The sequence below is a fragment of the Thermaerobacter composti genome, from assembly GCF_033582035.1.
GTDB classification, from domain to species: Bacteria; Bacillota; Sulfobacillia; order Thermaerobacterales; family Thermaerobacteraceae; genus Thermaerobacter; species Thermaerobacter composti.
Genome location: NZ_CP132508.1, coordinates 2,133,847 through 2,364,532, shown reverse-complemented (window position 1 = coordinate 2,364,532; position 230,686 = coordinate 2,133,847). Strand labels below are relative to the sequence as shown.

199 protein-coding genes and 10 pseudogenes (2 of these 209 running past the window's edge) are annotated in these 230,686 nt (G+C 68.1%); 129 read left to right on the top strand and 80 right to left on the bottom strand.

Annotated features, from left to right (window positions below):
* The 4 genes in view from Q5761_RS09635 to Q5761_RS09620 are tightly spaced (at most 60 nt apart) and all read left to right on the top strand, a layout consistent with a single transcriptional unit that may run on beyond the window.
* Positions 1-453, top strand: the 3' portion of a protein-coding gene (locus Q5761_RS09635; RefSeq protein ID WP_318750437.1) for a YIP1 family protein. 327 nt of this gene lie to the left of the window's left edge; 453 of the gene's 780 nt are visible here — the last part of the coding sequence; the start codon falls outside the window, past its left edge; it ends in the stop codon at positions 451-453.
* Between the two features lie 60 nt (positions 454-513).
* Positions 514-1,731, top strand: a complete 1,218-nt coding sequence (locus Q5761_RS09630; protein WP_318750436.1) for an ABC transporter permease — start codon at positions 514-516, stop codon at positions 1,729-1,731.
* Positions 1,724-3,022: an efflux RND transporter periplasmic adaptor subunit gene (locus Q5761_RS09625; protein ID WP_318750435.1), complete on the top strand. Its 1,299-nt coding sequence runs from the start codon at positions 1,724-1,726 to the stop codon at positions 3,020-3,022. Before Q5761_RS09630 ends, Q5761_RS09625 begins: the two co-directional genes overlap by 8 nt.
* Positions 3,023-3,078: 56 nt before the next feature.
* Positions 3,079-3,762: an ABC transporter ATP-binding protein gene (locus tag Q5761_RS09620; RefSeq protein WP_318750434.1), complete on the top strand. Its 684-nt coding sequence runs from the start codon at positions 3,079-3,081 to the stop codon at positions 3,760-3,762.
* 91 nt (positions 3,763-3,853) lie between these two features.
* Here Q5761_RS09620 and Q5761_RS09615 read toward each other — a convergent pair whose 3' ends face one another.
* Together Q5761_RS09615 and Q5761_RS09610 are read right to left on the bottom strand one after the other, a co-directional pair.
* Positions 3,854-5,638 carry a putative ABC transporter permease subunit gene (locus tag Q5761_RS09615; RefSeq protein ID WP_318750433.1) on the bottom strand — a complete coding sequence of 595 codons (1,785 nt, stop codon included), beginning with the start codon at positions 5,636-5,638 and terminating at the stop codon, positions 3,854-3,856.
* Between the two features lie 386 nt (positions 5,639-6,024).
* A complete protein-coding gene (locus Q5761_RS09610) occupies positions 6,025-6,504 on the bottom strand; it encodes a universal stress protein (RefSeq protein WP_318750432.1) in 480 nt (159 codons plus the stop codon).
* A 409-nt stretch (positions 6,505-6,913) separates the two neighbouring features.
* Between Q5761_RS09610 and Q5761_RS09605 the strand changes: the two genes are divergently transcribed.
* The 9 genes from Q5761_RS09605 (at position 6,914) to Q5761_RS09565 (ending at position 15,385) form a co-directional block, all read left to right on the top strand.
* Positions 6,914-7,381 (top strand): PTS sugar transporter subunit IIA, encoded by a 468-nt coding sequence (locus tag Q5761_RS09605; RefSeq protein ID WP_318750431.1) that lies wholly within the window; start codon positions 6,914-6,916, stop codon positions 7,379-7,381.
* Complete coding sequence (locus Q5761_RS09600) at positions 7,378-7,686, top strand: PTS sugar transporter subunit IIB (RefSeq protein WP_318750430.1); 309 nt, start codon at positions 7,378-7,380, stop codon at positions 7,684-7,686. Before Q5761_RS09605 ends, Q5761_RS09600 begins: the two co-directional genes overlap by 4 nt.
* A gap of 62 nt (positions 7,687-7,748) precedes the next feature.
* Positions 7,749-9,032, top strand: coding sequence for a PTS ascorbate transporter subunit IIC (locus tag Q5761_RS09595; protein ID WP_318750429.1), 1,284 nt, complete (start codon positions 7,749-7,751; stop codon positions 9,030-9,032).
* Between the two features lie 274 nt (positions 9,033-9,306).
* A complete protein-coding gene (locus Q5761_RS09590; protein WP_318750428.1) occupies positions 9,307-10,056 on the top strand; it encodes an SIS domain-containing protein in 750 nt (249 codons plus the stop codon).
* A 12-nt stretch (positions 10,057-10,068) separates the two neighbouring features.
* The gene (locus Q5761_RS09585) at positions 10,069-11,142 is read left to right on the top strand and encodes an SIS domain-containing protein (RefSeq protein WP_318750427.1); all 1,074 of its coding nucleotides are present in this window, start codon (positions 10,069-10,071) and stop codon (positions 11,140-11,142) included.
* A gap of 74 nt (positions 11,143-11,216) precedes the next feature.
* The gene (gene nagA, locus Q5761_RS09580; protein ID WP_318750426.1) at positions 11,217-12,413 is read left to right on the top strand and encodes an N-acetylglucosamine-6-phosphate deacetylase; all 1,197 of its coding nucleotides are present in this window, start codon (positions 11,217-11,219) and stop codon (positions 12,411-12,413) included.
* 2 nt (positions 12,414-12,415) lie between these two features.
* Positions 12,416-13,171, top strand: coding sequence for a DeoR/GlpR family DNA-binding transcription regulator (locus Q5761_RS09575; protein ID WP_318751646.1), 756 nt, complete (start codon positions 12,416-12,418; stop codon positions 13,169-13,171).
* 43 nt (positions 13,172-13,214) lie between these two features.
* Positions 13,215-14,078, top strand: a complete 864-nt coding sequence (locus tag Q5761_RS09570; RefSeq protein ID WP_318750425.1) for a class II fructose-bisphosphate aldolase — start codon at positions 13,215-13,217, stop codon at positions 14,076-14,078.
* Positions 14,079-14,185: 107 nt separating this feature from the next.
* The gene (locus tag Q5761_RS09565) at positions 14,186-15,385 is read left to right on the top strand and encodes a 1-phosphofructokinase family hexose kinase (RefSeq protein ID WP_318750424.1); all 1,200 of its coding nucleotides are present in this window, start codon (positions 14,186-14,188) and stop codon (positions 15,383-15,385) included.
* A gap of 1,262 nt (positions 15,386-16,647) precedes the next feature.
* On the opposite strand, the gene tnpB (Q5761_RS09560) is transcribed toward Q5761_RS09565, so the two are convergent.
* A complete protein-coding gene (gene tnpB, locus Q5761_RS09560; protein ID WP_318750423.1) occupies positions 16,648-17,949 on the bottom strand; it encodes an IS607 family element RNA-guided endonuclease TnpB in 1,302 nt (433 codons plus the stop codon).
* Between the two features lie 473 nt (positions 17,950-18,422).
* On the opposite strand from tnpB (Q5761_RS09560), the gene Q5761_RS09555 reads away from it, so the two are divergent.
* The 6 genes from Q5761_RS09555 to Q5761_RS09535 all read left to right on the top strand — a co-directional run bounded on the left by Q5761_RS09555 (position 18,423) and on the right by Q5761_RS09535 (position 23,711).
* Positions 18,423-19,259 (top strand): DUF917 domain-containing protein, encoded by an 837-nt coding sequence (locus tag Q5761_RS09555; RefSeq protein WP_318750422.1) that lies wholly within the window; start codon positions 18,423-18,425, stop codon positions 19,257-19,259.
* 142 nt (positions 19,260-19,401) lie between these two features.
* Positions 19,402-20,007 carry an NRAMP family divalent metal transporter gene (locus Q5761_RS12450; protein ID WP_413084503.1) on the top strand — a complete coding sequence of 202 codons (606 nt, stop codon included), beginning with the start codon at positions 19,402-19,404 and terminating at the stop codon, positions 20,005-20,007.
* Positions 20,008-20,108: 101 nt separating this feature from the next.
* Positions 20,109-20,621 carry a hypothetical protein gene (locus Q5761_RS12445; protein ID WP_413084502.1) on the top strand — a complete coding sequence of 171 codons (513 nt, stop codon included), beginning with the start codon at positions 20,109-20,111 and terminating at the stop codon, positions 20,619-20,621.
* Between the two features lie 313 nt (positions 20,622-20,934).
* The gene (gene pxpB / locus Q5761_RS09545; RefSeq protein ID WP_318751645.1) at positions 20,935-21,651 is read left to right on the top strand and encodes a 5-oxoprolinase subunit PxpB; all 717 of its coding nucleotides are present in this window, start codon (positions 20,935-20,937) and stop codon (positions 21,649-21,651) included.
* Between the two features lie 106 nt (positions 21,652-21,757).
* Positions 21,758-22,801, top strand: coding sequence for a biotin-dependent carboxyltransferase family protein (locus Q5761_RS09540; RefSeq protein ID WP_318750421.1), 1,044 nt, complete (start codon positions 21,758-21,760; stop codon positions 22,799-22,801).
* 136 nt (positions 22,802-22,937) lie between these two features.
* Positions 22,938-23,711: a 5-oxoprolinase subunit PxpA gene (locus Q5761_RS09535; RefSeq protein ID WP_318751644.1), complete on the top strand. Its 774-nt coding sequence runs from the start codon at positions 22,938-22,940 to the stop codon at positions 23,709-23,711.
* Between the two features lie 221 nt (positions 23,712-23,932).
* On the opposite strand, the gene Q5761_RS09530 is transcribed toward Q5761_RS09535, so the two are convergent.
* On the bottom strand, positions 23,933-24,496 hold the full coding sequence (locus Q5761_RS09530; protein ID WP_006903186.1) for a DJ-1/PfpI family protein: 564 nt from the start codon (positions 24,494-24,496) through the stop codon (positions 23,933-23,935).
* Between the two features lie 555 nt (positions 24,497-25,051).
* Here Q5761_RS09530 and msrA point away from each other — a divergent pair.
* Positions 25,052-25,618, top strand: coding sequence for a peptide-methionine (S)-S-oxide reductase MsrA (gene msrA, locus Q5761_RS09525; RefSeq protein WP_318750420.1), 567 nt, complete (start codon positions 25,052-25,054; stop codon positions 25,616-25,618).
* Between the two features lie 140 nt (positions 25,619-25,758).
* Here msrA and Q5761_RS09520 read toward each other — a convergent pair whose 3' ends face one another.
* From Q5761_RS09520 to Q5761_RS09500, 6 genes and pseudogenes are all read right to left on the bottom strand, one after another.
* Entirely contained in the window at positions 25,759-27,216 is a 1,458-nt protein-coding gene (locus tag Q5761_RS09520) for an NAD(P)/FAD-dependent oxidoreductase (RefSeq protein WP_318750419.1), read from the bottom strand.
* 21 nt (positions 27,217-27,237) lie between these two features.
* The gene (locus Q5761_RS09515) at positions 27,238-28,080 is read right to left on the bottom strand and encodes a thiazole synthase (RefSeq protein WP_413084600.1); all 843 of its coding nucleotides are present in this window, start codon (positions 28,078-28,080) and stop codon (positions 27,238-27,240) included.
* Between the two features lie 123 nt (positions 28,081-28,203).
* A pseudogene (gene thiS, locus Q5761_RS09510) lies at positions 28,204-28,431 on the bottom strand (sulfur carrier protein ThiS); the annotation flags it as partial.
* Positions 28,431-29,138, bottom strand: a complete 708-nt coding sequence (gene thiE / locus Q5761_RS09505) for a thiamine phosphate synthase (RefSeq protein WP_318750418.1) — start codon at positions 29,136-29,138, stop codon at positions 28,431-28,433. The pseudogene thiS and the gene thiE, both read right to left, overlap by 1 nt.
* 243 nt (positions 29,139-29,381) lie before the next feature.
* Positions 29,382-29,519 (bottom strand): annotated as a pseudogene (locus Q5761_RS12440) (IS5/IS1182 family transposase); the annotation flags it as partial.
* A 330-nt stretch (positions 29,520-29,849) separates the two neighbouring features.
* Positions 29,850-31,121 (bottom strand): M20/M25/M40 family metallo-hydrolase, encoded by a 1,272-nt coding sequence (locus Q5761_RS09500; protein WP_318750417.1) that lies wholly within the window; start codon positions 31,119-31,121, stop codon positions 29,850-29,852.
* A gap of 331 nt (positions 31,122-31,452) precedes the next feature.
* Between Q5761_RS09500 and Q5761_RS09495 the strand changes: the two genes are divergently transcribed.
* The 5 genes from Q5761_RS09495 (at position 31,453) to Q5761_RS09475 (ending at position 38,240) form a co-directional block, all read left to right on the top strand.
* Positions 31,453-31,827 (top strand): nuclear transport factor 2 family protein, encoded by a 375-nt coding sequence (locus Q5761_RS09495; protein WP_318750416.1) that lies wholly within the window; start codon positions 31,453-31,455, stop codon positions 31,825-31,827.
* A 98-nt stretch (positions 31,828-31,925) separates the two neighbouring features.
* On the top strand, positions 31,926-33,293 hold the full coding sequence (locus tag Q5761_RS09490; RefSeq protein ID WP_318750415.1) for a short-chain fatty acid transporter: 1,368 nt from the start codon (positions 31,926-31,928) through the stop codon (positions 33,291-33,293).
* 358 nt (positions 33,294-33,651) lie between these two features.
* A complete protein-coding gene (locus tag Q5761_RS09485) occupies positions 33,652-35,520 on the top strand; it encodes a spore germination protein (RefSeq protein ID WP_318750414.1) in 1,869 nt (622 codons plus the stop codon).
* Between the two features lie 99 nt (positions 35,521-35,619).
* Positions 35,620-36,897 (top strand): GerAB/ArcD/ProY family transporter, encoded by a 1,278-nt coding sequence (locus Q5761_RS09480; RefSeq protein ID WP_318750413.1) that lies wholly within the window; start codon positions 35,620-35,622, stop codon positions 36,895-36,897.
* On the top strand, positions 36,894-38,240 hold the full coding sequence (locus tag Q5761_RS09475; protein ID WP_318750412.1) for a Ger(x)C family spore germination C-terminal domain-containing protein: 1,347 nt from the start codon (positions 36,894-36,896) through the stop codon (positions 38,238-38,240). Before Q5761_RS09480 ends, Q5761_RS09475 begins: the two co-directional genes overlap by 4 nt.
* Before the next feature lie 64 nt (positions 38,241-38,304).
* On the opposite strand, the gene Q5761_RS09470 is transcribed toward Q5761_RS09475, so the two are convergent.
* A complete protein-coding gene (locus tag Q5761_RS09470; RefSeq protein ID WP_318750411.1) occupies positions 38,305-39,012 on the bottom strand; it encodes a gamma-glutamyl-gamma-aminobutyrate hydrolase family protein in 708 nt (235 codons plus the stop codon).
* A 274-nt stretch (positions 39,013-39,286) separates the two neighbouring features.
* Between Q5761_RS09470 and Q5761_RS09465 the strand changes: the two genes are divergently transcribed.
* The 7 genes and pseudogenes from Q5761_RS09465 (at position 39,287) to Q5761_RS09435 (ending at position 45,355) form a co-directional block, all read left to right on the top strand.
* On the top strand, positions 39,287-39,562 hold the full coding sequence (locus Q5761_RS09465; RefSeq protein ID WP_318750410.1) for a PLDc N-terminal domain-containing protein: 276 nt from the start codon (positions 39,287-39,289) through the stop codon (positions 39,560-39,562).
* Between the two features lie 132 nt (positions 39,563-39,694).
* A pseudogene (locus Q5761_RS09460) lies at positions 39,695-40,715 on the top strand (DUF2357 domain-containing protein); the annotation flags it as partial.
* Positions 40,713-41,378, top strand: a complete 666-nt coding sequence (locus Q5761_RS09455) for a nuclease domain-containing protein (RefSeq protein WP_413084599.1) — start codon at positions 40,713-40,715, stop codon at positions 41,376-41,378. The pseudogene Q5761_RS09460 and the gene Q5761_RS09455, both read left to right, overlap by 3 nt.
* A gap of 2 nt (positions 41,379-41,380) precedes the next feature.
* Entirely contained in the window at positions 41,381-44,041 is a 2,661-nt protein-coding gene (locus Q5761_RS09450; RefSeq protein WP_413084598.1) for a hypothetical protein, read from the top strand.
* A gap of 16 nt (positions 44,042-44,057) precedes the next feature.
* A complete protein-coding gene (locus Q5761_RS09445) occupies positions 44,058-44,387 on the top strand; it encodes a cell wall arabinan synthesis protein (RefSeq protein ID WP_318750406.1) in 330 nt (109 codons plus the stop codon).
* A gap of 31 nt (positions 44,388-44,418) precedes the next feature.
* Positions 44,419-44,802: a hypothetical protein gene (locus Q5761_RS09440; protein WP_318750405.1), complete on the top strand. Its 384-nt coding sequence runs from the start codon at positions 44,419-44,421 to the stop codon at positions 44,800-44,802.
* A gap of 7 nt (positions 44,803-44,809) precedes the next feature.
* Entirely contained in the window at positions 44,810-45,355 is a 546-nt protein-coding gene (locus tag Q5761_RS09435; RefSeq protein ID WP_318750404.1) for a hypothetical protein, read from the top strand.
* 82 nt (positions 45,356-45,437) lie between these two features.
* Here Q5761_RS09435 and Q5761_RS09430 read toward each other — a convergent pair whose 3' ends face one another.
* The 3 genes from Q5761_RS09430 to Q5761_RS09420 form a co-directional block, all read right to left on the bottom strand.
* Positions 45,438-47,042: an amidase gene (locus Q5761_RS09430; RefSeq protein ID WP_318750403.1), complete on the bottom strand. Its 1,605-nt coding sequence runs from the start codon at positions 47,040-47,042 to the stop codon at positions 45,438-45,440.
* 126 nt (positions 47,043-47,168) lie between these two features.
* On the bottom strand, positions 47,169-49,511 hold the full coding sequence (locus Q5761_RS09425) for a Ger(x)C family spore germination protein (RefSeq protein WP_318750402.1): 2,343 nt from the start codon (positions 49,509-49,511) through the stop codon (positions 47,169-47,171).
* A gap of 71 nt (positions 49,512-49,582) precedes the next feature.
* Positions 49,583-51,088 (bottom strand): spore germination protein, encoded by a 1,506-nt coding sequence (locus tag Q5761_RS09420; RefSeq protein ID WP_318750401.1) that lies wholly within the window; start codon positions 51,086-51,088, stop codon positions 49,583-49,585.
* Between the two features lie 294 nt (positions 51,089-51,382).
* Here Q5761_RS09420 and Q5761_RS09415 point away from each other — a divergent pair, with 294 nt between their 5' ends.
* From Q5761_RS09415 to Q5761_RS09330, 19 genes and pseudogenes are all read left to right on the top strand, one after another.
* A complete protein-coding gene (locus Q5761_RS09415; RefSeq protein ID WP_135224162.1) occupies positions 51,383-52,057 on the top strand; it encodes a GntR family transcriptional regulator in 675 nt (224 codons plus the stop codon).
* Between the two features lie 242 nt (positions 52,058-52,299).
* Positions 52,300-53,478 (top strand): 2,4-dihydroxyhept-2-ene-1,7-dioic acid aldolase, encoded by a 1,179-nt coding sequence (gene hpaI / locus Q5761_RS09410; protein ID WP_318750400.1) that lies wholly within the window; start codon positions 52,300-52,302, stop codon positions 53,476-53,478.
* Positions 53,475-54,293, top strand: coding sequence for a fumarylacetoacetate hydrolase family protein (locus Q5761_RS09405; protein WP_318750399.1), 819 nt, complete (start codon positions 53,475-53,477; stop codon positions 54,291-54,293). The genes hpaI and Q5761_RS09405 overlap by 4 nt, the downstream gene beginning before the upstream one ends.
* A gap of 197 nt (positions 54,294-54,490) precedes the next feature.
* Positions 54,491-56,041, top strand: a complete 1,551-nt coding sequence (hpaE, locus tag Q5761_RS09400; RefSeq protein ID WP_318750398.1) for a 5-carboxymethyl-2-hydroxymuconate semialdehyde dehydrogenase — start codon at positions 54,491-54,493, stop codon at positions 56,039-56,041.
* 304 nt (positions 56,042-56,345) lie between these two features.
* The gene (gene hpaB / locus Q5761_RS09395; protein ID WP_318750397.1) at positions 56,346-57,866 is read left to right on the top strand and encodes a 4-hydroxyphenylacetate 3-monooxygenase, oxygenase component; all 1,521 of its coding nucleotides are present in this window, start codon (positions 56,346-56,348) and stop codon (positions 57,864-57,866) included.
* Positions 57,867-57,879: 13 nt separating this feature from the next.
* Positions 57,880-59,145 (top strand): 3,4-dihydroxyphenylacetate 2,3-dioxygenase, encoded by a 1,266-nt coding sequence (hpaD, locus tag Q5761_RS09390; protein ID WP_318750396.1) that lies wholly within the window; start codon positions 57,880-57,882, stop codon positions 59,143-59,145.
* Positions 59,146-59,466: 321 nt separating this feature from the next.
* Complete coding sequence (locus tag Q5761_RS09385) at positions 59,467-59,757, top strand: putative quinol monooxygenase (RefSeq protein WP_318750395.1); 291 nt, start codon at positions 59,467-59,469, stop codon at positions 59,755-59,757.
* Positions 59,758-60,012: 255 nt separating this feature from the next.
* A complete protein-coding gene (locus Q5761_RS09380) occupies positions 60,013-60,186 on the top strand; it encodes a hypothetical protein (protein WP_318750394.1) in 174 nt (57 codons plus the stop codon).
* Between the two features lie 458 nt (positions 60,187-60,644).
* Positions 60,645-61,850: an acyl-CoA dehydrogenase family protein gene (locus Q5761_RS09375; RefSeq protein ID WP_318750393.1), complete on the top strand. Its 1,206-nt coding sequence runs from the start codon at positions 60,645-60,647 to the stop codon at positions 61,848-61,850.
* A 75-nt stretch (positions 61,851-61,925) separates the two neighbouring features.
* Positions 61,926-63,059, top strand: coding sequence for a phosphotransferase family protein (locus Q5761_RS09370; RefSeq protein ID WP_318750392.1), 1,134 nt, complete (start codon positions 61,926-61,928; stop codon positions 63,057-63,059).
* Between the two features lie 556 nt (positions 63,060-63,615).
* Positions 63,616-65,277, top strand: coding sequence for a long-chain-fatty-acid--CoA ligase (locus tag Q5761_RS09365; RefSeq protein WP_318750391.1), 1,662 nt, complete (start codon positions 63,616-63,618; stop codon positions 65,275-65,277).
* A gap of 188 nt (positions 65,278-65,465) precedes the next feature.
* On the top strand, positions 65,466-66,446 hold the full coding sequence (locus Q5761_RS09360; protein WP_318750390.1) for an NADPH:quinone oxidoreductase family protein: 981 nt from the start codon (positions 65,466-65,468) through the stop codon (positions 66,444-66,446).
* 361 nt (positions 66,447-66,807) lie between these two features.
* On the top strand, positions 66,808-67,623 hold the full coding sequence (locus Q5761_RS09355) for an SDR family oxidoreductase (RefSeq protein WP_318750389.1): 816 nt from the start codon (positions 66,808-66,810) through the stop codon (positions 67,621-67,623).
* Between the two features lie 63 nt (positions 67,624-67,686).
* The gene (locus Q5761_RS09350; RefSeq protein WP_318750388.1) at positions 67,687-68,124 is read left to right on the top strand and encodes an ABC transporter substrate-binding protein; all 438 of its coding nucleotides are present in this window, start codon (positions 67,687-67,689) and stop codon (positions 68,122-68,124) included.
* Positions 68,125-68,166: 42 nt separating this feature from the next.
* A pseudogene (locus Q5761_RS12435) lies at positions 68,167-68,688 on the top strand (transposase); the annotation flags it as partial.
* A gap of 40 nt (positions 68,689-68,728) precedes the next feature.
* A complete protein-coding gene (locus Q5761_RS09345) occupies positions 68,729-69,154 on the top strand; it encodes a transposase (protein WP_318750387.1) in 426 nt (141 codons plus the stop codon).
* Between the two features lie 293 nt (positions 69,155-69,447).
* On the top strand, positions 69,448-70,434 hold the full coding sequence (locus tag Q5761_RS09340; protein ID WP_318750386.1) for a phosphotriesterase-related protein: 987 nt from the start codon (positions 69,448-69,450) through the stop codon (positions 70,432-70,434).
* A 20-nt stretch (positions 70,435-70,454) separates the two neighbouring features.
* Complete coding sequence (locus Q5761_RS09335; RefSeq protein WP_318750385.1) at positions 70,455-72,395, top strand: AMP-binding protein; 1,941 nt, start codon at positions 70,455-70,457, stop codon at positions 72,393-72,395.
* A gap of 223 nt (positions 72,396-72,618) precedes the next feature.
* Entirely contained in the window at positions 72,619-73,662 is a 1,044-nt protein-coding gene (locus Q5761_RS09330) for a 2-phosphosulfolactate phosphatase (protein ID WP_318750384.1), read from the top strand.
* Positions 73,663-73,671: 9 nt separating this feature from the next.
* On the opposite strand, the gene Q5761_RS09325 is transcribed toward Q5761_RS09330, so the two are convergent.
* Complete coding sequence (locus Q5761_RS09325; RefSeq protein WP_318750383.1) at positions 73,672-74,178, bottom strand: cytochrome P450; 507 nt, start codon at positions 74,176-74,178, stop codon at positions 73,672-73,674.
* A 14-nt stretch (positions 74,179-74,192) separates the two neighbouring features.
* Between Q5761_RS09325 and Q5761_RS09320 the strand changes: the two genes are divergently transcribed.
* From Q5761_RS09320 to Q5761_RS09305, 4 genes are all read left to right on the top strand, one after another.
* Positions 74,193-74,351, top strand: a complete 159-nt coding sequence (locus Q5761_RS09320; protein ID WP_318750382.1) for a hypothetical protein — start codon at positions 74,193-74,195, stop codon at positions 74,349-74,351.
* A 690-nt stretch (positions 74,352-75,041) separates the two neighbouring features.
* A complete protein-coding gene (gene aiiT, locus Q5761_RS09315; protein ID WP_318750381.1) occupies positions 75,042-75,878 on the top strand; it encodes a quorum-quenching N-acyl-homoserine lactonase AiiT in 837 nt (278 codons plus the stop codon).
* Between the two features lie 49 nt (positions 75,879-75,927).
* Positions 75,928-77,061, top strand: a complete 1,134-nt coding sequence (locus tag Q5761_RS09310) for a zinc-dependent alcohol dehydrogenase family protein (protein ID WP_318750380.1) — start codon at positions 75,928-75,930, stop codon at positions 77,059-77,061.
* Between the two features lie 110 nt (positions 77,062-77,171).
* Positions 77,172-78,605, top strand: a complete 1,434-nt coding sequence (locus Q5761_RS09305; RefSeq protein WP_318750379.1) for an aldehyde dehydrogenase family protein — start codon at positions 77,172-77,174, stop codon at positions 78,603-78,605.
* 430 nt (positions 78,606-79,035) lie between these two features.
* Here Q5761_RS09305 and Q5761_RS09300 read toward each other — a convergent pair whose 3' ends face one another.
* The 7 genes from Q5761_RS09300 to Q5761_RS09270 all read right to left on the bottom strand — a co-directional run bounded on the left by Q5761_RS09300 (position 79,036) and on the right by Q5761_RS09270 (position 84,499).
* Entirely contained in the window at positions 79,036-79,347 is a 312-nt protein-coding gene (locus Q5761_RS09300; RefSeq protein ID WP_318750378.1) for a PTS sugar transporter subunit IIB, read from the bottom strand.
* Positions 79,348-79,404: 57 nt separating this feature from the next.
* Positions 79,405-80,655 carry a PTS galactitol transporter subunit IIC gene (locus Q5761_RS09295; RefSeq protein WP_135224147.1) on the bottom strand — a complete coding sequence of 417 codons (1,251 nt, stop codon included), beginning with the start codon at positions 80,653-80,655 and terminating at the stop codon, positions 79,405-79,407.
* A gap of 5 nt (positions 80,656-80,660) precedes the next feature.
* Positions 80,661-81,995 (bottom strand): NAD(P)H-dependent oxidoreductase, encoded by a 1,335-nt coding sequence (locus tag Q5761_RS09290; protein ID WP_318750377.1) that lies wholly within the window; start codon positions 81,993-81,995, stop codon positions 80,661-80,663.
* Complete coding sequence (locus Q5761_RS09285) at positions 81,970-82,392, bottom strand: PTS glucitol/sorbitol transporter subunit IIA (RefSeq protein WP_318750376.1); 423 nt, start codon at positions 82,390-82,392, stop codon at positions 81,970-81,972. The genes Q5761_RS09290 and Q5761_RS09285 overlap by 26 nt, the downstream gene beginning before the upstream one ends.
* 68 nt (positions 82,393-82,460) lie before the next feature.
* A complete protein-coding gene (locus tag Q5761_RS09280; protein ID WP_318750375.1) occupies positions 82,461-83,483 on the bottom strand; it encodes a PTS glucitol/sorbitol transporter subunit IIB in 1,023 nt (340 codons plus the stop codon).
* 35 nt (positions 83,484-83,518) lie between these two features.
* A complete protein-coding gene (locus Q5761_RS09275) occupies positions 83,519-84,055 on the bottom strand; it encodes a PTS glucitol/sorbitol transporter subunit IIC (RefSeq protein ID WP_135224143.1) in 537 nt (178 codons plus the stop codon).
* A gap of 48 nt (positions 84,056-84,103) precedes the next feature.
* Positions 84,104-84,499 (bottom strand): transcriptional regulator GutM, encoded by a 396-nt coding sequence (locus Q5761_RS09270; RefSeq protein ID WP_167758808.1) that lies wholly within the window; start codon positions 84,497-84,499, stop codon positions 84,104-84,106.
* A gap of 290 nt (positions 84,500-84,789) precedes the next feature.
* Here Q5761_RS09270 and pdhA point away from each other — a divergent pair, with 290 nt between their 5' ends.
* From pdhA to Q5761_RS09255, 3 genes are all read left to right on the top strand, one after another.
* Entirely contained in the window at positions 84,790-85,764 is a 975-nt protein-coding gene (gene pdhA, locus Q5761_RS09265; protein WP_318751642.1) for a pyruvate dehydrogenase (acetyl-transferring) E1 component subunit alpha, read from the top strand.
* A 90-nt stretch (positions 85,765-85,854) separates the two neighbouring features.
* Positions 85,855-86,802 (top strand): alpha-ketoacid dehydrogenase subunit beta, encoded by a 948-nt coding sequence (locus tag Q5761_RS09260; protein WP_413084597.1) that lies wholly within the window; start codon positions 85,855-85,857, stop codon positions 86,800-86,802.
* Positions 86,799-88,154 (top strand): dihydrolipoamide acetyltransferase family protein, encoded by a 1,356-nt coding sequence (locus Q5761_RS09255; RefSeq protein WP_318750373.1) that lies wholly within the window; start codon positions 86,799-86,801, stop codon positions 88,152-88,154. The genes Q5761_RS09260 and Q5761_RS09255 overlap by 4 nt, the downstream gene beginning before the upstream one ends.
* Positions 88,155-88,201: 47 nt before the next feature.
* Here Q5761_RS09255 and Q5761_RS09250 read toward each other — a convergent pair whose 3' ends face one another.
* Entirely contained in the window at positions 88,202-89,170 is a 969-nt protein-coding gene (locus Q5761_RS09250) for a sugar-binding transcriptional regulator (protein ID WP_318750372.1), read from the bottom strand.
* Positions 89,171-89,269: 99 nt separating this feature from the next.
* On the opposite strand from Q5761_RS09250, the gene Q5761_RS09245 reads away from it, so the two are divergent.
* Both Q5761_RS09245 and Q5761_RS09240 read left to right on the top strand, forming a co-directional pair.
* Positions 89,270-90,901 carry a dihydrolipoyl dehydrogenase gene (locus tag Q5761_RS09245; protein WP_318750371.1) on the top strand — a complete coding sequence of 544 codons (1,632 nt, stop codon included), beginning with the start codon at positions 89,270-89,272 and terminating at the stop codon, positions 90,899-90,901.
* Positions 90,902-90,911: 10 nt separating this feature from the next.
* Positions 90,912-91,370, top strand: a complete 459-nt coding sequence (locus tag Q5761_RS09240; RefSeq protein WP_318750370.1) for a PTS sugar transporter subunit IIA — start codon at positions 90,912-90,914, stop codon at positions 91,368-91,370.
* A 412-nt stretch (positions 91,371-91,782) separates the two neighbouring features.
* Here Q5761_RS09240 and Q5761_RS09235 read toward each other — a convergent pair.
* The 4 genes and pseudogenes from Q5761_RS09235 to Q5761_RS09220 form a co-directional block, all read right to left on the bottom strand.
* Positions 91,783-92,224, bottom strand: a pseudogene (locus tag Q5761_RS09235) (transposase); the annotation flags it as partial.
* Positions 92,221-92,481 carry a hypothetical protein gene (locus Q5761_RS09230; protein ID WP_318750369.1) on the bottom strand — a complete coding sequence of 87 codons (261 nt, stop codon included), beginning with the start codon at positions 92,479-92,481 and terminating at the stop codon, positions 92,221-92,223. The gene Q5761_RS09230 and the pseudogene Q5761_RS09235, both read right to left, overlap by 4 nt.
* Positions 92,482-92,639: 158 nt before the next feature.
* Positions 92,640-93,623, bottom strand: a complete 984-nt coding sequence (locus Q5761_RS09225; RefSeq protein ID WP_318750368.1) for an amidohydrolase family protein — start codon at positions 93,621-93,623, stop codon at positions 92,640-92,642.
* Between the two features lie 12 nt (positions 93,624-93,635).
* A complete protein-coding gene (locus tag Q5761_RS09220) occupies positions 93,636-94,676 on the bottom strand; it encodes an alcohol dehydrogenase catalytic domain-containing protein (RefSeq protein ID WP_318750367.1) in 1,041 nt (346 codons plus the stop codon).
* A gap of 466 nt (positions 94,677-95,142) precedes the next feature.
* Here Q5761_RS09220 and Q5761_RS09215 point away from each other — a divergent pair, with 466 nt between their 5' ends.
* From Q5761_RS09215 to Q5761_RS09125, 19 genes are all read left to right on the top strand, one after another.
* On the top strand, positions 95,143-96,381 hold the full coding sequence (locus Q5761_RS09215; RefSeq protein WP_318750366.1) for an IS256 family transposase: 1,239 nt from the start codon (positions 95,143-95,145) through the stop codon (positions 96,379-96,381).
* A 341-nt stretch (positions 96,382-96,722) separates the two neighbouring features.
* Positions 96,723-97,685, top strand: coding sequence for a C-terminal binding protein (locus Q5761_RS09210; RefSeq protein ID WP_318750365.1), 963 nt, complete (start codon positions 96,723-96,725; stop codon positions 97,683-97,685).
* 14 nt (positions 97,686-97,699) lie between these two features.
* Positions 97,700-98,917 (top strand): pyruvate carboxyltransferase, encoded by a 1,218-nt coding sequence (locus tag Q5761_RS09205; RefSeq protein WP_318750364.1) that lies wholly within the window; start codon positions 97,700-97,702, stop codon positions 98,915-98,917.
* A 75-nt stretch (positions 98,918-98,992) separates the two neighbouring features.
* Positions 98,993-100,255, top strand: a complete 1,263-nt coding sequence (locus tag Q5761_RS09200; RefSeq protein ID WP_318750363.1) for a Xaa-Pro peptidase family protein — start codon at positions 98,993-98,995, stop codon at positions 100,253-100,255.
* 59 nt (positions 100,256-100,314) lie between these two features.
* Positions 100,315-101,535: a Xaa-Pro peptidase family protein gene (locus Q5761_RS09195; protein ID WP_318750362.1), complete on the top strand. Its 1,221-nt coding sequence runs from the start codon at positions 100,315-100,317 to the stop codon at positions 101,533-101,535.
* A gap of 13 nt (positions 101,536-101,548) precedes the next feature.
* Positions 101,549-102,310 (top strand): glucose 1-dehydrogenase, encoded by a 762-nt coding sequence (locus Q5761_RS09190; RefSeq protein WP_318750361.1) that lies wholly within the window; start codon positions 101,549-101,551, stop codon positions 102,308-102,310.
* A 15-nt stretch (positions 102,311-102,325) separates the two neighbouring features.
* A complete protein-coding gene (locus tag Q5761_RS09185; RefSeq protein WP_318750360.1) occupies positions 102,326-103,813 on the top strand; it encodes an aldehyde dehydrogenase in 1,488 nt (495 codons plus the stop codon).
* Positions 103,814-103,853: 40 nt separating this feature from the next.
* Positions 103,854-104,594 carry a cysteine hydrolase gene (locus Q5761_RS09180; RefSeq protein WP_318750359.1) on the top strand — a complete coding sequence of 247 codons (741 nt, stop codon included), beginning with the start codon at positions 103,854-103,856 and terminating at the stop codon, positions 104,592-104,594.
* Between the two features lie 14 nt (positions 104,595-104,608).
* Positions 104,609-105,463 (top strand): branched-chain amino acid ABC transporter permease, encoded by an 855-nt coding sequence (locus tag Q5761_RS09175; protein ID WP_318750358.1) that lies wholly within the window; start codon positions 104,609-104,611, stop codon positions 105,461-105,463.
* A gap of 14 nt (positions 105,464-105,477) precedes the next feature.
* Positions 105,478-106,470 carry a branched-chain amino acid ABC transporter permease gene (locus tag Q5761_RS09170; protein WP_318751641.1) on the top strand — a complete coding sequence of 331 codons (993 nt, stop codon included), beginning with the start codon at positions 105,478-105,480 and terminating at the stop codon, positions 106,468-106,470.
* Between the two features lie 76 nt (positions 106,471-106,546).
* Positions 106,547-107,824 carry an ABC transporter substrate-binding protein gene (locus Q5761_RS09165; protein ID WP_318751640.1) on the top strand — a complete coding sequence of 426 codons (1,278 nt, stop codon included), beginning with the start codon at positions 106,547-106,549 and terminating at the stop codon, positions 107,822-107,824.
* Between the two features lie 6 nt (positions 107,825-107,830).
* Positions 107,831-108,622 carry an ABC transporter ATP-binding protein gene (locus Q5761_RS09160; RefSeq protein ID WP_318751639.1) on the top strand — a complete coding sequence of 264 codons (792 nt, stop codon included), beginning with the start codon at positions 107,831-107,833 and terminating at the stop codon, positions 108,620-108,622.
* Positions 108,579-109,277: an ABC transporter ATP-binding protein gene (locus Q5761_RS09155; RefSeq protein WP_318750357.1), complete on the top strand. Its 699-nt coding sequence runs from the start codon at positions 108,579-108,581 to the stop codon at positions 109,275-109,277. Before Q5761_RS09160 ends, Q5761_RS09155 begins: the two co-directional genes overlap by 44 nt.
* 82 nt (positions 109,278-109,359) lie before the next feature.
* The gene (locus tag Q5761_RS09150; protein ID WP_318750356.1) at positions 109,360-110,640 is read left to right on the top strand and encodes an ABC transporter substrate-binding protein; all 1,281 of its coding nucleotides are present in this window, start codon (positions 109,360-109,362) and stop codon (positions 110,638-110,640) included.
* Positions 110,641-110,942: 302 nt separating this feature from the next.
* The gene (locus Q5761_RS09145) at positions 110,943-112,571 is read left to right on the top strand and encodes a carbon-nitrogen hydrolase family protein (RefSeq protein ID WP_318750355.1); all 1,629 of its coding nucleotides are present in this window, start codon (positions 110,943-110,945) and stop codon (positions 112,569-112,571) included.
* 36 nt (positions 112,572-112,607) lie between these two features.
* On the top strand, positions 112,608-114,338 hold the full coding sequence (locus tag Q5761_RS09140; RefSeq protein ID WP_318750354.1) for a CocE/NonD family hydrolase: 1,731 nt from the start codon (positions 112,608-112,610) through the stop codon (positions 114,336-114,338).
* Positions 114,339-114,521: 183 nt separating this feature from the next.
* A complete protein-coding gene (locus tag Q5761_RS09135; RefSeq protein WP_318750353.1) occupies positions 114,522-116,138 on the top strand; it encodes an IS1634 family transposase in 1,617 nt (538 codons plus the stop codon).
* Positions 116,139-116,323: 185 nt separating this feature from the next.
* Complete coding sequence (locus Q5761_RS09130) at positions 116,324-117,796, top strand: IS1182 family transposase (RefSeq protein ID WP_318750326.1); 1,473 nt, start codon at positions 116,324-116,326, stop codon at positions 117,794-117,796.
* Between the two features lie 232 nt (positions 117,797-118,028).
* Positions 118,029-119,501, top strand: coding sequence for an IS1182 family transposase (locus tag Q5761_RS09125; RefSeq protein ID WP_318750326.1), 1,473 nt, complete (start codon positions 118,029-118,031; stop codon positions 119,499-119,501).
* Positions 119,502-119,756: 255 nt separating this feature from the next.
* On the opposite strand, the gene Q5761_RS12430 is transcribed toward Q5761_RS09125, so the two are convergent.
* Positions 119,757-120,095, bottom strand: coding sequence for a cupin domain-containing protein (locus Q5761_RS12430; protein WP_413084501.1), 339 nt, complete (start codon positions 120,093-120,095; stop codon positions 119,757-119,759).
* Positions 120,096-120,134: 39 nt separating this feature from the next.
* The gene (locus Q5761_RS12425) at positions 120,135-120,377 is read right to left on the bottom strand and encodes a cupin domain-containing protein (RefSeq protein WP_413084596.1); all 243 of its coding nucleotides are present in this window, start codon (positions 120,375-120,377) and stop codon (positions 120,135-120,137) included.
* A gap of 1,103 nt (positions 120,378-121,480) precedes the next feature.
* Between Q5761_RS12425 and Q5761_RS09120 the strand changes: the two genes are divergently transcribed.
* The 7 genes from Q5761_RS09120 (at position 121,481) to Q5761_RS09090 (ending at position 129,410) form a co-directional block, all read left to right on the top strand.
* Positions 121,481-122,050 carry an ABC transporter permease gene (locus Q5761_RS09120; RefSeq protein WP_318750352.1) on the top strand — a complete coding sequence of 190 codons (570 nt, stop codon included), beginning with the start codon at positions 121,481-121,483 and terminating at the stop codon, positions 122,048-122,050.
* A gap of 41 nt (positions 122,051-122,091) precedes the next feature.
* Positions 122,092-122,850, top strand: a complete 759-nt coding sequence (locus Q5761_RS09115; protein ID WP_318750351.1) for an ABC transporter permease — start codon at positions 122,092-122,094, stop codon at positions 122,848-122,850.
* A 49-nt stretch (positions 122,851-122,899) separates the two neighbouring features.
* Entirely contained in the window at positions 122,900-124,075 is a 1,176-nt protein-coding gene (locus Q5761_RS09110) for an ABC transporter ATP-binding protein (RefSeq protein WP_318750350.1), read from the top strand.
* 173 nt (positions 124,076-124,248) lie between these two features.
* Positions 124,249-125,193: an ABC transporter substrate-binding protein gene (locus Q5761_RS09105; RefSeq protein ID WP_318751638.1), complete on the top strand. Its 945-nt coding sequence runs from the start codon at positions 124,249-124,251 to the stop codon at positions 125,191-125,193.
* Between the two features lie 42 nt (positions 125,194-125,235).
* Positions 125,236-125,673 (top strand): cupin domain-containing protein, encoded by a 438-nt coding sequence (locus Q5761_RS09100; protein WP_318750349.1) that lies wholly within the window; start codon positions 125,236-125,238, stop codon positions 125,671-125,673.
* 428 nt (positions 125,674-126,101) lie between these two features.
* Positions 126,102-127,979 carry a helix-turn-helix domain-containing protein gene (locus Q5761_RS09095; RefSeq protein ID WP_318750348.1) on the top strand — a complete coding sequence of 626 codons (1,878 nt, stop codon included), beginning with the start codon at positions 126,102-126,104 and terminating at the stop codon, positions 127,977-127,979.
* Positions 127,980-128,051: 72 nt separating this feature from the next.
* Positions 128,052-129,410, top strand: coding sequence for a dihydroorotase family protein (locus Q5761_RS09090; RefSeq protein ID WP_318750347.1), 1,359 nt, complete (start codon positions 128,052-128,054; stop codon positions 129,408-129,410).
* Between the two features lie 140 nt (positions 129,411-129,550).
* On the opposite strand, the gene ilvB is transcribed toward Q5761_RS09090, so the two are convergent.
* The 8 genes from ilvB to ilvN all read right to left on the bottom strand — a co-directional run bounded on the left by ilvB (position 129,551) and on the right by ilvN (position 141,405).
* On the bottom strand, positions 129,551-131,464 hold the full coding sequence (gene ilvB / locus Q5761_RS09085; protein WP_413084500.1) for a biosynthetic-type acetolactate synthase large subunit: 1,914 nt from the start codon (positions 131,462-131,464) through the stop codon (positions 129,551-129,553).
* 617 nt (positions 131,465-132,081) lie between these two features.
* Positions 132,082-133,770 carry a dihydroxy-acid dehydratase gene (ilvD, locus tag Q5761_RS09080; protein WP_135225858.1) on the bottom strand — a complete coding sequence of 563 codons (1,689 nt, stop codon included), beginning with the start codon at positions 133,768-133,770 and terminating at the stop codon, positions 132,082-132,084.
* A gap of 272 nt (positions 133,771-134,042) precedes the next feature.
* Positions 134,043-135,602 carry a 3-isopropylmalate dehydrogenase gene (leuB, locus tag Q5761_RS09075; RefSeq protein WP_318750346.1) on the bottom strand — a complete coding sequence of 520 codons (1,560 nt, stop codon included), beginning with the start codon at positions 135,600-135,602 and terminating at the stop codon, positions 134,043-134,045.
* Between the two features lie 151 nt (positions 135,603-135,753).
* Positions 135,754-136,281, bottom strand: coding sequence for a 3-isopropylmalate dehydratase small subunit (leuD, locus tag Q5761_RS09070; RefSeq protein WP_318750345.1), 528 nt, complete (start codon positions 136,279-136,281; stop codon positions 135,754-135,756).
* 301 nt (positions 136,282-136,582) lie between these two features.
* Positions 136,583-137,884 (bottom strand): 3-isopropylmalate dehydratase large subunit, encoded by a 1,302-nt coding sequence (gene leuC / locus Q5761_RS09065; protein WP_135224130.1) that lies wholly within the window; start codon positions 137,882-137,884, stop codon positions 136,583-136,585.
* Between the two features lie 318 nt (positions 137,885-138,202).
* Complete coding sequence (locus tag Q5761_RS09060) at positions 138,203-139,531, bottom strand: 2-isopropylmalate synthase (RefSeq protein ID WP_318750344.1); 1,329 nt, start codon at positions 139,529-139,531, stop codon at positions 138,203-138,205.
* A gap of 36 nt (positions 139,532-139,567) precedes the next feature.
* Positions 139,568-140,629, bottom strand: a complete 1,062-nt coding sequence (ilvC, locus tag Q5761_RS09055) for a ketol-acid reductoisomerase (protein WP_318750343.1) — start codon at positions 140,627-140,629, stop codon at positions 139,568-139,570.
* 167 nt (positions 140,630-140,796) lie between these two features.
* Positions 140,797-141,405, bottom strand: a complete 609-nt coding sequence (gene ilvN, locus Q5761_RS09050) for an acetolactate synthase small subunit (RefSeq protein ID WP_318750342.1) — start codon at positions 141,403-141,405, stop codon at positions 140,797-140,799.
* Between the two features lie 1,582 nt (positions 141,406-142,987).
* Between ilvN and aceA the strand changes: the two genes are divergently transcribed.
* Both aceA and Q5761_RS09040 read left to right on the top strand, forming a co-directional pair.
* The gene (gene aceA / locus Q5761_RS09045) at positions 142,988-144,298 is read left to right on the top strand and encodes an isocitrate lyase (RefSeq protein ID WP_413084595.1); all 1,311 of its coding nucleotides are present in this window, start codon (positions 142,988-142,990) and stop codon (positions 144,296-144,298) included.
* 345 nt (positions 144,299-144,643) lie between these two features.
* A complete protein-coding gene (locus tag Q5761_RS09040; protein WP_318750340.1) occupies positions 144,644-145,294 on the top strand; it encodes a hypothetical protein in 651 nt (216 codons plus the stop codon).
* Between the two features lie 332 nt (positions 145,295-145,626).
* On the opposite strand, the gene Q5761_RS09035 is transcribed toward Q5761_RS09040, so the two are convergent.
* The 3 genes from Q5761_RS09035 to Q5761_RS09025 form a co-directional block, all read right to left on the bottom strand.
* A complete protein-coding gene (locus Q5761_RS09035; RefSeq protein ID WP_318750339.1) occupies positions 145,627-146,742 on the bottom strand; it encodes a prephenate dehydratase in 1,116 nt (371 codons plus the stop codon).
* Between the two features lie 397 nt (positions 146,743-147,139).
* A complete protein-coding gene (locus tag Q5761_RS09030; RefSeq protein WP_135224126.1) occupies positions 147,140-147,571 on the bottom strand; it encodes a PIN domain-containing protein in 432 nt (143 codons plus the stop codon).
* Positions 147,561-147,800, bottom strand: coding sequence for a DUF6364 family protein (locus Q5761_RS09025; protein WP_135224125.1), 240 nt, complete (start codon positions 147,798-147,800; stop codon positions 147,561-147,563). The genes Q5761_RS09030 and Q5761_RS09025 overlap by 11 nt, the downstream gene beginning before the upstream one ends.
* A gap of 325 nt (positions 147,801-148,125) precedes the next feature.
* Here Q5761_RS09025 and Q5761_RS09020 point away from each other — a divergent pair, with 325 nt between their 5' ends.
* From Q5761_RS09020 to Q5761_RS09005, 4 genes are all read left to right on the top strand, one after another.
* Entirely contained in the window at positions 148,126-148,986 is an 861-nt protein-coding gene (locus tag Q5761_RS09020; RefSeq protein WP_135224124.1) for a DinB family protein, read from the top strand.
* Between the two features lie 143 nt (positions 148,987-149,129).
* Entirely contained in the window at positions 149,130-151,064 is a 1,935-nt protein-coding gene (locus tag Q5761_RS09015) for an FAD-binding oxidoreductase (RefSeq protein WP_318750338.1), read from the top strand.
* 22 nt (positions 151,065-151,086) lie between these two features.
* Positions 151,087-151,401, top strand: a complete 315-nt coding sequence (locus tag Q5761_RS09010) for a hypothetical protein (RefSeq protein WP_167758804.1) — start codon at positions 151,087-151,089, stop codon at positions 151,399-151,401.
* Positions 151,402-151,422: 21 nt separating this feature from the next.
* On the top strand, positions 151,423-152,244 hold the full coding sequence (locus Q5761_RS09005; RefSeq protein ID WP_135224122.1) for an SIR2 family NAD-dependent protein deacylase: 822 nt from the start codon (positions 151,423-151,425) through the stop codon (positions 152,242-152,244).
* 59 nt (positions 152,245-152,303) lie between these two features.
* Here Q5761_RS09005 and Q5761_RS09000 read toward each other — a convergent pair whose 3' ends face one another.
* Positions 152,304-152,987, bottom strand: a complete 684-nt coding sequence (locus Q5761_RS09000; protein ID WP_318750337.1) for a metal-dependent hydrolase — start codon at positions 152,985-152,987, stop codon at positions 152,304-152,306.
* A gap of 268 nt (positions 152,988-153,255) precedes the next feature.
* Between Q5761_RS09000 and Q5761_RS08995 the strand changes: the two genes are divergently transcribed.
* The gene (locus tag Q5761_RS08995; protein ID WP_135224120.1) at positions 153,256-154,527 is read left to right on the top strand and encodes an XdhC family protein; all 1,272 of its coding nucleotides are present in this window, start codon (positions 153,256-153,258) and stop codon (positions 154,525-154,527) included.
* A gap of 254 nt (positions 154,528-154,781) precedes the next feature.
* Positions 154,782-155,231: a carbon monoxide dehydrogenase subunit G gene (locus Q5761_RS08990; protein WP_318750336.1), complete on the top strand. Its 450-nt coding sequence runs from the start codon at positions 154,782-154,784 to the stop codon at positions 155,229-155,231.
* A gap of 63 nt (positions 155,232-155,294) precedes the next feature.
* On the opposite strand, the gene Q5761_RS08985 is transcribed toward Q5761_RS08990, so the two are convergent.
* Positions 155,295-155,786: a hypothetical protein gene (locus tag Q5761_RS08985; protein WP_135224118.1), complete on the bottom strand. Its 492-nt coding sequence runs from the start codon at positions 155,784-155,786 to the stop codon at positions 155,295-155,297.
* 136 nt (positions 155,787-155,922) lie between these two features.
* Positions 155,923-156,426: a nucleoside recognition domain-containing protein gene (locus tag Q5761_RS08980; RefSeq protein ID WP_135224117.1), complete on the bottom strand. Its 504-nt coding sequence runs from the start codon at positions 156,424-156,426 to the stop codon at positions 155,923-155,925.
* Between the two features lie 473 nt (positions 156,427-156,899).
* Between Q5761_RS08980 and Q5761_RS08975 the strand changes: the two genes are divergently transcribed.
* On the top strand, positions 156,900-157,280 hold the full coding sequence (locus Q5761_RS08975) for a carboxymuconolactone decarboxylase family protein (RefSeq protein WP_318750335.1): 381 nt from the start codon (positions 156,900-156,902) through the stop codon (positions 157,278-157,280).
* Between the two features lie 19 nt (positions 157,281-157,299).
* Here Q5761_RS08975 and Q5761_RS08970 read toward each other — a convergent pair.
* From Q5761_RS08970 to acs, 3 genes and pseudogenes are all read right to left on the bottom strand, one after another.
* Positions 157,300-157,440, bottom strand: a pseudogene (locus tag Q5761_RS08970) (hypothetical protein); the annotation flags it as partial.
* A gap of 57 nt (positions 157,441-157,497) precedes the next feature.
* Positions 157,498-158,703: an MFS transporter gene (locus Q5761_RS08965; protein WP_318750333.1), complete on the bottom strand. Its 1,206-nt coding sequence runs from the start codon at positions 158,701-158,703 to the stop codon at positions 157,498-157,500.
* A gap of 99 nt (positions 158,704-158,802) precedes the next feature.
* The gene (gene acs / locus Q5761_RS08960; protein ID WP_318750332.1) at positions 158,803-160,800 is read right to left on the bottom strand and encodes an acetate--CoA ligase; all 1,998 of its coding nucleotides are present in this window, start codon (positions 160,798-160,800) and stop codon (positions 158,803-158,805) included.
* 264 nt (positions 160,801-161,064) lie between these two features.
* Here acs and Q5761_RS08955 point away from each other — a divergent pair, with 264 nt between their 5' ends.
* The 4 genes from Q5761_RS08955 to thrB all read left to right on the top strand — a co-directional run bounded on the left by Q5761_RS08955 (position 161,065) and on the right by thrB (position 164,961).
* Positions 161,065-161,382 carry a metalloregulator ArsR/SmtB family transcription factor gene (locus tag Q5761_RS08955; protein ID WP_318750331.1) on the top strand — a complete coding sequence of 106 codons (318 nt, stop codon included), beginning with the start codon at positions 161,065-161,067 and terminating at the stop codon, positions 161,380-161,382.
* On the top strand, positions 161,379-161,807 hold the full coding sequence (locus Q5761_RS08950; protein WP_318750330.1) for an SRPBCC domain-containing protein: 429 nt from the start codon (positions 161,379-161,381) through the stop codon (positions 161,805-161,807). The genes Q5761_RS08955 and Q5761_RS08950 overlap by 4 nt, the downstream gene beginning before the upstream one ends.
* Before the next feature lie 623 nt (positions 161,808-162,430).
* Complete coding sequence (gene thrC, locus Q5761_RS08945; RefSeq protein WP_318750329.1) at positions 162,431-163,597, top strand: threonine synthase; 1,167 nt, start codon at positions 162,431-162,433, stop codon at positions 163,595-163,597.
* Between the two features lie 284 nt (positions 163,598-163,881).
* Complete coding sequence (gene thrB / locus Q5761_RS08940; RefSeq protein ID WP_318750328.1) at positions 163,882-164,961, top strand: homoserine kinase; 1,080 nt, start codon at positions 163,882-163,884, stop codon at positions 164,959-164,961.
* Positions 164,962-165,259: 298 nt separating this feature from the next.
* On the opposite strand, the gene Q5761_RS08935 is transcribed toward thrB, so the two are convergent.
* From Q5761_RS08935 to Q5761_RS08925, 3 genes are all read right to left on the bottom strand, one after another.
* The gene (locus tag Q5761_RS08935) at positions 165,260-166,732 is read right to left on the bottom strand and encodes an IS1182 family transposase (protein ID WP_318750327.1); all 1,473 of its coding nucleotides are present in this window, start codon (positions 166,730-166,732) and stop codon (positions 165,260-165,262) included.
* Positions 166,733-166,964: 232 nt separating this feature from the next.
* On the bottom strand, positions 166,965-168,437 hold the full coding sequence (locus Q5761_RS08930) for an IS1182 family transposase (RefSeq protein WP_318750326.1): 1,473 nt from the start codon (positions 168,435-168,437) through the stop codon (positions 166,965-166,967).
* Between the two features lie 184 nt (positions 168,438-168,621).
* Positions 168,622-170,238, bottom strand: a complete 1,617-nt coding sequence (locus tag Q5761_RS08925) for an IS1634 family transposase (RefSeq protein ID WP_318750325.1) — start codon at positions 170,236-170,238, stop codon at positions 168,622-168,624.
* A gap of 332 nt (positions 170,239-170,570) precedes the next feature.
* Between Q5761_RS08925 and Q5761_RS08920 the strand changes: the two genes are divergently transcribed.
* The 14 genes and pseudogenes from Q5761_RS08920 to Q5761_RS08860 all read left to right on the top strand — a co-directional run bounded on the left by Q5761_RS08920 (position 170,571) and on the right by Q5761_RS08860 (position 182,950).
* The gene (locus Q5761_RS08920) at positions 170,571-170,753 is read left to right on the top strand and encodes a hypothetical protein (RefSeq protein ID WP_318750324.1); all 183 of its coding nucleotides are present in this window, start codon (positions 170,571-170,573) and stop codon (positions 170,751-170,753) included.
* 8 nt (positions 170,754-170,761) lie between these two features.
* On the top strand, positions 170,762-170,899 hold the full coding sequence (locus Q5761_RS08915) for a hypothetical protein (RefSeq protein ID WP_318750323.1): 138 nt from the start codon (positions 170,762-170,764) through the stop codon (positions 170,897-170,899).
* Between the two features lie 66 nt (positions 170,900-170,965).
* Positions 170,966-171,376, top strand: a complete 411-nt coding sequence (locus Q5761_RS08910; RefSeq protein ID WP_318750322.1) for a hypothetical protein — start codon at positions 170,966-170,968, stop codon at positions 171,374-171,376.
* 110 nt (positions 171,377-171,486) lie between these two features.
* On the top strand, positions 171,487-171,807 hold the full coding sequence (locus Q5761_RS08905) for a hypothetical protein (RefSeq protein WP_318750321.1): 321 nt from the start codon (positions 171,487-171,489) through the stop codon (positions 171,805-171,807).
* Between the two features lie 292 nt (positions 171,808-172,099).
* Complete coding sequence (locus Q5761_RS08900; RefSeq protein ID WP_318750320.1) at positions 172,100-172,309, top strand: hypothetical protein; 210 nt, start codon at positions 172,100-172,102, stop codon at positions 172,307-172,309.
* Positions 172,310-172,704: 395 nt separating this feature from the next.
* A complete protein-coding gene (locus tag Q5761_RS08895; protein WP_318750319.1) occupies positions 172,705-172,965 on the top strand; it encodes an AbrB/MazE/SpoVT family DNA-binding domain-containing protein in 261 nt (86 codons plus the stop codon).
* Positions 172,958-173,356 carry a PIN domain-containing protein gene (locus Q5761_RS08890; RefSeq protein ID WP_135224091.1) on the top strand — a complete coding sequence of 133 codons (399 nt, stop codon included), beginning with the start codon at positions 172,958-172,960 and terminating at the stop codon, positions 173,354-173,356. The genes Q5761_RS08895 and Q5761_RS08890 overlap by 8 nt, the downstream gene beginning before the upstream one ends.
* Before the next feature lie 26 nt (positions 173,357-173,382).
* A complete protein-coding gene (locus Q5761_RS08885; protein ID WP_318750318.1) occupies positions 173,383-173,517 on the top strand; it encodes a hypothetical protein in 135 nt (44 codons plus the stop codon).
* Positions 173,518-173,668: 151 nt separating this feature from the next.
* Entirely contained in the window at positions 173,669-176,908 is a 3,240-nt protein-coding gene (locus Q5761_RS08880) for a phosphoenolpyruvate carboxylase (RefSeq protein WP_318750317.1), read from the top strand.
* Between the two features lie 658 nt (positions 176,909-177,566).
* Positions 177,567-179,270 carry an FMN-binding glutamate synthase family protein gene (locus Q5761_RS08875; RefSeq protein WP_318750316.1) on the top strand — a complete coding sequence of 568 codons (1,704 nt, stop codon included), beginning with the start codon at positions 177,567-177,569 and terminating at the stop codon, positions 179,268-179,270.
* 73 nt (positions 179,271-179,343) lie between these two features.
* Complete coding sequence (locus tag Q5761_RS08870) at positions 179,344-181,254, top strand: thiamine pyrophosphate-binding protein (RefSeq protein ID WP_318750315.1); 1,911 nt, start codon at positions 179,344-179,346, stop codon at positions 181,252-181,254.
* A 296-nt stretch (positions 181,255-181,550) separates the two neighbouring features.
* A pseudogene (locus Q5761_RS12420) lies at positions 181,551-181,679 on the top strand (AbrB/MazE/SpoVT family DNA-binding domain-containing protein); the annotation flags it as partial.
* 125 nt (positions 181,680-181,804) lie between these two features.
* A pseudogene (locus Q5761_RS12415) lies at positions 181,805-182,146 on the top strand (PIN domain-containing protein); the annotation flags it as partial.
* A gap of 126 nt (positions 182,147-182,272) precedes the next feature.
* A complete protein-coding gene (locus tag Q5761_RS08860; protein ID WP_318750313.1) occupies positions 182,273-182,950 on the top strand; it encodes a GNAT family protein in 678 nt (225 codons plus the stop codon).
* 54 nt (positions 182,951-183,004) lie between these two features.
* Here Q5761_RS08860 and Q5761_RS08855 read toward each other — a convergent pair whose 3' ends face one another.
* Together Q5761_RS08855 and Q5761_RS08850 are read right to left on the bottom strand one after the other, a co-directional pair.
* The gene (locus Q5761_RS08855; RefSeq protein WP_318750312.1) at positions 183,005-183,334 is read right to left on the bottom strand and encodes a hypothetical protein; all 330 of its coding nucleotides are present in this window, start codon (positions 183,332-183,334) and stop codon (positions 183,005-183,007) included.
* 91 nt (positions 183,335-183,425) lie between these two features.
* Entirely contained in the window at positions 183,426-183,776 is a 351-nt protein-coding gene (locus Q5761_RS08850; RefSeq protein WP_318750311.1) for a hypothetical protein, read from the bottom strand.
* 142 nt (positions 183,777-183,918) lie between these two features.
* On the opposite strand from Q5761_RS08850, the pseudogene Q5761_RS08845 reads away from it, so the two are divergent.
* Positions 183,919-184,122: pseudogene (locus Q5761_RS08845) on the top strand (selenium-binding protein SBP56-related protein); the annotation flags it as partial.
* Positions 184,123-184,200: 78 nt separating this feature from the next.
* Here the strand turns inward: Q5761_RS08845 and tnpB (Q5761_RS08840) are convergent.
* Positions 184,201-185,469, bottom strand: coding sequence for an IS607 family element RNA-guided endonuclease TnpB (tnpB, locus tag Q5761_RS08840; protein WP_318750310.1), 1,269 nt, complete (start codon positions 185,467-185,469; stop codon positions 184,201-184,203).
* Positions 185,470-185,550: 81 nt separating this feature from the next.
* Between tnpB (Q5761_RS08840) and Q5761_RS08835 the strand changes: the two genes are divergently transcribed.
* From Q5761_RS08835 to Q5761_RS08825, 3 genes and pseudogenes are all read left to right on the top strand, one after another.
* Positions 185,551-186,933 carry a selenium-binding protein SBP56-related protein gene (locus tag Q5761_RS08835; RefSeq protein WP_318750309.1) on the top strand — a complete coding sequence of 461 codons (1,383 nt, stop codon included), beginning with the start codon at positions 185,551-185,553 and terminating at the stop codon, positions 186,931-186,933.
* Positions 186,934-186,992: 59 nt separating this feature from the next.
* Positions 186,993-187,874, top strand: coding sequence for a hypothetical protein (locus Q5761_RS08830; protein WP_318750308.1), 882 nt, complete (start codon positions 186,993-186,995; stop codon positions 187,872-187,874).
* A gap of 302 nt (positions 187,875-188,176) precedes the next feature.
* A pseudogene (locus Q5761_RS08825) lies at positions 188,177-188,557 on the top strand (DUF488 domain-containing protein).
* 249 nt (positions 188,558-188,806) lie between these two features.
* Here the strand turns inward: Q5761_RS08825 and Q5761_RS08820 are convergent.
* Positions 188,807-189,802: a sulfite exporter TauE/SafE family protein gene (locus Q5761_RS08820; protein ID WP_318750307.1), complete on the bottom strand. Its 996-nt coding sequence runs from the start codon at positions 189,800-189,802 to the stop codon at positions 188,807-188,809.
* A 316-nt stretch (positions 189,803-190,118) separates the two neighbouring features.
* Here Q5761_RS08820 and Q5761_RS08815 point away from each other — a divergent pair, with 316 nt between their 5' ends.
* Positions 190,119-190,520 carry a VOC family protein gene (locus Q5761_RS08815; RefSeq protein ID WP_318750306.1) on the top strand — a complete coding sequence of 134 codons (402 nt, stop codon included), beginning with the start codon at positions 190,119-190,121 and terminating at the stop codon, positions 190,518-190,520.
* 72 nt (positions 190,521-190,592) lie between these two features.
* On the opposite strand, the gene Q5761_RS08810 is transcribed toward Q5761_RS08815, so the two are convergent.
* Positions 190,593-191,009: a hypothetical protein gene (locus tag Q5761_RS08810; protein WP_318750305.1), complete on the bottom strand. Its 417-nt coding sequence runs from the start codon at positions 191,007-191,009 to the stop codon at positions 190,593-190,595.
* Between the two features lie 184 nt (positions 191,010-191,193).
* Here Q5761_RS08810 and Q5761_RS08805 point away from each other — a divergent pair, with 184 nt between their 5' ends.
* Complete coding sequence (locus Q5761_RS08805; RefSeq protein ID WP_318750304.1) at positions 191,194-192,294, top strand: ArsR/SmtB family transcription factor; 1,101 nt, start codon at positions 191,194-191,196, stop codon at positions 192,292-192,294.
* Between the two features lie 98 nt (positions 192,295-192,392).
* On the opposite strand, the gene Q5761_RS08800 is transcribed toward Q5761_RS08805, so the two are convergent.
* The 5 genes from Q5761_RS08800 to Q5761_RS08780 form a co-directional block, all read right to left on the bottom strand.
* On the bottom strand, positions 192,393-193,313 hold the full coding sequence (locus Q5761_RS08800) for a hypothetical protein (protein WP_318750303.1): 921 nt from the start codon (positions 193,311-193,313) through the stop codon (positions 192,393-192,395).
* Positions 193,310-194,140: an ABC transporter ATP-binding protein gene (locus tag Q5761_RS08795; RefSeq protein ID WP_318750302.1), complete on the bottom strand. Its 831-nt coding sequence runs from the start codon at positions 194,138-194,140 to the stop codon at positions 193,310-193,312. Before Q5761_RS08795 ends, Q5761_RS08800 begins: the two co-directional genes overlap by 4 nt.
* 24 nt (positions 194,141-194,164) lie before the next feature.
* Positions 194,165-194,794 carry a GntR family transcriptional regulator gene (locus Q5761_RS08790; RefSeq protein ID WP_318750301.1) on the bottom strand — a complete coding sequence of 210 codons (630 nt, stop codon included), beginning with the start codon at positions 194,792-194,794 and terminating at the stop codon, positions 194,165-194,167.
* A 248-nt stretch (positions 194,795-195,042) separates the two neighbouring features.
* Positions 195,043-195,780 carry an alpha/beta fold hydrolase gene (locus Q5761_RS08785; protein WP_318750300.1) on the bottom strand — a complete coding sequence of 246 codons (738 nt, stop codon included), beginning with the start codon at positions 195,778-195,780 and terminating at the stop codon, positions 195,043-195,045.
* Positions 195,781-195,955: 175 nt separating this feature from the next.
* On the bottom strand, positions 195,956-196,384 hold the full coding sequence (locus Q5761_RS08780; protein ID WP_318750299.1) for a hypothetical protein: 429 nt from the start codon (positions 196,382-196,384) through the stop codon (positions 195,956-195,958).
* Between the two features lie 105 nt (positions 196,385-196,489).
* On the opposite strand from Q5761_RS08780, the gene Q5761_RS08775 reads away from it, so the two are divergent.
* The 4 genes from Q5761_RS08775 (at position 196,490) to Q5761_RS08760 (ending at position 199,363) form a co-directional block, all read left to right on the top strand.
* Positions 196,490-196,969 carry a transposase gene (locus Q5761_RS08775; RefSeq protein ID WP_318750298.1) on the top strand — a complete coding sequence of 160 codons (480 nt, stop codon included), beginning with the start codon at positions 196,490-196,492 and terminating at the stop codon, positions 196,967-196,969.
* A gap of 95 nt (positions 196,970-197,064) precedes the next feature.
* Positions 197,065-197,826 carry a UPF0236 family transposase-like protein gene (locus Q5761_RS08770; RefSeq protein WP_318750297.1) on the top strand — a complete coding sequence of 254 codons (762 nt, stop codon included), beginning with the start codon at positions 197,065-197,067 and terminating at the stop codon, positions 197,824-197,826.
* Positions 197,804-198,526 carry a UPF0236 family transposase-like protein gene (locus tag Q5761_RS08765; RefSeq protein ID WP_318750296.1) on the top strand — a complete coding sequence of 241 codons (723 nt, stop codon included), beginning with the start codon at positions 197,804-197,806 and terminating at the stop codon, positions 198,524-198,526. The genes Q5761_RS08770 and Q5761_RS08765 overlap by 23 nt, the downstream gene beginning before the upstream one ends.
* Positions 198,527-198,565: 39 nt before the next feature.
* Positions 198,566-199,363: an IS256 family transposase gene (locus tag Q5761_RS08760; protein ID WP_318751636.1), complete on the top strand. Its 798-nt coding sequence runs from the start codon at positions 198,566-198,568 to the stop codon at positions 199,361-199,363.
* A gap of 625 nt (positions 199,364-199,988) precedes the next feature.
* Here Q5761_RS08760 and Q5761_RS08755 read toward each other — a convergent pair.
* Genes Q5761_RS08755 through Q5761_RS08745 form a run of 3 tightly spaced genes read right to left on the bottom strand, consistent with a single transcriptional unit; the run spans position 199,989 to position 203,796 of the window.
* Entirely contained in the window at positions 199,989-200,933 is a 945-nt protein-coding gene (locus Q5761_RS08755; protein WP_318750295.1) for an ABC transporter ATP-binding protein, read from the bottom strand.
* A 14-nt stretch (positions 200,934-200,947) separates the two neighbouring features.
* Positions 200,948-201,607: a hypothetical protein gene (locus Q5761_RS08750; RefSeq protein ID WP_318750294.1), complete on the bottom strand. Its 660-nt coding sequence runs from the start codon at positions 201,605-201,607 to the stop codon at positions 200,948-200,950.
* 17 nt (positions 201,608-201,624) lie between these two features.
* On the bottom strand, positions 201,625-203,796 hold the full coding sequence (locus tag Q5761_RS08745) for a hypothetical protein (protein ID WP_318750293.1): 2,172 nt from the start codon (positions 203,794-203,796) through the stop codon (positions 201,625-201,627).
* Between the two features lie 298 nt (positions 203,797-204,094).
* Here Q5761_RS08745 and Q5761_RS08740 point away from each other — a divergent pair, with 298 nt between their 5' ends.
* On the top strand, positions 204,095-205,498 hold the full coding sequence (locus Q5761_RS08740) for a transposase (protein ID WP_318750292.1): 1,404 nt from the start codon (positions 204,095-204,097) through the stop codon (positions 205,496-205,498).
* A 281-nt stretch (positions 205,499-205,779) separates the two neighbouring features.
* On the opposite strand, the gene Q5761_RS08735 is transcribed toward Q5761_RS08740, so the two are convergent.
* A complete protein-coding gene (locus Q5761_RS08735) occupies positions 205,780-207,018 on the bottom strand; it encodes an IS256 family transposase (RefSeq protein ID WP_318750291.1) in 1,239 nt (412 codons plus the stop codon).
* Positions 207,019-207,212: 194 nt separating this feature from the next.
* On the opposite strand from Q5761_RS08735, the gene Q5761_RS08730 reads away from it, so the two are divergent.
* Positions 207,213-208,673, top strand: a complete 1,461-nt coding sequence (locus tag Q5761_RS08730; protein WP_318750290.1) for an ISLre2 family transposase — start codon at positions 207,213-207,215, stop codon at positions 208,671-208,673.
* Between the two features lie 210 nt (positions 208,674-208,883).
* Positions 208,884-210,079, top strand: a protein-coding gene (locus Q5761_RS08725; protein WP_318750289.1) for an IS3 family transposase whose coding sequence is annotated in 2 segments (ribosomal slippage) — positions 208,884-209,175 and positions 209,175-210,079 — 1,197 coding nt in all. Because the reading frame shifts where the segments join, the coding sequence is not laid out codon by codon here.
* A 25-nt stretch (positions 210,080-210,104) separates the two neighbouring features.
* Here the strand turns inward: Q5761_RS08725 and Q5761_RS08720 are convergent.
* The 10 genes from Q5761_RS08720 to fadH all read right to left on the bottom strand — a co-directional run bounded on the left by Q5761_RS08720 (position 210,105) and on the right by fadH (position 222,033).
* Entirely contained in the window at positions 210,105-210,737 is a 633-nt protein-coding gene (locus Q5761_RS08720) for a hypothetical protein (protein ID WP_318750288.1), read from the bottom strand.
* Between the two features lie 199 nt (positions 210,738-210,936).
* Positions 210,937-211,341, bottom strand: a complete 405-nt coding sequence (locus Q5761_RS08715) for a MaoC family dehydratase (RefSeq protein WP_318751635.1) — start codon at positions 211,339-211,341, stop codon at positions 210,937-210,939.
* Positions 211,325-211,786 (bottom strand): MaoC family dehydratase N-terminal domain-containing protein, encoded by a 462-nt coding sequence (locus Q5761_RS08710; protein ID WP_318750287.1) that lies wholly within the window; start codon positions 211,784-211,786, stop codon positions 211,325-211,327. Before Q5761_RS08710 ends, Q5761_RS08715 begins: the two co-directional genes overlap by 17 nt.
* A 119-nt stretch (positions 211,787-211,905) precedes the next feature.
* Positions 211,906-213,135, bottom strand: a complete 1,230-nt coding sequence (locus Q5761_RS08705) for an MFS transporter (RefSeq protein WP_318750286.1) — start codon at positions 213,133-213,135, stop codon at positions 211,906-211,908.
* Between the two features lie 132 nt (positions 213,136-213,267).
* Positions 213,268-213,738: a transposase gene (locus Q5761_RS08700; protein ID WP_318750285.1), complete on the bottom strand. Its 471-nt coding sequence runs from the start codon at positions 213,736-213,738 to the stop codon at positions 213,268-213,270.
* Between the two features lie 169 nt (positions 213,739-213,907).
* Positions 213,908-215,059, bottom strand: coding sequence for an IS110 family transposase (locus tag Q5761_RS08695; protein ID WP_318750284.1), 1,152 nt, complete (start codon positions 215,057-215,059; stop codon positions 213,908-213,910).
* A gap of 546 nt (positions 215,060-215,605) precedes the next feature.
* The gene (locus Q5761_RS08690; RefSeq protein WP_318750283.1) at positions 215,606-216,886 is read right to left on the bottom strand and encodes an MFS transporter; all 1,281 of its coding nucleotides are present in this window, start codon (positions 216,884-216,886) and stop codon (positions 215,606-215,608) included.
* A 32-nt stretch (positions 216,887-216,918) separates the two neighbouring features.
* Positions 216,919-219,972: a LutB/LldF family L-lactate oxidation iron-sulfur protein gene (locus Q5761_RS08685; RefSeq protein ID WP_318750282.1), complete on the bottom strand. Its 3,054-nt coding sequence runs from the start codon at positions 219,970-219,972 to the stop codon at positions 216,919-216,921.
* A 428-nt stretch (positions 219,973-220,400) separates the two neighbouring features.
* The gene (locus Q5761_RS08680) at positions 220,401-221,153 is read right to left on the bottom strand and encodes a (Fe-S)-binding protein (RefSeq protein WP_318750281.1); all 753 of its coding nucleotides are present in this window, start codon (positions 221,151-221,153) and stop codon (positions 220,401-220,403) included.
* An 82-nt stretch (positions 221,154-221,235) separates the two neighbouring features.
* Complete coding sequence (gene fadH, locus Q5761_RS08675; RefSeq protein ID WP_318750280.1) at positions 221,236-222,033, bottom strand: 2,4-dienoyl-CoA reductase; 798 nt, start codon at positions 222,031-222,033, stop codon at positions 221,236-221,238.
* A gap of 256 nt (positions 222,034-222,289) precedes the next feature.
* Between fadH and Q5761_RS08670 the strand changes: the two genes are divergently transcribed.
* Positions 222,290-222,490 carry a hypothetical protein gene (locus Q5761_RS08670; protein WP_318750279.1) on the top strand — a complete coding sequence of 67 codons (201 nt, stop codon included), beginning with the start codon at positions 222,290-222,292 and terminating at the stop codon, positions 222,488-222,490.
* Between the two features lie 164 nt (positions 222,491-222,654).
* Here Q5761_RS08670 and Q5761_RS08665 read toward each other — a convergent pair whose 3' ends face one another.
* The 3 genes from Q5761_RS08665 to serS form a co-directional block, all read right to left on the bottom strand.
* Positions 222,655-223,140, bottom strand: a complete 486-nt coding sequence (locus tag Q5761_RS08665; RefSeq protein WP_318750278.1) for an NUDIX hydrolase — start codon at positions 223,138-223,140, stop codon at positions 222,655-222,657.
* A gap of 66 nt (positions 223,141-223,206) precedes the next feature.
* Positions 223,207-224,043 carry a hypothetical protein gene (locus tag Q5761_RS08660; RefSeq protein ID WP_318750277.1) on the bottom strand — a complete coding sequence of 279 codons (837 nt, stop codon included), beginning with the start codon at positions 224,041-224,043 and terminating at the stop codon, positions 223,207-223,209.
* 1,247 nt (positions 224,044-225,290) lie between these two features.
* Positions 225,291-226,571, bottom strand: a complete 1,281-nt coding sequence (gene serS / locus Q5761_RS08655; protein WP_318750276.1) for a serine--tRNA ligase — start codon at positions 226,569-226,571, stop codon at positions 225,291-225,293.
* A gap of 527 nt (positions 226,572-227,098) precedes the next feature.
* Between serS and Q5761_RS08650 the strand changes: the two genes are divergently transcribed.
* Complete coding sequence (locus Q5761_RS08650) at positions 227,099-227,614, top strand: DUF1572 family protein (RefSeq protein WP_318750275.1); 516 nt, start codon at positions 227,099-227,101, stop codon at positions 227,612-227,614.
* A gap of 188 nt (positions 227,615-227,802) precedes the next feature.
* Here Q5761_RS08650 and Q5761_RS08645 read toward each other — a convergent pair whose 3' ends face one another.
* The 4 genes from Q5761_RS08645 to Q5761_RS08630 form a co-directional block, all read right to left on the bottom strand.
* Positions 227,803-228,588 (bottom strand): SdpI family protein, encoded by a 786-nt coding sequence (locus tag Q5761_RS08645; protein ID WP_318750274.1) that lies wholly within the window; start codon positions 228,586-228,588, stop codon positions 227,803-227,805.
* Positions 228,558-228,827: an autorepressor SdpR family transcription factor gene (locus tag Q5761_RS08640; protein ID WP_318750273.1), complete on the bottom strand. Its 270-nt coding sequence runs from the start codon at positions 228,825-228,827 to the stop codon at positions 228,558-228,560. The genes Q5761_RS08645 and Q5761_RS08640 overlap by 31 nt, the downstream gene beginning before the upstream one ends.
* Before the next feature lie 174 nt (positions 228,828-229,001).
* Positions 229,002-229,433, bottom strand: a complete 432-nt coding sequence (locus Q5761_RS08635; protein WP_135225837.1) for a PadR family transcriptional regulator — start codon at positions 229,431-229,433, stop codon at positions 229,002-229,004.
* Between the two features lie 128 nt (positions 229,434-229,561).
* Positions 229,562-230,194: a hypothetical protein gene (locus Q5761_RS08630; RefSeq protein ID WP_318750272.1), complete on the bottom strand. Its 633-nt coding sequence runs from the start codon at positions 230,192-230,194 to the stop codon at positions 229,562-229,564.
* 457 nt (positions 230,195-230,651) lie between these two features.
* Here Q5761_RS08630 and Q5761_RS08625 point away from each other — a divergent pair, with 457 nt between their 5' ends.
* Positions 230,652-230,686: the beginning of a thermonuclease family protein gene (locus Q5761_RS08625; RefSeq protein ID WP_318750271.1), read on the top strand. Its footprint extends 1,009 nt past the window's final position; only the first 35 of its 1,044 coding nucleotides appear in the window; the start codon lies at positions 230,652-230,654; the stop codon falls past the right edge of the window.

The window sequence follows — 230,686 nt, the reverse complement described above, 5'->3', positions numbered from 1 at the left end:
ACCGCCTTCGTGGTGTGGGTGCTCGCGATGATCGTCCGCCAGCGGCTGCCCTTCGCGCAGTTGTTTTCCCTCGCTACCTATGCCTACCTCCCGCATGTCTTCGGGACGCTGGTCTTCACGCTGCTGGTGGTATCGGGCGCTTATGACCCCATGGCGACGCCCGGGGCTTGGCCGACCAGTCTCAGGGTCCTGATCCCCGCCGGGACCGGGGCGTTCCTGGCCGGTCTGGCCCAGCGCATCGAGCTGTTCGGCCTGTGGAGCAAGGTTCTTCTGGGGATCGGCCTGGCCGCGGCCGCGCGCCGTGCCTCGGGCTGGGGGATTGGCGTGGCCGTGGCAGGCTGGCTGCTGCTGGCCGTGGCGGGTTCGGCCCTGGGGAGCCTCGTGCCCGGACCCGGGAACTGGCCGGCAGCGACCGGGGGCGCCCCCGGGTTGGGCGGCGGGATCCCCCGTTAGACACGGACCATCGAGGCAGCCCATCCAGGTATTCCTCCTCAGCCATAGGGAGGCACTTCCTTGAGCTTCGGCGAGGCGTTCCGCGCGGCCTGGCAGGGCGTCTGGGCCCACAAGTTCCGCACCTTCCTGACCATGCTGGGGGTGGTCATCGGCGTCGCGGCGGTGATCGCCGTCGTCGCCATCGGTGAGGGGGCCCGCCACCAGATCGCCGCCACCCTGGAGGCCGCCGACGCCCAGGCCGTGCAGATCATGCCGGCGGACTTCGGCGAGTTCGGCGATCCCGCAAGCCTTCTCCGCGAGCCCCTTTTGGACCAGGTCCGCCGGCTGCCCGGGGTCCGGGCGGTGGTGACGGCCACCGTGACGGCGGCCAGGGCCCGGTACCGGGGCGAAGAGGTGGATCTCCTGGTGAGGGGGACCACTTTCGCCTACCCGCTGACGGATCCCCTGGAATTCGCAGCCGGGCGCTTCTGGTCCGAGGCCGACGACCGGGCGGCCCGGCGCGTCATCGTGCTGGACGAAATCGCCGTGGAAAGCCTGTTCCCCAGCGAGGCGCCGGCGGCGGTGTTGGGGCGGGTGGTGCGCCTGCAGGGGGTCCCCTATCGGGTCGTCGGGGTGACCCGGTCGTGGGTGTCTCCTGTTGCCGTCACCCTCGGCCCGGCAGCGGGCAACGGGCGCCAGGGCGCCGGTCATGTTCCCCTCTCCACCTGGCGCGGCCTGACCGGTGAGCCTCCCGCCTTCTCCTTCTTTGCCGTGGTCCCGGAAGCCGGGCAGGACAGAGATGCGGTGGCCCGGCGCGTGATCGCCCACCTGGAACGGGTGACGGGCAAGCGCGGGGCCTTCCGCACCTTCGACCTGTCCGAGCTGGCCGGCGCCATCGGCCAGGTGACCGCCCTCCTTACCATGGTGATCGGCTCCATCGCCGGCATCGCCCTCGTCGTCGGGGGCGTCGGCGTGATGAACATCATGCTGGTTTCCGTGACCGAGCGCACCCGTGAGATCGGCCTGCGGATGGCGCTGGGGGCCACCCGCGGCAACATCCTGCTCCAATTCCTGATCGAGGCGATGCTGATCACCGGGACGGGCGGGGTGATAGGGATCGGCCTCGGGACCGGTCTCGCCTGGGGAATCGCCGCCCTGGCCGGGTGGCCGCCCCGGGTGTCGGTCCTCACCGTGGTGGTGGCCGTGCTGTTCTCGCTCTTCGTGGGCGTGGTCTGCGGCATCTACCCGGCGAGGCGCGCGGCTCGTCTCGATCCTATGGAGGCGCTGCGCTATGAATAGGCGGCTACTGCGGCTCCTGCTGGCCTACCTGGTGCTGGCGGCGACGGCCGCAGGCATGATCTACGTGGCGGTCACCAAGTCCCGGCAGCCCGCCGGCCGGCCGGTGCAGGCGACCCACCCCCAGCGGCGGCTCATGGAGGACGTGGTCTACGCCAGCGGGCGCGTCAGCCCCCGCCGCCAGCAGCAGGTGATGCCGCAGCCGGGCCTGGCGGTGGAGTCGATCCCCGTGCAGCAGGGACAGGCGGTGAAGAAGGGCGACATGCTGGTCCGGTACGCCGCTGACGAGCTGGAGGCGCAGGTTCGCCAGGCGCAGCTGGCGCTGGAACGGGCCCGGCTGGAGCGCCAGCGGGCCCAGCGCCAGCTGCAGCGGGCGCGGGAGTGCGCCCGCCGCGCCGGGGCCCGCGGGGCCGGAGCCCGCGGGGGCCCCGGCCAGGGTGCTCAAGGCGCTCAAGGCGCTCAGGGCGCCGCCTGTGCCGGCGTGGTCCCGGAAGACGAGGCGGAACTCCAGCTGGAGCTGGCGGACCTCGGCGTGGAGCAGGCCCAATTGCAACTGGAGCAGGCCGAACGCGCTCTGGCCCGGGCGGAAGTCCGCAGCAACCTGGACGGCGTCGTGCTGCAGGTCACGGCCCCGGACGAGGCGGGAGGCGACCTCCAGGCGGTGGCGGGCGGTCCGCTGGTGACGGTGGGGGCGCTGGACGAACTGGTGGTGGATCTCGTCCTCTCCGAGCTGGACGGGGTGCGGGTTCGGCCGGGGCAGAAAGTCCGGATTCGCAGCGATGCCTTCCCGGAGCGGACCTGGGAAGGGAAGGTGGACCAGGTGGGGGATCTGGTCGTCACCCGGAGCGGGCTGGCCGGCCGGCAGGAAACCGGCGTGCCCGTCACCGTGGCGCTGCCCCGGGGAACGCCCCTCAAGCCCGGCTACACCGTCAATCTGGAGATCGTGGTGCGGGCGCAGCAGGTGCTGGCCGTGCCTGTGGCCGCCCTGGTGGGGAACGACGGCTCCGAGGTCTGGGTGGTGGAAGACGGTCGCGCGATGCGCCGCCGCGTCGAGCTGGGCGTGAGCGACGCGGAATGGGCCGAGGTCCGGTCGGGCCTGGAACCGGAAGATTGGGTCATCGTCGATCCCACCGCCGGCCTCAGGCCGGGAGAGGCCGTGCACGTGGTGGGCGAGGGGGCGGCACCCGCGACGACCGGGGTACCGGCAGGCACCCCGGCAACCGGCGATTCCACCGGGACCGGCGGCCCCGGTGGAGGCCGGCCGGGCGGGGCCGGAACGCCGGCGGGCCAGTGACGCGGGCAACGGCAACGACGGGCGGCCGGGGACGGGGCAGGGGACGGTGCCTCCACATGGCGCTGATCGAGCTCAAGGGCGTGGAGAAGGTCTACCGGATGGGCCAGGGGCTGGTGCGGGCCCTGGACGGGGTGGATCTCACCGTGGAAGAAGGGGAATTCACCGCGGTGATGGGCCCCTCGGGTTCAGGGAAATCCACGCTGATGCACATCATCGGTTGCCTGGACCGCCCCACCGCCGGTTCCTACCGGTTCATGGGACGGGAGGTGGCGGGGCTCGGCGAGACCGAGCTGGCCCGGCTGCGCAACCGGCAGTTCGGTTTCGTCTTCCAGCGTTTCTTCCTCCTGCCGCGCTACCGAGCCTGGGAGAACGTGGCCCTGCCCATGGCCTACGCGGGCGTCGGCCGCCGGGAGCGCAGGGAACGGGCGTGGGAGCTCTTGCGCCGGGTGGGCCTGGAAGGCCGGGAGGAGCACTTCCCTAACCAGCTGTCCGGGGGACAGCAGCAGCGGGTGGCCATCGCCCGGGCCCTGGCCAACCGGCCGGCGGTGCTGCTGGCCGACGAGCCCACGGGCAACCTGGACACCGCCTCGGGCGCCGAGATCCTCGCCCTCTTCGAGACCCTCCATCGTCAGGGGAGCACCATCCTGCTGGTCACCCACGACCGGGCCGTGGCCGAGCGGGCCCGCCGCATCCTCCACCTCCGGGACGGCCGGATCTGGCGGGACGAGCGGCGGGGGTAGCGGGCTGGTCGCGGGCTGCCTCCCCTTGCCGCCCGGGGCCGCGGGATCGGACGCCGGGTTTTGTGAGGGAGGAACCCTTCACCGGCTCCGCCTACCCAACCCTGCTCCGTACCGCCATTGGGGGGATGATCCGGGCGTAGCTGGATTCCGCGGAGTTCAGCAACCCCGCGACGGCCAGGCCGGCGGAGAGGAGCAGGTAGACCAGGGCGCCGCCCATTCTCGCCCAGGGCCCCAACTCCCCGGCCAGCCAGGCTACCAGCCACATCCCACCCAGGCCGGCCAGGTTGGCCAGCAGCGCCAGCAGGGGACGGAGCCGGTCACCGTGGGCCTCCTTGGGGTTCGTCCAGTCCAGGCGGGGGGCCTCCAGTTCCAGGGCCAGGCCGGTGGCGCTGGCGGCGGTGACCGCCAGGCCGGTCCCCAGGAGCCAGGCCGTCCACCCTGCGGCGTTCCACCCCGCCTGCAGGCCGGCCAGGATTCCCGCCGGGACACTTGCCACCAGTGCGGCCCCGGCTTTGAAGACCAGCTTGGCAGCAAGCTGCAGGCGAGGAGGGACGGGGACGACGCGGGAGAGCCAGAAGGCCCGGCCTTCCCGGCTGACGGCTCCGAGACCGGTGAGGCCGTAGGTCGCCATCACGCACATGGTGATGGCGGTGAGGACGCTCCCGCCCAGTGCCCACGTGACGAGGCCGGCGCCGGCGGGTTCCCTGTAGAGTTCGAAGACGGAGGTCGAGCGGCCCGGGCCCAGGAGGACCATGGGGACCACGATGGCGGACACCAGGCTGTAGCTGAAAAAGGCGGGCGTCCGCAACAGGAGGACCGCTTCCCGCCAGACCAGCGCCCGGAAGGGCGAGCGGGCCGGAGCGAGGACCGCGTGCCGGGGGGCCAGGGGCACGGCCCGGTCGCGGAACGTTCCCCCCGTGGCCGTGAGGCCCTTCTGGAAGACCCCCTCGGACAGGGTTACCGCCACCGCCCATCCGGCCACGGCCGTCAGCCCGAGCCGGGCCAGGTCCGGGGCGCCGCCGGCCGGCGTGCCGGCACGGAGAGCCCGGGCGGCCCAGGCCAGGGGGGGCACGTAATCGGCGACGAACCCTGCCAGGGCGATGGCGGCCCGCGCCACCGGATCCAGCGTGCCCGGCCCGCGGGGCGCGGGCGAGCCCCACGTGTCGTAAAGGGCGGCCATCGACAGGCCCACGGCAATCAGGCCGGCGATGGCCATCAGCCCCTCCCGCCGGCGTCCGGGACCCAGCACGGGGATCAGCACCCGTGACAGCACCGCGGCCACGCCCAGCCCGGGAAAGGGCAAGAGCAGATAGACCAGCAGGCCCTTGAGCCAGAAGAGCCAGCGGGCGGGTTCGTGGAGGCCCTGTTCGTTCAGGCCATAGACGATGAGGAACGGGGTGAACAGCAGGAGCGCCAGCCACTGGTGAACCGCCGCGGCGGCCAGCTTGGCCGCCACCACGCTCCGGGCCGGCACGGGAAGGCGGGCCAGCAGCGCCAGGTCCCTCCCGGCGTACACGGACGACTGGATGGCCTCGACCCCCATCATGACCCCTACGGTGGCCGCGGCCACGAAGAAGACGGCCAGCAAGGCCTCCCCCTGGCCGGCCAGCCGAAGGTCGCCATCAAGCTCCCGAGCGATCCACCCGATGAACGCCAGCACCGGGACATACCCGCAGATGGACAGGAGGAACAGGCCCCACTCCTCACCGTCCACCCGCTCCTTGTCCCGACCGGCCAGGGCACGGGGGATGATGGGCAGGGTCGCCAGGACTTGCACCCGGCACAGGGTCCACCAGGCACGCCAGTCGGCCGCCCGAGCGACGCGGTGCCCCTTGACGGGCGAGTCCTCGGGCTCCCGCCAGTGCTTCCGATGCATGGTCGTTCAGCTCCGGGAACGGGTCGAGGCCGTCAGGCGCCCGGATCCTGTAGCATTCCGGGCGCGTCATGGTCGGGTGAAATGGAAATTTTCTTGGTCATACAGAGATTTCCTTCTGTCCACGTGCTGTCCTTCGCGGCCTGCCGAGAGGCCATCCCTCTTGGGGAGGTCATGCATCCTTCCTCGGGAGCTGGGCAATTCGACCCTCATCGCGGTGGACGTGAAAGGGGCGGGGCGCTCTCGCGCCCCGCCCCTGAATGCCTCATGGCCCATGCCTCGTACCCCTGGTGCCTCATGCCTCACGCTGTGTGGGGCCTTGCCGTGTGGATTAACCCATGTCGGGCCGGGTCCCTTGCCGCAGTCTGTGCCGCCCACGCCCTTGGTAATCAGCTCGCCCCGGCCTGGTCCGGAGACTCCCTCGGCTGCTGCACGATCAAGACGGGAAGCTTACTGTGACGCAACACGTACTCGCTGACGCTACCGAGGAGGACCTCCTGCAGCCGGCCCAGGCCCCGGCGCCCCATGATGATCAGCTCGTAGCCACCTGCATGGGCATAGCGGCAGATCTCCTCGCCGGGAGCGCCCACGGCCACGTCCACATCGGCCGCGATGCCCGCCTCCGCCAGCCACTGCCGGGCCTCCTCCAGTTCCGCCCGTGCGTTGGCCTCGCCCAGGAGCAACACGTCGTCGCCGGCCCCTACGGGGGGAACGAAGGGATTGTTCAGGGCGGGGGGCACGGGCGGTGCCAACACGTGGAGCACGGTGATGCGGGTGCCGGTGCGGCCGGCGAAGAGATCCCGTGCCGCCCGGGCCAGCCGCATCCCGTCTTCCTTGCCATCGGCGGCCACCAGCACCTTGCGGTACATCGGCTCACCCCCATCTCCTCGTCGTGCCCGGCCGGCCACCGCTGCGGATTCTCGGGCCGGGCGCGGCCGGCGGCCGACCTGGCCGGGGCCCGTAACGGCACCCTGCAGCACGGCGGAGTCCGTGGCCCCGCCACGTGGTCCCGTCTTCCGCGCCACGGTGCCGGGCAGCGCCTGCCTCTACTTTAACTGTCGGGGAGCAACCTGAGTGCCCGCTGTGGGGTCGCCAACTCCGACCTGAGGATCAGGCACAGGTGGTATCTCGCCCGGCAGGGCCGGGGTTCCCACGGGCTGGTCGCGATTAAATTTCGAACACAGAACGAAAGGAATTAGGTCGCCGCTGCCGAATACTCGCGGTGTGAAGATCGAATATCGGTAGAAGCGATCGGGTCACGGGAAGGGATGAACGAATTTGGAACTCAAGGATATCCTTTCTCCCCAGCTGGTCCGTCTCGGGGTACGGGCCGGCGACTGGCGGGAAGCCGTCATGGAAGCGGGGCGGCTGCTGGTCGCCGGGGGCATCGCGACCCCCCGGTACGTCGAGGCCATGATCCGGACCGCGGAGACCCTGGGGCCGTACATGGTGATCGCTCCGGGCATCGCCATGCCCCATGCCCGGCCCGAGGACGGGGTGTCCCGCACCGGGATGGCGTTCGTCCGGCTCGACGTTCCCGTCGCGTTCGGTCACGGCGCCAACGATCCGGTGGACCTGGTCATCCCCCTGGCCGCCGTGAACCACGACGCCCACGTCATGGCCATGGCCCAGCTTGCGGAACAGCTTTCGAACCCGGAGACGCTGCGCCGGGTACGGGCGGCCGCGACACCCGACGAAGCCTGGCGAGCGTTGACGGGGGTCGAGGAGGGCGCGGGAAGGGGGTGAGCACCTTGCGGATCGTCACCGTGTGCGGGATGGGCTTCGGCACCAGCCTGATGCTCAAGATCGCCGTCGAGGGGATCTTGCGCAAGCACGGGTTGCGCGCGGAAGTGATCGCCTGGGATCTGGGGAGCGTCAAGGGGCAGCCCGCCGACGTGCTGGTCACGTCCCGGGACCTGGAGCGGCACCTTGCGGGCACCCCGGCCCGGCTGGTCCTCATCGACAACCTGACCGACAAGGCGGAGCTCGAGCAGAAACTGCTGCCGGTCCTCCAGGCTCTGCAGCACGACGGGGGTCAGCACGGGATGTAGTGCGGCCGCACGCCCGGGGCAGCGGACCGGGCGACCAGGATCCCGAGAGGGGAGGACGTACGATGCTCCGGTTCATCGTCGATCTATTCAGCACGCCGGCGCTGGTCATCGGGTTGGTGGCGTTGATCGGCCTCCTGGCGCAACGGAAGTCCCTCAACGACGTGGTGAACGGGACGCTCAAGGCGACGCTCGGTTTCGTCATCATCGGGGGCGGCGCCGGCATCATCGTCCAGGCCCTGACGCCGATCCAGGAGATGCTGCTCCGCGCTTTCAAGCTTGAGGGATTCGTCCCCTTCGACGAGCTGGTCGTGGCGGGAGTCGCGGCCCAGTTGGGGCGCGAGACCGCCCTGATCCTCGCCTTCGGATTCCTGATCAATCTCTTGCTGGCTCGCGTCACGCCGTGGAAGTATGTCTACCTCACCGGACACATGCTCTGGATCCATGCCGGGGCGTGGGCCATCCTCTTGCATTCCATGGGCATCCAGGGTGCCGCCAACATCGCCATCGGCGCGGTCATCCAGGGCTTGTACACCACGTTCTTCCCGGCGCTGGCTCAGCCCATCGTGCGGCGCATCACGGACAGTGACCAGATCGCCTTTGGCCACGGCCAGACCGTCCTGGCGGTGGCCGGGGCGCACATCGCCCGTCTCTTCGGCCGCCCCGAGGACAGCGCCGAGTCGATCCGGGTCTCCGATCGGTGGGCCGTCCTGCGGGACATGGCCGTGTCCATGTCCCTCATCATGACGGCGGTGTCCGTGATCGCGGCGCTGTACGCGGGCCGGTCCTATGTGGAGGCGGAGCTGTCCCAGGGTAAGAACTACATCATCTTTGCGCTCTTGCAGGCCCTCACCTTTACCGGTGGCGTGCTGGTGCTCATGCAGGGCGTGCGCATGTTCATCTCCGAGATCGTTCCCGCCTTCCAGGGCATCAGCGAGCGCCTGGTGCCGGGGGCCCGGCCGGCGCTGGACTGCCCCGTCATCTACCCGTACGCGCCCAACTCCCTGATGATCGGGTTGATCACGGGGACGGTGGCGCAGGCGCTGGTGATCCCGCTGATCATCGCGCTCAAGTTGCCGGTGCCCATTCCCAGCATGATCGTGGCCTTCTTTGCCAGCGGCACCGGCGCCATCTTCGGCAACGCCCTGGCGGGGCGCCGCGGCGCGGTCTTCGGCGGGTTCTTCTGGTCCTTCGCCGGGTTCCTCCTCTCGTCCTGGGCCTACGCCACCCATCTCTTCGGGGACCTGAACGCCCTGGGGGCGTCGGGTGTGGGCTTCGTGGTGCCCGACGCCATCGTGATCGCCGCCGTCGTGAAGTTCCTGTTTGGCCTCGCGGGCATCGGCGGCTAAGGGGCCCGAGGCGCGGAGAGGAAGGGGAGGACCTGCCGGCGGTACCCGCACCGTGCGGACCGCGGGGTAGCGGTACGGGGGCGCCGGGCGCAGGCTGCACTGGGCCCGGTGCCCCTGAGCCGGCAGGTGCCCGCGAGGAACGGAGCCGCCCGCGGCCTCCACGGACGGCCGGCCCACGCCGGGCGCCCGTGGAGTGCGGGCCCGGGGGCCCGGTAACGGGGTTCCGGGAAGGTGGGGCCCCGCAGACGGACGCAGGGAGAAGGAGGCCAACGCCATGGAAGGTCTTGCCTGGCTGGATCGGTATTTTGCGGAGGTCACGTCCCGGCTGGAACGCGTCCGGACCACCCAGAGAGAGGCCTTGCAGAAGGCCGCCCGCGCCATCGCCGACTGCGTGGCCGCCGGTGGTCTCGTCCACGTGCACGGCTGCGGCCACACCCAGATCCTCGTGGAGGAGGTCTGGTACCGGGCCGGGCAGCCGGCCTACGTGAGCCCCCTGTTCGATCAGGCCCTGTGGCCCCACAACGGGCCGGCACGGGCCAGCGCCCTCGAGAAGCTGCCGGGTTACGGGACGCTGCTGGCGGACGCCCACGATCTGCGGCCGGGTGAGGTCGGCATCGTGCTGTCCAACTCGGGCCGCAACCCGACCCCCATCGAGGTCGCCCTGCGCATGCGGGACAAGGGACTGACCGTCGTGGCCATCACCTCCATGGACTACACGACCCAGGTCGCATCGAAGCACCCGTCGGGCAAGCGCCTCTTTGAAATCGCCGACATCGTCATCGACAATGCCGGGCCCCTGGGTGACGCGGCGGTGTCCTTGCCCAACGGTCGCCGGGCGGCACCGGTGACCACCATCACCAACGCGGCCACCCTGGGCGCCCTGTTCCTCGAAGCCAACGCGGAGCTGCTGCGCCGGGGTATCGAGCCCCCTGTCTTCGTCAGCGCGAACCTGGACCAGGGCCCGGACGTCAACGAGACCTACGTGTCCCGGTATGCGGGGCGCGTGCACTACTACCGGACGTGAGGAGGTGGCCGGGTGACGACCCGCACTTCGCACACCGAGAAGGAGATTGACGCTCAGACCCGCACGCTGCGGGAGACGCTGGGACGGCTGTCGTCGACCCCGTGGCCGGCCTGGGTGCACGATCCGGACCGTACACCGGTGTTCGTCGGGTGCGGCACTTCCCACCACCTGGCCCAGTACGGGGCGGCGGTGACCCAGGCTCTCACCCACCGGCCGGCCGTTGCCCTGACGGGTTCGGAGGCCTGGCTCTTCATCGACGACTTCCTCCGGGCGTGGAAGCAGCCCTTCCTGGTGGCCCTGTCCCGTTCGGGAGCCAGCACCGAGGTGGTGCGAGCGGCCGGCGAGGCGCGGCGGCGGGGAATCCCCGTGCTGGGTATCACCACCACGCCGGGCAGTGAGCTGGCGCGGCTCGCCGACACCTGTTTCGTGCTGGACCACGTCCAGGAGCAAAGCGTCGTGATGACGCAGTCCTTTTCGAACATGTTGCTGGCCTTGCAGTGGCTGGGCGCTCGGATCGCCCAGGAACAGGGCGATCCGGCCGGGGCGTCCTTCCTGGACCGGCTGCCGGAACTGGCCGCAGCGGTCGCCGCGCTCCACGGGAGGCTGGCCGAGGAAGCCCGGCGGGTCGTCGGGGAAGAGGGGCATGACCAGTATGTGTTCCTGGGGTCGGGGGCTTTCTACGGGGTCGCCCGGGAAGGGATGCTCAAGATGAAGGAAATGACCCAGCTGCCCGCCGACGCCTACGTCACCCTGGAGTTCCGGCACGGGCCCAAGTCCATCGTGAACGAGCGCACCTGCGTGGTGCTTCTGTCCTCCCGGAGCACGGCTCCGCACGATCGGGACCTGGCGGCGGAGGTCGCCCAACTGGGCGGCAAAGCCGTGGTGCTGGCCGAAGAGGGGACGGTGGCTCCGGCCGCGGGCGTCGACACGCTGGAACTCCCGCGTGGATTCCCCGAGTTCCAGTACGCGTCCCTGCACACCCCGTTCCTGCAGTGGCTGGCCCTCTGGGAGACCCTGCGGCTGGGCCGCGACCCCGACCGGCCGCGCCACCTGAGCCACGTGGTCCGGCTCGACCGCGGCGAGTAGGAAATGCCGGGACGGGCCTCCCCGCCGGACGGGGGGCGGGGCGAGCAAAACTTCTTCGAACCGGGTGAGAGCGCGTGACCCGCTGGATCTTGCGCAATGCGCGGGCCGTGACGCCGGAGGGTATCCGGGATCCTGCGCGCATCGTGGTGGAAGACGGCCGGATCGTGGCCATCGACAACGTGACCCGGGTCGGCCAGAGCGACCGGGACCAGGTCGTGGATTGTGGCGGCGGCTGGGTGGTCCCCGGCTTTGTCGACCTGCACGTGCACGGCGGAGGCGGGGGCGATTTCATGGTGCCCGACCCCGCCTCGCACCGGCGTGCCGCCCGGTTTCACGCTCGCCACGGCACCACCGGGCTCGTGGCCACCACCGTGACGGCGTCGCCTGGGGATACGCTGGCCGCCATCACGGCTTTGCGGGCGTCCGCGGAGGCGCCGAACCCGGGCGGTGCCCGCCTGCTGGGCATCCACCTCGAAGGGCCCTATCTCAACCCGGCGCGCCGCGGGGCCCAGAACCCGCGCTGGATGCGGGATCCCGATCCCGTGGAGCTGGAGACCTGGCTGCATGCGGCCGGCCCATACCTGAAGCTGCTGACCCTGGCCCCCGAGCGTGGGCGAGCGGCGGAGTGCATCCGCCGGGCAACCCAGGCCGGCGTGGTCGTGGCGGCCGGCCATTCGGATGCCACCTACGAGCAGGTGACGTCGGCGGTGGAGGCCGGCCTGAGTCACGTGATCCACACCTTCAACGGCATGCGGGGGCTCCACCATCGCGAGCCCGGCGTGGCCGGCGCCGCCCTGGACCTGGAAGCGTTGACGTGCGAGCTGATCGCCGACGGCCTGCACGTCCATCCGGCGGCCCTCCGCCTGGTCTACCGGGTCAAGGGGCCCGGGGGCACGGTGCTGGTCACGGACGCCATCGCCGCCGCCGGGCTGCCTGACGGCAGCTACGACCTTGGCGGCCTCCGCATCCGGGTCGCCGGCGGTCGCGCCGAACTGGCCGACGGCAGTTCCCTGGCGGGCAGCACGCTGACCATGGACCGGGCGGTCCGGAATGCCGTTCGCTGCATGGGTGTGTCCATCGTGGAGGCGGTCACCATGGCCAGCACCACGCCGGCCCGCCTGATCGGCTGGGGGCACCGCAAGGGCCGGCTTGCCCCGGGTTACGACGCGGACCTGGTGCTGCTCGACGCCTCGCTCCGTGTGCGGGCTACGATGGTGGAGGGCCGGTTCGTCCACGGGCCGGGGGCTGGGGGAGGGGACGACGTGCCTTGAGCGTGGCGGATCGGCGCGAGGAGATCCTGCAACTTCTCTACCGGCACCAGCGGATGCGGGTGGCGGAGTTGAGCGAGATGCTGGGGGTAAGTGAAGTCACCGTCCGCCGTCACCTCGCGCAGCTCGCGGATGAGGGGAAGGTTCGCAGGTACCACGGTTGGGCGTCCCTGGCACCCGAGGCCGCGGCCGAGCGTCCCTTCCGCGAGCGGGCCGAGCAGGCGCCGGAGGAGAAGGAGCGCATCGCCCAGCACGCGGCCAGCATGGTGCCCGATGGCGCCACCGTCATGTTGAGCGGCGGGACCACAACGGCCAGGATCGTCCGCCACCTGCGGGACCGTACGGGACTCACCATCATCACGTCGGCGTTGAACATCGCCGCCGAGGTCGTGGAATGGGAGTCCTGCCGGCTGATCATCTGCGGCGGTCTGGTGCGGCAGGGCTCGTATCAGATGATCGGCCCTGCGGCGGTGGCGACCATCCAGCAGTTGACGGCCGACTTTGCCTTCATCGGGGTCGACGGCATCACGACCCGGCATGGCCTCACGACCTCCGACATCTTCGAGGCGCAGGTCGACGCGGCGATGATCCGGGCGTCCCGCCATGCCGTGGTCGTGGCAGACAGCCGCAAGCTGGGGCGCACCGGCGTGGCGGTGATCGGACCGGTGAGCGACATCGGGACGTTGATTACCGATGACCATGCGCCCCTGCACGTTTGCCGCGATTTGGAGGAACACGGCATCGAAGTGATTCGGGTCTGAGCCCAATCGTCAGCTGAATTGATCCCGGAAGGTGGCGGATCGTATGTCTTTGGCAGATGCTCGCGAGCTCTTGCCGCGGGCCGCGGCGGAGGGCTACGCCGTGCCTGCCTTGAACTTCCACAGTCTCGACATGGTGCCTGCACTCGTGGAAGTGGCTGAGGCCGAGCGGTCGCCCCTGATCCTCCAGGCCTCGCCGGGGACGATCGCCTTCCTCGGCCTTGACGCCATTGAGGCGATCGTGGGCGCCGCGGCGCGCCGGTGCCGGGTGCCCGTGGTCCTGCACCTCGACCACGCACGCGATTACAAGCTCGTGATGGGGGCCTTGCGTCACGGGTTCACTTCCGTGATGGCGGACGGTTCTTCGCTTCCCTTCGAGGACAACGTGTCCCTCACGGCCAAGGTGGTTGAGGCCGCCCATGCCGCCGGGGTCGCCGTCGAAGGGGAGCTGGGATATGTGCCGCGAGCGGGGGATCCAGCGGTCGGAGGTGGGGCCGGCGCGCCCGAGGGGTACGAGTTTACGCTGCCCGAGCAGGCGGAGGAGTTCGTTGCCCGCACCGGTGTGGACAGTCTGGCGGTGGCGGTCGGGACCGTGCACGGGCTCTACCGGCAGGCACCGCGACTCGATCTCGAACGGTTGGCGGCCATTCGCGCTCGGGTGCCGATACCTCTGGTCCTACACGGGGGTTCGGGTGTGCCCGCCGAGATGTTGCGAGCCGCCATCGCGCGGGGGGTGGCCAAGGTCAACTTCGCGACCGAGCTCAAGCACGCATGGACCGGCGCACTGCGGACCGCGCTGGCTGGCGATCGTGAGACCGACCCCCGCCGACTGCTGGCACCGGCGCTGAAGGCCTTGCAGGAAGAGGCAGCGCGAAAGATCCGCTTGTGCGGGTCCAGGGGGCGGGCGTGAATGAGGCGGGAATGAGGCGTGCACGGAATGCATCGGACGTGACACGTACCGTTGGGAGGCGGGTTTGGACCGTGCCGGTGAACCGATGCGCCGGGGGCGGGCGGCGAGTGCTTGCGGTGTGCCTGAACCCCGCACTCGACATCACCTACGAGATCGATGCCTTGCATCGGAGCAGCACGCATCGCGTCCGGCGGGTGCACATGCGGGCCGGCGGCAAAGGGGTCAATGTGGCCTGGGTCTTGCAGGCGTTGGGCGTGTCCGCGGCGGTGGCCGGATTCGCCGGGGGAGCAACGGGCCGGCGCCTCGACGAAGAGCTTGGGCAGGCGGGGTTGGAAACCCGCTGGGTCTGGGTGGAAGGAGAGACCCGGCGCTGCCTCGCGGTCTTCGAGCAGGGGGTCGCCCAGGCGACCGAGTTCAACGAGCCCGGGCCCACGATCGCCACGGCGGCCTGGGAGGAATTCGTGAGCTCGTTTGCGGAGTGGGTCCGGCGCGACGAGTTCGCGGCCGTCGTCTTCTCGGGCAGCCTTCCGCCGGGTTTGCCTGCCGATGCCTACGCGCGGCTGATTCGCCTGGCCCGCTCGGCTGGTGTGTACACCGTCCTGGACACCAGCGGTGAAGCCTTGCGGCAAGGGCTTGCCGCGGGCCCCCACTTGGTCAAACCCAACCTGCGGGAACTTGAAGAGCTCCTCGAGCGGATGGAACACGATGTCGTGGCCACCCGTGGCGTCGCTGTCGAGAAGGGACGCGCGGCTCCCGACAGCGATTGGCAGCCGCCGGTGCCGCCGACTCCGGCCAAGCGTCCGTCCAGGGATACCGAGACGACAACCGGCGGGGCCCATGTTCCGCCGCCGGGACCTTGCGACCGCATGCCGTCAGACCCTCGCGACCGCAGCGGTGCCCAGCCTCCACCCGGCGGGGAACACACGCGGGGAGACGCCGATCGGGTCGGCGCACAACCCCCGTGGCTTCGCCATGTGAGGAGAGCGGCCGAGGTCCTCCGACGCAGAGGACCGAAGGCGGTGGTGGTCTCCCTGGGGGCCGACGGCGTCGTGGCCGTGACGCCGGCCGGGACGTGGAGGGCGCAGGCACCGGCGGTGCGTGGCAATCCCGTCGGGGCCGGGGATGCGCTGGTTGCGGGGCTGGTGTACGGCATCTTGCGTGGATCGGCGTGGCCGGAACGCCTTGCCCACGGCGTGGCCGTCGCGGCCGCCGCCGTGGCATCGCCGGTGGCCGGCCGGTTTGAGCCGGAGACCTATGCCTCCCTCCGCCCGCAGGTTCGGGTTGTGCCCCTCTCGTCGGAAGAGTAGCTCTCCGCAAGACGACGCCCCTTTCGACCAGGCAACGTGCAAAGGGCCACCGGTGGGGGCCGGGACGGCATGCTGGTTCGTCGCGACAAGGGCCGTCCCCGTGCACGCGGATGGGAGGCGAGCTTCGATGGAGTACAAGGGGGGTGGTTGACCCTGGACATCGTCCTGCGTGACCTGTTGCAGCAAGAGGGGCTTGCCGGGGTGACCGTGCTCGCCGGCGCGGCAGGACTGGACCGGCCTGTCCGGGGTGTCGAGATCATCGAGTCCGATGACGTATCGCTCCGGGACCGACCCCTCGCGGCCGGCATCCTCTACTACCTCCCGGCGTACTGGGTCGCCTCGACCTCGCCGCTCCTCGACGTCCTCGTTCGCCGCCTGGCCGCAGTCGGCGCCGGGGGGCTGCTGCTGCACCGCGCTCGTCCGGATCGGATGCGGGTGCGCAGCGCCGGGCCGCCCGCTGGGACGGCGCGCGCTACGGGTAGAGGGAACCCGAAATCCGCCGATCATATCGCTGGGCTGCACGGCGCCGCCCGCCCTGCGCCATCGCCCGACGGCCCGGATCCGGACGAACCGGCGCCGCCGGGGTCGGTGCAGGCGGACGGGGAGCCCCGACTGCCCCGGTCCTTCCTGCTCCTCGCCGAGCGCTCGCGGTTGCCCGTCCTCGACCTCGGTCCCGTCAGCGTCACCACGGTGGTGGAGAGGCTGGCCGTCGCGCGGCAGGATGCCCTGTTGGCCGCGTATCGTCGCTGGGACGCCGCCGTGCAGAGGATCCTCGAGGCCTGGCGTGAGGGACAGGCGGTCGAGGCCGTGGTGGCTTTGCTCGGCGAAGCCCTGGACGGCCGGTGCGATCTGGTCCCCCTGCCCGGCTACCCCCAGGTCGATCCCGGCACGGTGCCACCCTGGATGGATCACGAAGCAGGTCGGCCGGTGATCCATCACGATGGCGACCGGACCCAGGTGGCAATGGTCATCCGGGTCCGACGCCGCATGGAATCGGCGTACCTGATCCAGGGGGTCTACCCTGCCCGCCCGTGGCAGGACTTCGTCGTCGGGCGTGTCTTCGCCACCGCTGCCCCGATCATCCAAGGACTCCTCGAACGGCGCCTCGTCGTGTGGGAGACCCGGTTGCGATCGAAACTGGATCTCGTTCAGGAGCTGGTGGTCAGCACCTCGACGGTCCGGCCGGAGGTCTTCGCTCGTGCCCGCGAGGTGGGGGCGGGCTGGGACCTGTCCAGCCGTTACCTGAAACATCGTCATCTGTTTCAGGCAGCCGATCCTTGCGGATCGGCGGTGCCGGTCCCGGCCATGCGCCGGTGCCGGCTTCCCGCTTCCTCCGGGATCGCCTGCCTTGCGGCAGGTCTTCCATCCCGTCCACGGGCGTTTAGCGTCTCCGGGCCACTCCCGGCGACGGCGGCCGCCAGAGCCGCGAGATTCCGCGCCGCGTTTTCGTCCCGGTCGAGCACGAAGCCGCATTCCTCGCAGCGGAAGATGCGCTCCGAAAGCGGCAGCGACAGCTTGACCGCACCGCACCGTGAGCAACGCTTGCTGCTGGGATAGAACAGCGGCGCTTCGACCAGGACCGCCCCGTGCCAGGGACACTTGTAGCTGAGCTGGCGGCGGATCGCCGCCAGGGCCGCATCGGCCAGCACCCGGGCCAGCCGCCGGTTCTTCAGCATGCCCGCCACGTGCAGCTGTTCGACGACCACCACGCCGTAGGTGCTCGCCAGGTGGTGGGTCAGCTTGTGAAGGGCATCCTGGCGGAGGTTCCGGGCCCGCGCATGGAGCCGGGCCAGCCGGCGGCGGGCCTTGTGCCACCCCCGGCTGCCCCTCTGGCGCCGGGCCAGGGCGCGGCTGGACCGGGCGATCTTTCGGAGCACTTTTTCAAGGGACCGGGGGTTCGGCCACTTCTCGCCCGTCGAAAGGACCGCCAGGTGCTTCACCCCCGCATCCACGCCCACCACCCGCCCGGGGAACCGGGGGCGGCCCGGCGGCCGCTCCACCTCGCAGGTGAAGCTGACGAACCACCGGCCCCCCTCCTGGGCGACCGTGGCGGACAGGATGCGGGCCGTCCCCGCTTCGATGCGCCGGAGCAGGGCCAGGGTAGGCTCATGGGTCTTCACCCGCCCGATCCGGGGCAGGACGACGTGGCTTTTGTCGTCCACCCGGATCGCGCCGGTGGTGAACCGCACCGATTCCCGCCCTCGGCCCTTCTTCCGAAAGCGGGGGAACCCCACCCGGCGGCCCTTGCGTTCACCCTGGCGGCTCTTCGACCAGTTCTGCAGGGCCCGGGCGAGCCCGTCCAGCCCGGAGGAGTAGGCCTCCTTCGAGTTCGCCCGCCACCAGGGGGCGACGCGGTGCTTTTGCCGGTTCCACTCCCGCCGCAGGGCGGGAAGGGGCCAGGGCACCTCCACATCCTCACCCCGGGCGCGGGCTTCCAGGCGTTCCTTCACCAGCGCCAAGCCCCAGTTGAAGGCGAAGCGGCGGGCGCCCACGTGGGAGGCCAGCGCCCGTTCCTGGCGGGGTGTGGGATCGAGGGCGAAACGGTACGCCTGCAACACACGCACGGGCAGGCCCCCCAAAATCATCCAAGGACAGCATAACAGAACATATGTTCCGTGTCAAAGAGTGCGGTCCAAAGAGTGCGGTCGAGGAACAGACGGGAGGCGATGCGAAGATTTGATCACGTTGGGCGAGAAAACGATAAGAAGCGCGGTAGCTGTTCTCAACCCCCATACGGTGGTACTGTTGCGCGTCCCCGACTATGGGAGCGTGGTCCAGGCGAAGGGGTGGACGGACCACGAAGCCCTTCAAGTGGAGAGCCAGATCCTGGACCTGCTGGAACGGCATGCGCACGGGCGGGGTTGGTGGGCCTTCGGTGTGATCCCCGAACCCGGCACCTTCCTCCTCGTGTTGCGGCGCCGAGATCGTGCGCCGTGGCGGATCGAGGAGGTCCGCCAGCTGGTGGCCGATGCCGTCCGGCCGTTGCAACAGTCCGGCTATGCGTTCGCCGTGTCGGGCGGTGTCGGTTTGCGGCGGGGTGAATTCCCAGATCCCGTTCGTCGTGGCCGCCCGCGCCCGAATCCCGGTGGTGGACGGCGACGGGATGGGCCGGGCCTTCCCGGAGCTGCAGATGGAGACCTTCCACGTCTACGGCTTGTCGGGGACGCCGGCGGTGGTCGCGGACGAGCGTGGGGCCGTCGTGACCCTCGAGACCCCGGACAACTTCCAGCTCGAGTGGCTGGCGCGGGGCGTCACCATCCGCATGGGCGGCCATTCCCACCTGGTCGACTACCCGATGCGCGGGGCGGAGTTCAAGCGTACGGCCGTGCGCGGGACCGTGTCGATGGCCATGGCGATCGGCAAGGCCGTCCTCACGGCGGGGAGCCGCGGTGTGAACCCCATCGAGGCCATCTGCGAGGCCACCCAGGACACCCTCTACGGGCGGGCGATCCCCCTGTTCGAGGGCAAGGTGGTCGACGTCGAACGGCGCACCCGGGAAGGTTTCGCCGTCGGGCAGGCCGTAATCCATGGATCGGGCCGCTACCGCGGCAGCGAACTGGTGATCCGCTTCCAAAACGAGAACCTGGTGGCAGTGCAGGACGGCGAGGTGATCGCCAGCGTCCCCGACTTGATCTCGGTGCTGGACCACGAGACCGGTTTGGCCATCACGACGGAGCGTATCCGCTACGGTCAGCGGGTCACCGTCCTCGGATTGCCGACGCCGGAGATCATGCGAACGCCGGAGGCCTTGCAAGTATGGGGCCCGGAGGCCTTTGGGTATGACATCGAGTTCGTGCCGCTGGAATGCCGCTTCCGCGAATATTATCGACGTCATGGTCTTCCCGGCGACAAGCGGAAATACCTTACGGCGTAAGGCGATCGGCGGCCGGTCTCCCCGGCGAGGAAGGCGTTCCCAACGGGTGCCGGGGTCGTGAAGTGTGGCCAAGACGGCGCGACCGCGTCCATTTCGGCGCATCAGAGGGGACGAGCGCCAGACAGGACGAGGAGGATCACCCATGTCCGCACCCGCCCCTCCAAACCAGCCTTCCCGACGTCGCGCGACGGCCGGGGTCTTCCTTGGGGCCGCGTTCCTCATGGCGACCTCCGCCATCGGTCCCGGGTTCCTCACCCAGACCGCGGTCTTCACCGAGCAGTTCAGGGCCAACTTCGCCTTCGCGATCCTCGCGTCGGTGATCCTCGACATCGGCGCCCAGCTCAACGTGTGGCGCATCATCACGGTGTCCGGATTGCGCGGGCAGGACCTGGCGAACAAGGTGCTGCCCGGACTGGGCTACTTCGTCGCGCTCATCGTGGCCCTGGGCGGGCTGGCGTTCAACGTGGGCAACGTCGGCGGCGCGGCACTGGGGCTCAACGTCCTCTTCGGCATCGACGTGCGGTGGGGTGCCATCGCCTCGGCGCTGGTCGCCTTCTACATCTTCTTATCCAAGGAGATGGGCCGGGCGATGGACAACTTCACCAAGGTGCTCGGGGTCGTCATGTTGGTCCTGACCCTCTATGTCGCCGTGGTCACCAAGCCGCCCTTGGGCGAAGCGCTCCTGCGGGCGGTCGCGCCCACCCACGTTCCGTTCCTCCCCATCCTCACGCTCTTGGGGGGACGGTAGGCGGGTACATCACCTTCGCCGGAGCGCACCGGCTCCTGGACGCGGGCATCCGCGGTCCTGAGCACCTGCCGGAGGTCACGCGGAGTTCCGTCACGGGGATCTTGACGGCCTCCCTCATGCGGGTGCTCCTCTTCCTGGCCGTGCTCGGCGTCGTGGCGGCGGGGGCGAAGCTCGATCCCCAGAACCCGCCGGCCTCTGCGTTCCAGATCGGCGCCGGCATCCTGGGGTACAAGATCTTTGGCGTGGTCCTCTGGGCGGCGGCCATCACCTCCGTGGTCGGGGCGTCGTACACGTCGGTCTCGTTCCTGCGGACGCTGCACCCGTCCATCGAACGGCACCACGCGAGGTGGATCATCGGCTTCATCACGGCCTCCACGCTGCTCTTCGTCACCGTGGAGAGGCCGGTGGCGCTGCTCATCCTGGCCGGATCCCTCAACGGCCTGATCCTCCCCATCACCCTGGGCACCGTGCTCCTGGCGTGCCGCCGCCGGGACATCGTGGGAGCCTACCGGCATCCGGCCTGGATGACTGCCTTCGGGGTCCTCGTGGTGGTATTGGCCACCTATGCGGGCGTGCAGTCGCTGCAGGGCATGGCCGCCCTGTGGCGGCGGTGAGACCCAAGCCGGTGCGGGTGGGATGGTCGCCGTTCCGTTGGCGGCGGGCGGGGGACGGCCACCATCCCCCCATGGTCGAACCGCCAAACGGATGCAAGCCGATGGGGGAACGTCCATGGACCAGCCAAGCGGGTTCCTGCCACCGCGATTCGACCCGGACCACCCCGTGCCGCCTGACCAGGCGGGCCGTTCCGAAACCTCGGCACGCCCGCCCGGGCATGTCGCAGGCGGGGCCGGGCCTGCGGCTCGACAGGCCCGACGCCGTCCCGTCCATCCCCAGGGCGTCGAGGGATTCGACCGCCCCGTCCGCTTCCTGCCCGCGGGGGATCGGGCGCTCGTGGTCGAATTCGGCAACGAGATCTCGCCCGCCATCCACGCCCGTGTGCGAGCGTTGACGCAAGCCTTGCAGGTTCGTCCGATCCCGGGGGTCATGGAGGTGGTTCCGACCTACCGCTCGGTCCTGGTGTACTTCGATCCGATGCAGGTGGCGCCCGCGGCGCTGGAGCAGGGGCTGCTGGATCTCGTCCGCAACCGGGAGGCGTTGCAGCTCCCAGCGCCCACCGTGACCGTGATCCCCGTCTGCTACGGGGGCGAATTCGGCCCCGACCTTCCCTTCGTCTGCGAGCACACGGGGCTCTCCGCGGACGAGGTGATCCGCATCCACACCGGCCGGGACTACCTGATCTACATGTTGGGCTTCACGCCGGGCTTCCCCTATTTGGGCGGGATGGACGAGCGGATCGCCGCGCCGCGCCTGGAATCGCCGCGCACGAAGATCCCTGCGGGGTCCGTGGGCATCGCCGGCAAGCAGACCGGGGTCTACCCCGTCGAGAGCCCAGGCGGCTGGCGGATCATCGGGCGGACGCCGATCAAGCTCTACGACCCCTACCGGGAGCCGCCGGCGCTCCTCGAGCCGGGCAACTACGTCCGCTTCAGGGCCGTGACGCGGGCCGAGTACGAAGCCATCGCGGAGCAGGTGGCGGCGGGCACCTATCGCGTGGAGGTCGTGCCCAAGGCTGCCGAACATTGAGTCCCGACCCACCGGCGGCGGGAAAGGGTGGAGGCTGGGCGACGGTCAGGGCGGTTGGGCGGCGGCAGGGTCGAGAGATCGCCCACGGGTGGAGGTGGGATCGCGGATGGCGGAGGTCTTCGAGGTCGTCGCACCGGGACTGCTCACCACGGTGCAGGACCGGGGCCGGCACGGCTACCAGGCCTTCGGCGTGCCTGTGGCGGGGGCGGTGGACGAGTACGCCCTCCGCGTCGCCAACCTCCTGGTCGGCAACGACGAGAACGCGGCGGGCCTCGAGATCACCCTGCTCGGCCCGACCCTCCGGGTGCTGGCCCCGACGGTCATCGCCGTCACGGGCGCCGACCTGGGGGCGACGCGGAACGGCCAGCCGCTCCCGCTCTGGCAGGCGGTGGCGGTGGAACCGGGCGACGAGATCCGCTTCCGCGGCGTGAAGCAGGGGTGCCGTGCCTACCTGGCCGTGGCGGGCGGCATCGACGTGCCGCCGGTCATGGGGAGCCGCTCGACCTATCTGCGGGGCGGGATCGGCGGGATCGGCGGTCGAGCCCTCAAGGCCGGGGATGTCCTCGAGGCGGGGGGCCTCTTCCGTGCGGACGAACCGGCGACGACCCGCCGGCCACGGGCGGCCGTCTGCGGCAGGCGGGGGGACGCCGGTGGTTCGGATGCGTCGCCGGGGGAGGTCGCCCGCCAGATCGCCGGCCGGCGCGTCCCGGCCGAGTTCGTCCCCCGTTATGGAAGCCCCATCACCCTGCGGGTGGTGCTCGGGCCGCAAGACGACCACTTCACGCCGGCCGGGGTCGCGACGTTCTTGAGCGCCGAGTACGTGGTCACGGTGGAGGCGGACCGCATGGGCTGTCGCCTCGACGGGCCGACGATCGAACATGCCGGGCCGGGGGACATCATCTCCGACGGGATTCCGCTCGGCGCGGTGCAGGTGCCGGGACACGGGCGGCCCATCGTGATGCTGGCCGACCGCCAGACGACGGGTGGCTACCCGAAGATCGCCACGGTGATCAGCGTCGACATCCCGCGCATCGCCCAGGCCAAGCCGGGGGACAGGGTGCGGTTCGCGGCGGTGAGCCGCGACGAGGCTGTCCGGCTCTACCGGGAGCGGGAGGAGGGGCTGCGGCGCCTGGCGCAGCGCCTCGCGTGAGGTGGCCGCGTTCTTGAGTGGCCGTGTCAGCGCCGGTTGCGCCTTCAGCGGCCCTTGCTTCTGATTCGTTCGTCTGCGACTTCGCCAGGGCACGTTTTCCGGGGCCACGGCTTACCGAGGGGGAGGGACGGACATGGTGCCGCGGGTCGACCTCAATGCGGACCTTGGCGAGAGCTTCGGCGTCTACCGGCTGGGGTTGGATGCCGAGGTCTTGCGCCACGTCACCTCGGCCAACATCGCCTGCGGGTTTCACGCCGGCGACCCCATGGTGATGGCCCGGACCGTCGCGATGGCGGCGGAGAACGGTGTGGGCATCGGGGCGCATCCGGGGTATCCCGACCTGCAGGGGTTCGGACGCCGCAACATGGAGCTCGCGCCGGAGGAGGTGAAGAACCTCGTCATCTACCAGGTCGGGGCGCTCACCGCCTTCGCCCGCGCCGCGGGTCGCCCGCTGCAACACGTCAAGGCCCATGGTGCGCTGTACAACATGGCGGCGAGGGACCTCCGGCTCGCCCGGGCCATCGCCGAGGGTGTCAAGGCCGCGGCACCGGACGCCATCTTGCTCGCCCTGGCCGGTTCGGCCATGGTCAGGGCGGCCGAGGAGGTCGGGTTGAAGGTGGCCCAGGAGGTCTTCGCCGACCGTGCCTACAATGCCGATGGCACGCTGGTTCCCCGTTCGCGACCGGATGCGATGATCCACGATCCGGAGATCGCCATCCCCCGCGCCGTGCGGATGGTGACCGAGGGCAAGGTCACGGCGATCACGGGGGAGGAGGTCCCCATCCGGGCGGACAGCATTTGCGTACACGGAGACAACCCCGAGGCGATCGCCTTCGTCGCCCGGATTCGGCGGGCGCTCGAAGAGGCGGGCGTGGAGGTCGTGCCGCTGGCGCAGGTGGTCGGCGGGTGAAGGCGGATCCGGCGGGCCAGGACACATGTTCATCACGGATCGCAAGGACGAGGAGCTGGCCGTGCTCTAGGGGTCGACGGCGACCGCAGCCTTGAGCCGAGCACAGGAGGCCCCACCCGGCTCGGGTGGGGCCTCCCATGCGCTGCATCGACCGACCGCGTATCCGCTCCGCAGGCGACGTGCTGCTCGCGGCTCCCCCTCGCGCCTCAGCGCGATCTGCCTCACCGCTTCAGGTACTCGTCGAGCCGCCGCAGAAACTCGCGCATGAAGCCCGGAAGATCCGGCCAGGCGTGGGCGGAAACCAGGTTCCCGTCGACGTGGAGCGGCTCGGTCACATAGGTGGCGCCCAGCGACTCGACGTCCGGCCGGCAGGCCGTGTAGGCCGTGAGCTGCCGCCCCTTGAGGTGGTCCCGCACCCGCGAGAAGATCAGCGCCGCGTGGCAGATGGCGCCCACGGGCTTGTTGGCCTCGAAGAAGTGGCCGACGATGCGCGGGATGTGCTCGTTGAGCCGGATGTACTCCGGCGCCCGGCCGCCAGGCAGGATCAAGCCGTCGTACTCCTCCGGCTTGACGTCGGCGAAGGCCAGGTCCGCCTCGAGCTTGTAGCCCTGCTTCTCGGTGAAGGTCTCCCAACCCGGCTCGAAGTCGTGGACGACGGTCCGGAGCGTCTTCTTGGTGGGGGCTGCCACCTGGACCTCGTGGCCGGCTTCCTTCAACCGGTACAGCGGATAATACACTTCGAGGGCTTCGACGGCATCGCCGGTGAGGATCAACACCTTGGCCATGATGGATCCCCCTTTCTCGATCGTCTCCGACCGCGCCGCCCCGGTCGCGTCGCGGCGGGGCCGGACGCCGCACCCAGGCCGCGACGCCGGGGCCCAGCCCCCACTCTAGCGAGTCAGGGCACCCTTGTCCAGGACGTCCTCGGCCCCGGGCCTCCTCGGCTGGCGCCCGGCGGCCCGGTCGGAGACGGCCAGGAGGGAACGCCAGGGGTGAACGATCGGGCAAGTAACTTAACTTGAAAGAGGAAGGGTGAAGGGGCCGGGAAAGGGCCACCGGAGGGCGGGACGCAGGGCGTCGAGGCGGCACGCGCTGGCTCCGGTCGCCGCCCGGGCCCGGGGTTCCGGCCGGCGGATCCGACCTGCGGAACAAAATCCGGCGCTCCGCCCTGTGGAACGAAATCCGGCCCGCCATGCGCCGGCCCGCCATGCGCTGAAGAGGGGGACCGAGATTCCATGGAGGATACTATGGAGGCGAAGGACGGGCAGCGCGCCGACCGCCAACTCAGGACCGCGCATGCGACCGACATTCCGGAAGCGAGAGACGACACCGCGGAGACAGTGGACGCTGAGCGCAGCGGGCGTCGCTGGGAGACCGCCACCCTCGGCGGAGGCTGCTTCTGGTGCCTTGAGCCGGTCTTCGCGGAGCTCGAGGGCGTCGTCCGGGTCGAACCCGGCTACGCCGGCGGCCACGTGCCGAACCCCACGTACGAGCAGGTCTGCACGGGTACGACGGGCCATGCCGAGGTCGTCCAGATCGCCTTCGATCCGCAGGTGATCAGCTACCGCGATCTGCTCGAGGTCTTCTTCGCCATCCACGACCCGACCACGCCCAACCGCCAGGGGCATGACGTCGGGCCCCAGTACCGGTCCATCATCCTGTACCACTCGCCGGAGCAGAAGGCGGTGGCGGAGGCGACGATCCGCGAACTCGAGGCCAGCGGTCGCTGGAAGGATCCCATCGTCACGGAGGTCGTGCCGTTCACGGCGTTCTACCCGGCCGAGGAGTATCACCGCCGGTTCTATTGGAAGAACCCGGATTACCCGTACTGCCGGGTGGTCATCGACCCCAAGGTGCGCAAGTTCCGCCAGCGGTTCGCCGGACGGTTGAAGCCGGTGACCTCGTGATCCCACCACGTCCGCGACGGGCTGAGCGGCGGCGGCACGATGGAATGTATGACGCGGTTCTTCCGAGCGAGCCGGTTCGTCGGACGCGGTCCGGGCATCAGCCGGGGGGCGACCGGCCGCCGGACGCCAGGGGGCCCCTGTCAAGATGCCGTGGGAGGCGCCTGGGCGAACCGCTCGGGTCGCAACGCCTCCAGCCAGTGGGCCGGGATGACGGCCTCCCCGCCCCCGGGGAGCGCGGAACGGCCGGAGGCCTTGCCGGCGCAGAGCACCGCGACGATCCGGGCCGTCAGGGGCGCCAGCAGGATCCCGTTGCGGTAGTGACCCGCCGCGACCAGGGCGTTGACGAACCCCGGCGCCCGGCCGATGATCGGCCGCTTGTCCGGCGTCCCCGGCCGCAGCCCCGCCCGGGCCTCCAGCCACCGGGCCCCGGCCAGCTCCGGCAGGAGGCGTTGCGCCGCCGTCGCAAGCCGGCCGACGGCCCCCAGGGTGATGCCCGTGTCATAGCCCGCTTCCGGTTCCTCCGTGGCGCCGATCAACAGACGCCCGTCGCGTCGGGGCACGAGGTACACGCTCCCACCGAACACCGGCACCTGCCCGCGGACGAACGCAGCCACAGACGCCGGCGGCTCCACCGCCAGGATCTGCCCCTTGACCGGCACCACCGGCAGGGAAAAGCCGGCCTGGGCAGCCAGGGTGGCGTTGTAGACCCCACCCGCCAGGACGAACCAGCTGGCGCGGATCTCGCCGGCCGTGGTCAGGGCGGCCACCAGGCGGCGGCCGCCCGGGGCCGGTTCGTCCCGCCAGCCGTGGACACGGGTGCCGGGGAGCAGGGTCACGCCCGAGGCGGCCAAGGCGGCTGCGAGGGCGCGGACGGTCGCCACCGGGTCCACGTGGCCCCCTTCGGGGAAGAACAGGGCGCCGCAGGCCCCGGGGAAGACGGCCAGGTGGGCCGGGAGGTCCTCGCGGGCAAGCCACACCGGATCGCGAAAGCCCCCATCCGACGGTTCGACGCCGCAGCCGGCGTCCGAGAGCTCGACGCCGCTTCCCGCCCGATGCGGTGCGGGGTCGGCGGGGGTCAGCCCCGTCTGCCCGCCGCGGCGGATCGCGGGACCTGAAGCCCCCGTCCCCGGAGCCCCTGCACCGGGTCCCGGGGTTCCGGCTCCCTGCGAGGAGGGGGCCGGTCGGTCCGGCGGTGGAACCGCCCGTTCCGAGGCCCGGGCCGCCAGTTCGTCCGCCTCCCCGGGGTCCGTGGCCAGGACGGCGATCCCGCGTCCCACGTAGCCGGTCGTCAGGCCGGAGACGCGCTCCACCGCCTCGGCGAAAGACGGCCACAGCCGGTGGCTGTGCAGACCGAGTTCCCGCAGCAGCGGGTCGGCGTGGGCCTCGTGCCCGGGCGCCAGCATCCCTGCAGCGACGGTCGAGGCGCCGCTGCCAGGGCGATCGGCCTCGACGACGACCACCCGCGCGCCGTGCCTGGCCAGCTCGAAGGCCGCGGCCAGGCCGACGACCCCGGCGCCGGCGATCGCCACGTCATACGGGCCAGACCCGCCGTGGTCGGTGATGGGCGATGGAGTGGGCGATGCAGTCCCGCTGGGCATGGGCGATCGCTCCTCGGCGCCTTACCCGCTCCCACCCGGGGCGGCGATGCCTTGCAGCTGCGGCACTCCTCGCACCGGGCTCGAGGCGCTGGCTTCCCGCTGCGGCGGCATGCGGCCGGCCAGGAAGGCCTGCCGCCCGGCGATGACGCCCCACCGGAAGGCCTCGGCCATGAGCGGCGGGTTCTTCGCCCGGGCGATGGCCGTGTTGACCAGCACGGCACTGGCCCCCATCTCCATGGCGATGGCCGCATCCGACGGGACGCCCAGCCCGGCGTCGACGATCACCGGCACCGAGACCCGCTCGATCACGCGCTGGATGCCGACCCAGTCCTGCATCCCCTGCCCCGTCCCGATGGGCGCCGCCAGGGGCATCACCGCGGCGGCCCCGGCGTCCTCCAGCCGCAGACAGGTCACCAGATCGGCGGTGCAGTACGGCAGGACGACGAATCCATCCCGCACCAGCCGGCGCGTCGCCTCCAGCGTGCCTTGCAGGTCGGGCAGCAGCGTGCGGGGATCGCCGATGACCTCGAGCTTGATCCAGTTGGTGCCCAGTGCCTCCCGCGCCAGGTGGGCGATGCCGATGGCCTGCTCCGCCGTCGTCGCCCCGGCGGTGTTGGGCAGCAGGTGGTAGCGGCTGCGGTCGATGTGGGCGAGGATGTCGCCGCCGGCCGGGTCGTCCGGGTCGATCAGCCGCATGGCGACGGTGACCATCTCCGTGCCCGAGCGCTCCAGGGCGGCGACCATGGTGGCGGGATCGGAATACTTTCCGGTGCCCAGGAAGAGCCGGGACCGGAAGGTGCGCCCGGCGATGACCAGGGGATCGGTCTCGGACGAACCGGCCGGTGGCGATCCATCTGAGGGCACGGGCGCTTCCGGGGCTGCGGGATCCGGGCCCAGGCTCGTCGGCTGGCGGTGCAGCGGTCCATCCGAGGGTACGGGCCCTTCCGGCGCTGCGGGCGAGTCGGGGGCCGGGGCGCCGCCGGCCATGGCCTTGACGACCTGCACCCGGTGGGTCTCCCGCAAGACGAACTCGGCCCACTGGCGCCTCGGGACGACCCGGCCGTCGACGGCCACCGCGACGGGGGCATCGGCGGAGTAGCCCATCTGGGCCAGCAGGTCGACCAACGTGGGGCCGTTGCCCGCAGGACGACCGGACACGGCCACCGGCTTCCCGTTGACCAGCACCGTCACCGTCGGCACATCGGAGACGGCCATCATCCTCGTCCTCCTTCCCGGAGTCGCAGCGGGGTCTCCTGGTCCGGGGTCGCAATGCACCGAGGTCTGGGGAATGGGTGGCGCGGCCGGTGGGCCGAGGCTTCCATACGCTCCCGCAGCCGCGCCGCGGCCGCCGCCGGGTCGGGGTCGCCCTGGATGGCGGAGATCACGGCGATGCCCGCGACCCCGGTGGCGAGCACCGCCTCGACGTTGTCCGGCGTGATGCCGCCGATGGCCAACACGGGGACGGGGACGGCATCCACCACGCGCGCCAGTTCATCCAGACCCGCCGGCCGCTGGCCGGGGTGGGAACGGGTGGGGTACACCGAGCCGAAGGTGACGTAATCGGCTCCCTGCTGCACCGCCTCCTGGGCTTCCGCCAGCGAATGCACGGAGGCGCCGAGCAGCATGGGGACGGGCAGGATGCGCCGGGCGGCATCCACCGGCAGGCTCTTCCGGGCCAGGTGGACCCCGTCACACCCGGCTGCCACCGCCACATCCACGCGATCGTTGACGAGCAGGCCGGCGCCCGCGGCCCGGCAAACCGGCGCCAGCCTCCGGGCCAGGTGGAACAAGTCCAGAGCGGCGGCCGTCTTGTCGCGCAACTGGACCCATTGCACCCCACCCGCCACCGCCGCCTGGACGACGGCGACGAGGTCGGGCGCGGCCTTGCGATCCGTTACCAGATGCAGAACGCCCCCGGCCACTGGGATTCTCCTCTCCCATCCGACAGCCCGGAAAGCAAAGCCCGACCCCATCGTGCCGGGGGCCGGGCGGTGACCTACTCCGTCAGCCGCAAGCGTCGGCTCCACAATCGAACTGCGAATTGATGCGCGGCTTCGCTTTGCATTGTACCACTCTGGCTGGTATGGGAATCACCCTCACTGGGGTTTACGTCCTAGGTATCGGGGTGTCCGTCCCCTAAACCGGGCCAAGTCCATCACTGGGAACGACGATTCCGCTTCCCGCGCCGCTTCCCTGGCTTCGGCGTCGGCTCGGGCTTGCTGCTCCAGCCGGGCCTTGGCCGCCTGAATCGCCTTCAGCCGCTTTTCCGCCGTGGGCAACTCGGGCGGCAGCCGCCAGCCGCTGAAGGTGGACCGGGCCCTTCCGTGAAAGGGACGGGAATGGTTGCCCTATAGTCTCTCAAACCATCGCTTGATCCGGAGCGCCATCAAGCGGCGACGCTCAGCCAGGAACGAATCATAATCCGGCACATCGCCCTCCAGCACGGCCAGGGGGATGCAATTTTCCTCAAGATTCCTCCTCAGTGTCTCGGGATCTGTGATGCCACCGTACTTCTTGGGGCCGCCGTTGACCTGGTCCCACAACTCCTTGAAGTAGATGTGGGGCGGGGTATCGCCGATGGCAATATTAATCTCACTCTGGGCGATGACGAAGTTGGCGATCTGGTTGTGTGCCTAGCGTATAGCTGCTGCGACGGACGCCTCCCCAGCCCGCGGGCGATAATGGGGAGCCCGATCCAGGGCTGGAACGGTCTTCCGTGCGAGGTCGAACACGGCGGCGCCGATGATTTCAAGAGCAGTTTGCATGCGCTCCTGGCTGATGTTTTCAGCGATTGTATCTTGTGGGGTATGATAGACTTTTTCAATGTCATAAACCAGGGGGTCCCAGCTATCGACGCGCATCCAGATGAAAAGGGCTGCGGGGATGCCGCGGTTGTGGAAGGGTACATGATCGCTAGATCCGAATTGCCCCGGCAAGATGCTGGAATTGCCGAGCCTTGCGCCAGCCGCGGTCGCCGCTTCCGTTACGATGTTGGGTGCGCCGTCCACGGTCATGGCATAAAGGTGGGTCACGTTGGGATAGCTGGTGGCCACCATGTCGGCCTGGAATACAGCGACAATGCGGCGTGCATCGTCGTCAGATAGCTGGCTCACATAGTAGCGGGAACCGATCAATCCTCTTTCCTCCGCTCCGAAAAAGATGAACCGCAGCTCCTTGTCCATGTTGTAGGATTTAAGCACTCGGGCTAGTTCAAGGGCCAGGCCCACCCCTGACGCGTCGTCATTTGCTCCGGGCGCACCAACCACGCTATCGAGGTGGGAACTCACGACAACGATCGGTGCGTTGCCCTCACCGGAACGAGCGGGACGGCGACCGATGACGTTCACCGACTCCAGGTTGGTGTACGCGTAAGTCTCGATGGAAACCTCTACGCCTCCTTGACGGATCATGTCTTTGAGACGCTGGCCTTGAATCAACGCGGCTCCCAGAATTGGGATACCGTAGCTGGTCGACAGCGAAGGTGAAAATGCCGATCCGTAGTTTCCCCGGGAGCCGACGGTCGAGTACAGGATAACGGCTGCCGCACCTCGCGCTGCGGCGTTGGCAACCTGGGTATTACGGGCACTCGCAACGTACTCCATCAGCACAACTTTGCCACGAACGTCATCGGGAAACTCGTCCGGGGATATCCCTCGTCCAGCATCGATGACGACTCCGCGAACCGGATTGTTACCCGTAATAGCACCAAATCGCGAAGCACCCATTTGCCAGCTGGTACCGTCGGGGAGGGTCACGGTCCCAATGTACTGGTCTGGGGTGGGAAAGGTTTGCATGGATACCTCATAGCCATATTGCTGGAGAATTGAGGCGATATACTCGGCAGCCTGGCGTTCGGCGGGCAGCCCCGCTGGCCGCGGCCCAATGTGCTCGGACAAGACACGCACGTGTTCGGTCGCCCGTTCCGCGTCGACTCGCCGTACAACCTTGTTGTCAAAGGGGGCTGTTGGCCTCCGCTGGCCAGGGAGATGCTTCCAGGCTGACCCCCATCCAGCCGGCGAGGAACAAAACCAGAACCACGACAGTGCTGGCATACCGCCAGTGGCCAAGCCGACCAAGCATCACCCTACACTCGTTTCGAGTCGTGGATCCTACCAGCGGGTTGGAAACCCACTCGGGTCACGGGTGAGTATACGTTGCGCAGGAAGGTGGGACAAGCGAATGATGTCGAAACAACCAGCACCGGAGACCGGCGAAACCCCGGGCTGATGCACGGGTGTGGGGGGAGGATCCGTCGTGGACGATCGCCTGCGAGATGCGGTTCTGACCTACTATCAGCGGGTTGATGCAGGGGATCTTGAGGGGCTGCTGGCGCTATTCCACCCGGAGGTGCGGTATGAGCGAGGCGGACGGGATCCCATCGAAGGCATCGATGCCCTACGTCGTTTCTACCAAGCCGAGCGGCTGATCCGGGAGGGCCGGCACCAATTGGATGCTGTCCTGGTCGAGGGCGACCAGGTGGCTGTGCGCGGCGTGTTCCGAGGCATCTTGAAGACCGGGGAAGAGGTCGCCGTGCGGTTTGCCGACTTTTACCACTTTCGCGACGGTCTCATCTGGCGTCGCTACAGTTACTTCATGGACCGGTTCGTGTAGGCGTGGGGTTGCACCGCATATTCGGTACCAGGGACAACGAGATTCGTGTTGTGGGATGCTGGTGGGCTTATTTTCCTTCCCAGCTGGGGGTGGGGTACGTGCAGCGTATCGGTGAGGCGCTCAGCCGGTTCACCCATCGCTATGTTCCGGACTCCTTCATCTTTGCCATTCTGCTGACGCTGGTGGTGTACGCGATGGGCTTGGTCTTCACCGACCGCGGACCCTACCAGCTTGTGCTCGACTGGTACGGCGGCTTCTGGAACCTGCTGGCCTTCGGCATGCAGATGACACTGATCCTAGTCACAGGCTACGCGCTGGCCAACACCGCCGTGGTGCGCCGCGGACTCCAGCGGCTTGCGGACTGGCCCCGGGCGCCCAGGCAGGCGGTCGCCCTGGTGGCCTTCGTCACCGGTGCCCTCGGCTTGATCAACTACGGCCTCAGCCTGGTGGCGGGTGCCCTACTGGCCCTGGAGGTCGGGCGGTCTTGCGCCCGGCGCGGGATCAAGGTGCACTTCCCTCTCCTTGTAGCCGCAGGGTACATCGGCCTGATGATCTGGCACGGCGGACTCTCGGGGTCGGCCCCGCTGACGGTGAACACCCCTGGTCACTTCCTGGAGCAGCAGATGGGCCTCCTTCCCCTGACGGAAACCCTCTTCCGGCCGTTCAACATCATCGTGGCGCTGGTGCTGCTGTTCCTGTCGCCGTGGATCATGGCTCGCATGCATCCCGCCGACGGAGAGGAGGTGGCGATGCCACCGGCCCTGGCCGGTTCGTCCGGGAATGGGGCGGCGGCAGCTGCCGAGCCGCCACTGGCCTCTGGAGGCCCCGCGGGGCAGCTGACCCTGGCGGAGCGGCTCGAGAACAGTCGGGTGCTGGTGGGACTGGTGGTCGTGGCAGGCGTGGTCTCTATCGTCAGCGCCTTTGCCCAGAAGGGCATCGCCGCCCTGGACATCAACATGGTGATCTTCATCTTCCTGGTCCTCGGGCTGCTCCTGCACGGGACGCCCATCCGGTACGCCCAGGCCGTGGCCGACGGCGTGCGCTCCGCCAGCGGGGTCATCCTACAGTTTCCCTTCTACGCCGGCATCATGGGCATCATGACCTCGTCCGGACTGGTAGCCGTCATCGCCAACTGGTTCGTGGCCATCTCGACGCCCCTCACCTTCCCCTTCTGGATCTTTGTCAGCGCCGCCCTGGTCAACCTGGCGGTGCCGTCGGGCGGCGGTCAGTGGGCGGTCCAGGGCCCCATCGTGATCCAGGCCGCCCAGGCGCTGAATCTGGACCTGGGGAAGGCGGTCATGGCGGTGGCCTTTGGTGACGAGCTGACCAACATGATCCAGCCCTTCTGGGCCCTACCGCTGCTGGGCATGACGGGGCTGCGCGCGGGCCAGATCCTGGGGTACACGGCCGTTGTGATGCTGGCCGCCTTCGTGGTGATGAGCGTGGGGCTGGTCCTGCTGCCGTGACGCGCACCGATGGCGTTCCCTCGTGGCAGCCCGCGGACCCGTGCGGGACCCAACGACTGGCCAGGGAACGCGGCCGCAACGCAGCGCGAACGCCCCGGAGCGGGAGTCCCGCGGCCGGCCCGGCCTCCGAAGGCCGGAGCCGGCCGCGTCCTTCGTTTGCGTTCCTCCTGCCACCGAAACGGGCATACCATCCCGGAAAGCCGGCGACCTTATCCAGGTGAGATCTTCAGAGGACACGGGGTCTTTGCAGAGCGAGCCGCCGTCGTGCGTTGCGGGTCGCCATCGGGCGTCGCGACCCGCCATCGCGCGTCGCGGTCGGTGAAGGCCGGTGAAGGCCCTGGAGGAGCCGTCGAACCCCATGAACAGGAACACGCCGATGCGGGAGTCCGGCACGGGCCGTATCCGCGACCGGACCGCATCCGCCCCGGCCGGCACAGGACAGCCGGCGATCCATCCCGACCGGGGCCTGTCGGGGGCGGGCGGGCGGCCGGGTCGCATCGACCCCCGCCTACCCTCCCGGTCGCCCGTGCCGGTGACCGGACAACCGCCCCTGGCCGAGTCTCCGGTCACCCGGCTGCGGGAGCACCTGGACGACTTCCTGGGCCAGGTGGATCGCTGGACCGCGGAGCTGGCGCTGGCGGCGCCCATCCCACCCGCCGTGTCGGAGCTGGAGCATCGGCTGCGGGACGCCCTCGGTCACCCGGCCGACCTGGTGGTGGTGCCGATTCGCCGGCCTCAGGCGGCCTTCGTCCTGGTGGCCTACGTGGACGGGCTGGTGGGGGAGGAGCTGGTCCATCGCTGCATCCTGCGGCCCCTGACCGAGCGATTGCCGGAGCCAGCCGACGAAGCGGCCCGGTGGCTGGATCGCGGGCTCCTGCCCGGCGGCCGGGTTCGTCCCGTCCACCGTCTGGCCGAGGTCGTGGACGGTCTCCTCCAGGGATGCGCGCTGGTGGCGGTGGATCGCCCGGCGGGCATGGCGATCCCCGTGCCCTCGGCGTCGTCCTCGTCCTCGGCGTCCCCCGTGCCCGCGGTACCCTCGTCCTCGCCGTCCCGCGTGCCCGCGGTGCCCTCGTCCCGGGCGTCCTCTGGGCCCGCGGCGGGATCGGGGGCTGCATGGCTCGTCGACGTGCGCCAGTTCGAACACCGCAGCATCGACGACCCGGCCACCGAGGGCACCATCGGCGGTCCCCGGGAGGCCTTCGTCGAGGTCTTGCGGACCAACACCGCCGCCCTGCGGCGTCGGCTGCGCACCCCCCATCTGCGCATCGAGGAGCTGGACACCGGCCGGCAGACGCGCACCCGCACGGCCATCGCCTACGTGGCCGGCCGGGCCGATCCGGGCACCGTGGCCCTGGTGCGCCGGCGGCTGGAGTCCGCCCCTTGGGATCTGGTCTTCTCGGAGGAACAGGTGGAGGCGCTGCTCCAGGATCGCCCGCTCTCGCTCTTCCCCCAGGCTCGGTTGACCGAACGACCCGACGTGGTGGCGGCCGGGCTCATGGAAGGGCGGGTGGCGGTGCTGGTGGACGGCACGCCCTTTGCCGTGGTGGTGCCGCTGCAGTTCTGGGACCTGCTGCAGTCGCCGGACGACTACTATCTGCGCTGGCCCTTCGCCTCGACCCTGCGGCTGGTGCGGCTGTTCGCCGTGCTGCTGATGACCGTGGGCCTCCCGCTCTATGTGGCGGTGACCACCTACAACCAGGAGTTGATCCCGCGGGAGTTCCTCTTCACCCTGGCGGCATCGCGGGAGGCCCTGCCCTTTCCCACGGCCCTCGAGGCCATCGTGCTCAGCTTCGTGTTCGACATCCTGCGGGAGGCCACCACGCGGCTGCCCCGCCAGGTTGGTGGCGCCCTCACCATCGTGGGCGGCCTCGTCATCGGGGACACGGCCGTGCGGGCGGGCATCGTGACCGCGCCGACGCTGATCCTGATCGGCGCCAGCGCCATGGCCGCCTTCGCGCTACCGACCTTCGCCGCCGCCATCCCCTTCCGCATCCTCCACTACGTCTTCTTGGGGGTGGCCACGGTCTTCGGGATGTACGGACTGGTGACGGCCTTCGTCATCGTCCTGGCCCACATGGCCTCCCTGCGCTCGGTGGGCGTGCCGTATCTCGCGCCCCATGCGCCCTACCGGCCGCAGGGCTGGGAGGACACGCTGGTCCGGGCACCGTGGGTGATGATGCGGGGCAAGCCGCCGCTGATCGGGCGCGAGACGGGACCGGGACGGTGAGCCCGGGCGGGTCGCGAGCGTTCACGGGGGGCCGCCTTGCTGGGCCTGGGGCCCACGGGGGCCGCCTGCTTGGGCCGGGGTAGGTAGGGAGGGACGGCATTGCCACGGCGCGATCAGGTGGATTCGGTGTCCCTTGCCGCGCTCCTGATCGTCGTCGTGCTGGCGACCCTGGTGTTCTTCCTGCCGCGGTCGCTGACGGCCGTGGCCGGCCGGGATGCGTGGCTGGCGGTGTTGGTCAACACCCCGGTGGTGGCCCTGGTCCTTGGCGCCTGGTACGCGTTCTACTTGCGGCCGGGCCTGACGCCCCTCGACCGGCTGCGCGGCCACCCCTGGGCGCGCTGGCTGCTGCTGCCGGTGCTGGTGGCCTATGCCCTCTACCATGCCGGCGGGATCCTCGGGGAGACGGTGATGCTGATGGTCGTGGTCTACGCCGAGACGCCCGTATGGGCCTTTCACGGGACGCTGGCCCTGACCGCGTGGGTCCTGGCTGCCTACGGCCGCGAGACCCTGGCGCGGGTGGGATTGATGGTCCTGCCGGTGATGGTGGCGGCGCTCTTCGTCAACCTGGCCATCCTGTTGCCGGGCAACGCGGAGTGGGCGCAGCTGCTGCCGCTGCTGGAGCACGGCCCCGCTCCCCTGGTGCGGGGCGCCGGGGTGATGGCGGCCGCGGCGGCGGAGACCCTGCTGCTGGCCTACTTCGCGGACGGGCTGGCATCCCGGGATCGGCGGGTCCGGCCGCTGGTGCTGGCCGCGGCGGGCATGATCGCGTTGCTGGCCGGCGTGACGGCGGCCTGTGTGGCGGTGTTAGGGCCTGGCGAGACCACGCGGGCGGTGGCGCCCACGTTCGTCTTGGCGCGGCTGGCGCGGCCGGTGCCGGTGCTCTCGCGACCCGAGATCTTCACCATCTCGGCCTGGCTGCTGGGGATCGCCCTCAAGCTGGCGCTCTTCGTCTACGTCGCCGGGGTCACCCTGCGGGTGACCCTGGGGCTCACGGAGCGCCGGCAGGGGCTGGTTCACGGGGCGGTGACGGCGGCGGCCGTCGCGGTCGCCTTCTGGCTCTTCCCGGACACCCAGCGCTGGGAATGGCAGTTCACCCGGGTGTGGCCCCTGGTGGGATGGGCCGGGTTGGCGGCCGGTACGGTGGCGGGCCTCCTGCCGGTGGATCCGCGGCGTCGGGGCGACGGGTCACCGTCCCCGCCGGCCCCTGGGCGCTCGGCCGTCGACGAAGTCCCCGCGGCGGCCAACGGAGGGAGCCCCGGGATCGATCCCGCGGTCGGCTCCCGCTCCGGACGGACGCTCCGGCCACCGACGGACGGCGGGAGGGGGGCCATGTCGGTGCGGGCGGCCGGCGCCCCGGAGGAGGCAGTGACAACGTGAGGGCTCGTCTCGGGGCCGGGTTCGTCCTGGTCCTCAGTGCCCTGGCCTTGACGGGGTGCTGGGGCTACAGCGAGGTGAACGACCTGGCCTTCGTCACCGTGGCCGCCCTGGACCGCGCCCCATCCGGCGGCTACCGGTGGACGGTGGCGGTGCCGGTGCCCGAGCTGGTGCTGCCCGCGTCGCTGGGGGGTGCGGGAGCGGGGGCGGCCGGTGCCGCGACGCGGACCAACCTGTTCCGCTCGGCGGTCGGGCCCGGTCCCCAGGCGGCCGCCCAGGCGCTGGACGATCGCATCCCCCGCGAGGTCCGCTGGTCCTTCGCGGATCACATCCTGGTGGGCGAGGCGGCGGCGCGGTCGGGCCTGCGGCCCCTGCTGGAGATGATCTCCCGCGGGTATCGCGTGGAGCGTCGGGCCTCGCTGTACGTGGTGCGGGGCGAGGCCGGCGCGATGCTTCTGCAGCTGCGGCCCTCCCTCGACCGGGCTGTGACCCGCTCCTTCGACGCCGTGACCCGGAAGAACCGGCCCGGCACCATACGGGGCGTCGACGGCAACACCGTCCTGCGTTGGCTCGACACGCCGGGCACCGACCCCTTCCTCCCCGTGGTGACCACGGCCGGGGAGGGGAGCTCCGTGAGCCCTGCGCCGGCGGGGATCGCCCTGTTCCGTGGCGACCGGCTGGTGGGCTTCCTGCCGCCTCCGCTCCACCATGGGCTGCTGATGGCGCGGGGCGAGGCGCATCCCTTCACCCTGGTCGTGCCCTGTCCGGGGGAGACCGCCACGGCACCCGGTGGGGGCGGGTCCGGAGACCGGACCGGTGGCACCGGCGTGTCGCTCCAGGTCGACCAGGACGAGGCGCGGGTGCGGGTGATCGGCCCGACGGCCGCGGCGAACGGCGCAGGCGGCGCCGGGGCTTCTGGGGCGGGCGGGGTGGCCGGGTCCGCAGCGGCCGGGTCCGGGGCGGCCGGGTCCGCAGCGGCCGGGTCCGGGGCGAACGGGATCGAGGCCCTGTCCGGCGCCACGATGCCCGGGGTGCGCCTCGAGGTCGACCTGGCGGGCGTCGTGCTGGAGTGGCAGTGCCGCGACCCCCAGGTCGACCGGCGACGCATCCAAGCGGTGGCCCAGGCAGCAGCCCGGCAGACCCGCGGTTGGATCGAGGCCGCCTTGGCCCGCGCCGCGGCGCTGGGCGTCGACCCCGTCGGGCTCGGGGCGGCCCTGCACCGCCAGGACCCGGCGACGTGGCGGACCATCCGGAGCCAGTGGCGCACCTGGGTGCGGGACCTCCGCCCCGAGCTGACGGTCACCTTCCATGTCCGCGGGCAGCAGCTGACGGTCTCGGCGCCGTGACGGGAGGGTGCCGTCCGGCGGCGATCGTCCCCCCGCCACGGTGCCACCGGGGGCGGCGCACCGCTCACGCCCCGCTCCGTCCGGCCGCCTCGACCAGCGCCGCGAAGAGCCGCTGCTGGAGCGCATCGTGGGCGATCCCGTCCTCGGGATGCCACTGCACGCCGATGGCGAAGGGATGGGTGGGATCGGTCCACTCCACCGCCTCGACGACGCCGTCGTCCGCGGTTGCCGCCACCGCCAGGCCCGGGGCGGGCCGCCCCACGGCCTGGTGATGGCGGGAGCGCACCCGGATGCGGTCCGCCCCGTAGATGTGGTGGAGCTTGCTGCCCGGCACCAGGGTGACCGCGTGCACCGCCCGCGGTCCACTCCCGTCGGGGGGTGCGTGCGATACCCCGTGGCCGTAGCGGTCGGGGATGTGCTGGACCAGGTCACCCCCGAGGGCCACGTTCATCACCTGGGCGCCGCGGCAGATGCCCAGGACGGGGATGCGGCGCTCGATGGCCAGGCGGACCAGGGCCAGTTCGAAGGCGTCGCGCGCTGCGTCGACCCCGGTGACGGTGGGGTGGGGGTCGGCGCCGTAATGGATGGGGTCCACGTCACCGCCTCCCACCAGGACGACCCCGTCGACCCGGGCCGCGATCTCCTCCGGTGGCGGGCCGTCCGCCACGAGGACCACGGGGATGCCGCCGGCCAGCCGCACCGCCGTCAGGTAGTCGCCGGGGACGAACAGGCGACCGCGCGCGTCCCACCCATAAGAGGTTACGCCGATCACGGGTCGGGGCACGACCACCACCCCACAAGCCGCAGCGATGGCGATCGCTGTTCCCTTCGCACCGCCGGGGTCGGTTCCTCCCGGGAGCCCTTCGATGGGGAGCCGTTCCCGGCAGCAAGAACCATCGTCTCCGACGTCGAACAGCCGCGGTAGCCGAGCAGCTCGCACCACCCAGGAGGGGGCCGCCGAAACCAGTACGCCGCCGACCGGAGGCTCGTTCCGGGACGAGGGTGGCCGGGCGGCAGCCGGCGCCGCAACCGGGGAAGAACCGGCCGTGCTGCCGCCGGCGGCGACGCTCCCGCCGGCCGGCCGATCCCTAGCCGGCGATCTGGCCGGTGCGGCGGGCTACCTGGGTATGATGCTCCTGCCTCCCCTGGCCGACCTGGCCCTGGTGGTCTGGACGGTGCGGGACACGGGGCGGCGCAGGTTGCGGCTCCTAGCCCGGGTGGCCTGGGTGGCGGTGGCCGTGGTGCTGCCCCTGCTGGGCGGGTCCGCGTACTGGGTGTCGGTGCGGAGGAGCCGGGGGCGGGGCCGGGCGGTGGGAGTTTGAACGTACCGGGGCGGGAGGCAGGATAGACGTCGATTGGCTAAATGCGGTAGTAAGTGAGTGGGAGAAACCGGAACCTACGGGGAACCCACGAACACCGACTAGGCGTGGCCTACCCAGTCCTAGGGGAGGCCCATGGCACCCGGGACGTGGGCTTCCCGGCCGCCGTCGCCACGGGGTGACAAGGTGGAAGCGCTACCGCGCTTGGCATGGCAAGGGGGGCCATTCACGCTGACCCTTAAGCCCTTCCGGGAAGATGCTGCTGCCGCACCGATCTACTACGTCCCGAACCTGCCCCGTTTATTGGACGACCCGGGGGCGCCGGTCTACGTGATCCGCGAGTGGAGCGACTACGTGGCGACCATTTCCTGGAAGGACCGGTCGAACCATCCGGAAACGCTTTGGGCCGGTGACGAGCCTGCCCCCCGGCTGCAGGTGGGGGGCTACCACATCCACTACGGCAACCGGGTGGGCCGCAGCAGCCTCCGCGTGATCGCCGCGGGGAAGGAAGTCGGCGAGCCCCTCCACCTCGAAGTGGTCAGCCCGAAGCTCAGCCTCGATCCCCGCGATGCGGAGCGCTGGTTCTTCTATCCCCGTTTCGTGCGGGCGCTGGTGGATGACATCGCAGCTGCCGCGATCGCCTGGCCCTTCGCGTACCGGGGTGCCACGGCTTTCCCCACCCACCTGGCCGGCGCACGCCCGTCGGCTCTCTTCACCTTCCATTTTCTTCGCCGGTATGGCCGGCAACTGGCGGAGGCCTTCCACACCGTCGTCGCCAGTCCGCACCGGGTCCTTACCCTGGAAGACGCTGTGGTCCCAGCTGCCCGGGCAACGCGCATCGACGCCTCGGCAGTGACCTGGCTGGCCGCCCATCCCGGAGCGTGGTGGCCCGACCCCCGCCCGGCGGCGACGACGGCATCGGGGCAGCGGTATGTCCGCACGGGTGTGGCAGGCGCGACCCGAAGAAACCCATGACACTCCGGAGAACCGGTTCGTCCGGCACTTCGCCGAACAGCTTCGTGAAGCAATCGCGCAAGTGCAGCGTGCCGTATCGGACGCGCGGCTGCGGGAGGACGGCATCGGGGTCCTTGGAGAGGCCATGGCGACCTTGGAGCGCGCGGCCTGGTGGCCGGAGGTGGGCCCCCTGGGTGTCATGCCCGTCTCCTCCCACGTGCTGCTCAAGGGGGAGGGTTACCGTGAGCTGTACCGGTTGTACCCCCTGTTCCTGCTTGGTCGGCTGCCCTTCAGTGGAGACCTGGGTGAGGCGATCGCCAATCGGGACATTGCCACCCTCTACGAGTGGTGGTGCTTGTTCCGGTTGGTGAAAGAACTCGGCGAGATCTGTGGCCCGCCGGGTGGCGAGCCGTGGTCCACGAGCGAGGACCGCGGCCCACAGGCCCTGGGGGTCCGCTTCGCCGATGGGACCGTGCTCCGCTACCAGTCGTGGTGTCGGGGTGGTCGGGGCAGCTACTCGGTGAGCATGCGACCGGATTTCATCATCGAGCATCCCCGGCGCGGGCGGATCTGCGTGGATGCCAAGTTCAGCTTTCGGCTGGTCACCGACGAGTTGGGACCCGACGAGGAAGCAGATCCGGAACGCCATCCCACCCGCCGTGATCTCATGACCATCCATGCCTACCGCGATGCCTTGCGGTGCCGGGCGGCGGTGATCCTCTATCCGGGTGACCGTCGGCTGTTCTTCGGCGCGGACGGTCGCCGATGGGAGGGCCTGGACATCGGGGGCCTGATGGAGGAATCCGGGCCGCAGGGCGTTGGAGCCATCCCGTATCGGCCCGGTCTGCAGGACGAGGTGTCTTGAAGATGGCGGACCTGCTGACGCTCTGGAAGAACAACCAGGACCTGGACCGCTTCGAACTGGTGGCCGTCGCTCGCCGGTTCCTCCTTGACGTGGTCGAACGGGTGCTGGAGAGGGTCGGGCAGCCCCTCAGCCCTGCCGATCGCACGGAGCTCTACAGGATCGCCTACGAGCGCTGGCTCGACGAAAGCGGCGCGATGCCGCGCTTCCGGCCCCATGGCGACACCGACAAGTTCCTCCGGCCGGCCTATCACCTGACCTTCAAGGCGCAACCGGCGATGGCGGGACGGACCCACCCGTTCGATCGGGTGCTCCTCAATCCCTGGGCGGACGGAGGGCGCCTGAGCTGGCAGCTCGGAATGCAGGTGGAGTTCGCGCCCCTTCGTGGCGATGCGGACCGGTGGATCCCGGCCGTCATCCTCGCCGGGGTCCATGCGTGGGCGGCGGAGCCCGACACGCCTCAGCCCCGCGGGGGTTTCCCGTGGGGGAACCCGAGCGCCCACAAGGCCATCCTGGCACGGCTAGGGCAATTCGATGTGGTACGCCGGCTGGAGGAGGCCTGGCGTCCCCTCGGGATCCCCCCTGAACCCCAGGCGGCGATGGACAACCATCTGATCCTTGGCACACGTCTCGACGATCCCGATCGGTGGCAGGGGGCCGCGGAGCTGGCAGACCACTGCAGTGCGCTGCTGGCGGCTCCCTGGCCCGTCCTGCCGAGGCCCCCGGAGGTGCGGCCCACTCACCACCTCCAGTCCCCGGCCGCCGCCCCAACCTCACACCGGGCCTCCGATGGCGAGGGCGCTCCGGAAGAAAATGGGAAGGAAGAGCCATCGCGCGAAGGGCCCCGCCTGGCCCACCGCCTAGCCCAGTACCTGGCTACCCGGGGTCTGGAATACGATCCCGAGCAGATCGTGGCCGTCTACACGGCGTGCAAGACCAAGGGGTTCGTGATCCTGGCCGGTCTGAGTGGAACCGGTAAGACCCGACTGGCACGGGAGCTGGCGGCGCTGCTCTCGGCCCGAGAATGTTTTCAGGCCGTGCGTCCGGATTGGCGGGACGCGACCTCCGTGCTCGGTTACTACAACCCCTTCACCGGACGCTACCAGGAGACCCCCATCCTACGGTTCCTGTGGGAGGCGGAGGCGGAGTGGGATGAGGGTAGACTCCCATCCCCCGGCCGGCCTGTGAGCGACGCCCAGCTGTCCCAATACGTGCGTCGCAACCTCGACCCGCAGCAGGTCGATGCGTTGCGGGCCGGCCTGGTGCGGTGGGGCCGGGACCTCTCCACCTGGACGGACGAGGACGTCCGTGAGCTATGGGAACCGTACCGCAACGCCATGGGCGACGTCGGTGGCGCCCCGCGGCTGAGTTCCGGCATCGCGACCCTGTGGGAGGCCACGCGGGTTCTGGCCGATCACCGTCGCGGGCTGGGCGAGCGCGTGCGCGATGCAGTCCGGGTCTTCGCTGCCACGGAGAAATACCGACCGTTCTCGCGGGTTCTCCGAGCCCTGGCGGCTATCGAACCTGAACGCGTACCACCTATCTTCCAAGAGTACCTGCTGAGACGGCTACTCCGGGTTCTGGGCGTTGCGCGGCCAATCAGCCTTGGTACGATCGTGGAAGGCCGCGGTGACCCTGCCAACCTAGACGCGTGCTGGGAGGCCCTCACAGAGCGGCTCAGGAACGTTGTGGCCGCAGCGGGCCTGCCTGCCGACGATCCCGCCATCCGGGGAACGGCGGCCTCGGCGCTGGCAAAGTTGGCGACTCCGAGGACTGATGGCATGGGCGCCTCGAACGGCGCTCCCGCCACCGCGCCAGGGGTACGCCCCTATTTCCTGATCCTCGATGAGATGAACCTGGCGCGGGTCGAGTACTACCTGGCCGACCTGCTGAGCGCCATGGAGACGGGCCGGGACTTGCCCATCGCGTTGTCCCCGGGTTTGGCCGAGGAGACACGGGAGCCGGGCGACTGGGACATCCCCGGACGTGCGGGGGAGATGGGACCGGCCGACGCCACGGTCGGCGCGAGGCCTGCCGAAAAAACGGCGGTCCGGCTGGCGCCCAACGTCTATATCATCGGCACCGTCAACATCGACGAGACCACCTTCGCCTTCAGCCCCAAGGTGCTGGACCGGGCCTTCACCGTAGCCTTCCGGGAGGTGCGACTGGACCCGGGCTACCCGCCCGCGCCCCCGAACACCGGTTACGGCGTGGTCACAGAGGAAGAACTCGACCTCCTGCGCCGCGACTTCATCAGGGGCGGACGCTGCGCCGGGGTCGACAAGGAACTGGTGCGCGAGGCCGCCCGTCGGTACCCCTGGATCGTGCGAGCCCTGGCGGAGCTCAACGAGAGGCTCTACGACCACGACCTCCATTTTGGGTATCGGGTGGTCGATGAGGTCCTGGCGTTCGTGCACCTCGGTCTCGAATCGCCGTTGCGCGATGGGTTCGAGGTTCCCGATTCCTCCGATCCTGCGAGGGTCGCCTTCGACTGGGCGGTGTCGATGAAGCTGCTTCCCAGGCTCCACGGCCAGCGCCACCGCTTGGAGGAACCGCTGCAGGCCGTACGGCGCTGGGCCGAGGGACACGGCTGCCGGAGGATGGCGGTCGAGGCGGAACGCCTCCTCAGAAAGCTCACCACAGAGGGATTTGCGACCTATCTCTAACCGGGAGGGGTGATCCATGCCCTTCGACCTTCACGCGGTCACCGTCCAGTTGACCATGGGCCTCGGCGCCGTGGTCGCGATGGTGGTGGCGTCGGTCCTTGGCCTGGTGCGGCGACGGCCGGGATGGCTGTTCGTCGCGGCGATCTGCGCGTTGGGGCCGTGCTATTATCTGCTCGGCTTGTCGGCGGTGCTGGCCACCCCCGGCGCCCTGGGGCCGTTGCTGCTGGTGGGGGCGGGGGTGGCGATGCAGCGGGGCCGGCCGGATCTCGCCACGGTGGCGGTGGGGCCTGTCTACCTCGCGGCCTTTGTCCTGCTCCTGATATACGGGATGGCGGCCGCCTACTGAGCCTGCTAACACGATTGAGGGGGTGGAGGCGGTGCACCGGATCACGGCGGTGCCGGCGCTGCTCGTGGGGGTGGTCGGTTCCGCGGCGGTCCTCTATGGGGCCCTTTTCTGGCTCCCTTACCACCTGCAAGGGGGCCGGTTCCACAGCACCGGCATCATCTTGCTCGCGTCCATGCTGGCCCTGCTCTCATTGAGCTGGGCGCCGATGGCCATACGGCGGCTCAACCCGCGTGCCCGTACCGCCAGGCTCCTGGGTTATGACCTGTCCCTGGCGGGAGGAACGGCCATCCTGGCGGTGCCCTTTTTGATGTCGCCCGTTCGGCTGGTCGTCCTGCTGCCTCTGGTGACGTATCTGGTGCTGATCGCTGCGGACCTGGCCGTGTGTCTCGGCCGGCCCCAGCCTGAGGGGAGTTGATCCGACGGTGCCCGCCATCGACGGCGTCCTGACGGTGACGGTGACCGGAGTGGCGTACGTGTTGACGCCCCACGTCCTGGGGCTGGTCATCCTGTTCGCCCTGCTCCTGCTCGGCCGGACCGATTTCAGCGCCTGGCACAACGCACCCTGGCCGCCCGCTACGGTGTGGATGAGCGGGCTGCTCATGAGCACCATCCCGTACGCGGTGGGCGGCCTGTTCGTCGGCTGGGTCAGCCGTCGCAGGCACACCGCATACCCGTGGTCCCAGGTGGCCGCCCTGGGCGTGGTGGCCGCGGCGATGGAGCGCGTGCTGATCCTGGGGGGTGCCTATCTCACCTATCTGGCCCATCTGGACCTCTTCAAGGGTCAGGAGTGGCTCGGCGTCCTTCAAGCTGAAGCCTTGCCGTACTACACGCCGGCCTACATCGGGGCGGGCCTTGTCGTATCGCCGCTGGTCCTGCTGGCTGCGGCCAGGGCAGCCACAAGGCGCCCGCAGGCCCCGCTGCCAAGGATCCAGCGGCCGCCCGCGGCGACCCGGGGAGTTGAGGGCTGAACGGGTTGAAGAGGGCAACCCGGGGCGCCCGCTGCCGGACCCGCGGGCTTCTACGCCCGACTCCACCGGCCGGCCCGCGGGATCACGGCAGCGGCGGCCGCCGCTCGAACCACGGCGCCGCCCGCTCGAGCTGCCCCGCCAGGCGGAAGAGCACGTCTTCGCCGCCGAAGGGCGCCACGAACTGGACGCCGATAGGCAGGCCCTCCGGCGTCCAGTGGAGCGGCACCGACATGGCCGGCACCCCGGCCAGGTTGGCCAGCTGGGTGAAGGGGGTTGCGGCCAGGTTTTCCAGCGCCACCGTCTCCAGGATGCCCGCCGCCCGGTAGATCCGCCCCGAGCCCAGGGCGCCCAGGCCGTTGAGCACCTTCATCAGCCGTTCCTGGGCCGGCGACAGTTTCAGTTCCCCGATGGCCACGGGCGGCCGGGCCACCGTGGGCGTCATGTACAGGTCCCAATCCTGGAAGAACCGGCCCAGCGCCCGGGCGGCCTGGTCCCACTGGTCCAGGGCGCGGCTGAACTCCCCCGCGCTGACGGTCTCACCCAGAAGGCCCAGCATCCGCGTAGCCGGCTCCAGCTGCTGCACCGCCTCCGGACCCCGCAGCTCCCGCACCCGCCGCACCTCCGCCGCCACCACCCCGCAGTACATCGTGAGGTAGCTGCGGGCCAGGGCCAGGCCGTCGATCTCCGGGCGGGCCTCCTCCACGTGGTGGCCGAGTTCCTCCAACAGGCGAGCGGCCCGCCGCACCGCCTCCACGCACTCGGGATCCACGGGCCGGCCGACGGGCGAGCGGGTGTCCATGGCGATGCGCAGCGGCTCAGGGTCCTGGCCGAGTTCGTCCAGGTAGGGACGGCGGGGCGGGGCGATCACGTAGGGTGCCCCGGGCTCCGGCGCGGCCAGCAGGTCCAGGATGGCGGCGCTGTCCCGCACTGAGCGGGTGACGACCCCGTAGACCGCGGCACCGTGCCACAGCTGGCCGAAGTCGGGCCCGGTCGGGGTGCGGCCACGGCTTGCCTTCAAGCCGAAGAGGCCGCAATGGGAGGCGGGGATGCGCAGGGATCCGCCGCCGTCGCCGCCCGAGGCCAGGGGCACCATGCCCGCTGCCACCGCCGCCGCGGAGCCGCCGCTCGAGCCGCCCGGGGTACGGGAGAGGTCCCAGGGGTTGCGGCAGGGGCCGAAGAGCTCGGGCTCGGTGAAGGCCACGAGGCCCAGCTCGGGCGTGTTGGTCTTCCCCAGGATGACGAGCCCGGCCGCCTTGTAGCGCCGCACCGTCTCGGCGTCGTGATCCGGGACGAACCCGGCATACGCCCGGGAGCCGTTGGTCAAGGGCACCCCGGCCAGCGCCTCGCCCAGGTCCTTCACGAGGAAGGGGACGCCGGCGAAGGGGCCTCCGGCGGAATAACCCGTAGCGTGGCCGGTGGTGGCCGGGGATCCACCGGTCGCGTCACCGGGGGCGGAACCGGAGGCCCTGACGGTCCCGGACCTGGCGGCATCGAGCTGGCCGTCGATCGCCCGGGCGCGCTCGAGAGCCTGCTCGAAAAGCGGTACCACCACGGCGTTCAGCCGGGGATTGACGGCCTCGATGCGCCGGATGGCCGCCTCGACCACCTCCACGGCCTTCACCTGACGCGAGCGGATGAGCTCGGCGAGACCGAGACCGTCGTATCGGTCATATTCCTTGAAATCCACGGCCTGGGCCCCCCTGGACGGGCTGCGCGGGCGGCGGGAGGACGCTGCCGCCCCGTCGCTCCGCCATATACGTCCCCTGGCAGTCGGTTCCTGCCCGCGCGGCCTCGGGGACCGGTGCCCGTGGGATCAGGGCGCACCCATCGTCAACCCGGTGCGCCGCAGGTGGACGTCCACCTGCACCGAGACCGGGAGGCTCGCGACGCGCCGGCGCCACCGCGAGGCCACGGTCCGCCACGCGGCGGGATCGCGGCGGTGCAATTCCAGGCCGAACCCGGCCGGATCCACCCCCTGACGCCGCGCCAAGTCGATAAGGGCGGCGACGTCGCGGCGCACGGCGCGTTCCGCTGCGGCCTCGGCGCGCGGCAAGGCGGCCGTCGTCAGGGGCTCCGTACATCGCCACTCTTCGACGTCCGCCTCCACGCGCACCCGCACGGAGGCCGCAGGCCCTTCGGGGGTCCAGCGGGCACTCCGCCGGCTGCTGCTGCGCACGGCGGTGGCCCCGAACCCACGGCCCGGCGGATCCCCGGGGCAGGGCCACACCAGCCGGTCCACCTCTTGCTGGCCCGTCAACCAGTACAGGCCTCGGGTAGCCGGTTCGTCCGCCATGGCGACCAGCCGCATCCCGCGGAAAAGGGCCACCCGGCGCACCATGGGCTCGGACGGCGTCGAAGCGGCCAGATCGACGACCGGCACCGCCGGATCTTCGCCCCCGTGGCCCACGGTGCGCAGGAAGGAGTTCAGATCGATGGGCGGGCCGAGACGGGCGGAGGGGCGAAGCATCATCCGCTGGAAGGCGACGAAGCGCGGGGCGCCGAAGGCGGGCTGGAGGCGGTGGAGGAACCGGCCGGCGGGGCCGTCGGTGACGAACAGGAAGGCGTTGCGGCGAAAGGTGTAGCGCCGGGACAGGGTGTCCAGGACGGGCTCGAGGCGCGATCGGGCCAGGTCCCGCCCCACCAGCACCACGTTGACGTGGCTCCACAGCATCTCCCGCCCCGCGGCCAGCTCCAGCCGCCGCTGCGCGTCGAGGAGCGACTGGCCTTCGGCGTGGAGCAGCCGGTGGGCGATGCTGCCCGGTTGTTCCATGGGACCGGTGGTGGGGGCGCCGACGATCTCGACGGTGAGCAGCAGGCGGTCGCTGCGGGTTCGATCGAGGCCCAGCACCGTCACCACGGCGGCTTGCTCGGGCTCGATGCGGCCATAGCAGCCGCCGAGGAACAGGCCGGCCGAGAGGGCGAGCATCCCCAGGGCCGCGGCCCGCCGCGACCCGGGCGCGGCGCCACGGACCTCAAGGCGGGAAGGACCTGCCTTCGCAGACGCAGCGGATCCGGTCTCCTCCCTCCCGTCCAACCGGGGGGACCCGGTCCGGGGCGTCGGCGGTCGCGGTCGGCTGGACCGGCGTCCCTTGAGGCTCAACCACCCGCCGACCAGCAGGAAGGCCATCCCCGTCATGGACACCGCCGGGAAGATCCGCTCCACGTGGTCGAGAAGCATTGGACCGCTTTCGAACGCCACCACGCCCAACCATCCCGCCCCGGCGGCGGGGACGGCGGTCACCACGCCGTGCCATCGCGACCGCACGGAGAGAGCGCGGGATGCGGCCGTCCCGGCCGCCGTCAGCAACAAGCCCAGATGGACGAAGGCGCCCGTCAGCCACGCGAACAGCGTGAGGATCTCCAGGCGCAGGAGGAACAGGCTGGCGCGGACCTGACGGATCAGGCTGAGCACGGGGAAGGTGGACCGCGCCACCTCGGTCGCCCCGAGCACCGCGACGGCGGCGGCGGTGTAGGCGACCAGCAGGAGGCCTGAGAGGGCCACGGCCAGGGGCAGCGCCCGGCGCAGGCGCCCAGGGTCCCGGACCCGGCCGGCGGCTGCCAGCACGACGACCGCCTCGCCGGCGAAGGCCAAGGCCACCGGCAAGGCGGCCATCACCGGACCGAGACCCGTTTCGAGGAGGGGCGTCAGCTCGCGGACGTCCACGTTCCCCGCCAGCACGACGGCGAGGTTGAGCACGCTGGCCCCCACCATCAGGGGGAAGAGCGCCTGGCCGCTGCGGTAGACCGCCTCCAGGCCGTAGGCCGCCAGGACCCAACCCGTCAGCGCCGTCCCGGCGGCGAACACCGCGACGGGCATCTCCGGCAGGACCGTGGCGAACACGGTGGCAACCTGGGCGACGAGCACCGCCGCCAGGTACGTGGCGTACCCGGCGAGGCCCGCGGCCAGCAGGCGATCGCCCCAGCCGGGCCGGGTCCCCGACGCCTGCTCGCCCGGTGCCCGCTCCGGCCGGAAGAACAGGGCCCACCAGCACCAGGCCAGGGCCATGCCGAGCAGCGTCGCCAGGCCCACCGCCATCCAGCCATCCCGCCCCGCCCGCACCACCACGGGCCGCGGCAGGTACAGCAGCGCCGCCGTGGTCACCGCGATGATGGCGTTGATGGCGACCTGCACGGCTTCGACCCGTTGCGATCTCATGGCGTGGGCCCCGCCGTCCGCGCGAAGGTCCGCTCCACGGGGACGAAGGGCACCGGCTTGCGGTGCCGGGTCTACGGCATGCGCACCAGGACGTCTTCCAGCAGCGCCCCACCCCGCCAGGGTGCCAGCGGGGCGAGGAAGGGCTTCCCCACCGACTCCAGGGAGCTCAGGTGCCCGACCACGACGGTCACCCCCATGGCGATGCCGAACAACCCCAAGGCGCTGCCCAGGAGCAACAGGGCGTAGGAGATCAGGCGGAAGGGTACCGTGACGGCGAAGGTCGGCAGGGAGAGGGTGGCGACCGCCGTCACCGCGGCCAGCACCACCATCGGGGCGCTGGCCAGACCACCCCGCACCATGGCCTCCCCCACCACCAAGGCGCCGACCACGGACAGCGCACCGCCGATGCCGCGGGGCATGCGGGCCCCCGCCTCGCGCAGGAGGTCGAAGCCGAGGTTCAAGATGATCGCCTCGACCACCGTGGGATAGGGAACGGCGGCGCGACTGGTGAGGATCGTGACCAGCATGTTGGTCGGGATCAGCTCATGGTGGTAGTTGACGATGGCCACGTACAGCGCCAGGCCGCTCACGCTGACGAACACGGCGAAGAGGCGCAGGAGACGCATGGCGGTCCCGAAGGGCCAGCGCAGGTAGTGGTCTTCCGGGCTCTGCAGGAAGTCCCAGAAGGTCGCCGGGGCGATCAGGGCAAAGGGCGTCCCGTCCAGCATCAGGACCACCCGCCCCTCGGTGAGGGCGGCGGTGCAGACGTCGGGGCGCTCGGTGCTGCGGTACTGCATGAAGGGCGACCAGGGCCGCCCCGAGAGGAACGCGGCCAGCTGGCTGGTGTCGACCACGGTATCCAGGTCGACGGCGGCGAGCCGCCTGCGGACGGTCTCGACCAGCAAGGGGTCGGCGCGACCGAGCACGTAGAGGAGGGCGCCCCGGCTGTGGCTCAGGCGGCCGACCTCGAAGTCCTCGATGCGCAGGCGATGGTCGGCCAGGCGGCGCCGGATGGCGGCCAGGTTGGTGCGCAGGACCTCGGTGAAGCCCTCCCGCGGCCCGCGTGTCACCACCTCCGACGTCGGCTCCTCCGGGAGCCGGTGTTCGAAGCCGCTGAAGTCGAGGATGAGGGCGCGGTCGACCGAGTCCACCAGCACCACGGCGCTTCCGCGGTGCAGCTCCCGCACGACGTCGTCGAAGCGGCGGGCCGCTTGCAGGCGGGTTCCCTGCAGCCCGCGGCGGACGAGCCACCGCACCACCTTCTCCGGGGTGTCGATGCCGGTCGGGACGCGGGCCAGCGGGACCAACACGAAGCGATGGATGAGCTCGTCGTCGGCCAGCCCGTCGATCACCGCAACGGCCACCCGGACCTGGCCCGGCAGCCGCAGGTGACGGATGTGCAGGTCGCTGGCATGGCCGAGCAGCGCGGCCAGGCGGCGGGTGGTCTCATCGAGGCCGCGGGGAAGGGGTTCCATCGTCGCCCGGTCGGCGGCCCAACCGTCCAGATACGCCCCGAGCCGGGCGCTGGCCGTATGGATGTCGCGCGTGAGCCGTTCCACCAGGTTGCGGTTGGCCATGGCAGGCGTAGTATGGGCTGTCGCGGATCATTCCTAGCGGGTTGCCGCCGGGGTCGAAGGCATCGCAACGGGGGTCGCCGTGGTCGGATCGCCGTCCGGACCGCCCGTCGCGGGTGCGGGCTCGGCCACCCGGAGCGAGCGATGGCGGGACGATCGAGCGGCGGGGGTTGGCAGCCACGTCGTGGATCCTATATGATTTCAGATAGCATCCGGCGCCATCGGGCCGGTTCGACCCCGGGGCTGCGGCACCCGCGACGGCGGCGGTCCGCCCAGGCCGAACGGAGGGGCCGTGGGATGGGCAGCAAACAGGAGCATGCCTACCAGGTCATCCGCCAGCGGATCCTCGACGGGACCTACGGCCCGGGCTACCGGCTGGTGATCGACGCCCTGGCGCGGGAGCTGGGGGTCAGTCCCGTGCCCGTCCGGGAGGCGATCCGTCGCCTCGAGGCCGAGGGCTGGGTGGTCTACCGCGCCCATGCCGGGGCCGAGGTGGCGCCGGCCGACCCCCGCCAATGGGAGCACCTGATGGAGGTCCTGGCCGTCCTCGAAGGGGCCGCCACGGCTGCCGCGGCGCCCCGCCTCGCGGCCGTGGACCTCCAGCACCTGGAGTCCATCAACCGGGCCATGGCCGAGGCGCTCGAGGAACTGGACGTCATGGCCTTCGGCCGTCTCAATCGCCGGTTCCACTTCACCATCTACGCCGGATGCCCCAACCCCTATCTCATCGAGCTCCTGCACCAGACGTGGGACCGCCTCGACCGCATTCGCAGCACCATCTTCCGCTACGTCCCCCACCGGGGCTGGGAGTCCATCGAAGAGCATCGCCAGCTGCTGGAGATGATCCGGGCCGGGGCGGAGCCGGAGGCCATCGAAGCCTTCGCCCGGCAGCACAAGCTGCGCACCGTCGCCGCCTATCGGACGAACCGGCCGGAGCCGGCGGGCGTCCCCACGGGTGGTCCCGCCTCGTGACGGACCCGTCTGCCCCGGACGGATCCGTCTGCGCAGGCGGTGACGCGCCAAGCCCGCTCGGCTTCCCCTTGCGGGATGTAACCCACCCGCGGGATCCAGCGCCGTTCATCCTGGCGGGCCGAGGTGGCAGGACGTGACGTGAGCCATGACCCGCCGGCGGCAGGCAGTGGGATGGGTGGTGGGACGCCTATCGCAGGACGTGGGATGCGTTGTGGGACGCCTAGAGAGGGGAGGCCGGAACCATGGCCAGGACGGCGCCGCGGGACGCCGCGCGGCTCAAGGGGTCCATCGTCCCCCTGGTGACACCCTTCCGCCCCGACGGGGCCATCGATGAGAAGGCCCTGGTCGACCTCATCGAGTGGCAGATCGACAGCGGCAGCCACGGCATCTCCGTCTGTGGCACCACCGGGGAGCCCAGCGCCCTGTCCCTGGAGGAACGGGAACAGGTGATGGAGCTGGCCGCCCGCACCATCCGGGGAAGGGTTGCGTTCGTCCCGGGCACCGGCACCAACAACCTGGACGAGACCCTGCGCCTCACGCGGTTCGCCGCGAAGCTGGGCGCCGACGCGGCGCTGGTGATCGTCCCCTACTACAACCGGCCGTCCCAGGAGGGGCTGTACCGCTACTTCCGCCGGCTGGCGGACGCGGTCGACCTGCCCTTGATCCTGTACAACATCCCCGGGCGGACGGCGGTCAACCTGGAGCCTGCCACCATGGCCCGGCTGCGCCGGGATTGCCCCAACATCATCGGCGTCAAGGAGTCCAACAAGGACTTCGAGCAGGTCTCCAAGGTGCTCCACGCCTGCGGGCGGGACTTCCACGTCTACTCGGGCATCGAGCTGCTCTGCTACCCCATGCTGGCCATGGGCGGCGTGGGCCACTTCAGCGCCACGGCCAACGTGCTGCCGCGGGAGGTGGCGGCCCTCTACGACCACGTGGCCGCAGGCCGCTGGCGGGAGGCCATCGACCTCCACTACCACCTGCTGCCGATGAACGAGGCCCTGTTCCTGGAGACGAACCCCGGCCCGGTGAAGTGGGTGCTGGGCCAGCTGGGGAGGATCCATCCCGTGTACCGGCCGCCGCTGTGCGAGCCGTCGCCGGCGAACCAGGAGCGGCTGCGGCGGGTCATGGCGTCGTACGGGCTCGAGCTGGTGCCACGCGGCGGGGAACCTGCCGCCGGCGAGGATGCCGGCGGCCCGGTCGCCGCGGTCGGGGACGCCACCGGCTCGCCGCACGGGGCGGGCAGCGGGATCGCGGTGCGCGGGATGGGGCCGACCTCCAGGGTCAGCGGGCGCGGCGACGCCGGCCCGCGTGCCGGTGCGACGGCCGATCCGGCGCCGGGGGCGGCCGGGGCTTCCGGGCGGCGCGGGCCGACCGCCGCGCCGGACGCCGCCGGGGCGGCGGGAGGCGGGACGGCATGAAGCGGGCCCGTTTCCTCGCTGCCGGCCGCTACCACGAGGGATACCTGGCCGAGCCCGGCGTCCTGGTGGACGAGGCCGGCCGCCCCCACCGGGAGGACGCGGTGAGCTTCCTGCCGCCCGTCGAGCCCCGCAAGGTGATCGGCCTGGCCCTGAACTACGCCGACCACGCCGCCGAGCTGTCGCTTTCCGTGCCGGACGAACCGGCCCTCTTCTTCAAGCCGCCCAACACCTGGGTGGGTCACCGGGCGCCCGTGGTGGTGCCGGCGGGGGCCGGGTTCGTCCACTACGAGATCGAACTGGCGGTGGTCATCGGACGGCGGTGCCGGCGGGTGGCGCCCGAACGGGCCTACGACGTGGTGGGCGGTTACACCATCGCCAACGACGTGACGGTGCGGGACTTCATCACCAACGTCTACCGGCCGCCGGTCAAGGCGAAGGGCTGGGACACCTTCTGTCCCCTGGGGCCCTATCTCGTGGAGGGGGAGATCGCCGACCCCCACGCGCTGGGGATGCGGGTGTACGTCAACGGGGAGCTGCGGCAGCAGGGGCACACCTCCCAGATGCTGCGCCGGGTGCCGGAGCTGGTGGCGTACCTCAGCGAGTTCATGACCCTGGAGCCCGGCGACGTGATCCTGACCGGAACGCCCAAGGGCATCAGCCCGGTCCGACCGGGCGACGTGATGCGGCTGGAGATCGACGGGTTGGGGGCGCTGGATAACCCGGTGGTGGAGGAACCGGCGTCCGGCGGGCCGCGCAGCGGGCTAGACACCGGGCCGCGGGCCGGACCTGTGGGGACGCCGCCCGCCGGGCCGTGACCCGAGGCCGGTTGCGTGACCCGAGGCCGCTTGAGGGCGGGTTACCGCGGGGCGATGGGGTCCGGCCGGGTCGAGCGGACGGCCGTTGGGCGGTGGCCATGGTCCGTTGCGTCGTACGGATGGCCGCTCTCGGCCATGGCGAGTGATCGAGGCGACCGGGCGGCGGTTGCGGGGACGGCCGATGGGAGCGTGAGGTCATGGGCGGAGCGATGGGAGAGGCGGTCCACCAACAGGGGCAAGGCGCGGGGAGGCCGGCGGCCACCGTCCCCCGGCAGGCGCTGCACTTCATCGGCGGCCGGTTCGTCCCGGGGAAGGAAGGCCGGTTCTTCACCACCCTGAACCCTGCCACCAACCGGCCCCTGGCGGAGGTGGCGGAGGGCAGCCCGGACGACGTCGACGCGGCGGTGCAGGCGGCGCGGCGAGCCTTCGACGAGGGGCCGTGGCCGCGGATGCTGCCGGCGGAGCGGGCCCGGTACCTGGAGCGCATCGCCGACCGCATCGAAGCCCGCAGCGAGGCCATCGCCCGGGTGGAGGTGCTGGACACGGGCATGCCCGTCAGCCAGGCGCGGGGGCAGGCGGCCCGGGCGGCGGAGAACTTCCGCTTCTTCGCCCGGCGGATCCAGGACCTGGGCGGTCACGTCTGGCAGGTGGGGGACCGGTTCGTCAACTACGTGGTCCACAAGCCCGTCGGGGTGGCGGGTCTGATCACCCCGTGGAACACGCCCTTCATGCTGGCGACCTGGAAGGTGGCGCCCTGCCTGGCGGCGGGGAACACGTGCGTGCTCAAGCCCGCCGAGTGGGCGCCCCTCTCCGCCCACATGCTGGCGGAGATCGTGGCGGAGGCGGGGCTGCCGGAGGGTGTGTTCAACGTGGTCCACGGCTTCGGCGAGCCGGCCGGGGCCAGCCTGGTGGCCCACCCGGCGGTCAACCTGATCTCCTTCACCGGCGAGACCACGACGGGCAAGGCGATCATGGCCAACGGGGCCGCCACCCTCAAGCGGTACTCCTTCGAGCTGGGCGGCAAGTCGCCGGTGGTGATCTTCGCCGACGCGGACCTCGAGCGGGCGGTGGACGCCGCGGTGTTCGGCGTCTTCTCCCTCAACGGCGAGCGGTGCACGGCGGGGTCGCGGCTCCTGGTGGAAGAACCGGTCTACCGCGACGTGGTCGAGGCCGTGGCCCGGCGGGCGGCTCGGATCCGCATCGGCGACCCGGCCGACCCGCGCACGGAGCTGGGGCCGCTCATCCACCCCGAACACTGGCGGCGGGTGATGGGATACGTGGAGGCCGGGCGGGCCGAAGGGGCGGAGCTTCTGACCGGCGGGCGGCGGCCACCCGGGCTCCCGCCGGAGCTCGCGGGGGGCAACTACCTCGAGGCGACGGTCTTCGCCGGCGCCCGGCCGGGCACGCGGGTGTTCCAGGAGGAGATCTTCGGGCCGGTGGTGGTCGCGACGCCCTTCCGCACGGAGGACGAGGCGGTCCGCCTGGCCAACGCCGTCCGCTACGGGCTGGCGGCCTACGTCTGGACCCGGGACGTGGGGCGGGCCCACCGGGTCGGCCAGGCCATCGACGCCGGCATGGTGTGGCTCAATTCCCAGAACGTGCGCGACCTGCGGACGCCCTTCGGCGGGATGAAGGACAGCGGCATCGGCCGGGAGGGCGGCGACTACAGCTTCGAGTTCTACTGCGAGCGGCAGGTGATCCACGTGGCCCTGGGGGAGCACCCGATCCCGCGCTTCGGTGCGGGATGAACCGGCTGGCTGGGCGGGCCGGTGAGCGCCACCGAACCCGCGCCAGTCCGCCGCGCCGCGGCCCCGGTCCCGCAGGCGGTGCCGCCGATGGCGATGCCGTATGCGGCCGTGGGCACAGGGGACGCCGGCCGGGGTGCTTTCGGGTATGCCAACCCGGCGCCCAGGGTGCTTCGCAGGGCGAGCGGGATGGGTGGTGCACAGGGCGAACCGGGCTGGGGCCGGTTCGTCCGGAAGAACCAGGCCTGGCGGGGCGGCAGGCAGCCGACCGCCGGACCGGGCGGCGACGCACGCGAGGAGGGGGAACATGCCGGCACGGGACGGCCGTGCCTACGTGGAGGCGCTCAACGCGTCCCGGCGCGACGTGCTCATCCACGGGGAGCGGGTGACGGGCGGCATCGCCGATCACCCGGCCTTCCGCAACCTGGTGCGGACCTACGCCGAGCTCTACGACCTCCAACACCGGCCGGAATTCCGGGACGTCATGACCTATCCGTCGCCCGCCACCGGCGACCCGGTGGGGGTGCAGTTCCTCATGCCGCGTACCCGCGACGACCTGGCCCGGCGGCGGGCCTTCATGAAGGTCTGGGCCGACTACAGCGGCGGCATGCTGGGCCGGACGGCCGACTACCTCAGTGGGGCCATCGTGGCCATGGCCGGGGCGGCGGAGTGGTTCGCCCAGGCGGACCCCGCCTTCGGGGAGAACATCCGGCGGTATTACGAGTACATCCGGGAGAACGACCTGCTGCTGACCCACACCCTGATCAACCCCCAGGCCAACCGCGCGGCGGGGCCGGCGGGGCAGAAGGACCCCTACCTGGCGGCGCGGATCGTCAAGCACACCGACCGCGGGATCGTGATCCGCGGCGCCCGGATGCTGGCGACCCTGGGCCCCATCGCCGACGAGATCATGGTCTTCCCCTCGACCCTGCTCAAGGCGACGCCGGAGGACGAGCCCTACTCCTACGCCTTCGCCATCCCCTGCGACACGCCGGGACTGCGCTTCCTCTGCCGCGAGAGCTTCGACTACGGGCGCAGCCGGTTCGACCACCCGCTCGGGTCCCGGTTCGACGAGATCGACGCCATCGTGATCTTCGACGACGTGCTGGTGCCCTACGAGCGGTGCTTCATGATCGGCCACCCGGAGCTCTGCAACGGCCTCTATGCCGAGACGTCGGCCACCGCCTTCATGACCCACCAGGTGATGGTGAAGAACCTGGCCAAGACGGAGTTCATCCTGGGCCTCGTCTCGCTGCTCACCGACGCCATCCAGATCGAGCGGTTCCAGCACGTCCAGGAGAAGGTGGCCGAGATCATCGTCGCCCGGGAGATCCTGGCTAGCCTGCTGCGGGCGGCGGAGGTCGACGCGGCGCCCAACCGGTGGGGGGTGATGACGCCGGCGTGGGGGCCCTTGAACGCCGGCCGCAACTGGTTCCCCAAGGTGTACCAGCGGTTCGTGGAGATCATCCGGCAGCTGGGGGCCAGCGGTTTGATGGCGCTGCCCACCGAGGGCGACGTGTTCGGGCCCGGGCGGGCCGACGTGGAGCGCTACCTGCAAGCGGCGACCCTGGACGGGGTGGAGCGGGTGCGGCTCTTCCGCCTGGCATGGGATGCGGCCCTCTCCGCCTTCGCCGGGCGGCAGGCGCTGTACGAGTACTTCTTCTTCGGCGACCCGGTGCGGATGGCGGGGGCGCTGGTGGCGAGCTACGACCGGGAGCCCTTCAAGGAGCGGGTGCGCCGGTTCCTGACGGAAGAACCGGCCACCGCCGGTGGGACGGCGCGGCCGGAGGCCAGGCCGGCATCCGGTGCCGCCGCGGCGGGTCTGTGAGGGGGGCCCGGGGATGGTCGACATGCGGTGGCAGCGGCCGCCCTTCGACATCGTGCGGGCGGCCCACGCCGAGCTCCTGGTGTCGGACCTGGAGGCATCCCGCCGGTTTTACGTGGACCTTCTGGGGTTCGTGGTGACGGCGGAGGAACCCGGTGCCCTCTACCTCCGGGGATACGAGGAGCAGGTGCACCACAGCCTGGTGCTGCGGCAGTTGCCGGCCGCCGGCGGGCCGGCGGCCGGCGGAGGGCCTGGGCCCGCCCGGCGCCCGGAGGCGCAGGCGCCTGATGGAGGCCGCCATGGACCAATATCGCCGGGCGGCCGGGGGGAGCCGGGTGCGGGGCTCACCTCGGCGCCGGGGCAGGTCCTCCCTGGGACGACCCAGGGGCACGTCCTGCCTGCCGCGCCCCCAGGGCGTGGCCTGCCTGACGCGGCCGAGGGGCAGGTCCTGCCTGCCGTGGCCCCCGGGCAGGCTTTGCCCGCCGCCGCCCACCTGGCCTACCGGGTGGCGGGCGAGGACGACCTGGACCGGCTGGCCGCGTTCTTCCAGGAACGGGGCTGCCGGTTCACCTGGCTCGAGCCCGGGGACGAACCCGGGCAGGGGCGTGCCCTGCGGGTCCAGGACCCCCTGGGCTTTCCCGTGGAGTTCTTCTGCCGCATGGAGCGGGCAGAGCGCCTGTTGCAGCGCTTCGATCGCTACCGCGGCGCCCACATCCTGCGCCTGGATCACTTCAACCTGCACGTCCCCGACGTGCAGGCCGCCTACGACCACTACAAGGCCCTGGGCTTCCGCTGTTCGGAATACACCGCCACGGACCCTCCGGGGCCGGATGAGAGGCTCTGGGCGGCGTGGATGTACCGCAAGCCCAACGTCCACGACGTGGCGCTGATGAACGGCGATGGGCCGCGGCTCCACCACCTGGGGTTCTGGGTCAGCGACACCCAGAGCGTGCTGCGGGCCTGCGACATCCTGGCGGCGGCGGGCTGGGCCGATGCCATCGAGCGCGGGCCGGGGCGACACGGCTTGAGCAACGCCTTCTTCGTGTACCTGCGGGATCCCGACGGGCACCGCATCGAGCTCTATACCTGCGACTACTACACCGGCGACCCGGATTTCGAGCCCATCCGCTGGAGCGTCAACGACCCGCGGAGGGGCACCTTCTGGGGCCACGCGGCGCCCGCCAGCTGGTTCGAGGAGTCCAGCCGGGTGCTGGACCTCGACGGTCGGCCGGTGCCGGTCGAACCGGCCAAGCTCCGCGAGCGGCCGCAGACGGTGACGTGACGGGGACGCGATGGAGCAACGGTCCAAGGGCGGTGGTCGAGATGCCGGCGGAGCTCCTGGCGCAGATCCCCCAACTGCTCGCCTCGGGCGTCATGGTGGGCATGATCTATGCCCTGCTGGGCCTGGGCCTGGTGGTGACGTACACCACCACGCGCATCGTCAACGTCGCCATTGGCGAATTCGCCATGATCGGGACGCTGACGGCCGCCAGCCTGGCGGGTTCCGGTATCCCCTTGCCGTTGGCCGTGGTCGCCGGCAAGCGCCTCATGACAGAAGACCTTCCTGAGGATGACCCTCAGGTCAGTCAGGGGAGGGGAGAGCATGATCGTCCTCATCGCCCGATACGTGAGCCGTGCCGGCATGGGCGACCGGGTCGAGGCAGCCCTGCGCGAGATGATCCCTCTGAGCCGACGGGAGCCGGGCTGCCGGGCCTACAAGGTTCACCGCTCCCTCGATCATCCCGACGAGTTCCTCCTCTACGAGGTCTACGACGACGAGGCCGCCCTCGAGGCTCATTGGCAGACGCCCCACTTTCGCCGGATCATCGAGGAGACCGTGGTCCCGCTGCTGGAGCGGCGGGAACGCCATTTCTATCGCCTCGTCGAGCCGTAGGCGGTGCCCGGGTGTTGCGGCCGAACACCGCAGCCGGAGGCAGGGTGACCGGACGGGTAAGCCGCCCTCGGAACCCCTAGCGGGCGCGCCCACGAGCGGGCCGGCCGTCGTGGACATCCTGGGCCGGCCCGTCCGCACAAGATGTCGTAGGCGAGATCGACCCCGTCGGGCCTTGCACATTGCCGCAGGACCACGGCGAAGGCTTCAGGCAGGTAGCTCGGTGGTTGCCACGAAGGGGGCGCGCGGACGCTCACGGTGACGGTTCCAAAGATGGTCGGGGAGGACGAGGTCATGCGGGCATGGCGTGTTGTGCATGAGCTGGGGCCGCCCCAGCAGGCCCTGCAGCTCGAGGAGATTCCCGAACCGACGGTTCGTCGCGGCACCGTCAAGATCCAGGTCGAGGCGGCGGCCCTCCATCGACCGGGTTGAAATTACGGAATCCGAGAAATCCGTGGTTTGGGTTCCGTCGCCTTGGTCGGGGACCCCGGCCACCCGGGAGGAGGGGGGAGGCAACCTCATCGAGCCTACCGGAACGCGTCAGGGTGGATGCCGACCCGTTGCGAAAGGGCAGGGTTGGGGGGGCGTAGCGCAGGGCGGCCGTCCAACGACGACGCTGGAGGATGCCCGTGAAAGGGCGCCGATAGCTTGACGCCGCTGCGTTCAAGGGTCCGGATCGTCGTGGGGGATGCGGTTATCGCGCGCAGCCGGCCCGCGCCGTCGCCCGTGGGCGACCCTCCGCGCCTGGTCCCGGCACCCACGCGGCGGCCTCCAGGAGGCCAGGGCAGGTATTTCCTTCTCGCCGGCGAAGGCAACTCATACCCCCGCGGCGCCCACACGCCGGAATCCGTCGTGCTCACCCCGGGAGATGTTGCAAAGACGCTACAGAGGTGAGTTGCGTGTATGACTTCCGCCCCACCCCAGAGCAGGAAGCGGTGCTGGAGCGCACCCGCGCGATCATGGACGAGTACATCTACCCTGCGGAAGAGGAGTTCTTCCGCACCGGTACGTTCCCCGAAGAGCGCATGCGCGCGCTCCAGCACGTCGTTAAGGAGGCCGGGCTCTGGGCACCTCACATGCCCAAGGAGGCCGGGGGCCTGGGCATGGGGATGGTCACCCTGGCCCTGATGAACGAAATCCTTGGCCGGAGCCCGCTGGCACCGCGGGCCTTCGGCACCAGCGCCCCCGACACCGGCAACCAGGAGATCCTCTGGATGTTCGGCACGCCGGAGCAGAAGGAGCGGTTCCTTAAGCCCAACCTCGCCGGGGAGGTCTACAGCTGCTTCGCCATGACGGAGCCGGAGGTGTCGGGCTCGGACCCGACCAGGCTGCGCACCCGCGCGGTCCGCGACGGGGACCACTGGGTCATCAACGGCCACAAGTGGTTCATCACCAATGCTTCCCGCTCGGCCTTCGCGATCGTCATGGCGGTGACCGATCCCGACGCCCCACCCCACCGGCGGGCGACCATGATCATCGTCCCCACCGACACGCCCGGGTTCCGCATCGTGCGCCACGTGCCCGTGATGGACGAGGGCAGCCTGGCGACTCACGACGAGATCGTCTTCGACAATTGCCGCGTGCCGATCGAGAACACACTGGGCGAGGTCGGCGACGGCTTTCGCATCGCCCAGGCACGCCTCGGCCCCGGCCGCATCACCCACGCGATGCGCTGGATCGGCGTGATGAACCGCAGCTTCGAGATGATGGTCCAGCGCGCCTTGACCCGCGAGACGCGCGGACAGCTGCTGGCCGAGTTCCAGACGATCCAGAACTTCGTGGCCGACTCCTACGCCGAGATCCAGGCCGCCCGCCTGCTGACCCTGCACGCGGCGTGGAAGATCGACCAGGGCCTGGACGCCCGCAAGGAGATCTCACTGATCAAGTTCTTCGGCGCGAAGGTGCTGCACGACGTCGTCGACCGGGCCATCCAGGTCCACGGGGCCCTCGGCTACTCCAAGGACACCCCGCTCGAGCTCTTCTACCGCGAGGCCCGGGCGGCACGCATCTATGACGGGCCGGATGAGGTCCACCGGGTGGTGGTGGCGCGGCGCATCTTCCGCGAGTTCGCCGGCGCCGGGGATCGGGCGGGCTGATCACCGGCTCCGTCGGCGCCGGCTGCCGCACCCGTGCACGGCGTGCCGCCACCTACGCCGGGAGGAGGTGACGTAATGAACCACCGGCCCACTGAGGAGAGGGCGCGGCCCGTCCGTCCGGAGGAAACAGGCCCCGCAGGCGCGACACCGGCCACGATCCCCGTGCGGCCCGGCGAGGAGTTCGACCTCGACGCGGTGACCCGCTTTCTCCAGGAACGGGTGCCCGCCTTCCCCGGTCCACCGCTGACCGTGCGGCAATTCCCCGCCGGCGCCTCGAACCTGACCTACCTGCTCCGGGCGGGAACGTGGCAGGCGGTGCTGCGGCGCCCGCCCTTCGGGCCGCTGCCGCCCAAGGCCCACGACATGGTCCGAGAGGCGACGATCCTGGAGCGCCTGCATGCGGTGTTCCCGCTCGCACCGCGGCCGCTGGCGATCTGCGCCGACGCGTCGATCCTCGGCGCCCCGTTCTACGTCATGGAGTACCGCCCGGGCATTGTGCTGGATCGCGACTTCCCGCCCGGCGTGCGGCCGGAGCCCGGCCTCTGTCGCCAGCTCTCCTATCTCGTCGTCGACACCCTGGCCGACCTGCACGCGGTCGACTTCCGAGCTGCCGGTCTCGCCGACCTGGGTCGTCCCGAGGGGTTCCTACAGCGCCAGGTCGAGGGCTGGATCGGCCGCTGGCAGCGCGTCGAGACGGAGCCGATCCCGGCGCTGGCCCCGCTGCTGCGGTGGCTGCAGGCGCACGTGCCGGCCCAGGCCGGTTCGGCTCTTATCCACAACGACTTCAAGCTGAACAACCTGGTGCTCGCACCCACCTTAGACCGCGTCGTCGCCGTGCTTGACTGGGAGATGGCCACCCTGGGCGATCCCCTCTTCGACCTGGGGGTTAGCCTGAGCTACTGGGTCCACGCCGACGACCCCGACGTCCTGCGCCACGGGCTACCCACGGTGACCACCCAGGCCGGGTTCATCCGCCGCGAGGAGTTCGTGCAGCGCTATGCCCTGCGGACCGGTCGCGACGTGTCCGGGATCGGGTGGTACCTGCTGTTCGCCTACTTCAAGCTGGCGGTGATCGTCCAGCAGATCTACTACCGCTGGCGGGCGGGCCAGACGCGGGACCCGCGCTTCGCCACCTTCGGCGCCATGGCCCGTGATCTGATCGAATACGCCGCCGAAGCCGTGGCCGGCCGCGGGCGGGGTCTGCTCTGAGCGACGCAGGGGGCCCGCGGATCGGCCTCATCAGGGAGGTTCGGAAGGACCCGGCCTGGGCATCCCGATCTCCCGCGGGTGAGCATCCTTCATGCAGGCACCGAACAAGGGACCGGAACTGTTCCTGGCGACGAGCAAGGAGTGGAAGCAGCGCCAAGCCTGGAAGGACGCTCCGCCTCCGCGGGGCCGGATCCCCAAGGGGCTGAGCCTGCGGGAACCTGCGGTCACCGGCATGCACGTAGCGCGGACCCGTCGCGGGCGGGGGCTGTGTCCCGCCAGTGGACCCGGTGGCGGAAGGGGTGACGCATACGCATGGCTGTGGGACAGGTTGGCGCCGGCGACCGGCCCTTCGGGGCGATTGCTCAGGCACCGGCCCCGCATACATGACCGACGACCACCGCTACCCGCAGGTTGACGGCAGAGTGATTTGCCACTGGTCAGGAATGGTTCGGTCGCGACATCTAAGCCCGCATCGGACGAGAACTGCGCGCACCGCTGGATGAGCGGTGCCAAGCCCGGCGAGGGCAGGGATGCGTCGACACGGGGAGGGGTTCCGATGTTCACCCGCCACCACGGGGTGTGGCCGCCGCATCTGCCGAAGCATCTGGACTATCCCCGCGTGCCGCTGTGGGAGTTCCTCGAGACGACGGTTCGGAGGTTCCCCGACAAGCCGGCCATCATCTACTACGGGCGGTCGATCCCGTACCGGGAGCTCGGCGAGGCGGTCCACCGGGTCGCCGCGGGGCTGCGCAGGCTCGGCGTGCAGCCCGGTGACCGCGTGGCGCTCTACCTGCAGAACTGTCCCCAGTTCGTCATCGCCTTCTACGGCATCGTGCGTGCGGGTGGGGTGGTCGTCCCGGTCAATCCCATGCTGCGGGCGGAGGAACTGGCCTACATCCTTCGTGACAGCGAGGCCAAGGTACTCTTCGCGGGCGACGAGCTCTCCCCGGCGGTGGAGTCCCTCGGCGCTCGCACCGAGGTACGCGCAGTTGTGCGCGTCGTCTACGCGGACTACCTGCCCCAAGCGCCGTCCCTGCCCGTGCCGGAGGTCGTCGCCGCACCACGGCGTGCCGACAGCGGGTTCGTCGCGTGGGATGAGCTCCTGGATGCTCCCGCCGCGCCCCCCGAGGTTCCCACGGATCCCCGGCGGCTGGCCGTCCTCCCGTACACGTCGGGTTCGACCGGTACACCCAAGGGGTGCATGCACACCCATGCCACGGTGATCACGAACGTGGTCGGCGCCGCCTACTGGAACGGCATCGCGCCGAGTACCGTGCATCTGACCGTGCTCCCGCTCTTTCACGTCACCGGGCTGCAACACAGCATGAACGTGCCACTCTTCGTCGGCGCCACCTCGGTCATGCTCACCCGCTGGGATCGCGATGCCGCCCTGCAGGCCATCGCCCGGTACGCGTGTACCCACTGGATGAACATCAGCACGATGGTCATCGACTTCCTCCACAACCCGCGCCTGCGGCGCGAAGACGTGAGCTCGCTGCTGTTCGTCGGTGGTGGGGGTGCAGCGTTGCCGGAAGCGGTGGGCGAGCGGTTGTTCGCACTCACGGGCTTGCGTTACGTGGAGGGATACGGGCTCACGGAGACCATCTCGCAGACCCACTTCAACCCGCCCCACCGCCCCAAGCTGCAGTGCCTCGGCATCCCAGCCCCGGACGTCGACTGCAAGGTCGTGGACGTGGCCACCGGCCGGGAGCTGGGCCCAGGCGAGGAGGGCGAGCTCCTCGTATCCGGTCCCCAGGTCATGGAGGGCTACTGGAACAAGCCCGACGAGACCGAGGCGGCCTTCGTCGTCATCGACGGTCGACGTTACCTGCGCACCGGCGACATCGTCCGCTACGACGAGGAAGGGTACTTCTTCCTGGTCGACCGTGCCAAGCGGATGATCAACGCGGCCGGGTTCAAGGTGTGGCCCGCCGAGGTCGAGAGCTACCTGTACAAGCATCCCGCGGTGCAAGAGGCCTGTGTGGTCGGCGTTCCCGACCCCCGCAAGGGGGAGGAGGTCAAGGCGTACGTGGTGCTGCGGCCCGAGTACCGCGGTCGGGTGACGCCCGAGGCGATCGTCGACTGGTGCCGGCAGCGCATGGCCGCCTACAAGTACCCCCGGCAGGTCGAGTTCGTCAACAGTCTGCCCAAGAGCGGGTCGGGCAAGGTCCTCTGGCGGGTGCTGCAGGAGCGGGAACGCCAACGGGCGGGAACGTGACCGCGCCGCGTGCCGGCGGGCGGCACGGGGCAACCCGCGCCACGGCGCGTGGGGCGCCCGCGCCAGCCCGTCCACCCGCGGCAGGGGATCTGGGCGCGATCCCTGCATCCGCTCCGGCATCGCATCGCGGCATACGAGAACCCCAATCGGCTACGGTTGACCGATGGCGCGGGAGGAGGCGGTTGCCGATGCGAGCCTGGCGCGTTCACCGGCTGGGACCCCCGCAGGAAGTCCTCAGTCTCGAAGAGATGCCCGAACCGGAGGTGCGGCCCGGCACCGTCAAGATCCGTGTCGAAGCCGCGGCGCTGAACTTCCTGGACATCCTGCTGTGCCGCGGCGAGTACCAAGAGCGGCCTCCCCTGCCGTTCACGCCCGGGGCGGAGGTCGCGGGCACGGTGGTCGACGCAGGGCCGGAGACCTCGTTCCGGCCCGGGCAGCGCGTGGTGGCGCTGCCGGTCCTGCCCGACGGGGGGCTGGCGGAGTTCGTTGTCGTGCTTGAGGACCGCGTCTATCCGATCCCGCCGGCCATGCCTGCCGCCGACGCGGCGGCGATGTTCATCACCTACCACACGGCCGAGTACGCGCTGCACCGGCGTGCCCGCCTGCAACCGGGTGAGGTGCTCTTGGTGCACGCCGGTGCCGGCGGCGTGGGGTCGGCGGCGATCCAGCTGGGTGCCATCGCCGGCGCCCGCGTCGTCGCCACCGCCGGCGGTCCCGAGAAGGTCGAACTCTGCCGACGGCTGGGCGCCGCCCTGGCGATCGACTACCGGCGCGACGACTTCGTCCAAGTGGTCAAGGAGCATACGTCCGGTCGCGGGGCGGACGTGGTCTTCGATCCGGTGGGCGGAGACGTCTTCGACCGGTCGCGTCGGTGCATCGCGCCGGAAGGGCGCATCCTCGTCGTGGGGTTCGCCGGTGGCCGCATCCCCGAGATCCCGGCGAACCACGTCCTGGTCAAGAACTACAGCGTGCTCGGCATCCACTGGGGTTATCACGCGCGGCTGGCGCCGGGAGCCGTGCGCGAGGCCCACGAGCGGCTGCTGCGGCTGTATGCCGAGGGCCGGATCAAACCCCTGATCTTCCGTCACTTCGCCTTCGAAGAGGCCATCACGGCTTTGAACCTCCTGGCCGGTCGCCAGTCGTGGGGGAAGCTGGTCCTCGTTCCCTAGGACTCCTCGCTCGGTGCCGGCGTGGGAGCGGCGACGGGTCGACCGCGGGCGGAATGCAGCCCGGGGTGGTGGTGAGGTGCACTCGTCGCGGGGTGAACGGTTGCAGGAAGGAGCAGGACAGGGGCTCATCGGGGTTGAATCACCTGCACCAAACTCCGCCATCGGGTCCTGGACACCGTCGTAGCACCGCATTGTTGCACTCCACCGTGAACGGCCTACGGCCAACTGCGCCGGCGCTACCGCGGTGGCTGTCCCCCGGCGACGGCGGGTGAGGACTTCTGGGGGTCTCCGTACGCCGGTCTCGCCGTACGCGGGTCATTGCCTCCCTGGGGCCTTGCCCCATCGGGGGCTCGTCCTGCGCTTGTCACAGCCGTGCGTGGAGCCCACGGAGGTCGATGTCATGCGGGTCCAGGAGCTGTTCGACCTTACCGGTCGCGTGGCCCTCGTGACGGGCGGGTCCCGGGGGCTAGGCCTGCAGATGGCCACCGCACTGGCCGAAGCGGGCGCGAAGGTGGCGATCACCGCCAGGCGGCAACCCGGCCTGGAGGAAGCCGCGGCGATCCTGCGCCAGCAAGGCCATGACTGTCTACCCGTGGTCTGTGACATCTCCCGCTTCGAGACCATCGCCCCCACCGTCGAGAAGGTGGTCGAGCACTACGGCGGCATTGACATCCTCGTCAACAACGCCGGCATGACGTGGAAGGCTAGTCCGGAGGACATCACCCTCGAGGAATGGCAGCGGGTCGTGGACACCAATGTGACGGGCACCTTCTTGATGACACAAGCGGTCGGCCGCGTCATGATCCGACAGGGTCGCGGGGGCAAGATCATCAACATCGCCTCGGTGGCGGGGCTGCGCGGCAGCGACCCCGCGGTGATGGACACCATCGCTTACAACACCACCAAGGCGGCGGTCATCAACATGACCCGGGACCTGGCCGTCAAGTGGGCCCGGTACGGCATCTACGTGAATTGCATCGCGCCCGGCTTCTTCCCCACCAGGATGACGAGGGTGACCCTGGAACGGTTTGGCGACCGCATCCGCCAGCAGAATCCGCTCGGCCGCGTGGGCGGTGACGATGACCTGAAGGGGGTGACGGTCCTCCTCGCATCCAGGGCGAGTGACTTCATCACCGGTCAAGTGTTCGTCGTCGACGGGGGAGCGAGTGCCAAATAGGCGTGCAGCCGCGAGGGCAACGACCGACCGCACCGATCTGGGGTTGAGGGGGTACCGGCGGCGATGTCTCTTGGTGGAACGCTGTGGAGGCACGAGGCCAGGTGCCGTTCGCACCGGCGCTGGCTCGCCCTGGTGGTGTCCGCTGTCGCCGTCCTGGTCACGGCGTGCGGGGGTGGCGGTGGCCAGGCGCCGACGGGAGGTTCCGCAAGCCAACAGGGTTCGTCAGGTCAGTCCACCCCGGGGGTCACAGGCGACACGATCGTCGTGGGGACCTTCATGCCCCTGACGGGGCCGGCCGCCGCCTGGGGCGAGAATGCCAAGGGCCTGGACGCTTACTTCAAGTACGTCAACAACCAGGGCGGCGTGAACGGGCGCAAGTTCAAGCTGATCATCGAAGACGACCAGTACCAGCCCTCCCGCACTGTGGCCGCAGTGAAGAAGCTGGGAGGTACCCTCAAAAGGTGTGTAAATGGCGAAGGCGGTGTACCCTCCTCTTGGTGAACAACGAGGGCTTGGAAGCCCGGAGGGAGGAGAGCCACCGCCATGCACCAGCGGACCACGTCGGGGAACCTGACGTCAAGCCCCACCTGGGAAGGACTGCACGAGTGGCTGCGGAACGCGATCCAGGCGCTGATCCAGGAGGCGCTGGAGGCCGAGGTGACCGAGCTTTTGGGCCGGGTCCGCGACCAGCGGCGTGCCGCCGTCGATGCACCGGCCGGGTACCGGAACGGGTACGGCAAGCCGCGGAAGCTGACCACCCCCATGGGCACCCTGACCCTGCGGCGTCCCCGGGTGCGGGGCCTCGAGGAGCGGTTCGAGAGCCGGATTCTGCCTCTGTTCGTTCGGCGCACGAAGGAGGTCTCGGAGCTGTTACCGGAGCTGTACCTGCACGGGCTGGCCGAGGGGGACTTCGACCTGGCCCTGCGGGGGCTGCTCGGTGAAGAGGCGCCGCTTTCCGCCCGGACGGTGGCGCGCCTGAAGGAGCGGTGGCAGGCGGAGTGGGAGGCCTGGCGGACGCGGCGGCTGGATGAGCTGCAGGTGGTCGACCTGTGGGTGGACGGGGTGTACGTGAAGGCGGGGTTGGAGCGGGAGCGGGGACCTGTGGGTGGACGGGGTGTACGTGAAGGCGGGGTTGGAGCGGGAGCGGGCGGCGCTGCTCGTGGCCGTGGCGGGCCTCGTGGACGGCCGCAAGGAGGTGGTGGCGGTTGTGCCGGGCTACCGGGAGTCGGTGGCGAGCTGGTCGGAGGTGCTGCGGGACCTGCGGGACCGAGGGATGAACGCGCCGCGGCTGGTGATCGGGGATGGGCACCTAGGGATCTGGGGCGCGCTGCGCAACGTCTGGCCGGAAGCGGAGGAGCAGCGCTGCTGGAACCACAAGGTGCTCAACGTGCTGGAGCAGCTGGCCGCACCACGGTATGAAACGGAGCAGTGGGCAGCCAAACATCGAAAGTGTAGACGGCCTCATCCCGGGCGTATCCAGGTGCCCGACCCAGCGGGAGAACGAACACCACCTCTCCGTTGGTGTTGGTGACCTTCTGTAGGCCCAACTCCCGTACGGTCACCACAGGGTCGACCAGCGGAGGGAGCTCACCCTCTGTCATGTCAACGGTCGCCCGTGGCGGGGAACTTTGGGGCCAGCTCGTCCATTGTGACGGTGGGACGGGGTTTGGCCGTCCTGCCTGTGGCATGTCCCGAGCCGAGTGCTCATAGACATGCATCGGGGTCGTCCATCCCGTCCGGTGGCTGGGGACGCCGGACGGGCAGCACGGCGGGAGATCCCAGACACCGGGGGCGGAGAGCCGCCCGCCAGTGGGGGTGTGTTCCATGAGCCGCACGGTGAACACCGTGACGGGGCCGGTTCGTCCGGAGGAACTGGGGAAGACCCTCGTCCACGAGCACTTCGTCTTCGGGTACCCGGGCTTCCACGGGGACCTGACCGTCGCTCCCTACGACCGGGAGCGGGCGCTGCAGGTGGGCCTCGACGTCGCCCGGCGGGTGATGGCCCACGGCGTGCGCACGGTGGTCGACGCCACGCCCAACGACTGCGGCCGCGATCCCGAGCTGCTGCGGGAGATCAGCGAGCGGACCGGCCTGCAGATCATCTGCTCGACCGGCTACTACTACGAGGGCGAGGGCGCGCCCGCCTACTTCAAGTTCCGCTGGGCCCTGGGCGACGCCGAGGAAGAGATCTACGAGATGTTCATGCGGGAGCTGACGGTCGGCATTGGACGCACCAGCATCAAGGCCGGCGTGATCAAGCTGGCCTCCAGCAAGGGGGTGATCACCGAGTACGAGCACATGTTCTTCCGCGCGGCGGCACGGGTCCAGCGCGAGACCGGCGTGCCGATCATCACCCACACCCAGGAAGGCACCATGGGCCCCGAGCAGGCCGAGCTGCTGGTCGGCGAGGGCGCCGATCCCCGCCGCATCATGATCGGCCACATGGACGGCAACACCGACATCGCCTACCACCTGGCGACCCTGGCCCACGGGGTCTTCATCGCCTTCGACCGCTACGGCATCCAGTCCTTCGTCGGCATGCCGACCGACCAGGCCCGCAATGCCCTGGTGCTCGGGCTGGTCGGCCTCGGCTTCGCCGACCGGCTGATGCTCTCCCACGACACCGTCAACTTCTGGCTGGGCCGCCCCGTCACCTGGCCACCCGCCCTCGAGGACCTGCTGGCGGGCTGGCATCCCACCCACCTCTTCGAGGACGTGGTGCCGGCGCTCCTCGAGGCCGGCGTGCGGCCGGAGCACCTGGAGACGATCTTCGTCCACAACCCGGCCCGCCTGTTCGGGGCGGAGGCGTAGCCGCGGCGGGGTGATCGGCCATGCCGTCTCGCCACGACGGGGGCGCGCCGGCGTCCGCCTACGCGGCGCGCCCCTGGCTGAAACTGTACCCGGACGGGGTGCCGGCGGACCTTCCCGCCCCGCGGCAGTCGGCGATCGGCCAGTTCCGGGCCACGGCCCGGCGGGTGGGGCAGCGGCCGGCGATCCACTACTTCGACCGCACGGTGTCCTTCGCCGAGCTGGATCGGCTCAGCAGCGCCCTCGCCACGGCCCTGCGGGATCTGGGGGTGGGCCGCGGTGACCGGGTCGCCCTGTACCTGCAGAACGTGCCCCAGTTCTGGATCACCCTGCTGGCGGCGTGGAAGGCCGGCGCCATCGCCGTGCCTCTGAATCCGATGTTCAAGGAGTCCGAGCTCGAGTACCACCTCAACGATTCGGGCGCCTCGGTGCTGGTGAGCCTGGAGTCCCTCTACGAGGAGGTGGCCCGGGGCGCCCTCGGCCGTACGGGCGTGCGCCACGTGATCACCACCTCGGAGCTCGACTTCCTGGCCGGGCTGGTCGAGGAGCCGGATGATCCCTGTGCCGCCCCGGTCGACGCGGCCGATCCGGTCGGCGCGCACGACGCGGTCGATGCCGCCGATGCCGCATTGCGGCTGGACGCCGCCCGGCAGTGGGGAGGGGCCGAGGCACCTTCGGGGCGGGCCGCGCCTTCGGGGAGCGTCCCGGCGGGTGCCGGGCCGAAGGCGGCGCCGCGGGCGCCGGCGGGGGCCGGGCGGCTGCCGCCGGCGCTGGCCGGTTCGTCCAAGCGGGCGCCCTCCGAGACCCTCGATCTGGTGGAACTCTGCCGCCGGCTGGACGGGGCGCCCGATCCGGGGGCCGAGCCGGCGCCTGACGACGTCGCCCTCCTGACCTACACCTCCGGCACCACGGGTTCGCCCAAGGGGGCGATGAACACCCACGGCAACGTGGCCTACAACGCCGAGGTCTACCGGACCTGGATGCGGCTGGGGCCCGGCGACGTGGTGGTCGGGGCCGCGCCCCTGTTCCACATCACCGGGCTGATCGGCCACCTGGCCGTCGCCGGCCTGGCGGGGATCCCGGTCATCCTGGGCTACCGCTTCGATGCCGGCGAGATGCTGCGCCTGATCGAACGGTGGCGGGGCACGTTCATGGTCGCGGCGATCACGGCGTACATCGCCCTGATGAACCACCCCGACTTCCGGCGCCGCGACCTCGCCTCCCTGCGCAAGGCCTACAGCGGCGGGGCGCCGATCCCCGCGGCGGTGGTCGAGCGCTTCGAGGCCGCGACGGGCGCCTACATCCACAACATCTACGGCTTGACCGAGACCACCTCCCCGTCCCACGCGGTGCCCTACGGCGTGCGGGCGCCGGTCGACCCCGAGTCGGGCGCCCTGTCCGTGGGCGTGCCGGTGCCCGGCGCGGTGGTGAAGGTCGTCGACCTGGACACGGGGGAGGAACTGCCGCCCGGCGAGGTCGGGGAGATCCTCACCAGCGGGCCGATGGTGGTGGCGGGCTACTGGCAGAAGCCCGAGGAGACGGCCCGCGCCCTGCCCGGCGGCTGGCTCCACACCGGCGATGTGGGCCGCATGGACGAGCATGGCTGGTTCTACGTCATCGACCGGAAGAAGGACATGATCATCGCCTCGGGCTTCAAGGTCTGGCCCCGGGAGGTCGAGGACGTCCTCTACCAGCACCCCGCGGTGCGGGAGGCGGCGGTGATCGGGGTGCCCGATCCCTACCGGGGCGAGACGGTCAAGGCGGTGGTCGCCCTGAAGCCCGACTACCCGGGCGAGGTCACGCCGGAGGAACTCATCGCCTTCTGCCGCGAGCGTATGGCGGCCTACAAGTACCCGCGCCAGGTCGAGATCGTGCCCGAGCTCCCGAAGACGCTGACCGGCAAGATCCTGCGCCGGGTGCTGCGGCAGGGGGAGAAACGGGAGGAACCGGGTTCCCGCGGGTGAGACGCCGCGCCGTGAACGGCTCCGGCGTGCCATCCCGGGCCGGCGGGGCGACAACGGCATGGGACGCCAGCCTGCGGCCGGTGCACCGGCCCCGACGGAGTGGGCGATCGTGACCGGCCGCGGGCGGCGGTGTGGGGGCGTGGGACGCCCATCCCGGGCGAGCGGGGCGGTGCGGGAGGAATGGGCCGCCAGCCGGTGAAAGGCACCCTGTGGGAAGGCTGCGATGCCGCGCATCACGACGCTCTTCATCAAGGAGCAGATCGACCCCGAGGGCCTCGCCAGTGCGGCGGCGGTGGTGATCGACGTCTTCCTCTCGACCACCACCATCGTGACCGTGCTCGAGCGGGGTGCGTGCCGCGTTCATCCCGCACCCGGCCCCGACGCTGCCCGGGCCATGGCTCGCCAGCTGGGGCCCGGGACGGTGCTGCTCGGGGGAGAGGAGCAGGGACTGCCCGTGGCCGGGTTCGACCGGGGCCCCTTCCCCCACGAGTACGCGCCGGAAGACGTCGCCGGGCGCACCGTGATCTTCACCAGCACGAATGGCACCCGCGCGATGCACCGGGCCCGCACGGCCCGCCCGCTGTTGCTCGCCTGCCTGCGCAACGCCCCGGCGACGGCCGCGTACCTGCGGCGGGTGAACCCGGAGCGCCTCTACCTGATCGCCTGCGGTTCGCGGGCCCGACTGGCGCTGGAAGACCTCCTCTGCGCCGGGCTGATCGCCGCGCTGTTCTATCGCGAGGGGACGGTCTGCGACGACGCCACCTGGCTGGCCATGGACTTCGCTCGCCGCCACCTGGGTCCGCTGGACGCACTCGGGGAGCGAAGTGTCGGCGGCCACGGGGGTGAAGGCCGCGGCCAGGATCCGGGATCCGGTGGCGCCGGCCGCTGGGGGAACGGCGGTCCCGCCCCCGCGCAGGCCCGCGAGCGGGTGCCGACTCACGGCGAACGCGTTGTCGTTCCCCCGAGCGGACAGGGCGGGCCAGGTGCTCTGGGATGCGAGGCGGTCCGCGCCCTCGTGCCGCCGGCGGCGGGAGGACGCCACCCTGATCAGGAGCCACCCGGCCCGCCTTCGCCACCCGACGCCGGCTCGGCGGGGGCGGTCGCTCGTGCCGCCCTTGCCGTGCTGCGCGTCTCCCGCACCGGGCGGGCCCTGGCCGCCGGCGACCCCGGTGACGAGCTCCTCGCATTCGCGGCCGCGATCGGCGCCAGCTCCACCGTGGTGTGCCTTGAGGACGGCTGGGCTCGGCGGTTGGAACCCGCCGGGTGAGGCAGACGGTCAGGGCTGCACGCGGCGCACGCGCATCGGGAGGCCGTGTTGGAGCCGCAAGGTGGCGGCCGGCGCCGGTTCGACCCGGGCGCCGGGTGCCAGCTCCAGCGAGAACCGCCGGGCGATGACCGCCAGCACCAGGCTCGCCTCGAGCAGGGCAAAGGACTCGCCAATGCAGCGGCGGGGCCCGCCGCCGAAGGGGAAGTACGCGAAGGCGGGCAGTCGGCGTGGCAGGTCGCCGAGCCAGTGCTCCGGCCGGAAGGCGGCGGGTTCGTCGTGGAAGCGCAGGTCGCGGTGGACCACCCTCTGGGACATCAGCACCAGGGTCCCAGCCGGGAACCGGTGGGGACCCAGCGTGAACGGTTCCACCGCCCGTCGGCTGAGGATCCAGGCGGGCGGGTACAGCCGCATGGATTCCCGGAGGACGGCCTGGGTGTAGGGCAGGCGCGGCAGGTCGTCCGCCGTCGGATCGCGATCGCCGAGCACGTCGTGGAGCTCCCGGCGCAGCCGCTCCACCGCGGCGGGGTGCTGTGCCAGAAGATATCACGTCCACGACAGCGCCGCGGCCGTCGGCTCGTGCCCGGCCAGTCGGCTTCCGGGACATCATGGGCTTCACCGTGGTGACCTTCCTGGTGTATGCCGTGATCACGTCGGTGGCGCTCCTGGTGGCGCCGGCGCTTTTCGGGTGAAGGGCCCCCGGGTCCGCTTGCCGCAAGGCGACGCCGAAGTCGGCGGGATCGTCGCCCAGGGCGCGGGCCCGGTCCAGCAGGTGCAGGCGATTTGGGCCCTCTATGGCAGGAATAGTAGGGCCGGATGGGGGTGGAGCCTGCGGAGGGGGTGGAAGCCGGGAACGGGGCACACGTGTCACTTCAACCAGAGGCGGGCGGTCTTGATGCGGGGCCGGGGCATCGTCGTCATGGACAGGCCTTCTCGTCCTTCCTTGCCGGCGGGGCCGCACCCGGGGTGGTCGGTGACAGGCCGGCCATGAATGTCCGACGATTTCACACCATCCCAGGTCGCATCATACGTCATTTCGAGCGTTCCTCCCCATAATGTGGAAGGAATCGTACCCGCTACAGAGTACCACTACCGAGAACATTTACCGAGAACATTCACCAATGGTCTGGTTGATCCGAATTGATACAAGAGTCTGCACCGGTCCCGCCAGGGGCGAGGCCGCGGGCGCAGGGAAGGAGGAGAACCTTCGGACGGCATCGTGGCAGCAATACCTGCAAGCACACCGCCCCGGTGGATGGTCTAGGTGAATGGAGGAAGGGGTGACGAGCAAGGAACGGAGCGAGGGCAGTCAGGGACCGTCGGGACGCAGAGCGTGAAGGCCTATAGGAGGCCTAATCTTTGTGGAACTGGGGGATGGCACCATGCCAGCACGCATGAAACTGTACGTCCTGGACTGCGGCCGGATGCAGATGGACAAGTCGTTGATGCTCGCCGGGGCGACCCTCGCCTCCCGGGACAATCCGAACCGGCCCGCCGAATGGATCGAGTTCCCCATCTACTCGGTGTTCATCGACCACCCCGACGGCAACGTGTTGTTCGACACCGGCTGCAACCCGAACGCCATGGGGCCGAACGGCCGCTGGCCGGAACAGACCCAGAACACGTTCCCCATCGTGAGCGGGGAGGATTGCTATCTGCCCCACCGACTGGAACAACTGCGGGTTCGCCCTGACGACATTCGCTACGTGGTGTGCTCCCATCTGCACCTCGATCACGCCGGTTGTCTGGAGTACTTTCGCAAGTCGACCATCATCGTCCACGATGACGAACTGGCGGGCGCCTTGAAGCTGTATGCCATGCACCAGCGGCTGGGAGCCTACATCTGGGACGACATCGACGCGTGGATCCGCAACGAGCTCCACTGGCGGCCGGTTCGCAGCGACGAGGGCGATCTTCCGCTGGTGGAGGGGATCCAGATCCTGAACTTGGGCAGCGGTCACGCCTTCGGCATGTTGGGATTGCATGTGCAGCTGCCCCACACCGGCGGCATCATTCTCGCATCCGATGCGATCTATTGTGCCGCCAACTACGGTCCGCCCGTTCGGCTGCCGGGGATCATCTACGATTCGCTGGGCTACACCCGCACCGTCGAACGCATCCGCCGGCTGGCGGAAGCCACCCGTTCCCAGGTGTGGTTTGGACACGACGCCGATCAGTTTGCCCAGCTGATCAAGTCCACCGAGGGGTACTACGAATGACAGGCCCGAGGTCGAGGACGCATCCGCGATGCGGAGAGGGGGGCCGGCGTTGAAGACGAGGGCTGCCATCCTCCTCGAGATGGGGCGACCGCGGCCGTATGCGGAATCCCGGCCGGTCGTGGTCGACGAGGTGGAGCTGGAGGAGCCGGGTTACGGGGAGGTGCTGGTCGAACTCAAGGCGGCGGGCATCTGCCACTCCGATCTCTCCGTCGTGGACGGGAGCCGGCCCCGCCCGACGCCGATGGTGTTGGGGCATGAGGCGGCGGGGATCGTGCGGGCGACGGGTCCCGGCGTGACCGCCGTGCAGGCGGGCGACCACGTGGTCTTCACCTTCGTCCCCATGTGCGGGCGGTGCACGTACTGCACCAGCGGCAGGCCCGCCTTGTGCGATCTTGGTAACGCAGCCAATGCGCGCGGCGAGCTCCTGCGAGGCGGTCGCCGGTTCCACCGCCACGGCCAGCCCGTCCACCACCACCTGGGGGTGTCGGCCTTCGCGCAGTTCACCGTGGCGGCCGAGGAGTCGCTGATCAAGATCGACCCCGACATCCCGTTCGATGTGGCCGCGGTGTTCGGATGTGCGGTGATGACCGGTGTCGGCGCCGTGGTGAACACGGCGCGGGTGGAACCGGGCAGTTCCGTGGCGGTGTTCGGCCTTGGGGGCGTCGGGCTGGCGGCGGTGATGGGGGCGGTGGCGGCCGGGGCGTACCCCGTCGTGGCCGTCGACGTACTGCCGGACAAGTTGGAGCGGGCTCGCGCCCTCGGCGCCACGCACACCGTCAACGCCCGGGGTGTCGACGCGGTGGAAGCGGTACGGGATCTCACCGGGGGTGGCGTGGACTACGCCATCGAGGCGGCGGGCAACGCCGACGTCCTGGCCCAGGCCTATCGGGCCACCCGGCGGGGTGGCACCACCGTGGCCGTCGGCCTCCCGCATCCCGCGGCGATGTTGTCCATCCCGGCGGTGACGGTGACGGCCGAGGAGCGCGTGATCCGGGGATCGTACATGGGTTCCGCCGTCCCCCGGCGGGACTTGCCGCGTTTCCTCCGCTTGTTCCGGGCGGGTCGGCTCCCCGTCGACCGCTTGATCACCCATCGCCTTGGCCTCGAAGAGATCAACCAGGGCTTCGACCGGTTGGCTGCCGGGGAAGCGGTTCGACAGCTGGTGCTCCCCGATGCGGACTGAACTTTCGGGCACTCGGCACCGGGAGCGCCTGGTGGCCGAGGGCGAGCACCGGTATCGTGGGGGTGGGGGACGGCCGGAGGACCGGCCATCCGGCGGGAGGCGATAGGATCATGGCTGCTGTTGCGGTTCGCACCCATGGGCTGTTCATCGGCGGCGAATGGGTGGTTCGACCCGAGACCATCGCGGTGTACAACAAGTACACCGGCGAGGTGATCGGTCATGTCGCCCGGGCGACGCGGGAGGACGTGGACCGGGCCGTGACCGCGGCGCTACGGGCCTACCTGGAGAATCCGCTGCCCCCATACCGCCGCTATGAGATCCTCAAGCGGGCCTCGGAGCTGGTCCGGGAGCGCAAGCCCGAACTGGCCCGCACCATCGCCGCCGAGGCAGGCAAGCCCCTCAAAGAGGCGCTAATCGAGGTGGACCGCTGCACCCAGACCCTGGAGATCTCGGCCGAAGAGGCCAAGCGCATCCACGGCGAGCAGGTACCGATTGAGGCCGCCCCGGGGGCGGAGAACCGGCTGGCCTTCACCCTGCGGGTTCCCGTGGGAGTGGTGGCGGCCATCAGTCCCTTCAACTTTCCGTTGAACCTGGCGGCCCACAAGGTGGGCCCCGCCTTGGCGGCGGGCAACGCGGTGGTGCTCAAGCCGGCCACCGCCACGCCCTTGAGCGCCGTTCACCTGGTCCAGGCCCTGGTCGATGCCGGGCTGCCGGCCGGTTACCTCAACCTGGTCACGGGTGCGGGGGGCGAGGTGGGGGAGTGGCTGCTGGCGGATCCCCGCATCGCCGCCTACACCTTCACCGGCAGCGCGGCGGTGGGCGAGCGGATCAAGGCGGCCTCGGGGCTGCGGCGGGTGCTGCTGGAACTGGGCAACAACTCGGCGACCATCGTCTGCGCCGACGCCGACCTGGACCTGGCCGCGGCCCGCTGCGCCCGGGGTGCCTTCGCCAACGCCGGGCAGATCTGCCTGTCGGTGCAGCGGATCTACGTGCAGCGGCCGGTGTACGAGGCCTTCCTGGAGAAGCTGGTGGCGGAGACCCGGAAGCTCAAGGTCGGCGACCCGTTGGATCCGGACACCGACGTGGGGCCTATGATCAGCGAGGCCGAGGCCCAGCGGGCCGAGGCCTGGATTCGCGAAGCCGTCTCGCAGGGGGCCCGCATCGTCTGCGGCGGTGGGCGGCATGGCGCTGTGCTGGAACCCACGGTGCTCGTGGACGTGCGCCCGGACATGAAGGTGGTCTGCCAGGAGGTCTTCGCGCCGGTCGTCTCCGTGGTGCCCTTCGACGACGTGGACGAGGCCATTGCCATGGTCAACGACAGCTTCTATGGCCTACAGGCCGGCATCTATACGCGGGACATCGGCGTGGCCATGAAGGCGGCGCGGCGCATCGAGGTCGGCGGTGTGATGGTCAACGAGATCCCCAACTGGCGGGTGGACCTGATGCCCTACGGTGGCGTCAAGGGGAGCGGCATCGGCCGCGAGGGTCCGCGTTACGCCATCGAGCACCTGACGGACCTGCGACTTGTGGTGTTCAACCTGTAGGGTGGTGTGAGGTGGCCTGCGCCGGGGACATGGCCACTCGAGTATATAGATTTAGGACGGCGAGCAGGTTAGGACGGCGAGCAGGCGTGCATGTGTTCAGCGATGAAGCACGGGACATGGCGGCCGACCCCTGGCGTTGACCCATGGCGTACCCGCTGGCCTCCTCCAGCAGCGCTCGAACCACCGCGGGGAGAACAGTGTCGGACGGAGGACGAGGAGAGCAGCGGCCGACGGAGGCCCCGCCGCGGCGCCGACCGTCGGTCCCCACGCCAGCGCCGGGGGCCGGTCTCGCCGAGACCGGCCCCCGGCCCGGCTCGGGGCATCGGCCGACGAGGGGTGTGGCTTATGGCCAGACAAGGGCTATGCCCTTTGCCCCCCTTTGCCCCCTTTGCCCCCCCAAGGGTTATGCGCTATACACCCGGCGGGCCCATCAACGCTGGGCGGCCGACAGCGCTTGGACGATCTTGTCGATGACCTCCTGCTCTCCCACGCCCGTCAGGAGCGACACCGCCGGTACGACGGGCACGCCGCGGGTATCGCCCACGACCGTGGTCGCCACGATGAGGTCCGTGTCGCTGAGATAGTTGGGAACCTCGGTCACCTTGCACTGGATCAACTCCGCATCGATGCCATGGCTGCGAAGGGCGTTCGCCACCTTCTCGGCCACCACCGTCGACGTCGCGATGCCCGTTCCACAGACGACGAGGACGCGCTTCTTCCGCATCACCCGACCCCCCGTCACCGCGGCCATCCCTGGCGTGCAAGGCACCGATGGATGCGATCCCAGTGTATCACGCAGCTACGAGACCAACTGCATCAACTTCAGGAGAACCCACGTCAGCGGATTGGCACCGTCGCAGATGCTCGAGATCAGCGTGGCGCCCTCGGGCATCTGAAAGCCGCTGGCAATCGCAGCCTCGGTGTGCAGGGGCGCCACGTTCGTGGCGATGAGCAGGCCGACGGCCAGGACCACCGAACCGATGATGACCGATCGAAATACGTTGCCCCGGACGACGGGAATCACCATGGCGACCATGAACGGGATGGTGGCCAGATCCCCGAAGGGCAGGACGTGGTTACCAGGGATGATGACCGCCAGGCCGATGGCGATCGGCACCAGGATGAGGGACGTGGCGATGGCCGCCGGGTGTCCGACGGCGATGGCCGAATCCAGGCCGATGTAGACCATCCGGTGGGCGAACCGCCGCTGCATGAACTGCCGGGCGGCCTCCGAGACTGGCATGAGCCCCTCCATGAGCAAGCGGACCATCCGCGGCATCAGCAACATGACGGCGGCCATCGTGATGCCCAACTGCAAGGTCTTCTGAGCGTTGTATCCGGCCAGCAAGCCGAGGGCGATGCCCAGGACCAGTCCCTGGACCAGGGGATCCCCGATGACGCCGAGCCGGCGCTGGATGGATTCCGGGCTGATGACGACGGATCGGATGCCGGGGATCCGGTCGAGCAGGGCGTTCAACGGCACGGCGATGGGCACGTACGCCGCCGAGAACCCGTGGGGCAACGAGATGCCGGGTGCATCGTAGAACTCCTGGACGGAGCGGGCCGACCAATCGCCCAGTTTCAGCACGATGGCGGCATTGATCGCAGCCGCGATGAGGCCAAGCGGCAGGCTTCCGGTGGCGGCGGCCACCAGGGCGCCCGTGAAGGCGAAGTGCCAGTAATTCCAAAGGTCGACGTTCAACGTCTGGGTGGTCCGCGTGAGCAACATCAGGATGTTGACCCCAAGCCCGATGGGGATGACGAACGCCCCCACTTGTGACGCGAAGGCGATGGAGGCAGCCGCCGGCCAGCCGACGTCCACCACGTCCAGCTGCACGCCGAACCGATCCACCATGGCCTTGGCCGCCGGCCCCAGGTTCTCCACCAGCAGGTTGATGACGAGGCCGATCCCGACGAAACCGACGCCGATGGTCAGACCCGCCCGGAAGGATCGTCCCCATCCGAGGCCAAAGGCTGCCCCCAAGAGCAAGATGATGATGGGAAGCATCACGGAGGCGCCGAGATCGAGGATGTACTGGATCACACCCATGCCCTTCACTCCTCAGGAGGTGATGTGCGGGACGGAACACGGTGCGCATCGGGCCCCATCGCTGCGAAGTGCTCGTCCTGCCGTCTACGCAAGGTGAGGACGACCGGTTCTTCGCTGGGCCATTCGACGTCCCCGTACGTCAACACCTCCCCCTTCCGCACGGGCCGGGCGACGCGGGTCCCCGGGAGCGCCAGGCCCACAGGGAGCAGCTGGTCGCGGCGAGCGCGATCCGCTTCGATGCAGAGGCCGTATACGGTCGTCCCCCCCAGACCGTCGAGGCGATCTCCGGGGCGAAGGTCGCGTTTGGCCACGGCGACGGTCTCCGCCACCGGGGCGCCGAGCGGCGCGATGGTGGGTTCCCCATAGATCGCGGCTCGCGCCACGGACAAGGGCGTTTCCACGCTGGTCAGGTGGTACGGGCGGTAGAGCACGAAGTTGGGGCCCTGGCCCAGGCGGACGTACCGGAGGGTTTCCAGGGATATCGGGTGCTGCGCCCGGAAGATGACGAACACGCCCGGTGCCAAGCCGCGGACGTACTCGACCACGCCGTACCGGTTCAGCACGCCGCCTTCGCTGACGAGGCGGAGTCGATCGACCACGGTGTCGAGGTCGGCTTCGACGCCGTGCATGCCGGGGACATCCGGGACCAGGCCGGTGGCGTTGGCGAGGCACGTCATCTCCACCATCGTCTTCGTTCCGTCGACAAAGGACGCCAGCATCTTCGGGTTCATCCCGCGGCGCACGGCTTCGGCGCGGACGCTCTGCGGGGTGGCAAAGGGGTCGAGGGGGTTGTTCTTCCCCTTCCCCGCGACGAGCACCTCGAAGCCCAATGCATCGCAGAAATCGTAGAGCTCCTTGGTCGCACCCGGCTCGTCACCGGCGGATCCGGTGTACACGACGCCCCGTTGCGCGGCCTGGTACGCGAGCCATGGGCCTACCGTCGCATCGGCCTCGGCGTTGAGCATCACCACGTGCAACCCCGCGGCGATCGCGGCGTCCGCCACCCGCGCACCCGCCTCGGGATCGCCCGTGGCCTCCACGACGGCGTCGAGCGGGCGTTCGAGCAGGCGCTCTGCAGCCACCGTCACACCCGGTCGTTCGCCGTCAGGGGACGGTCCCGCGTCCAGATCGACGATCCCGTCGCGCGCCCATCCCGCGGCGACCAGGGCATCGGCAGCCCGTGCCGGATCGAGATCGCACACGGCCAGCAGGCGTATGCCGCGCATCCGCCCCACCTGGGCGGCGAAGGCCATGCCCATCTGACCCGCCCCGACCAGGCCGACGCGAATGGGTGCGCCGACTCGCTCGCGGTCGTCAAGGTGCCGGTTGATGTTCAGCACCTTCGCGCCCCCCTTCCGTTGTCGCCGGGATCGAGGCCACCCTCTCGACGCGGATCCACATGCCCGGTCGTACGGCGGGCGTCGGCCAGGTCTCCACGCACACGTCGCCGGGGAGCTCGGGTTCGGTTCGTCCGTTGAACTTGATCACCACGTGTCCCAGGTTCTGCAGGTTCTGGTTGGCCATCGACCCGACCGCTGTGATGGTGTACCGGTTCGGCCCGACCCACAGATGCTGACCCGTTTCGAGGGGCGCCCTGTGGTGCCGGGGCTCGTGGATCACGGCGACTTGCCGCAGTTCGGGCGGAGCCGACGGCCCGAAGAGGATCAGGAAGCCGGCGGCGATCAGCTCTTCCGCTTCGGGTCCGAGCTCGAGGACACGGCTCTCGAAGACGGTCATCGCGCTCTCCCACCTGTCCCAGGTTGGCGTCTGGACGTGCCGAATTCAGCGGCAAGGACGTGCCGACGTCAGCGGTAGAGGCCAAAGCTCGCAAGGTAGGCGATGACGACCGCGGCCGGGCCGGTGAACAGCCGGGAGATGAGCACCGCCGGTACGCCGACCTCGATGGTCTCCGGTTTGGCCTCGCCCAGCGTGAGTCCAACGGGCACGAAGTCGCACCCCACCTGGGGATTGATGGCAAAGAGGGCGGGCAGGGCGAGCTGGGGCGGGATGTTGCCCCGTCCGATCTCCACGCCGACCAGGGTCCCGACGACCTGGGCGACCACCGCACCGGGTCCCAGCACGGGGGACAGGAAGGGAAGGCTGCATACCAGGGAGATGAGCAGCAGTCCAGGAAGGGTGCCCGCCAGGGGTTTGATGCCGGCGGCGATGAGGTTGCCGAGGCCCGATGCCAGGATGATGCCCACGAGGGTCGAGACGAAGGCCATGAAGGGAATGATGTTGCGCAGGACTTGTTCGATGGTCTCCCGGCCGGCCTGGTAGAAGATCCCCACCACGCCCCCCACGGCCCGCCCGATGCGCGTGAGCGGGTTGTCCGAGCCGCCCGCGGGTTGGGCCACGGGAGCCGGTGGGTGCACGGCGGCCGCATGGGTGGCCGTGGGGGCTGTCATGGCGGGCGCGGGCTCCGGCTCTCGGGTCTGGGTGGGGACGTCCGCCTCTTCCGCCAATTCCACGCATTCCGCCGTCACGCCGGAGACGAAGTTGTCCTCGCGGATGTATTGCATCAACGGCCCGGAGGGGAAGGTCGGGGTGACGTCGACCGTGAGGACCCCCATCCGCGGATAGACGCCGCATCGCGCGGTGCCGCCGCAGTCGATGACCACACACGCCATCTTGTCGGTGGGGACCGGGTTGTTGAAGGCGTCCACGACGTCGGCTCCCGTCAGCTCGGCGATCTGTTGCGCCACCGGGTGGATGCCCCCACCCGTGACGGAGGCGATGACATTCCGCTCGTCGGAAGGGGTGATCCGCAGGGGACCTCCCCAGCCGCCCGGCCCCTTGCGGACGATCACGGTACGGTACCGGCGCATGACAGTCCTCCTCCGATCCGATGCGTTCGACCCGGTTACGGACTCGTTCTCACGTTCTGGCGACGGGCCAACAACTGGTTGGTGATCAGCTCGGTGACCACGCCACGAAGGAAGATGACGACGACGCCCACGAGGAAGTACCGCAAGGCGAGGGGACCCAGGGGCAGTCCCAGTTGCTCCACGCCCTGGGCGATGCCAAGCCATACGAAGAGTTCGGCAGGGTTGGCGTGGGGAAAGAGGCCGGTGACGGGGTGGACGAAGGAGACGGCGGCGTCGTAGAAGGCGGGTTTGTGGCGCTCCTGCAAGAACCTACCGAATGTATAGGCCATGGGGTTCGTCAGGAAGAACACCGCCAGGACGGGGAGCAGGGTGTAGCGGAGGACCACGTTGCGCGTGATCCGCTGCGCGAAACGCTCCACGCGCTCCTGGCCGATGATGCGGACCAGCGCATTGACGGCCACGAGCAGGCAGATGAGGGTGGGCAAGATGCCTCCCGCGAGGCTGAGAAACACCTCCCCGCCCTTCCGGAACAAGCCGATGAACCACTCGGCGCCATGCGCAAGGACGTCCATGTTGGATCTTCCCCTCGGAAGCGTGTTGCAGGCGGTGCCCGCCTTGGATCATCCAGCGGCCATGCGGGCCGCGATCTGCTGCGCTGCCTCGGCCGCCGCCCTGTGAACCAGGGGGACCGAAGGGTCGGACGAATCCACCGCGGCGAGTTCCCTTGCGTGACGGCCGTTCCACACCTCCTCCCGCTGGAAGCGGGCGAACACCGAGACGCCACGGAGCACCCAGGCGTCGACGATGGTGCCGTGTTCGTCCGCCAGAAGGATGACGACGGCTCCGCCCCGCCAGCCGTGCCGGATGCGGCCGGAACCCAGGAAGCCACGGCTACGGGACGCGTAGATCCGCCGGAGCAGAGTCCGATAGTGCGCGATTTGGCGGTACGTCAGCAGAGCCTGGACGGCCCAGGCGCCGGCCAGCGCCACGAGGACTCCTTGCCAGTCGACGGGCACACCGACGCATCCCCCTCTCGCCGTCCTCCCCACGTCCACCGGGTTGCAGCAGGGTGCGAGGGAACCCGGTGCGCGGGCCATTACAAGTGAATTGGTAATGAACTTTTGTGTTCACAGGGTTCGCCGCTTTCCGTCGATCTCCTTCTGATGGGCGCGGTTTTCGTGCGGCCACGGATACCTTGCCAACGGTCCGGGGTTCAACCATTTGATATGGTATAGTTACAGTTGATCTGCATGGGCCCCGACGGACCACCCCCGGAACCGGGACGAGGGGGAGCGGAGGTGTGAGCATGGGCACCCAGGTGCTGGGAGTCGACCGGGCACTGGCCCGCTGGATGTACGAGACCATGGTGCTCATCCGCCGCTTCGAGGAGGCTGCGGAGAGGCTCTTCTACGCCGGGCGCATCCACGGCACCATGCACCTGTACATCGGCCAGGAGGCCGTTGCCGTCGGCGTCTGCGCCGCGTTGGAACCGTCCGACTACATCACGAGCACCCATCGGGGACACGGACACGCCATCGCCAAAGGACAGGACGTCAACCGGATGATGGCGGAGCTCATGGGCAAGGTGTCGGGATACTGCCGGGGGAAGGGCGGCTCCATGCACATCGCCGACATCGAGGTCGGGAATCTTGGAGCCAACGGCATCGTCGCCGGCAGCCTGGGGATCGCCTGCGGGGCGGCCCTGGCCTTGAAGATGCAGGAGCGGGCGCAGGTGGTGGTGGCCTTCTTCGGGGACGGGGCCGTGCACGAGGGCGACTTCCACGAGGCGCTCAACCTGGCCGCGATCTGGAGGCTGCCGGTGGTCTTCGTGTGTGAAAACAACCAGTACGGCATGTCCGCTCCGGTGGAGCGGATGCTGGGCAACCCGCGAATCCACGAGCACGCCCACGCGTACGGCATCCCGGGGCTCCGGGTCGACGGTTGCGACGTGCTGGCCGTGTACGAAGCGGCCCGGCAAGCGGTGGATCGGGCCCGCCAGGGGGAGGGGCCCACCCTCGTCGAGGCCGTCACGTATCGGTACCGGGGTCACTCCCGGAGCGACGCCCAGCGCTACCGCACCCGGGAGGAGGTGGAGCGCTGGAAGGCCCGCGATCCCATCCCCGCCTTCCGCCGGCATCTGGAGGCCCACGGCTTCGAGGCCAAGGAGTTGGATGCGCTGGAAGCCGACGTCATGCAGCGGATCGATGCGGCGGTCCGATACGCCGAGGAGAGCCCGGAACCGGATGCGGCCGACCTGCTGGCCGACGTCTACGCAGAGTGACGGACGTTGCCTCTACGCAAGGGACGGAGGGTGAGGGGCGTGCGCGAGCTCACGACGGCCCAGGCGATCCGTGAAGCGCTAGCCGAGGAGATGCGTCGCGATCCCCGGGTCTTCCTGTTGGGGGAGGACATCGGGATCTATGGCGGTGCGTTCGGGGTGACGAACGGGCTGCTGGAGGAGTTCGGCCCGGAGCGGGTGCGGGATACCCCGATCGCCGAGTCGGCCGTGGTGGGGTGTGCCATCGGTGCGTCCTTGCTGGGGATGCGGCCGGTGGTGGAGATCCAGTTCTCGGATTTCATCACCAACGCCATGGACGCCATCGTCAACCAGGCCGCCAAGATTCGCTACATGTTCGGAGGGAAGGCGCGGGTTCCGATCGTGGTGCGCACGCCGGGGGGAGCCGGGACGGGGGCGGCAGCCCAACACTCGCAAAGCCTCGAGGCGTGGACGGCCCATGTCCCGGGTCTCAAGGTCGTGATGCCCTCGGACCCCGCAGAGGCCAAAGGCCTGCTGAAGGCAGCCATCCGCGACGACAACCCGGTGATCTTCTACGAACACAAACTGCTGTATCGCGTCAAGGGTCCCGTGCCGGAGGAGGACTACACGATTCCCATCGGCAAGGCTCGCGTGGTCCGGCCGGGGCGGGACGTCACCGTCATCGCCACATCGTACCAGGTGCAGCGCGCCCTGCAGGCTGCGGAGCTCCTGGCGGCGGAGGGAGTGGACGTGGAGATCATCGACCCGCGAACGCTGCTGCCCCTGGACCGGGACACCATCGTCGGGTCGGTGGCGAAGACGGGACGGGTCGTCATCACCCACGAGGCCGTCGAGCACGGTGGCGTCGGTGCGGAGATCGCAGCCGCCATCATGGAGAGCGAGGCCTTCTACTACCTGGATGCGCCGCTGGTTCGGGTGTGCGGGAAGCCGGTGCCCATTCCCTGCAACAAGCGGCTCGAGGAGATGGCCCTACCCCAGGTGGCGGACATCGTCGACGGGGTGCGGCGGGTCCTCGGCGTCGCCGCGGGGGGTGTGGCATGATGGAACCCGTGATCATGCCGGTCCTGGACATGACCATGGAACGGGGGATCATCCTTCGTTGGCTCAAGAAGGAAGGCGATCCGGTGCGGGCCGGTGAGCCGCTCTTCGAGGTGGAGACGGACAAGGCCGACATCGAGGTCGAAGCGCCAGCCGACGGGGTTCTGGCTCGGATCGTCCATCCGGAGGGCGCCGAGGTGCCGGTGCGGGAGATCGTCGCCTACATCGCGGCCCCCGGCGAGCGTTACGACGACGACCGCCAGAACCCGCCCCAACCGCAGGCCGACGTCGACCCCAGCGCGCGGTCCGATCCGGCCCAAGGAGCGGCCCAAGGAGAGGTCCATGGAGAGGCCCGGAAAGGCGCACCGGAGGTTCCCGGCGGTGCGGCACTCGGTCGTAACCGCATCCGGGCCACGCCTGCGGCGCGGCGGCGGGCTCGGGAGCTCGGCCTGGACCTGGCCCGCGTCCAGGCAGGCGGTCGTGGCGGTGTGATCCGCCTCGCGGACGTCGAGGCCGCGGCCGCGACCATGGCCGCGACGACGAAAGGGGAGCCGGGCCCGCGGGGGCGCCAGGGAGGGGGTCGGGTGGACGCGGTTTCACCGACGCCCCGCGACGCTGAGCATGGCGCGTTCCGCCCACCCGCTCCGGAGCCGGAGGACGACGGCGTGGAACGCATCCCCGTGTCGGGCAACCGCAAGGCGGTGGCCGAGCGGATGGTGCAGAGCGCCCGCATCCCCCAGGTGACCTTGTTCGCCCGGGCGGATGCCGAGGCGATCCAGGACTTCCGTCGTCGGCTGGAACCCGCGGTGGCCGAGGCCACCGGCCAGTCGCTCTCCTATACGGCCCTGTTTGCCTTCGCGGTCGCGCGAACCCTGCCCCGCTTTCCCGATCTCAACGCCCACTGGCGAGACGGTGAGATCTGGCGTTTTCGGTCGGTGCATCTCGGGATCGCGGTGGCCCTGCCGGCGGGTGGCCTCGTGGTACCGGTCGTTCGCCACGCAGACCGGCGTCCCCTGGCAGAGCTCGTCAAGGCCGTGGCCGATGTCACCTCGCGGGCGCGGGAAGGCCGGTTGAAACCCGACGAGATCGGGGGCGGGACGTTTACGCTCAGCAACCTGGGCATGTTCGGGGTGGAAGCCTTCAACGCCCTGCTGAACCCGCCGCAGGTCGGGATTCTCTCCGTAGGGACCTTCGTGAAGGAGCCGGTGGGAGGCCGGGAGGAATCGTCTGCAAGGCACTGGTTGACCCTCGGCCTGACCTTCGACCATCGTGCCCTTGACGGCGCCGACGCGGCGCGATACCTGCGGTTTCTCGTGGAGACGCTGAGCGATCCCTGGCGGTTGTTGGTGTCGTAGCGCACGAAGCCTTGTGGGAAGCGGCGGAAGCGGCGGGTGATGCGGCGCTACGGCGGCGTGCCGACGGCTCCGTCGGCGGTGAGCAGCGCCCGCGCCGTTCCCGCATCGGTGATCAGCGTCTTCACGTAGCCTCCCCGCAGGGCGCCCAGCAGCGCCCGCACCTTGGCCGGGCCACCGGCGACGACGATGACGTCTTCGATGGCATTGAGGTCTTCAAGGCGGATGGCCACCGTACGGCGATCGAGATCACTCGGGACCGGTTGGCCGAGGGCGTCGTAGAAGCGGGCGAACATGGAACCGACGGCGCCCATCCCGATCAGCGACCGGAACGTCGCTTCGTCCAGGTAGCCCACCTGGCGGAAGGTGGCCGTGGGCTCCATCTCGCCAACGCTGGTGAGCACGTGGGTTGCACTTCGCGCTTGTTCGAGGACGTGGGCGATGAAGGGTTCGTTCATCAGGGCTTCGCACACCTCGGGTCGGCTGACGAACATGGGAGCATAAAGATAGTAGCAACGCGCATCGAAGGCCTCCGCCACGCGACGGGCGATGTCGAACGGGTTGATCTCGCCCACATCGGGGGTCAGACCCCCGGTGATCTGCACCACACGCAGGTTGGATACGGAGCGGGGTACCAGTTGCTGCGCGACTTCGAGCAACGTGGTGCCCCAGGTAACCCCCAGGCAGTCGCCGGGACGAAGGGCCCGTTCGAGATAGGTCGCGGCGGCCTTGCCGAGGACCCGCTTGAGCTGCGTGCGGTCCAGGGGGGTGGGTATCACCACCGCCCGCATCAGGCGAAAGTGATCGATGATGCGTTCCTCGAGTTCGATGAGGCGAACCGAAGGGTGTTGGATCGAGATTTGCACGATCCCGGTGTCGCGAGCTTGCTTGAGGAGTCGATTGACCCGTAGCCGACTGATCCCGAGTCGGTCGGCGATCTCCTGTTGCGTCAGGCCTTCCTCGTAGTACAGCCAGGCGCAGCGGACCAGCAGCTCGATGGTCTGCTCGTCGAGTTGCATCGGGCGTTCCTCCCTTGCAAGACCCGTGTCCATGGTATCATTCGCCGCTGCGGTCACCGTGGAATCCTTCGCTGGGTACCGATGGGAGTGGATCGCAACATGGTCGTCGGCGAAGTGGCGACGGAGACGGAGGTGCTGATCATCGGCGGCGGGCCGGGCGGCTACGTGGCCGCCATCCGCGCGGCGCAGCTCGGCAAGGACGTCACCTTGGTGGAGAAGGACCGCCTCGGCGGGGTGTGCCTCAACGTCAGCTGCATCCCCTCCAAGGCGCTGATCGACGCCGCCAAGGCCTACCACCGCCTCTCGCGCGAGGCCGAGCGCGGCATCGTGGTCGAGGGGGCGCGCCTGGACTTCGGCCGCCTGCAGGGGTGGAAGCAGTCGGTGGTCCAGCGGCTGACGAGCGGCGTCGAGCAGCTGCTCAAGGGCCACGGCGTGACCGTGGTGAAGGGGCGGGCGACCTTCACCGGCCCGAACCAGGTGCGGGTCGAGAACCCCGGCGGCGGCAGCGAGGTCTACCGCTTCCAGCACTGCATCGTGGCCACGGGCTCGCGGCCCGTGGAGCTGCCGGGCTTTGGCTTCGACGGCGTGCGGATCCTGGATTCCAGCGACGCCCTGGCCCTGGACCACCTGCCGCTGCGGCTGGTGGTGATCGGGGGCGGGTACATCGGCCTGGAGCTGGGCACCGCCTTCGACAAGCTGGGCTCGGCGGTGACGGTGCTGGAGCTGGCGGACCAGCTCTTGCCCGGCACGGATCCCGAGCTGGTGCAGGTGGTGGCGCGCCGGCTGCGCCAGCTGGGGGTGAAGGTGCACACGGGGGTGCGGGTGCTGGGCTGGGAGGAGGAGCCCGGCGGCGAGGGCGTGCGGGTCGTGTTCCGACCCGAGCCGCGCGGGGCGGGTGCGGCGAGCGCCGCGACGGCAGGGGCCGGTGCGGCGCCGGGGGCGGCGGGCCGGGGGGCGGCGGCCGAGGGGACGGGGGCGCGGTCCATCGGCGCCGGGACGGGCGGCTCCGGCGGGGCGGGTGCGGCGGGGGCCGGTTCGTCCGGATCGGAAGAACAGGCCGTGGTGGCCGACGCGGTGCTGGTCAGCGTGGGCCGGCGGCCCAACACCGACGGGCTGGGCCTGGAGCGGGTGGGCGTGGAGCTGGACGAGCGCGGCCGGGTGCAGGTCGACGCCCAGCGGCGGACGCGCCAGCGGCACATCTTTGCCATCGGCGACATCGTGCCCGGGCCCATGCTGGCCCACAAGGCGAGCCGGGAGGGGATCGTGGCGGCGGAGGTCATCGCCGGGCTGCCGGCGGCGGCCGATTACGTCGCCGTGCCGGCGCCGGTCTTCACCGACCCGGAGATCGCCACGGTGGGGCTGACGGAGGATCAGGCGCGCCAGCAGGGCTATGACCCGGTGGTCGGGCGGTTCCCCTACGCGGCCAACGGCCGGGCCCTGACCCTGGGCGAGCGGGACGGGTTCGTCAAGGTGGTGGCGGACCGCGAGACGGGGGGCGTGCTGGGGGCGGGAATCGTGGGGCCGGAGGCGTCGGACCTGATCGCCGAGCTGGCGCTGGCGGTGGAGATGGGGGCGACGCTGCAGGACCTGGCGCTGACCATCCACGCCCATCCGACGTTGAGCGAGGCCGTCATGGAGGCGGCGGAGGCGGGGCTCGGGCACGCGATCCACGTGCTGGCGGGGAAGTCCCGCCGGGGCGATGCGACGGCGAAGCGCTCCGCGACGGAATGAGGGTGAGCCCATGTTCTCCCGTGAGCTCATCATGCTGGATCTGGACGTGGCGGATGCCCAAGGCGCGATTCGTGCGCTGGGGAGTCGGCTGCGGGAATGCGGTCACGTTGCGGAGACCTTCGTCGATGCGGTCCTCGACCGCGAACGCGCGTTTCCGACGGGTCTCCCCACGAGGATCCCGGTCGCCATACCGCACACCGACGCAACCCATTGCTACAAGCCGGGCATTGCCGTCGGCGTCTTGCGGCACCCCGTCGAGTTCGGCGAGATGGGCAATCCCCAGGGTACCGTGGGCGTCAGGGCCGTGTTCCTCCTGTCGATACCCGATCCGTCCCGGCAAGTCGACTGTCTCCGCGCGTTGGTCGAGGCTTTTCAAGACCCCCACTTCCTACCTGACCTGGTGGGCAGCCGCACCACCGACGAGGCCTGGCAGGTCTGCCAGCGTACCTTCGGAGGAACGTTGACTTGAGCTGCGGGGGCGGGTTTCCATGGGCTCGCGGAGCGGGGGGAAGGGTTCCATGGGATCCCGGAGCAGGGCAGGGGTTCCATGGCCTCCCGGGAGGGGGCTTCACCGGGTCTCTTCACAATGTAAGGGCTTTCGCAACATGGAAGCCGTCAGACGAGCCCGATGGGGCGTCAGAGGAGCCTTGCGGAGCGCCGGAGGAGCCTTGCCCGTGCGGGAGGGGCGTGCCGAACCGATGATTCGGAATCGATGATTCGGAATCGTCCCACCCTCCGTTGCTCAGGGCAGGCGGCGGTCCAACTGCCCAGAGGAATGGGCGGAGCCTTGGGACCTCGGGGAATTGTAATACCACGGAAGTACCTGACCCTCATCATAGTGCCGCGCCAAGAATCAAGTAACGGCGTCGCTTTTCGGCCTCCCCAACGGCCACTACGGCAGCCACGTTCACCACCAGGCCGTCCTGGAGGACCTTGATCGCTTTTGCATCGAGCCAGAGGTACGGATATGCGTCAGTTCCGAAAGCGCTCCATCCGCTCGTCGAGTTCGGCACAGAGCCGGGCGACCTCGCTCTTGCTGACCCCATCGAGTCCCAGGGCCCGTACCAGTTCGTCGACCTTCCGGGTACTCACGCCGTGGACGTAGGCCTCTTGCATGACGGCCACCAGGGCCTTCTCGGCGCATCGGCGCCGCTTGAGCAGGCTGGGGAAGGAGGACCCGTTGCGAAGCTTGGGGATCTTCACCTCGATGGAGGTGAGGCGGGTCTCCCACGGTCGGACCCGATAACCGTTCCGGTAGGTTGTGCGCATTTCGGTGCGCTCTTGCCGTTCGGAGCCCACAAGCTCGCTCACCTCAAGCTTCATGCGCTTGCGCCAGTCAGCGCAGTCCTTATCCCCATCCGGGCCAGCAGGCGCTGCAGCTCGTAGCCCGTAGGCCCGGCTTCGTAAAAGACCATCAATGGCTCCTTTCGGCCCAACGGGCTCATGAGCTTGCGGACCGCTTCGACCCGGCGAGGGATCGTGCCCCAGTACCGGCCCCGTCCGCCTTCCCGGTCGGCTACACCGGCCGCAATCGTGTCCTGGTGCACGGCGAGACCCGCGAACTTCGTGATATCCTTCATGGTACCGGCCCCTTTCGTATGTGGCTCTGCGCGAAGGTAGCCACCTTCAGCGTAACCCACGTACCTGCGAAACGGGGCCGGCCTCGTTCATTATGACTAGGGGCCGCGGGGCTGCCTGGTACGCAAGGATGGCGCACGGTGTCGGGGCGGTGCCTGGGTCAGCCCAGGTGAAACAGGTGCACCGCATTGTCCCCTTGGACCTTCGCCAGAACGGGGCCGGGCAAGCCGGCTTCGGCCACGTCAGCCACAACGGTTTCGGTGCCCATGTCGAAGGGGAAGTCGGAACCCATCAAGACCCGGTCCTCACCAAAGGCATCGACCAGAAACCGCAGGGCCAGCGGATCGTGGGTTAAGCTGTCAAAGTAAAGGCAACCGGCGTACTCAAGGGGTGGACGATCAATCTTAACCTTGGGCTCGGACCGGACGTGCCAGGCATGTTGGAACCGGCCCCGTTGATAGGGGAAGAAGCCGCCGCCATGGGCCAGCAACACTTGGAGTTGCGGCAGTTCGGCCGCCAGGCCGCTGTGCAGGATGCGGGCGGCCGCAACCAGGGTTTGGTAGGGATTGCCGATCGTATTGATGAAGTAGAACTCCTCCAGCCCCGGTTGCGGCCCTAGATACACCGGATGGAGGAATACGGGAAGGCCGAGCTCTGCGGCTCGAGCGAAGAAGGGACGGAACTCGGGATCATCGACCGGACGTCCACCGGGGAAGCAGGCGATTTCTACGCCCACCAGCCCCAGGGATCGGATGTGGTCCAATTCTTCCACGGCTTCCGCCACGTGGGGCAGGGGCACGGCTCCCATGGCCCAGAGCCGGCCAGGTGCAGCCCGACAGGCCTCGGCAGCCCACTGATTCGCCCTCCGAAGAAAGGTGGTTTGTACGTCCTTGGGCTGGTCCGCAAGGAACAGCGTCGGAGCCAGGGACACCACTCTCCCGTCGAGCCCCGCTTGGTCCATGGCGCGCACCATGGCGTGCGGGTCGGTAAAGGTGTCGGGCACCGGATAGCGGTAACCCTGGCGGTGGCGGAAAAACACACCCCCCGAACCGTGGTCGACCTGCAAGCCATAACGGTCCGGATCTTGCTGGGCTTCTGCCACCACGAAATCCGGGATGAAGTGGCAATGCACGTCGATGCGCATGGGCGCCCTCCCTCAGTCAGTGGTAGCCAACTGCAACACCTGGCGGGCCAGCGTTCGTCCTTCAGCCAGGGACGCTAGGGCTGTGTTGGCCTCGGTGATCGGGTAAACCCGTTCGACCACCGGATGGAGCCGGCCTTCGGCGACCCAGCGCATGGCTTCGGCCAGCGTCGCCGTGTCGTAAGCGCGCGACCCCACAATTTCCAATTCATCAAGGACGACCGAAGGCGACGGCAGGGCGATGTCCCCATCCAGCCGATAGCCCACGACGACCAGCCGGCCTGCCGGACGCAGGGAGAGGCCTGCCGCCCGCAGGGCCTCGGGGGCTCCTGTGAAATCCACGGCCACGTCGACACCCCGCCCATCGGTCAAGGCCCTGACCTGCGCCACCAAGTCGCTGCTGGCGTCGATGGCGTAATGGGCACCATGCTGTCGGGCGAGGGCGAGTTTGGTCTCACCCAAGTCGGCCGCGATGACCGTGGCGCCGAGGGCCCGGGCTGCTTGGACACCATGGATGCCCACGCCCCCGCAACCCACGATGAGCACCGTTTGCCCCACCCGAACCCGGCCTCGTTCCTTGACAGCCCGTAGCGCCGTGCTAACCGCGTCGCCGCAGATGGCCGCTTGCTCGTAAGGGATCTCGTCGGGAATGGCCACCAGGTTTTCTTGGGGAACCAGCACGTACTCCGCCATCCCGCCGGGATGGGTAAACCCGATCCACGCCTTGAGATTGGTACAGAGGGTGGCCCGACCGGCCTGGCAATAGGCGCACTGGCCACAGGTGGCGTACATATTAACAACCACCCGGTCCCCCTCGCGCCAGGCGGTGACGCCAGGACCCAGGGCTGCGACCCGACCGGCGACCTCATGGCCAAGGATGTGCGGCAAGCGGGCCTTGGCGCAAGCGGGGTGACGGCCGGAGAACAGCTTCACATCCGTTCCGCACATTCCCACCGCACGCACTTGAACCAGGACTTCCCCTGGTCCGGGGGTGGGCGTGGGCCAATCCGCCCATTCCATCGGCTCTCCCCATTGCCGGAGGAGCATCGCCTTCATGGATGAATCACTCCCGAGTTGGCCCCCTCGGCAAAGGCCTTCAAAAATGCGCTTGGTTGGACGAGGACCTTCGTTGGATCCGGACGGTGAGTCGACAGCCGCTTCTTGTATCCTCCCATTTATCGCAACGACCTCGATTTGTTCGTTGGAACAAAAGAGCCAGCCCCAATTCATCCGTTGTCACAGTATTCATCGGTTCGCCGCTACGGCCTATTAGAATTATCCGAGCCAATCTAAAATTTGAGGCGTCGAACCCAACTTCCGGCCTTGGTTGATCGATCCAGCTCCAAGAAAGTTTTTCTTTTCCAATCCTCCTGTCATTTTGAGGCGTTCCGGGGTAGGCGTGCGCGGGTTGGGGCCTTGTTCCGGAGGTACCCTCAAAAGGTGTGTAAATGGCGAAGGCGGTGTACCCTCCTCTTGGTGAACAACGAGGGCTTGGAAGCCCGGAGGGAGGAGAGCCACCGCCATGCACCAGCGGACCACGTCGGGGAACCTGACGTCAAGCCCCACCTGGGAAGGACTGCACGAGTGGCTGCGGAACGCGATCCAGGCGCTGATCCAGGAGGCGCTGGAGGCCGAGGTGACCGAGCTTTTGGGCCGGGTCCGCGACCAGCGGCGTGCCGCCGTCGATGCACCGGCCGGGTACCGGAACGGGTACGGCAAGCCGCGGAAGCTGACCACCCCCATGGGCACCCTGACCCTGCGGCGTCCCCGGGTGCGGGGCCTCGAGGAGCGGTTCGAGAGCCGGATTCTGCCTCTGTTCGTTCGGCGCACGAAGGAGGTCGCGGAGCGGTTGCCGGAGCTGTACCTGCATGGGCTGGCCGAGGGGGACTTCGACCTGGCCCTGCGGGGGCTGCTCGGTGAAGAGGCGCCGCTTTCCGCCCGGACGGTGGCGCGCCTGAAGGAGCGGTGGCAGGCGGAGTGGGAGGCCTGGCGGACGCGGCGGCTGGATGAGCTGCAGGTGGTCTACCTGTGGGTGGACGGGGTGTACGTGAAGGCGGGGTTGGAGCGGGAGCGGGCGGCGCTGCTCGTGGCCGTGGCGGGCCTGGTGGACGGCCGGAAGGAGGGGGTGGCGGTTGTGCCGGGCTACCGGGAGTCGGTGGCGAGCGGGTCGGAGGTGCTGCGGGACCTGCGGGACCGAGGGATGAACGCGCCCCGGCTGGTGATCGGGGACGGGCACCTGGGGATCTGGGGCGCGCTGCGCAACGTCTGGCCGGAGGCGGAGGAGCAGCGCTGCTGGAACCACAAGGTGCTCAACGTGCTGGAGCAGCTGCCGCGCCGGCAGCAGGCCGTGGCCAAGCCCATGCTCCGGGCCATCGCCTACGCCCCGACCCGGGCGGAGGCGGAACGGAAGCGCAAGGCGTTCGAGGCCTGGTGTCACCGGCACGGCGACGGGAAGGCGGCGGAGACGCTGGGGCGGGACTGGGAGCGCATGGTGACGTTTTACCGGTACCCCAAGGAGCACTGGCGCCACCTGCGGACCACAAACGTGGTGGAATCCCCCTTCGCCGCGCTGCGGCTGCGTACGGACGCGGCCAAGCGGTTCAAGAAGGTGGAGCGGGCCACGGCGGTGATCTGGAAGATGCTCATGGTGGCCCAGACCCGCTTCCGGCGGCTAAGCGCCCCGGAGTTGCTGGCCAAGGTCTACGCCGGGGCGCGGTACGAAGACGGCATCGAGGTCGCGGAGAAGGGGGTCGCCGCCTGAGCGCATTTACACACCTATTGACGGAAGCTCCCTTGTTCCGCGGCGCCGAGACCTATGGCGGTCGCCCCGGATTTTCATGGTCCAACCGCGGGTGCCACGCGGACTTGTGCGACGCAGACTTGTACGAAGTAACCGCAAATGGGCGGAAGGTTGGGCTATGGATCTATGCTCACGAACAAAGGGTCGGCAACAGGCTTGTCAGGATTTCTAAAAGAAAGCCAGGGCGTTGCCGCAAAATCATGGGGCAAGTAGCAACCAACCCGCCACGGCCCACCGACTTTTCCTGAATCAGTGGGTCTCCGGGTCAGCCATGCGGAAGGCAACGCTTTGGAGGGGCACCCATGGCCAAGTTCAAGGTCGTCGTCACCGATCACGTGTTTCCATCGCGAGAGGTGGAAACGCGTCTTTTGGTCGAGGGTCTCGGCGCCGACGTTGTGTTTTGCCCCAATGCGGAAGAAACAACCCTTGCTCAAGCTGTTCGAGATGCAGACGCCGTGCTGGTGACCTACGCTCGCATCTCCGGGCGCGTCATCGACGCGATGCAAAAGGCGCGCATCATCGCTCGCTATGGAGTGGGTGTAGACAACATTGACCTAGAGGCGGCCGCACGGCGCGGTCTGTGGGTGACGAACGTCCCTGATTATTGCGTGGAAGAGGTATCTGACCACGCCCTGGCACTCATTCTAGCGCTGGCGAGGAAGGTTGTTTTTCTGGACCGTCGAGTCCGGCAAGGGCAGTGGGATTATCGGGACCTCACACCGATTCCCCGGCTCGCTGGTAAAACCCTCGGGCTCGTTGGATTTGGTCGCATCGCTCGCGCGACGGGACGGAAGGCGAGAGCGTTCGGTATGCGGATTCTCGCCTACGACCCCTACGTGAAAGAGGTAGCCGAAGAGGAAGCCCAACTGGTTGGTCTGCCCGAACTCCTTGCCGCCAGCGATTTTGTGTCGATCCACGTCCCGTTGCTTGCTGAGACACGACATTTCATCGGTGCCAACGAGCTGGCCATGATGAAGCCCACGGCGTGTATTGTCAACACATCGCGTGGTGGCATCATCGACGAGGCAGCCTTAGCTGAAGCTCTTCGTGAAGGTCGTTTGGCTGGTGCTGCTCTGGATGTGGTCGAACAGGAGCCCATTCCGCTGGACCATCCACTGATTGGTCAACCCAACTGCATTCTCACGCCCCACGTGGCCTTTTATTCGGAAGAGTCGACGATTGAGCTGCAAGAGAAGGCTTGCCGGCAAGTCGTCAAGGCGTTGACGGGCCAACGGCCGGATTACGTGATCGTTGGTCCGAAATGAAGGAGGCGAGGTCCATGGCGTCGCAGTGGCGGACAGACAAGTGGTTTGTAAGTCCGTGGAATTACTTGCCCGAGGTTCGGGCGAACTTGAATTTGCCGTCGCGGGTGGAGATCCACGACGTCACCCTCCGCGATGGTGAACAGCAGGCCGGCATTATTTTTACGAAGGACGAAAAGATCCGCATTGCAGAGGCTTTAGCTGAGGTCGGGGTCCACCGCATTGAGGCGGGCATGCCGGCCGTGTCCCGGGAGGATACAGAAGCAGTCAAGGAAATTGCCCGGCGCAAGCTGGGACCCAAGATTTTTGCCTTTGCCCGTTGTATGAAAGAGGATGTGGATCGGGCGTTGGAATGCGGTGTCGATGGCGTCGTGGTGGAAATTCCATCGAGCGTTCACATGATTGAACGGGCGTACCGTTGGCCCCTTGAAAAAGCCATCGAGCGTTCTGTGGAAGCCACGCGGTACGCCCATGAGAATGGCTTGTATACGGTATTCTTCCCCATTGACTTTAGCCGGGCCGACTTTGATTGGGTGATGAACCTCATCGAAACCGTCGCCAAAGAAGGCCACATGGATGCCCTGGCTGTTGTGGACACCTTTGGCGGTCTTGCTCCTCACGCGGTGCCGTGGCTTGTGCAGAACATCAAGCGGCGAATCAATAAGCCGCTGGAAGTGCACTTTCACGATGACTTCGGCATGGGCGTTGCCAACACCATTATGGCCATCGCCGCCGGCGCCGAGGTCGTTCACACCACAATTACGGGTTTGGGTGAACGGGCCGGAAATACGCCGTATGAAGAGCTGGTGCTGGCCCTATTGACCATGTACGGCTTGGATATGGGGCTGCGCACGGAGAAGCTGACCGCAGTCTCACGGCTCGTGCAGCAAATCACCGGGCAGGAGGTGCCATGGAATCGGGCCGTTGTTGGCAAGTACCTAACCAAGATCGAGTCCGGCATCATTGCTGGATGGTATCGCAACGTCTATGAATCCGAACCCACCTTGCTGATGCCTTACGTGCCCGAACTGGTGGGCCAGGAGCCTGCAGATGTGGTGCTAGGCAAGAACTCTGGCAGCGAATCCATTTCCATCTGGTTAAGCCGCATTGGGCGCCAAGCCAGCGAGGAGCAGGTGCAGCAATTGGTCGATAAGGTGAAGGAGCGCGCGTACGCCAAGCATGGTTTGGTTGATGTCAATGAGTTTCGCCAACTGGTTGACGAGGTGTTGGGTTAACATCCCGTGGATTGGGAATAGGATACGGTCCCACGCCTGGAGCGCGTCCAAATCTGCATTCAAGGAGGGTTTATAATGTATAACGAGTTTATTGGTGGCTACCACGAGTACCATCCCCGTCGAATTTACAGCACCACGGGAACCGACTGGCAAGAGCGCGTGAACTTTGACCGCCTGCGTAGGGACCGGCTCGCCCGGATGCGGGAGCAGATGGAGGCGCACGACCTAGGTGCCCTGATATGTTTTGTCGGTGAGAACATCCGGTACATCACCGGTGTATGGCAAGGTAACTGGAAGAACAACATTTTCATCCGTTACTGCGTGTTGCCGCGCGGTGGTGAACCAGTGCTCTTTGAGACGGTAGGTTCCGATCTCCACTGCGCGCGGATGGATGCGCCGTGGCTTAAGCCGGAAAACATTCGGCCTGCCATCACCTGGCGGTGGGCTGAAGGGGCCGAGCAGAGTCAGGTTGAAAAGATGGCCAAGTCCATTTACGAAGTGCTGGTGGAGAATGGGGTTCAGAACGAACGGGTTGGCATTGACGTGATGGACATGTTGGCGTATCAGGCCTTGAGCAATCTTGGTATTCGGTTGGTGAATGCGTGGCCTGCTATCAAGGACGCCCGTGTTATCAAGACACCTGACGAAATTGAGCTGCTGAAGATTGCAGCGGCCCACGGCGACGCCGCCATGTGGATGTGCATGAATGAATGGGCTAAGCCGGGAGTCCGTGAACGGGAAGTGGCAGCGAAGGTCAACGAATATCTATATTCTAGCGGCTTCGATTTCGTCTACGATGTGATTGTCGCATCGGGTGGGAACACGAGTCCCTATCGGCGGTGGGCCACCGATAAGATTTTGCGCGTCGGTGACCTCGTGATTGTGGACATCAACGCCATTGGTCCTGGCGGTTACTTCATCGACTTCGTGCGGTGCTTTAAGGTGGGCGGGGTCAAGCCGACCCAAAAGGAAAAGGATTTGTACAAGGAGTGTTACGAATCCCTTTATAGGGCCATTGAAAAGATGAAGCCGGGGAACACCACGGCGGATGTGGCCAAAGAGTTCCCGGAGTATGACGATGACAAATATGGCACGGTGTCGCTGCAGCAATTTGCCCACTCCATCGGTCTTACCCTTTACGAAGGTATGTGGATCTCCCGCGCCTATTCGTTGAAGTATCCTGCAGAAATTAAGCCGAACATGTACTTCGCCATCGAGACGTTTGCTGGGCATCCCGGTCTTGAACAAACGGTGCGGCTGGAGGAGAACCTGGTCATCACGGACACGGGCCATGCCATCACGACCCTCTGCCCGCACCCGGAGGAGTTCTTCCAGTGAGTCAGTCGGTTGCTCGTGAGGGTGGCAGGTAAACCCGAGTTGCCTTGGAGGGACCAGGGATGTGGGGGTACGCGCCGGGCCCGTTTCAGGTGGACTACGAGCAGCGAATTGACTTTTCCGCCCTACGCCAGGACATTTGGGCCCGTGTTCGGGCCGCTATGGAGCGGCACGATGTCGACGCGGTATTCCTCTGGCGGGATGAGCACGTCCGCTATCTGACCGGGCTAAGGGTCATCATGATTCAGTACCGGGCCACCACCACCTATGGTGTGCTATACACCCGCCAGGGAGACATCGTCCTTTACGTTTCGAGCGGTGAACTGGAACGGGTCCGGCGCGCCATGCCCTGGATTCACGAAGTGCTTCCGATTCCCATCATGGACGAGCCAGGGCTCGTCGAAGATGTGGTGGCGAAAAAGGTCGTTCCCATGTTTCAGCGACTTAACCTGGAGAAGGCACGGGTCGCGATTGACGTGATGAGCCATCAGCAATTGCGGGCCTACCAACGCTACCTACCCGAGGTGGAATGGGTTGACGGCGATGCATTGATGCAACCGGTCCGCATGGTGAAGTCGCCGCAGGAAATTGCGCTGATCGAGGAAGCGACAGCCATCGCCGATGCGGTGACCCAGGCGGCGCTGGACGCGGTGCGAGCGGGCGTGCGGGAGTGCGAGGTGGCGGCAGAAGCCATGCGGGTTCTGTTCCGCCTCGGCGGCGAGTTTGCCCATCTAGCCAGTCCCTTCGTGGCCTCGGGTGAACGCATGGCGCCACCTGCGCGCTTCGCCACCGATAAGCTCATCCGGAACGGGGACCTGGTGTTTATCGATATCGGTGCTTGCTGGAACGGCTACTTTGGTGACGTCGGCCGGACGATGATTTGCGGAAAACCCAGTCCCGAACAAAAGCGGATTTACCGTGCTGTGTATGAGGCACAAATGGCGGGCATCGCTGCCATCCGACCCGGCGTCCGTGCATCCCAGGTCGCAGCAGCCTACAAGACGGCGGCGGCTCGTCACGGTCTGGAAGAGCATTTCATCGACCTTTTCATTGGTCACGGCGTTGGTGCCGCGCCGACGGAACCGCCCTTCGTCGGCGAGACGATGCCCGGAGCCAACGACCCGGTGCTTGAGCCGGGTATGGTATTTGCGCTCGAACCGTTGATCTATGTCGAGGGAGTTCGGGGCGGTGGCGGCGTGCGGCTCGAGGACATGGTGCTCGTGACGGATGACGGTGCCCGTGTCTTATCCCGGGCGCCGTACGACGAGCAGCTCCTCGGTTAAGGGGGGACCGTCGGTGATCGGGTTTCAACTGGAGGGGAAAGTGGCGGTCGTTACAGGCGCCAGCATGGGGATCGGGCGGGCCATTGCCAAGGGGCTGGGCGAGGCGGGGTGCACGGTGGTCTGTGCGAGCCGTAACCTGGAGGCCCTCGAAGAGACGGCCGCAGCGATTCGCAATGCCGGCGGCGAAGCGGTTGTGGAGTATGTTGATGTCCTGAACGTCGAGAGCATTCGCACCCTGGCCGATCGGGTCAAGGCGCGATTCGGTCGGGTGGACATCCTGGTCAACAATGCTGCTTGGACTGTGGGAAAGATGGCCTTTGACGTCACGGAAGAGGAATGGGACCGAACCATTGACTCGACCCTGAAGAGCGTGTTCTTTGCGTGTCAGATCTTTGGAAAGATCATGGCGGACCAAGGCAAGGGTCACATTGTGAATATCGGCTCCAATTTTGGCAACGTGACGTTTAAGACGCGAAGCGTCTACGCCGCGGCCAAGGCTGGGGTCCATCACCTGACAAGAGCCCTGGCGTTGGAATGGTCGCCCCTGGGGCTGCGCGTAAATTGTGTCGCACCCTGCATCACGGAAACCGAGACCCGGAAGGCCCTCTTGGAGTCGCCTGGGTACAAAGAATGGGTCACCACGCAGATGCTGCCCGTGGGTCGGTGGGCGCAGCCGGAGGACATCGTGGGCGCCGTGCTCTTCCTGTGCAGTCCCTTGGCGGATATGGTGACGGGCCACGTGTTGAACGTAGACGGTGGTTGGACGTTGCACTGACTGGGGGGACCGAACGTGGTCCGTACCTACGGGCATCTCATTGACGGGGAACAGATTGCGGCCGCGAGCGGAAAAACCTTTCCCGTAGAGAACCCCGCTACCTTAGAAGTCGTGGCGGAAGCAGCCGATGGGGATGCGAACGACGTCGCTCGGGCCGTTGAGGCGTCGCAAACGGCCTTTGACCGTTATTGGCGGCGAACCACCGGCCGCGAGCGGGCAGCGTTGCTAACGCGTTTTGCGGAGATCATCGCATCGCGGGTGGATCAACTTGCCCAGCACGAAACCATCATCACCGGCCGACCGATCCGTGAGATGCGGGCGCAGGTGGGGCGGATTCCCGACTGGTATGCCTATTACGCCGGCATCGCCCAAACAGCTCAAGAGGTGGTGGCCCCCTTTGGGCCGCAGTATCTCAACTATGTGCAACGGCTGCCGCTTGGTGTCGTCGGACTTATTACCCCGTGGAACCATCCGCTGTTGATCCTGACCAAAAAGCTGGCCCCGGCCTTGGCTGCCGGTAACACTGTGGTCGTCAAGCCCTCGGAGTTTGCACCGACCACAGCTGTGGAATTAGCCCAACTGGCCCTCGAAGCAGGGTTTCCGCCGGGTGTCTTGAATGTAGTTACAGGGTATGGACCGTCGGCCGGTCATGCACTAGCAGCCCATCCAGGTGTTGCAAAAATCGACCTTACGGGCGGAACGCCGACGGGAAAGGCCGTAGCCTCAGTTGTCGGCGGTCGGCTGGGCAAGGTCACCATGGAACTGGGTGGAAAAGCCCCCGTTCTCATCTTTGCGGATGCTGATCTCGACCAGGCTGTGGCGGGTGCCCTCTTCGCAGCCTTCATCGCGGCCGGCCAAACCTGCGTGCAAGGGGCCCGGATCCTCGTCGAAAAGACGGTTTACGACCAGGTGACGGACGCCTTGGTCTCCCGGGCGAACGCCATCCGCCTCGGTGACCCGCTCGATCCCGCCACGCAGATGGGACCCCTGGTTTCGCAACGCCAATTGGCTCGCACCGAACAGTACGTACAAATTGGCTTGGCGGAGGGGGCTCGACTGGTAGCCGGCGGTTATCGCCCGAAGGAACCTCCGCTCGATCGCGGATACTACTATCGGCCCACGATCTTTACCGATGTGAAGCCCCACATGCGCATCTTTCGGGAAGAAATTTTTGGCCCGGTTACCTGCGTGGTTCCTTTTGCAGACGAAGAAGAGGCGATCCGGCTGGCCAACGACTGTGAGTACGGTCTCGGGGCTGCGGTGTGGACCCAGGATGTGAAACGCGCCCATCGGGTAGCCCAGCGACTCGAAGCCGGAGTGGTTTGGGTCAATGACCACCACCGGATCGACCCGTCGTCGCCATGGGGTGGTTGGAAAGCCAGCGGAATCGGGCGGGAAAACGGTTGGGACGCCTATTGGGATTACACCCAAACGCGAAGCGTCATCGTCAACTTAGACCCCACACCCTTCGATTGGTACGCCGGATCGGAGCGGTATAGCTAAGCCAAGCCTAAAACCCTGCATGGAAGGGGGTAACTTTCCGGTGCGCACAGTGGATTTAGTCGACCGCAGCCAGTTCCGGGAAATGATGAACCAGCGCCTGGTGATTGACCCCAAGCGGACTGTAGTGGTAACCGTCGACATGCATCGGGGCCACCTGGATCCGGCGGTTGCCACGATGCCCACCGACCCGGACGATGCCCGGCGTGTTGTGGCGGCTGCAGCCCGGGTCCTTCACCTGGCCCGCCGCAAAGGCCTGCCGGTCATTCATGTCGTCATGACCAACCGGCGCCTCGCGGACAACCGATCCGAGGCTTACGGGGTGCCCTTCTGGGAGGCTGTAGAGGCCCTCCGAGAGACCTTGACGCCAGGACGAGCGAGCACGGCCTACCGGCACAATCTTGAGGGATCCATTCAAACGGAAATCATACCCGACCTTTATCAGCCGGGTGATTACGTGGTTAACAGCAAAAAACGCTTGAGTTGCTTTTATGGGACCGATCTTGAGGTGTTACTGCGGGTCCTTCAGGCCCAAGCCGTCGTTTTAATGGGTATTAACACCAACACCTGCGTTCTGTGCACAGCCTTCGAGGTATTTAATCGGGACATGGCACCCATCGTGATCGAGGACTGTGTGGCCAGCATGTACGGGCCTGACCTGCATGTGTTTGGCTTAGAAAACGTCAGCCGCTGCCTGGGGTGGGTTCTTAGTGCGCAAGAGTTTGCAGCCAAACTAGGAGAGCCGGATTGGTTGGTCCAGGAAGGATTGGCGGCGGGAGCGTAGGAGGAATTAGACCCATGTCCTTTTACTGGCTTAACGTTCTGGGTGGTCTTGCGTACGGGGCGCTCCTTTTCATGATTGCGAGCGGGTTTACACTGATTTTTGGGCTCATGCGCGTCGTCAACGTGGCCCATACAGCCTTGTACCTGCTGGGCGTTTACCTTGGCCTTACGATGCTGCTAAACAAGGTCAACTTCTGGTTGGCTGCCCTGGTGTCAGGCATTGCGATCATGATCGTCGGGCTCGTCATCTACCGGGGCTTTCTCCATCGGTACCGAACTCAGGAGCTCACCACCGTGCTTCTTAGCCTCGGTTTCTCCATCATCCTGGCGGATGTTGTGCTGGCCATTTGGGGAGGTGATCCCCGTTCCGTCCCGCCGCCCCCTGAACTGGCCCACTCGGTCCAGTTGTTCGGTGTGGTATTCCCGGCATACTGGTTGGCCATGATCGGACTGGCCGCGGTCGTGGCGATTCTCCTCGGTCTTCTTGTTCGTTACACCCTGCTTGGCGCGATCATTCGTGCGGGCGTCGACGACCAAGAGATGCTTCGAGCCCTCGGGGTGGATGTCGACAAGACGTTCTATTTGGTCTTTGCGCTGGGAAGTTTTTTGGCGGGGTTAGGTGGTGTGTTGGGGGGGCCCATCACGGCGGCCTATCCGGGGCTGGACGCCGAGCTGCTGCCCCTAGCCTTTGCCGTGGTGATTGTGGGCGGTATGGGTAGCCTTGCTGGGGCGTACCTTGGGAGCATCATTGTGGGTTTGGTTAACGCCTTCGGCAAAGCGCTATTTCCGCAGCTCTCCTACTTCACCATCTTTGTCCCCGTCGCGATCATCATGGCCGTTCGTCCTCGGGGCTTGTTAGGTAGGAGGTAAAGGAGGTGACCGCCATGCGTTGGACGCACCTGCTGGGGTTGATCATCGGTGTCATCCTCCTGGCCGTCCTGCCTTTTGCTGGCCTCCCGCCGTATTTCGTGTCGCTCCTGACCCAAACGTTCATTTTCGGGATCGCCGCGGCCGGTTTGGATTTGTTGGTGGGACGGACGGGCATGGTGTCCTTCAGCCAAGCCGCCTTCTTTGGTCTGGGTGCCTACTCGGTTGGACTGCTGACGACTCGGCTGCACATCGAATCATTCCCTGTGATCTTAATCACCGGGATTGTGGCGGCGGTGGTGGTGGCCGCGTTATTTGCGGCCGTTGCCCTCCGTGGTAGCGGGGTCAGCTACCTTATTATTACGCTGGCCTTGAACCAAGTGGTATGGGGGTTAGCTTTCCAATGGGTGTCGCTCACCGGGGGTGAAAACGGGATTTCAGGATTCATGCGCCCGCGGCTTGGGCCTTTGGATCTCAGTGGGAGCGCCGAGTACTATCTCTTCAGCCTCGTGGTGATGTTGATCTGCCTGTATCTTCTGTGGCTGATCGCTCATTCACCCTTTGGTTTGGTGTTGCAGGGTATTCGGGAGCAACCCCGACGGATGCGTGCCCTCGGCTATAACGTGTGGGGCTATCAATTCACCGCCTCCTTGATTGCCGCAGCCTTTGCTGGAATCGCTGGCGTCCTGTTCGCGTACTACAACCTATTTGTGAGTCCCGCCAACCTGTCGCTTGCCGTTTCAACGCAGATTCTCATCATGGTCATTTTGGGGGGATCGGGCACCATATTGGGACCGGTGGCTGGGGCGGGCATCATTACCTTCCTAAGCAATACGATCAGCGGTTACACCGAGCGCTGGCAGATTATTTTGGGCGCCGTGTACGTGCTGGTTGTCATGTATGCACCCGATGGACTGTCGGGCTTGGTAAGACGGATGCGCGGCTTGGCCCAGCTTTTTTCCGAAAAGAAAGCGAATTCTGAACCCGTAGCCCTTCACGCGAAAGATTGATTTGGGGATCGAGAAGGGGTTGCCGAAAGTGCGGAGGTTTATCAAAAACGTACGGTGGATAGCCGCTCTTTTGGTCATGGCGGTCCTTTTAGCCTCCTGCGGTGGACAACCTGCCCAAGGACCGGGCCAATCGGGTGGAAACCCTGAAAGTCCATCCGGATCTTCGGGAGGCACGGAATCGGGCAGCGCAGCGGGTGAGCCGATCCGAATTGGTCTGCTGGTGCCGTTGACCGGCGTATTTGCTGCACCGGGCCAGTACATGAAAGAGGGATTCGAACTTTGGCTGAAGGAAGTGAACAACCAAGTAGCGGGACGGCCGGTGGAGGTCGTCACCGCGGACACACAAGGTAACCCGGACGTGGCCCTGACCCAGGCCAGGCGGCTGGTGGAACAGGAAAAGGTGCACCTGCTCGTCGGACCCCTCTCCGCGGCAGAGGGCTTGGCACTGGTACCCTATATCGACGGCGTTCGCATTCCGTCCATTTATCCCATCGTCTCTGCGGACGACCTGACCCAGCGGAAGATCCCCAAGTACGTTGTCCGTACCGGCTGGACGAGCAGCCAAACCACCCACGTGCTTGGCGATTATGCCTACAAGAAGCTAGGCTATCGGCGGGTGGCGATCATTGCCTACGACTTTGCTTTCGGTTGGGAGAGCGTCGGCGGGTTTATGCAGACCTTCCAAGAGGCCGGAGGCAAGGTCGTAAAGGTCATTTGGACGCCGCTCAACACGACGGATTTTTCGCCCTATCTATCGCAGATTCCCAAGGACGTCGATGCCGTGTTCGCCAGTTTTTCGGGCTCGGCCGCGATCCAATTCATCCAGCAGTATAAGCGCTTTGGACTCACGGCACCATTGATTGCTCAAGGCAACACCACCGACGAAAGTACCCTCGAACAGACTGGACCGGAAGCAGTTGGCATCGTCACGGCGTTGCACTACAGTGCGGCCTTGGACACACCAGCCAACAAGGCGTTTGTCGAAGCGTACACCAAGGCCTTCGGTCACGTGCCTTCGTACTATTCTGAGGGCACCTACGTTGCTGGCCTGGTGCTGCAACAAGCGTTGGAGCAACTCAGGGGCGATGTAAGCGATCCTGACGCCGTGGTGAAGGCGCTTCGCTCCGTCCAACTTTCAGAAACGCCCCGGGGTCCGTATCGGTTTGATAATTACGGAAACCCCATCCAAAACGTATATATTCGCAAGGTCGAACAGGTGAACGGCAAGTTGCAAAACACGGTCATCGACGTTGTGCAAAACGTCTCCCAGTTCTGGACCTATGATCCGAAGGAGTATCTCCAGCGTCCCGTGTACAATCGCGGTGTACCCGAGTGCAATGCCTGTGGAGGGTAATGGGTGATGGGTGAGGCCACGGTTTTAAGCCTGCATAACGTCAGTAAACGGTTCGGCGAATTGCGAGCCCTGGATGAGGTATCGCTCAACGTCGAATTTGGTGAACGACGCGCCATCATCGGTCCAAATGGCGCGGGCAAGAGCACCCTATTTAATGTCATAGCGGGCGAATTACGCCCCAGTGCTGGAAAGGTGGTGTTTCAGGGCCGAGACATTACGAACTTACCAACTCATCAACGGGCGATCATCGGCATCGGCCGAACGTTTCAGGCTACAACGTTATTCCCGAAGTTAACAGTTATCGAGAACGTCATTTTGGCATTGCAAGCCATGTCTCGTGTCCGCCTTCAGTGCTTACGACATCGTGCGCACTATCGGGAACTCGAAGAGCAAGCCGAGAAGTCTTTAACGGAAATCGGTCTGGTGTCCAAGGCGCATGTGCCGGTGGGACACCTATCGTACGGTGAACAGCGACAAATCGAAGTCCTCCTGTCCATCGTTCACCGACCGAAGCTCTTGTTGTTGGATGAGCCGGCGGCGGGACTTTCACCGGGGGATGTGCCGCTTGTTTTAGATATTTTGCGGCGCGTACCTCGAGAGACCACCATCATCCTGGTGGAGCACGACATGAACGTCGTGTTTGAACTGGTCGACTATATCACCGTGTTACACCATGGGAAAGTCGTGGCGACGGGGACTCCCCAGGAGATACGGGAGAACGACTATGTACAAGAGATTTATTTGGGGGGACGCTATGAGCCTGCTGCGAGTGGAAGATGTCCACACCTATTATGGTGAAAGCCATGTCTTACACGGTGTGAACCTTACCGTTGAGGGGGGCCAGGTTACGGCCATTGTGGGCCGGAACGGCGTGGGCAAGACAACGTTGATTCGCTCGATCATGGGCATGACACCGCCCCGCCGCGGGACGATCCGGCTGGAAGGACGAGAGATTCAGCGGTTACCGCCTCACGAAATTGCCCGCGCGGGTGTGGGGCTTGTCCCGCAAGGCCGGCGCATCTTCCCGTCCTTGACGGTGATGGAACACTTGCGTGTAGCATCTCGTGCCCAACCGGAAGGGTGGACCATTGACGCCATTTTCGAGTTATTTCCGCAGCTGAAGAACCGGGTAAACCACTACGGTTCACAGCTTAGCGGCGGCGAACAGTCCATGTTGTCCATCGCCCGGGCTCTGGTGACGAACCCTCGTATTTTGCTCATGGACGAGCCGACGGAGGGGTTGGCTCCACTAGTCGTCGAGGAGGTAGGGCGCACGGTGGCCCGCCTTGCTGGTTCAGGCCTGACAGTGTTGCTGGTGGAGCAGAACCTTCCCCTGGCACTAAAACTTGCGCATAAGGTCTACGTCATGAGCAAGGGTGTCATCGTCTTTGAGGGCACACCAAGCGACCTGATCGAAAACCACGAGGTTCGGCAGCAGCACTTGGGCGTATAAGGTTGGGTCAAAAAGTGAGCGCGATGGGGGGGACCTTGGCATGCGGTCGCCGCGGGTGTGGCACTGGACAGCAGGATGGGCTGTGCTTCTGTCGATGTTGATGGTGTTGATCTTGAGCGGATGTGGCTCTCAAGGTCAGTCGGGTGGTGGATCGCAGCAGCAGGGTGGTCAACCTTCTTCGCAGGGTGAAATTAAAGTTGCCCTGCTTGCCCCGCAGACAGGAACCGCTGCATCTTCGGGGCGGGACATGATCAACGGCTGGAACCTGTGGTGGGAACAGCACGGCGATACGGTGGCGGGTCGCAAGGTCGTAACGATCGTGTATGATACGGCGTCGGATCCAAATACGGCCGTGAACCAGGCCCGAAAGGCCGTCGAACAGGATCGGGTTCAAATGGTCGTCGGCCCTTACCTGGCGAACGAAGGCCTCGCCGTGGCTCCTTATCTAATCGGGCAGAAGGTGCCGATGTTTTTGCCCACGGTGTCGGCTGACGATCTCACCCAACGGAAGCGCAGTCCATATGTGGTCCGGGTTGCCGGATGGACATCGAGCCAAACGACCCACCCAGCGGGCGAGTGGGCCTACCAACAGGGTTATCGTCGGGTGATGACCATCGGCAACGCGTACGCCTTCGGCTATGAAACCGTTGGCGGGTTCGCCCGCACCTTCACAGAGGCCGGGGGCACCATCGTCAAGCAGCTTTGGGCGCCTCTGGGGACGACCGACTATAGCCCGTACCTCTCCCAGGTGCAGGCGGAAAATCCCGATGCGGTCTTCGTCGAGATGGTCGGTGCTGACGCCGTTCACTTTTTGGAACAGTGGTCTTCCTTGGGGCTGAAAGGCAAGGTGCCCCTCATCGGCAACGAGACCTTAACCGACCAGTCGAACCTGCGCAATGTCCATGGGGATGCGGGATTGGACATCATCACCTTTGGCCATTACGCCGAAGGGCGCGATGATCCCGCGACCAAGGAATTTGTGGAAACGTATGCTAAGCGGTACGGGGTTCTCCCCTCGTATATGGCAGCGGCCTTCTACACCGCTGGCCAATGGCTGACCACTGCCATTGAGCAAGTCCAAGGCAACGTAGAAAATACGGACGAATTTCTGAACTCCGTGCGCAGCGTCAAGTTGGATAACTCACCGCTGGGCCCAATGGAAATGGACGAATACGGCAACCCCATCCAAAACGTGTACATCCGTAAGACTGTCTATGTGCCCCAGGAACTTCAGCAATACGGACGGATTTGGAACGTCGTCCTGCAAACGTACCCGCGGGTCTCGCAGTTCTGGAAATACAACCCGGATGACTTCCTGAAGCAGCCGGTTTACTCCGAGAGCTATCAGGGATACGGGAAGTAACGGCCGCGCCGGCACTGCAAGGTTCGCGATAGAGTGGGGCCCGTCGAACACGGCGATCCACGCTGGGTCGAACTCGCTCCTTCACCGTCCCGGCTTTGGCCCTCTGTGGCGTGAATACAAGCCGCGGGGCAAGGTTAGGCGCCAGGGCAAGAGAGGCGGAGACGGCATCGAGCAGATCGAGCGGGTCACCGATTCGGCGGGCCCTTGTTTACTTCGAAGCGCTGGGATGAAACCGCGGTTGGACCCCGTGGGTGACGCGGCCGGGTACGTCCCCGGCAACTGGGTTCTCGGGAGGAAGGCTCATGACCTCTGTGTTTCGGGTGGCGGCCCTGCAGACGCCCGCCTTCTCCCTAGAGCAGGCGCAGGATGCGGCTCGCTACCTCCTTGACGTGATCGATCGCGCGGCGACGACGGAGCCCCGGCCCGACCTCTTGGTGCTACCCGAGTGCGCTTATCCGGCCTACTACTTGGCACCCTGCCAGGACGTGGGGTTGGAATCTTACCTACGCGAAGCCGGGGCCCCCACGGTGGCCGAGTTTTTGGCTGCAGTATCCGACCGGGCACGCCAACACCATGTAGCGATTGCCTGTGGCGTTGCCTTGCCAGGCAGCGCTGGCGAGCTGACCAACGGCGTGGTGTTGTTCGACCGTGACGGTCGGCGCCTGGTGACTGCAGCGAAGATGTTTTTGTGGCACTTTGACGGCCGTTGGTTCCAATGTGGCGCGCAGCCTGCCCTTGCCGAGCTCGACGGCATCAAAGTGGGGTTGTTCGTTTGCTGCGATGGTCGTGCCCCGGAGATCCCGCGCTCCTTGGCCGTGGCGGGGGCCGAGCTCCTTGTTGACAGCACCAATTGGGTCACCAGTGGACGGTCTGTTGCCCATCTACCGAACGCCCAGCCGGATTTCATGATGAAAATCCGGGCTTTAGAAAACCGAGCTTGGTTGGTGGCCGCCAACAAGGTGGGCATGGAAGCGGACTGCATCGTCTACTGTGGCAAGAGTAGCATCTTCGACCCCGACGGCCAGGTGGTGGTCATGGCCAGCACCCACCAACCCGAGGTCGTAACGGCAGCCATCCCCATCGAAGGCGATCACCTGCAAGGGACGGGGCCAGGACGGCCGGTGGCAGACCGGTTGGATCCGGTGGCGGTTCGCCGGTCCGGTGCTTACCTACAATTAAGCAGCGCGGCGACCGGTTCTGATCCCGCGCCTGAGCAAGCCCCCTTTGTGGCCGTGCTGCAATTGCCGCCGGAAGAACCCTGGTCCCGCATCGGGCGTCTCGTGGCGGACATGGTGGTTCAGGGGGCAGCGGTCCTCCTCTTTTCACCCGGCCTTGTCGCAGGACAACCCAGCGGCGAATTGCTGCAGTTGTCCCGATCGTTCCCGGTGCTTTTCGTGGTCACCGGCGACGAAACCACGGCCGAGGGCCGTTACCGTACGGCATGGCTGCTCCATGAGGGACGGGTGCTTGGGGTAAGCCGTAAAGGTCACCTTGAATCCGAGGAACAGCGGGCCGGCTATCGCATGGGACCCGCCGAGCCTGCCGTCTTTCCCACGCCCTGGGGCAACTTGGCCATCATTCAGGGCGCAGAGATGCTTGTTCCTGAGGTCGCGCGCAGTGCGAGCCTACAAGGCGCCGACCTACTGTTATGGCCCCATGACCTCACGTCCTCATGGGTTGAAGATCTGGCCAGAACGCGTGCCGCGGAAAACCGGGTGTATGTTGCCGCGGCAGCCCCGGCGATCCCGGGAGGAGAGTCCATGATTGTTGACCCGGCGGGCACTGTGCTCGGACGAACGTTCCCAGGCCGGCGTCAAGGGGTCGGTGCGTATTGTCTGCTCCCGGTGGCGCGGCATAAATGGATCGTTCCCGGTACCCACGCCCTGGCGCAGGACATACGGGAGGCCTGGGCTCACAACCTGAACCTGTAATTCCTAAAAGTTTGTGCGCCTACGGAGGGTTGCGCCATGGCCCAGTCGGTCATCTTTAAGAACATGCACGTCGAATGGGATGTGCCTATTCCCATGGACGATGGGGTGGTGCTACGGGCCGATGTGTTCCGCCCGAGCGCTGACGGTAGGTATCCTGTATTGCTGTCGTACGGACCTTATGCCAAGGCCCTGCCCTTTCAAGTGGGCTACCGCGACCAGTGGGAGGCCTTGATTCGGGATTTCCCCGAGGTGGCCTCAGGCTCATCATGCAAGTATGCCAACTGGGAGGTCGTTGATCCGGAAAAATGGGTGCCGCAAGGATATGTCTGTGTGCGGGTTGACTCCAGGGGAACCGGTCGATCCCCGGGTGTCCTCGACATTTTTTCGCCCCGGGAAACCAAGGACTATTACAACTGCATTGAATGGGCAGGGACGCAGCCGTGGAGCAACGGCAAGGTGGGTCTCATTGGAATTTCATATCTGGCGATCAATCAATGGCTGGTAGCCGGCTTACAACCTCCCCACCTGGTTGCGATGTGTCCGTGGGAAGGGGCTGCCGACTATTACCGCGATTGGCATCGCCATGGCGGTATCCTGAGCTCCTTTACGTCCACATGGTTTAAAAATCAGGTGATCCCTGTTCAATACGGGGTCGGTCGGAAGGGCTATCGCAATCCATATAATGGGCTGCTGGTAGCCGGCGACGAGACGTTGTCTGACGACGAACTGGCTCGCAATCGCATGGATCCGTACCTCGAAGCTCTAGCCCGGGAATTGGACGGGCCTTGGTACAGGGAACGCTCCGCCGATTGGTCCAAGGTGGTCGTGCCCTTCCTTTCGTGTGGCAACTGGGGCGGCCATGGTCTGCACTTACGGGGCAATGTGGAGGCCTTCCTCCGGGCGGCATCCAAGAAAAAGTGGTTGGAGATCCATGGTTTAGAGCACTGGACCCACTTTTATACCGACTATGGTTTGAATCTCCAGCGTAGGTTCTTTGATTACTTCCTGAAGGGAATTGACAACGGCTGGGATCGGGAGCCCCCAGTTTGGCTTAACGTCCGGTATCCTGGTGAGGAGTATGTTCTTCGTAAGGAGTGGGAATGGCCTCTGGCCCGAACCCAGTGGACGAAATGGTACCTTGACCCGGCCAACAGTTCGTTATCGGGGCAGATTCCGCACAAGGAGAGCCACGCGACGTATCATGCCATGGGTCAAGGCATCACTTTCTGGACGCCTCCCTTTGAGAAGGAAACGGAGATCACAGGCCCGGTTGCGGCCAAGGTCTTCATCTCGTCGTCGACCACGGATGCTGACCTTTTCCTGGTTCTTCGCCTGTTTGACCCCGAGGGCCGAGAGGTCACCTTCCGAGGGGCCGTCGAGCCCGCTGCACCCGTCGCTCAGGGGTGGTTGCGGGCGTCGCACAGGAAATTGGATCCTGATCTGAGCCGGGAGTGGCGTCCATACCATTCCCACGACGAGTACCAGCCCCTGACGCCTGGCGAGATTTACGAACTGGATATTGAAATTTGGCCGACCTCCATCGTCGTGCCACCTGGTTACCGGTTGGCCCTTACCATCCAAGGCCGAGACTTTGAACGAGAAGGAGAAACCGGCCAGCTGGAAACCCTTGGCCGCTTCCGTGGATCCGGTCCCTTTGTGCATAAGGATCCGTGGGATCGCCGCTTGGAGATCTTTGGTGGCCAGGTAACGGTCTACGGTGGTGCTTCGCGGCCGTCGTACCTTTTGTTGCCTGTAATTCCCAATTAGGGCGTCGGCCACTGACTCGAGTTTGACAGTTTTGGGGTGTTTCCGGTGCCACGCCGCCCAAGGAAGTCCCGTGTCGCAAGGGTTTCCTGCGGGCGGCCCTTCTTTTGCGCCCAAAAGTGTAGTGCCACGTTGATTCGTGAAACGCTTGAAATATAGGCAACAATGTCGTATCATGACGGTGCCATGTTTGTTCGGCGGAAAACCTTCAAGAACAAGGACGGCTCCACCCGCACCTACCTCCAGCTCGTGGAGAACGTGCGGCAGGACGGTCGCGTCCGCCAGCGGGTCGTGGCGACCCTGGGTCGGCTGGAGGACCTCCAGGACGGCCGCCTCGATGCCCTCATCGAGAATCTGGCCCGCTTCTCTCAGAGCACCTGGCGCCGGCTCGAAGAACAGGCAGAGCGCCTGAACGTCCGCTGGTCCAAGCAGTGGGGACCGGCGCTGATCTTCGAAAGGCTGTGGCGAGAGGCCGAACTGGACAAGGCCTTCGAGGCCCTGCTGGAGGATCGTCAGCTCGCCTTCGACGTGGCCGAGGCCGTCTTCACCATGGTGCTCAACCGTCTCACCGACCCCTGCTCCAAGCGTGGTCTGGTGCGCCAGTGGCTTCAGGGCGTCTACCGGCCCCAAGCCGAGCAGTTGGAACTGCACCACTACTACCGCGCCCTGGATGTGTTGGCCGAGCATAAGGAGGCCATCGAGGATCGCCTCTTCGCCCGGGCCCGCGACCTGTTCTGGACCGAGGTCGACGTAGTCATGTGGGATTGTACATCCAGCTACTTCGAAGGCCGGGGGCCCGAGGGCTTGGCCGCCTACGGCTATTCCCGGGACAAGCGCCCGGACCGGCCCCAGCTGGTGGTGGGCGTGCTCATGACCCGGGACGGTTACCCCATCGCCCACGAGGTCTTCCCGGGCAACACCGCCGACAAGGCCACGGTGGAGACCGTCCTGGACGCCCTCAAGAGGCGTTTCCACCTGCGCCGGGTGATCTTCGTCGCCGACCGGGGCATGGTCAGCCGCCGGATCCTGCAGGCCATCGAGGAGGCCGGGATGGAGTACATCGTCGGCATGCCCCTGCGCCGGCACCGGGCGGCCGAGGCGGTCTTGAGCCAGCCGGGACGATATCGCAAGGTGAACGACCAGCTCCAGATCAAGCAGGTGACCCACCAAGGCCAGCGCTATGTGCTCTGCTACAACCCCCTCCAGGCCGAGCACGACCGCCAGGCTCGGGAGGCGGTCCTCGCGCACCTGAAGCAGCGGATCGAACGCGGCCAAGCCAAGGATCTCCTGCGGAACCGTCTCCTGGCCCGTTACCTCAAGGCCCTGCCCCAGGGCGCGCTGGTGGTCGACACCGATGCCGTGAAGCGGGCGGCCCGCTACGACGGCAAGTACCTGCTGCGGACCAACACCGACCTCGACCCGGAGGCCGTGGTGCGGGCGTACAAGGATCTCTGGCGGGTCGAACGCGCCTTCCGGACCCTCAAGTCTGCCCTGGACTTGCGGCCCATGTTCCACTGGACGGAGCGGCGGGTGCGGGGGCACGTCATGGTCTGCTTCCTGGCGCTGGTCCTGGAGAGCCTCTTGTTGCGCAAGCTCCGCCAGCAAAACCCCGATGTCAGCTACGAGGACGTGCTCCACGATCTCTCCCAGCTGCACGCCGTGGCCGTGGAGCTGGACGGCGAGGCCTACCTGACCCGCACCGAGCTGGTCGGGCAGGCCTACGAGGCCTTCAAGGCCGTGGGCCTGCGGCCCCCGGCCCGCGTACAACCGCTGCCACGTCCTGAGACGACCCCCGCCGGGTAGTGTAGTGGTACGCGGCCCCCATGTGCCCAAGAAAGCCTTGTGTTTCAAGGGTTTTCAAGGATCACGGTGTCAAAGTCGAGCCAAGGAGGGCTCTGAAAAACTCCTTTGCTTTTTCGGCAAGGACTGGCAGGACGCAAAGCGAAAAACCCCTATGGAGACGATACCGAAACCGGGGCCGGTGCACCATGTTGGGACGGTTGGATCAGCAGCGGAACTTCTTCGATGAGATCCTCTTCAACCACATGCTGCCGGCGGACCATCCCCTCCTGGACATCGACCGGGCTGTCGATTTCTCGTTCGTGGAGGAAGAGACGGCCGATCTGTACAGCGCCGATCAAGGCCGGCCTTCGTATCCGCCGGAGCAGCTGGTGCGCATCCTCTTCCTGGCGGTGTGGGCCAACCTGTCGGACGTGCAGGTCTGCCAGCAGCTGCGCTACAACGTCCTCTATCGCTACTTCTGCCGCCTTGGCTGGGAGGACGCGATTCCCGACGACACGACGCTGGTGCGGTTTCGGCAGCGGTTGGGGGAGGAGCGGTGGCAGCGGCTGCTGCAGCGGCTAGTGGAGCAGGCGCGGGCGAAGGGATGCCTGAAAGGCCGCTGGTTGGTGATGGACTCCAGCCCGGTGGTGGCCCATGCGGCCGCCCGCACGCGGGTGCAGCTTTTGCGGGAGGGGCGGCAGCGGCTGGTCCAGGCCGTCCGGCAGGCGGCGCCGCCGGTGGCGAAGGAACTGGAGGCGCTGGCCGAGCCGGTGCCGGACGCGACCTATGAAGATCAGGATCAGCTGCTGCAAGCGGAACAGGAACGGACGGAAGCCTTGCTGGCGGCGATCACGTCGCGGCAAGCCGCGAAGGCACCGGCGGTGCGACGCGTACGGAAGCAAGTGGAGCGGGTGCTGAAGGACGAACGGGTGGCGAGCTACGCGGACCCGGAGGCGCGTTGGGGACACCAGCGCCGGGAGAAGCCTTTTTTCGGCTACAAGATGCATCTGGCGACGGATGAGACCGGCTTTGTGCTGGCGGCGACGGTGACGGCGGGGAACGCGAGCGACCTCGAAGGGGCGCCGGCGCTGGTGGAACAAGCGCGCGTCCAGGGGCTCCGGCCACGGCGGCTGGTGGCGGACAAGGCGTATGACGCCACGAGGTTGAGGGAGGATCTCGTTCGGCAAGGCATCCGTCCGTACATCCCCCAGCGGACGCAAAGGCAAAGGCTGCCCAAGCAAGGGTTCACGTACGACAAGCGCCGCCGGCAGTGGATCTGTCCCGAGGGCCACCGCTCCATCGGCCAGAGCCCGCACCAGCGCGGGGGGTGGCTGGTGTACTTTTCCGAGCGAGCCTGCCGCGGCTGCCCCCGGGCGGGGCGTTGCCTGAGCCGGAGCCAGACGCGGAAGGTGCTGTACTGGCATCCGGGTACGGAAGCGAACCGGCCGCGGGGGCTGAAACGGGCCTTGCGGGTGCGAACGGTCATTGAGCGCACCTTTGGGGAGGCCAAGCAGTGGCACGGCCTCGGGCGAAGCCGTTACCGGGGACGGGAACGGACGGCGATTCAGGTGCTGCTCACCTGCCTGGTGCTCAACGCCAAGAAGATGGCTCGGCGATTGCAAGACGCACGTGGTAGTGGACATGGGAAGAGGCGGGCCATGGAGTGGGCGGCCGCTTGAACGGGTCCGTAGCAAGCCGGGCCACCTTGCAGCGCCGATCACCCGTAGTGCCACGTATCCCATCCAATCGTTGGCAACCCCCTTCGGCCCCATGGGTTGAGCTTTCCGCCGGTTTTTCAGAACTCTCGCCAAGAGGGCTCTGAAAAACTCCTTTGCTTTTTCGGCAAGGACTGGCAGGACGCAAAGCGAAAAACCCCTATGGAGACGATACCGAAACCGGGGCCGGTGCACCATGTTGGGACGGTTGGATCAGCAGCGGAACTTCTTCGATGAGATCCTCTTCAACCACATGCTGCCGGCGGACCATCCCCTCCTGGACATCGACCGGGCTGTCGATTTCTCGTTCGTGGAGGAAGAGACGGCCGATCTGTACAGCGCCGATCAAGGCCGGCCTTCGTATCCGCCGGAGCAGCTGGTGCGCATCCTCTTCCTGGCGGTGTGGGCCAACCTGTCGGACGTGCAGGTCTGCCAGCAGCTGCGCTACAACGTCCTCTATCGCTACTTCTGCCGCCTTGGCTGGGAGGACGCGATTCCCGACGACACGACGCTGGTGCGGTTTCGGCAGCGGTTGGGGGAGGAGCGGTGGCAGCGGCTGCTGCAGCGGCTAGTGGAGCAGGCGCGGGCGAAGGGATGCCTGAAAGGCCGCTGGTTGGTGATGGACTCCAGCCCGGTGGTGGCCCATGCGGCCGCCCGCACGCGGGTGCAGCTTTTGCGGGAGGGGCGGCAGCGGCTGGTCCAGGCCGTCCGGCAGGCGGCGCCGCCGGTGGCGAAGGAACTGGAGGCGCTGGCCGAGCCGGTGCCGGACGCGACCTATGAAGATCAGGATCAGCTGCTGCAAGCGGAACAGGAACGGACGGAAGCCTTGCTGGCGGCGATCACGTCGCGGCAAGCCGCGAAGGCACCGGCGGTGCGACGCGTACGGAAGCAAGTGGAGCGGGTGCTGAAGGACGAACGGGTGGCGAGCTACGCGGACCCGGAGGCGCGTTGGGGACACCAGCGCCGGGAGAAGCCTTTTTTCGGCTACAAGATGCATCTGGCGACGGATGAGACCGGCTTTGTGCTGGCGGCGACGGTGACGGCGGGGAACGCGAGCGACCTCGAAGGGGCGCCGGCGCTGGTGGAACAAGCGCGCGTCCAGGGGCTCCGGCCACGGCGGCTGGTGGCGGACAAGGCGTATGACGCCACGAGGTTGAGGGAGGATCTCGTTCGGCAAGGCATCCGTCCGTACATCCCCCAGCGGACGCAAAGGCAAAGGCTGCCCAAGCAAGGGTTCACGTACGACAAGCGCCGCCGGCAGTGGATCTGTCCCGAGGGCCACCGCTCCATCGGCCAGAGCCCGCACCAGCGCGGGGGGTGGCTGGTGTACTTTTCCGAGCGAGCCTGCCGCGGCTGCCCCCGGGCGGGGCGTTGCCTGAGCCGGAGCCAGACGCGGAAGGTGCTGTACTGGCATCCGGGTACGGAAGCGAACCGGCCGCGGGGGCTGAAACGGGCCTTGCGGGTGCGAACGGTCATTGAGCGCACCTTTGGGGAGGCCAAGCAGTGGCACGGCCTCGGGCGAAGCCGTTACCGGGGACGGGAACGGACGGCGATTCAGGTGCTGCTCACCTGCCTGGTGCTCAACGCCAAGAAGATGGCTCGGCGATTGCAAGACGCACGTGGTAGTGGACATGGGAAGAGGCGGGCCATGGAGTGGGCGGCCGCTTGAACGGGTCCGTAGCAAGCCGGGCCACCTTGCAGCGCCGATCACCCGTAGTGCCACGTATCCCATCCAATCGTTGGCAACCCCCTTCGGCCCCATGGGTTGAGCTTTCCGCCGGTTTTTCAGAACTCTCGACTGAACCGGTCTCATAGCAGCCGTGGTGGGTCGGTGGTTTTGGCCCAATGCCACTTTCGTGCGCTCCAAAAGGGGCGCCCCCTGCAGAAAACGTCGCTGCAGGGGGCGCCCCTTTTGGGGATCAAGTTAACGAGGCGATCCTTGACCGTTTACAAGATTTTTGCAACTTATTGCAGTTACGGGCCCACCCTTTGCCATAACCTCATGTTCAACATCTGGGGGTACGTGGATAATGTCCCCGGGTTCGGCAACAAACTCTTCCTCTCCGACCCGTGCCCAGAGCTGTCCTTCGACAACATAAATCAACTGCTCATGAGGATGGCGATGAGGCCTTGCTCCCTTCCCAGACTGATAGTGAACCTGGGCGAACTCAAGATGCTGGCCAAGGACGACGGGGCCTTGGGCGGTAGAATACGCCGATCCGATGTTTCCCACTGGCAATTGCGAAAGGCGATACACCGGCATAAAGGACACTCCTTTCACAGGATCAGGTCGTCAAAGGATCTAAATGCGGTGACCTTGACCTCCAATCACATTCTTGCAGCTCAGTACGATTACCTCTTCATCCAGGGCTGTCACCCTGTGGGGAACGCCTGGGGGCATATGGCACAGATCTCCGGGCAGCAATTCGTGGGTTGTACCTTCAATCTGCACGAGAAGCCTGCCCTGCAAGACATACATCATTTGCTCCTGAGGGTGACTATGCTCCACGGCACCCTCACCAGGTCCGTAACGCAAAACCCCCATCTCCACATGCTCACCTGTGACCAGCGAACCAAACGCCCGGGAGTACTTTGGCGTAACATATTCCGCGGGGACCGTACCCTTGCGGAAGAGGGGCATGGGCGTTACCCTCCTTACATCGTACGTGTCCTGGTGCCAAAAGCATGTTCGAACCGGGATGATTCTGCTCATCCCTGAATTCGACGCGGGGCATCATCGACGCAACAAACCATAGGCGGTGAAGGGCCACCCCGATTCCGATGGGGACAGCGGCCGTGCCCCTTCCCACGTTTCCCTTCCAAGCCATTAAACACCCCCCGTACGCGCATCCTACCGACAAGGCCATCTGCCATTGCTGGATGACGAAACTATTCACGGGTTCGTTGACACGACGAAATAGAAATGGCCGTCACCTTTGCGCTGGGCATAATGGTTACTGGCACGTTAGCGAAAACATGCACCACCTGATTGCAGTATTTAACAAATCTCCCCTACTATTTAAGCCGGGAACCCCCTTCGTTCGGCTACGCCGGGTAAAGGGTGATCCCTCAAGGAAAAGCAAGGTAATGCCTCAAGGAGAAGCAAATTGCAGTACGAAGCGTCTTGCCGCCAAGGACGACAGGAGATTAACCCGTCAGACTATAGCCCTTTTGACCACCACCAGCCCCATTCTTTTGTATAAAGATACAATATGTGACCAGATTTTCGTGAAAATCTATTAAAGAAACACCCTTTATGATCGCTAGCCTTGTCGGTACAATGCCAACGTAAGAGCTCGTATCGTTCGAATCATTGGGACCGCGATCGATCGTCGTTCGTACGAGACGTGGGGATGCGGGGGTGTCGGTATGCGCTCATCGGCACCGGTGCCCATTGGGCGCCAGCGTCATGGCGTTCCTAGAAGCAGACTTCCTCACGAATGGCCAGGGCTCAAATTATTACAATCCTTGTGGTATAACGTCGGGCCATTCCTGGCAGTGCTAGCTTTTTGGATGGCGGTCATCTGGTGGACGTCTCCGGATCCGTTAATTCTAGCATCCCCAAAGCAAGTATGGTCCGAGCTGAATCGGATCGCGGTCAATGGAGTCCTAACGACCTATATTAGTCGGTCAATGATGCGGCTTTTGGTGACGGGGATCATCGTCATCCCCATTGGGGTCTTTGTGGGGCTGGCGATAGGGCTGTGGGATAAGATTTCGGGCGCTCTGCTTGACGTGTTTCGCTTCTTTACCTCCATTCCTGCCCTCGCCTGGCTACCCCTCTTCCTGGTTTGGTTTGGATTTAACGAAGCCACCGTCATCATGACTGTGGCGTATTATTTCTTCTTTACCGTGCTTTTTAACACCCTGTCTGGTATTCGAACTGTGCCCAGGGTCCTGCAGTATGCTGTGTTAACCATGGGCGGTAATCGGTGGCAGGTCATACGCCACGTACTCATCCCGGGGGCCATGCCAAGTATCATCGCTGGCATCAGGCTTGGATTTGCATATGGCTGGCGTGGTTTGATTGGCGCTGAAATGCTCGTGGCCCAAGGTGGCCTGGGACACTTGATCTTTCGAGCCCAAAGTGTGGGATTGACGGACAGAATCATTGCCGGGATGGTTGTCATCGGCTTGCTTGCGGCTCTGATCGACTACCTCATCATGCAACCTATCGAAGAGGCGACCATTCGTCGGTGGGGTCTTATTCAGCGCTAACCGTCTGCCACCCGCCTACGATTGGGAAAGGGGCCGAAAGCATGTTTTACCGAAAGAATGTCCAATTGGGCGTCATAATCGTCACCATCATTGGATTGTGGGCCGTGGGCTCAGGCCTAGGCATTATTCCGCGAGGCTTTTTCCCCAGCCCAGGGGAAGTTGTTAAAGCCCTTGTTCAAATGATTATCACAGGCACGCTGTGGAACGAGTTGGGGAAAAGCCTTGTGCGCATGGTTCAATATTATGTTGTTGCCAGTATACTGGGGCTATCCACCGGTCTCCTCCTCGGGATGTGGTCGGCCGCGGCTAGGTTTGCGCGTCCCCTTCTCAACTTTGCCAACTCCCTCTCCGGAATCGCATGGCTTCCGCTGGCCATGATGTGGTTTGGAATTGGCGAACCCACCATAGGCTTCGTCACAGCGAACGGGGTCTTTTTTGTAGTGGCTGTCAACACAATTGCCGGGGTACAGGCCGTACCGCGCGCGTATGAATACGGATTACGCGTCCTTGGCGCAGGCCGCATTCGAATCATTTTGCAGGTCCTCATTCCGGGTGCGATTCCCAGCGTGCTGAATGGGCTGCGGTTAGGCCTTGGTTTTGGCTGGCGTGCGTTAATTGCAGCGGAGATGGCTGCGGCACCCTCGGGCATCGGCTATTTAATTTATCAAAGCAGCTATAACTTCCGAAACGACGTGATGGTCGCCAGCATTTTGCTGCTGGGTATTGTCGCCTTAGCTCTCGATCGGGTCATTTTCACATTTGCTGAACGGAGAACGATGGAACGGTGGGGCATGGCGTAACCAGGCATGATGTAACAAGACGAGCCTCTGGTGAAGGGGAGGGCGCGCAGTGAGTTCGATTGAAATAAAGGATCTCCGACACACATATTACAATCCTCACACTCGGCAACAGGTATTGGCTCTCGACGGGGTCAACCTCACCGTGGGAGATGGTGAGTTTGTCACGGTAGTGGGCCCAAGTGGGTGTGGTAAGTCCACGCTGCTATACCTCATTGCGGGGCTGGTTCGTCCATCGAGTGGGGAGATTCGGGTTGATGGAAGGGTTGTTTCCGGTCCAGGCTCGGACCGAGGTATGGTCTTTCAAGAAATCGCCATTTTGCCGTGGCGGACGGTGCGGCAGAACATTGCCCATGGGCTCGAAATTCAGGGTGTTGCCAGAGAGGTAAGGGAGACAATTGTCAAGCGGTACGTAGATTTATGCGGGTTAAACGGATTTGAGGATAAATACCCTTACGAGCTGTCTGGGGGTATGCGACAGCGGGTAGCCGTAGCGAGGACCCTCGCCTCCAACCCCAAAGTCGTGTTGATGGACGAACCCTTTGCCGCTCTGGATGCCCAAACGCGTATTACCCTTGCTCAGGAGCTGCATCGCATCAGTTTGGCTACTTCACCTACGATCATTTTTGTGACCCATAACGTTGAAGAGGCGCTCTACTTGGGAGACAAGGTCGTCATCATGTCCCGACGCCCGGGGCGGGTAAAGTCAATCGTGTCGGTGCCGGTTCCGCGTGCAAAACGAACCTATGAAGACGTCATGGGTAATCCCGAACTGGAGGAAATACGTCAGTTCATTTTCAATGCGATTCGGGAAGAGGTGATGGGCAGCGTCAGCGACGATGGGGAGGTGAGGTCCTTCGACGAGGTACAAGGTGATAGCAGTAAAGGTAGACGGCGTTGGTGGCAGATATTACTCCACCGCACCATTCTGTCTGCCCTTGGGGTAGCCATCGTAGCTGGCGGCTATGCGGTGAAGGGTGCGTTGGACGCCCCAAAGAAGTTGGATCCAGATGTCCTTGCTGCCGTCCGCCGGGGTGAACCTGTGCGAGTTGTGGTCCACTTTCAGTTCCCCGTGGAGGATTTTCACATACGATATCTCCAATCCTACGGTACCGTTGGGGCCGTAACAAGCCATGAAATTCAGCTTCAGCGAGTCATGCCCCAGCAGTTGCTTAAGCTGGCCGGACATTACTGGGTGGAGCGGGTTGAAAGTGATAGAGGGGGGTAATTCCGGTGCGGATGCATAGGGGTGTTATGGGCTTAGTCGCGACGATTCTGTTGGCGGCCCTTTTCATGTCAGCGTGTGGCGGGGGACGTCCAGCGCAAGACACAGCCGGCCAGCCACAGGGCTCTGGTGGTGGAGGGCAACCATCGCAAGATGGCGGAGCCGAAAGGGTGACGATGGGTGCTGTAGACAATGTATTGTCTTCGCTCTTCATGGTTGGGGTGAGCAAAGGCTTCTTTCTCAAGCATGGCATGGACGTCGAGCTAAAGCTGTTCAAGAGTGGCCAGGAGTTAGCCAAGGCTCTTGCCTCCGGAGACATCCAATTTGGCACATCGGCCGTGAACAACTTCCAGACGGAGCTGCAGGCTGGGATCCGAAATGTCGCCTTCATGTCGATCATGGGCGACAATGCATCTCTTACGGCTGATACGCCGTTAGCGATCGTGGCCGCTCCCGGGTCGGGCATCACGAAACCCGCTGACTTAAAGGGGAAAACCATTGGGCTCTCACTAGGTGGGACGGCTGAACTCTATCTCCGGCAGGTTCTGAAGAAGGCTGGTCTGCGCGCCGAGGACGTCAAAATGGTCCAGGTGCCTCCCGCGAACTCGGTAACGGCCATTAAGACGAAACAGGTCGATGCCCTTTCTTTGTGGGAACCATGGCAGACACAGGTGCTGCGGGAAGTGCCAGGATCCGTTGAAGTTGTACGGGGAGGCGGATACTTGGGCTACATCATTTTCGGCCTGACAAAAGAAGAAACGTTCCGCCAGCGGCCTGATTTGGTAAAAAAGGTCGTCATAGGCTTTGCCGAAACCGCTGCTTGGGTTCGCCAGAATCCGGATGAAGCCGGCGCTGTGGTTGCTACTTGGATCTCGGGACTGGATCCCAAAATTGCTGGAGAAGCAATGCGTAACGTTCCTTTTGACATTCGTATCACCAATTTCACAAAGGAGGTATGGGATAGCTCAAACCAGATGTTAATTGAACAAGGCAAGCTGAACGCACCGGTTCCCATGGAGGGACACTTTGATACCACTGTGCTCCGTGAAGTGGTAGAGGAACATCCTGAGTGGTTTAGCGACTTAAAATCCGCTGAACTACTTGACCTTAAACTTCCGTAGGCAGGATAGGGGCCGTTTAAGAACAATGTAGGAGGTCAAATCATGGCGAAGTTTATTCGAAACACTGACGTGCCCCAGGACACCAAGTACGAGCGAGGGCTTAAGATTGAATTTGGTATCAACGACGCGACTGCGGGTTCCACCGATATTACGATGGGCCATACGATAATTCCAGCAGGATCGCGCAACCAGCGTCACTACCATGCATGCAATGCATGCATGTACATTATCCGGGGTCAGTTGAAGGTTTTAATAGGGGACGGTGACACGTACTACGAAAAAGAGGTTGGCCCTGGTACCTTTGTTTACGTACCGAAAGGAGAAATCCACGGGTTGATCAACCTGAGTGATACGGAAGACGCGGAGCTTGTGTTTGCGTACGCTGGGGTACCGAACAAGGAAGCTGCGTGCACAACCTTTGTGGACAGTGTTGATGTTGTCGAACGTCATCTAGCTGCAAAAGGCATTAAAGTAGAGTAACAAAGTAGAGTAACATGGTAAAATTACCTGGGGCCCACAAAATGAGCAAGCTTCTGGCTCAAAAGATGGGCAAGCATCTCTAGGCAAAGCCTGACAGAAGGTGTTGGCGACTGTCGGTGGTTCTGCTGGAATTTGCAAGTCAAAACCCAGCCGCCTCGGGGACCCAAACGATCGGTGGGTCCCTGTAGGCGGCTGGCTCATTCGGTCCCACCACCCATGCTGCACCCGGGCCCTGTGGGGACAGGGCGGCAGGAGGACGAGGGCGGACGGGCGCGAAACGTCGTTCCAATGATTAGGGGATTTGCCCTTAATCCGCAAACAACGACTCGTGACGTCGGACGGACAGCACATGAAGGCAGGGAATTGCTCCGCATTATCCAATCCAAACATGGAGGATGCGGATGGGCACGGCGAGAGGGGGGCCTGGGATGTCCGCAATTCAATCCATCCAAGACGGTCGCCGCATGGACCACATTACCGGCGTGGTCGGTGAAGTCATGCAGCTTTTGGTGATGATGCGTCCTCTGCGCGAGACCTTAGACTTCATCGCGCGCCGGGTTTGCGAGTGTTTGGCCTTCAAATATGCCGCCATCTTACTTCCCGAAGACACCGCAGGCCAGATGCGCATTGAAGGGTCCTACGGCCTGGACGAGCGATACATCCGTGAGGTCAACCTGCGCCGCAAGCCCAAGTTTACGCCAGGGTTGTGGTCCGAAAGCCCCTCCATCCGGGCCTACCAAAGTGGACGCACGGTGATTATTTCCGACGTGCGCCACGATCCGTCCTTCAAACCTTGGCTCTCCCTGGCGGAAGAATACGGATATCGTTCCCTCGTCTCCATCCCGATGGTGTTGCGGGGCGACCCGATTGGCGTTCTGAACGTCTATAGTCCGACGGTACGAACCTATTCGTTGGCGGAACAGCAGATTCTTCAGGTAGTTGCTACCCAAGCCGCGCTCGCCATTGAGCTGGCTCGGTTGCTCCTTGAGCAAAAGCAAAGCATCAGCCGTCTCCGCGAGCTGGCTGAAGCCCTCCGAAGGGAACAAGAGGCCACAGAGCGAGTATCGGCCGTTCGTCAGCACTTAATTCAGCTGGTCATGAATAGCGCCGGTCAATCCGCCATCCTTCAAGCCCTGGCTGAACGCCTGGATGCCCCGGTGTTAGCGTGGGACCGGCGTCAGAGCCTGATGGCTTGGGGTATTCCGTCGGCATCGCCGATTACCAAAGAGGAAATCGAAGTCTGGTCCCGCTGGATTGAACATCCGACGGTCTCAGCGCGACTTGCGCAGTGCGTTAGTCGCGGTGAGCTGGTGCGCATCGAACCCTCCAAATCGGAAGGGCGAACCAACGCCGTGGCGGTGGTGCCGGTACCGGTTGGCCATGACTTACCGGCTTACTTGGGTCTCATTGAAGTCCAGGGCCAACCCCCTGAGTGGGTGTATAGGGCCCTGACGGAGGGCGCCGGTGTCCTCGCCCTTGAGCTCATGAAGCACAAAATGATCGTGGACACCGAAGAACGGCTGAAAGCCGATTTCCTGCACAGCCTGCTGACTGGGGACGTAAAGGACTGGAATCGGGCGGCGGAAAGAGCGCAGATGTACGGCATCGATCCCACCGTCGACTACATGCTCATGTTAATTGATGTCGATGAATCCGGGCGGGTCGATAGTCGAGTCCGAGTCCGTCTGAATGAACAGGTTAGCCATGTCCTTTCCCACCACCTCTCTTTAATTGCCACCACGGTGGTTCGCGATGTCATTGTCGCCATTTATAAAGCGAAAGATCCGAAACAAGGCGCGGAAAAGGGCCGACTGGCGGGGCGCGCCTTGCGCGATCATGTAAAGCGGACAATGGCTCAAACAAAACTGTTCATTGCCCTGAGTGGACCCTGTCGCCATCTGGCTGATTTCCAATCGGCATTTCAAGATGGAAAGGCCATGCTGGCCATTGCCAGGGAATATGGCCGTTGTGATCAAATTCTGACGGTACAGGATATGAGCCTTTTTAGACTCCTCCTGCGCACCCATGATCCTGGTCAAATGATCAAGGCAGCCGAGCTAACCCTGGGCGAACTCGCTACTGAAAGTGCACGTTCCGGCTTACTGTTTGAGACGCTGGTTGCGTATTTGGAGAATAACCAAGATGTACAGGCGTGTGCGACTGCTTTGGCGGTGCATCCAAATACCGTTCGCTATCGTTTAAATAAAGTGGAGCAGCTGACGGGAAAGAGTCTTTCGAAACCAAGCGATGTGCTTCAGCTTACCTTTGCCGTCACGGTGCTTCGGCTGATTAGGTCTTCCCATTAACGGTAGGGCGACGATTTCGAAGTGATGGGAGAGGGACGTCTAGAAGTGATGGGAGAGGAGAGGGTCGACTTCATGAGCAACATCGACCTGGTGGTAAAGGGCGGGAAAATTGCAACCAGCCATGGTATCATCGAGGGCAACCTTTACGTATCGTCGGGGCGAGTTGTAGCCATAGGACGCTTGGATGTGCCCGCGGCGGAAGTTGTGGATGCTGACGGCCTGTTCGTCCTTCCGGGATTTATTGACAGCCACGTTCACTTCATGGACCCTGGCGATCTGTCCAGGGAAGACTTCCCCACAGGGAGTGCCGCCGCCGCTGCTGCAGGTGTCACGACGGTGATCGAACACAGCCATGTCTATCAGATCCACACGGCGGAACAATTGGTCGAGAAGGCCGAGTACCTTGCAAACCGTTCCGTGGTCGATTTCGGTTTGGCGGCCCATTTTTCCCCTCACAGTGTCGACGATGTCGTCAACGTATGGGCTGCGGGCGCCACCTTCATCAAGGTGTTTACCTGCACCACCCACGGGGTCCAAGCGGTCGAAACAGCCCGGTTGGCCGAAGCCATGAAGCGTCTAGCGGGCCGCGACGCGGTCTATCTGGTTCACGGCGAGGATGAGTCCCTCACCGAGCACGCGGAAAGAGTCTTAAAGGCGAGATCGCAAGCCGACGGCGGCGTCATTCCGCAATGGCGTTCGTTGCTAGCCGAACAGGTGGCGGTCGCCTCCGTGGGCATGGTGTCCCGGGCCTTGGGTGGCCGCGTGGTATTTGCCCACTGCAGCCACCCCAGTGTGGTTGAAATCATCTCCACATTGCGGAACTGGGGTGCGAAGGTCTGGGCCGAAACGTGCCCACAATACCTCTACTTGTTTGAGGATGAGGTGCGTCAATTCGGCGCCTTTCGGAAATTCACTCCGCCGGCACGGGCCCAATCGGAAGCGGATCTCGGCGCGATGTGGCAGCTATTGCGGGACGGCCAGATCGCCTACGTGGCCAGCGATCACGCGCCGTCGACCCGGGAACAGAAAGAATCGGCAAGCATTTGGGAGGCTCCGTTCGGTTTACCGGGCATCGACACAACCTCGGCGCTTTTGTTGGATGCAGCCCTAACCGGCCGGATCTCGATCTTGCGGTTCGTCGAGCTCTATTCCCGGGAACCGGCTCGGATTTACGGACTCTACCCACGTAAAGGAGCGCTGTTGCCTGGAAGCGACGCGGATTTCGTCTTGGTGGACCCGTCTGCACGACGGGTGATTCGTGACGAGACCATCCTTTCCAAGGCGAAGTGGTCGCCGTTCAGCGGCAAAGAAGTGCAGGGTGCCGTCGTGGCGACGTACTTGCGAGGCAAGAAGGTGGCGGAGAACCGTGAGGTCCTTGCGCCGCCCGGTTCGGGCCGTTTCCTGCCCGGACCGGGCGCCCGGGGCGGCTAAGACTCACGTCAGAGGGACGCAGCGGAGCAGGGCCGCGGACGGGGCACAGGGGTCCATCCGGCTGGTTCCACGCCAGCCGTTGGCCATGCATTGGGACGCTGTTTGGCGCACCGCCTTCTGATGGTGGGGTAGCCTCCCGGCTACCCCACCATCATCTCCTTCAGCGCCGCCCCCGGCGGGACCATGGGCAGCACGTCCTCCTCCTGCCGCACGACGCAGTCCACCACCACCGGTCCGGGGCGCGCCAGGGCCTCGCGCACCGTCCCGGCCAGTTCGTCCGGGCGGGTGATGCGGTAGGCTGCCACCCCGTACGCCTCGGCCAGCTTGACGAAGTCCGGCTGGTGCTCGAAGACGCTGGCCGACAGGCGGTGGCCGTAGAACAGGTCCTGCCACTGCCGCACCATGCCGTGGGCCCGGTTATTAATTATGAAGACTTTCACCGGCAGCCCCAGCTCGGCCAGGGTCGAGAGCTCCTGCACGTTCATCTGGAAGCTGCCGTCGCCGTCGATGCACAGCACCCGCGCGTCCGGCCGGGCCAGCTGGGCGCCGATGGCGGCGGGCAGCCCGTAGCCCATGGTTCCCAGGCCACCGGAGGTCAGGAATTGCCGGGGCCGGCGGTACCGATAGAACATGGCCGCCCACATCTGGTGCTGGCCGACGCCGGTGACCACGAGGGCGTCGCCGGCCGTGGCCCGCTCGAGTTCCTCGATCACCGCCTGGGGAAGCAGTTCGCGGCGGGCCCGGTCCCGGTCGTAGCGGTAGGGGTGCTCCTGCTTCCAGCCGTTCACCCGCTCGAGCCACGGGCTGCGATCGGACCACTCGTCCGGACGAACCCGGCCCAGGGCCTCCCGCAGCGCCTCCAGCCCCTGCCGGGCGTCGGCGGCGATGGCCACCCGCGGTGCCTTGACCTTGCCCAGCTCGGCGGCGTCGACGTCGATGTGGATGATGGCGGCGTCGGGGGCGAAGGCCGACACCTTGCCGGTCACCCGGTCGTCGAAGCGGGCCCCGACGGCGATGAGGCAGTCGGTCTCGGTGAGGGCCATGTTGGCGGCGTAGGTCCCATGCATGCCGGGCATGCCGAGGAAGAGGGGGTGATCGCCGGGCATGGCGCCCAGCGCCATGAGGGTGGTGGTGGTCGGAAGAACCGCCTCGTCCGCCAGGCGGCGCAGGGCCTCGGCGGCCCCGGCGACGATCACCCCACCGCCGGCGTAGAGCACGGGCCGCCGGGCGCGGGCGATGAGCCGGGCCGCCTCGTCCAGGTTGCCCAGGCCGCGGCACCCGGCGGACCCCCATGGGCTAGGGTGGGTGCCAACCCGTGGTGTGCTGTCGTGGCGCTGACGGTGGTCGTCCCCATCGGCCGCCGACGCCACGGGCGTCGGTCGCAGCGGGCGATCCCACGCCTCCGGCGGGATGGTCACCGTGAAGACGTCCTTCGGGATGTCCACCAGCACCGGCCCGGGCCGGCCGGATGCGGCCACGGCGAAGGCCTCCCGCAGGATGGCGGGGAGCTCTTCCGGGTCCAGCACCAGGTAGTTGTGCTTGGTCACCGGCATGCTGACGCCGAAGGTGTCCGCCTCCTGGAAGGCGTCGGTGCCGAGGAACGCCCGCCCCACGTTGCCGGTGATGGCCACCACGGGGACCGAATCCAGGTAGGAGGTGGCCAGGCCCGTGATCAGGTTGGTGGCTCCGGGACCGGAGGTCGCGATGCACACCCCGACCCGCCCACTGGCCCGGGCGTAGCCGTCGGCGGCCAGGGCGGCGCCCTGCTCGTGGCGGGCCAGGACGTGGCGCAGCGGGGCCCCGTAGAGGGCGTCGTACAGGGGCAGCACGGCGCCGCCGGGGATGCCGAAGACCACCTCGACCCCCTGTTCCACCAGCACCTGGACCACGGCTTCGGCGCCCGTCATGGGCGCCCGCTGGGTACGGGGGGCAGGGCCCGCGCCGGCCGAGATGCTGGCCACGACGCCGGCCTGGGGGCCTCCTGCAGCCCCGACGGCGCGGCGAGCCTCGGCTCCGGTCTTGGGGCGAGCCTCGGTGCCGGTCTGGGTGCCCACCGCAACCTCGGTCTTGGGCCGAGCCTCGGTGCGGGTCTGGGTGCCCACCGCAGCGCCGGTCTTGGGGCGAGCCTCGGTGCCGGCCTGGGGGCTCCCTACAGCCCCACGATCGGGGCGAGCATCGGCCCCGGTCTTGGCGCGAGCCTCGGCCCCGACCCGGGGGTGAGGCTCCGCGCCGGCCTTGGAGCCGGTGCCAGGGGGGACCGCCGGGTGCCGGCTCCGTCCGTCGGCCCGGCCGTCGGGCAACGGCTCACCGTCGGGCGACGGCTCTCGCCCGTCGGCGCCCGGGGTGAAACCGGGCGGAGGCTCGCCCGCGGCGGCCGTCGATGGGGGGCGGGTGGCAACCCAATCGCCGAAGGAAGTCACGGCGCAACCCTCCTAACCGGAAAGAACCACCGAAACCTGAACGAACCACGACACCTGCGAAACCACGGCCTCGTCGGGGCCAGGACCATACCACGACCCGATCAGCACCATGTCGGAACCCTGACCATGTCGGAACCCTATCGGACCCTTTGCGATCGCACCCTACGGGCCCATCGGGCCCAGGCAGGCCCCACGCTGATGCAACGCGGCTGCAACGCGGCTTCCGTCAAGGCTCCCGTCAGCCCATCAGTTCAACCCATCAGCACCGCACCCGTGTTGGCCGACGTCACCGCCCGGGCGTAGCGGGCCAGGTAACCCCGCGCCTCCCGCGGGGGCCGCGGCTGCCACCGCTCGCGGCGGCGGGCCAGTTCGTCCGGAGGAACCCGCAGCTCCAGGCGGCGGCCCGGGATGTCGATCTCGATCTCGTCGCCGTCCTCCACCAGGGCGATGGGCCCGCCGGCGGCGGCCTCCGGCGAGACGTGGCCGATGGAGGCGCCCCGGGTGGCGCCGGAGAAGCGGCCGTCGGTCACCAGGGCCACCTCGCGGTCGAGGCCCATGCCGGCCAGGGCGGCGGTGATGGCCAGCATCTCCCGCATGCCGGGCCCGCCCCGCGGCCCCTCGTAGCGGATCACCACCACGTCCCCCGGGCGGATGCGGCCCTGGCGGATGGCGTCGGCGGCGTCCTCCTCGCTGTCGAAGACCCGGGCCGGGCCGCGGTGCCGCAGCATGGCCGGGTCAACGGCCCCCTGCTTCACCACCGCCCCGTCGGGGGCCAGGTTGCCGCGCAGCACGGCCAGGCCGCCCTCGGGGCTGTAGGGCTCCTCCAGCGTCCGGATCACGTCGGATCGCCAGGCGCGGGCCCGCTGGATCCGGCCCTGGGCGGCGGCCACGTTCTCTGCCAGGGTCCGGCCGGTGACCGTCAGCACCGAGCCGTCCACGTGCCCGCCCCGCAAGAGCTCCGCCAGCACCGCCTGGATGCCGCCGGCCTGGTGCAGGTCCTGGATGTGGTGGGGGCCCGCCGGGGCCAGCTTGCAGAGCTGCGGCGTGGAGCGGCTGATCTCGTCGATCAGGTCCAGGGTGATCACGTCGGCCAGGCCGGCGTCGTGGGCGATGGCCAGCAGGTGCAGCACCGTGTTGGTGGAGCAGCCCAGGGCCATGTCGACGGCCAGGGCGTTGCGGAAGGCGGCCTCGGTCAGGATGTCCCGGGCCCGGATGCCGCGGCGCACCAGCTCCATCACCTGCATGCCGGCCTGCTTGGCCAGCCGCAGCCGGGCGGCTTCCACGGCCGGGATGGTGCCGTTGCCGGGCAGCCCGAGGCCGATGGCCTCGGTCAGGCAGTTCATGGAGTTGGCGGTGAACATGCCGGAGCAGGAGCCGCAGGTGGGACAGGCGGCCTCCTCCAGCTCGAAGAGCTCCTCGGCGGTGATGCGGCCGGCCTGGAAGGCGCCCACGCCCTCGAAGACCGTGGCCAGGTTGACGGCCCGGCCGTAGACGTTGCCGGCCATCATCGGCCCGCCGCTGACCACCACCGTGGGCAGGTTCAGGCGGGCCGCGGCCATCAGCATCCCCGGCGTGATCTTGTCGCAGTTGGGGATCAGCACCAGGCCGTCCAGCTGATGGGCCTCGGTGACTGTCTCGATGGAGTCGGCGATGAGCTCGCGGCTGGGCAGGGAGAAGCGCATGCCGCGGTGGCCCATGGCGATACCGTCGTCGACGCCGATGACGCCGAACTGGATCGGCGTGCCGCCGGCCATGCGGATGCCGTCGCACACGGCGCGGGCGATGTTGTCCAGGTGCACGTGGCCGGGGATGATCTCGTTGCGGCTGTTCATCACCCCGATCAGCGGGCGGCGCAGCTCCTCGTCGGTGTAGCCCATGGCCTTGAAGAGGGAGCGGTGGGGGGCGCGGTGGAATCCCTCCACCACCTCCCGGCTGCGCAGGGGGACGGCCGTGCCGTTGGCCCGGGGCTCGGCCGCCGGGGGCGCCTGGACCGACGAACCGCCCGTCGTGGCGGGGCCGGTGGCGGTCGGCCCGGGCGGCACGGCGACGGTCGATGCTTGCTGCGCCGCAGCGGTCCGCCCGTGCGGCACGGCGGCGGTCGACCCTTGCTGCGCCGCGGCGGTCGGCCCGGGTCGCACCGCAGCCGTCCCCCGTTCCGTTGCCGCCGCAGGCGCCACGCCCGTCCCCGTTCCGGATGGCGACGTCACGCGTCTCACACTCCCTTCCGAGCTCGGGCCCGGCGACGGGTGCTCCCCGTCCCGGCGTCCCGGCGTGCCGATGGTGGGGCCGTGGGGCGTTGGCCGGGCGGCACCATCCCGTTGGTGGCGGCGGCGTGGTCGGCCGAGCCCTGGGGTCCAGGGGTGGTGCCCCGGCTTCCCCCCCGGCCGGCCGACGCCGCCTCTGGTCCGTGGACGCCGCCGGGCGCTGCGTCGGGGGTCGGGCCCCGGCCGGCGCGGTCGCGGGCAGCGCCTGGGGCCCCGGCGGGCGGGGCCGGTTCGTCCGGAGGAACCGGCCGGAAGCCGTAGTCGCCGGCGATCCACGAGGCGGCCACCGCATCGCCGGCCAGCCCCGGACCCTCCCCGGACCCGCGGCGGTCCGGCGATCCCCGGCCGTCCCGCTCCGCCGCCGGCACCACCGGCTCCAGCGGCGCGGGGGCCAGCCGTTCCCGCACCCGGCGGGCGACGGCCCGGCCCACGTCCTCGGTGCCCGCCACCGGGGCGCCGGGCGGCGCGATGTCAGGCGTCCACGGCCCCGCGGCCAGCAGGTCGTCGACGGCCTCCTCCACCGCGCGGGCCTCCCGCTCGAGGCCGAAGGCGTAGCGGAGCATCATCGCCGCCGAGGCGATGGCCCCCAGGGGGTTGGCGATGCCCCGGCCGGCGATGTCGGGCGCCGAGCCGTGGACGGGCTCGAAGAGGGGCGGCCGGCCCGGCAGCCCGAGGCTGGCCGAGGGGAGCAGCCCCAGGGAGCCGCAGAGCGCCGCGCCGAGATCGCTCAGGATGTCGCCGAAGGTGTTCTCGGTCACCAGCACGTCGAAGCGCCCGGGGTTGCGGACCAGCTGCATGGCGGCGTTGTCCACCAGCATGTGCTCCAGCTCCACGTCGCCGAACTCCTCGGCCACCGCCTCGGTCACGCGGCGCCACAGGCGGGAGGTCTCCAGCACGTTGCTCTTGTCGACCGAGATCACCCGCCGGCGCCGCCCGCGGGCCAGCTGGAAGGCCATGCGCACGACCCGCTCGATCTCGGGCGTGGTGTAGACCATGGTGTCGTAGGCCCGCTCGCCGAAGGGCTCCTGCTGCACCCCGCGCTCGCCGTAGTAGAGCCCCCCGGTGAGCTCGCGGACGATCAGGATGTCGATCCCGCCGCCGACCACCTCGGGGCGCAGGGGACCGCGGCCCGCCAGGGCCGGATGAACCCGCACCGGCCGCAGGTTGGCGTAGGCGCCGACGCCCTTGCGCAGCCGCAGCAGGCCGGACTCCGGCCGGCGGGCCACCGGCTCGCGATCCCAACGCGGCCCGCCCACCGCTCCCAACAGGATGGCGTCGGCGGCCAGGCAGGCCTGCTCGGTCTCGGGCGGGAAGGGGTCGCCGGTGGCGTCGACGGCGGCGCCGCCGATGGGTGCCTCGACGAACTCGAAGCGGATCCCGGCCGCCGCCCCCACCGCCTCCAGGACCCGCACCGCTTCCCGCGTCACCTCGGGGCCGATGCCGTCCCCGGGCAGGACGGCGATGCGATACGTCATGCTGCCCGCCCCCTCCGCAATCCGTCCCGGCATCGGAAGGCCCTCATGGCACTCGTGCCGGCGTCCGTCGGCTGCCTTCGTCCGGGCTTCCGTTCCGCGCGGCTCCCTCGGGGAGCGCTGGTCCGGTCCGTCCCCGAGGCCCGCGACATCGCGTGGTCCGGTGGCAGTTGTCCGGTGTCAACCGTCAAGGGGACCGCCCTGGGTCCGCACCCTCCGGTGCCGCCGCGGCGGCCGCCAGCTTGCGGCGCGCGTACTCCACCAGCCCGCCGCACCGCAGGATCTCCTGCATGAAGGGCGGGAACGGGGCCGCCTGGAAGGTCTCCCCGGTGGCCACGCGCCGGATGGTGCCGGCCGCCACGTCGACCTCAACCTCGTCGCCGTCCTGCAGGGCGGCCACCGCCTCGGGGCACTCCAGGATCGGCAGGCCCACGTTGATGGCGTTGCGGTAGAAGATCCGCGCGAAGGACACGGCGATGACGCACGCCACCCCCGCGGCCCGGATGGCGACGGGTGCGTGTTCCCTCGACGAGCCGCAGCCGAAGTTGCGGCCGGCGACGATGACGTCGCCGGGACGGACCTTGCCGGCGAAGCTGGGGTCCAGGTCTTCCATGCAGTGGGCCGCCAGCTCCGCCGGGTCCGTGGTGAACAGGTACCGCGCCGGGATGATCACGTCGGTGTTGATGTCGTCGCCGTACTTCCACACGCGGCCCACGGCCGCCACCTCCTCACCGTGCGCACCTCGCGTCGTCTATCGCGTCCGACGCCCGTAGGACGGGACGAACCGGCCGCCGCCCCCGGATGCTCCCTCCGCCGCCCCCGCCGGCCATGGACCCACCGCGCTCGCGCGAGCGGCCTGCTGCCCTCGGGGAGCGCCCTGCACCACGGGCGCCGCCCCCGGGACGGAGGCACCGCAGGTCGCCTCCCGCCACGCCGGGCACTCCGGGTCGCCTCCCGCCGCCCCGAACGGAGGCACTGCAGATCGCCCCCCACCACGCCGGGCACTCCAGGCCGCCTCACGCCACCCCGGCCACCTCTTCGTACCGGATGCCGAGTTCCTCCGGATGGCAGAGCCGGCCCGCCACTGCCGACGCTGCGGCCACCGCCGGGTTGGCCAGGTACGACTCCGACTCGGGATGGCCCATCCGTCCGACGAAGTTGCGGTTCGAGGTGCTGACGCACCGCTCGCCCTTGCCGAGGACCCCCATGTGGCCGCCCAGGCAGGGGCCGCAGGTGGAGGCGCTGACCACGCACCCGGCGGCCATGAAGACCTCGATGAGCCCCTCCTTGAGCGCCTGCAGGTAGATGTCCCGCGACGCGGGGATCACGATGGCCCGCACCTCGGGATGCACTCGGCGGCCGCGCAGGATGCGGGCGGCCATGCGCAGGTCGTCCAGGCGGCCGTTGGTGCAGGAGCCGATGAACACCTGGTCGATGGGGACGCGCTCCACCTGGCTCAGGGGCCGCACGTTGTCGGGCGACCAGGGCAGGGCCACCTGCGGCTCGATCTGGGCGGCGTTGAACTCGTACACCTCGGCGTATTCCGCGTCGGGATCGGACCAGACGGGGCTGCACGGCCGCTGGGCCCGCTGGGCGACGTAGTCCAGGGTCCGCTGGTCGGGGTTGAAGATGCCGTTCTTCCCACCGGCCTCGATGGCCATGTTGGCCATGGCCAGCCGCCCGTCCATGCTGAGGTCGGCCAGGGCCTCGCCGGTGAACTCCATGGCCTTGTACGTGGCCCCGTCGCACGAGATCCGGCCGATGGTGTAGAGGATCAGGTCCTTCCCGGTGACCCACGGCTGCAGCCGGTTGTAGTACACGAACTTCAGGGTCTCCGGCACCTTGAGCCACGTCTCGCCGGTGGCCATGGCGTACGCCAGGTCGGTGCTGCCCACGCCGGTGGCGAAGCAGCCCACGGCGCCGTAGGTGCAGGTGTGGGAGTCGGCCCCCAGCACCAGCTCGCCGGGAAGAACCAGCCCGCGGTCGGGCAGCAGCGCGTGTTCGATGCCCTCGCCCATCTCGTAGTAGTGGGTCAGGCCCTGCTCCCGGGCGAACTCCCGCGCCACCTTGCACTGGTCGGCGCTGCGGATGTCCTTGCTGGGGGCGAAGTGGGAGAGGACGATGGCCACCCGCTCGGGGTCGAAGACCTTGGTCGCCCCCATCTCCCGGAAGGCCCGGATCGCCAGGGGCGCGGTGATGTCGTTGGCCATGAGGAAGTCGACCCGGACCTCGACCAGCTGGCCGGGTTCGACCGAGGGGAGGCCGGCGTGGGCGGCGAGGATCTTCTCGGTGATGGTCATCGGGCGGCGTGCCGCCATGGGTTGAACCTCCTCTGCGCAAGCCTTGCCGTCGACGCATGGGGCCCTCGGCGCGGGGTGTGGCCGTGGACCGGGCGGCCGGTCGTGCCGGGTCGGTCGCCGGGGCCAGCCCCCCGTCCCTGGAGGTCCGCCGACGTCCGGCGCCTTCCCAGGGGCCGGATGTCGACGCCCGCCGGCCCCCGGTGGCCGACAGGGAGCCGCACCTCGGTCGCCGAATCCTCATAGGCTGGGCATGCGGCCGGCCGTCTGGGCTGGGGACCCGGCCGCACGCCCGGCCTTGGGGGGCCGCCCCGTGCTCCCCACGGCCCGTTCGGGGGGTCAGGCGCCGTGGGCGAGCCGGGATGCGGCCCCGCTCTCTTGCTGGCGTTCGTCCAGCACCTCGGCCGCCAGCCGGGCGAGGGCTTCCTTGCTGACGAACTCCCGGCGGTCGGCCAGGGCCTTGAAGCGGCGGAAGACCTCACGGAAGGCCTCCTCCGGCAGGCGGAAGCCCAGCCGCTCCAGCTCCACCCGCACGGCGTGGCGGCCCGAGTGCTTGCCCAGCACCAGCTGCGAGCCGCCGGCTCCCACCGCCTCGGGCCGGATGATCTCGTAGGTCAGCGGGTTCTTGATCACGCCGTCCTGGTGGATGCCCGACTCGTGGGCGAAGGCGTTGGCCCCGACCACCGCCTTGTTGGGAGGAACGGGCACGCCCGTCAGGCGCGAGACCAGTTGGCTGGTGGGGACCAGCCTCTGAGTGTCCACCCCCGTGGTGGCGCCGAAGACGTCGCCCCGTACCGCCAGCGCCATGACCACCTCTTCCAGGGAGCAGTTGCCCGCCCGCTCGCCGATGCCGTTGATGGTGCACTCCACCTGGCGGACCCCCACCCGCACCGCCGCCAGGGCGTTGGCCACCGCCATGCCCAGGTCGTCGTGGGTGTGGGCGCTGAACACCACCCGGTCCGACCCGGGCACCCGGGCCATGACCTCCTGGAACATGCGGGCGTAGGTCCAGGGCGTGGCGTAGCCCACGGTGTCGGGCAGGTTGATGGTGGTCGCCCCGGCCTCGATGGCTGCCGCCGTCACCTCGGCGAGAAAGCCCACGTCGCTGCGGGTGGCGTCCTGGGCGGAGAACTCCACGTCCGGGCACAGCGAGCGGGCATACGCCACCATCTCCTCCACCAGCCGCAGCACCTGGTCTTCCGTCATGCGCAACATGGCCTCCAGGTGGACGGGCGAGGTGGAGACGAAGACGTGGATCCGCGGCCGGCGGGCGTGGCGGATGGCCGCCCAGGCCCGGTCGATGTCCGCCGCCGCGGTGCGGGCCAGGGCCGCCACCACCGGGCCGTGGATCGCCTCGGCGATCCGGCCCACCGCCTCGAACTCGCCGTCGGAGGCCACGGGGAAGCCGGCCTCGATGACGTCCACGCCCAGCGCCTCGAGCCAGCGGGCCACCTCGACCTTCTCCTCCACCGTCAGGGCCACGCCGGGGGTCTGCTCGCCGTCGCGCAGCGTGGTGTCGAAGATGCGCACCCGATCGGGGTTCGCGCCGGCTCCTCCGGCCTCGGCGTCGGCCCCCGCGGGGCGGGTCACGCCGGTTCGCCTCGCAGGGGTCTCCGTCGAGGCGTCCGTCGTGGGGGTCCTCGTGACCTCGCCAACCCCATCCGCCATGGGGCATCCCTCCCTTCAGGGTCTAGGGCCGTCCGGTCAGGCGGTGGTCTGGTCGGCCCGGGCCGCCCGGCGGGCCGCGTCTGCCGCCGTCGGCGCCCCACCCTCTGCGTCCTTGGGCAGCCAGTCCATCATGGCACGCAGCCGGCGGCCTACCTCCTCGATGGGGTGCCGGGCCTCCTGGGCACGGCGGGCGTTCATAACCGGGCGTCCGGCTTGGTTCTCAAGGATCCATTCCCGAGCAAAGGCTCCGGTCTGGATCTCGGCCAGGATCTCCCGCATTCGCTGTCGGACCCCTGCGTCGATGATCCGTGGCCCGCGGGTTAGATCGCCGTACTCGGCGGTGTCGCTGATGGAATAGCGCATACGGGCCAAGCCGCCCTCGTACATAAGGTCCACGATGAGCTTCAGCTCGTTGAGGCACTCGAAGTAGGCGATCTCAGGCTGATAGCCAGCTTCCACTAAGATCTCAAACCCGGCCTTGACGAGCTCCGTCATGCCGCCGCAGAGCACCGCTTGCTCGCCGAACAGGTCCGTTTCCGTTTCCTCCTGGAACGTGGTCTCGATGACCCCTGCCCGCGTGCATCCGATACCCCAGGCGTATGCCAGGGCCAGAGCCTTAGCATCCCCCGTGGCATCCTGGGCCACCGCTAGCAGGCCGGGAACGCTGCGTCCTTCCCGGACCAACCGGCGCAGCAGGTGGCCGGGGGATTTTGGTGCCACCATAAAGACGTCGATCCCCCGCGGCGGCTGAATCTGGCCGGTGTGGATGTTGAACCCGTGGGAAAAGGCCAGGGCCTTGCCCTCGGTCAGGTGGGGGGCGATTTCCTCTCGGAAGACGGCGGGTTGGCGATCGTCGGGGATCAGCATGACCACCACATCCGCCGCGGCCGCCGCCTCGGCCGGCGAGCCCGTGGGGAAGCCGTCGGCGCGCGCCCGATCAGCGCTGGCTCCTGGCCGGACACCGACCACCACCTCGACCCCCCGGTCGCGCAGGTTGAGGGCCTGGGCGTGGCCCTGGCTGCCGTAGCCGATGATGGCGACCCGGCGCCGGCGGATGAGGTCCGGGTTTGCGTCACGATCGTAGTAGATGGTTGCCATGGCGTTCCCTCCCGTCGTACTGTCTCCTTCCTAATGGTGGTGGGTGGAGAGCGCCCCCGTGGGCTGCCCATTGATCCCTCGTGGCCTACGGCCGTCGGCGGAACCTACGGATCCTGGCCGGCTGTCCTGAGCGGCCTCCGGGATGGCCAGCGAGGTGGCCCGGCCCCTTATGGGTGGGAACCGGTAGCCAGGACAGGGGGCAAGGTGCTGGCCGGGATGGGCAACGGGTTCTCCTCTGCGGAGGGATCCCGGAGAGGGCCTGCTCCCAGCTGGGTTGCGGCTGCTGCCCCCGGAAGGACCCGGCCGCCCCGGCCCAGGGCCGCCACCCCGGTGCGCATGACCTCCACCGGGCCGAACTCCGCAGCCAGGTTGAGGAAGGCCTCGACCTTGGTGGGGTCGCCCGTCACCTCCAGCACCAGCGAGCGGGGCGCCACGTCCACCACCCGGGCGCGGAAGACCTGGGCGACCTGCAGGACGTCGGCCCGCCGGCCGGGGTGGTCGAGCAGCACCTTGACCAGGGCGAGCTCCCGCCCCACGGCGCGGGAGGGTTCGACCACCTCGACGCTCACCACGTCGATCAGGCGCGCCAGCTGGGCGGCCAGCCGCTGGGCCCGCGGGGCCGGTTCGTCCAAGCCCAGGTTGATCCGGAGGAACCCGGCCGGTCCGGCGGGGCCGGCGGCCAGCGACCGGACCTGGTAACGCCGGCTCTCGTAGACGCCGAGGATGCGCCGGAGGATCCCGGGTCGGTCGGCGGCCAGCACCATGACGTGGATCACCGGTCTCACCCCCTTCCGTACAAAGGCGGAGGGCGCTCTTCGCCCCGGGCCCGCTCTGGGCCGGGGGCGAAGAGCGCCCTCTTCGCGGTACCACCCCGGTTGCCGCCGCCTCGCGGCGACGGCCTCGGCGGGTGGCGGAGACCGCCACCCTTTGGGCTAACGACGACTCCTCTCCCGGACGCCGGTCCCGCTGGCCCTGGCGACGCTCGTCGTGGCGGACCCCGGCGGGTCCTGCCGGCACCCGCCCGGTGATCGGGGGCCCGCAAGGGGCGCATGCCGTCGCGCATGCCGTCCGGCCTTCCGCAGACCGCGCGGCACGGCGCGGAGCGGGTCCACCGCGCGGTCCGTCGGGGACCGGGGGTGGACCGTCACCCCCGGGCGGGTCGCCATCGGCATGGCGGCGTACGGCTTGCCAGGGCGGTGCACTGCCGCACGCCGGCGCTTCGCCATGGGAGCGAGCGACCGGGTTCTGAAGCCGCCGGCTCCGGCTAGGGGCTGCGGCCCTTCACCGGAACGGCTCCGGGGCGAGTTCGCCGGGTCCACGGCGCCGGTTCGCACCGGCCACCGGCTCTCTGCAGCCGGGAGCACCGGGTACTGCTCCCCTTCACGGCCGTTGCTCGCGTCGGGTTGTCAAGGATGCGCCACGGATAACAAGAGACCCCGAGCGGCAAAGGCGCCAACCGGGGTTGGGAACCTGCCGCTCGGGGCTTTTATCCCCACGGTGTCCCGCCGGACGAACCCGACGGGTTGCGCCGCTCGGTCCAGTCCACCGCATCCGGCCGGCCGCGATTGCCTTCGCGGTGCGCCAACCGGGGTGCCTCGCCCATCGGCGGCGCCTCGGGAAGGGACGGGGCGGCAGAGCCTCTGGGGTCGTGCCGGCCACCGGATGGGGCCGGTACCGACACCCTGTGGACACGGTGCGGAACCCTAGGCGCACTTCCCAAACCGACGCGGACCGCTCTGCATCGCGGAGCGCTGGTGCTGTCCGTGTCAGGTTTGACCTGGATTATAGCACCGGCTCGGGGGGTGTCAACCCATTCCGCCGAAAGATGTTTGATTAAGGTTCTTTAACGTTCGGTGGACGTCACGCGACCACCTTATGCGGGCGGAAGACGCATCATGCGACCGCTTCGCCTGCGGAATCCGCCGAGTGCGGCCCGTTCGTCGAGCCCGCCGCACCCCCACCGACGGCCGGCCGGCGTCCGGGGGCGGTCGGGTGGCGGTGGGGGCAGCCGGCGGCCGGACCCCGGTCGGCGGCCGGCGGCTGGGATCGGCCCCCGGTGGGCTCGCTGCCCCTTGCCCTTGGCTTCGGCGGTCACTGGCACGGACGGGGCGCGAAGGGGAGGGGACCCTGCCGGCGCCGGACCCCGCCGTCCACCGCCGGCCCGGACCCCTTCGGTGGGCCAAGGCCACCGTTCGCCGCCGTCCCATTGCGCCTTGCACCGCACCGACCGTACAGGGTAAGAAAACGATCAATACCCCCCGCAAGAAGGAGGATGGCCCCGTGAGCATCCACAACGGCAAGCCCCGGGCCGGGGAGTCGGCCGGTTCGTCCGCACCGTCGCAGGCGGAGCGACCCTCCCTGGAGGAGCGGATCCGCCAGGAGGCGGCCCAGCTGGAGGAGGAATGGCGGACCGACCCCCGCTGGCGCGGCATCCGTCGCAACTACTCGGCGGAAGACGTGGTCCGGCTGCGAGGCTCCGTGCGGGTGGAGTACACCCTGGCCCGTCAGGGCGCCCGGCGGCTCTGGGAGCTGCTCCACAGCGAGGACTACGTCGCGGCCCTCGGTGCCCTGACCGGCGCCCAGGCGGTGCAGATGGTCAAGGCCGGGCTCAAGGCGATCTACCTGAGCGGCTGGCAGGTGGCGGCCGACGCCAACCTGGCCGAGCAGATGTACCCCGACCAGAGCCTCTACCCCGCCAACAGCGTCCCGGCGGTGATCCGGCGGATCAACAACGCCCTGCGCCGGGCGGACCAGATCCACTGGGCCGAGGGGGACGACTCCACCTACTGGATGGCGCCCATCGTGGCCGACGCCGAGGCGGGGTTCGGCGGCCCCCTCAACGCCTTTGAGCTGATGAAGGCCATGATCGAGGCCGGGGCGGCCGGGGTCCACTACGAAGACCAGCTGGCGTCGGAGAAGAAGTGCGGCCACATGGGCGGCAAGGTGCTGGTTCCGACCAGCCAGTTCATCCGCACCCTGACCGCCGCCCGCCTGGCCGCCGACGTCTGCGGCGTGCCCACGATCCTGATCGCCCGCACCGACGCCCTGGGGGCCACACTGCTGACCAGCGACGTCGACCCCTACGATCAGCCGTTCATCACCGGCGAGCGGACGCCCGAGGGCTACTTCCGGGTGCGCAACGGCATCGAGGCGGCCATCGCCCGCGGCCTGGCCTACGCGCCCTACGCCGACCTCTTGTGGTTCGAGACGGCCAAGCCCGATCTCGAGGAGGCGCGCCAGTTTGCCGAGGCGATCCACCGCGAGTACCCGGGCAAGCTGCTCGCTTACAACTGCTCGCCGTCCTTCAACTGGAAGCGCCACCTGGACGACGACACCATCGCCCGCTTCCAGCGGGAACTCGGGGCCATGGGCTACAAGTTCCAGTTCATCACCCTGGCGGGCTTCCACGCCCTCAACGCCTCCATGTTCGAGCTGGCCTACGGCTACGCCCGCACCGGCATGACCGCCTACGTCCGGCTGCAACAGCGGGAGTTCGAGCTGGAGGAACTCGGCTACACCGCCACCCGGCACCAGCGCGAGGTGGGCACCGGTTACTTCGACCGGGTCGCGGAGGTCATCGCGGGCGGGCAGTCGTCGACCCTGGCCCTGAAGGGCTCGACGGAGGAAGAGCAGTTCGAGGGGGCGCCGCGGGCGGCCCGGGGGGCGTGACGGAACACCGGGCGGCAGCGGTAGCCCGTCACGCCGGCGGGTGCCAGCGGCGGGCTCGGGCCCGCACGCATCGAACTCGCCGGAGTGGATCAGCATAAGACAAGAGGGGTGTGCCACAGCGCAACAGGCAGAGAAGGGCCGGGGAACAACCCGGCCCTTCGACGTATGAAAGTGAAAGAAATCATCTGATGTTTGTGCGCCGGGGGTGAAAAGATGTGGCGGTTAAGGGCAGCTGTCGCCTGCGTTACTGTCCTGGTGGCAGTGGCGACCTTCGGCGTTGTGAATCGGTCCCACGCTGACGCACCGCCTGATGTTGTCCAGGGCATTAAGGACGACATCCCATATGTGCGGGTTGTGTTGGCAAGCGAACCGCAACATTTTGGGCTTACAAAACTGAGTGATGCGGATAACGTAACTTTCGGCGAGGGCTTTCGCGTCCACTATGTCTCTGAGCAAGGTATTATTAACGGGTCTACGGACGTGGATGACATCATTAAGCCCTATCCAAGCCTCCATATTTTCCCGATTTACGTGAATGCAAATCCGGTTGGCACCGCATGGGCACAAAGGGTTGGTGATGAGTGGAAGATTATTCAGGTATCAAGTGACTCGCGGTTTGCGAATGACGTACGAGAGGCTCAACGGATGCTTGTGGCCAATGGTATCACTGGGCAACTGCGCTTGGTCTATGATGAGGGACATAGAATAGTTGGTCTTGTGGGGGTCGACAGCCGTGGCAACAGCCGGTTTGCGTCCATGCGTGACATAAGCTTGTATAATCTTCCCTCGTCGCAAGTCGTGGATATGGAGCGGTTGGTGAGTGAGGTTCGACAGAGAATACAGTCGTCTTCTGATAAGGGTGCTGTTGGTGGGCCTACCGGTGTTAGTTCAGAATCCGAGCATGCTATGCCGAATCCGGTATGGGCCGGATTTGGAGCGGGTGCGCTGGCAGTTATTGTCGGATCACTCTGGTGGGTACGGCGGCGGGTGAGATGAGGAGAAATCGCCACCTGCGGGATTTCTATAGGAGTGCACCGTGAGAGTAACCGAAGGGGCGTGGGCGTGACGGGCCGTTGTCCGCGGGTTGGCGGGCGGAATGTCATCGCAGGTGTGCTGAGTTTGTTTTCGAGGACGCGAGGCATACGGGGCAGTTAAGCAAGGTGTGGCAGTCGACTGGCAGGGCCACCGTGGCGCTGTGGGCTCGCCGCATGGTCTTTCTGGTGGATCAGCTCGAAGGCGTCTGCCGCGAGCTCGAGGCCTGTCACCAGCAGCTTGAGACCCTGGTGCAGGCGCACCCGGACGGGGACGGCTCCGATGAATGTCCCCAGTCAATGCCCGGCGTCAGCATCATGGACTTGCCACACGCGGTAGCTGCCCATGATGCGGACGTAGGTTGCCTGCCGTCGCAGCTCGTCGATCGCCTCCTGGACCCGCGGCTGCTCAAGGCTCCCTTCGAGGTCTGCGAAGAACATGTACTGCCACGACCCACCTGGTTCCGGCCGGGCCGTCAGCTTCGTCAGGTTGATCTCCCGCCGGGCGAAGGCGCCAAGACAGCGGTACAGGGCGCCCGGGCGATCCTCGCCGACGAAGAGCAGGGAGGTCTTGACCCCTGCCGGGACGAGGTGGGGCCTCGCACGGGAGCCGGGTGTCCCGGGTCCCCCGGCTGCCCCGGGTACCCCCGGTGTCCCGGGTGTCCCCACGCTGGTGGGGCCGGCCGCACTTGGGGGCCCTGGCCATCCTGGCGGGCCCTCCAGGCCCTCTGAGGTCTGCGGGCCCTGCGGATCCCGCGGGCGGCGTGACGCGCCCATGGCCGGAGGATCGGCAGGCGGCGACGCACCGGCCTGCGGGGATGCACCGGCCTGTGGCAACCTCCCCGCCGGTTCCTCCCGTTCGAGGTGGTAGAACCGGGTCACATTGCCGGCCGCGTTCTGGATGTCTTCGGCCAGCACCGCGAGGCCGTAGCGGACGGCGGCCTGGTGGGAGGCGATGGCCCCCAGGTCCCGGCGGCCGGCTTCGGCCACCTGGCGGGCGGCGGCGGCGGTGTCGTAGGTGGGCTCGGCCAGCAGGCCGTGCCGGTGGAGGAAATCGCGGCACTGGGCCAGCGCCTGGGGGTGGGACCGCACCACCCGCAGGTCGCCGAGCCGGGTGCCGGGCAGGGCCAGCAGGCAGTGGCGGACCGGCAGCTGAAGCTCGCCCCGGATCCGCACCGCGTGGCGGCGCAGGAGGTCGTAGACTTCGCCCACGTCGCCGGCATAGGAGTTCTCGACGGGGACCATGGCGGCCGGGGTGTCACCCGCCACCAGCCGTTCGAACACGTCGGCGAAGGTGGGGCACGGGACGGGTTCGACATCCGGGCCGAAGTAGGCCCGTACGGCCGCCTCGCTGAAGGCGCCCGGTTCGCCCTGGAAGGCCACCCGCGGGCGCCCGTGGCCGACGGCGGTCACGGCTTTCCGCGTCCCGGTGTGGGGTGTGGTCGCGGTATATGTCGCGGCGCGGTTCGTCCGTCCTGCCACCGGCTGGCCTGCACAGGTCCGGTTCGCCAACGGATCGTCCACCGGAGCAATTCCCTCCCCAGACGGAGCCGTGCCCGGTGGCCCGCCCTGCGGTCCGGCCGGCCACGATCGCCAAGCACCGGGCGAGCGATGCTTCCGTGGGGCCGCGGGCTAGACGGATCGGCGCATCGCCGGGAGTGGGCGAAGACGGCCCACGATCTCATGTCGCCAACGGTGCCCGTCATATCTGTCAGCGGGTCTTATAGGAGGTAGGATAGCACAGGGCGTTCGAGGCAGGAGCTCCCATTCCCCTGATTGCGGTGAAACATCCCTTCGTCACGGCAATCCTTCAAGAAAAGGGATTGACAACCATCACCCCGCCATAATCCTGTCCGGCGTTCAGGTCTTCGGACCAGATCACGTTGCTACCTAGTGCCTGGGCACTGCGAATGATCATTGCGTCCCAGAAGGATAGGCTGTATCGACGGTGAATTCTGATCGCCTCCAGCACGTCACCGGCATCCGGCGTGTGCACCTGCCAGTGCGAAAGATACTCGATGATCCGTGCTGCCGTTTCCGGCAGAAGTGGCTTTCGGACCTTTTGGGTGACCGTCACGTAGAACTCCTGCAATACCTGCACGCTGAGGCAACCGTTGCCCGATTGCCACAGCTCGGTGACAAGAGCCTTCGCCCGGGCATGCTTTTCCCCGGCTGAGGTATCGTGGGCATATACCAGCACGTTCGTATCCACGAACTGCCGGTCGCCGTTTTTACCGGTCATGGAGATCGCTCCGGCTTCCGACGATGTTCCCCTTTGTCGCCAGGTCGAACTTGTCCAGCATGGCCAGGTGGCACTCTCTTGCCTTGCGGTACTCGTCTTCCTTGCGCGTGAGATCTTCGAGCAACTGGGTGAGAAGACCAGAGAGCGAGGTCCCCCGTTCAATGGCGATGTGCTTTGCCCGGCGCAGCACGTCCTTCGGTAGGGAAAGGGTCACATTCTGGTACTCCACGGGCTTCACCCCCACGAAATCAAGTGTATCACGTCTTTGCGTGACCGGTCCGTCGCTCCGGCCCGAGTGTCCAGATTCCCGCCTCACCCTGCGCGTGCTCCCGGTCAGCCGCCCATACTACAACAGGTGGTCGGTGGCAGGCCGGGCCGGCGACCGTGTTCCTTTGCAGGTGGGCGTGCTTCTTGTAAAGGTAACACGGGCCCGCGTGTAGAACCATTCATAGAACGATTCCTGTTGCGCTCCGCCGCGGTGGAACCGGCACGGCCGCCTTCCGGTGACCGCCCGTGCGCCATCCGTGCTCTGTGGACGATAGGGAGGGGATCTCTTGGCGTCATTCCGGCCGTCGCTGCATCTGTTGCGTGTCAAGGACCTGGAAAGGTCCGCCCGTTTCTACCGTGGATTGGGGTTCACCGTGCGCTTTATCGACCCCGCTGCCGGCGTGGCCGTGATCGACCCGGTAGACGGCCATCCCTTCACCCTCGCACTGCCTGGCGTCGACGCCACTCCCTGGCTCCATGAGGTCTACGAAGAACTGACCCAAGGTCGCCAGCTCTACATGGGCGCCCCCGGAGGGGACCTCGACGCCTTCTACGGCCGGCTGGTGGAGCAGGGCCTGCCGGTTCCGCCACCCGAAGAAGCACCTGACGGTAGCCAGAGCCTTGTGATCCAGGACCCCGACGGGCACCTGCTGTCCTTCTGGCAAGGTCCGGAATGGACCGATGGGGAACTCCTCGAGATGTACACCAGCGCCTCCCAGCGCCTCGCGGAGGCCCTCGCTGGGCTTTGCGACGAGGAACTTGACCTGGCGCGGGCTCCGGGCAAGTGGACCATTCGGCAGATCGTCCACCATATCGCCGATTCCGACGCATCAAGCCTGGTCCGAATCCTCATGTGCCTGGCCGAACCGGGCCGGCCGTACAACAACAACCCGTACGACCAGGACGTGTGGGTGGAGCGGCTGGGCCACGCCCACCGGCCCGTCGAGCCGTCCCTGGCGCTGATCGCAGCGGTCCGTGGCCACGTCGCTGCCCTGGTGCGGCACCGGCCCGAATCGCTGGACGGAGCGGTCGCCCCCTCGCTCGGTGCTCCCATGACGGCCCGGGAGCTGATCGCCATGCTAGCCAGTCACGCCCTGCACCACATCGCCCAGATCGAGGAGACACGCCGGGTCCACGGCCGGGGCTGAAGAGGCCGAGACGGACCCTCCTCCCGTTCCCGTCTGGCGTCTCCCAACCCGCCGGCCCCGTGGGAACCGCTGCGCCGGCCGCTCTTGCCCTGGCCGTCCGCTCCCGGAGTAAGCTAAAGATAGCGGTGAGCGGAGGGATCGGCATGGACGGCGAGGGTTCCCTTGTGACCCAGTCTGCGTCGCTACCCGAGCCGCTGCTGAAGGAGCTGTGTGATCTCTTGGGGGCGCACCACGTCTCGGTGGATCCCCACGAGCTGGAATGGGCCGCCATGGACTTCACCGGCGGTTACCGCCTGGGACGAACCGGCCAGCGCGCCCGGCGGCCGCTGGCCGTGGTCCGGCCGGGCGACGTGGAGGACGTGCGCCAGCTGGTGGTCTGGGCGGCCCGGCACCGGATCCCCCTGGTGCCCCGAGGCGGCGGCACCGGCGTGATGGGGTCGGCGGTCCCGCAGCTGCCCGCCGTGGTCGTCGACCTGACGCGCCTCGACGACATCGTCGTCCACCCCGATGACATGCTGGCCGAGGCCGGCGCCGGCGCCACGCTGGCGGCCGTCGACGCCGCCCTGCGCCGCCACGGCCTCGCCCTGGCCCATGACCCGTGGAGCGTGGGCATCGCCACGGTGGGCGGCGCCATCGGCACCGACGGCGTCGGCTACCTGGCGGGTCGGTGGGGCAGCATGGGCCAACAGGTGGTGGCCATCGAGGCGGTGCTGCCCGACGGCCAGGTGGTGCGGACGCGGCCCGTGCCCAAGCCGCCGGCGGGGCCGGACCTGCGCGCCCTGTTCGCCGGCAGCCAGGGCACCCTGGGGATCGTCACCCGGGCGTGGATCCAGGCCATCGGCGCCCCGGAGGTGATGCTCTTCCGCAGCTACCGCTTCCGCGGCTTCGAGCCGGGCTTCGAGGCCGTCCGCGCCCTGTGGCGGGCCGGGGTCATCCCCGACCTGCTGGACTTCACCGACGACTACCCGGCGGCGGTGGAGCTTCCGCCCGGCTACGAAGACGACCTGGGCCGCACCGGTCTGCTCCACCTCGGCTTCTTCGGGGCGGCCGAGGAGGCCCGGGGGCGCTTGGCGGCGGCGGACCGGATCGTCAAGCGGTTCGACGCCCGCGACCTCGGGGAGGAACCGGCCCGCGAGTTCTGGGAGCGGCGGCACGAGATCGCCGAGCAGTTCGCCCTGCCCATCCTCCAGGCCCGCGACGCCCGGCGGCGCTGGCAGCAGGGCGCCTTCGACTACATCAACCTCGCCTTGCCGGCCAGCCAGGTGATCCCCTACCGGCGCGAGGCGCTGGCGCGCATCGCCGCGGACCCGCGCTTCTACGCCGGTGAGACGGGTCTTTGGGGCCGGCCGGAGGTCTTCTCCCTGCTGGTGAGCGCGGCGCACCCGGCCGCCGCGCAGGCCGCCGGGGGCGCGGCGGGCGCCGGTTCCGCAGGCGCCGGCGGGCCGGAGTCCACGGGGGTCGGGGCGGCATCCGCGGACGAACCCGGCCCGTGGGCCGCCGAGTGGACGCCCGAGGACGCCGCGGCCATGGAGCAACTGATGCACGACCTGATGCGCATGGCCCAGGCCCGCGGCGGCAACATGGAGTGCTTGCACGGGACGGGCCTGAAGCTCCTGCCGCTGCTGCAGGACGAGTTCGGCCCGGCGCTGGACGTCATCCGCAAGATCAAGCGCGCCCTGGACCCCCTGGACCTGATGAATCCGGGGAAGTGGGGCGAGACCGCGGGCGCGCCGGCGTCCGACGGCGGCGTCGCGCCACCGGACGGCTCCGGCGGCCGGGACGGCGTGGTCGTCGTCCGCGGCGGGTCGGGAGGCGGGTCGGGAAGCGTTGAGGCCGACCGGCGGGGCGATGGCGGTCGGAGCCCCGGTGCGGCCGGCGACCCCGTGGCTCCCCGGAGCGGCCGGGAGGGCGATCCGGCCGGCGAGCCCGGGGCTCGCCCCGCTGGCAACGGCGACGGCGGAGCCACCGCGGGTTCCGCCCGCGGCCGCCGGGCCGCCGACGCCACCGCGGCCATGCCGGGCAACGGGCGTTGGCGCACGGGGCGTGCCTTCCATCCGGGTTGGTTCACCCGGGCATGAGGGCGCGGAGGAGGGAGATGGGGTGGAGGACGTCGTCCCCATGGTGGACCCCAACCTGCCCGGCGTGCCGGCGGTGGTGGTCCTGGAGGGCGGTCAGCGGCTCCACGTGCGGCTGCAGGCCGGGGCCTGGCACAACGGCGGGCTGCTGCTCCCCGTCGAGGCCGTGGAGAAGGTGGACGGCCCAGGCGGGACGAACTCCCTGGCCGAGGTGCTGGCCGTCGAGCCGGAGGGGTTGCCGGATCAGGCCACGGTCTGGATCCCCGGTCCGCGGCTGCGCTGCGTGATCCTGGCCGGGGAGCCTCGGCGGCCGCGGCCCATCGGCTTCGGGGGCGTCTGATCTGGGGGGAGGCGGGAGACGGTGCGGCACCCATCCCGACCGGGGGACGGGAGCGCGAGAGGGGATGCCGCCGCGCAACTGGCGGGATTGCTGGTCCGTCATCGCGGGCGGGCGGTGGCGCTGACGGGCGCAGGGATCTCCGTCGCCAGCGGGATCCCGGCCTTCCGCGGCCGCGACGGCTTGTGGAGCCGGTTCGACCCGGAGGAGTTCGCCCACATCGACGCCTTCCGGCGCGACCCCGAGCGGGTCTGGACCATGCTGGACCAGCTGTACGACAACCTGGCGGCCGCCCGCCCCAACCCCGCCCATCGCGCCCTGGCCCGACTGGAGGAGCTGGGATACCTGCGGGCGGTGATCACCCAGAACATCGATGGGCTGCACCAGGCGGCGGGGAGCCGCGACGTCATCGAGCTCCACGGCAGCTTCCAGCGCGTGGTGTGCATGGACTGCGGCAGCCGCTACGCCGCCGAGAGCGTGCGGCGGCTGGCCGGGCTGCCGGGCGGCGGCGGGCACCGCTGCTGGTGCGGCGGCTGGTTGAAGCCCGACATCGTGTTCTTCGGCGAGGAGCTGCCCGAGCACGCGTTCCTGCGCGCCTGGGCGGAGGTCCAGAACGCCGGGCTGTTGCTGGTGGTGGGCACCTCCGCCGAGGTGGAACCGGCGGCCAGCCTGCCCCGCTGGGCGCGCCAGGCGGGCGCGGTGTTGGCGGAGGTCAACCCCCACCCCGCGTTGGACGCCGAGGTCGTCCTGGCGGCGCCCGCCGAGCAGGCGCTGCCCGCCGTGGTGGAGCGCCTCGAGGCCGACGGCGGGACGGCGACGACCGCCGAGCCGGCGGCGCTCGGGTGACGGGCGCCCGGGGCGTCCGCACCGAGGCCACCGGGGCGGTGCCGGGGCACGATCCTTGCCTAGAACTCGAAGGTGCCGCCGGGCTCCAGCACCCGCACCTCGACCCCCGGCGCCTTCTGCTTGGCGAAGCGCACGAAGTCGTCGGCGCTCTGGACCAGCAGGGGGAAGGTGGCGTAGTGCTGGGGGAGGGCCACCTTGGGCTTGAGGAAGGTCAGCGCGTGGGCCGCCTGCCGCGGGTCCATGGTGAAGTGGCTACCGATGGGCAGGAGGGCCACGTCCAGCGGGTACAGCTCGGCCCAGGTGGCCATGTTGCAGTGGATGCCCGTGTCGCCGGCGTCGTAGACCCGCTTGCCGTCCTCCAGGGTGACGATGTACCCCGCCGGCTCGCCGGTCTCGCTGGAGTGGTAGGCCTCGGTCATGGTGACCACCACACCCCCCAGCTCCACCGAGCCGCCGATGTTCATGCCGATGCACTTGTCGCCCGGCAGGCCTTCCTTCTGGTAGCGCTCGGCCGTCTCCGGCTGCAGGATCACCGTGGCGCCCGTCTGCTTCTGGACCGCCACCACGTCGCTGGCGTGGTCGAAGTGGTCGTGGGTGATCAGGATGTAGTCGGCCTTGAGGTCCTCGATGCGGACCGGGGCCTTGGGGTTGCCGTTGATCCAGGGGTCGAACAGGATGACCTTGCCCCCCGCCGTGGTCAGCTCCCAGCTGGCGTGCCCGAGCCAGCGCAGCCTGTGGGCCATGCCTCTTCCCTCCCGTGTTGCGTGGACCTGCGGGACGCCATCGACCGTGGGCCGTCCTGATGCGGTTGTGGTTACCAGTTCAACGCGGTGAACGGGGCTCCTGCCCGAACACGAGCGGGCCGCGGCCGCACCGCCCCGACCCCTGCGCCGTGGTGGTACCATGGAGGAAGAACGAGCCAATTACGAGGCCGGTTCCGCCTGCCGGTGCCCAGCGCTGGGGCCGGGGCACCATCCGGGGACGGGCCCGAGGCCGAGGAGGCGATGGGACGTGCGCGACGTCTTGGACCGTGTCGTCCAGTGGCTCGACGCCGGCCGGGACGTGGCCCTGGCCACCGTGGTCGAGGTGGTCCGCAAGGCGCCGCGCGACCCGGGCACCACGATGGCCGTCAGCGAGCGGGGCGAGATCGCCGGCTCGGTGTCGGGCGGCTGCGTGGAGCCGGCCGTGGTCGAGGTGGCCCAGGAGGTGCTGGCCTCGGGACGGCCGCGGCTGGTGACCTTCGGCATCACCGACGACGACGCCTTCGAGGTGGGCCTCAGCTGCGGCGGCACCATCCGTGTCTGGGTCGAACCGGCCCGCGGGCCTTGGCACGACGTGGCCCGAAACCTGCAGGAAGCCCTGGCGGCGGGTCGCCCGGTGGCCCTGGCCCGGGTGCTGGGACCGGCCGCCGAGCCGGCGTCGGCGGCCCAGGCTCAGGTGGCGCGCGAGACCCCCGGTGAGACGCACCGCGAGGACCACCGCGAAGCCCACCGAGTGGATCACCCGGCCCACCGCGAGGACCATCAGGCCCACCACGAGGTCTCCAATGGGCCGACCGGTCCCGCACCCGGGGCCGTCCTCCTGCTGGCCGAGGACGACCCTGGCGGCCCGGCGCGGCTTCTGGCCGGTTCGTCCGGTGACCCCGGTCTCGACGCGGTGCTGGCCCGGCGGGCTGGAGAACTCTTGGCCCGGGACGAGGCCGCCCGCCAGCGGTTGGCCGGCGCGGACGTCTTCATCCAGCCCTTCGCGCCGCCGCCCGTGCTCTATGTGATCGGGGCGGTGCACCCCGCCCCGGCCCTGGCGGAGGCGGCCCGGTTCCTCGGCTACCGGGTCGTGGTCTGCGATCCCCGCTCGCCCTTCGCCACGCCGGAGCGCATCCCCGCGGCCCACGCCATCGTCCGCCGGTGGCCCGACGAGTACCTCCGGTCCGTGCGGCTCTCGCCGCGCGACGCCGTCTGCGTCCTGACGCACGATCTGAAGTTCGACGTGCCGGCGATCTTGGCGGCCCTGGCGTCGCCCGTCGGTTACATCGGCGTGATGGGCAGCCGCCGGACCCACGAGCGGCGACTCGCGGCGCTGCGGGAGGCGGGGGCGACCGAGGGGGACCTGGCTCGGCTGCACGCCCCCATCGGCCTGGACATCGGGGCCCGCACGCCCGAGGAGATGGCCGTGGCCATCATGGCGGAGATCATCGCTGCGCGCCGGACGAACCGGCCTCCGGCGGGCCGGCCGGAAGCGGTCCCCGCAGGTGACGGTGCGGCCGCGGGTCGCTCCGACGATTGATCCCGTCCGGGCGACCCGGCACCGCGGCGGCAGCGGCAGGAACGGTTCGTCTGAAAACCGAATGAGCCATGGCATGAGCCGTCCCTTGGGCGCCGTGGCAACGGGGGCTGGTGGCGGCCTCCGCAACCCGAGCCCGGGCTGCGGGGCCCGGGTGGGTCGTCCCGCGAGGGCGGAGCCCCCGCGGTGCACGGCTTCTGTCGAGGTGGAACGTCCTCGCCAGGGAGCTTTCGCGACTATCACTGGGGGTGCCAGGGATGCAGGTGGCCGGCAGCCAGAAGATCGCCGCACCCGTCGACACCGTGTGGGCGTGTCTCAACGACCAGGAGATCCTTGCCCGTTGCACCCCGGGATGCAAGCGGCTGGTCCAGGTGGGCGAGGATCGCTACGAGGCCGATCTGGAGCTGGGCATCGCCGCCATCCGCGGGCGGTACAAGGGCCGGATCGCCATCGCGGACAAGGAGCCGCCCAGCCGGTACCGGCTGAACATCGAGGGCGAGGGCGGGCCCGGGTTCGTCCGGGCATCCCTGGTGCTCGACCTGGAGCCCCAGGGCGAGGAGACCCTCCTGAAGTACCAGGGCGAGGCCCAGGTGGGTGGTCCCGTGGCCAGCATCGGCCAGCGGGTGCTGAGCGGCGTGGCCAAGATGATCATGGGCCAGTTCTTCGGCGGCCTGGCGCGGGAGATCGAGCAGCGGAAGGCGGGGTAGGGACGGGCAGATGCCCATCCCCTGCCCGCGGCCGCGGTCGTCAGCGGTCTGGTCTTCGACGGTTCACCGGTGACGTGCCGGCTGCGGCGCCAGCACCCGCCCGTCCAAGGCGGCCCGCCGCAGGTCGAGCCACCGCCGGTACACCCAGAAGGCGGCCACGCCGAAGGCAAAGCGGGTGGCGACCATGATCAGGCCGTTGCCGCCGAAGGCGAACACGGCCGCGGTCTCCTCGAACATGGCGTGGAAGATGCCGACGAACACGAAGAGCAGCGTCACCTGATCCCGGGCGACCGGCCGCTCCCGGCTGGTCTCGAGCACCACGCCCGACCCGAGGATCACGCCGAGGACGGCGCCCACCGTCAGGGACGGCGCCAGCTCCGGCGCCAGCCCGAGGCGCCGGCACAGGGGCTCCAGCCGGTGGGTGAGCCGGTCAAGACGCCCGGTCAGCTTGGCCCACTCCAGCAGGATCAGCACCGGTGCGACGAACAGGGCAACCCGCAGGAGGAGCCGGAACCCCTCCCCTATCCCGTCGACGACGGCATCGATCAACCACATGGTGCGTGTCCCCCCGGTTCGCCCTCGTCTCGCGGGCGTGGCACCCCGCCGGCGGACGGCCTGACCCGGTCCCGTCGGCGCATCGGCACGTTACAGGACCCGGTTGAGTCACGCTAAAGGACCAGGTTGAGCCACGCTACAGGACCAGGTTGAGCAGGACGCCGGCTGCGGCCGAGGCCGTCAGCCGGGCCGCCAGCACCGTCCACGGGTTGGCGCCGGCCCGTGCGATGATGGACGCCTCCACCGGGTGGGCGTGGCTGATGGCCAGCATGGTGCCCAGAATCGTCCACTGCTTGTAGTCGAGCCCCAGGGGGATCGCCGCCGCCACCCCGCTGTAGAGGCCCACGGTGTTGCCGATGAGCAGCGCCAGGGCGCTTCCCCCCGGGAGGCCGAACCAGGCCATGGCGGGTGCGGCGAGCCCGGCGATGCGCGCCAGCCACCCGCTGCGGTCCAGGATCATCACCACGATCATGGCGGGGATCATAGTGCGGGCCAGGTCGGCGAGCACCCGGAAGGTGGAGCGCAAGCCGCGCCCAACGGCCAATGGAAACGGGTGGGTCCCACCCTGGCGGTGGTGGACGCCACCCTCTCCCTTGACCCCCTGGGATGTCGCCGCCGGTGGAGAAGCGGGTCGGGCCACGGAAGCTGCCTTCTTTCCCGGGGTTCGTCCGCCGGGGTTCGTCCGTCGAAATCCTGGCCACCACCCGGCGGGATCTGGAATGCTCCTGGCGACCAAGATAGTGCGGGCGAGGGGCGGTGTCAACGGCGCCGGGGCTGGGCGGCGGCTGTGTTCGGGACGAACGCGGCCCGGGGCCGCACCGCACGTCTCCCCTTGCTGCCCGGTTGCGGTTGCAGGCCGTCCACCGACCCGAGCGGCCCCCCGTCAAGGATCCTGAACGGGTTTGCAGCCGCCGGTCCGTTCGACCGGCACACCTTCGTTCGATCGGGCCCGGGGCCCCCGTGGTTGGAAGGGCTCCCTGGTTCGGCCGCCAGGAGGGCGGGCGGGGGGCGTGCGAACCCTGGGGCCGGAGGTGTACGCTAGCGGTCGGACCCCGGGACACCTCGCCGGCGATACAGGCCGGCGGAAGGAGGGGTGGAAGGAGGGGTGACCACATGGGCGAGCGGCTCGACGCCTTTCACCGCTTCCGCACCGAGATGAACGAGAAGATCCTGGCCCACGACAACCTGGTGGTGCGCCGGTTCTTCAACCTGGACGGGCAGGCGTACAAGCCCGGGGCCCTGTCCAGCAAGGTCAAGGAGATGCTGGGGCTGGTGGCGTCGCTGGTCCTGCGCTGCGATGACTGCGTCACCTACCACATGATCCAGTGCCACAAGGAGGGCGTGACCCGCGACGAGTTCTTCGAGATCTTCGGCGTGGCCCTGATCGTGGGCGGGTCGATCACCATCCCCCATGTGCGGCGGGCGGTGGCGGTGCTGGAGGAGCTGGAGGCCGAGTCGGCGACCGACGAGAATGCCGGAACCGGTGCACGTTGAGCGTCGCACAGCGACGCTCCTATTTTTTACGCGTCATTGTTTTGGCGATAAAGGGGAGGGACCTGACCACAAGGCAGATGGTGTCGCCCGTCATCCGGCCCGTGGTGACCGCATCCCGCAAGAGGCGGCGCATGACCTTGCCGCTGCGGGTCTTGGGCATGGCGTCGACCCCTCCGAGGCGGAGGTCTATGAAGCATCCTACCGCCGCGTCGCACGCTTAGGAACCTGCACACGGTATGGTGATTTGCGCATCCTTCCTGCTCAGCACCGCATATATCCAACTCGAAAGCAATAGTAGACACAATCCTTCAAGGATGAATGGAGCCCGTGGACCAAATTGCGATACGACTACGCCTCCCATCAGCGCGCCGACTGGTAACCCACCCCAAGCAATCAGCCTGTACATCGCGTTGACCCTGCCCAAAACGCGAGATGGAATAGCCAGCTGCCGCACAACCAACGATGTAATGTTCCACGCACCTACCGCAAAGCCCTTTAACGCCATGACAAAGCACAACATCCAAACGTTCCGTGACGTCGCCGCGAAAAGAGCTGACAACGCCATGATTGTGTTTAGTAAAGGAAAGATGCGCCACACGATCCGTTGACGAATTCGTCCGGCCCAAAGAGATGCAGACAGCGCACCAATACCTGAGACGCTCAGCGCCATGCCATAATGGGCTGGAGTGCCTCGGAGATCGCGCTCCACTAGCAGGATAAGAACGGCCATGCTGGCTCCACCGAAGACATTATGAAAAGCGGATGAAACAGAAAGATAGCGCACAAAATGTGACTTCCGAAGCCAGTCGACCGCATGACGGACATCTTCCAGCACAGAGCCTCTTTGCGGTTCGCTTTTGAAGTTTCCGCGCAGCATCCCGATGATCAATCCCGACGACAAGTAAAAAGACGCGACCGACAGCCAAGCCATGTTTCGTAGCTGCTCAAACGCAACTCCCGCAATGAATCCAGCAAGCAATTGGGCGGTGACCACAAAGATTCCCTGCAAGGTCGCATTTACCTTCGCCAACTGCTCACTACTCGTGATATCCGGAACAATGGTTTGCGCAGTATTGTCCGCTATGACCTCGGCAGCACCAGCAAGAAATGCGCATGCTAGCACCAGCCAAAAGGCCATCTGGACGGCATCAGTCCAAGACGTGAGCACTGCGGACGCCAGTGCCAGCACCCAGAGCGACACCGACAGAAGTCGACGCTTGTCACATCGATCGACCAGGCCGCCGCCGAGGACACCAATCAACGGCCACGGTGCGCGTGAGACAGCGGTCACTGCGGCGACTGCAAACGCGCTTCCCCCTGTGTGCGCCGTTGCGACCGGTAACAGCGCCCACCTCATCCCATCAGCGAGCCCGCGAAGAGTCATCCCGATGTACAAGCACCGCAGATTTCGCCCTTCTTCCATATCCGCAATGTCTCCTCGCATGACAGCCCAGGCCATTCCCAAAGGAAAATGCGACGGGCTCGTTTCGGTCGTGTCGGTTGGGCGCGGGCACCCATGAATCTAACTGGTTCCTCCCGCGGGCGGTTCGACCCGCTTCAGGATGCGCTCCAGCACCTCGGGGTCCTCGAGGGCGGTGGTGTCGCCCGTCACCTTGCCGGTCGTCACCGCCTCCCGCAACAGGCGGCGCATGATCTTGCCGCTGCGGGTCTTGGGCATGGCGTCGACCACGTACACCCGCGCCGGGCGGGCGATGGGGCTGATCCGGCGGACGATCTCCTCCCGCAGCTGCTCTTCGATGTCCGGCGGTGGCGTCACGCCGCTCCGCAGCACCGCGAAGACCACCGGTACCGTGCCCTTGACGGGGTCCGGCATGCCCACCACCGCCGCTTCGGCCACCAGCGGGTGGTTGATCAGGGCGCTCTCCATCTCCATGGTGCTCAGACGGTGGCCCGCCACGTTGATCACGTCGTCCACCCGCCCCAGCACCCAGTGGTGGCCGTCGGCGTCGTACATGGCGGCGTCGCCGGTAAAGTACCGCCCGGGGAAGCGGGCGAAGTACGTGTCCAGGTACCGCTGGTGATCGCCCCAGATGGTCCGCGCCAGGCAGGGGAAGGGGTCGGTGATCACCAGGTAGCCCGTGGTCCCGGGACGAACCGGCCGGCCCTCGGCGTCCACCACCTGGCAGCGGTAGCCCGGCAGGGGAAGGCCGCAGGAGCCCGGCCGCGAGGCCGTGACGCCGGCGATGCCCGACATCCACGCCGTCCCCGTCTCCGTCTGGCCGTAGGTGTTGTTGATCTCCACCGCGCCGTCGCCCACGTGCCGCCGGACCCAGTGCCAGGTCTCGGGATCCAGCGGCTCGCCCACCAGCGCGATGAGCTCGAGGCTGCGCAGGTCGAACTTCTGCGGCCAGTCGGCCCCCGCCCGGCTGAGCATCCGCAGGGCCGTGGGCGCCGTGAAGACCTTGTTGACCCGGTACTGCTGGATCATCCGGTAGAACCGGCCGGGGTCGGGGAAGTCCAGGGCGCCTTCGTAGACCACGTGGGTCGCCCCGTGGGCCAGGCCGCCCACCAGGGCGAAGATGGGGAAGGTCAGCCAGCCCACGTCGGCGGTGCACCAGTAGATGTCGGCGGGTTGGAGGTTGAGGGACCACTTGACGTTGGCGTAGGTGCCGACCAGGAAGCCCACCCCGGCGTGGACCAGGCCCTTGGGCTTCGCCGTGGTGCCGCTGGTGTAGATGATGAACCCGGGTTCGTTCGCCTCCAGGGGCTCAGGCGGGAAGTCGGCCGGCATGCCGGCGATGAAGTCGTCGTAGTCCACGTCGCGACCCGCCGTCATGGGGGCTTCGGCCCCCGCCCGCCGCACGACGACCACCCGCTCGACGAAGTCGAGCCCTTCCAGGGCCCGGTCCAGGGTCGCCTTGAGCGGGAGCAGCCGGCCCCGCCGGTAGCTGCCGTCGGCGGTGATCACCAGGCGGGCCCGGGAGTCTTCCAGGCGGGAGCGGATGGCGTCGGGCGAGAACCCGGAGAAGATCACGTTGTACAGGGCACCGATCCGGTAGCAGGCGTGGATGGCGGCGAAGGTCTCCGGCAGGTTCGGGAGGTAGATCGCCACCACGTCGCCCTTGCCGATGCCCGCCTGTCGCAGGGCGTGGGCCAGCCGGCAGGTCTCGTCGTGCAGCATCTGGAAGGTCCAGACCCGCCGGTCGCCCGGCTCGCCCTCCCAGATGATGGCCGCCTGGTTCCGCCGCTCGGACAGATGGCGGTCGATGCAGTTGAGGCTGACGTTAGTCAGCCCACCGACGAAGTACTTGAAGTCGGGCAGGTCGCCCGTGCGGACCCGGGTCCAGGGCGCCAGCCACTCCAGCTCCCCGGCGATCTCCGACCAGTAGGCGTCGGGATCGGCCTCGGCCCGGGCCCGGTAGGCGGCGTATGCCGCCGCCGCGTGGGGCCCGGCAAAGAGAGGCCGCCCGGAGAGCTTCCGCGGAGGAACCGGCCGCTCCGCCAGCAGCGCCCCGGCGGCGGGCTCGGGTCCCGCCACCTCCACCTCGGTGCGAGCCATCGCAAATCCCCCCGTGAATGGCGATCGAGCTGCATCCAGCTTCCTTAGCAACCCCATACGGCGAGGAATCGAACCCTTCCTGCTGTACGGCAGAGGCAGACGGAGTGGGTGAGAAAGCGGCGGGACGGACAAGGTAGCCGCTCGACGCTCACGTTTCCTCGCGAGGGATCCCGCCGGCGGTTGGGTTCCGTGAAGTCCGATGGGTCGGTGCGCGCCGTGGAGGGGTCCTTGCCCAAATAGTAACCAATCGGTTACCGTCGCATCATGGATCTCGACCGCGCCTTCGCGGCCCTGGCGGACCCGACGCGGCGCCACATCGTCACCGTGCTCCGGTCGGCGCCGCAGGATGTGGACACCCTGGCAAGACCGCTCCCCATCAGCCGGCCGGCGGTGTCGAAGCACCTGGCCGTCCTCGCGGCTGCGGGCCTGGTCGAGGTCGAAAAGTCCGGGCGGCGCCGGCTCTACCGCCTTCATCCGGAAGGGTTTGCCGAGGTGCGCCGGTGGCTGGACCAGGTGGCCAGGACCTGGGACGTCGCCCTGGAGCGCTTCCGCCGCCACGTCGAGGGGGACGGTGAGGGATGATTCGACGCACCGTTGTCGTCCGCAGGCCCGTGGAGGACGTCTTTGACCGCTTCACGGCCGGCATGGGGCACTGGTGGCCGCTGGAGCAGTTCTCCTACGGCGGCGACCGCGCCGGCGACCTGATCCTCGAAGGCCATGCCGGAGGCCGGTTCTACGAGCGGTTCCGGGACGGCGAAGAGCACGAGATCGGCCGGGTCCTGGTTTACGATCCGCCCCAGCGGGTGGTGTTCACCTGGAACCAGGCCAACTGGGCCGGGTCCACCGAGGTCGAGGTCCGGTTCCATCCCGAGGGTACCGCCACCCGCATCGAGCTGGAGCACCGGGGTTGGGAACAACTCGGCGAGGCGGGCACCGGGACGCAGCACGCCTTTGATGGCGGATGGGGTGTGATCCTCGATCGGTTTGCCTCCTGGGCGTCTCCCTGAAGAAACCGGCCGGAACCGAGGGGAAGTAGACCGACCAGCCGGGCGGGGTGCTGGTGGCTAGGAAAGGCGAGTCACCTTCGGCCTCTTGACCTGGGTCCGGCCAGACCCTATAATCGCGCAAAAGCGTTCCCGAAGCCGTCCGGGCCGAGGGAATGCGTCATCTCGGCATGCGCGATGACCGGAACGAGTAGGCTCGTCGACCGATGTTCAGAGACGGGGGTCGTGGCTGAGAGCCCCCGCATCGGAGCGGGCCGAAAACCCTCCGGGAGCCGCCGGTGAAACCGTGTGCGGGAGTAGCCAGGCGGGGCAGCCCCCCTTACGGGCGACGAGAGGATCCACGGGAACCTGCGCCGGTGTCTGCGGCGTGTTCGCCCCGGTGATGACGCGGCTCGGGTGGCCGGTTCGTCCGGTCCGGTGGGCAGGCGCGGTGGCTGGGGCGCCGCGGGCTGGTGCAGCAGGACCTGGGGATCAAATAGGGTGGAACCGCGCGAGCACGGCCTCGCGTCCCTAATGGGGCGCGAGGCCGTGCGGTTTTATGGACGCCGAATGGTTCCGGCCCGAGTACGCAGGGTTCGGGATCGACCGAGGGGCCGGGTCCTCTGCCGGGAGAGGGGTTCGACGACATGCATCACGACTTTGGGACTCTCAGCGACATCCCACGCCAGGGGATCATCGCCCGTTACCGCGACTGGCTGCCGGTACCTCCCGGCGCGGAGCCGATCACCCTGGGAGAGGGCGACACGCCGCTGATCCGGGCGGATCGGCTGCTGGAGCAGCTGCCGCCCGACCGGCGCCCGCCGGGCCTGTTCCTCAAGTTCGAAGGGGCCAACCCGACGGGGTCCTTCAAGGACCGGGGCATGACCATGGCCCTGACCTGCGCCCGGGCCCGGGGCGCCCAGGCGGTGATCTGCGCTTCCACGGGCAACACGGCGGCGGCCGCGGCGGCCTACGCCGCCCGGGCGGGCATGGAATGCTGGCTGGTCCTGCCGGCCGGGGGTGTGGCGGCCGGCAAGGTGGGCCAGGCCGTGGCCTGCGGGGCGCGGATCCTCCCGGTGCGGGGAAGCTTCGACGACGCGCTGGCCGCCGTGCGACAGGTGGTGACCGAGCGGCCGGACCTGGTGCTCGTCAACTCCCTGAATCCCGATCGCCTGGAGGGCCAGAAGACGGCCGCCTTCGAGGTGGTGGACCAGCTGGCGGCCCGCGGTGAGGACGAACCGGCGGCCGTGTTCCTCCCCGTCGGCAATGGGGGCAACATCACCGCCTACCACATGGGGTTCGCCACCTATGCGACGGCGGGTCGGCTGGGGCGCCTGCCGCGACTCTACGGCGTTCAGGCCGAGGGGGCGGCCCCGCTGGTGCGAGGCCGGCCCGTGGACCAGCCGCAGACGGTGGCGTCGGCCATTCGCATCGGCCGGCCGGTGTACGGGGACCGGGCCCTGGCGGCGGTGCGGGAGACCGGGGGCCGGGTGCTGGCGGTCAGCGACGAGGAGATCCTCGCCGCCCAGCGGCTCCTGGCCCGGCTGGAAGGCGTCTTCGTCGAGCCGGCCTCGGCGGCCTCCGTGGCGGGCCTGCTCAAGCTGGCCCGGGGGAACGAACCCGGCTGGGAGGTGCCCGAGGGGCCCGTGGTGTGCGTGCTGACGGGGCACGGCCTGAAGGACGTCGACACCGCCTTGCGGGCGGCGCGGTCCGGCGACGCCGGGTCAGCGGACCTCGCCGCGCTGGAGGCGGAGGCCCTGGAACCGGATGCCATCGTGCAGCGATTGCTGTCGGTGCCCGCGGGAGGTCAGTAGGAATGAAGGGTTCACGGAAGGGTTCACGAGGGAAGGGTTCACGAGGCACGGGAGTCCACCGTGGACGGGTCGGAGCGGGGGAGGCGGTCGGGCGACCGTCGGCGGATCGCCCCCCTTCGCCGGGTCGGCGCATTGAGGCCGACGTCTGGGGGGCCACGCCCGAGGCGCCCGCCCAACCCGTCGTGGGGCAAGGACCAGCGATGTCGAGGCGGTCTGCGAGGCGGGGTGAAACGGGGACGGTGCCAGGCGACCGCCCCCCCGCGCGAGCGGTCGCCTGGGCTCGGGTGCCGGCGACCAGCGCCAATCTCGGGCCGGGGTTCGACTGCCTCGGCATGGCCCTGCCGCGATGGGAGCTGCGGGCCTGGCTGACCCCGGCCGAGGTGGACCCGCGGCGGTGGTCCTGCACGGAACACCAGGTCCGGTGGAACCTGCGCGGTCGCGGCCCGGCGGCAGCACCTCCTGAGGAAAACCTGGTGGTTCGCGCCATCTGTGCCGCCTTCGCCCGGGCCGGACAGGCCCACCCGCCCGCTTGGCGCCTGGCGATTCGCAGCACGATCCCTCCTGCGCGTGGGCTTGGTTCAAGTGCCGCGGCGATCGTCGCCGGGCTGGCGGTCGCCAATCAGTGGTTACGCCGGGCGGGACGGCCCCTGACGCCGGGCGAGCTGCTCCAGCTGGCAGCGGACCTCGAGGGCCACGCCGACAACGTGGCGGCAGCCCTCCTGGGTGGGGTGGTGCTCGCGTGGCGCGAGGCGGATGCTGCCCAACGCTGGCGCGCGACGCCCCTGATGCTCGCCAACCGCTGGCTGGCGGTGCTCGCCATTCCGGCTGTCAGCGGCTATACCCACGAAGCCCGCGGTGCCCTACCCGCCACGGTTAGCCACGGTGACGCGGCCTTCAACGTGGCGCGGGTGGGTCTGCTGGTGGCCGCCCTGGCCGCAGGGCGCGGTGAGCTCTTGCGGCAGGCCATGGAGGATCGTCTCCACCAGCCGTACCGTATGCGGTTGTTCCCCTGGCTCAGCACTTTGATTCAACGGGCCTTGGCCGCGGGTGCCGACGGCGCTTGCCTGAGCGGCGCCGGTCCGAGCGTCCTCGCGTTGGTGCGCCCTGAGCGCGCGCGGGGTGTGGCCCGGGCGCTGGCTTCCGGCCTTGCGGCCGCGGGTATCGACGGGCGTGTAGTCCTGTGTCCGGTCGGCGGGCCGGGATGCCGGTCGGGTCTCGTCGTGCGTCGGGCGGCACGGCGCCCACCTGGGGATCGCCGAGCCCCGAGTCGGGGCGACGATTTCGTGCCTGAAAGCCAAGGTTTGGCCGCCGGCCTCGCGTGCTTGGATGGGCCTGCAGCCGCTAGGGTGACAGGGCCGGCGTGAGCGGGTGCCCCCCAGTCCGTAGCCAGGGTGCACGAATAACGGTGTGGCGCTTGCTATTTGTGCTTCCTGGCTGCACAGATCAGCACATATTTGTGCATGTTTGTGAAGTCACTGCCGATAAGACTTGATGACTCGATCGCGTACCATGCTGCCGCGTACTATGCCCTTGGCGAGAGTTCTGAAAAACCGGCGGAAAGCTCAACCCATGGGGCCGAAGGGGGTTGCCAACGATTGGATGGGATACGTGGCACTACGGGTGATCGGCGCTGCAAGGTGGCCCGGCTTGCTACGGACCCGTTCAAGCGGCCGCCCACTCCATGGCCCGCCTCTTCCCATGTCCACTACCACGTGCGTCTTGCAATCGCCGAGCCATCTTCTTGGCGTTGAGCACCAGGCAGGTGAGCAGCACCTGAATCGCCGTCCGTTCCCGTCCCCGGTAACGGCTTCGCCCGAGGCCGTGCCACTGCTTGGCCTCCCCAAAGGTGCGCTCAATGACCGTTCGCACCCGCAAGGCCCGTTTCAGCCCCCGCGGCCGGTTCGCTTCCGTACCCGGATGCCAGTACAGCACCTTCCGCGTCTGGCTCCGGCTCAGGCAACGCCCCGCCCGGGGGCAGCCGCGGCAGGCTCGCTCGGAAAAGTACACCAGCCACCCCCCGCGCTGGTGCGGGCTCTGGCCGATGGAGCGGTGGCCCTCGGGACAGATCCACTGCCGGCGGCGCTTGTCGTACGTGAACCCTTGCTTGGGCAGCCTTTGCCTTTGCGTCCGCTGGGGGATGTACGGACGGATGCCTTGCCGAACGAGATCCTCCCTCAACCTCGTGGCGTCATACGCCTTGTCCGCCACCAGCCGCCGTGGCCGGAGCCCCTGGACGCGCGCTTGTTCCACCAGCGCCGGCGCCCCTTCGAGGTCGCTCGCGTTCCCCGCCGTCACCGTCGCCGCCAGCACAAAGCCGGTCTCATCCGTCGCCAGATGCATCTTGTAGCCGAAAAAAGGCTTCTTCTGGCGCTGGTGTCCCCAACGCGCCTCCGGGTCCGCGTAGCTCGCCACCCGTTCGTCCTTCAGCACCCGCTCCACTTGCTTCCGTACGCGTCGCACCGCCGGTGCCTTCGCGGCTTGCCGCGACGTGATCGCCGCCAGCAAGGCTTCCGTCCGTTCCTGTTCCGCTTGCAGCAGCTGATCCTGATCTTCATAGGTCGCGTCCGGCACCGGCTCGGCCAGCGCCTCCAGTTCCTTCGCCACCGGCGGCGCCGCCTGCCGGACGGCCTGGACCAGCCGCTGCCGCCCCTCCCGCAAAAGCTGCACCCGCGTGCGGGCGGCCGCATGGGCCACCACCGGGCTGGAGTCCATCACCAACCAGCGGCCTTTCAGGCATCCCTTCGCCCGCGCCTGCTCCACTAGCCGCTGCAGCAGCCGCTGCCACCGCTCCTCCCCCAACCGCTGCCGAAACCGCACCAGCGTCGTGTCGTCGGGAATCGCGTCCTCCCAGCCAAGGCGGCAGAAGTAGCGATAGAGGACGTTGTAGCGCAGCTGCTGGCAGACCTGCACGTCCGACAGGTTGGCCCACACCGCCAGGAAGAGGATGCGCACCAGCTGCTCCGGCGGATACGAAGGCCGGCCTTGATCGGCGCTGTACAGATCGGCCGTCTCTTCCTCCACGAACGAGAAATCGACAGCCCGGTCGATGTCCAGGAGGGGATGGTCCGCCGGCAGCATGTGGTTGAAGAGGATCTCATCGAAGAAGTTCCGCTGCTGATCCAACCGTCCCAACATGGTGCACCGGCCCCGGTTTCGGTATCGTCTCCATAGGGGTTTTTCGCTTTGCGTCCTGCCAGTCCTTGCCGAAAAAGCAAAGGAGTTTTTCAGAGCCCTCATTACGAGAGTTCTGAAAAACCGGCGGAAAGCTCAACCCATGGGGCCGAAGGGGGTTGCCAACGATTGGATGGGATACGTGGCACTACGGGTGATCGGCGCTGCAAGGTGGCCCGGCTTGCTACGGACCCGTTCAAGCGGCCGCCCACTCCATGGCCCGCCTCTTCCCATGTCCACTACCACGTGCGTCTTGCAATCGCCGAGCCATCTTCTTGGCGTTGAGCACCAGGCAGGTGAGCAGCACCTGAATCGCCGTCCGTTCCCGTCCCCGGTAACGGCTTCGCCCGAGGCCGTGCCACTGCTTGGCCTCCCCAAAGGTGCGCTCAATGACCGTTCGCACCCGCAAGGCCCGTTTCAGCCCCCGCGGCCGGTTCGCTTCCGTACCCGGATGCCAGTACAGCACCTTCCGCGTCTGGCTCCGGCTCAGGCAACGCCCCGCCCGGGGGCAGCCGCGGCAGGCTCGCTCGGAAAAGTACACCAGCCACCCCCCGCGCTGGTGCGGGCTCTGGCCGATGGAGCGGTGGCCCTCGGGACAGATCCACTGCCGGCGGCGCTTGTCGTACGTGAACCCTTGCTTGGGCAGCCTTTGCCTTTGCGTCCGCTGGGGGATGTACGGACGGATGCCTTGCCGAACGAGATCCTCCCTCAACCTCGTGGCGTCATACGCCTTGTCCGCCACCAGCCGCCGTGGCCGGAGCCCCTGGACGCGCGCTTGTTCCACCAGCGCCGGCGCCCCTTCGAGGTCGCTCGCGTTCCCCGCCGTCACCGTCGCCGCCAGCACAAAGCCGGTCTCATCCGTCGCCAGATGCATCTTGTAGCCGAAAAAAGGCTTCTCCCGGCGCTGGTGTCCCCAACGCGCCTCCGGGTCCGCGTAGCTCGCCACCCGTTCGTCCTTCAGCACCCGCTCCACTTGCTTCCGTACGCGTCGCACCGCCGGTGCCTTCGCGGCTTGCCGCGACGTGATCGCCGCCAGCAAGGCTTCCGTCCGTTCCTGTTCCGCTTGCAGCAGCTGATCCTGATCTTCATAGGTCGCGTCCGGCACCGGCTCGGCCAGCGCCTCCAGTTCCTTCGCCACCGGCGGCGCCGCCTGCCGGACGGCCTGGACCAGCCGCTGCCGCCCCTCCCGCAAAAGCTGCACCCGCGTGCGGGCGGCCGCATGGGCCACCACCGGGCTGGAGTCCATCACCAACCAGCGGCCTTTCAGGCATCCCTTCGCCCGCGCCTGCTCCACTAGCCGCTGCAGCAGCCGCTGCCACCGCTCCTCCCCCAACCGCTGCCGAAACCGCACCAGCGTCGTGTCGTCGGGAATCGCGTCCTCCCAGCCAAGGCGGCAGAAGTAGCGATAGAGGACGTTGTAGCGCAGCTGCTGGCAGACCTGCACGTCCGACAGGTTGGCCCACACCGCCAGGAAGAGGATGCGCACCAGCTGCTCCGGCGGATACGAAGGCCGGCCTTGATCGGCGCTGTACAGATCGGCCGTCTCTTCCTCCACGAACGAGAAATCGACAGCCCGGTCGATGTCCAGGAGGGGATGGTCCGCCGGCAGCATGTGGTTGAAGAGGATCTCATCGAAGAAGTTCCGCTGCTGATCCAACCGTCCCAACATGGTGCACCGGCCCCGGTTTCGGTATCGTCTCCATAGGGGTTTTTCGCTTTGCGTCCTGCCAGTCCTTGCCGAAAAAGCAAAGGAGTTTTTCAGAGCCCTCATTACTCGACTTTGACACCGTGATCCTTGAAAACCCTTGAAACACAAGGCTTTCTTGGGCACATGGGGGCCGCGTACCACTACACTACCCGGCGGGGGTCGTCTCAGGACGTGGCAGCGGTTGTACGCGGGCCGGGGGCCGCAGGCCCACGGCCTTGAAGGCCTCGTAGGCCTGCCCGACCAGCTCGGTGCGGGTCAGGTAGGCCTCGCCGTCCAGCTCCACGGCCACGGCGTGCAGCTGGGAGAGATCGTGGAGCACGTCCTCGTAGCTGACATCGGGGTTTTGCTGGCGGAGCTTGCGCAACAAGAGGCTCTCCAGGACCAGCGCCAGGAAGCAGACCATGACGTGCCCCCGCACCCGCCGCTCCGTCCAGTGGAACATGGGCCGCAAGTCCAGGGCAGACTTGAGGGTCCGGAAGGCGCGTTCGACCCGCCAGAGATCCTTGTACGCCCGCACCACGGCCTCCGGGTCGAGGTCGGTGTTGGTCCGCAGCAGATACTTGCCGTCGTAGCGGGCCGCCCGCTTCACGGCATCGGTGTCGACCACCAGCGCGCCCTGGGGCAGGGCCTTGAGGTAACGGGCCAGGAGACGGTTCCGCAGGAGATCCTTGGCTTGGCCGCGTTCGATCCGCTGCTTCAGGTGCGCGAGGACCGCCTCCCGAGCCTGGCGGTCGTGCTCGGCCTGGAGGGGGTTGTAGCAGAGCACATAGCGCTGGCCTTGGTGGGTCACCTGCTTGATCTGGAGCTGGTCGTTCACCTTGCGATATCGTCCCGGCTGGCTCAAGACCGCCTCGGCCGCCCGGTGCCGGCGCAGGGGCATGCCGACGATGTACTCCATCCCGGCCTCCTCGATGGCCTGCAGGATCCGGCGGCTGACCATGCCCCGGTCGGCGACGAAGATCACCCGGCGCAGGTGGAAACGCCTCTTGAGGGCGTCCAGGACGGTCTCCACCGTGGCCTTGTCGGCGGTGTTGCCCGGGAAGACCTCGTGGGCGATGGGGTAACCGTCCCGGGTCATGAGCACGCCCACCACCAGCTGGGGCCGGTCCGGGCGCTTGTCCCGGGAATCGCCGTAGGCGGCCAAGCCCTCGGGCCCCCGGCCTTCGAAGTAGCTGGATGTACAATCCCACATGACTACGTCGACCTCGGTCCAGAACAGGTCGCGGGCCCGGGCGAAGAGGCGATCCTCGATGGCCTCCTTATGCTCGGCCAACACATCCAGGGCGCGGTAGTAGTGGTGCAGTTCCAACTGCTCGGCTTGGGGCCGGTAGACGCCCTGAAGCCACTGGCGCACCAGACCACGCTTGGAGCAGGGGTCGGTGAGACGGTTGAGCACCATGGTGAAGACGGCCTCGGCCACGTCGAAGGCGAGCTGACGATCCTCCAGCAGGGCCTCGAAGGCCTTGTCCAGTTCGGCCTCTCGCCACAGCCTTTCGAAGATCAGCGCCGGTCCCCACTGCTTGGACCAGCGGACGTTCAGGCGCTCTGCCTGTTCTTCGAGCCGGCGCCAGGTGCTCTGAGAGAAGCGGGCCAGATTCTCGATGAGGGCATCGAGGCGGCCGTCCTGGAGGTCCTCCAGCCGACCCAGGGTCGCCACGACCCGCTGGCGGACGCGACCGTCCTGCCGCACGTTCTCCACGAGCTGGAGGTAGGTGCGGGTGGAGCCGTCCTTGTTCTTGAAGGTTTTCCGCCGAACAAACATGGCACCGTCATGATACGACATTGTTGCCTATATTTCAAGCGTTTCACGAATCAACGTGGCACTACACTTTTGGGCGCAAAAGAAGGGCCGCCCGCAGGAAACCCTTGCGACACGGGACTTCCTTGGGCGGCGTGGCACCGGAAACACCCCAAAACTGTCAAACTCGAGCTTGGCGTGCCATGTCTTTCGCGCGGCCGTCTTGCTCTCCTTCACCCGCCCGTGTCCAACCCATCGATGCCGCTGGCCATGCGGCGGCTCTCACCCCTGCCTGCTCCCGCAGGCATGAGCCGGTTCGATGACCGCAGGCCGTCGCCCCCGGGTTGGTGGGCGGGATGCTGGCGAGCAAGCTGGGGGCAGGCTTCCTGGCCGGCTACCTGGCGGCGTGGCTGGTGCGGGCGATTCGCCTCCCGCGTACGCTGGAGGGCCTGAAGCCGGTGCTCCTCGTGCCCGTCCTGGCCACAGGGGTGACGGGCCTGCTCATGATCTACGTGGTCGGTAGCCCCTCAAGGCCGTGATGAATGCGTTGACGGCCTGGTTGCAGGGGTTGAGTGGCGGTAACGCGATCCTCCTTGGCCTCGTGCTCGGAGCCATGATGGCCTTCGACATGGGTGGGCCGGTCAACAAGGCAGCGTATACCTTTGCCACCGGGCTGTTGGCGTGAACGGGCGGCGATTCGCTGGTGTGCGAGGCGTTTTTTGTCTTGTACACTGGAGAAAGGAGGGGGAGCATGCCGATGCCGGCTCCGGAGGAGGCCGCCACGAAAGAGCCCGAGGCGGGCGAGTCCCAGGCGGGATCCGGAAAGCCCCCGGTCGACGGGACCTGGCTCATCCTGCAGCGCCTGGAGGATCTCCAACGCCAGCAGGACGGCCTGGAACGCCGACTGGAAGCGCGGATCGAAGCGCTGGAATCGCGCATGGAAACGCGTTTTCGGGAGTTCGGCCAGCAAATCGATGCGCTCCAGCAGCGGGTCGAAGGTATAGAGACCCGCCTGGAGGTGCAGGGGACCGAACTCCGCAACCTCGGCACCCTGGTCGCGTCCCTGGCCGATGAGCAGCGGTGGATGCGCCGTTGGATCATCGGCCTGCTGGCGGGCCTCGTTCTGGCCATTGCGGGACTGGCCTTCGGGCGCGCCCTGTAACGGTCCACCGAAACCAGTACGTGGCCACGTTGCGCTGGTAGACCCGAGCCTTTTCAGGCGCGGGTTTTTTGTTTCTGCCCCCGCGGGCCCGCCTGGGCCGGGGCACGCAAATGTTGATGACGGTTGGCGTGTACGCTCCCGCCGGCGAGGCCGCTCGTCATGGGATCGACGAGGCGGCGTCTCGGCGCTTTCGCCTCCCGCTCTGGCAGCTTGTGTGGGGTGCCGTTCGCACGTCCTCGGCCGGGGACCTCGACTGCGAGGCGGTCGAGTGGGACATCGCGCAGATCCGGTCCGACGAAGGATGGACCGCCATCGTCCTTGCTGGGCCGTGGAGTGAGGGCTCCTTTGCTGTCAGCGTCGCCGCGGACGGGGCCGTTGTCGTGCTCCGTACGGGGGTGGGGCCCGACGGGATCGGCGAGGCGCTCAAGTGATGTAGCGCCGTTCGCCGATCAGGTCGAGGGCTAGAAGGGGGCAAAGCGAATCCTCCTTCGCGATAATGCCGTCGAAAACGCCGACGCTGCTTGCACCACGGTGGGGGCCGTCGTGACGGCCTGCCGCAGCACCGGTGCGGAGTAGGCGGCCGGAAGGGTGACGGGCCCTGAGTCGTTGTGCTCGGGGCCCGTGCATTCTCCCTGGAGGTGATCGCGATGCCACGTTCGAGGATGCGGTCGGGTTCGGGTGTCGTCCAATTCCAGACGCTGGTGCGGGGGGTCCGGTCTCCCGGTGGCCGTACCGGACCAGCGGGTGGCCGAAACGCTGGTCGTTCCGCTCGACCAGCGGGGCCGCCCTTGCTGGGGCGCGCCGCTTGTCGAAAGGCGGTACCCCGAACGGATCGATGTGGCGGGGCTTGAGGCCGCGCACGCGGCGATGGTCGCCGCGGTGGAGGAGGGCCGCTACGATGCCCCGGCGGAAGGGGGCGGCGCGTCGTGCTGAGCCTTCTCCTTCTGGCGCATCCCGGGTAGGCCGGGGCAGTGTACGCGGTCGTGCGTTCGCTCTTTGACTCAGTCGAGTGGGCCGCTGTCCGGAAGGCGAAGGAGCCTTCGAACGGCCAGCCGGGCTGCTGTTCTGCACCCCGAAGGTCCCGGGCGTTTGGTGGGCTTTCGGGCAGGGCAGGTCCGGCGGGCGGGTCGTCGTCGCCGTGACGGGCGATCGGCGGGCCGCCGTGGTCTCGGTGCGCGGCGATGCCGTGGGACAGGCCGTGACTGCTTGACAAATGCCGCTTTGTGGGAACAGAAGAGCCCGCGTGGTCAAGCCGACCCGGGCCACCCCGCGCACGAGGTTCAACAAGTGCTCGTGTGTAATACTATCTGCGAGGGAGTGATGCTGCGGTGCCCGTGTCCCGCATCGGGCCGAAGGGTCAGGTGGTCTTGCCCAAGTCGGTCCGCGAGGCGCTGGGTGTTACGCCAGGTGACCGTGTGGTCTTCAGCCTGGAGGGCGGTCGGGTGGTGCTCCTGTCCGTGCCTGCCCGGACCGCGGCGGAGCTGCGCGGGATCCTCCGGGTGGAGCGGCCGGTCGATTTGAAGGAGGCCCGCCGGGCCTACCAGGAGCACCTGGCGGAACGCTTCGGGGCGGCCGAGGCCGATGGCTGAGACGGTCCACGTGGACGCCAACGTCATCCTGCGGCTGCTGCTGGGCGAGCCGGAGCCCCAGGCGCGGGCGGCCGAGGCGCTGTTCGCCCGAGCGGCGCGGGGCGAGTTCCGTATCCGCATCCATCCTGCCGTGCTGGCGGAGGTCGTCTACGTCCTCACCTCGCCGCGGGTCGCGGGGCTGCCCCGCAGGCGCGTGACGGACGCGCTGCGGGCGTTGCTGACCCTCGACGGCGTTGAGGTCCCCGACCTCGAGCCCACGCTGGCGGCCCTGCGCCGCTTCGAGGAGACGAGCCTCGACTGGGTGGACTGCCTGCTGCTCTCCTACGGGCCGGAGCTGCCCGTGTACACGTTCGACGAAGCCGTGATCCGGGCCGGCGGGCGCACACCTTGAGGCGTGACGCCTCCGTGGGAAAACCGTTGGCCACGGCACCTCCCCTACCGCCGCCCGAAGAGGAGTACCTGCAGGCGCTGCAGGTGGAGCGCGGCCTTTCGCCCAGCACACTTTTCGAGTACGCGCGATCCCCTTTGCCGCTGCTGATCCGCTGCGCGTGATCCCCTCGACCATGGCGGGGTCGGCCATCGTGGGAGCCACACCGGCGTCGCCCGCTTGCAAGATGGCCTCGCTACTCTTGCATCCATCGGCTCGTTCGACATAATGGGGGAAAACGTCCCCCTGCACCCTCTGGCGACGGAGGCTGACGCCATGGCCGGGCGCACACCCGCGTTCCGCAGTGAAGAAGACCTGTATCCCATGTTGAAGAACGAAGTGGACCTACTGGGCCGAGCGTTGGGCGAGGCCATCCGCCGCCTCTCCGGCGAGCGGCTCTTCGCGCTGGAAGAGGCGATCCGCGCCCGCACGAAGCACCTGCGCCAGCATCCCGACGACGAGGCGGCGCGGGAGGCGCTGCGGGGCCAGGTCGGGAGCCTCTCCGTCGCCGAGGCGGAGGGACTGATCCGCGCGTTCTCTACCTATTTCCACTTGGTCAACCTGGCCGAGGAGCGGCACCGGGTGCGGGTGAACCGGCAGCGCGAGCGGGCCAGCACGCCCGACCGGCCGCGGCCGGAGTCGCTGCTGGCCCTGGTTGGCCAGCTCAAGGCCCGGGGCCTGGGCTACGACGACGTCGTGAGGCTCCTGTCCTCGGCCCGGCTGGTGCTGACCTTCACCGCCCATCCCACCGAGACCCGGCGGCGCACCCTGCGGCACCACCTGCTGGAGCTCGATCGGACCCTGGACCGGCTCGAGCGCGGAGAGGCCGAGCTCGCCGAGGTGGTGGCGCGGGTAACGCTCCTCTGGACCACCCGCGAACTCAGGCCGGCCCCGCCGCGGGTCGAGGACGAGGTCCGCGGCGGGCTGTACTACCTACCCACCACCTTGTGGGAGGCGGTGCCGCGGCTGATGGACGCCCTCGAACGGGCGGTGGCCGCCCACTACGGGCGGCGGCCGGTTCTTCCCCCGCCCCTCGCCTTCCGCAGCTGGATCGGCGGCGACCGGGACGGCAACCCCTTCGTGACCCCCGCGGTGACGGCCTGGGCCCAGGGCTATGCGCGGGCCGAGATCGCCCGGAAGTATGCCGAGGGCCTGGCGGCCCTGACCCGGGATCTCTCGGTGGCGGAGGAACGGGCGTCGTTGCCGCCCTTGCCGGGGGCGCGGTGCAGCACCGTCGGTGGCGAGGCGGCGGCCGGCGCGGTCGCGGACGGCCCGAACAATGGCGCTGGCCAGACCGGCGGCGCTCCAGGGGGCAAGACGGGCGGCCGCCCCGACGCGAAGCCGAACGGCGCACCAGGCGCCGAATCGGGCGGGGCTGCAGCCGGCGAAGCCGGTGACGTGCCCCACGCTGGCACGGCCCCAGGCCCGGACGGCGAAGCGGTCGCCGGCGGCGACGGTGGGCGGGACCGATTCCCCGGCGAGCCCTACCGCCGCTTCGTCTATCGTCTGCACCGCCGGTGGGCGGCCCGGACGGTACCGGAAGCGGTCTGGAGCGAAGTCGACTCGCTGCGCCGCCTCCCCGCAGGCGATGCGGTCCAAGCCCGGACGGTACCGGAAGCGGTCGGGGACGGAGCCGATGGGACGGCCCTGCCCCCGGCGGTGCCAACCGACGAGGCCCCGGAGGGGGAGGCCGAGCCCGTCAGGACGCGCGCCGCGGCGGACGGGGCCGCGGAGAGCGGGGGCCGACCGGCCCAAGCCCAGGCGGCGGGTCGGCGTTCGGCCGGGGATCTGGCCGCGTCCGGGGATGGGGCCGTGTCCGAGGATCTGGCCGCGCTCCTCCACCAGGTCGAACGCGGCCTCGAGGCCGCCGGTCTCGGCGAGGCGGCGGCGTCCCTGGTGCGCCCCTTGCGCTGGCGGGCTCAGGTCTTCGGCGAGGCCATGGCACCGCTGGACCTGCGCGAGCACGCCGACGCCCACGGCCGCGCGGTGGCGGAGCTGCTGGAAGCCAGCGGCGTGATGGCGGCCGCCACCTACCTCGCCCTGGACCCCAAGGCGCGGGAGGACCTCTTGACCCGCGAGCTCCGCAGCGCCCGCCCCCTGGCGCCGGTGGGCCACCGGCCCCGGAGCCGCGAGCTGGCCGTGGCCCTGGAGGCGCTGCGGGTCTGGCGGGATCGGGGCGCGTACATCATCAGCGGTTGCCGGGGCCCCGCCGACGTGTTGGAGGTGTTCGTGCTGGCCCGGGAGGTGGGCCTGTACCGGCCGGGCCGGCCCCTGCCCTTCGACGTGGTCCCCCTCTTCGAGACGCTGGCCGATCTGGAGGCGGCGCCGGCGGCCATGGAGCGGCTGCTGCGCAATCCCGTCTTCGGCGCCCACGCCCGGGCCCGCGGCGGTTGCGAGGTGATGATCGGCTACTCCGACTCCAGCAAGGACGCCGGTTACCTGGCCGCCAACTGGGCGCTCTATCGGGCCCAGGAGGGCATCAGCCGGGTGGCCCGGGCGGCGGGGGTGCCGGTGTCCTTCTTCCACGGCCGCGGCACGTCGACCGCCCGCGGCGGCGGAGGAACCGCGGGGCGCGCCATCGCCAGCCTCCCACCGGGCACCGTGGGCTCGCGCCTGCGGCTGACCGAGCAGGGCGAGGCCCTGGCCGACCGCTACGCGCACCCCGACCTGGCCCTGCGCAACCTGGAGCAGCTGCTGTACCACTTCGTGCTCGCCGCAGCTCGCGACGTGGCTCCGCCGGGATCCCATGCGGCGGCATCCCACCCGGGGGCCGAGGGGGCCGTCGTCTCCCCGGACGAACGCGGCGGCGCCACACCGGTCTCGGAGGTACCCGCCGCGTGGCGCCAGGCCATGGACCGGGCCGCGGCCCGATCCGCCGAGGCGTATCGCCAGCTGCTGGCGGAGCCGGGTTTCTTCGAGTTCTTCGAGCACTTCACCCCGATCCGGGAGATCGCGGCGCTCAAGATCGCCTCCCGGCCCGTTGCGCGCACCGGGCGCGCCCGGCGGGTCCAGGACCTGCGGGCCATCCCCTGGGTGATGGCCTGGACCCAGGTGCGCCTCCTGCTGCCGGGCTGGTACGGGCTGGCCGAGGGGCTCGCCGAGGTGCCCCCCGAGCTGCGCCAGGCGATGTTCGCCGGCTGGCCCTTCTTCCGGTCCGTGCTGGACGGCGCCGCCCTGGCCCTGGCCAAGGCGGATCTGGCCGTGGCCCGTGAGTACCTGCGGCTGGTACCCGAGCCGCTGGCGAGCCGGTTCTTCCCCCGCCTGGAGGAGGGGTTCCTGCGCACCCGCGAGCTCTTGGAGGAGACCTTCGGCGGCCCGCTGCTGGCCCACCACCCCGTGCTGGCGCGCCAGACGGCGCTGCGCAACCCCTACGTGGACCCCATCAGCTACCTCCAGGTGGAGCTGCTGGCTCGCTATCGCCGGGCGCCCGAGGGCGACCCCGAGCGGCCCGCGCTCGAGCGGGCCCTGCTGCTCTCCATCCTGGGGATCGCGGCCGGCCTGCGCAACGCGGGGTGAGGCGTCGCGGCCCGGCACCACCTCTGGGCGCAGGTTCGTCGGGGGAGACCCGCAGGGTCGGGGAACGGGGCGCGCCTGCGCCTGGCATCGGTCCCACCGATTCCCGTGCCGAGACCGTCCGTTTGCCCGCACGGCCCGTCTCCCACCGGGAACGCTACGGTTCGAGGAGGCGAACGGCGCAGCCGGAGGCATCAAGGGGGCGACCCGCGGACCTGGACGCGTCGGGAAGGCGACCCGTCCAACCGCGGGCGTCGAGGAGGCCACCGGCGCGGCCGGGGGCGTCGGAAGGCGACCCGTGTAACCGGGGACGCTGAGGGAGCGACCGGCGTTAGCCGAGGCGTCGAAGGCGCGATCGACGCTCCCGGAGCCGTCGAAGGAGCGACAGGCGCTACCGGAGGCGTCGGGAAGCCAAGCCGCGCGACCGGATGCATCCACGAGGCAGACGGCGGACCCGCGCGACCGAGGGCGTCCACGGGGCAGGGCGTCCACGAGGCAGGCTGGCGATGCCATCGGGCGCGTTCGCGCCCCCTCGACGCGGGGCACGCCGACGCCGCCGTGGGACCGCCGGCAGGGCGTTGCGGCCGGGTTCGTCCGGACGCCGGACGCCGGAAGCCGAAGCCGGAAGCCGGAAGCCGGAAGCCAGAAGGGGGACGGGGGCATGCTGGCCGCCTTCGCAGGCGCGCTGCTGGCCCTGGTGGTCCTGCTGGCCGCCGGGGTCGGAGCAGCGGTGTGGCTCGGGCCGCCGCTGCTGCGGCGCCTGTTCAACCGCATGATGGTGACGGCCCTGAGCGGCCCCCAGGACCGCAACCAGATGCTGCAGTGGATGGTGCTAGCCCGCAACACCGACCCCGAGCAGATGCTGGCCATCATGCGGCGCGCGGAGACGGGCAGGCCCTTCACCCGCCCCTACGGCGCCACCCGGCCGTGGATGCAGTTCGAGCAGCTGGTCTTCGTCCCCGCCCAGATCGGCCGGCTGCCGCGGGGCGAGCCCGACGTGGACACCCGGGTCACCATCGGCCCCCAGGCGGCCCGGCCCCTGCACCTGAAGATCCCCATCCTGATCACCGGTATGGCGTACGGACTGTCCCTGACCCTGGAAGCCAAGGTGGCCCTGGCCCGGGCGTCGGCCATGGCGGGCACCGCCACCAACTCCGGGGAGAGCGGCTTCCTGGCCGACGAGCGCCGCCACGCGAAGCACTACATCGTCCAGTACAACCGCGGCGGCTGGAACATCCGCCCCGAGCAGCTGCGGCAGGCGGACGCCATCGAGATCCAGTTCGGCCAGGGCGCCGACGCCAGCGCCCAGGAGTCGACCCCCTGGGACATGCTGGACGAACCGGTCCGGCGGCACCTGGGCCTGCGCCCCGGTGAGGACGCGGTGATCCACACCCGCTTTCCCCAGGTGGCCTCGCCCGACGACCTGGCCCGGCTGGTCGAGGAACTGCGCCGGATGACGGGCGGCGTGCCCATCGGCGTCAAGTTCTGCGCCGGCGACCTGGAGGCCGACCTGCGGGCGGCGGTGGCGGCGGGGGTCGACTTCATCAGCATCGACGGGGCCAAGGGCAGCACGGGCAAGGGGTACCTCTTCACCATCAACGACTTCGGCCTGCCGGTCCTCTACGCGATCCCCGAGGCGGACCGCATCCTGCGGGAGCTGGGGGTGCGGGACCGGATCACCCTGATCGCCTCGGGGGGCCTCCGGGACGGGGCGGACTTCCTCAAGGCCATGGCCCTGGGCGCCGACGCCTGCTACGTGGGCACCGCGATCCTGCTGGCCATGGTGCAGGCGCAGATGGTACGCCTCATGCCCTACGCGCCGCCCTATGAGCTCTTCATCGCCAAGGGCCGCTACACCCACCTGTTCGACGGGGAGCAGGCGGCGATCCAGGCGGCCAACTACCTGAAGGCGTGCGTGCAGGAGATGGTGGAAGCGGCCCGTGCCCTGGGCCACGCCCGCCTGGCCGACGTCGGCAAGGCGGACCTGCGCGCCCTGACCCGGGAGGTGGCGGAGATCACCGGGGTGCCCCTGGCCTATCGCCCCCGGACCGCGGGGCTGGAGCGGCTCGAGGGGACGCCGGCGCTCCGGCCGCCGGCGTTGGACGGGGCGCCCAAGCCGGTCGGACCGGGCCCCCATCGGGCGGCCGGGCCGCAGGCCACCCCGGACGAACCGGCCGCGGCCGGCGGTCCGCACGGACCGGCCGACGACACCGCGTCCCCGTCCGCCGCACGGCGGGCCGCGGCGCGGACGGGGGACGACGGCATCGCGGGGACGGGAGGCGGAGCGGGGACGTCACCCGGGGTGCCGCGGGATGGGACGGACGAACGGGCCGGTTCGTCCGCAGAACCGGCGCCGGTGTCCTGAAGGCGGCGCAATCGCCGCCGGATGCCCCGCCCGGTAGCCAGGAGACCACGACGCGAAGGGGGCGAACCGCAGGATGCCAGCCCGTCGCATGACCGTCGCCGACTACGTGGCCGCTGAGCTCGCCGCCTGGGACGTGGCCTGCGTCTTCGGCGTGCCGGGCGACGCCGTGATCCCGCTGCTGGAGGCGTTGCGTCAAAACCGGCGGCCGCGCTTCATCGCCGCGCGGCACGAGGGGGCTGCGGCCCTCATGGCCTCCGCCTACGCCAAGCTCAGCGGCAAGCTCGCCGCCTGCTGCAGCGACGCCGGCCCCGGCGCTGTGCAGATGCTGAACGGCGTGTACGATGCCGCCTTGGACCGGGTGCCGCTGCTGGCCATCACCGGCGGTCTGCCCACGGCGAAGACCGCCACCCACTGGCCCCAGGACGCCAACCTGGACCTGGTCTACACCGACGCCACGGTCTTCAACCACACCCTGGCGGCGGCCGGGCAGGCGACCCGCATCCTGCCGGCGGCCCTGCGGGCGGCCTGGGAACGCTCGGGGCCGGCCCGGGTGGGGCTGCCCGTGGACCTGCAGCGGGAGGAGCTGGCCGACGCGAAGCCCACCGGCAAGCCGGACTACCTGCAGGAAGAACCGACCCCCGACGCCCGGGACGTCGACGCGGCCCTGCACCTCTTGCGGACGGCCATGAAGCCGGTGATCCTGGTGGGCCGCGGCGCGCGGGCCGCCCGGGAGGCCGTGCTGGCCCTGGCCGAGGCGCTGGATGCCCCCATCGTGGCGACCCTGCCGGGGTTGGGCGCGGTGCCGGCGGAGCATCGCCACTACTGCGGCGTGCTGGGGGAGGCGGGCACCCAGGCGGCGGCCGACGTCATGGGGGCGGCCGACGTGGCGCTGGTGGTGGGTTCGACCTGGTGGCAGCCGGCCTTCGTGCCGCGGGGGCTCAAGGTGATCCAGGTCGACACCCGGCGCGCCCACCTGGGCATGACCTTCCCCGTAGAGGTGGCCCTGGCCGGGCCGGCGGAGACGGTGGTCTCGGCCCTGCGGGACGGGATCAAGCCCCAGGCGCGGGAGAGCTGGCACGCCTTCTGGGAGCGGGCCCGGGCGACCTGGCACGCGGAGCTTGAGGAAGCCGATGCGGCGGCCCAGGGCCGGGGCCCGGGTCCCGGAACCCGGGCGGGGGGCCGCGGTGGGGCGGCAGGCCGCGGCGGCCGGGCGGCGGAGGGCGTGCACCCGGCGGCGCTGATGACCGTCCTCTCCGGCGTCCTCGACCCCGAGGCGGTGATCTGCGTCGACACCGGCCAGCACACCTACTGGTTCGGCCGCTACTTCTTCCCGGATCGGCAGACGGTGCTGGTGTCCGGCCACTGGCGGACGGTGGGGTTCGCGTTGCCGGCCGCCATCGGTGCGGCCCTGGCCGCCCCGCGCCGGCCGGTGGTGGCGCTGGCCGGGGACGGCGGCCTGGGCATGACCCTGATGGAGTTCACCACGGCGGTGCGGGAGCGGCTGCCCATCGTGGTGATCTGCTGCAACGACGGCCGCTTCGCGGAAGAGGAGGAGCTCCAGGACCGGGCGGGGGTCGAGCCCTTCGGCACCCGGTTCGTCAATCCGGACTTCGCCGCCTTTGCCGAGGCCGCGGGCGGCGTGGGGATCCGTGTGGAAAGGGTTCGCGACCTGGAACCGGCCCTGGAACGGGCCCTGCGGGTCGACGGCCCCGTGCTGGTGGACGTGCGGGTGGCCCAGGTCACCTACCCGCGGCCCGAACCCGTGGCGCACCGGGATCCGTGGGCGGCGCGGACCGAGACGGAGACCCGGGAGGCGGCCACGGGGACGCCGTCCGACGAGATCGGCCGCTACGGGGACCCCCGCCAGGAGGGACGCGACACGGGTGAGCCGAGGGCCACCGGCCGCCAGCCCCGGCGCGAGCCCGTGACCCGGCCTCTCTGGGGCCGCGGGCGGCAGCCGGAGCGGGAGCCGGAGCGCGTCTAGGATGGTGGCGACGGACAGCGCTGAGATGGGTGGCAGATGTCGGCGGTACCCCAGGTTGCGCCCCGGGCGGAAGGCGCGGTGTATCTGGTAGATGAGCACGATCTTACCGACTGTTGCTACCTGCCAGCCGGCGCAGAGGCGGATGGTCAGCCCGTATGGCGTGGCACCAGGGCAACTGTGCAGTACGGTGCCCCCGGACAAGGTGAGTGAGACACGTCGCCACAGGTGACATGAATAGTTCCGCAGTATAACCTTGTGAGAGACGGGATCACCCTTGGGCCGAAGGTGATACGGTCATGGCAATGTCTCGTGTTGGCCCTAAGGGCCAGGTGGTATTGCCCAAGGCTGTTCGGGAAGCGCTCGGGATATTACCCGGGGATCGGGTGATCTTCCACGTAGAAAAGGACCGGGTTGTGATCCTCCCCGTACGCGCACGGACGGCGGCAGACCTCCGAGGGATGCTAAGCGTCGGGAAGCCCATTGACCTACGGCAAGGGCGTAAGGACTATCAGGACCACCTTGCGGCCTTCTCCTCGGGCACCCGGAACCGCAAGCTCATGCTGCGGAACGCCTGTTCGCTCGTGCTGCCCAAGGTGAGTTTACGGTTCGGATCCACCCGGCGGTGCTGGCCGAGGTTGTCTATGTGCTTACTTCACCACGACTTGCTCACCTGCCCCGCCCTCGGGTGAGCGGTGCGTTACGTGAGTTAATGGCCCTCGAAGGGGTGGAGGTGTCCGATCCCGAGGTCGTCCTCGTAGCCCTCCACCGTTTTGAGACGACGACCCTGGACTGGGTGGACTGCCTCCTCTTGAGCTACGTACCGGACATTCCTGTCTACACGTTCGACGAGGCCATGATTCGGGCTGGCGGTCGTTCACCCAGCGACCTCTGAGTGTTCGACTCGCATGTATAGCTCGGGCAACGGGAAGAGCTGTCCCGCCACGTCCCCCACCCGGCACACCGTTTATGTTTGTGCTTGTGTTTATGGTTTGGAACGGTGGAGGAGGTGTCTATGACGATGACCGGTTCGAACGGACCGGTGGCGCCTGACCATCCCCAGGGGGCAGAAGCGAACGGCGAGTGCTCCGTCGGCCGGCCCTCCGGTGGCCCGCCCAACTCCGACGTTCGGGCCGGGTTCTTCCGGAACCTGCCGGTGCTGGAGACGGTCCGCCTGATCCTCCGGCCGCTGACCCTGGGCGACGTGGATGACGTCTACGCCTACGCGTCGGACCCCGAGGTGGCCCGGTACACCACCTGGGAGGCCCACCGCAGCGTGGATGACAGCCGGGCCTTCGTCGAGGCCCAGGTCAAGGCCTATGAGGAGGACCAGATCGCGCCGTGGGCCATGGTCCTGCGGGAGACGGGCCGGGTGATCGGGACCACGGGCTTCGTCGCCTGGACGCCCCAGCACGCCCGGGCCGAGCTCGGGTACGCCATGGGCCGGTCCTACTGGGGCCGAGGCCTGATGACGGAGGCCGTCCGCGCTGTCGTGGCGTGCGGGTTCACGCAGATGGGGCTGAACCGCATCGAGGCGCGGTGCATCCCGGAGAACCGGGCGTCGGCGCGGGTGATGGAGAAGGTGGGGATGCGGTACGAGGGGCTGCTTCGGGAGGTCATGTACAGCAAGGGGCGGTTCGTCGATCTGTGTCTCTACGCCATCCTGCGGCGGGATTGGGAGGCCGCGACGGCACGATGACCCGGATGGCCGAAAAGAATGGCCGGACGAATGGCTGTTAGTGTTGGCGATCGTCTACTGTTGGCGATCGTCGAACTCCCGCAGCTGCTTCACGTATACGGCGGCAAAGGTCATGAGAAAACCCACTGCGATCGCGGCCAGGGGCCACCACAGACCGGTCCAGGGCGACGCTGGCAGGTTGGCGTCCGCTCGTTGAAAGCCGACGCGCCAGAGCCAGCCGGCCATGATCGTGCTGACCACCCACACGAGGGCCAGCGCCGCCAGGGCTTCCCTGTGGGCGCGGGCGGTGACGATCCCGACTGCCAGTCCGAGGGTCACGATCACGGCGAGGGTTGGCAGCGCCGCAAGGGTGACCGCGATGATGGCGAGGACCACGGCGACCATGCCAGACCACCAAACAACGCCTGGCATCTCGCTCCCCCCTTCGAGACCGCCCCAATCTTCGCGTCGGGTCGCGCCCCTGTCTGCTTCACACCTATTCCCCGTTGATTCGTAGGCGGATCCCCGAAGTGATCACACCGAGCCCGGCGATCAAAGACGTCATCCCCATGGCGTAGGCTGGGTTCAAGGGGCGTCCCATGAGCCATTGCACGACAAGAGTGCCAACGAAAAAAGCAGGTGCTAGACGATAGTACTGCGCCGCCCGCGACGCCTCCGGTGGTGGCTCGTCGTTGGGCTGACGAACATGGGCATATGCAGCAGGAAGGGCGAGGAGGGAGATCAACGCAAACCACGGCTTCCACCCGTGGGTGTCGACGACCACGGCGAATGCGCAGAGCACGAGCAGTGCCCAACCCCGCCAAATCAGAACGGTGCTCCACCTCATGGCGACGCCACCTCCCGCGGCGACGATTCGCGGTTGCCATTCTCATCCCTGCCTGAAATCCCTTGCCCTGCATGCTCTTCCCGGCTACCAGCCGGCCGCCACAGGGGATGGAACCAATGGCTACTTGTTGTTCTTGTAAGCAATGCCTACGCACCGTACTGAAAGGGGGACGAACATGCCCGGTTTCCGTCCCGACCCCACCTTCTATCCTTCCCCCCGCCTCCCCATGGAGGCGCCGCGGGAGGGCCTGGCCTACGTGGCCCTGCTCCGCACCGGGGGCCGGCCCGACGGCTTCGCCGTGGTCGACGTAGGTCCCCGCTCCGCCACCTACGGCCGGGTAGTAGTCCACACCCTGGACTTCCGTTACCTGAAACATCGTCATCTGTTTCAGGCAGCCAATCCTCACGGATCGACGGTGCCGGTCTTACCCGGCCATGCGCCGGTGCCGGCTTCCCGCTTCCTCCGGGACCGCCTGCCAGACGACAGGTCTTCCGTCCCGTCCACGGGCGTTTTCCGTCTCCGGGCCACTCCCGGCGACGGCGGCCACCAAGGCCGCGAGATTCCGGGCTGCGTTTTCGTCCCGGTCGAGCACGAAGCCGCATTCCTCACAGCGGAAAACACGCTGCGAAAGCGGCAGCGACAACTTGACCGCGCCGCACCGTGAGCAGCGCTTACTGCTGGGATAGAAGGGCGGCGCTTCGACCAGGACCGCGCCGTGCCAGGGACACTTGTAGCGGAGCTGGCGGCGGATCTCCGCCAGGGCCGCATCGGCCAGCACCCGGGCCAGCCGCCGGTTCTTCATCATGCCCGCCACGTGCAGCTGCTCAACCACCACCACACCGTAGGTGCTCGCGAGGTGGTGTGTGAGCTTGTGAAGGGCATCCTGGCGGAGGTTCCGGACCCGCGCATGGAGCCGGGCCAGCCGGCGGCGGGCCTTTTGCCACCCCCGGCTGCCCTTCTGGCGGCGGGCCAGGGCGCGGTTGGATCGGGCGATCTTTCGGAGGGCTTCTTCAAGGGACCGGGGGTTCGGCCACTTCTCACCCGTCGAAAGGACCGCCAGGTGCTTCACCCCCGCGTCCACGCCCACCACCCGCCAGGGGAACCGGGGCTGGCCCGTCTGCCGCTCCACCTCGCAGGTGAAGCTGACGAACCACCGGCCCCCTTCCCGGGCGACCGTGGCGGACAGGATGCGGGCTGTCCCCGCTTCGATGCGTCGGAGCAGGGCCGTGGTCGGCTCGTGGGTCTTCACCCGCCCGATCCGGGGCAGGACGACGTGGCTCTTGTCGTCCACCCGGATCGCGCCGGTGGTGAACCGCACCGACTCCCGCCCGCGGCCCTTCTTCCGGAACCGGGGGAACCCCACCCGGCGTCCCTTACGTTCACCTTTGCGGCTTTTGGACCAGTTCTGTAGGGCCCGGGCCAGCCCGTCCAGACCGGAGGCGTAGGCTTCCTTCGAGTTCTCCCGCCACCAGGGGGCGACGACGTGCTTTTGCCGGTTCCACTCCCGTCGCAAGGCGGGGAGGGTCCAGGGCACCTCCACATCCTCACCCCGGGCGCGGGCTTCCAGGCGCTCCTTCACCAACGCCAAGCCCCAGTTGAAGGCAAAGCGGCGGGCGCCCACGTGGGAGGCCAGCGCCCGTTCCTGGCGGGGTGTGGGGTCCAGGGCGAAGCGGTACGCTTGCAACACACGCATAGGGAAGCCTCCAGGATCATCCAAGGACATCGTACCAGAACATCTGTTCCCAGACAACGAGCCGGCCGAGGAGGGAAGGGCATGCGAAGATTTGACGGCATAGGACGAAAAACGATAAGAAACGCACCAGCTGTTCGTAGCCCCTACACCGGCGACGAGGTGCACCACTTCGGCTGGAACGCCTGCAGCTCGGCCCTCTGCCCCTTCGCCCCCCACCCCCACGTGGAACGGCGCTACCTGCTGGTGCCGGGGCTGCGTTCGTCCCGAATTTATGTTCTTGACACCAAGCCCGACCCGGCGGCGCCGCGGCTGGTCAAGGTGGTGGAACCGGAAGAGGTCCTGCGCCGGGCCGGGTACTCCCGCCTGCACACCGTCCACTGCGGGCCCGACGGCATCTACGTCAGCGCCCTGGGCGGCCGGGGCGACGACAGCCAAGGCGGCGGCCGATCCGGGGGCGGTGGGCCTGACACAGCGGGACAGGGGGCCGGCGGCTCTGGGGGTAGTGCCGGTGACGCCGCTGGCGCCGGCGGCAACGGCCCTTGCGCCGACGGCCCCGGCGGCATCCTGATCCTCGACCACGACAGCTTCGAGGTCCTCGGCCGCTGGGAGGTGGACCGCGGCCCGCAGGTCTACGCCTACGACTTCTGGTGGCACCTGGGCTACGACACGGTGGTCACCAGCGAGTGGGGTGCGCCGTCGCTGTTCGAGGGCGGCCTTGACCTGGACGACGTGGTCAACCGCCGCTACGGGCACCGGCTGCACTTCTGGGACCTGCGCCGGCGCCGGCACGTGCAGGAGGTCGATCTGGGCGACCAGCACCAGATGGTCCTCGAGCTGCGGCCCGCCCACGACCCCAGCAAGGCGTACGGGTTCGTCGGCGTGGTAGTCAACGTCGAGGACCTCTCCGGGTCGGTTTGGCTCTGGTACCGGGACGGGGACCGCTGGGCGGTGCGCAAGGTGATCGAGATCCCGGCCGAACCCGCCGAGGACAAGGACGCCTTGCCGGACATCCTCAAGCCCCTGGGCGCCGTGCCGCCCCTCATCACCGACATCAACCTGTCCCTGGACGACCGCTTCCTCTACGTCTCCTGCTGGGGGACCGGCGAGCTGCGTCAGTACGACATGTCCGATCCCTTCCACCCGAGGCTGACGGGCTCCGTCCGGCTGGGCGGCGTGGTGCGGCGGGCGGCCCACCCGGCGGCAGGTCCCCTGACCGGCGGCCCGCAGATGGTCGAGGTCAGCCGCGACGGGCGGCGGGTCTACGTCACCAACTCCCTCTACAGCACCTGGGACGACCAGTTCTACCCCGGGCTGCGGGGTTGGCTGGTCAAGCTGGACGCGGACCCCGCCGGCGGGCTTGCGGTGGACCCGGCCTTCTTCGTGGACTTCGGCGAGAGCCGGCCGCACCAGGTGCGGCTGCAGGGCGGCGACAGCTCGTCGGATTCCTTCTGCTTCCCGTCGTGAGGAGTGCTGGCGTGTAGCGCGAGGCCACCGTCCGGCGGGCTCGTCAGGAGGCGACCCCCGTGCACGAGCACCTGACCCATGCGGTCGAAACCGGCCACGGCAGTCCCTGGCCGTGGCTGGTTCTCGTCCTGCTCGGCGCCTATCACGGCCTGAACCCGGCCATGGGTTGGCTCTTCGCCGTGGCCCTGGGCATGCAGGCCCGCAGCGGGCGGCGGGTGGTGTGGGCCCTGCTGCCCATCGGCCTGGGCCACGCTCTGTCTGTCGCGCTCGTCCTGGCACTCCTGTGGGGCGCCCGGGCGGTGCTCCCCGCGGTGCCCCTGCGCTACGGGGTGGCCGCCCTGCTGGTGGGCTACGGGCTGTTCCACCTGTTCCGATCCCGCCATGCCGGGGGGCGGGTGGGGATGCAGGTGGGCTTCGCCGGCCTGGTGCTGTGGTCGTTCCTCATGGCCACCGCCCACGGTGCCGGGCTGATGCTGGCACCCCTGGTCTGGTGGGCGGGGCCTGGGCCGGGCGGGGCCATTCCTGCGGCACCCGATGCGGCGGCTCCGGCTGCGGCACCGGCGGCAGGGCCGGCCGGGGCAACGGCGGGGGCTGCCGCGGCGGCTACGGTGGGGGTCGAACACGGCACCCACCTGGCCGGCGCCGACGGGTCGGCCTTCGTGGCGGCAGCAGGCGGGACGGCCGCGGCCGGGTCCGGGTTGGGAGCCGGGCCGGGAGCCGCGGCGGGGTTCGCGTTGGGTTCGGGGCTGGGGTCCTGGGCCGGCGTGCTCCTGGCCGCGGCGGTTCACGCCGCCAGCATGCTGGTGGTGGCCGGGGCCGTGGCGCTTCTCGTGTACTACCGGTTCGGCCTGTTCTTCCTACGGCGGGCTTGGGTCAACGTGGACCTGGTCTGGGCCGTGGCCATGGTGGCCAGCGGCCTGGCCGTGGCCCTGGTCGGGTGACGAACGGGGGCGGGCGGAACACGGCGGCACGGCCGAAGGTTCGGCGGCGGCGCGCAGCCGGGCGACGGCCCGGTCGGGACCGGCCGCACAGCGGGTTCCCCACGCCGTGCGGCCGGCGATGAAGAGCACCCCCAGGGCGTCCCGTCGGACAAAGAGGGTGGGGAGGAGAATCGGCGGCCGCGAGCAACGGGTTCGACCCTCCAGTTTCGTATCGCCGGGCATCGCTGTGCACCGCTGGGGCGGCCCTGGCGGGTCTCGACCCGCAACGGGAGGTGCGCGGAAGAGGGGCGAGGTGAAGGGGCTTGGATTTGCGGATTGGTCGCGTCTACAGGGACGAACCGGCGCCTCCGGGCGCCTACCGCGTGCTGGTCGACCGCCTCTGGCCGCGCGGGATCCGCAAGGAAGACGGCCCCTGGGACGCGTGGTGGAAGGATCTGACCCCCAGTGATGCCCTGCGCCGCTGATACCACCAGGACCCCGAGGGCCGCTGGGACGGGTTTCGCCGGCGGTACCGCGAGGAGCTGGATGACCTCGGCGACGAGGTGACCGCCCCCGCCCTCGCGGCCTGCCGGCGATACGGGACCGTGGTGCTGCTGACCGCCGCCCGGAACCCCGATCGGAGCCATGTGCCCGTGCTCCGCCAGTGGTTGCTTGAGCGGCTGGGGGAAGCTGCGGGGGCCTGAGGGGAGCCCTGGGGGCCCGAGGAAAGTCGTGGGGCGCCGGTCGGCAGCCGTTACCGCGCCGCCCCGGTCGCGTAGCGGTGGGGGCGTGCCTGCTGCCCGCCGGGCCGTCGGGGGCGCGTCCTCATGGCCGCGGGGCAGTCAGCCGGCCGGGGTCCCCTCCCGCCCGGCGGCGGCCAACGGTGAACACGCCCGTCGGCGTTTCGCGCCGCGTTCGGACCTGGCGCCCGCGGCCACGTGGCCATGCCACGGTCACGCTCCGGCCGCCTCGGCCAGCACCCGCACCCCCGCCAGCAACAGGGCCAGGGCGAGGGCCCGGAGGATCCAGCGGTCGTCCACCCGGCGGGAGAGCCACGCGCCCACCTGGGCGCCGGGGATCACGCCGGCCGCCAGCAAGGCCGCCCGGTGGAGCCCGTGGTGGTACGTCCCCGCCCAGGCGTGGACGGCCACCCCCGCCCACCCCGTCAGGGCCAGCACGAAGTGGGACGTGGCCGTCGCCACGTGGACCGGGTAGTCCAGCACCGCGACCAGAAGCGGCACGTGGATGATCCCGCCCCCGATGCCCAAGAGGCTGGACACGATGCCGACCAGGAAGCTGAGGGCCATGCCGCGGCCCAGGCTGCGGCGGCGGGAGGCGCCGCGCGCTGGCCCGGCGGGACCCACCTCGTCTTCCTCGGCCGCTCGGGGGGCTCCGGTTTCCGCCGCGGAATCCCTTGTGTCTGCTGCGGGGGTTGCATCGGGCGTACCCGGTACACCGGCTGGGCCTGTCGCACCCGCCGTGGCTGCCGCCCGTGCTGGCCCGTCGGCCCTCGGTGCCCTGCCGGTGGCCGCTGCGCCTCGAACCATCGCCGCACCTGCTGCACCCGCCGCGTCAGCCAGCGCGGCCCGCTGGGCCCGGGCCAGCAGCCACACCGCCGCTGCCACCATCAACGTCCCCAAGAGGGCCTCGAACAGCCGCCGCGACATCACGGTCGAAACCCACGCCCCGAGCACGGCCCCCGGGATGGCCGCCGCCGCGAACCAGGCCCCCGCCCGGAAGTCGATCCGCCCCATCCGGGCATAGGCGATGGACCCGGAGAGGGCATTGACGGCCACCACCAGCAGCGAGATGCCGGTGAGGGTGCCGGGGTCGTCGGTCGGGTAGAGAAGGGCGAGCACGGGGATCAGGAGGAACCCGCCTCCGGCGCCGATCAGGGTGCCGATGGCGCCTACCAGGACACCGAGGACCACCAGTGCGAAAGGAGACACCTCGATCCGCCTGCCTCTGGTCGTGGGCGTTCTGCTTGTGGGCGTTCTGCCATGGCCACACGCCGGGGCGGCCCCAGGGAGCCAGTCCCCAAGCGCGATCCCTACGATGCCACTCCTCCTTGACCCTACGTCGACCAACAGCCTCCCGTCGAGACGTCCCCGGCGGTGCGATGACGAAGGCGGGCTCCCCAGGTCGTCGGCAGGACGAGGAGACCATCCGGGCGAACGTCGCCCGGGGGACGACAACCCGACAGCGGGGGCAGCGGGAAGCCGCCGGCGGTGCGGTGGGACCGCACCCAAAGGAGGGGGATGCACCATGGTCGAGCGGATCGACAACGTCGGCCTGGCAGTGCGCGATCTTCAGGCCGCCGAGGCCTTCTACGCGCAGCTAGGATTCCGGGTGGAGAGCCGGGACGAGACGCCGGGGGCCTTGCTGGTCGCCGGCGACGCCCGCCTCTACCTCTTTCAGACGAACCGGCCCGCGGGCGGCGCGCGGCGCAGCCCGGACCTGGTGGGCAACCCGCCGGGCCTCGACCACATCAGCTTCTGGGTGGGCGACGTGGACGCCGCCTACCGGCGGCTCGTGGAACAAGGGGTCACCTTCGCCACCGAGCCTGCCGATCAGGACTGGGGCGCCCGGGCCTGCAGCCTCCACGACCCCGATGGCAACGTGATCTTCCTGCTGGGGCCCTTGCGCGACCGCCGGACGGAAGGTTGAACGTCCCGCCGGCTGCCGGTGCAGGGTCGCGGTCTGGTGCCGCCGGCCGGTGGACTGCCGCGGCCGGAACGGTCAACCTGCCTGGGACGGAAGCCGGCTTTCGAGACGGTGGCAATGCTCCGACGCCTCGTACCGGTTCATCCACGTCCGGAGTCGCTGCCCGCCGCGGTACCAGGCCAGGGTGAAGTCGCTCTGGTAGAGCCAGGTCACGGCATCGTGGGCGAAGGTGAGCGGGTGGACGGAAACCTGCCAGCCGGGCAGTTCGTCTTGGGCGTCCGTCACGCGCCGTACCTGTTCTTCCCGCTCGCAGGCGAAGATGGCGTAGCCGCCGCGCGGGTGGATGAAGTGGTCATGGGTCAGGACCAAGCCGCGGCTGGGGTCGGCGATGTACCGGTTGAACGCGTCGTTGGCGGCCCGGGCGGACACCCGCGGCGGTGCATAGGCAACCACCAGGTAGCACTTGGGCACGGGATGGGCCGAAGCGGGCATCGGGGCACCTCCTTGACGGTATCGCTGCTCACAAGCCTCTCCTCGGCGGTGTGGCTGCTCACAAGCCTATGGGGTGCTCGCCCGGCGGTTCAACACATTCGAAGAATTCGCAATCGGATGGCGTTGGGCGAGCTCGCCATGGCATGGTGGCGGACCGCGACGGCGAGACGGATGGTGTCGGACGGTGACCATCGAGATCCAGCTTCCCGCGCATCCCGAAGAGACGGTGATCTTCGGTCTGTCGCCTCTCCTCGAGGCGGTGTGCGCCCTCGAGGCGGTCGTCAACCCGCGGGCTCACCCCCTGCAACTTCACTGGGTTCTGGAGACGCGTAAGCGGCTGCCCCGTTTCCTGCTCGCAGAGATTCGCAAGCTGGGCTTCGCCTATCGGGACTGGCAACTGGGCTTCTTCACCCCGCGGTCGCGGGAGGGCGTTCCCGCGTTTCATGAGGAACTGGCGGACATCGAACGGCTGCCCCTGAAGACCTTCGTGGAGGAATGTGCGAGGGCGTTCACGCCATGGGAGGCGGAGCGGGATCCCAGCTTCGACGAGGTGATGCGGGACGGCGCGACCCAGGCGATGCTCCTCGAGCAGGCCCGATGTCTCGACCCGCGGTATGTGGAGGCCTGCGAGGAGCTGATCCGGAGCCCCGACCGGTTGCGGCGGCGACTTCTGGCCATGCTCGACCAGTTCTGGGAGTGCGCCTTCAAAGGGGAGTGGGCGCGCATCCGCCCCGCCTTGCTGGCCGATGCCGAGCGGCGCTCCCGACGCCTCCGCGAGCGCGACGTGTGGACGGTGCTGCACGAGGTGGCACCCGACGCCCGGGTGGTCCGCGACCGCCACCTTCTCATCTTCCACCGGCTCCCCGAACACGTCGTGGTCGACGTCACCCCAAGCCGGCCCTTGCTGCTGGTCCCCAGCCTCTTCACCCGGGTCAAGACCCGCGTGGAGTGCGACCCGCCGTGGCCGCCCTGCCTGGTCTACGGGCTTGAGGGGCCCCTGCTGCGACCGCCTGCCGAGCCTCCGGTTGCCCTGCAGCGCCTGTTGTTCGCCCTGGCCCACGAGGCGCGCCTGCAGATCCTGAAGCTCTGCCACGAGGGCCCCAAGAGCACGCAGGAACTGGCCCGGGCCCTCAGCCTGTCGGAAGCCGCGATCTCCCGCCACGTCAAGATCCTTCACGATGCGGGCCTGATGAGGGCGAGGCGGGACGGCTACTACGTCCTGTACGCCAGTCGGAAGGACGCGGTGGAAAGGGTGAGCCGGCACCTTCGATCCTTCCTCGGCTAGGTCGGTCCACCCTTCAAGCCGCGTGGCTCCCTGCGGGCGGAATGGAGGCCGTGCCTCGGCGGCCGGCCATCGCCGGCCGCCGGCCGGCTGCGTTCGACCTACGTCCCGCCCCCGGCCAGCGCCTGAAGAAGCGCATCGAAGAGCTCCACCCCGTTCAGGTACAGGTCGACCGCCGCTGCGGCCGTCACGATGACCACCCCTGCCACCGCCGGCCATCGAGCTCCCTCGGCGTCGAGGGCCCGTTCCACCGCCCGAGCGGTACCGAAGAACCCCACCGCCGTTGCCAGGACCGCCGCCAGCCATGGGCCCGGGTGCATGGCCAGCCACCGGGTTTCGACGGTCCAGACCCCGCCCGGCGCCCGGTAGACGTCGGGGTAGGGGAAGGTGGGCACGGGGGGAAGGAAGTCCAGCACGGCCGCCCCAGCGACAGCGGCGCGTACCAACAGCCAGCCACCCGCGAGGAAGGCCAGGCCCATCAGGACGTGGCGTCCCCGCCGCACGGTGCGGCCGGCACCCCATGCCGCCTGCACCAGCACGAGCCACGCCGGCATCGCGAAGGCTACCAGGATCGCCAGGAGGATGCCCACCGCATCCACCAGCGTGCGCGCGAACTGGGCGGCCACGGCGGCGGACATGTCGGGCGGCAGGCCGGGGACGCCCACGCCCTGCACCATGGCCGCAATGCCGCCGAACGTCGCCCCTACGTACAGCACCGCCTCCAGCCACACCGCCAGCAGCTTGGCCCCGGCCAGCTGCCAGCCATAGACCGGCAGGGACAGGAGCAGGTAGGCGCGGGCGGTGTCCAGGTCGTTCTTGAAGCTCTGGTACGTGCGCCACAAGGCTCCCAGGGGCAGCCACCACAGCGGCATCTGCGTCATCGCCAGGACCAGCCCCTCGTTCCAGCGGCCGACGCGGCTGGCCAGAAAGGTGTACCACGCGAGGATGGCGACCACGGAGGCCGCCGTGGTGGGCAGCCCCTGGCGCACCTCCCGCCACAGGAGCCGGAAGAACGGCGTCATGCCAGCACCTCCTCGACGATCCCGTCCAGGGACTTTCCGTGCCGGGCCCGGAGCTCGTCGGCGTCGCCCGCGAGCACCAGGCGGCCGCCCGCCAGCACCATCAGCCGGTCGAACAGCGGCTCCGCGTCCTTCAAGTCGTGGGTCGAGAGCAGGATCGTCCGGCCGCCCCGCCGGCAGGCCGCCAGGATGGCGTCGGCGATGCGGCGGCGGGACACCGGGTCGATGCCCGAGAAGGGTTCGTCCAGAAGAACCAGCGGCGCCGAGCGGGCCAGGCCCAGAAGGAGCCGCACCCGGGTCCGCATTCCCTTGGACAGCTCCCCCACCCGCCTGCGGCCCGGTAGCTCCAGGATCTCGCGCAGCTCGCCCTCGTGCTCTGGGTCCCAGTCGGTGAAGAAGGAGCGGACGAACCGGACCGTCTGGTCCACCGTCATCCACGGGTCCAGCGGGTCGACCTCGGCGACGAAGGCGACCCGGCGGCGCAGCTCCACGCCGGGGGTCTGGCCCAGGACCTGGACCTCACCCCGGGCGGGCCGCACAAACCCGGCCGCCACCTTGAGCAGGGTCGACTTGCCGCTGCCGTTGGCCCCGACCAGGCCCGTGACGGTGCCGGCAGGCAGGGTGAAGGTCACATCCCGCAAGGCCTCCACGGAGCCGTACCGTTTCCAGACGTGGCGGAAGCAGACGGCAGGCGGGGGTGTCCCCGTGACGGTCGACGGGTCTGGACCGCCTGCAGAGCCGGCGGCTGGCGGCGTGGCAGCCTGGACGGTGGGTTCGGCCGCCGCAGCCGATGGGGCGGCGGATGAAGCCAGGGGATGGCGGGGCGTCACGAAGGTGTCCCTCCTTCTTGGTGTTCAACCTTGGTTTTCGACGCGTTTGTTCTCGACGCGGGATCCGCGGTCTGGCCGAGGAGCGCGCCCGCGGGATCCCGGGGGCTGGACTCCTTCTTGGCTTTCAACGCGGGACCCGTTGCCCGGGCTTATGGCCTGAGACCCGGTGGCGGGGCGATCTGCGGGGGACTGGCTTCCGGGGCTTCCCGGGTGGAACGCCCTTCCGGGATCGCCTAGGTGGGATCCCCCATCGAGGTCGCCCGCGCCCGGTACCGGCGTGCCGAGAGCCGCAGCCACCCGGCGGGCGATCTCGTCCCGGTCAAAGCCCAGGTCCTGCAACCGCCGGACGAACTCGGCCACCGCCTGGCGGGCCAGCTCTTCCCGGAGGGCCCGGACGCGGCCGGGGTCCAGGGTGATGAAGGTTCCGGTGCCCCGGGCCGTCTCCACCAGGCCCATGACCTCCATCTCCCGGTAGGCCCGCTGCACCGTGTTGGGGTTGACGCCGATGCGCTGGGCCAGGTCCCGCTGGGCCGGGATCTGATCCCCCGGCTGGAGCACACCCCGGGCCACGGCCTCCTGGAACCGCTCGATGATCTGCAGGTAGATCGGCCGGGTTGGGTCCAGACGGAACTCGCTGCCGAAGAGTTCGGGCACCGTCGCTCCTCCCGTCGATCGTGTGCACTATTACACCAGCTCTAGTGCACTATCACATTAGTACACTAGGTCATTACGTGTCAAGACGCCACGTGTCTACGGGAGCGTGACGGGCAAGAGTGGGCAATGGACCGGTGCGCGTCCGATCGGGGGGGTGGGACGGGGTGCGGGGCGAGTCCAAATCTGAGCGAAGTGTTACGTGGTCAAAGTGTTACGTGGCCAAACGGACCGCCACTCACACGTGAGCGTTACAAGCCGTGACGAAGTCCGCCACGTGGTGCGCCACTTCCTCCGGAGCTTCCAGTTGAAGGAAGTGGCCCGCCCGGTGAAGCTTGACCACGCGGGCCCGAGGCAGGTCCCGCAGGAAGCATTCGCCGAAGGGCTTCCACGGGAAGATCCAGCGGTCGCGCAAACCCTACAGCAGAAGCACGGGACAACACAGCAGGCGTAGCCTCTCCGCCACGGCCGGTAACACCGGTGCCCAGGCGGCGACCCCGGGCCAGCGCCCGCCGGCACTGGCGGGAAGCGTATGCGGCCCGGTACTCGGCGATCCGGTCCTCGTCGGACAATCCGAAGAGAGTGTGCATCTGCCAGCCAAAGAGCGGGGGCGACAAGGTCAAGGCGAACAGGGCCGGCACCAGCCCGGGCACCTTCAACAGCGATCCCCAGGGCGTTGCACCGGGGTGAACGCTGGTGTTCATGATCACCAGGCCCGCCAGCCGCTCCGGGCGGCGCACCGCCCAATAGAGGCCGACGGGGCCGCCCACGTCGTGGACCATCAGGACCACGGGATCCCGCACGGTGCCGAGGACATGCACATCCAGCCAGTGGAACCAGTCTTCAGGGTCCACCGGTGCCGCCTCTGGTGCTGTCACCAGCGGCAGGTCGGGTGCCAGCACCCGGCCCAGGCGGGACAGCGGCCCGAGCACGGGACGCCAGACGCTCGACGTAACCGGGATGCCGTGAAGGAGCAAAGGGACCGGCATGGACCCGCCTCCCCGTCCATACCAGAACCACAGCGGGATTGAAGCATCGAACGGTGGACCCACCGGAGCCAGGGATCGATAGAGACCGCACCGGACCGCTCCTCGGTCGTCTTTCGGTCGCCAGTTGGCGCCGGTCACAGCACGCGGGCCACCTCCCGGAGACGAACGTGGAGCTTTACCCGGCGATACCATCATCGGCTCCCCGCGTCAACGGCAACGGGGTTAGTTTGCTCGCTGCAGGCATGACCCGCAAATCGCCAATGGCCATCCACAGCAGCGCAATGCTCAATGGCGTCAAACATGTCAGGCCGAAGACGGTCCCGACACTGGTAAAGTCGGCAACGACACCACCCAGCAACGCTCCGAGAGGCATCACCATCGTGCTGATGCTTTGTACAGTGGAACCGACCCTTCCTATGAAGATTGGAGGGGTGAGAACCATCACAGCGGACGAGACGACCACATTCATGATTCCAACAGGTAACCATGCAATTCCAAACATCGCCACCGATACTTCAGGATAGGCAAAGACAAAAGCTGAAACCAGCGATCCAACCCACGCAATTGTGCTAACAATCATGCAGCCGATTACGAGGACTCCCACTCCGATCGAGGTACCCTCAAAAGGTGTGTAAATGGCGAAGGCGGTGTACCCTCCTCTTGGTGAACAACGAGGGCTTGGAAGCCCGGAGGGAGGAGAGCCACCGCCATGCACCAGCGGACCACGTCGGGGAACCTGACGTCAAGCCCCACCTGGGAAGGACTGCACGAGTGGCTGCGGAACGCGATCCAGGCGCTGATCCAGGAGGCGCTGGAGGCCGAGGTGACCGAGCTTTTGGGCCGGGTCCGCTACCAGCGGCGTGCCGCCGTCGATGCACCGGCCGGGTACCGGAACGGGTACGGCAAGCCGCGGAAGCTGACCACCCCCATGGGCACCCTGACCCTGCGGCGTCCCCGGGTGCGGGGCCTCGAGGAGCGGTTCGAGAGCCGGATTCTGCCTCGGTTCGTTCGGCGCACGAAGGAGGTCTCGGAGCTGTTGCCGGAGCTGGACCTGCACGGGCTGGCCGAGGGGGACTTCGACCTGGCCCTGCGGGGGCTGCTCGGTGAAGAGGCGCCGCTTTCCGCCCGGACGGTGGCGCGCCTGAAGGAGCGGTGGCAGGCGGAGTTGGACTGTCTAAAGTTTCGGTAGGTGCTGGTGGGGGAAAAGCGAAGGAGAGACCTCACCAGGTTGTCCCAAACGGGACAGCCGATCCTTCTGGCCAAGGATGGAGGTGAGGCCTCTCCATGAAGGATGTGATTCGCCGCATCGGGGAGATCACCCTGCAGCTTGCTCGGGTTGTGGAAAAGGCCCTGTGGGAGGCTCCGGACTTTCGAGCGCTGGAGGTGGCCGTGGTCCGAGGGGCGCAGGAGGCCGCGCGGCAACTGTTGGTCACGGCGTTGGAGGCGTTGGACCGGCAGCTGATGGAGCAGCGGGACCGGCGGCAACTGAAGTGCGTCAATCAGCAACCGCGGAGCCTGATCACGTGGGTGGGTGAGATCCAGTGGGAACGACGGTATTACCAGGAGCGGCCGAGCGGCGCACGGCGGTTCTTGCTGGATGAAGTGCTCGGGCTGGCGCCGCGGCAGCGATACTCGCCGCTGGTGCAGGAGTTCGGGATCCAGCTGTGCACCCAAGTGCCGTTTGCGGCGGCAGCGGACTGGCTGGAGCAGGTGAGCTGCGGGGCCGTGCGGCTGAGCGCCATGGCCTTGTGGGCGGACGTGCAGGCGGCCGGGGCCCGGGCGGACGAAGCGGCGAAGGCGCAGCGGGAGGCGGTGTTTGAGCGGGGCGAGATCCCGCCCGGGAGCCGGCCGGCGGCCGCCGTCGACTTGGAGTTTGACGAGCTGCTGGTGCGGGGCCGGCGGCGCGGGCCGGATGGGCAGAAAGAGCGGATTGCGCTGATGCATGCGCTGGCGTATGAGGGCAAGGCGACGGACGCGCGGGGGCGGACGGTACTGAAGAACCGGCGGGTGCACGTGACGGTGGGTGAAGGGACGGCCTCGATTTGAAGAGGCGCTGGCGGCCTTTGCAGTGGAGTGGGATTGGTCGCGGGTCGGCCAGTGCACGGTGGGTGGGGACGGGGCGCCGTGGATTCGCAAGGTCCTTGAGTACCTCCCGCAGGCTTCGTATCGCCTCGATCCGTTCCACCTGAAACGGGCCATGCGGCGGGGACTGCAGCACGACGCGGAAGCCCACCGGCAGCTGGCGGCGGCCCTGGCCGAGGGGAAGCCGTGGCGCGAGGTGGAGGCGATCCTGGATGCGGCTCGCCGGCGGGCGCGGGGTGAAGCACGCGACCGCGTCCAAGAGCTGAAGCAGTACTTGAAGAACCACTGGGACGGCATCGTGGCCGACGCGAACGCGCGGCGGCTGGGCGCGATCGAGGCGGAGAACTACCACGTGCTGGCCCGGCGAATGAAGCGGCGCGGGGCCGCGTGGAGCGAGCGAGGGGCTCGGCACCTGGCCCGGCTGTTGGCGGCTCGAGCGAACGGGGAGCTCGATCGCTACGCGCGTCCGGTCTGGCAGCGCCGCCAGGCGCCACCGGTGGCCCCGACCCCGCAAGGCCGGCTGTTCGGGCAGCGCCTGAGCCGGAGCGACGTGGAGGATGTCGCCCAGTGGCTGCGGGTGCGGATCCCGGCGCTCTACGGACCCCATGCGGACCGCGAGTGGGTGAAGGCGCTGCGGCATCTGGGCGGCCTTTCTGTGGCGTGACCGGAACATGGGTCGGGGGGATCCACCTACCGAAGCTTGATGCAGTCGCGGAGTTGGGAGGCCTGGCGGACGCGGCGGCTCGATGAGCTGCAGGTGGTCTACCTGTGGGTGGACGGGGTGTACGTGAAGGCGGGGTTGGAGCGGGAGCGGGCGGCGCTGCTCGTGGCCGTGGCGGGCCTGGTGGACGGCCGCAAGGAGGTGGTGGCGGTTGTGCCGGGCTACCGGGAGTCGGTGGCGAGCTGGTCGGAGGTGCTGCGGGACCTGCGGGACCGAGGGATGAACGCGCCGCGGCTGGTGATCGGGGACGGGCACCTAGGGATCTGGGGCGCGCTGCGCAACGTCTGGCCGGAGGCGGAGGAGCAGCGCTGCTGGAACCACAAGGTGCTCAACGTGCTGGAGCAGCTGCCGCGCCGGCAGCAGGCCGTGGCCAAGCCCATGCTCCGGGCCATCGCCTACGCCCCGACCCGGGCGGAGGCGGAACGGAAGCGCAAGGCGTTCGAGGCCTGGTGTCACCGGCACGGCTACGGGAAGGCGGCGGAGACGCTGGGGCGGGACTGGGAGCGCATGGTGACGTTTTACCGGTACCCCAAGGAGCACTGGCGCCACCTGCGGACCACAAACGTGGTGGAATCCCCCTTCGCCGCGCTGCGGCTGCGTACGGACGCGGCCAAGCGGTTCAAGAAGGTGGAGCGGGCCACGGCGGTGATCTGGAAGATGCTCATGGTGGCCCAGAGGCGCTTCCGGCGGCTAAGCGCCCCGGAGTTGCTGGCCAAGGTCTACGCCGGGGCGCGGTACGAAGACGGCATCGAGGTCGCGGAGAAGGGGGTCGCCGCCTGAGCGCATTTACACACCTATTGACGGAAGCTCTGGGTAGCTTGTCAAGCGAAGTGCTCGCGAGAAACTGTTCGCAGTGCGGGCACCAGTGCGCCACGAAGAGAACCGGCCCTTCCTTCAGATCCACCGTTGCCGACTGTCCATCTGGAGTCTGTGCGACAAGGGTGGTATCCGAGAGTGCTGTGTTGGTTTGTGCACCGCCGCATCCTGCCGTCAGGACCAATAGGGCGAACGCGATAACCCAGAGCTTGTACTGCCGTGGAAAGCGCAGCATCGTACATCACCTCCACCAGACGTTGAGGAATGCGCTCTTGGCCCTCGCCAACATTGCCCGGCCAGTGGCCTCTATGCGTCCTTGGTGGCAGCATTGGCTTGCTGCGATCTGGGAGAGCGTCCGCCGCCGGAAGGCGGGAATCTCATGAGTTCTCCGTGGGAAGTTGCGCAAGGAGCCCAGTGCAGCCGGGGTCAACGTACGCCGGCAACCCCGCCACCGGTGGCTGAGGCAGGGCGAACAGGCCTCAGCCACCGGTCGTTGGCGGTGCCTCTGAGGCGGGTTAGAGAACGGGGACTATTAGTTCGCCTGGCACACCGGGCGTTTGTGTTTCGTGGCATCAGCTCGAAAGGCACTTCATCGCGCTAGGTGATATTCTGCTTTCACATCGCTGGTGGCGTCCCGCTGGCGGCATGCATGTTGCTGGCGCAGGGCGACGTAGGCGTCTTCTAGAGTTGGCGTAACTTGGATGCGTTCGACGCAGGGAATGTCAGGGACGCCGTCGTTCAGCATACGAACCGTGAAACCGACCCGGCCTGGCCGGTACCCCAGCACTTGAGGCTGGTCCTTGATGCGGCGAAGGGTATCTTCCTCAACGCCAACCAATTCCCACACGCGACCCTCGACGGAACCCCGTAGGGCTTCCGTCGAGCCCGCGTAGGCAATCCGGCCTTCCAATAGTACGGCGACCTCGCGGCAGGTGGACTCAACGTCTTCCGTAATATGTGTCGACACGATGACCGTCCGCCCCTGGCCGGCAATATCGACGATCAGGCGGCGCAGCCGCTGGCGTTCCTCCGGATCGAGACCGGCCGTGGGCTCGTCAACGATAATCAGGTCCGGCTGTCCCAGTAGTGCCTGGGCGACGCCCAAGCGTCGGCGCATCCCACCCGATAGGGTGCGGATCGGCCGGTGAGCGTGCTCTGCCAAGTTTACCTGCTCCAGCAGCCTGCCGATCTCGGCATCGAGATCAGGAGGATGGTAGCCGGCCGCGTCCGCCAGGTAGCGGAGGAACTGCACGGGCGTCAGCGTGGGGTAGAATCCGCTTTCCTGGGGCAAGTAACCCAACCGTGCCCGTAACCGCTGGGGATGCTGGTGAATGTCGAAGCCATCGAAGATCACCGTGCCCTGGGTGGGCTGCAGCAACGTGGCCAGGATGCGCATGAGAGTCGTCTTGCCGGAGCCGTTGGGTCCCAAGAGGCCGAAGGTCCCCGGCCGGATGACCAGATCGACACCATCCAGGGCCTGCACCGTCCGGCCCCTGCTTTGGAAGACTTTGCTCACCTCACGAATCTCCAGCATCGTTCCTACCTCCGTTAGCCGGCCGGTTGCAAAAAGGTTTCCGCGTGTTGCAGCCGCCGCGCCACCAGCCCCTCGAGGGCAAGGCCCAGCGCCAGCAGCCCGATCCGGTTGCACCACCAGAAGGCATCGGGCACAGGGCTCATCACCGTGGGGGTTAAGGATACCAGCCGCAGCCAGCCGATTGGGATGCCGGACGTGAGCAGGCTAAAGAGCCACCAGATCAGGGCGACGCCATAGCCCACGGCGGTCTGGCGGGTTAGGGTGGCGGCCAGAAGGGCCACGCCGCTGAGGGCCAGGCCTGAACAGATCGCACCCGGAAGCAGCATGACCATCGGGCCTACTGTGCCGTAGTAAGGGAGCAGGGCACCCGCACCGATCAGGGCCAGTACGCCCTGGACGAGCCAGGCGGCTTGCAGGTGGCGCATGAGCCAGGCCTGGGGCGAACGTAGTTTGGGATACAGCATCTCGAAGGTCCTGCCCTCGACTTCCTCCGCCACCAAGCCTGCGGTGGACAGGGCCAGCGCCACGGGGAACCAGCCCTCGAGAACCCAGACCAGATCGTCCCACGAGGGGCGTACAGCCCTCGCGTATTGCAGAACCAGGTGGGTTACGTAGATCCCGAGCCCAAGGGTGGTCAAGGCTGTCTCGGGCCGCCGAAGCAGGCGCAGGTACACCACTGCCCGTCACCGCCTTATGATGATCCGGACCTCAGCACTCCTTGCAGCTGGTTCACGGCGGGGGCCAGCTCTGGGGAAGGCTCCGGAAGGCTACTCAGCAAGGAGACCCAGAACGGTTGTCCCAATGGCCGCGGTTGCTGCGCGGCCCGGCGTACCTGGTCGAGGACCATGGACACCCCATTCTCCCGGGCCGCGAAGTCCAGGTAGACCGTGAGGGTGTTGCTGAGAGAGTTCATCGCCTCAAGGCCCAGCTCACGCAGTTCCCTGTCAACCGCCTCAACGGCACCCGTCGTCGCCAGGGTGTGTCGTATCTCGCGTTCCTCCTGGGCCACGGCGGGGTTGAACCGATCAAGAATCCATAGTGCCACGGCATCCCGCAGGCCCTGGTGCATAAACGACGGCGCCCCGGCGGCTTGCGACAAGCCCATCCGGTCTAACACGGTCCCTGCCGCGACCTGAAGGGCCGCGCGCCGGACAAAGGGGGTGGGCTCGTTCCAGTCGAGCATGTACTCCGGCAACAGGGTCACGTCACCATGTCCCAGCGGCATGGCCGGCGCCCGATCCCCAACACCGTTGTACGGTAGGAGGGCAATAGCCTTTTCCGTGACGGGAAGATCGTCGCCAGGTTGCACCAGCCCCCGGGCGCTGTCCAGGGCCTGCGCCACCAGGTTTGCAAAGGCCCCGGCTTGCCGGGCGTAGCTGCCGTCCGTCCAGACCACGACATCGCCACCCGGTGCCCCTTCTCCCGCCCGGTAGCCATGCCATGCCCTGCCAGCTGCGAGGGCGGGAAGGGGCCCCCTGCCTTCCTGCACCCACCGCCTGGTGGCACCGCCGGAGGAGGTGGCGGCGAACACGAGGGGCTGGGACGTTTCCACAGTCAGGGTCCATGAGGTATCCTGATCGACATCGCCAGCGGCAGGAAACCACATGCCTTGGGGGTGCAACCAAAGCCCGTGGGGGGAGAGGCGGTTCAGCACCAGCCGCCCATTGTAGTCGGTGAGCAGGGGATTGCCTTCGTAACCGATCTGCAGTTGTAGCGTCCCCCCCTGCCGCAGGGCCGACGGCAACTGCAGGCACCACCAGCCCGGCTTCATGGCAACAAACTGCACGGGTGCCTTTTCCGGCGCGATTTCCTCCGCTCGCACCGGCTGGAGTCGGGGATGGAGGCGAACGGTTACCGTCTGCACCGGTGTGGACAGCGCGTTACGGATGGCGGCGCGCAACTCGCCCTCCAGTCGGCCTCGATGCAGGTCCGCCTGGAGGCGGATGTCCATCCGCTCGACTGTGAGGGCCAACTCGGGTCCGGCCGAGTTGGCCCCGGCCGGGCACGGTGCCCCTGGAGTAAAGGGCGCCCAAGCCGCCTGAGCACGTACATCAGGCGGCATCGATGTCAAGCCGGCCACCATGCAGGCGATGGCGATCGCCAGCACCGCCGCCATGGCCACCTGGCGGCGGGCGCTCCAGCCTTTACCCAACCCCAGACGGTGTTCCTCCTTGATGTAGACCCAGAGTCCAAGGATCACGGCGACGCTGAGGAGAGTCATCCTGGCCCAGGCCACGGCTTGGCCCAGGCCACCGAACGTATCCAGGACAGAGAAGCCCACCCGGGCCAGCCCGGGGGAGAACAGCGGATGGGCCTGCGGCACCGTCATGCTCATCACAAGGAAGGGGAGAAGCGAGGCCAGGATACTGTTTTTCGTGAGCATGTAGATCCATACTGGAACAACGAGGCTGAATAGAAGCGACGGCAATGCGACGACGATCCAGGAGACCAGATAAGGGCGCCAACTGGCGGTCGACGGCGCATAATACAGGTTGGCTGCCACCGCCATGGCATACATGAGCCCGGCTACCGCCGCAGCCAAACATCCTACGGCCGCCATGCGTGGCCACAACAGGCCGAGAGTACGCCGGGTACGATAGGCCGTCATCTCCGCGGCCGCGTTGCGGTCGTCCCGGGCCACAACGGCGGTGGTGAGGATGGGCAGGAGCATGAACAGGACCTGCAAGGGCATGCTGGTCAACTGCTCGACGAAGCCTTCCGAGGTCGGCGCCCGGTCTACCAAGACAAATACTTGCCAGGCACAGTAAAAAAGGGACACCCCGGCGACCAGCCACGCCAGCGGAGACCGCAAGGCCATTTGTAGCTCGGTGCGAAACAACCGCCCCATGTTCCCGGAACCCACTCCAGTTAGCCTCCTAAAGTTACAGTGGGAGGCGGCAGACTTCGCTGCCACTAGTAGCCGCTACAACAGCCGCCCGACTCGTACCGATCAAGAACAGTTATGCTGCCGTCACTCCTGACACACTCGACGGTCGTCCACCACTGTCCGTTAGGCGTGAAGGGATTAGCCCAACATCCGGCGTCCCATTCACAGGCTCTATTGAGCCTGTTTCACGAACCCAGGTATTTCCGCAGGACTGCAGCCCCGGGAGGTTAAGTGAAAGCATCGGTTGGAATTCGCCATTGCCTGAGGTGTTCCTATGGCCTACAACTTCCGCCCGGTGAACCGCGACCAACTGTACCTGCTCCCACCGAGCCTTCGCGACTGGCTGCCTGAGGATCACCTGGCCTGGTTTCTGATCGACGCCGTCGAGCAGATGGACCTGCGGGCCTTTTACGAGAAGTACCGCGCCGACGGTTGGGGCGGAGAGAGTTACGACCCCACCCTGATGGTGACGCTCCTGCTGTACGCCTACTGCGTCGGCGAACGGTCGAGCCGGCGGATCGAGCGGTTGTGCCTCGAGGACGTGGCCTTCCGGGTGATCACCGCCAACCAGAAGCCGGATCACGTGACCATCGCCCGCTTCCGCCAGCGCCACGAGCGGGAGCTGGCCGCGCTGTTCACCCAGGTGCTGCGGCTGTGCCGTGAGGCGGGGCTGGGGAAGGTCGGCGTGGTGGCACTGGACGGGACGAAAGTCAAGGCCAACGCCTCGCTGGCGGCCAACCGAACGTATGATGTGATTCGCCAGGAAGTGGAGAAGATGCTCCGGGAGGCGGAGGCCACGGACCGGGAAGAAGATGAGCGGTACGGCCCCGGGCGCCGTGGGGATGAGTTGCCGGAGGAACTGCGCTCCCGCCAGAGCCGGCTGGAGCGGCTGAAGGCATGCAAGCGGCGGCTGGAGGACGAGGCGGCCCGGGAAGCGGCTCGGCTGCAGGCACGCATCGAGGAGCGGAAGGCGCAGGAGCAGGCGACTGGCAAGAAGCGGCGGGGGCGGAAGCCGAAGGCGCCGGATGCCTCGGTGGATCCGGCGGCCAAGGCCAACGTGACGGATCCGGACAGCCGGATCCTCAAGACCCGGCAGGGCTTTGTGCAAGGGTACAACGCCCAGGCGGTGGTGACCGAAGACCAGCTCATCGTGGCCGCGGCGGTGACGCAGGACGCCAACGACGTGGGCCAACTGCACCCGATGCTCCAGCAGGCGCAAGCCAACCTGCGGGCAGCGGGCGTGGACAAGCCCATCCGGGCCGTCGTCGCCGACGCGGGGTACTGGAGCGAGGCGAACGTCAGGCAGGCGCCGGCGGATGGGCCGGAACTGTTCCTGGCGACGCGCAAGGAGTGGAAGCAGCGCCAAGCCTGGAAGGACACACCCCCTCCGCGAGGCCGCATCCCCAAGGGGCTGAGCCTGCGGGAGCGGATGGAACGCAAGCTGCGGACCCGGCGAGGACAGGCGATCTACGCCAAGCGCAGCCAGACCGTGGAGCCCGTGTTCGGGCAGATCAAGACCGTGCGAGGCGCCGACCGGTTCCTCCGTCGGGGTCTGGCGGCGTGTGACAGCGAGTGGAAGCTGCTTTGCTTGACCCACAACTTGCTGAAGCTCTGGCGGAGGGTCAGGGAGCGATCCGCCACCTTGCCCTTTGAATGTACGGTGGCGGGCTTGGCGTAGAAGGGTCACGATCGGGCCGCCGGCCTACACAGTCCTGACCGTCAGCCCATGTGACATGAGCGAATCGACCCGGTACGTTCCCACTAGGCCCGATCTCTCAGGGTCGGTGCAACAGGCTCTATTGTAGATGATATACTGGCAGCTGCTGTTGGCGGCAACGCCAGTCGTTGTCAGTACAAGCATCGTGGCGGCCGCCAGCACCAGTCGAACCAGATATTTCGTTCGGGTCATATCGTCTCACCTCCTTCTTGGAGCTTCCGTCAATAGGTGTGTAAATGCGCTCAGGCGGCGACCCCCTTCTCCGCGACCTCGATGCCGTCTTCGTACCGCGCCCCGGCGTAGACCTTGGCCAGCAACTCCGGGGCGCTTAGCCGCCGGAAGCGCCTCTGGGCCACCATGAGCATCTTCCAGATCACCGCCGTGGCCCGCTCCACCTTCTTGAACCGCTTGGCCGCGTCCGTACGCAGCCGCAGCGCGGCGAAGGGGGATTCCACCACGTTTGTGGTCCGCAGGTGGCGCCAGTGCTCCTTGGGGTACCGGTAAAACGTCACCATGCGCTCCCAGTCCCGCCCCAGCGTCTCCGCCGCCTTCCCGTCGCCGTGCCGGTGACACCAGGCCTCGAACGCCTTGCGCTTCCGTTCCGCCTCCGCCCGGGTCGGGGCGTAGGCGATGGCCCGGAGCATGGGCTTGGCCACGGCCTGCTGCCGGCGCGGCAGCTGCTCCAGCACGTTGAGCACCTTGTGGTTCCAGCAGCGCTGCTCCTCCGCCTCCGGCCAGACGTTGCGCAGCGCGCCCCAGATCCCTAGGTGCCCGTCCCCGATCACCAGCCGCGGCGCGTTCATCCCTCGGTCCCGCAGGTCCCGCAGCACCTCCGACCAGCTCGCCACCGACTCCCGGTAGCCCGGCACAACCGCCACCACCTCCTTCCGGCCGTCCACCAGGCCCGCCACGGCCACGAGCAGGGCCGCCCGCTCCCGCTCCAACCCCGCCTTCACGTACACTCCGTCCACCCACAGGTAGACCACCTGCAGCTCATCCAGCCGCCGCGTCCGCCAGGCCTCCCACTCCGCCTGCCACCGCTCCTTCAGGCGCGCCACCGTCCGGGCGGAAAGCGGCGCCTCTTCACCGAGCAGCCCCCGCAGGGCCAGGTCGAAGTCCCCCTCGGCCAGCCCGTGCAGGTCCAGCTCCGGCAACAGCTCCGAGACCTCCTTCGTGCGCCGAACGAACCGAGGCAGAATCCGGCTCTCGAACCGCTCCTCGAGGCCCCGCACCCGGGGACGCCGCAGGGTCAGGGTGCCCATGGGGGTGGTCAGCTTCCGCGGCTTGCCGTACCCGTTCCGGTACCCGGCCGGTGCATCGACGGCGGCACGCCGCTGGTAGCGGACCCGGCCCAAAAGCTCGGTCACCTCGGCCTCCAGCGCCTCCTGGATCAGCGCCTGGATCGCGTTCCGCAGCCACTCGTGCAGTCCTTCCCAGGTGGGGCTTGACGTCAGGTTCCCCGACGTGGTCCGCTGGTGCATGGCGGTGGCTCTCCTCCCTCCGGGCTTCCAAGCCCTCGTTGTTCACCAAGAGGAGGGTACACCGCCTTCGCCATTTACGACTGTCTAAAGTTTCGGTAGGTGCTGGTGGGGGAAAAGCGAAGGAGAGACCTCACCAGGTTGTCCCAAACGGGACAGCCGATCCTTCTGGCCAAGGATGGAGGTGAGGCCTCTCCATGAAGGACGTGATTCGCCGCATCGGGGAGATCACCCTGCAGCTTGCTCGGGTTGTGGAAAAGGCCCTGTGGGAGGCTCCGGACTTTCGAGCGCTGGAGGTGGCCGTGGTCCGAGGGGCGCAGGAGGCCGCGCGGCAACTGTTGGTCACGGCTTTGGAGGCGCTGGACCGGCAGCTGATGGAGCAGCGGGACCGGCGGCAACTGAAGTGCGTCAATCAGCAACCGCGGAGCCTGATCACGTGGGTGGGTGAGATCCAGTGGGAACGACGGTATTACCAGGAGCGGCCGAGCGGCGCACGGCGGTTCTTGCTGGATGAAGTGCTCGGGCTGGCGCCGCGGCAGCGATACTCGCCGCTGGTGCAGGAGTTCGGGATTCAGCTGTGCACCCAAGTGCCGTTTGCGGCGGCAGCGGACTGGCTGGAGCGGGTGAGCTGCGGGGCCGTGCGGCTGAGCGCCATGGCCTTGTGGGCGGATGTGCAGGCGGCCGGGGCCCGAGCGGACGAAGCGGCGAAGGTGCAGCGGGAGGCGGTGTTTGAGCGGGGCGAGATCCCGCCCGGGAGCCGGCCGGCGGCCGCCGTCGACTTGGAGTTTGACGAGCTGTTGGTGCGGGGCCGGCGGCGCGGGCCGGATGGGCAGAAAGAGCGGATTGCGCTGATGCATGCGCTGGCGTATGAGGGCAAGGCGACGGACGCGCGGGGGCGGACGGTGCTGAAGAACCGGCGGGTGCACGTGGCCGTGGGCGAAGGGACGGCGTCCATCGAGGAGGCGCTGGCGGCCTTTGCGGCGGAGTGGGACTGGGCCCGGGTGGAACAGTGCACGGTGGGTGGGGACGGGGCGCCGTGGATCCGCAAGGCCCTTGAGTACCTCCCGCAGGCTTCGTATCGCCTCGATCCGTTCCACCTGAAACGGGCCATGCGGCGGGGACTGCAGCACGACGCGGAAGCCCACCGGCAGCTGGCGGCGGCCCTGGCCGAGGGGAAGCCGTGGCGCGAGGTGGAGACGATCCTGGATGCGGCTCGCCGGCGGGCGCGGGGTGAAGCGCGCGACCGCGTCCAAGAACTGAAGCAGTACTTGAAGAACCACTGGGACGGCATCGTGGCCGACGCGAACGCGCGGCGGCTCGGTGCGATCGAGGCGGAGAACTACCACGTGCTGGCCCGGCGAATGAAGCGGCGCGGGGCCGCGTGGAGCGAGCGAGGGGCTCGGCACCTGGCCCGGCTGTTGGCGGCTCGAGCGAACGGGGAGCTCGATCGCTACGCGCGTCCGGTCTGGCAGCGCCGCCAGGCGCCACCGGTGGCCCCGACCCCGCAAGGCCGGCTGTTCGGGCAGCGCCTGAGCCGGAGCGACGTGGAGGATGTCGCCCAGTGGCTGCGGGTGCGGATCCCGGCGCTCTACGGACCCCATGCGGACCGCGAGTGGGTGAAGGCGCTGCGGCATCTGGCCGGCCTTTCTGTGGCGTGACCGGAACATGGGTCGGGGGGATCCACCTACCGAAGCTTGATGCAGTCGCCATTTACACACCTTTTGAGGGTACTTCCCTTCTTGTGATATTACGTGATAGACCTCACGTAGTAGGCGTTGCCGCCTCCCACTGCAAAAACTGATTGGACTTGCCCCGGTTTCGTGGACACCCCGATACTTGGGGCATAAGCCCCGGAAAGGGTGATCCCCATGCCGGCTACCAAGCCGCCGTACCCTTCCGAGTTTCGGGCCGAAGCCGTCCGCCTCGTCCGGGAGAGCGGGAAGAAGCTCCAGCAGATTGCCGCCGACCTCGGCGTCTCGGAAGCCAGCCTGCGGAAGTGGGTCCGCCAAGCCGAGATCGATGCGGGGCAGCGCCCCGGGTTGACCACGGCCGAACGGGAGGAACTGAACCGGCTGCGGCGGGAGAACCGGATCCTGCGGGAGGAGCGTGAAATCCTAAAAAAAGCCGCGGCCTTTTTTGCCCAGGAGAGCCGACGGAACCGGTGATGGTGTTTCGGTTCGTCGAACAGGAGAAGGTCCATCACCCCGTGGCCACGCTGTGCCGTGTCCTGGGCGTCTCCACGAGCGGCTACTACGCGTGGCGACAGCGCGGTGTTTCGAAGCGGTTCCTGGAGGACGCGGCCTTGGGTCAGCGGATCCGGCTCATCCATGCCGGCAGCCGGGGTACGTACGGAGCGCCCCGCATCCACGCAGAGCTACGGCTGGCGTATGGGGTCCGTTGCGGCCGGAAGCGGGTGGCCCGGCTGATGCGGGCCATGGGGTTGGCTGGCGTGCACCGGCACCGGACCCGGGGGATCACACGCCGGGACCCCCGCCGCCCGGTCTACCCCGATCGACTGCATCGGGAGTTTGTGCCGGATGCGCCGAACCGGGTGTGGGTGGCGGACCTCACGCAGCACCGCACCGAAGAGGGCTGGCTGTACCTGGCCACGGTGGTGGACGCCTTTTCCCGCGCCGTGGTGGGCTGGGCCATGGGGGACCGGCCTGTGGCGGAGTTGGTAGTCGATGCCGTCACCATGGCAGTGCGGCGTCGCCGGCCGGGGCCCGGGTTGATCCACCACTCGGACCACGGTGCACAGTACACCTCGCTCGCCTTCACGCGCCGCTTGGAGGCCTTGGGCATCGCCGGATCGATGGGTTCCGTGGGCGATGCACTGGACAACGCCGTGGCCGAGAGTTTCTACGCGACGCTGCAGACGGAACTGCTCGACCGGCAAACCTGGGCGAGCCGCGATCAATTGCGCATAGCGATCTTCGAGTACGTCGAAGGGTTTTACAACCGGCGTCGACGTCACTCCGCCCTCGGGTACCTCTCGCCCTACGAGTACGAGGAGCGTTGGAAGCAGGAGCGAAAGGTTCAGCTGCAGGAAGGGGTTGTCGCGTAAGCCTCAACCTGTCCACGAAACCGGGTCAACTCCAACTCACCGGCGCCAACGGATCAAACCGCCCCGCCGATCGCGTCATGTTTGCGACGCTTAGCCGCAAAATGTCGAATACCTCACTTACCCATGATTTACGTGGCTTGTCAAACCGATACCGAAGAACCTTCAACCGTTCCGAAAAGGCGGCGGTAAACATATCCACAGGAACCCACGCCCGCATATTCTTGTCAAAAAGGTGACGCAGTTGCCCGTCGTTCATTTTATCCATGACTAGTATCATATCGCCGCGCCACTCATAAATTACCGCAGTATGAATTGCCCCGAATTTCTTTTCATAATGCGGACTATACGGAACAAGCGACCATTCGGTAGCAAAAATCGTGTAATACCCCTCGCGGCGATCTTCTTCGACGATATGTCTGATCCTCTCCCCATCCGCTTCTTCCCACCATGCACGTACTCCACGATTAAGCCGTGGCTCTGTAGCCATTGTTCTCTCGAAACCAGACAACAACCAATCCCGACTCGTCAACTCCACCTCAACATTGAATCCAAGTGGCTGCACTAGCACGTGACACACATCAGCTCTGCCATGCTGTCTCAACACATCCCACATACAATGCCGAATACAGTTCAAATGAACCGTAGGGACAAACTCCACGACACCACCCCTCCCCACCGCCTGAACCACCCAGGCCTAACCCATGACTCTCCCAATAGGCGTTACCCTGCCTACCGGCACAACCCACCTACGCCGGACTCGGAACGCAAGGCGCCGCACCACACCGTTTGCTATGCGCCCAACCTTCACGTAGCTAACTCCTTCATCGCACCACTGAGCGGCCCGTCCAGGCCATTGGCTAGCTATCTCGCCAGTCCGTCACCAAATCGGGCACCAGCACTTCGCCAACACCGGTGGTCACGCGCTGACCTTTCTGGTTTTCTGCCCACACCTCAACCACTGCTAGCGTCATCGGGCCGCAAGGCGCAACCGCCTTTACTCGCCCCTTGCAAGTTATGACATCCCCCGGCCTTACGGGCTGCCGAAATCGGGCTTTGAACCGCCGCACATTCCCAGCGCCTGCGACTCTGGTTAAATACTCACCCAGAAAACTCATACTCAACATACCATGCGCAATTACTCCATCAAACCCGGCCCGGCGGGCTACAAAATCATTGACATGAACGGGATTCGTATCTCCGGTGACGGCGGCAAACCTTAGTATTTGCAAGCGCGTAATAGGCGGCTTAACAAGTTCGGGCATCTCCACGTCTGGCCTGACTTCCCACATCCAGTGAACTCCCCTCGACATATTGGGATATGAGTATAGTGCTCCTCGACGTAAACACCCGATGTCCGAGATCGTCGCAACCTACGTGTTCCGTCACTAACATCGTGGCGGGACCCAGCCGCCCCCTGTGTGGCCTGATATCCACAATACGGCTTCGGCACCATAGACGGTCGTTGTGACGAATAGGCCGCTCGTATAAATACTCTTCCGCACCGTGGAGTAGCAACGCCCCGTCCAGACAAATATCGGGCACGTCGACACGCAAGACTGTGGCAAACGTCGGAGGTGCAGTCTCACCTTTCACGTGTTCAGGGGTACGATCACCAACTGCCCGCGCGAATCTGCGGATACACTCCCCGCGCACCACGAACATCCTGTCTTCTGATTCCGCGCCGATAAGCCGTCGATCTGTTCGCATTGCTCGCCCTCCCCCCCTCCAATACGCCTGTTACATCTACCACGGGCAACATAACGGCTTCACGCACCCTCATACCTGCACGGCGGCCGTTTATGGATAACCCATTCGCGGATATGTCTTCACTCCCCAGCGGTTGAGGTCAATCGTGATAGGGGCGTAGTCCAGCTGACGAAAGCCACTAAAAGACTCATCGCACCTCCTACCAAAAACAGCGCCCTGGCACCCGTGCCATTTGCTAGCATCCCTGCGAGGCCAGAAGATGCAACGAGCGCTACTCCACTCGCCATATCTGTGGCCGCAATGACCCGACCAAGTAAGTGATGCGGAGTAAACTCTTGAATAGTGGTAAGGAGGTTTATGTTGAGGATCAAAACGGCACCTGTTATAGTCGCATATAGAACCGCATATTGCCACCACTGTTGTGTAACGGCTAAACCTGCTAGCGCGGTGCCCAGTACAGCCATGGATACAAGACTCACTTTTCCGCGTGGTAGAGGTTGCACCAGTCTGTAGATAAATAGGTTGGTCATGATAGATCCGAACCCGCCAACGCTCATAATAAGGCCCGTGGTCTTTGAATCGAGGGTGAATTCGTTTCGCAGGTAAAAGAGTTGAAGTGCATTGACTAAGCCCATGACCAACCTAACAACGAGCAGTAGACCAACGCTGGTGCGCAGAAGTGGCTGGCCTGTCAGGTGCAGAAATCCCTTAAGGAGTTCGACCTTGTCAGACGCCGGTTCCGCTCCTTTGGGTGAAGTTGGCGAGGGGATGCGGATTAGCAGGATGAGTAGCGCAACAATCACATAAGAAACAGCAGTCAGCCACAGGCTATTGGTGGCGCCAATCCAAGCGATCAGGGCACCGCCGCAGATTGGGCCTAGCAGACTACTAGCGTTGCCAATTAAGCTCCATGTGGCATTTGCATCCGCAAGAGCCGATCGTGGTACTAGAGTGGTTATGAAAGCACGCCAAGTAGTTACTTCGACAAAGTAGAGAAACGCAAGCAGAAAGGATAGAATGTACAGCTGCCATATTGCCAGGGAACCAACAGCATGCGCAACGGCAGGAAGAACCATAAGAAACGCTGATAGGATGCCAGACACCACAAGTACCCGGCGCATTTCGAATCTATCGACTAACACTCCAATGATGATGCCTAAGAGAACAGGAGGAAGTTGTTCGAGCGCCCGAATGATACCCAAAGCCGCAGCGGAACCGGTTAGATCATAGGCGAGCCACGGGAAAGCCAAGAGGTAAACTTGGTCGGATACGGCGGAGAGGACAAGACCGATCCAGATTACACGCAAGCTGGCAAGCTGTACCGGTGTGAGCGATGATGGTAGCAGCATTGGGGACTGCCTCCGCGTGCCTGGACTGTACGGTTCAGGGGTGACACCCATGAAACACCGCAGACGTTAATGAATGGTAAGAGCAACGCGGGTGGAGGTCAAGTCCCGAACTGTCTGTAAAAGCGGTCTGGGTCATGCCACGGTGGCAGCGGGTGAAACCTCTTTCTGCGCCGCTCTTTGCCGTTGCCGCTCCTCGATGTAGCGCTCCAGCTGCTTTCGTTCGTGCTCGCTGAACTGCACCCGCCGCCAGCGCTCACTCGCCCGCCACAGCACGGCGAAGACCAGCTTCAGGCACTCCCGCTCGCTCCGAAACCGCGGGATCACCTTGGCGCGCCGCCGCTCCTCCTCGAAGCTGCGCTCCACCAGGTTGGTGGTCCGGACATGCTTGCGGTGGGCGGCGGGTAGCCGCAGGTGCGCCAGGCTCGCTTCCAGGTCCTCCTGCAGGCTCTGCATGGCCGAGGGATACTCCCGCCCGAACCGCTCCACCACCTCGGCCACCAGCCGCCGGCCCTGCTCGATATCCGGTGCGTCCCGGATCGCCTCCAGGTAGGGCTTGAGCACGGGCCGCGCCTCCTCCGGCACCTTGTGCAGAACGTTCCGCATCTTGTCCACCCACGCTGGGCAAAGGCTTCGAACCCCTCGTGCAGCGCGCGGTGATCCGGCTTCATGCGGTCTTGTCCAACCCGAAGGAAGCGGCCGGTGACCTCGTCTGTCAAGGTTCACCAGTACAGTAGGCCGGTCCAGCCCCGAACTTTTACACTTGTGATTGAGGTCAAGCCGGAACCTCTGTTCGGTATCCTTTCATTCTAGACTGTCGGGCCCGTTCTTGGGGCTTTGCCAGGACGGTGACCATCACATCCTCCCAATTCCGTTGATGACGTCGGAGCCCCCGAAGCTGGGACATCTTGTTCTGCACGGTTTTGGGGCGCTGATACCGGTAGGACTCCCCGGTCAGGAGCATCCGCCACGCGACGATCAGGAGCTTCCGCGCCAAGGCGACGACGGCCCGCTTATGGCCGAGCTGCCGGCGCTTCCGGTGATAGAACTGACCGAGGGGCCCGTTATCGAATCGTGCAAGAATGTGGGCCGCTTCGATCAAGTACGTGCGCAGGAGGGGATTGCCGTTCTTACTGATCTTGCCGTGGAAGTAGGTCCCGCCGGATTGGTAGACCGATGGATCGAGGCCGGCATAGCGAGCGACCTGCTTGGGGGTCCGAAACCGGCGGGGATCGCCCAGGGCGGCCCAGATGGCGGCGGCCGTGATGGGCCCCACCCCCGTCATGGTGAGCAGGACTTGCGCTTCGGGTGTCCGGGCCAGGTGTTCGGCAATCTCGGCTTCGATGGCGGTGCACTCCTCCTGCGTGCACTGCAGTTGCCGAAGGGCGCTGACCACGATGGCCCGATCGCCGCTTGCGAAGGCGCCCAAACGCTCCGCCGTCAGAAACGCACCGAGGTCGACGCCCCGCGGTGGCTGTTCACCATACCGACGCAGCACGGCACGGATCTGATTTCGCCATCGCGTGGCGACGTTGAGGAGGCGTTCACGGTACCGTAGCAACCGCCGCAACTCGCGCACGGGTTGCGGTGGCACCCAGACCGTGGGCAACGTGCCCATCGCGAGCATCTTGGCCAGCCGGGCTGCATCGACGCGGTCGGTGTGGCGGCCCGACCCGAGCCGCCGTAACTCGACCGGGTTGGCCAGGAGGACCTGGGCGACATGCGGCGAAAGCCAATCGTACACTTCGAACGCATTCCCGGTGACCTCAAGGGCCACCCGGTCGTCGGGGCTGAGCCTTTGGAGGAAACGCGCCCATCCGTCCGGGGTGTTGGGGAACCGGGAATGCTTCTCTTTTTGGGTTTCAGGTCGCCACTCGCAGACGTGCACGTACTGGGCGTGCAAGTCAAGCCCCCAATACCGTGGCATCGACCTTCCCTCCTCAGGCCATCGAGCGCAGGGGCGGCGAAATGGGACAGCGTGCACGCATACACTTGTCCGGGCTCACGGGCACACACGCCCAGGCCCATGTGGGCGGTGCGCAGGAGGGGGCCACTCCACACACCACCGCGGGCTTGGTTGCCCATGTAAAATGGCGGCGCACCCTCCTGCCTGCGCTCCGCTGCCGCCTCCGCCCACGGAATCGGCACAAGGTTATCCCTTGAAGGTACCGATTCCTGCGCCGGGGGCTTGACCTCAATCATGCACACACCACTATGTGGGACTCTAGCCGCCAAACGCTGGACGTCGCCGGGACGCCGTGAAGGGGCAAAGGACCGGCATGGACCCGCCTCCCCGTCTGCACCAGAACCACGGCGGGATCGAAGCACCGGAACGGTGGATCCGCCGGAGAGCCAGGGATCGACAGAGACGGCACCTGACCGCCCTTCGGTCGACCCTGCGGTCTCCAGTTCGCGCCGGTCACAGCATTCGGGCCCACTTCCCGGAGCACAACGTTACGCTCGACCCGCCTGACTATGTTTCGGCAAGCTGTTCACGACCTTTATCGGCTCCCTCCGCAAGAGGCAACGGAGTCAGTTTACTTGCTGCAGGCATGCCACGCAAATCGCGAATGGCTACCCACAGCAACGCAATGCTCAACGGTGTCAAACATGTCAATCCAAACACCGTGCCGACGCTCGAAAACCCGGCCAGCACACCACCTATCAACGCTCCGACAGGCATCACCATCGTGCTGATGCTTTGTACTGTGGACCCCACCCTTCCCACGAAATGAGGAGGTGTGATCACCATCACCGCCGAGGAGACCACCACATTCATGATTCCAACCGGCAGCCACGCAACTCCAAACATCGATACCGATACGTCGGGAGACCCGAAAATAAACGCTGCAACCACGGACCCAACCCATGCAATGGTGCTGGTGACCATGCATCCAATCACGAGAATCCCCACATTAACCCCGGTGAGAAGTGGTGCAACAAGTGTTCCGGCCAGGATGCCCGCGCTTTGAGCGGCCACCAGGAATCCGTAGTACTCCGGGCCCCCCAGCGCTTCCCCGATGTGTGGCAGTATCGGCAAGAGCATGCCGTTCAGCCCGTTCGCCAGGACGGCCGTGAGGGCAATCTTGCCGACCAGCGTGCCGGATACAAAACCAACGCCTTGGACCAGGTCTCCCCAAAAGGCTTTGAAAGAGAGTTTCCCTAAAGCAGACTCCCTGGCCATTTGGGAGACGCCAATCAGCCCAAACAATACCATTGCAACGGCAAAAGTTGATACGTCGAACCACAGGGAACCGGCCACGCCGACGGTGGCGATGATGACGCCCGACATGGAGTTGAACACCACGTCGGCCGTTTCATTGGCAAATCCCATGATGGAGCTGGCATGGACCATCAGCCGGTCGGGGACGATGATGCGCATCCACTTGCCATAGGCGGGCTTGGCGGCCGTGGCGACAAGATGAATGCCGAATACCACGGGCAACACGAGCAAGGCGGGCGCGTTCTTCGTGACAAGGATCAACAAGAACGTGACGAACACGCCTTGCACGATCTGCGCTCCGACGACAACGGGCTTCACCTGGAGACGGTCGACAAAGGGCCCGAAGAGGAATTGAAACACTTGTGGCACCGTGATCAGAAATCCCGCCAGTCCGGCCACCACACCCGAAGCATCAGACTGGCTCAGGTACCACAGCGTCGCCACCAGGTAGACGCTGTCGCCAGCATTGGTGATCAAGCGGCCCAAAAACAATAGCAAGAAGGCTTTATTCGTCAACAACTCCCGGTACAACTTTCGTCATCCTTACCGTCATGCACAAGAGATCATTGCGTTCCGTAGATCACGGCGTGGACGTGTCGCGGCCCGTGGACCCCCACCACCGGGTGCAGCTCGATGTCCGACGACTTGCTGGGACCAGTGATGAAGGTGACGTTCTGCGGCGCGGTGGTGGGGTCGGCGACCCCGTACCGACCGCTGAGGCCGACGATGGCCTCGGCCAAGGTGGGCACCAGCACGGTACCCGGGACCAGGATCACCAGGTGCTCCGGGAGCAGGCTGACCGCCCGGCCCCGGCCCGGCCCGTGCACCACCGCCGCGGTGCCGCTGGCGGCCACGGCAAAGTGGGCGGCGACGATGCCCAGGTCGGCGGTGGCGGCCGCCTGACGCAGGCTCGAGGGGGCCTGCCGCTGCCGGTCTCCTCGCCAGCGGGTGACCTGGCACCCCGCCTCCTCAAGGGCGTGGAGTACGGCCTCCAGGACGGGACCGGCCCCTTCCGGCAGGTCCGGAGCGGCGGGATCCCAAGCGACGACCCGGCGCAGGCCGTGGGCCCGGGCGTACTCGGCGCAGGCGGCGGCGCAAGCGGACGCGGTGGCCTCCGGCGTGCTGCCGTGTACCCGGGTCCAGGTGCCGTGCACAGCCTCCAGCTCCCGGCCGAAGCGTTCGGGCCAGGTCGCCGGGTCCGGACCCGGGTGGTCGGCCCGGGGCAAGCCGGCGGTGGGACCGGAGGCCACCACGGGAAAGGGGTCTAACGCGGGCCCTGCCGCCGCCGTACGCTTGCCTGTCTCCTGGGGCCGGGATCCGGCCAACGGGGCCGCCCCGGGGGAAGCCGGGACGGTCGGCCTCGCGAATTGCCGTCCGGCAGCACCGCCGGGGTTGACCCCTTCCTCGATGGAAGCCGAGGCGGCGGAACGGTCGGCGGCGCTCCCGGCTCCCGGTTCCCCGGTCCTGGTCACGGCGGGCTCCGTCTCGCGGGCTAGCTCCGCCCAGCGGGCGTGGAAGGGGCGGGAGGCCACGGCCGGGAAGTCGCGGGAGGCCGTCCAGGCACCCAGGGGGCCCGGCCCGCCGCGGAGGACGGCCCCGGCCATCAGCTCGACCGGTTCCACCGGCGAGCCGGTACCGTAAGCCCCACCGGCCGCGCCCGCGACCGCGTCGTCAGGAGCGGCACCTGCGACCCTGCCGCTGAAAGCCGCATCGCCGCCGGTCGTGGTTACGTCCCCGGCGGGCGCCCCCGAGGTGGTAACGGCCGGCGGGGTGCCGGCCCCCTGAGGCCACCCGCCTGTCCGGTCTGCGGCCTCGGTGACGCCCGGCACGGCGGTGCCGGGTGCGGTGGTACCCGATGCGGTCGTACCGGCTTCGGTGGTGGCCGGTGCGTTGGTGCCCGGTGCCGCAACGCCCTGCGCGGCACCGGCCGCGGCTCCGGCCGGTTCGTCCTGAACCAGCCAGGGCACCTGCAGCCAGGCCGCGAGCCGGGCCACTAGGCGATAGCGCCGCGGGTCCGTAAAGGCCCAGCGCCACAGCCGGAACGCCCAGGCTTCGGCGCGGTGGCGGAGCCCATGCAAGCCCTCACCGCCTGAAGCTTCCCGCGTTGCACCTGTCCACACGGCGGCCTCCCGCTCCCCACCACCGGCCTCGGGGCCGGACGCGCCTGCCTCGCCTCCTGCGGCGGTCGCCGCTTTCCGCCCGGCCGCACCAGAGGGCCGGGCTCGGGGACCGGCGTCCCCATAGGCGGCTTCCCTGGCCGGCCGCCGGCGGTTCACCACCTCTTCCCGCAGGTCGACCAGAAGATCGTGCAGGGGGATCATCACCGGACAGGCCTCGTAGCACGCGCCGCAGAGGCTGGAGGCGTAGGGGAGGTCGTCCCAGCCGTCCAGGCCGCCCAGCAGCGGGGTGATGACGGCGCCGATGGGCCCGCTGTAGACGCCCCCGTAGGGATGGCCCCCGATCTGCCGGTACACGGGGCAGGCGTTTAGGCACGCCCCGCAGCGGATGCAGTGCAGGGCCTCCTGGAACCGCGTCCCCAGCAGGTTCGACCGCCCGTTGTCGACGATGACCAGGTGGAACTCCTCCGGCCCGTCGGCCTCGCCCGGGCGCCGCGGCCCGCCCACGAAGGTGGTGTAGACGGTGATCTTCTGGCCCGTGGCGCTGCGGGCCAGGACCTCCAGGAGCACGGCCAGGTCCGCCCAGGTGGGCACGACCCGCTCCATGCCCATGACGGCGATATGCACCCGCGGCAGGGAGGTGACCATGCGTCCGTTGCCCTCGTTGGTCACCAGCACCACGGTGCCCGACTCGGCCACCAGGAAGTTGACCCCCGAGATGCCCACGCCGGCGCGGAGGAACTTCTGGCGCAGCTGCTGGCGGGCGAAGGCGGCCAGGGCGACGGCGTCGTCGGGGAGGGGGCGGCCCGCCTCGCGGCTGAAGATCTCCCGGATCTGGTGCTGGGACAGGTGCACGGCCGGCGCCACGATATGGGAGGGCCGGTGACCGGCCAGCTGGATGATGTACTCCCCCAGGTCGGTCTCCACCACCTCGATGCCCGCCGCCTCCAGGTGGGGGTTCAGGTGGATCTCTTCCGTCACCATCGATTTCGACTTGACGACTCGGCGGGCGCCGGCCCGGTGGATGATGCCCAGGATCGCCTCTACCGCCTCGCCCGCCGTCGCCGCCCGGTGGACGTGGCCGCCCCGGGCCTTGACCGCGGCGACGGCCTGGTCCAGGTACCGGTCGATCTGGGCGATGGTGCGGGCGCGAATGCTGCGGGCCCGCTCCCGCCACTTGAGGGGATCGCCCAGCTGGGCCAGGGCCTCTTGGCGGCCGTAGTGCTGGCGGTAGGTGGCGCGGGGGACGGCGACGCGGAGGAAGTCGTCTCGCAGGGCCGCGGCGGCTCGCTGGCGGAAGGGCTCGGCGGGGGGACGGTGGGAGAGGCTGGCGGGTTGCGTGGTGCTGCTCAGGGCGGGGCCATGGCTGGGGCCGTGGGCGGGGCTTGGGGTGGCGCCGGCCGGGCCGCCGGAACTGCCGGGCGTGTTTCCGAGGCTGCCAGCCATGCTGCGAGTCGGCGCCGTTCCCGCCTGATGGTGATCGAATGGTGCGCTGTGCATGGCCGGTTCCTCCCCTCGGTGCGTCACTGTTGCGTTGCGGTACGCCGGTCAAGGGTGAACCTGGCGGACGAACCCGGCGGAAGCGGGCCAGGGCCAAGGCCAGCGAACCCGCGGCCGCGGGACCGTTGCGGGGACCCTGGGGTTGGGACCCTGGGGCTGCACCGAGGAAGCCCCCGACCGCCTGGCGTCGCCCCAGGTTGCTCCGGCCCGGCCGCCGGGCCCCACGATAGCCGGCGCCCGTCACCACCGGCTGTTTCCGTGGCAGTCACGCCGCGACAGTCACACCGCGGTGCTCACCCTGCCGAACCACGATGGTATACGGGCTACCGCCCAACGGTCCCGTGGCGGCGGCAGGCCCTCCACCTGCAGCCGGCATCGCCGGGCAGGGGCGATACCGGGCCCGGGCCCCCGGGCCACGCTGGCTTCCCCTACGCCGTCCGCCGGGCCGGCCTCGTCGCCTCGTCCAGGAGCTGGGCCAGGTGCAGCACCCGCACCGGCCGGCCGAGGCGCCGTAGCCGCCCGCCGATGTGCATGAGGCACCCCACGTCGCAGCCCACCAGCAGCTGCGCCCCCGTCTCCTCGATGGCCTGGACCTTGGCGTCGACCATGGCCGTCGACAGCTCCGCCATCTTCACGGCGAAGGTGCCGCCGAAGCCGCAGCACTCGCCGGGGTGGGGCAGGTCCACCAGCTCCAGTCCCTCCACCGCCCGCAGGAGCGCCAGGGGTTCCTCCACCAGGCCCAGCCCGCGGGCCATGTGGCAGGACCGGTGGAAGGTGGCGACGGCGGGGTAACGAGCGCCGAGGTCCGTCCGGCCCAGGACGTGGACGATGAACTCCGACAGCTCATAGACCCGCTCGGCGAAGGCCGCGGCCCGGGCGGCCCACTCCGAATCGCCGGCAAACAGGCGCGCGTAGTGGTGCCGGATCATGGCCGCGCAGGAGCCCGACGGCGTGACCACCGGCAGACCGGGCGCCTCCCGCTCGAAGACCTCGATCAGGTTGCGGGCGACATCCCGGGCCTCGGCCGTGTAGCCCGTGTTGTAGCCCGGCTGCCCGCAGCAGGTCTGCCCGGCGGGGAAGGTGACCTCGACCTGTAACCGGCGTAGCAGGCGGACGGTGCTCTCGCCGACCTCAGGGAAGAACAGGTCGCACAGGCACGTGATGAAGAGCGCGACGCGCACCAGGGGGGCTACCTCCCTCTTACCTTGACTCCGCCCGCTGGCCTTGCCCTCTTGATGAGACCTCCCTTCATGAGGCCCCGCTTTACGAGCGGGGACTTCCCTTGAACACGCCCCGCCCCAGCCACTGCCCGCCGTCGATGGTCAGCACCTCGCCGGTGATGAACCCGGCGTAGTCGGACACCAGGTAGGCCGCCGCGTGGGCGATCTCCTCCGGCCGCCCCATGCGGCCCAGGGGGACCGACCGGATCACCGCCTGCCGGGCCTCCTCGGTGGGCCAGAGCTGGGGCGCGGCGCCCGTACCGTCCACCGGCCCGGGGGCGATGCAATTCACCCGGATGCCCTTGGCTGCCCACTCCACCGCCAGCGTGCGGGTCATGGCCAGGACGCCGGCCTTGGCCGCCGCCGAGTGGACGGTACCGGGCCCGCCCGTCCAGGCGTAGGTGGCGATGATGTTCAAGATGTTGCCGCCCCGGCCCTGGGCGATCCAGTGCCGGGCGACGGCCCGGGTGCAGTAGAAGGTTCCGTGCAGCACGATGTTGACGACGGCGTTCCAGCCGTTGACGGAGAGCTCCTCGGCGGGGCAGACGAAGTTGCCGGCGGCGTTGTTGACCAGGATGTCGATCCGGCCAAAGCGGTCCAGGGCGGCCTGGACCATCCGGTCGACCTGCTCGGGGTCGCGGACGTCGGTGGGGACGGTCAGGGCCTCGCCGCCCCACTCCGCGATCTCGGCAGCGGCCTTCTCCAGGTTCTCCGCCTTGCGGCTGGCCAGCACCACCCGCGCCCCCAGACGGGTGAACTCCAGCGCCATGGCCTTGCCGAGGCCGGTTCCTCCTCCGGTGATGATGGCAACGCGGTCCTGTAGCGTGCCTGGCGGCAGCACGCCGGTTCCCCTCCCCTGACGCAGGTTCTTAACAGACATTCCCTTTCGGGAGGCCGGATGCCTGCTGGGCGCCGGGCCGCAAGATCCCGTCGCCCACGGGCGTAGTAGAGGGTAAGGGGCCCTTACGGGGGAGGCACCTCATCCGCCTGGGCCTTGACCTGGGTCCGGATCGGGACGTGCGACCCTCCGGACGGTCAGCGTACAGGGGCTCGTTCTACCGACGGGGGATGGTGCCGGTGGGAAGGGCGGCGAGGAGGTGGGCGAGGATGGTGAGAGCCTGGACGGCGGCTTCGCAGCGAACGCCATCGGCGGGACGTACGATGGCCAGAACCGGCTGGTGGAAGTATGGCTCGACTTTCCACGCCCGCTTCCCCGGGGTGGAGTGCTGGTTGTGCGGCTGACGAACCCGACAACGGTGGTGGAGGGTCCCTGGACCGTTTCCATTCCCCTGCGCTAGTCCTCCGCGCTAGCCGGGTGAGCGGGCGGCGCGGCTGCGGCGCCCCGGCCGCAGCGCCCGGGCCGGCCCCCTTGCCGGTGCCGGCTGACTTGTCTGTCGATTCGGCCGCCAGAGACGATGGCGCGGCCCCATAGTCTGGGAAGGATAACCATATGGACAGGAGCTTATGGGAAGAACAAGGCCCAGGCCTGTCGTACGGCCGCCTGCATCCGCTCCCGGTCCCCCGCCGAGTACACCGACGCGAACTGCTCGGGGGTCAGAAACAGCCGCAGCCGGTGATCCGGTGACGGTGCGAAGGGCAGGACCTGTTCCACCATGGCCGCCATCAGCACGATGTAGGTCGGCTCGGAGTAGTAGTTCGAGCGAAGGGCGCCCAGGTACTCCACCTTGCCCAGGGTCACCCTGGCTTCCTCCAGGGCTTCCCGCCGGGCCGTTTCCTCCAGGCTGCGGTCACCCCGCTGAACGTGGCCGCCGGGGATGTCAAAGCCCCGGGATTGCAGCGTGACCGCGACCTTTCCCTCCCGGGTGAAAGCGATGACCCCCACGCTGGTGACCTGCTCGAAGGGGGGTATGAAGTCTTTCGGCACGGGAGTCAGGGTGACCCGGTGGCGGCTGGCCGGCAGCAGGTCGGTGCGCCGTCGGTCCTGCACCGGACGGGCCCGGTCACCGGCGTTCCCGGCAACGGTCGGGTGGGGCGCGGTCCCCAGGGCGTCTTCCTAATCGTGGGTCTTACCGTGATCGTGGGTCTTATCGTGGGTCCCACCAGGTTTCGCGGGGGCATGGGCTGGACGCTCAGGGCGACGTACGAGGAGGATACCCTGTTGCCCGTCGGCGATGACCCGCACGGTCCGGCCCACCAGCGCCTGGGCCGGAAGCCAGGCGACGGACATGTAGCCGAAGCGGTCCCTGGGGACCCCCGGGGGAGGCAGCCGGTCATGCCGCGGGGCGAGATGGAAGCCGTCCTCCGTATCGAGCACCACGACCGGCTGGCCCTGACGCAGCAGGGCAGCCAGTCGCCCGTTCTCCCACAGGGGCCGGCGCCCGGTGAGCAGGATCACGGCGGGATGGCCGCTCCGATGGGGGTCCCGCCCGCCGGTGGCCGGTTCGTCCGGGTGGCCATGCCAATCATCGACGCAGGCCACGACGCCCTCGCAGTCGAAGGCACCCCACACGAACCGCGTCTCGCTCCACTTCGCATACCATGCCGCTCCCCGGGGCCACCGTTCTTCCAGGGTCCAGGGGGCCGGGCGCGGTGTGGTCCCCTCGGTGCAGCGCCTGACGGTCAACTGGTGGTTGTCGAACTCCAGCTCGGCCAGAACGGACCGGCGTCCCAGGGACGGGTACTTTCTCCGGAGATCCCCGACCAGCTTGTCCAGGTCCAGCAGGTTCTCGATGTAGGAAGCATTGCGGTCCCAGCGCGTGGTCTCCCGGTAGCGCACGGCACCGTCCGAGACCTCCAGGAAGTAAACCTCCCGGCCCCAGTGCACCTCGAGGGCGATGGTCTCGGCGGTAACCTCGGCGACCAGGGTTGGCCTGCCCGTCGTGTGGTCCATGGATTGGCGTACTCCTCTCCCGCCGCGGCGGGTCACCGGTCCGGACCCACCAGCCGGCCCACCGGCGCCTGCGGATGCCTTCCGTTGGGGGTGGTGGGTGCCGGGCGGGGCGCTGGGCGTCTCTGCAAGAGATTCCCTGCCGCGGCGCCGCCGCCTGCCGCCCTCCCCCGGGGACTGCCCCTCGGCTGCCGTTGCGCTGCCGTGACACTTACGCAACCCGAGGGACCAGCGCGTCCCCGGTGTGTCTTCAACTTATAAGGCGGTAGAAGTATTGAAGTTCTTTGCCCCGAAGCAGACGGACGCGATGCTGCCTGCGGTGCGAGACTTCGTGTACAGTCTCCAGGATCCCGATGGTGGCGTGAGGTTCATCCCGGGCGGAGCCACGATGCTGCGCAGCACTGCGGAGGGACTGCTATGGCTGGGAATGTGACCATTAATGCCTTGGGTGACGGCACTAGCCAGAGGATCGTTGCGAATCGCTCAGGTGGAAAAACAGTTGCGTTGTCAGTAGCCACCCATGGCCAATCACAGTTCTTGAGAAGCAAGCTTTAACACATAAATCATGAATCCAGTCAGAAATGCTATAAGCTTCGATTGATGGTTGACGCGATTGACACGCATCCTGATCATTATAATACCTATCAAGGCTCCTACGGGTAGCCTATTGAAAGAGAAACCTCCGAGTAGATACCACCCAATCAACGAGAGAAACAAGAGCCGTTCAGGCTGCTCGCGCCGGTAGTATGAGTACATCAGGCCACAAACCATGATGATGAAACCGAGTGGAGGCACTGTTAGCCCTCCTCTAACATGCTGAACCCCCGGGGAGGCAGCCGGTCATTCCACGGGGCGAGGTGAAAGCCGTCCTCCGAATCGAGCACCACGACCTGGCGGCCCTGGCGCAAAAGGGAAGCCAGTTGCCCGTTTTACCAAAAGCGGCCGGCGCCCGGTGAGCAGGATCACGGCAGAAGGTGCACCTCGAGGGCGATGTCTCGGCGGTAACCTCGGCGACCAGGGTGGCCCTTCCAGTAGGGTGTTCCGTGGACTTACGTGCTCCTCTCCGTCGGCGGCGGGTCACCGGTCCGGACCCACCGGCAGCCCACCGGCGCCTGCGGATGCCTTCCGTTGGGGGAGACGGGCGCCGGGCGGGGCGCTGGGCCTCTCTGCAAGAGATTCCCTGTCGCGGCGTTGCCGCCTGCCGCCCTCCCCCGGGACTGCCCTCGGCTGCCGTTGCGCTGCCGTGACACTTACGCAATCCGGGGGGCCAGCGCCTCCAAGCCGCCCATGTAGGGCCGGAGTGCCTCCGGGATGCGGACGCTGCCGTCTTCCCGCTGGTGGATCTCCAGGAGCGGGATCAGGATCCGGGGCGAGGCGACGGCGGTATTGTTCAGGGTGTAGGCGTACCGGACCCGCCCGTTCCTGTCCCGGTAGCGGATGCGAGCGCGGCGCGCCTGGAAGTCGTGGAAGCTGGAACACGAATGGGTTTCTCCGTACCGGCCGCGGCTGGGCATCCAGGTCTCGATGTCGTGTTTCAAGACCTGTCCCTGTCCCATCTCGCCCGTACAGACTTGCACGACCCGGTAGGGTAGTTCGAGGGCCTGCAGGATGTCCTCGGCGTTCTTCAGGAGTTCCTCGTGGTAGCGGCGGGAGGCGTCGGGATCGGCCTCGCAGATGATCACCTGCTCCACTTTGAAGAACTGGTGGACCCGGTAAAGGCCGTGGACGTCGCGGCCCGCGCTGCCGACCTCGCGTCGAAAGCACGGGGAGAGTGCGCAGTAGCGCCGGGGCAACTCGTTCTCCTCGAGGGTCTCATCCATGTGGTAAGCCACCAGCGGGACTTCGGCGGTGCCGACCAGGTTCAGCTCGTCCCGCTCGAGCCGGTACACCTCCTCGCGTCCCAGCGGGAAGTACCCCGTGGCCGTCATGGCCTCGTCCCGGACCAGCACCGGTGGTGCCAGCAACGTATAGCCCCGCCGAAGCAACAGGTCGACGGCGAACCGGAGGACGGCCCATTCGAGGAGGGCCCCCTCGTTCTTCAGGAAATAGGCGCGGGAACCCGCCATTTTCACCGCCCGCTCCGTCTCGATGATCCCCAGCAGCTGCCCGAGTTCCATGTGGTCGCGTGGCGGGAAGGGAAACGAGGGCGGCTGGCCCCACCGGCGGACCTCGACGTTGTCTTCGTCGGATGAACCTACCGGGGACGAGGGCGCAGGCGGGTTGGGCAGGCACAGCAGGAGGTGCTGGAGCCGGGTCTGGACGTCCCGCAGCTCGGGTTCCAGCTGTGCCAACCGCTCCTTGAGCACGGTCGCGCGGGTGAGGGCCGCGTGACGCTCCTCCGGGGGCAGGCTACCGATCCTCTTGGATAGGGCATTGCGCTCCGCCCGCAGGCGCTCGACGACGGCGAGGAGCTCGCGCCGGCGCCGGTCCAGGGTGACCGCCAGGTCTACCGTTTCGGGGTCGAAGCCCTTGAGTCGGGCCGCTTCGCGAATGCGCTCGGGATCCTTGCGAAGCAGTTCCGGATCGATCACGATCGTCTCCCCCTGCGGCACTGCAAAAAAGAGACTCCCGCCCTTCCGGGCGGGAGTCGTCCCGCGGTGCCACCGGACTTGGCGCCGTGACGGCGCCCGCTCGTGCCGCGTATCGGGCGGCAGCCGGCCGCCTTCCCACCAGGCCTGTGCACGCGACGGCGCGCGAACTGTACCCGTGGCTCGGCGGCGAGCTCCCGGGCGGATTCCCCAGGCGCGGCCTACCGGCTTCCACCGTCCCGGCTCGCTGGGAGGCGCGCTTCCCGGGTACTCTTCCCGTTCATCGCCTTCGGAAATCGGAGATGGCGAGACCCCGTTGTCTGTCACGACGCTATCACGGATCCAGCAAGCGGGTCAACGGACCGAGGGCTCTAACAATAGGAACCAAGAAGAAGGGGGGCCGGGAGGCGCAGGAACCGCCCGGCACGATGTGCAACGAACTCTCTACGCGCGCCCTCGTTCGGAGCCCGGCGCCACGCCGGCGGCCGGGAGGCAAGGTGCATGATTCCCAGCCCAGGGAGGGAAGGCCCGTGCACGACCTGGTGGACGGCCCACGGTTGGCGGAGGTCTACCTTGAGGCGGTCAAGAGCCGGTTCCGCTACATCAAGGACCTCGCGGAGCGGGCGCTGGCGCAGGTGGACGACGACGCCCTCGCCTGGTCTCCCGGCGGGGAGTCCAACAGCATCACGGTGCTCATCAAGCACTTGAGCGGCAACATGGTCTCCCGGTGGACCGACTTTTTGACCTCGGACGGCGAGAAGCCCGATCGCGACCGGGATGCCGAGTTCGCCGAAGAGCGGCTGCCCCGGCAGGAGCTGATGGCGCGCTGGGAGAGGGGGTGGCGGGCGCTCTTTGCGACGCTGGATGCCCTGAGGCTGGGCGACCTGCTGCGGACCGTGTCCATCCGCGGCGAGCCGCACACCGTGATCGACGCCATCGAGCGCCAGCTGTTCCACACCTCCTATCACGTGGGCCAGATCGTCTACCTGGCCAAGGCCAGGGCTGGCGAGCGGTGGCAGAGTCTCACCATCCCTCGCAAGCGATGATCGGGCCCGGGGGCCCCTGCCGTGACCGTACGTGTGCGGTGACTCAGGGGACGCAGGCGGCCCATCGAGGCGGGGCGAGCGAACAGACGCTGGGCGGACGTTCACCGGGGCGGGTCCCCGGCACGTCCCCCGCGTCGCCTTCGCCAGCGGCCTCCGGGCTGGGCCTCAAGCTGTGCCGGATCGTTGCGTCAACCGGCCTCAGGTCCGTTCAACCGGCGCCACACGAGGTACGAGTAGACCGTGGTGCCAAGGGTCACCCCGAGCACGCTGGCCAGGATCACCGGCACCGTCCAGCTGGGCGGTAGGAAGGCGGTCGTCGCGATGGCCAGCCCCGCGAGGATGAACAGCCAGCCCCCGGCACGATGGGTCTTGCGCCACACCGCCTCACTGGACAGCGTCCACGGCGTGCGGATGCCGAAGAAGAAGTTGGGGCGCACTTGACCCATGACGTTGCCCATGATGATCAGCATCAGGCCGACGCCAAGACCGATGACCCGGTCGACGGCGACGGGGATGCCGAGGCCGGTCATGAGGACCACCGCGTGGACGCCCAGCAAGAACAGGACGGTGATCTGCCGGGCCAGCCGGTAGGCACCTGCGAACCGGGGGTAGTTGGCGCGGCGCGGGTCGATGGACGGAAGAACCTTCAGCAGAAGGTACGTGCCCGCCGCCGTCGCCCAGCCGAACCACGCTGCGAAGGCCCTGGGAGCCCATCCGTCTGGCTGCCCGGCTGCGTTCCAGTGGATCACCATCGGATCCGGTAGGCGCGGGTAGACCGCGGCGGTCGCCAGGGCCGCCAGGGCGAGGAGCAGCCATTCCAGAACGTCACGACCGCGGTCGTCCCGGTCCGGCCCCTGGCCGTCTTGCGGCGGAGCCGCATGCCCACCGCGCGTGGACGTCGCGGGGGCGCCGGCTTCCGGGCCGGCCCCGGAGCCGTGCGAGGTCACCGCGGGCCCGCCAGGTCCATCAGCCATGCGATCACCTCCTGGAAGACCGTGGTGTTGAGGGAGTACACCACGTGTTGGCCTCGCCGCTCGTCCAGCACCAGCCCCGCATGCTTAAGGAGGCTCAGGTGGTGCGAGATGCTGGCCTGGGTGACCGGGAAGTGGGCGGCGATCTCCCCAGCCGTCAGGTCGCGGTCGCGGAGCAGCCGCAGGATGGCCCGGCGGGTGGGGTCGGCCAGGGCTTTGAAGACCAGCTGGGGCTCACCCACGCTGTGCCTCCTTGAGGCTGTTTTTAGAAGTTTGTCTAAATATTAAACTACGTATCGTGAACCCATCAAGGGGTGCATCCCTTGGTCGCGGGTTCGCGGGGGTCTGGCCCGGTGAGGCGGTCAAGAGGAGGTCCCTTCGGGGGGGCGGCCCCGGTGGTGACGGGCGGGGCGCGGTCAGGGGCCCGGACCCCCACGGAGGGGGATGGCGGGATCGGGGGCGGAATCGCCGCGTCCGCAGGCCGGGTTGGCTGCGCGGGCGGCGGGCTGGCCCGTCACCACCCCGTCCACGCCCCGTGCGAACCGTTGCCACTCGTCCACCCACCGATGAAGGGCCTGATGGCCCTGGGGCAGGATGCGATAGTACTTCCGCGGTGGCCCTTGCGGTGAGGGCTCGAAGTATCCTTGGACGAACCCGGCCCGCTCCAGGCGGGCGAGAACGGGGTAGATGCTCCCCTCGCTGACGAGGTGCAGCCCGCGCCGGCCGAGTTCTTCCACCATCTCGTAGCCGTAGCGGGGTCGCTCGGCGATCAGGGCCAGGAGCAGCATGTCCAGGACGCCTTTGAGCAGCTGGCTGCCGCGGGTTTCATCGCGACCACGGTCGCGCAAGGCTCGGACACCTCCTCCGGCAACGGTCTGGGCCTCGTTCGTGCGCCAGGACCCGGTGGCCGGCCCCGGCGGCCGGTGCATGACCCGGGCGACCATGGTGGCCTGATCCGGGTGCTGGCGTCGTCCGCCTACGGGAGGGAGGCCGGTGCCCGCGGCCGGGTGGGGTCGCGGAGGATCGCAAGCCCGTTGATCACGAGGCAACCCACCATGACGAGCACCGCCTGCCACCGGGGGATCTCGAGGAGGACCCACTCGGGTACCCAGGGCATGGCCGGGCTCAGGACCAGCATGCCGACGAAGGTGACGGCGGCCACCGCCACCCACAGGCGGCCGTAGCGCTCCCTGGCGCTGTTGGCCAGCCAGCGCGCACCCAGCCGGGGCGAGAACAGGATCCAGACGCCCGTTGCCATCCACAGCACCTGGACGAGGTGAGCCGCCTCCACCGCGACGACCGGATGGACCCAGACGGCCGGTAGCAGCGTGATGAAGACCGCCGCCGCGACGATCTGCGCCGCCAGCACCAGCGCCTGCCATCGGGGCTGGTGCCGGCCCACGGCGCGCCACCACTCCTCGGCGAACCGGGCGACGTCGCCGCCGATCACGGCCTCGACGGATTTGCCGGCCGCCACGGCTTGCTCGAGGTGGGCCCGCAGCTCGGCGGCCATCTGATCGATCTGCGCCCGGGGAAGGCCGGCGGCGACCCAGTACACGATGCACGAGTCGACGGCCTCGGTGACGGGGTTCTTGGGTCCCTGCGCCATCGTCCAATCCTCCTGGCCATGGCGTATCTTGTACCGCAAGGTACTGCGTCGAGCATAACAGAGGCTATCATGTTTTGCAATATAGTCGCGGCCGCGAGGCGACACAGGGCTGGGTCGCGGGGCGGCGCAGGGGTGGGGTGGGTTGCGAGGCCGCTCACGGGTGGGTCGCGAGGCGGCTCAGGGGCCGAAGCGCGGCCGCCGGTCCGCCGGCCGAACGGCGTGGGTGGGCGCGGCCCACGCCCCTTGACGCCGGTGGCGTCAGCTGCGGACAACTAACGGTGGTAGGCCGCGGTGGCGATGGTGGGATGCCGGTGGCCGACGCCTGTGGGGACTGCGACCTGTGCAACGAATGGTGGCGGTGACGATGGTGGGATGCTCGACCTTGCACCGAGGTCAGCGGGGGCTGGGCCAGGCCGACGACCCGTGGGCGATGGGCCCCGGGAGGAGCGGTCGAGCGGTGCGTGATCTGGCGGTGTGCAAGCTGGGAAGGTG

Excerpts from the sequence above, each read along its gene's own strand:
- Q5761_RS09215 (WP_318750366.1), top strand. The coding sequence starts at position 95,143 with ATGCACCAGCGGACCACGTCGGGGAACCTGACGTCAAGCCCCACCTGG.
- hpaE (WP_318750398.1), top strand. The coding sequence starts at position 54,491 with ATGGGCGGAGCGATGGGAGAGGCGGTCCACCAACAGGGGCAAGGCGCG.
- Q5761_RS09015 (WP_318750338.1), top strand. The coding sequence starts at position 149,130 with ATGGACGGCGAGGGTTCCCTTGTGACCCAGTCTGCGTCGCTACCCGAG.
- Q5761_RS09095 (WP_318750348.1), top strand. The coding sequence starts at position 126,102 with ATGTCCGCAATTCAATCCATCCAAGACGGTCGCCGCATGGACCACATT.
- Q5761_RS09530 (WP_006903186.1), bottom strand. The coding sequence starts at position 24,496 with ATGGCCAAGGTGTTGATCCTCACCGGCGATGCCGTCGAAGCCCTCGAA.
- Q5761_RS09335 (WP_318750385.1), top strand. The coding sequence starts at position 70,455 with ATGCCGTCTCGCCACGACGGGGGCGCGCCGGCGTCCGCCTACGCGGCG.
- Q5761_RS09350 (WP_318750388.1), top strand. The coding sequence starts at position 67,687 with ATGTCTCTTGGTGGAACGCTGTGGAGGCACGAGGCCAGGTGCCGTTCG.
- Q5761_RS08660 (WP_318750277.1), bottom strand. The coding sequence starts at position 224,043 with ATGGACCACACGACGGGCAGGCCAACCCTGGTCGCCGAGGTTACCGCC.
- hpaI (WP_318750400.1), top strand. The coding sequence starts at position 52,300 with ATGGCCAGGACGGCGCCGCGGGACGCCGCGCGGCTCAAGGGGTCCATC.
- Q5761_RS08880 (WP_318750317.1), top strand. The coding sequence starts at position 173,669 with ATGGCCGGGCGCACACCCGCGTTCCGCAGTGAAGAAGACCTGTATCCC.
- Q5761_RS08870 (WP_318750315.1), top strand. The coding sequence starts at position 179,344 with ATGCCAGCCCGTCGCATGACCGTCGCCGACTACGTGGCCGCTGAGCTC.
- Q5761_RS09230 (WP_318750369.1), bottom strand. The coding sequence starts at position 92,481 with ATGAAGGATATCACGAAGTTCGCGGGTCTCGCCGTGCACCAGGACACG.
- Q5761_RS09445 (WP_318750406.1), top strand. The coding sequence starts at position 44,058 with ATGCCCTTCGACCTTCACGCGGTCACCGTCCAGTTGACCATGGGCCTC.
- Q5761_RS08705 (WP_318750286.1), bottom strand. The coding sequence starts at position 213,135 with ATGCTGCTACCATCATCGCTCACACCGGTACAGCTTGCCAGCTTGCGT.
- Q5761_RS09100 (WP_318750349.1), top strand. The coding sequence starts at position 125,236 with ATGGCGAAGTTTATTCGAAACACTGACGTGCCCCAGGACACCAAGTAC.
- Q5761_RS08685 (WP_318750282.1), bottom strand. The coding sequence starts at position 219,972 with ATGCACAGCGCACCATTCGATCACCATCAGGCGGGAACGGCGCCGACT.
- Q5761_RS09175 (WP_318750358.1), top strand. The coding sequence starts at position 104,609 with ATGTCCTTTTACTGGCTTAACGTTCTGGGTGGTCTTGCGTACGGGGCG.
- Q5761_RS09275 (WP_135224143.1), bottom strand. The coding sequence starts at position 84,055 with ATGGACGTCCTTGCGCATGGCGCCGAGTGGTTCATCGGCTTGTTCCGG.
- leuC (WP_135224130.1), bottom strand. The coding sequence starts at position 137,884 with ATGGCGGCACGCCGCCCGATGACCATCACCGAGAAGATCCTCGCCGCC.
- Q5761_RS08910 (WP_318750322.1), top strand. The coding sequence starts at position 170,966 with ATGCCGATGCCGGCTCCGGAGGAGGCCGCCACGAAAGAGCCCGAGGCG.
- Q5761_RS08935 (WP_318750327.1), bottom strand. The coding sequence starts at position 166,732 with ATGTTGGGACGGTTGGATCAGCAGCGGAACTTCTTCGATGAGATCCTC.
- Q5761_RS08695 (WP_318750284.1), bottom strand. The coding sequence starts at position 215,059 with ATGCCACGGTATTGGGGGCTTGACTTGCACGCCCAGTACGTGCACGTC.
- Q5761_RS09250 (WP_318750372.1), bottom strand. The coding sequence starts at position 89,170 with ATGCAACTCGACGAGCAGACCATCGAGCTGCTGGTCCGCTGCGCCTGG.
- Q5761_RS09455 (WP_413084599.1), top strand. The coding sequence starts at position 40,713 with ATGCCCGTCTCCTCCCACGTGCTGCTCAAGGGGGAGGGTTACCGTGAG.
- Q5761_RS08775 (WP_318750298.1), top strand. The coding sequence starts at position 196,490 with ATGCACCAGCGGACCACGTCGGGGAACCTGACGTCAAGCCCCACCTGG.
- Q5761_RS09125 (WP_318750326.1), top strand. The coding sequence starts at position 118,029 with ATGTTGGGACGGTTGGATCAGCAGCGGAACTTCTTCGATGAGATCCTC.
- pdhA (WP_318751642.1), top strand. The coding sequence starts at position 84,790 with ATGGGCACCCAGGTGCTGGGAGTCGACCGGGCACTGGCCCGCTGGATG.
- Q5761_RS09170 (WP_318751641.1), top strand. The coding sequence starts at position 105,478 with ATGCGTTGGACGCACCTGCTGGGGTTGATCATCGGTGTCATCCTCCTG.
- Q5761_RS09240 (WP_318750370.1), top strand. The coding sequence starts at position 90,912 with ATGTTCTCCCGTGAGCTCATCATGCTGGATCTGGACGTGGCGGATGCC.
- Q5761_RS08735 (WP_318750291.1), bottom strand. The coding sequence starts at position 207,018 with ATGCACCAGCGGACCACGTCGGGGAACCTGACGTCAAGCCCCACCTGG.
- leuB (WP_318750346.1), bottom strand. The coding sequence starts at position 135,602 with ATGCCGGGACGGATTGCGGAGGGGGCGGGCAGCATGACGTATCGCATC.
- tnpB (WP_318750310.1), bottom strand. The coding sequence starts at position 185,469 with ATGCGTGTGTTGCAAGCGTACCGCTTCGCCCTGGACCCCACACCCCGC.
- Q5761_RS09620 (WP_318750434.1), top strand. The coding sequence starts at position 3,079 with ATGGCGCTGATCGAGCTCAAGGGCGTGGAGAAGGTCTACCGGATGGGC.
- Q5761_RS09330 (WP_318750384.1), top strand. The coding sequence starts at position 72,619 with ATGCCGCGCATCACGACGCTCTTCATCAAGGAGCAGATCGACCCCGAG.
- Q5761_RS09225 (WP_318750368.1), bottom strand. The coding sequence starts at position 93,623 with ATGCGCATCGACGTGCATTGCCACTTCATCCCGGATTTCGTGGTGGCA.
- Q5761_RS09485 (WP_318750414.1), top strand. The coding sequence starts at position 33,652 with ATGAACAGGAACACGCCGATGCGGGAGTCCGGCACGGGCCGTATCCGC.
- Q5761_RS08700 (WP_318750285.1), bottom strand. The coding sequence starts at position 213,738 with ATGCGGAACGTTCTGCACAAGGTGCCGGAGGAGGCGCGGCCCGTGCTC.
- Q5761_RS09115 (WP_318750351.1), top strand. The coding sequence starts at position 122,092 with ATGTTTTACCGAAAGAATGTCCAATTGGGCGTCATAATCGTCACCATC.
- Q5761_RS09340 (WP_318750386.1), top strand. The coding sequence starts at position 69,448 with ATGAGCCGCACGGTGAACACCGTGACGGGGCCGGTTCGTCCGGAGGAA.
- Q5761_RS08875 (WP_318750316.1), top strand. The coding sequence starts at position 177,567 with ATGCTGGCCGCCTTCGCAGGCGCGCTGCTGGCCCTGGTGGTCCTGCTG.
- Q5761_RS09205 (WP_318750364.1), top strand. The coding sequence starts at position 97,700 with ATGGCGTCGCAGTGGCGGACAGACAAGTGGTTTGTAAGTCCGTGGAAT.
- Q5761_RS08890 (WP_135224091.1), top strand. The coding sequence starts at position 172,958 with ATGGCTGAGACGGTCCACGTGGACGCCAACGTCATCCTGCGGCTGCTG.
- Q5761_RS12425 (WP_413084596.1), bottom strand. The coding sequence starts at position 120,377 with ATGGGGGTTTTGCGTTACGGACCTGGTGAGGGTGCCGTGGAGCATAGT.
- Q5761_RS09360 (WP_318750390.1), top strand. The coding sequence starts at position 65,466 with ATGCGAGCCTGGCGCGTTCACCGGCTGGGACCCCCGCAGGAAGTCCTC.
- Q5761_RS08740 (WP_318750292.1), top strand. The coding sequence starts at position 204,095 with ATGGCCTACAACTTCCGCCCGGTGAACCGCGACCAACTGTACCTGCTC.
- Q5761_RS08730 (WP_318750290.1), top strand. The coding sequence starts at position 207,213 with ATGAAGGACGTGATTCGCCGCATCGGGGAGATCACCCTGCAGCTTGCT.
- Q5761_RS08800 (WP_318750303.1), bottom strand. The coding sequence starts at position 193,313 with ATGACGCCGTTCTTCCGGCTCCTGTGGCGGGAGGTGCGCCAGGGGCTG.
- Q5761_RS09625 (WP_318750435.1), top strand. The coding sequence starts at position 1,724 with ATGAATAGGCGGCTACTGCGGCTCCTGCTGGCCTACCTGGTGCTGGCG.
- Q5761_RS09450 (WP_413084598.1), top strand. The coding sequence starts at position 41,381 with ATGGCGGACCTGCTGACGCTCTGGAAGAACAACCAGGACCTGGACCGC.
- Q5761_RS12450 (WP_413084503.1), top strand. The coding sequence starts at position 19,402 with ATGTCCGCACCCGCCCCTCCAAACCAGCCTTCCCGACGTCGCGCGACG.
- Q5761_RS09220 (WP_318750367.1), bottom strand. The coding sequence starts at position 94,676 with ATGAAGGCGATGCTCCTCCGGCAATGGGGAGAGCCGATGGAATGGGCG.
- acs (WP_318750332.1), bottom strand. The coding sequence starts at position 160,800 with ATGGCTCGCACCGAGGTGGAGGTGGCGGGACCCGAGCCCGCCGCCGGG.
- Q5761_RS09155 (WP_318750357.1), top strand. The coding sequence starts at position 108,579 with ATGAGCCTGCTGCGAGTGGAAGATGTCCACACCTATTATGGTGAAAGC.
- Q5761_RS09370 (WP_318750392.1), top strand. The coding sequence starts at position 61,926 with ATGAACCACCGGCCCACTGAGGAGAGGGCGCGGCCCGTCCGTCCGGAG.
- Q5761_RS08760 (WP_318751636.1), top strand. The coding sequence starts at position 198,566 with ATGCAGTCGCGGAGTTGGGAGGCCTGGCGGACGCGGCGGCTCGATGAG.
- Q5761_RS09200 (WP_318750363.1), top strand. The coding sequence starts at position 98,993 with ATGTATAACGAGTTTATTGGTGGCTACCACGAGTACCATCCCCGTCGA.
- Q5761_RS09590 (WP_318750428.1), top strand. The coding sequence starts at position 9,307 with ATGGAAGGTCTTGCCTGGCTGGATCGGTATTTTGCGGAGGTCACGTCC.
- Q5761_RS09210 (WP_318750365.1), top strand. The coding sequence starts at position 96,723 with ATGGCCAAGTTCAAGGTCGTCGTCACCGATCACGTGTTTCCATCGCGA.
- Q5761_RS08955 (WP_318750331.1), top strand. The coding sequence starts at position 161,065 with ATGGATCTCGACCGCGCCTTCGCGGCCCTGGCGGACCCGACGCGGCGC.
- Q5761_RS09610 (WP_318750432.1), bottom strand. The coding sequence starts at position 6,504 with ATGTACCGCAAGGTGCTGGTGGCCGCCGATGGCAAGGAAGACGGGATG.
- Q5761_RS09165 (WP_318751640.1), top strand. The coding sequence starts at position 106,547 with ATGGCGGTCCTTTTAGCCTCCTGCGGTGGACAACCTGCCCAAGGACCG.
- Q5761_RS09405 (WP_318750399.1), top strand. The coding sequence starts at position 53,475 with ATGAAGCGGGCCCGTTTCCTCGCTGCCGGCCGCTACCACGAGGGATAC.
- Q5761_RS12430 (WP_413084501.1), bottom strand. The coding sequence starts at position 120,095 with ATGCCGGTGTATCGCCTTTCGCAATTGCCAGTGGGAAACATCGGATCG.
- Q5761_RS09160 (WP_318751639.1), top strand. The coding sequence starts at position 107,831 with ATGGGTGAGGCCACGGTTTTAAGCCTGCATAACGTCAGTAAACGGTTC.
- Q5761_RS09245 (WP_318750371.1), top strand. The coding sequence starts at position 89,270 with ATGGTCGTCGGCGAAGTGGCGACGGAGACGGAGGTGCTGATCATCGGC.
- Q5761_RS08985 (WP_135224118.1), bottom strand. The coding sequence starts at position 155,786 with ATGTGGTTGATCGATGCCGTCGTCGACGGGATAGGGGAGGGGTTCCGG.
- Q5761_RS09105 (WP_318751638.1), top strand. The coding sequence starts at position 124,249 with ATGGGTGCTGTAGACAATGTATTGTCTTCGCTCTTCATGGTTGGGGTG.
- Q5761_RS08950 (WP_318750330.1), top strand. The coding sequence starts at position 161,379 with ATGATTCGACGCACCGTTGTCGTCCGCAGGCCCGTGGAGGACGTCTTT.
- Q5761_RS08860 (WP_318750313.1), top strand. The coding sequence starts at position 182,273 with ATGACCGGTTCGAACGGACCGGTGGCGCCTGACCATCCCCAGGGGGCA.
- Q5761_RS09060 (WP_318750344.1), bottom strand. The coding sequence starts at position 139,531 with ATGGCGGATGGGGTTGGCGAGGTCACGAGGACCCCCACGACGGACGCC.
- Q5761_RS08785 (WP_318750300.1), bottom strand. The coding sequence starts at position 195,780 with ATGCCGGTCCCTTTGCTCCTTCACGGCATCCCGGTTACGTCGAGCGTC.
- Q5761_RS09195 (WP_318750362.1), top strand. The coding sequence starts at position 100,315 with ATGTGGGGGTACGCGCCGGGCCCGTTTCAGGTGGACTACGAGCAGCGA.
- Q5761_RS08965 (WP_318750333.1), bottom strand. The coding sequence starts at position 158,703 with ATGGAAGAAGGGCGAAATCTGCGGTGCTTGTACATCGGGATGACTCTT.
- Q5761_RS08715 (WP_318751635.1), bottom strand. The coding sequence starts at position 211,341 with ATGCCCGAACTTGTTAAGCCGCCTATTACGCGCTTGCAAATACTAAGG.
- aiiT (WP_318750381.1), top strand. The coding sequence starts at position 75,042 with ATGCCAGCACGCATGAAACTGTACGTCCTGGACTGCGGCCGGATGCAG.
- hpaD (WP_318750396.1), top strand. The coding sequence starts at position 57,880 with ATGGTCGACATGCGGTGGCAGCGGCCGCCCTTCGACATCGTGCGGGCG.
- Q5761_RS09090 (WP_318750347.1), top strand. The coding sequence starts at position 128,052 with ATGAGCAACATCGACCTGGTGGTAAAGGGCGGGAAAATTGCAACCAGC.
- Q5761_RS08975 (WP_318750335.1), top strand. The coding sequence starts at position 156,900 with ATGGGCGAGCGGCTCGACGCCTTTCACCGCTTCCGCACCGAGATGAAC.
- Q5761_RS08905 (WP_318750321.1), top strand. The coding sequence starts at position 171,487 with ATGTTGATGACGGTTGGCGTGTACGCTCCCGCCGGCGAGGCCGCTCGT.
- Q5761_RS09295 (WP_135224147.1), bottom strand. The coding sequence starts at position 80,655 with ATGGGTGTGATCCAGTACATCCTCGATCTCGGCGCCTCCGTGATGCTT.
- Q5761_RS09305 (WP_318750379.1), top strand. The coding sequence starts at position 77,172 with ATGGCTGCTGTTGCGGTTCGCACCCATGGGCTGTTCATCGGCGGCGAA.
- Q5761_RS08855 (WP_318750312.1), bottom strand. The coding sequence starts at position 183,334 with ATGGTCGCCGTGGTCCTCGCCATCATCGCGGTCACCCTTGCGGCGCTG.
- Q5761_RS09280 (WP_318750375.1), bottom strand. The coding sequence starts at position 83,483 with ATGCGCCGGTACCGTACCGTGATCGTCCGCAAGGGGCCGGGCGGCTGG.
- Q5761_RS08770 (WP_318750297.1), top strand. The coding sequence starts at position 197,065 with ATGAAGGATGTGATTCGCCGCATCGGGGAGATCACCCTGCAGCTTGCT.
- Q5761_RS09255 (WP_318750373.1), top strand. The coding sequence starts at position 86,799 with ATGATGGAACCCGTGATCATGCCGGTCCTGGACATGACCATGGAACGG.
- ilvC (WP_318750343.1), bottom strand. The coding sequence starts at position 140,629 with ATGGCAACCATCTACTACGATCGTGACGCAAACCCGGACCTCATCCGC.
- Q5761_RS09595 (WP_318750429.1), top strand. The coding sequence starts at position 7,749 with ATGCTCCGGTTCATCGTCGATCTATTCAGCACGCCGGCGCTGGTCATC.
- Q5761_RS09615 (WP_318750433.1), bottom strand. The coding sequence starts at position 5,638 with ATGCATCGGAAGCACTGGCGGGAGCCCGAGGACTCGCCCGTCAAGGGG.
- Q5761_RS09000 (WP_318750337.1), bottom strand. The coding sequence starts at position 152,987 with ATGGCCCACAGGCTGCGCTGGCTCGGGCACGCCAGCTGGGAGCTGACC.
- Q5761_RS09425 (WP_318750402.1), bottom strand. The coding sequence starts at position 49,511 with ATGAGATCGCAACGGGTCGAAGCCGTGCAGGTCGCCATCAACGCCATC.
- Q5761_RS09140 (WP_318750354.1), top strand. The coding sequence starts at position 112,608 with ATGGCCCAGTCGGTCATCTTTAAGAACATGCACGTCGAATGGGATGTG.
- Q5761_RS08850 (WP_318750311.1), bottom strand. The coding sequence starts at position 183,776 with ATGAGGTGGAGCACCGTTCTGATTTGGCGGGGTTGGGCACTGCTCGTG.
- Q5761_RS08930 (WP_318750326.1), bottom strand. The coding sequence starts at position 168,437 with ATGTTGGGACGGTTGGATCAGCAGCGGAACTTCTTCGATGAGATCCTC.
- Q5761_RS09420 (WP_318750401.1), bottom strand. The coding sequence starts at position 51,088 with ATGGCCAACCGCAACCTGGTGGAACGGCTCACGCGCGACATCCATACG.
- Q5761_RS09415 (WP_135224162.1), top strand. The coding sequence starts at position 51,383 with ATGGGCAGCAAACAGGAGCATGCCTACCAGGTCATCCGCCAGCGGATC.
- Q5761_RS08630 (WP_318750272.1), bottom strand. The coding sequence starts at position 230,194 with ATGGCGCAGGGACCCAAGAACCCCGTCACCGAGGCCGTCGACTCGTGC.
- Q5761_RS08835 (WP_318750309.1), top strand. The coding sequence starts at position 185,551 with ATGCGAAGATTTGACGGCATAGGACGAAAAACGATAAGAAACGCACCA.
- Q5761_RS09145 (WP_318750355.1), top strand. The coding sequence starts at position 110,943 with ATGACCTCTGTGTTTCGGGTGGCGGCCCTGCAGACGCCCGCCTTCTCC.
- Q5761_RS08755 (WP_318750295.1), bottom strand. The coding sequence starts at position 200,933 with ATGCTGGAGATTCGTGAGGTGAGCAAAGTCTTCCAAAGCAGGGGCCGG.
- Q5761_RS09520 (WP_318750419.1), bottom strand. The coding sequence starts at position 27,216 with ATGCCCAGCGGGACTGCATCGCCCACTCCATCGCCCATCACCGACCAC.
- Q5761_RS09365 (WP_318750391.1), top strand. The coding sequence starts at position 63,616 with ATGTTCACCCGCCACCACGGGGTGTGGCCGCCGCATCTGCCGAAGCAT.
- hpaB (WP_318750397.1), top strand. The coding sequence starts at position 56,346 with ATGCCGGCACGGGACGGCCGTGCCTACGTGGAGGCGCTCAACGCGTCC.
- Q5761_RS08645 (WP_318750274.1), bottom strand. The coding sequence starts at position 228,588 with ATGGCTGATGGACCTGGCGGGCCCGCGGTGACCTCGCACGGCTCCGGG.
- Q5761_RS08990 (WP_318750336.1), top strand. The coding sequence starts at position 154,782 with ATGCAGGTGGCCGGCAGCCAGAAGATCGCCGCACCCGTCGACACCGTG.
- Q5761_RS08710 (WP_318750287.1), bottom strand. The coding sequence starts at position 211,786 with ATGCGAACAGATCGACGGCTTATCGGCGCGGAATCAGAAGACAGGATG.
- Q5761_RS09570 (WP_318750425.1), top strand. The coding sequence starts at position 13,215 with ATGTCTTTGGCAGATGCTCGCGAGCTCTTGCCGCGGGCCGCGGCGGAG.
- Q5761_RS09135 (WP_318750353.1), top strand. The coding sequence starts at position 114,522 with ATGTTTGTTCGGCGGAAAACCTTCAAGAACAAGGACGGCTCCACCCGC.
- Q5761_RS09385 (WP_318750395.1), top strand. The coding sequence starts at position 59,467 with ATGATCGTCCTCATCGCCCGATACGTGAGCCGTGCCGGCATGGGCGAC.
- Q5761_RS08815 (WP_318750306.1), top strand. The coding sequence starts at position 190,119 with ATGGTCGAGCGGATCGACAACGTCGGCCTGGCAGTGCGCGATCTTCAG.
- Q5761_RS08810 (WP_318750305.1), bottom strand. The coding sequence starts at position 191,009 with ATGCCCGCTTCGGCCCATCCCGTGCCCAAGTGCTACCTGGTGGTTGCC.
- Q5761_RS09130 (WP_318750326.1), top strand. The coding sequence starts at position 116,324 with ATGTTGGGACGGTTGGATCAGCAGCGGAACTTCTTCGATGAGATCCTC.
- Q5761_RS08925 (WP_318750325.1), bottom strand. The coding sequence starts at position 170,238 with ATGTTTGTTCGGCGGAAAACCTTCAAGAACAAGGACGGCTCCACCCGC.
- Q5761_RS09260 (WP_413084597.1), top strand. The coding sequence starts at position 85,855 with ATGCGTCGCGATCCCCGGGTCTTCCTGTTGGGGGAGGACATCGGGATC.
- thrC (WP_318750329.1), top strand. The coding sequence starts at position 162,431 with ATGCATCACGACTTTGGGACTCTCAGCGACATCCCACGCCAGGGGATC.
- Q5761_RS09030 (WP_135224126.1), bottom strand. The coding sequence starts at position 147,571 with ATGACCGGTAAAAACGGCGACCGGCAGTTCGTGGATACGAACGTGCTG.
- Q5761_RS09540 (WP_318750421.1), top strand. The coding sequence starts at position 21,758 with ATGGCGGAGGTCTTCGAGGTCGTCGCACCGGGACTGCTCACCACGGTG.
- Q5761_RS08920 (WP_318750324.1), top strand. The coding sequence starts at position 170,571 with ATGCTGGCGAGCAAGCTGGGGGCAGGCTTCCTGGCCGGCTACCTGGCG.
- Q5761_RS09285 (WP_318750376.1), bottom strand. The coding sequence starts at position 82,392 with ATGACCGTCTTCGAGAGCCGTGTCCTCGAGCTCGGACCCGAAGCGGAA.